Source organism: Kitasatospora sp. NEAU-69, assembly GCF_057158765.1.
In genome coordinates this window covers 92,166-275,138 of sequence record NZ_JBWXUE010000007.1, presented here as the reverse complement: position 1 = coordinate 275,138, position 182,973 = coordinate 92,166, and the positions used below count along the sequence as shown (strand labels likewise).

Genomic DNA, 182,973 nt, shown 5'->3' with positions numbered 1-182,973 from the left:
AAGGGGTGGAGCTGACCGGTACTAATAGGCCGAGGGCTTGTCCTCAGTTGCTCGCGTCCACTGTGTTGTTCTGAAACAACGACCCCACACCAAGGCCCCTTTTCATGGGGGCGGGTGTGGTGCGGTTGACAGTTTCATAGTGTTTCGGTGGTCATAGCGTGAGGGAAACGCCCGGTTACATTCCGAACCCGGAAGCTAAGCCTTACAGCGCCGATGGTACTGCAGGGGGGACCCTGTGGGAGAGTAGGACGCCGCCGAACAATCATTCAGGGAAAGCCCCTGGCCAGCAATGGCCAGGGGCTTTTTCGCGTTCTGGCGCCGGTGGACTGGCGATTACCATCAAGGCATGGCACGCCCCGGCCCTAAGGCCCGCCCCGAACCCCAACCGCGCCCCGAGCCCTTCGGCTTGGCCACCGACCCGTTTGCCCTGGAGACCTCGCACGAGGTGGCCGCGATGTACCTGGCACCGCCCGAGCGGGTACTGGTCCTGCGGCTGGATGCCGACACGATGCTCCGGCCCAAGCTGCGCGACGAGCTGCGGGAGCGCAGTCAGGATCCGCTGCCGGCGACCGTGCGGACCCTGCTCACGAGCCTCGACACCACGCGGGACAAGGTGCTCGGAACGCTGCACCGGCGCCGGCGCGGTGTGGAGTTCCGCCGGTTCCTGACGCAGCTGGAGCGCGAGCTGCCGGAGAGCGGCGAGCTGCACCTGATCTGCGACAACTACTTCACCCACAAGTCGCCGACGGTGGTGAACTGGCTGCGCGCGCACCCGCGGGTGACGATGCACTTCGCGCCGACCGAGGAGGCCTGGCTGGCGATCGTCGAGCGCTGGTTCGGCTACCAGGCCGCGCGCGAGGCGTTCCACGGGGACAAGTCCTCCGCGGTCGAGCTGTCGCAGGGGATCGCTGCCTGGATGCAGGCGAACGAAGCGGTCGCCGAGGTCGAGGAGACGGTCGAGGAGACCGCTGAGGAGACCGCCACCGCGCACGTCTGGATCAAGCCCGCCCACGACTGAGCGGTCCGCTGCCGCTGTGGGGTCTGCTGAGCGGGGGCCTGCCCCTACAGCCGGCCCGCCGCCTTCAGCGCCAGGTACGCGTCCGCCAGCGCGGGGGGCAGCGCGGCCGGCGGCGCGTCCAGCACGGTGGCGCCGAGCCGGGTGAGGCGCTCGGCGACCGCACGCCGGTCGGCCCGGGTCTGCTCGGCGGCGGCCGCGCCGTAGACGGCGGGCAGCGTGCCGCGGCCGGCGGCGAGCTCCGCCAGCCGGGGATCGGCGACCGAGGCGATCAGCACCTCGTGGCGCTGGGTGAGCCGGGGGAGCAGCGGCAGCAGGCCGTCCTCGGCGGGCCCGGCGTCCAGGCCGGTGAGCAACACGATCAGGGAGCGGCGCGGCGCGAGGCGCAGCGCGGCGGCGGTCAGCGCACGCATGTCCGTCTCGACCAGGGCCGGTTCCAGCAGGGCCATCGCGTTGGTGAAGGCCGGCAGGACCTCGGTGGCCGAGCGGCCGATCACCGAGCCGCGCTGGCGCAGGTCGTGCGCGAGCAGATCGACCCGGTCGCCCGCCTTGGTGGCGAGCGCGGTGAGCAGCAGTGCGGCGTCCAGCGCGGCGTCCAGCCGGGGTGCGTCGCCGACCCGGCCGGCCGAGGTGCGGCCGGAGTCCAGCACGATCAGGATGTGCCGGTCGCGCTCGGGCCGCCAGGTCCGCACGGCGACGGTGTTCCGGCGGGCGCTGGCCCGCCAGTCGATCGAACGCACGTCGTCGCCGGGCAGGTACTCGCGCAGGCTGTCGAACTCGGTGCCCTGGCCACGGGTCAGCAGCGAGGTGCGGCCGTCCAGTTCGCGCAGCCGGGCGAGCCGCGAGGGCAGGTGCTTGCGGCTGGTGAAGGGCGGCAACGCCCGTAGCGTCCAGGGGACTTGGTGCGATCCCTGACGGCCGGCCAGACCGAGCGGGCCGAGCGAGCGGATCGTCACCCGGACCGGCCGGTGATCGCCGCGCCGGGTGGGCCGCAACGCGGTGCCGGCCCGGCGGCGCTCGCCGGCCGGGATCAGCAGCGTGTGCCGGGAGGCGGCCTGCTCGGTGCCGGGCGCGAACGCGGACGGCGCCCAGGCGTCCCGCAGCCGGGCCCGAAGGACCCGCCCCGACGGGTTGGTGACGGTGAGAGTGACCGTGGCCGGCTCGCCGAGCCGGACCGACTGGTCCCCCTCCCGGACCAGCCGCAGCCCGCGCACCGGCGCGGCGAGCAGCAGATCGGCGAGGACGGCCAGCAGCAGCACGCCGCCGACCGCCGCGATCCCGGTCCAGGACGGCAGCAGGAGTCCGACCACCAGGCTGCCCAGGGCGGCGAGGAGAGCGGTACGGCCGGTGAGGGCCACGGTGGACTCCTAACGGATGAATCGATGACGGGTGGGCCGCTCCGGGGCGACCGCTCAGCGCGGGGCGGGGGTCTGGGCCAGCACGGCCTGGATCACCGAGTCGGCGGTGACCCCCTCCATCTCGGCCTCGGCCCGCAGCTTGACCCGGTGGCGCAGCGTGGGCAGCGCGAGCGCCTTCACGTCGTCGGGGGAGACGTAGTCGCGGCCGGCCAGCCAGGCCCAGGCCCGTGAGGTGCTGAGCAGCGCGGTGGCGCCGCGCGGCGAGACGCCGAGCGCGAGCGAGGGCGACTGCCGGGTGGCCCGGCAGAGGTCGACGATGTACGCGAGCACCTCGGGCGAGACGGTGAGCTTGGCGATCTGCTCGCGTGCGGCCGCCAGGTCGGCCGGACCGGCCACCGGGCGCACACCGGCGGCCCGCAGGTCGCGCGGGTCGAAGCCGGCGGCGTGCCGGCTGAGCACCTGGAACTCCTGGTCGCGCTCGGGCAGCGGCAGGATCAGCTTGAGCAGGAAGCGGTCCAGCTGGGCCTCGGGCAGCGGGTAGGTGCCCTCGTACTCCAGCGGGTTCTGGGTTGCGGCGACCAGGAACGGCACCGGCAGCGGCCGCGGTTCGCCGTCCACCGTGACCTGGTGCTCCTCCATGGCCTCCAGCAGCGAGGCCTGGGTCTTCGGCGGGGTGCGGTTGATCTCGTCGGCGAGCAGCAGGTTGGTGAAGACCGGGCCCGGCTGGAACGAGAACTCGGCGGTGCGGGCGTCGTAGACCAGCGAGCCGGTGACGTCGCCGGGCATCAGGTCGGGGGTGAACTGGATCCGCTTGGTCTCCAGGCTGAGCGCGGTGGAGAGGGTGCGGACCAGCAGCGTCTTCGCGACGCCGGGCACGCCCTCCAGCAGCACGTGGCCGCCGCAGAGCAGCGCCACCACCAGGCCGGTGACGGCCGGGTCCTGGCCGACCACGGCCTTGCCGATCTCGGCGCGCAGCGCGCCGAGCGCCTGCCGGGGGTCCGCCGGAGCGGCGTCCGCGGACACGGGAGTGGGCTGCTCGGTCACGGCTGTCGTACCTGCCTTTCCAGGGCATCGAGGTCGTCGGCGAGCCGCAGCAGCGCGGCGTCGTCGGTCGGGGGCGCGCCGTACAGCAGGGCGTGCAGGGTGCCGGGATCCCGGCGGTGGGTCGGCTCCGGGGAGCCGGCGGGAGTGGTGGGCCGGGCAGGCAGCCGGGTGGCCAGCGCGGCGAGCAGCGCGGTGCCGTCCGGCTCGCCGCCACCGCCGAGCGGGACGCCGAGGGCGGGGGCGAGCCGGTGTCGGGTGGCGCGGCGCAGGGCCTCGGCCGCCCGGCCGCGCGCCTTGGCGCGGTGGTACAGCCGGGCCCGGCCCTCGGTGGTCTCGGCGGCGCGCACCACGACCGGCAGCGGCTCGGCGACCACCGGGCCGAGCCGGCGGGCGCGCCAGGCCGCGGTGAGCAGCGCGGCGATCGCCAGTTGCAGTGCGGCCCAGTGCCAGCCGGCCGGGATCAACTGGGTGATCGACTTCTGCGGCGCGTCGCCGGCGGGCGTGGCGCCGTAGTCGGGCAGGTACCAGAGCAGGTGCGGCTGCGAGCCGAGCAGGCCGAGCGCGAGCGAGGCGTTGCCGTCCTTGGCGAGGCGCTGGTTGGTCAGGAAACGGCCGGATCCGAGCACGATCACCTCGCTGCCGCCCGGGCCGGTGGTGCTCAGCAGGGCGGGGTGGCCGTCGCGCGGGTAGCAGCCGGTGGCGCCGTCGCCTGCGACGTAGAGCAGGCCGCCGAGCTCGGCGCTGCCGGCCAGGGCGGCCTCCGGGAGGTCGCACTCGGGGGCGGTGCTCGCGGAGCTGAGGTTCAGCGGCAGACCGCCCAGCTCGGCGGTGTGCACGGCGGGCGCGAGCAGGCCCAGCGCCCTGCTGTCGGGGGAGATCAGCACCAGGCGGCGGTGGCCGGCCGAGGCGAGTGCGGTCAGCTGGTCGTCGGTGAGCAGGTCGGGCAGCGGGACCAGCACGGTGTCCGGGCCGTCGGTGGCGGCCAGCTGCGCGGGGTCGCCGGTGGTGCCGACCGTGATGCCCTGCCGGTCGAGCAGCCGGCTGACGGCCAGCGTGCCGTCGGGGTCGGGCGAGCGCGGGTCGAGCGAGGGGTAGCTGGTGCCGCTGCTGCGGCCGCCGATCAGCAGGCCGACGAGCAGCAGGAAGAGCGCCGCCGCGAGGTACCAGCGGGAGCGCTGCCAGAGCCGGCGGGCGGTCGGCGCCAGCGCGGTGGTGGGGTGCGGCGCAGTGTCGGCCGGCGGCGCGGTGGGCCCGGGCACGGTCGTGCTGGTCATGCGCCACCTGCCGTGCTGAGTCCGGTCGGCCTGGTGCGGCCGAGGGCCTGGTCGAGGTCGGCGAGGCGCTGGTAGGCGGCCTGGTCGGCGGTTCGCTCGCCGTAGGCGATGTCGTCGAAGGTGCGGGCGGCCGCGCGCAGTGCGTCGGCGTGCTCGGGCAGGAAGCGGCCCGCCTCGGCGGCGGCCTCGTCGGCCGTCCGGCCCGGGCGCGGGTCGAGCAGCGTGCGCTCCTCCAGCGCGCGGACCAGTGCGCGCATCTGTTCGCGGACGGCGGCCGGCCAGTCGCCGGCCGCGGCGTGCCGACGGGCCTCGGCGCGGTACTGCGCGGCGGTGAGCGGGCCGCCGGCGCTGAAGAGCGCGCCGGCCGTGGACGCGGCGCGGCCCGGCCGGCCGAGCCGCCACCACAGCGCGGCGCCGATCAGCACGGCGATCACCAGGAAGAGCACCAGGCCGGTCGTGCCGCCGCTCGCGGCCGAGCCGAGCTGCCCGAGCAGGTGGTCCAGCTGGGACCAGAGCCAGCCGGTGATCCGCTGGAGCAGGGTCGGGTCGTGCCGGTGGTACTCGGACTTGAGCAGCTCGTCGCGCGCGGCGTTGCGGGCCGGATCGCGCGGCACGGCGACCGGCGGGCCGTCGGCCAGTGAGTGCGCGCCGGCGGCCAGTGAGTGCGTGCCAGCGGCGAGCGCGCGGCTGCCGTCCACCACCGCGCGCGTCCAGTGCCCGACAACGGGCGCGTCCCCCCAGGGCGGCATCCCGGTCAGGCTCCGGTTGGCGGTGTGCCCTGCCCGGCCCAGCCGGCGCCGCCGTACTCGGGCAGGCCGGCCGCGCGGGCCAGTTCCAGGTCGAGCGCCTCGCGGCGGATCCGCTGGTCCACGTAGAGCAGCACGTTGATGCCGGCCTGGATCGGCATGGTGATCGTGGAGCCGAGCACGCCGCCGATCCCGAGCAGCACCAGGGTCATGAGCGACTGCGGGTGGTCGGGGGTGGCGCCGAACGCGCCCAGCCCGGAGCCGGCGCCGGCCGCAAGGGCACGGAACGGCAGCAGGATGACCCCGCCGATCACCATGCTGATCACGCCGCCGAGCAGCGTGATGCCGAAGATCCGCCACCAGGAGCCCTTGACCAGGCGCTTGGAGCGGCCGAACGCGGCCTTGATGCCCTGCTTCTCCAGCATCAGCGCGGGCGCGGCCAGGCTGAACCGGATGTACAGCCAGGGCGCGGTCAGCATGCCGGCCAGCAGGACCAGCGAAGCGAGCAGCGCCGCGCCGGGATTGTGCCCGGTCGCGATCACGACGGCGATCGGGATCGCGCTCACCAGGATCACGCCGACGATCATCAGGAAGAGCAGGGCGGTCAGCCCGGCCAGCTTCCACAGCTGCGGGCGGGCGGCGCGCCAGGCGATGGCGGGGGTGACCGGCCGGCCGAGGATCGCGTGGCTGACCACCATGGTGAGCATCGCGGTCATCAGCAGGCTGCCGATGGCACTGAGCAGCAGTCCGACGCCGATCCCGGGCAGCAGGTCGAGGTTGGCGGTGCCCTGCTGGTCCCACCAGTTGAAGACGGTCACGGTCGTCTCGGTCACGGCCGAGACGACCAGCGAGAGACCGAGCGCGGTGCGCCAGTGCTTGCGGGCAGTGGAGATCGAGCCGTCCAGGATCTCGCCGACGCCGAGCGGGCGCAGCGGGATCACGCCGGGCTTGGGGCTCTGCGGTGGGAGGCCCCAGCCCGCGCTCCAGCCGGCGCCGGGCTGCTGCTGCCCCCAGGCTGGCTGCTGAGCCCAACCCTGCTGGCCCCAGCCAGGCTGGCCGCCCCAGCCCTGCTGTGCGCCCCAGCCGGGCTGTCCGCCGGGGCCGGTGCCGCCGCCTGCGGCCGGTTGCCCGGGGAGGGGCTGGGGAGCCTGGGGAGCGCCGTAGGAGCCGGGGTAAGCGGCGGGCGCGGCCGGCCGGGCGTCCTCGGACGCCGTCGGTGCGCCGGGTGCAGCGGGTGCGGACGGCACGGCGGACGCCGGTGCGGTCGCAGCCGGCATGGCCGGCGCCGGTGCGGCGGGAGCGGGTGCCACGGGAGCCGGGGCGGCCGACGTACCGTCCGGGCCGGCAGGCGTGGCGGCCGGCGGCCGGACGTCCTCGGGCTCGGGTCCGGACGAGCTGGGGGAGACCCAGCCCGGAGTGTCGGTCATCACTGCTCCTCGGCGCGGGGCGGGTGCCCCAGGATGGTCTGTGGCGGCGTGCGTGCCGCCCATCGTGCCATGGTGGCCGCAGGCGTCCCATGGGCGCCCGGTTGCTGATCGACAACGGAGTCGGTACGGCCGAGGCAGTGGGGAGTTTGGGTGGAAATGTCCAGTACTGGCATGGAGTTTGCCGGGAAAATGGCACGGGTGTGCGGCAGGTCACAAACCGGTAATGAGAGGATGGGCGCATGAAAGGTCGCGTCCTCGTCGTAGATGACGACACAGCACTCGCCGAAATGCTCGGCATCGTGCTGCGTGGTGAGGGTTTTGAGCCGTATTTCGTCGCGGACGGGGACAAAGCGCTGGCCGCGTTCCGCGAGACCAAGCCGGATCTGGTCCTGCTCGACCTGATGCTGCCCGGACGCGACGGCATCGACGTCGCCCGGCAGATCAGGGCCGAGTCCGGGGTGCCGATCGTCATGCTCACCGCGAAGACCGACACGGTCGACATCGTGGTCGGCCTGGAGTCCGGCGCCGACGACTACGTGGTGAAGCCCTTCAAGCCGAAGGAGCTGGTGGCCCGGATCCGGGCCCGCCTGCGCCGGGCCGAGGAGCCGACGCCCGAGCAGCTCGCGATCGGCGATCTGGTGATCGACGTGGCCGGCCACTCGGTCAAGCGCGACGGCCGGGGCATCCCGCTGACGCCGCTGGAGTTCGACCTGCTGGTCGCGCTGGCCCGCAAGCCCTGGCAGGTGTTCACCCGCGAGGTGCTGCTGGAGCAGGTCTGGGGCTACCGGCACGCCGCCGACACCCGTCTGGTGAACGTGCACGTGCAGCGTCTGCGCTCGAAGATCGAGAAGGACCCGGAGCGCCCGGAGATCGTGGTCACCGTCCGCGGTGTCGGCTACAAGGCCGGGCCCAGCTGACGTGGCGTACCAGGTTCACCCCTCCCCGGCCGGCCCGTTGGCCGGGGAGGAGCACAGCGGGAGCGTCCGCCGGGGTCTCCTCGGCGGGGCGCTCGGCCGCCAGCTGCGCCGTCCGTTCCAGCGCACCGCGGCGATCTACCGCCAGTCGATCCAGCTGCGGGTGGTCGCGGCCACCATGCTGCTCTCCGTCAGCCTGGTCGTGGTGCTCGGCATCGTCGTCATGGCGCAGGTCCAGCACGGTCTGCTGGACACCAAGAAGCGTGCCGCCGAGAACCAGGCCGCCGGCGGTTTCAGCACCGCGCAGCAGCAGAGCGATCTGCTCGACCAGCGGGCCAAGGCCGGCGGCAGCGGTGGCGCCGGCGGCACCGGCGACCCGAGCTCGACCGAGACCAGCAGCTGGCTGACCGACCAGGTGAGCAGCCTGGCCAGCGGCGGCCAGGGCGCGTACTCGGTGGTCGGCATGGTCCCGTCCGCCGACCAGAACACCACGGCCAGCAGCACCGGACTGCGGCTGGCCCGGGTGAGCGGCGACGTGAGCCTGGACAGCATCTCGCAGCAGCTGCGCAACGACGTGGCGCTCGACCCGACCGTCCCGCACGACCAGACCACGACGATCTACACCGGCGTCCCCGGCGGGCCGAAGACGGCCGAGCCCGGCCTGGTCATCGGCAAGCAGCTGAACGGCCCGGGCGACACCAAGTACCAGCTCTACTTCGCGTTCTCGTTCGCCCAGGAGGCGAACACGCTGAGCCTGGTCACCGGCACGGTGGCCACGGCCGGCGGCTTCATCGTGGTGCTGGTCGGCTGCACTGCCTGGCTCGTGGTGCGCCAGGTGGTGACCCCGGTGCGGATGGCCGCCGGCATCGCCGAGCGGCTCGCCGACGGCCACCTCGAAGAGCGGATGAAGGTCACCGGGACGGACGACATCGCCCGGCTCGGCCACTCCTTCAATCGGATGGCGGGAGCGCTGCAGACGCAGATCCGCCAGCTGGAGGAGCTCTCCCGGGTGCAGCGGCGGTTCGTCTCCGACGTCTCGCACGAGCTGCGCACGCCGCTGACCACGGTCCGGATGGCCGCCGACCTGATCTACGACAGCCGCGAGGACCTGGACCCGATGGCGGCCCGCTCGGCCGAGCTGCTGCAGGGCCAGCTGGACCGCTTCGAATCGCTGCTCGCCGATCTTCTGGAGATCAGCCGCTTCGACGCCGGGGCGGCGATCCTGGACGCCGAGCCGGTGGACCTGCGCGACATCGTGCACCGGGTGGTGGAGGCGGCCGACCCGCTGGCCAGGCTCAAGGGCAGCGCGGTCGTGCTGCGCAACGCCGACGAGCCGGTGGTCGCCGAGGTGGACCCGCGCCGGATCGAGCGGATCCTGCGCAACCTGGTGGTCAACGCGCTCGAACACGGCGAGGGCCGGGACGTGGTGATCCAGCTCGGCTCGGCCGGCGGCGCGGTCGCCGTCGGCGTGCGCGACTACGGCATCGGGCTCAAGCCCGGCGAGGCCTCGCGGGTCTTCCACCGGTTCTGGCGGGCCGACCCGTCCCGGGTGCGGACCACCGGCGGCACCGGTCTCGGGCTGTCGATCGCGGTCGAGGATGCGCATCTGCACGGCGGCTGGCTCCAGGCCTGGGGCGAGCCAGGCGGCGGCTCGCACTTCCGGCTCACGCTGCCGCGCACCCGTGGCGGCGAGATAGGCCGGGCACCGTTCCGGCTGGAGCCCGAGGACTCCCGGCACAACCGGGGTCTGCGGGCCCAGGGCACGCCGTACCAGCGGGCGCTGCCCGCCGGTGCGACCGCGCTGACGGCGAGCGGTGAGCCGACCGCGGTGATCCCGGAGACCCCCGGCGGCGCCGGGGGCGGACTCGGGCCCGGACTGGGCGGCGTGCTCGGCATCGGTCCCGGCCTCGGGGCCAAGCGGCTCCCGGCGCCACCGGCGGCCGATCCGTCGGACGTCCGGACGGTCGGCTCGGGGTACGGCGCCGGCGGCGCGCACGTGGTGGTGGACCGGTCGCACCCGCATGCCGCAGCCGGTGGCGCGGCCCGCGGTGGCGGATCCCGGCCCGGCGGCCACGACGGCAGCCGGCCCGGCGGTGCCGGGGGCGGCGGCCGCGATACGGAACGCGACGGTACGCAAGCGGAGGGGTCGCAGGGTGGGGAGCACCGGCAGGACTAGCGAGCACCCGTCCGGCCCCGCCGGGCACGGGCACGGGCAGCGGCAGGGGAACGGCAGCGGCAGTGGGCGTGGGCGCAGCAGGGGCGGACGGCGGTGGGCGGGGACGACCTGGGCCCTGCTGACCGCGCTGCTCGCCGCGGGCTGCGCGACGATGCCGGACAGCGGTCCCCCCGAGCGGGTGGAGCCGCTGCCCGGCGCGAGCGCCGACAAGGGCGTGCAGGTCCGCGCGATCCCGATGCCGCCGCGCGACGGCCAGGGCCCGGTGGAGGTGCTGCAGAGCTTCCTGGACGCGTCGATCGCCGACGACCCGCACTACGACGCGGCGAAGAAGTACCTGACGGCCGCTGCCAGCAAGACCTGGGATCCCGGGGCCGGGCTCGTCGTGCTGAGCGACAGCATGCCCAACGACCCGGCCACCGACAGTGATCCGCAGGACGCGACGATAGCCTTCCGGGCGCCGGAGGTCGGCTCGCTGGACAGCGAGCAGAGCTACACGGCGGCGGCCCCGGGCACCAACTTCTCGACCACGTTCACGCTGGTCAACGTCGCCAAGCCGATCAAGGACGACAAGGACGCCGCGGCGCACGCGCAGTGGCGGATATCCAGCCTGCCGGACGGTCTGATCGTGAACCAGACCAACTTCCGCAACACGTACCAGCAGGCCGACCGCTACTTCCTGACGGCTGCCGACCCGGCCGCCGGCGGCCTGGACCAGCCGGTGCTGGTGCCGGACCCGGTCTACCTGCGCCGCCGGGTGGACCCGGTGGCCGCCGCGGTGGCCGCCGTGGCCGAGGCCCCGCCCAGATGGCTGGCCCCTGCGGTGCGGACGGCCTTCCTCGGCGCACGGGTGGCCGGGGTGAACTCCGACGACCCGCGCAACCCCAAGGTGCAGGTGGACGGCGTCGACTTCCTGGCCAGCCAGACGCAGTGTCAGCAGATGGCCGCGCAGATCTACTTCACGCTGATCAGCCAGAGCGGGGCCGAGTCGATCGACAAGGTCACCCTGCTCGCGAAGCACGGCGCCTGCGACCTGACCCGGACGCAGGCCGAGGCCTCGCCGTACGCGCCGGGCAGCCTGGCGGGCGGCGGCGCCAGGCCGTACGCGCGGCGCGCGGACACCGGCCAGCTGGTGCAGCTCTCCGGCACGGACACACCGGGCACCCCGGTGCCGGGCGTGCTCGGCAAGGCGCCGCTGGCGGCGCAGCTGGCGCCGCAGGGCAAGGAGGTGACCGGCCAGTTCGCGGTCAAGCGGGACGGCAAGGCCGCCGCGATCGTCAGCGAGGACGGCCGCTCGCTCTTCGTGGCCGGTCTCGGCGACGGGGACGCGCTCGGCGCGCCGGTGCTCACCAGCCTGGTCACGAACGGCCTGACCTCGCCGAGCTGGGACGGCTACGGCGGTCTGTGGGCGGTGGACCGGAATCCGGCCGCGCCGAAGGTGCTGCTGGTCCGCGGGCAGAAGCCGATCACCGTCAGCACGGACGTCCCGAGCGGCTACACCGTGGACGCGCTGCGGATCTCCTCGGACGGCACCCGGGTCGCGCTGCTGCTGAAGGGCTCGGGCGGGCAGTCGACCAGCCTGGCCGTCGGCCTGGTGGTGCGCGGGGTGGCGCCGGGCACCACGAACACGCCGACCGCCGCGATCACCGGGGTGCGACTGATCGCGCCGCAGCTCTCCGACGTCACCTCGGTCTCCTGGGCGAGCCCGGACCTGCTGCTGGTGCTCGGTCAGGAGAGCGACACCGTGCCGCAGTTGCACTACCTGCGCACCGACGGCTCGGCCGGCGTGGACAGTGCGCCGCAGGCGGTGGACGGGATGACCGTGGTGGCCGCCTCGGAGCTGAGCACCGACCCGGTGCTCGCCGACGCGGCCAAGGACGGCCACACGGTGTACGAGCTGATCGGCAGTCTGGCGCAGCGGCAGTGGCACTCCTACGGCGAGGGCGTGCTGCCGGCCTACCCGGGCTGACCGGGCTGACCGGGCTGACCGGGCCGGGCGGTCCTGTGACGGGCCGTCGCGGCGACGGTCGCCGCGGCCAGCGGCCGGGCACCGGCCGCGCTCAGTGCGCGGGCGGCCTCGGTCAGGCTGGCGCCGGTGGTCACCAGGTCGTCCACCAGGACCATCCGACGGCCGGTCAGCCGGCCGTGCGCGAGCGGCGCCACCCGGAGCGCGCCGCGCAGGTTGCGCTGCCGCTCGGCCGCGCCGAGGCCGGCCTGGTCGGCCACCCGCCGGGCCGGGCGGAGCACCGGGGCGGCCTGGCAGGGCAGCCCGGCGCGGCGCAGCGCGCGGGCGGCGGCGCGGGTCATCCGCAGCGTCGGATCGTGGCCACGGGCGCGCACCGCGCGGCGGGCCGAGGGCATCGGGACCAGCAGCAGTGGTTCGCGCGCGTCAGGCGCGGCCGCCGCCGGGCTGTCGACCTCCGCCAGGACCGAGCCGACGGCCGTGGCGAGCAGGGCGCCGAGCGGCTCCGCCAGGCGCAGCGCGCCGCGCTCCTTGTGTGCGAGCAGCAGGCGGCGCACCGGGTCGGCGTAATCGGCGCAGGCGTGCAGCGGGGGCAGCCCCGGGGGTGTGGGGAGCGGGCCGGCGGGTCGGCCGCGCAGCCCGTCCAGCAGGGTCCGGCAGTGCGGGCAGAGCTGGCCGCCGGGCGTGCCGCAGCCCGCGCAGGAGACGGGCAGCAGCAGATCGAGCAGGCCGGTCAGCGGCGCGGTGAGCAGCTCGGGCAGTCGGCCCGGGCTCGGCGGTGCGGGCGGCGGCGTGGGCGGCGGTGTGAGCGTCTCGGAGCGTGTCCGGCGGCTCGGCTGGTGGCTCGGCTGGGGGCTCATCCGACACCTTCCGACGGACCGGTGACCCTACGTAGTGCGGCCCAGGGTGGGCCGTCTGGGCGGAGTTGTCCAGATATTTACCCTCGCTTCACTCGATTGAGGGTAGACAGGGGGGAACAGCTGTCCGGCCATCACCCGTGGCGCCTATGGTCCGCTGGAGAGGCGAAAAGCCCGTGTGGGGTGTCTGATGAGGCTCCAAGGGGTTTCGAGCCTCCCTGGTGGGGAGGTAGTGGGTGAGGGCCCAGCTCGCATCGCCCTCCGGCGAAGCGGCGGGCCGGCGGCAGAGTGGCTGGTCAGGCTGGGTCTCACAGCCCGGTCCGGTAGTCCGGACCGGCGTCAGCACGAGGGATCGGAGTTCTGCGTGGACATCGTCGTCAAGGGCCGCAAGACGGAGCTGCCCAAGAGGTTCCGCGAGCACGTGGCCGAGAAGCTGGAGAAGGTCCAGAAGTTCGACGGCAAGGTGATCAGCCTCGACGTCGAGGTGTCCAAGGAACACAACCCGCGTCAGGCCGACCGGTCCGACCGGGTGGAGATCACCGTCCGCACCCGTGGTCCGGTGATCCGGGCCGAGGCGGCCGCCGCGGATCCCTACGCCGCGCTCGACCTGGCGTCGGCCAAGCTCGACGCCCAACTGCGCAAGTCGGCCGACCGCCGCCGGATCCATCACGGAGTCCGCAGCACGCCGCTCAGCGTCGCCGAGGCGACCGCGAGGATCGCGTCACTGCCGGGGACGGCCACCATGGAGGAGCTCGAAGCGCCGGAGGTGCGCAAGACGAAGATCGGCTCCCTGGAGGTCGAGGGCGAGGGCCCGCTGGTCGTCCGCGAGAAGACGCACGCCGCCTCGCCGATGACGCTCGCCCAGGCCCTGTTCGCGATGGAGCTGGTCGGGCACGACTTCTACCTGTTCCAGGAGAAGGACAGCGGCCTGCCCAGCGTGGTCTACCGCCGCCGTGGCTACGACTACGGCGTCATCCACCTGCAGCCCAACGGCCTGGAGCCGGAGGACGAGATCGGCGGCGCGGGCGGCGCGATCAACGAGCCCGCCACCCGCTGACCCACACCCCTGGCGGTACCCGCCAGTAGCACTCCCGGGCGCCGAGCCCGGCGGACAAATCCAGCAGACGACCCCGGCGGCCGGCCGCGAACCGGCCGCCGGGCCTGTGTCCGGAGCGGCCGTCCGGGGGACGGCGCCCTCGGCAGGTCGGCCGGGTCGCACCGGCCGTGGAATGATGAGCCCCACAGCATTCGGCGAGGAGGGGCGGATGGGGGAACGGTTCGACGGGGGTGGGGCCGAGAACCCGGAGCCCGAGTACGCGCCGCGCGGGGGGGAGCCGATCCGCGTCCTGGTGGTGGACGATCACGCGCTGTTCCGGCGCGGGCTGGAGATCGTGCTGGCCGACGAGGTCGACATCCGGGTGGTCGGCGAGGCGGGGGACGGCGCGGAGGCGGTGCTCAAGGCCGCCGATCTGCTGCCGGACATCATCCTGATGGATGTCCGGATGCCGCGTCGCAGCGGCATCGAGGCGTGCACCTCGATCAAGGAGGTCGCGCCCAGCACCAAGATCATCATGCTGACGATAAGCGACGAGGAGGCCGACCTCTACGAGGCGATCAAGGCGGGGGCCACCGGCTACCTGCTCAAGGAGATCTCCACCGACGAGGTGGCCACCGCGATCCGCGCGGTCGCCGACGGCCAGTCGCAGATCAGTCCGTCGATGGCGGCCAAGCTGCTCACCGAGTTCAAGTCGATGATCCAGCGGCGTTCGGACGACCGGGAGTTGGTGCCTGCCCCGCGGTTGACCGACCGTGAGCTGGAGGTGCTCAAGCTGGTCGCCACCGGGATGAACAACCGGGAGATCGCCAAGGAGCTGTTCATCAGCGAGAACACCGTGAAGAACCACGTCCGGAACATCCTGGAGAAGCTGCAGCTGCACTCCCGGATGGAGGCCGTGGTCTACGCGATGCGCGAGAAGATCCTCGAAATAGGCTGATGTCAGGGCTGGTCGAGCAGCGCCAGCAGGGCCGGCCGCAGCGATTCGTCGGCCAGCCGCTCGACCCGCACCGCCGAGCAGCCCACCCACCCGGCGGCCTCGCGCAACGCCTGCGCGAGCGCGGGCAGTTGCTTGCGGCTCTCCAGCGAGACCTGGCGGGCCACCAGGGTCCGGCCGTCGCGGGCCGGGTCCACCCGGCCGACCAGCCGGCCGCCGGCCAGCAGCGGCATCGCGAAGTAGCCGTGCACCCGCTTGGGTTGCGGGGTGTAGGCCTCCAGCCGGTGTGACATGCCGAAGATCCGCTCGGTGCGGGCCCGGTCCCAGATCAGCGAGTCGAACGGCGAGAGCAGTGTGGTGCGGTGCCGCCCGCGCGGCTCGCTCTCCAGCGCCGCCGGATCGGCCCAGGCCGGCGCCGGCCGGGTGCCGTCGGCGGGGTCCCAGCCGGCCACCGCGACCGGGACCAGGCCGCTGTCGGCCAGCACCGAGCCGAGCTGGTCGGCCTTCAGCCGGTGGTAGTCCGCGAGGTCGGCCCGGGTGGCGACACCGAGCGCCTCGCCGGCCTGCCGGACCAGCCGGGTCAGGCACTCCCGGTCGGTCGGGTCCTGCCCGAAGTACTCGGTGGGGATCGCCTGTTCGGCCAGCGCGTAGACCCGCTTCCAGCTGCGCCGCTCGGTGCAGACCACATCGCCGAAGGCGAGCGCCCGCTCCACCGCGATCTTGGTGTCGGACCAGTCCCACCACTCGGCGGTCTTCTTCGCACCGCCGAGCTCGGTGCTGGTCAGCGGGCCCTCGGCGCGCAGCCGGTCCAGCACGCCGCGGTAGGCCTCCGGGCTCGCCTGCTGGCCCCACAGGTGGCCGCGGTCGCGGTAGGCCCGGCGGCGGAAGGCGAACAGCGGCCACTCCTCGACCGGCAGGATGCAGGCCGCGTGCGACCAGTACTCGAAGGTGGTCCCGGAGCCCCAGTACGCGTGCTCGACGGTGCCGCGGCCGACCCCGCCGAGCCGGGCGTAGGGGACGAGCTCGTGCGAGCGGGCCAGGACCGAGATGGTGTCCAACTGCACCGCACCAAGCCGGCGCAGCACGCCGCGCACCCCGGCCCGCCGCTCGGGCGCACCGAGCAGGCCCTGGGCGCGCAGGGCGATCCGGCGGGCCTGGTCGGCGCTGAGGGTCAGGACGGGCGGCGGCGCTGCGGTCATGCGGGCAGCGTAGGCGGTGGCACCGACAGTGCCGGCCCGGCTGCCGGTCGCCCGGCAGGCGGTGCCGGGCTCAGGACGGCGGATCGGTGGCCAGCCGGGCGTGCAGGTGGATGTCCTGGCGCTCGCCGTAGGTGTTCGGCATCGCCTCGCGCAGCACGCCCTCCAGCCGGTAGCCGTTGCGCTCGGCTATCCGGCAGGACACGTCGTGGCCCACCGCGTGTGCCAGCTCCACCCGGTGCAGGCCGAGTTCGCCGAAGGCCCAGCCGCTCGCCAGCCGCAGCGCCCTGGTCGCCACCCCCAGGCCGCGCGCCGCGGGCATGGTCCAGTAGCCGACCATGGCGGTGCCGAACTGCCGCTTGATCTCGCGCAGCGCGAGACAGCCGAGCAGTTGCCCGCTCTGCGGGTCGCGCACCGCCCAGCTCGCCAGCGAACCGTCCTGGCGGCCCTCGTGGTTCCGGGCGAGCCAGGCCAGCAACTGCTCGTCGGTCGGCGGTTCGAGGTAGCCGACCGGGTTCCAGCGCGACTGCTCGGGGTCGCTGAAGGCGATCCGCAGGTCGTCGAGGTCCTGCCGGCTGCCGATCACGGGCCACGGGCGCAGCAGCAGGTCCTCGCCGTGCAACTCCGTCAGCGGCAGCGCGGGCAGTGGGGGCGGTGTGGTCATGACCGGACGGCGCCGGCGCCCGCGGTGCCGGGCACGGTGGCGTCCGGCAGGTCGGTGGCGAGCAGCGAGCCCATCCAGGCGTCCAGGTAGGCGCCGCGCTGCGGCGAGTAGGAGCGCAGTGTGCCCTCCAACTGGAAGCCGGCCCGGCGGGCCACCGCGAGCGAGGGCTCGTTGCCCACGTACGCGACCCATTCGAGACGGCGCAGCTCCTGCTCGGCGAAGGCCCAGCGGCAGACCTCGCGCAGCGCCTCGACCGTGTAGCCGCGACCGCGGGAGGCGGCGGTGGCCCAGAAGCCGACCTCGGCGGAGCCCGGGCCGCGGGCGGAGAGGCCCTGGGTGCCGACCAGGGTGCCGGTCTCCTTCTCCAGCACGCACCAGGTCAGCTGCTTGCCGGTGCGCCAGCCGTCGGGTGCCAGCCGCTCCACGTAGAACTCGGCATCGCTGCGCCGGTACGGCGACGGGACCACGGTCCAGCGCTGGATCGCCTCGTCCTGGCAGGCCTGGTAGATCGCGTCGATGTCCTCGGGCAGCGGGGCGCGCAGCACCAGTCGCTCGGTCTCCAGGGCCACGGGATGCGGGAACGGTTCTGTCATGGGGGGAGTATCCCGGCCGCCCACCTCGCGCGAAAGCGACTTTCGGCGCCCGGTTTGCTCTGATACCGATGAGTATCGGAGGATCCGCCCCCAGGGGTGACACGGGAATGCCGTGCTGACGCACCTCCCGGCGCATTGGCCTCCTCGCATACGATGGCCCGTGCGGTGGGGTGGATCCCGCTGTGAACGTCGTTGCCAGTCCAGTGCCCATCCAGGCGAGGAGCCCGCTCAAGTGTCCGTCTTCGACAAGATCCTGCGCGCCGGCGAGGGCAAGATCCTTCGCAAGCTGCAGCGGATTGCTGCCCAGGTCAACTCCATCGAAGAGGACTTCGTCAACCTCACGGACGACGAGCTGCGCGCGCTGACCGACGAGTACAAGTCCCGCCTCGCCGAGGGCGAGTCGCTCGACGCCATCCTGCCCGAGGCGTTCGCCACCGTCCGCGAGGCCGCCAAGCGCGTGCTGGGCCAGCGCCACTACGACGTGCAGCTGATGGGTGGCGCGGCGCTGCACCTCGGCCACGTCGCCGAGATGCGCACCGGTGAGGGCAAGACCCTGGTCGGCACGCTGCCCGCGTACCTCAACGCGCTCACCGGCAAGGGCGTGCACCTGATCACGACCAACGACTACCTCGCCGAGCGTGACTCGGAGTGGATGGGCCGGGTGCACCGCTTCCTCGGTCTCGAGGTCGGCGTGATCCTGGCGAACATGCCGCCCGCCGAGCGCAAGCGCCAGTACGCGATGGACATCACGTACGGCACCAACAACGAGTTCGGCTTCGACTACCTGCGCGACAACATGGCCTGGTCGCAGGACGAGCTGGTGCAGCGCGGCCACAACTTCGCGGTCGTCGACGAGGTCGACTCGATCCTGATCGACGAGGCCCGTACCCCGCTGATCATCTCCGGCCCGGCCGACCAGGCGACCAAGTGGTACGCCGACTTCGCCAAGCTGGTGCTGCGCCTCAAGATCGACCGCGACTACGAGGTCGACGAGAAGAAGCGCACCGTCGGCGTGCTGGAGGAGGGCGTCGGCCGGGTCGAGGACTACCTCGGCATCGACAACCTCTACGAGTCGGTGAACACCCCGCTGGTCGGGTTCCTGAACAACGCCATCAAGGCGAAGGAGCTCTACAAGGCGGACAAGGACTACGTCGTGATGAACGGCGAGGTCATGATCGTTGACGAGCACACCGGCCGCATCCTGGCCGGACGCCGCTACAACGAGGGCATGCACCAGGCGATCGAGGCGAAGGAGGGGGTGGAGGTCCAGAACGAGAACCAGACGCTGGCCACCATCACCCTGCAGAACTTCTTCCGCCTGTACGACAAGCTCTCCGGCATGACCGGTACCGCCACCACGGAGGCGGCCGAGTTCCACCAGATCTACAAGCTCGGCGTCGTCCCGATCCCGACCAACCGCGACCCGAAGCGGATCGACCAGCCCGACCTGATCTACAAGTCGGAGCCGGCCAAGTTCGCCGCCGTGGTCGAGGACATCGCCGAGAAGCACGAGAAGGGCCAGCCGGTCCTGGTCGGCACCGTCTCGGTCGAGAAGTCCGAGTACCTCTCGCAGGAGCTGCGCAAGCGCGGCATCCCGCACGAGGTGCTGAACGCCAAGCACCACGAGCGCGAGGCCCAGGTCATCGCGCAGGCCGGGCGCAAGGGCGCCGTCACGGTCGCCACCAACATGGCCGGCCGTGGTACCGACATCATGCTCGGCGGCAACCCCGAGCACCTGGCCACCGCCGAGCTGGCCCAGCGCGGCCTGTCCTCGGTGGAGACGCCGGAGGAGTACGAGGACGCGTTCCCGAGCGCGCTGGACAAGGCGAAGGCCTCGGTCAAGACGGAGCAGGAGGAGGTGCAGGGCCTCGGCGGCCTGTACGTGCTCGGCACCGAGCGGCACGAGTCGCGCCGGATCGACAACCAGCTGCGCGGCCGCTCCGGCCGTCAGGGCGACCCGGGCGAGTCCCGCTTCTACCTCTCGCTCGGCGACGACCTGATGCGCCTGTTCAAGGCGGGCATGGTCGAGCGCGTGCTGTCGATGGCGAACGTCCCGGAGGACGTGCCGATCGAGTCCAAGATGGTCACCCGCGCGATCGCCTCGGCGCAGACCCAGGTCGAGCAGCAGAACTTCGAGATCCGCAAGAACGTCCTGAAGTACGACGAGGTGCTGAACCGCCAGCGCGAGGTCATCTACGGCGAGCGCCGCCGGGTGCTCGAGGGCGAGGACCTGCAGGAGCAGGTCGGCCACTTCATGGACGACACCGTCGAGGCGTACGTCAACGCCGCGACCGGTGAGGGCTTCGAGGACGACTGGGACCTCGAGAAGCTCTGGACCGCGCTCAAGCAGCTGTACCCGATCACCCTGGAGCTCGAGGCGCTGGAGGAGGAGGCCGGCGGCGCGTCCGGTCTGACCAGCGAGTTCCTGGTCAAGGTGGTCCAGGAGGACATCCAGGCCCAGTACGGCGCCCGCGAGGACCAGCTCGGCGAGCAGGTCATGCGCGAGCTGGAGCGCCGGGTCGTGCTGTCGGTGCTGGACCGCCGCTGGCGCGAGCACCTCTACGAGATGGACTACCTCCAGGAGGGCATCGGCCTGCGGGCGATGGCCCAGCGCGACCCGCTGATCGAGTACCAGCGCGAGGGCTTCGACATGTTCGGCGCCATGATGGAGGGCATCAAGGAGGAGTCCGTCGGCTACCTGTTCAACCTGGAGGTCCAGGTCGAGCAGCAGGTCGAGGAGGTCCCGCTGCCGGCAGACGCCGACGAGGCCGAGGCCGCCGCGGAGGAGGCCCGCGCCGCCCAGCCGGCGATCAAGGCCAAGGGCCTGGAGGCCCCGGTCCGCCAGCGCCTGCACTACACGGCGCCCTCGGTGGACGGCGACGAGACCGTGATCGAGGGCGACTTCGAGGACGACGCGGTGGGTGACGAGGGCGACGGCCTGACCCGCGCCGAGCGCCGCAAGGCCGCGAAGTCGGCGAAGGGCCGCCGCCGCAAGGCCTGACGCACCGGCGCCGGGTCCAGTTCCAGCCGCAGGGCGCCGTCCGGGAAACCGGGCGGCGCCCTGCCGCATGTCTCCCGCCGGCACGTCTGTCGTCGGTGGGGCCGTCGTCGGCATGGTCACCGCGGGCGGGGTCATCGCGCTTCCACGGCGGCGCACTGCCACTGCCGGCTCAGCCGGTGCCGCTCCAGCCGGAACGCGACCATCCGGTGCCGGGTGCCGGTGTCCACCCGCACGCAGACCTCCAGCGACTCCGGCGCCGGCGCCGAGTCGTGCACCGGGCCGAGCCGCGGGCGTGCGGCGCCGCCGCGTGGCCGCAGCGGCCCGCCCTGGGCGAGCCGGGCCAGCTGGCGATAGCCGTCGTGGGTGGTGTGGCGCAGCAGCTGCCCGACCGGGCGCAGCCCGCTGAGCACCTCGACCAGGTGCAGCGCGAAGCGGTTGACCAGCTCGGCGCGGACGGTCCGCTCGTCGTCGCCGGCCGGCGCACAGGCGGCGCGCGGGTGCCGGGGTGCGCGGGGCGGGGTCGGCCGGTGCCGGGCGGCGTGCGGGCGGGCCGTCCGCGCCGGGCCGGTCGGCCGGTGCGTCGCCAGCGTGAGCACGGCCGGCGGCGCGGCGCAGATCGTCGCGGCGGAATCGGTGGCGTGCGGTCGGAGTACGGTCTGCGGTCGGAGCGCGGTCTCGGCCATGGCGGTACTCCCGGAGTGTCGTGCGGCGGGCCGTCTGAGGTGGATCCACCGAGTGGGTCGGCTGAGGCTGGTCGTGCGTGTGCGGTCAAAGCGTCGTGCCAGTGCTATCGGCCTGCTGCCGCTCGGTTCAAGGGCGTGACCGCACCCGGCCCCCGGGTCACTCCAACGGCGGCTTGACACCCGACAGGCCCTGGGGGTCGCCGACCGCCGTGACCCGCCCCTTGCTCCCCGGTGACCGGGCGATGCGCTCGAAGGGGTACACCGCGGCCGCAGCCGGGGTGATCGTCGGGCCGTATTCTGTGGGGGTCACCCGGTCCCAGATGCCCAGCCCCAGAAAGCGGAGCGTGCCCCCGATGCGTGTCTACGTGCCCACCACCCTGGCCGCGCTGGCCCAGGCGCACCCGGACGGCGCGCTGGAGCAGTCCGCGGCGTACGCGGTGACCCCCGCGCTGCGCGAGTGGTACGTCAGCGACGACATCGAGGAGCTGGAGTACGCCGCGCTGGTCCGGGCCGCGCAGTCCTCGCTGCGGCTGCTGGCCGCGGACCAGACCGCGCCGCGCCGCCGCGTGGTGGTCGCGCTGGACGTGCCGGACGCCTCGGTCAAGCCGTTCGAGGGCGACGAGTACCAGGACCAGGCCTCGCTCGGCCGGGTCGTGCTGGCCGGTTCGGTCAGGCTCGCCAAGGCCGCCGCGGTGCACGCCGACGCCGCCGAGGACGAGGTCGTCGAGGACGTGGCGGCCGCGGTCGGTGCCATCACGGCGGCCGACGCCGGGGACGCCGACGCGCAGTTCAGCGTGGACGGCGCCGAGGACCACGAGCTGCTCTGGTTCGCCACCCAGGAGATCCCCGGCCTGATCGGCTGAGCCCCGCGCCCCCGCGCCGCCGCACCCCCACCCCCCTCTGAACCCCCGAACCCCTGCGGGAGCGCAGGCGCCCGGATCCCGTGCCCGACGCCTGCCGTCCGGCCACCGGTCACCCGTTTGTCAGTGGTAACGACTACCGTGCACAGCGTGCGAACTCATATCGTCTGGGACTGGAACGGGACGCTCTTCCACGACATGGCAGCCGTGGTCGGCGCGAGCAACGCCGCGTTCGCGACCATTGGCGCGCCGCCGCTGACGCTGGAGCGCTATCGCGAGCTCTACACGATCCCGATCCCGCGCTTCTACCAGCGGGTGCTCGGCTACCAGCCGAGCAGCGCGCAGTGGGAGGAGCTGGACGCCGCCTTCCAGGAGGCCTACGCCGAGCTGAGCGGCGGCTGCGGCCTGACCGAGGGCTCGCCCGAGCTGCTCGCGGCCTGGGCGGCCGAGGGCGGCACCCAGTCGCTGCTGTCGATGTACGGGCACGAGCGACTGGTGCCGATCGTCGACGCGTTCGGCATCAGCCGGCACTTCCTGCGGGTGGACGGCCGCACCGGCCCGTCGCACGGGCAGAAGGCCGCCTCGCTGGTCCGGCACCTGGGCAAGCTGGCCCCCGAGGTGGAGCCCGGCCGCACGGTCGTCATCGGTGACGCCGCGGACGACGCGCTGGCCGCCAAGGAGGCCGGTGCGCACGCCGTGCTCTACACCGGCGGCTCGCACGTCCGCGCGAACCTGGAGCCGATCGGCGTGCCGGTGGTGGACACACTGGCCGAGGCGGTCGAGCTGGCCCGCCGGATCGCCGGCTGACCGGCATCACCGGCCGCATACGCATCACGGGCCTCACCGGCCGCACCGGCTGACCGGCCGGCCGGTGTGTCGCGGCGCCGCCACCGCTCGTCCGTGGTCACTCTGGGTCTGATCACCAGGACCGATGAGCGGAGCCGCGATGCCGATCGACGCCGTGACCAGGGTGCCCGCGCCGGTCAACGAGCCGGTGCACGAGTACCGGCCGGGCAGCCCCGAGCGGGCACGCCTGCTGGCCCGGCTGGACGAGCTGACGGCCGAACAGCTGCCGCTGCCGATGACCATCGGGGGCGAGCAGCGGTTCGGCTCCGGCGAGCGGATCGACGTCGTCCAGCCGCACCACCACGCCGCCAGGCTCGGTGTGCTCACCAACGCCACCAGGGAGGACGCCGGACTCGCGGTGGACGCCGCGCTGGCGGCCGGCCGCGACTGGCGCGCGCTCTCCTTCGACGACCGCGCCGCGGTCTTCCTGCGGGCCGCCGAACTGCTGGCCGGCCCGTGGCGGGAGACGCTGGCCGCGGCCACCATGCTCGGCCAGTCCAAGACCGTCCAGCAGGCCGAGATCGACGCCCCCTGCGAGCTGGTCGACTTCTGGCGCTTCAACGTGCACTTCGCCCGGCAGCTGCTGGCCGAGCAACCGGAGTCCTCGCCCGGGGTGTGGAACCGCGCGGACCACCGGCCGCTGGAGGGCTTCGTCTACGCCGTCACGCCGTTCAACTTCACCGCGATCGCCGGCAACCTGCCCACCGCGCCCGCGCTGCTCGGCAACACGGTGGTCTGGAAGCCCGCGCCGACCCAGACCTTCGCCGCCCACTTCCTGATCCGCCTGCTGGAGGCGGCCGGCCTGCCGCCGGGGGTGATCAACCTGGTCACCGGGGACGGCCTAGCGGTCTCCGAGGTGGCGCTGGCCCACCCGGACCTGGCCGGCCTGCACTTCACCGGCTCCACCCGGACGTTCCAGGAGCTCTGGCGGACGATCGGCACGAACATCGCCGGCTACCGCACCTACCCGCGGATCGTCGGTGAGACCGGCGGCAAGGACTTCCTGATCGCGCACCCCTCGGCCGATCCGGAGAGCCTGCGCACCGCGCTGGTCCGCGGCGCCTTCGAGTACCAGGGCCAGAAGTGCTCCGCGCTCTCCCGGGCCTACCTGCCGCGCGGTCTCTGGCACCGGATCAGGGACGAGTTCCTCGCCGAGGTGGACGCGCTGACGGTCGGTGATGTCACCGATCTGTCCAACTTCATGGGGGCGCTGATCGACGGACGTGCCTACCGCAAGTGCCGCGCCGTGATCGACCGGGCCCGGCAGGACCCGGGCGTCGAGCTCGCGGCCGGCGGCCAGTACGACGACGCGATCGGCTGGTTCGTCCGCCCGACCGTGCTGGTCGGCGCGGACCCCGACAGCGAGATCTTCAGCACCGAGTACTTCGGCCCGATCCTCTCGGTGCACCTCTACGAGGACGGCGACTGGGCGGACGCGCTGCGCCTGGTCGACACCGCCGCGCCGTACGGCCTGACCGGCGCGGTCTTCGCGCAGGACCGGCAGGCCATCGCGCAGGCCGTCGAGGCGCTGCGCTTCACGGCCGGCAACTTCTACGTCAACGACAAGCCGACCGGCGCCGTGGTCGGTCAGCAGCCGTTCGGCGGCGGCCGGGCCTCGGGCACCAACGACAAGGCGGGCGCCGCGCAGAACCTGCTGCGCTGGACCTCGACCCGCTCGATCAAGGAGACATTCGTCCCGCCGACCGGGGTTCACTATCCGCACATGGCATAGCCGCAGGTCGGCGGCCCATTGGACATGGTGTCCAGGAACCCACGATCTTCCTGCGGGTTTGCGCCTCCCTGTCCCCTGACACCTTCGTTTCCTCCCGTTAGGCTGGCTGGCGTCGTCGGGACGGTCTCGCAGGCCGAACAGCTTGTCGTACCCAGGCGAAGGGCTGCTCATGCGTGCCTTGAGCGCTTTTCACCAGGATTGTGCGGGAAGATTGCGGACAGACCCGGCGGTGCAGACCAGGACACCACCGAGTCACGCAACGGCGCGCGACAGGAGCCAATCAGCCATGCAGACCAAGCTGGACGCGGCCAAGGCCGAACTGCTCGTCAAGGCGGCCGCAGCCGCCGAGCACAGCCAGGTAGGGGGAGCGGCGCCCGGGGAGGGTCTGAGCAACGGTGCTCTGACCGCGTACCTGCACCACTACTACCTCCACACCGCCCCCGAGGACCTGGTCGACCGCGACCCGGTCGACGTCTACGGCGCGGCGGCCTCCCACTACCGGCTGGGCCTCAAGCGCCCGCAGGGCACCGCCGAGGTCCGGGTCTCCACCCCGACCGTCGATGAGAACGGCTGGTCCAGCGGCCACACCGTGGTCGAGGTGGTCACCGACGACATGCCGTTCCTGGTCGACTCGGTCACCAACGAGCTGTCCCGGCAGAACCGCGCGATCCACCTGGTGATCCACCCGCAGCTGGTGGTCCGGCGCGACATCACCGGCAAGCTGCTGGAGATCCTCGACATCGACGCCTGCGCCCGCAGCCAGGCCAGCGGTACCGAGTGGCCGGCCGACGCGACCATCGAGTCGTGGATGCACGTCGAGATCGACCGCGAGACGGACCGCGAGGACCTCCAGGCGATCGAGGCCGACCTGCGCCGGGTGCTGGGCGACGTCCGCGAGGTCGTCGAGGACTGGGCGAAGATGCGCACCTCCGCGCTCCGCCTGGCCGACGAGCTCGCCGAGCAGCCGCCGGTCCACCTGCCCGAGCAGGAGGTCGGCGAGGCCTGGGAGCTGATGCGCTGGCTGGCCGACGACCACTTCACCTTCCTCGGCTACCGCGAGTACGACCTGGTCGAGCACGAGGGCGAGGAGGTGCTGCGCGCTGTGGCCGGCACCGGCCTGGGCATCCTGCGCTCCGACCCGCTCAGCCACGACACCGACCACCACCCGGTCAGCGAGTCCTTCGGCCGCCTGTCCGCCCCCGTCCGGGCGAAGGCGCACGAGAAGAAGCTGCTGGTGCTGACCAAGGCCAACTCGCGGTCCACCGTGCACCGCCCGGCCTACCTGGACTACGTCGGCGTGAAGAAGTTCGACGCCGCCGGCAACGTGATCGGCGAGCGCCGCTTCCTCGGCCTCTTCTCCTCGGCCGCCTACACCGAGTCGGTCACCCGGATCCCGGTCGTGCGCCGCAAGGTGCAGGAGGTCGTCAACGAGTCCGGCTTCTCCGCCGAGAGCCACGACGGCCGCGACCTGCTGCAGATCCTGGAGACCTTCCCGCGCGACGAGATCTTCCAGACTCCCGCCGAGGAGCTGCTGCAGATCTCGACCAGCGTGCTGTACCTGCAGGAGCGCCGCAAGCTGCGCCTGTACCTGCGCCAGGACGAGTACGGCCGCTACTTCTCCGCGCTGGTCTACCTGCCGCGCGACCGCTACACCACCCGTATCCGGCTGCGCCTGATGGACATCCTCAAGGAGGAGCTGAACGGCGCGACCATCGACTACACGGTGTACGCCACCGAGTCGGTGCTGACCCGTCTGCACTTCGTGATCCGGGTCGCGCCGGGCAGCGAGCTGGCCGAGCTGACCGAGGCCGAGGTCGAGCGGATCGAGGCCAAGCTGGCCGAGGCCGCCCGGTTCTGGATGGACGGCTTCAACGACCAGCTGCACATCGAGCTGGGCGAGGAGAAGGCCGCCGAGCTCGGCCACAAGTACGCCAACGCGTTCCCGGACGGCTACCGCGCCGACTTCACCGCGCGCACCGCGGTCGCCGACCTCAAGCAGATCGAGGCGCTGCACGGCGAGGGCGACTTCCGCCTGAACCTGTACCAGCCGGTCGGCGCGGGCGACGACGAGCGCCGCTTCAAGATCTACCGGGTCGGCGGCCCGATCTCGCTGACCGAGGTGCTCCCGGTGCTCCAGCGCCTGGGCGTCGAGGTGCTCGACGAGCACCCGTACGCGCTGCGCCGCTCGGACAACACCACCGCCTGGGTCTACGACTTCGGTCTGAAGCTGCGCGAGGCCACCGGCCTGACCGACGAGGCCCGCGAGCGCTTCCAGGAGGCGTTCGCGGCCACCTGGACCGGCCTCGCCGAGAACGACGGCTTCAACGGCCTGATCCTGACCGCCGGGCTCAACTGGCGCCAGGCGGTCGTGCTGCGCGCCTACGCGAAGTACCTGCGCCAGGCCGGCAGCACGTTCTCCCAGGACTACATGGAGGACGCGCTCCGCAACAACGCGCACACCACCCGCCTGCTGGTGAACCTCTTCGAGGCCCGCCTGAGCCCCAGCCACCAGCTGGGCGCCGGCGAGCTCGGCGAGGCGATCCAGGAGGAGCTGGACGGCGCGTTGGACGAGGTCGTCTCGCTGGACGAGGACCGCATCCTGCGCTCGTTCCTGCACCTGATCAAGGCGACGCTGCGGACCAACTTCTTCCAGCGCACGGCGGCCGGTGAGTGGCACCCGTACCTGTCGATGAAGTTCGACCCGCACGCCATCCCCGACCTGCCGGCCCCGCGCCCGGCGTTCGAGATCTGGGTCTACTCGCCCCAGGTCGAGGGCGTGCACCTGCGCTTCGGCAAGGTCGCCCGCGGCGGTCTGCGCTGGTCCGACCGGCGCGAGGACTTCCGGACCGAGATCCTCGGCCTGGTCAAGGCCCAGATGGTCAAGAACACCGTGATCGTGCCGGTCGGCGCGAAGGGCGGCTTCGTCGCCAAGCAGCTCCCGGACCCGTCGGTGGACCGTGACGCCTGGCTGGCCGAGGGCATCTCCTCGTACAAGACCTTCATCTCGGCGCTGCTGGACATCACCGACAACCTCAAGGCCGGCCAGGTCGTCCACCCGGTCGACGTGGTCCGTCACGACGAGGACGACACCTACCTGGTCGTCGCCGCCGACAAGGGGACCGCGACCTTCTCGGACATCGCCAACGGCGTGGCCGAGGAGTACGGCTTCTGGCTCGGCGACGCGTTCGCCTCCGGCGGCTCGGCCGGCTACGACCACAAGGGCATGGGCATCACCGCCCGCGGCGCCTGGGAGTCGGTGAAGCGCAACTTCCGCGAGCTGGGTGTGGACACCCAGTCCGAGGACTTCACGGTGGTCGGCATCGGCGACATGTCCGGTGACGTCTTCGGCAACGGCATGCTGCTCAGCGAGCACATCCGGCTGGTCGCGGCCTTCGACCACCGGCACATCTTCCTCGACCCGAACCCGGACGCGGCCGTCTCGTACGCCGAGCGGCGCCGGCTGTTCGACCTGCCGCGCAGCTCCTGGGACGACTACGACAAGTCGCTGATCTCGGCGGGCGGCGGCGTCTTCCCGCGCACCGCGAAGTCGATCCAGCTCTCGGCCCAGGTCCGCGAGGTGCTCGGCCTCACGCAGAGCAAGCTCACCCCGGCCGAGCTGATGAAGGCGATCCTGCAGTCGCCGGTGGACCTGTTCTGGAACGGCGGCATCGGCACCTACGTCAAGGCCGAGCGGGAGACCAACGCGGACGTCGGCGACAAGGCCAACGACGCGATCCGGGTCAACGGCGCCCAGATCCGGGCCCGGGTGATCGGCGAGGGCGGCAACCTCGGCTGCACCCAGCTGGGCCGGATCGAGTACGCGCAGGTCGGCGGCCCGGCGGCGCAGGGCGGCTGGATCAACACCGACGCGATCGACAACTCGGCCGGCGTGGACACCTCGGACCACGAGGTGAACATCAAGATCCTGCTCAACCAGGTGGTCGCCGACGGCGACATGACGGTCAAGCAGCGCAACACGCTGCTCGCCGACATGACCGACGAGGTCGGCAAGCTCGTGCTGCGCAACAACTACGCGCAGAACGTGGTGCTGGCCAACGCGGCGGCCCAGGCGCACAGCATGGTCAACGTGCACTCGCGGATGATCAACCGGCTGGAGGCCGACGGTCTGCTCGACCGCCAGCTGGAGTTCCTGCCCAGCGAGAAGCAGCTGAAGGACCGTCAGCAGAGCGGCTTCGGGCTCACCCAGCCCGAGCTGTCGGTGCTGCTGGCCTACACGAAGATCACGCTGGCCGACGAGCTGCTCGCCACCGGGCTGCCGGACGACCCGTACTTCCGCGAGACGCTGCACCAGTACTTCCCGACCAAGCTGCGCGAGAAGTTCGCCGAGGCGGTGGACAACCACGCGCTGCGCCGGGAGATCATCACCACGCTGATCGTCAACGACACGATCAACCGCGGTGGTTGCACCTTCGCCTTCCGCCTGCGGGAGGAGACCGGGGCGACGTACGAGGAGATCGCCCGGACCCACACCGCGGCCCGCGCCGTCTTCGGCCTGGAGCACATCTGGGACCAGGTCGAGGAGCTGGACAACCGGATCCCGGCCGAGACCGCGATCCGGATGCGCCTGCACTCGCGCCGCCTCGTCGAGCGGGCCACCCGCTGGATGCTCAACAACCGCCGCCAGCCGCTGGACATCGCGGACACCATCGCGTTCTTCCAGCAGCGGGTGGACCAGGTGTGGAGCACCCTGCCGAAGCCGCTGCGCGGCGAGGACTCGGCCTGGTTCGACAAGATCTTCGTCGAGCTGACCGGCGCGGGCGTGCCGGAGGCGCTGGCCACCCGGATCTCCGGCCTCTCCTCGGTCTTCCCGACGCTGGACATCACCGAGGTCGCGGACCGCTCCGGCAAGGACGTCGCCGAGGTCGCGGACGTCTACTACGACCTGGGCGACCGGCTCGGCATCACCCACCTGCTGGACCGGATCATCGAGCTGCCGCGCGTTGACCGGTGGTCCTCGATGGCCCGCACCTCGATCCGCGAGGACCTCTTCGCGGCGCACGCGGTGCTCACCGCGGACATCCTGGCCTGCGGTCCCGAGGGCGCCACGGCCGAGGAGCGGTACCAGGCCTGGGCCGAGATGAACGCCACCCTGCTGACCCGGGCCAAGACCACGCTCGACGACATAAGGGGTTCGGACATCTACGAGCTGTCCAGCCTGTCGGTCGCCATGCGGGTGATCCGCACGCTGCTGCGCACGGGTTCGATGCGCTGACGTCGGGGACAGAGGAGCGGGCCGTACCTTCGGGTGCGGCCCGCTCCGCTTTTGCCGCTCTGTTTTCCTGACGTTGATCGGAACTCGGCACGCCGAGCGGACAGGGAGGGGTGTGGAACTGTCACTGCGGTCCCGGCTGCGCGCCGGCGACCAGAGCGCGTTCGGGGAGATCTTCGATGAGCACGCGTCCGACCTGTACAAGTACGCCGTCCGCAGCCTCGGGGACTGGACCGCCGCCGAGGACGTCGTCTCGCTGACCTACCTGGAGGCATGGCGGCTGCGCGGCAAGCTCTACGAGGAGGGCGAGAGCGTGCGGCCCTGGCTCTTCGGCATCGCCACCAACGTGCTGCGCAACACCGCCCGGGCGGCCCGCCGGCACCGCGCCGCGCTGGGTCGGCTGCCGGTCCGCGACACCGTGCCGGACTTCGCCGACGAGCTGGTCGACCGGCTCGACGACGGCGCCGAACTCGCGGCCGCGAGCCGCGCGCTGGCCCGGTTACGGCGCGCGGAGCGCGAGGTGTTCGTGCTCTGCGTCTGGTCCGGGCTGGACTACGCGGCCGCCGCCGAGGCGCTCGGCATCCCGGTCGGTACGGTTCGGTCCCGCTTGTCCCGAGCCCGGGTCAAGCTGCGCGAGCTGGCGGCCCAGGAGCTGGAACTCGGCAGGAGCTCCGGACAGGTACAGAGCGGCCGCAGGAACGCGGTCCGGTCGACGCAGGAGAAGGCACCGTGAACGAGAACGACGATCTGACGGAGCTTCGACAGGGCTTTCCGACGCCGTCCGAACCGGTGCTCTCCCCCGACCGCCGACAGCACCTGAGGGAGCATCTGATGAGCGAGATCACCCCGGATCCGGCCGCCGGCACCGACTCGGCACCAGCCCGCCGCTCGCGCCGCAGGTTCGGCTGGGCGGCACTGCCGGTCCTCGCCGGCGGGTTGGCCTTGGCCCTGGTCCTGACGTCCGGTGGCAGCCCGGCGGGCGGCGGCAAGGCGGCTCCGTCCTCGCCCGGGGCCGGCGCGGCAGCGCCCGCAACCGCGGCCGCGCTGCTGGACCGGGTGGCCGAGGTCGCGGCCGGCAAGCCGGTGCTCACGGTGGGGCCCGGCCAGTTCGCCTACGTGAGGACCCTGCTGCAGAGCAGCACGATGTTCGTGAGCCCGCAGGGCACCAAGCTGACCGTCGACAAGCCGCGGGAGGTGCAGCAGTGGACTGCGGCGGACGGCAGTAAGCCGGGTCTGACCATAGACCCCCAGGGGCAGTCGGTCCGAACCACCACGAAGCCGATCAGCGACCCGTCGGTGTACGGTCCGACCTGCGCCTTCCTGGCGACCCTGCCGACCGATCCGGATGCCCTGCTGAAGCTGATCTACCAGGACACGGCCTCGGACCACGCTTTCAGCACGGACCTGAACGCCTTCTCCGCGATCGGCTTCATGCTCCGTGACCAGATCGCGCCGCCCGCGCTCTACGCCGCGCTGTACCGGGCCGGCGCGAAGATCCCCGGAGTCACCCTGGTCGAGGACACCACCGACGCCCGGGGACGTCACGGCATCGCGGTGGCCGAGAACTGGCAGGACGTCCAGTGGCAGTGGATCTTCGATCCGGCCACGTACGAGTTCCTCGGCGAGCGTTACGTGGTCACCAAGGCAGGCCAGTACGGCAAGCCGGGCGACGTGATCGAACAGTCCGCCGTGCTCCAGCGGGCCGCCGTCGACCAGGCCGGCGACACCCCTCAGCCCTGAGTAGCCGCCCGTTGCAGGGCGCTCGCCAGCAGGGCGAGGTCGGTCGGGCCGTTGCCGAGCTCGCGGACCGGGCGGCGGGTGGGCGGGGCGCCGAGCTGGGCCGGGTCCAGGGCGACCACGGTGGGGCGCAGCGTGGCGGTGCGCGGGATCCGGCCGCTGACCCGGGCGGTCTGGAAGGCCAGGACCGCGCCGTCCGGCCGGCGCAGGTAGCCGCGCCCCGGGGTCTCCTCGGGCAGTGCGGCCGCGTCGTCTATGTGGACCAGCAGTTCGGAGTCGGCCGGGTGGTCGGTGCGCAGCGCGATCCGCCAGAGCGCGGCCTCGTCCACCTCGCTGCCGGCGCTCAGCTCCGGACGGCCGGTCGCGGCGACCAGGTGCACGCCGAGGCGGCCGCCGCGCTGGGCGACCTCGGCCAGCGCGCGGGCCAGCGGGCGGCCGGCCGGTGAGGTGGGGGAGAGCAGCGCGTCGTAGTCGTCCACCACGACGATCAGCCGGGCGGGCAGCGCCGCCGGGGCGGTCGTGGTGGCGGTGGCGGTCGCGGTGGCGCCCGCCGAGTGGACGTCGGCCGTCGCGGGCACGGCCGGCTCGGCGTCACCGCGGCGTGGGCCGGCGAGCACGGCGGCGCGGGCGGTGAGCGCGTGTTCGGCGTACCAGGCCGTGAAGGCCCGGCCCTGGAGCAGCTCGGTGCGGTGCGCCAGCTCCTCCAGCAGCGCCTCGGCGGTCAGCAGCGCCTGGCGCGGGTCGGCGGCGGCGTCCAGCTGGGTGGTGACGTGCGGCAGCTCGGCGCAGCCGGCCAGCTCGCCGTCGCGGCCGCCGATCAGCAACAGTTGCAGGCGGTCCGGGCGCTCGCCGACCGCGAGCGAGGCGACCAGCGTGCGCAGCAGCTCGGTCTTGCCGCAGCCACGGGTGCCGCCGATCAGCAGGTGCTGCTGCTCGGCGGGGTCCGGGCCGGCCAGGTCTATCGTGCACAGGTCGTCGCGGGTGGTGCCGAGCAGGGCGGCCGCGGTGCCGGTGGTGCTCGGCAGGCCCTCCCAGCGGGCCGAGAGCTTGGCGGGGGTGACGGTGTCGAGCTGGAGCAGGTCGAGCAGGCGCAGTGCGTCCGGCAGCGGGCCGCGGGCGACCGGGGCGGCCTCGCGCAGCGGGGCCAGCGCGCGGGCGAGCCGTTCGGCCCAGACCATCGAGACGGCGTCCAGCGCGACGTCCTCGACCAGCTCGCGCGGGCCTTCGGCGGTGGGCCGGTCCAGCGTCAGCCGGGTGGCGACCTCGCCGGTCACGGTCGCGGTGGCGCCCACGCCGGCCGGCAGCCGCTCGGCGTGCTCGGCCAGGCAGACCGGGAAGACGCCGAGGGCCGGGCCGTGCCGCAGCAGCCGGGCGAGTGCCTGGCGGGCCGTCTCGGACCCCGGATCGCCGTCCAGCAGCAGCACGGTGGCGGGCTGGGCGCTGTCGTCGGCCGGGCGGGCGGCCAGCTCGGCCAGCCGTTCCTCGGCCTGGGTCGGGTCGAGCCCGATCAGCAGCCGGCAGTCCTGGCCGTGGCCGGGGCGCAGGTGCGGCAGCCAGAGCGACCAGGCCCACTCGGCGGTCCGGTCCTCGACCGGCCTGCCCTGGTCGGCGCTGATCACCACCAGGCTCAGGCCGCTCGGCGGGTGCAGCACGGCCAGCTGCGCGACCAGCGCCCTGGCCAGCCCGGACAGCCGCTCGCGCGGGCCGGCCAGGCCGAGGCTGCCGGCGCCGCGCAGATCGACGGTCACCGGGACGGCCGGCAGCACCGTGCCGGGCGCGGTGCCGGGGCCGCCGGGCCGGTCGGCGGTGCCCAGCCGCAGCGTGAGCGCGTCCGGATGGTTGGGCACCCGCTCCCACAGGCGCGGGCCGGGGCCGAGCGCGCCGAGCAGCACGGTGGCCGGGTCGGGCCAGCGCTCGCGCTGCGCCGCCGCCTGCCGCTGCCGGGCCCGCAGGTGCTGCCGGCCGGCGTCGGCCTCGGCCGGCTCGCCTGCCGTGCGGCCGAGCCGACGGGAGAGCAGTGAGCGGGCCTTGCCGGTGCCGCTCGGTGCGGGCGGCTCGGGCTGCTCGGCCGCGGGGACGGCCGGTCGGCCCGGTCGCGGCGGCGGGCTGACCTGGAGGTGACCGAGGCCGTCGGCGGTGGTGCCGCGGGTCTCGGCAGCCCGGGGTGCGGCGGCCAGCGCGACAGTGGACTCGCCGAGCCGCAGCAGCGCGCCCTCGGGCAGCGGGAGCGGGTCGCCGCCGACCGGGCGGCCGTCCAGCGTGGTGCCGTTGGTCGAGCCGAGGTCCTGGACGGTCACCTCGCCGCCGTCGCCGAGGTGCAGCGCCAGGTGCAGGCGGGAGACGTCGGGGTCGTCGAGCGGGACGTCGGCCTCGCTGGAGCGGCCGAGCCGGACCTGGCGGCCATGCAGGCGGTGCACGCCGCCCGCGTCCGGGCCGCCGAGCACGCGCAGCTCGGTGGCGGCGTCCGAGGAGTGGGCGGGCGGCTCGTCGTCCGCCTCCGGATCGGGCTCGCCGAGGGTGAGGACGGCGCCGTCCAGGAGCGGGGGGTGGCCGAGCGGGGTGCGTTCGTCGATCCGCTGCCGACCGGCGTAGAGGTGCACATGGGTGGCGCTGCGCGGGCCGCGCACGCCTGCTGCGCCGGCCAGCGCCACCGAGAGCGCCCCCAGCGCCGTGCCGACCGGCGCGGTGACCAGTACGTCGGTGGCGGGCGCGGGCGCACCGGCACCCGTGCGGGGCCGGAGGACCGTCAGCCGGATCTGCATCGCGCCCGGGGTTCCCCTCTGCTCGTGACCCAAGTCGAGTCGCTGGACCGCAGGAGTGCTAGGCGTCATCCTGCCACCCGGGACTGACAGTCCGCGCACCGTACCGGATTTGACGATCTTGCGATCATCGCCATGTTGAGGGGCGACGCAGACCCGGGTCAAGGCGATGCGGCCTCGGGTCAAGGCGCCCGAACAGCGGCGGCTGATCGGGCTCAGGTGTGACCCGCACGGTTAGAGTTGCCGCAGACACGGGCTATCGCCCGCGGGCGACGTCAGGTCTTGGTAGGGCGAGGAGCGTGCACCAGGTGCGGCCGGTAGGCAGCAAGTATCTGCTCGAGGAGACGCTCGGGCGCGGTGCCACGGGCACCGTCTGGCGGGGTCGGGTACGGGAGGACGCCGGTGTCGCGAACCTGAGCCCCGGGCAACAGGTCGCGATCAAGGTCCTCAAGGAGGAGCTGGCCGCCGACCCCGACATCGTGCTGCGCTTCCTGCGCGAGCGCTCGGTGCTGCTCCGGCTCAACCACCCGAACATCGTCCGGGTCCGTGACCTGGTGGTGGAGGGCGAGCTGCTGGCCCTGGTGATGGACCTCGTGGACGGTCCCGACCTCTACCGCTACCTGCGCAGCAACGGCCCGCTCAGCCCGATCGCGGCGAGCCTGCTGATGGCCCAGATCGCCGACGCGCTCGCCGCCAGCCACGCCGACGGCGTGGTGCACCGCGACCTCAAGCCCGCCAACGTGCTGCTCGCCAGCACCTACGTCGACGGCGTCAGCGGTGAGCAGCTGCACCCGATGCTCACCGACTTCGGCATCGCCCGGTTGGCCGACTCCCCGGGCATCACCCGGACCAGCGAGTTCGTCGGCACCCCGAGCTACGTGGCGCCGGAGTCCGCCGCCGGCCGGCAGCAGACCTCCGCCGTGGACGTCTACGGCGCCGGGATCATGCTGTACGAGCTGGTCACCGGCCGTCCGCCGTTCCAGGGCGACGGGCCGATCCAGGTGCTCCAGGCCCACCTGATGCAGGAGGCGGTTCGCCCGCCCGGCATGCCCGAGCCGCTCTGGACGGTGGTCGAGCGCTGCCTGCGCAAGGACCCGGCCCAGCGGCCCAGCGCCACCTCGCTCGCGCACGGCCTGCGGGTCGTCGCGGCGGGCGTCGGCGTGCACGCCTCGCCGGCCGCGGTGGACGCCGCGCTCGCGGTGGGCGGGCTGCTGCTGCCCGAGGAGCAGCCGGCCGAGGTGCCGGGGACCGGTCCGGGCAGCACGCTGCCGAACGCCGTTCCCGGCGAGCAGGGCACGATGCTGCTCGGCAGCCAGAGCCAGAGCCAGCCGCCGGCGCCGGTCGGCCAGTACGACTCGGCCGCGGCCACCCAGGTGCTGCCGCACGGTGCGGCCGGTGCCGTCGGCGTGGCCGCCGGGACCGACGAGCGCACCCGGCTGATGCCGCCGATGCCGATGCCTGCGCCACCTGCGGCTGCCGGACAGCAGGCCCAGCCCGCCGAACCGGCCCAGCCGGAGGCGCCGCACCCGTGGCAGACCCAGCTGCGCGCCGCCCGCGACCGCAACCAGCAGACCCAGGTCTTCGCCGCGGAGGACTTCGAGACCCCGCAGCAGGCGCCGGCGCCCTACCAGGGCGGCTACCGGCCGCAGGGCTTCCCGCCGCCCGGCTACCCGGAGCAGGGCGGCTACCAGCCGCCGAGCGCGTACCAGTCCCCGCAGCCGCCCGCCGGCCGGCCGCAGCAGGGCTACCCGCAGCAGGGCGGCTACGCCCCGCAGGGCTACCCGCCGCCGGCCCCCGGCACCGCCCGGCCCGGCCCCGAGCCGCGCCGCGCCGCCGGAGGGGGCGAGCAGGGCCGGGCGGGCCAGCGCCCGCCGGTGGCGCCGCCGCCGTACCAGGGCCGCCGGGACCAGGCGCAGGGCTACGAGCAGGGCTACGAGCAGGGCTACGGCGACCGCGGTGACTACCGCGAGCCCCCGCAGTCGCGTGCGCCGCAGGCCCGCCCGGCCGCCGCGCCGCCGCCCGCGCCGGCCCGCCGCGCCGAGCCGCAGCGCCGCCAGGAGCCCCCGCTGCCGCGCGAGCCGGAGCGTGAACGCGAGCGCGAGCGCGAGCCGGAGTACGAGCCCCGGCAGCGCCGCGAGCCGCGCCAGCGCAGCCGCAACCGGATGTACATCCCGGGCCTGGGCTGCCTCAAGGGCTGCCTGATGGTGCTGCTGATCCTGGCGGTCGCCGCGCTCGCGCTGTGGAACTTCACGCCGCTGCCGCACTACTGGGACGACGTGCACACCTGGTTCAGCGACACGACCGGCTGGGTGAGCCGAACCTGGCACTCCGTCACCGGCAAATAACGGCTTGTCACCAGCTGATCAGGATTAGAGCTTTATCGACATTGACCCCTCCACGGTCCCGCGGAGGGGTCCCGGACGCGTAGGTTGGACCGCGACGCACCGACCTACGAGCGCTCCCGAGCCCCAGCGGGCGGCCCCGGGAGCGCTCCCCGCCGCCCACGGAGCAGCATTGGCACGCAAGATCGGCAGCCGGTACACCGTGCACCAGGTGATCGGCCGGGGGTCCGCCGGCACCGTGTGGCTCGGCGAGGGCCCCGACGGACCGGTGGCCGTCAAGCTGCTGCGCGAGGACCTGGCCACCGACCAGGTGCTGGTCGGCCGCTTCGTCCAGGAGCGCGCCGCGCTGACCAGCCTCGACCACCCGAGAGTCGTCGGGGTGCGCGACATGGTGGTGGACGGCGCCGACCTGGCGCTGGTGATGGAGCTCGTGCACGGCACCGACCTGCGCTCCCGGCTGGAGCGCGAGGGCGTGCTCTCGCCGCAGGACGCGGTCTCGGTGATCGCGGACGTCGCGGACGGGCTGGCCGCCGCGCACGCCGCCGGGATCGTGCACCGGGACGTCAAGCCGGAGAACGTGATGCTCGACCTGGCCGCGCCCCCCGGGCCCGGCGGGGCGCCGCGCGCCAAGCTCACCGACTTCGGCATCGCCCGGCTGGTCGACGCACCGCGCCGGACCAGGGCGACCCGGATCATCGGCACCCCCGACTACCTGGCCCCCGAGATCATCGAGGGGCTGGAGCCGCGCGCCGCCGTGGACATCTACGCGCTGGCCACCGTGCTCTACGAGCTGCTGGCCGGCTTCACGCCGTTCGGCGGCGGCCACACCGGCGCCGTGCTGCGCCGGCACGTCACTGAGAGCGTGCCGCCCGTCCCGGGCCTGCCGGACGGCCTGTGGCGGATCATCGCCGAGTGCCTGGCCAAGGCCCCGGCCTCCCGGCTGCGCGCCGCCGAGCTCGCCGACCGGCTGCGCGAGCAGCTGCCGGCGCTGGCCGGGCTGCCGCCGCTGGCGCTGCCCGCGCAGGCCGGTGCCGACGGCCGCAGGCCGGACGCCGAGGAGCAGCTGACCCCGGGCGAGGCGGTCTACGCCGAGGCGGACACCGGCACCGGCACGCACCGCCGCCGGCGCGGGCCGGCCGTCCCGCTGGTGCCGACGCCGGCGCCCGACTCCACCCGGGACACCCACACCAGCCTGCGCCGCCCGAGCCCGCAGGAGCTGGCCGGCTACGCCGCCGAGTCGCGCGCCCAGCGGGCGGCGCCGAGCGCCCAGCGCGGCGGCCGGCGGGCGCTGGTGCGGCGCCGGCGCCAGCTCGCGGTGCTGATCGCGGTGGTGCTGCTGCTGGCGGGCGCCGCCGCGGCGTTCGCGGCCTTCGGCGGCGGGCACCACGGTGACCGGCACGGCGCCGGGCGGCCGGCGGCGGTGGTGGCATCGGTGACGTCGGTGGCTGCCGCGGAGCCCGGACCGGCCTCGGGCGACCGGCCGGCCGACGCCGGGGCGCCGGTGGCCGGGGCCTGAGGCCGGGCGCCCGGCGCTGGGATGCCGCTGGGATGCTGCTGGGACGGCACCGGAGAGCGGCTGAGGCCCCCGGAGGCCGGCTGACGGCCGTCGGGTGGCCGGCTGAGCGGCACCGGCGGAGCGGGTGACGCGGGCCCGGAGACCGCCCGGAAGCTCCGTAGGGGACCGGCCCGGTCCCGGTCCCGCTCGCAAACCATTAGGCTGGTGGCGTGGCAGCCGTCGATCCTTCCGAAGAGCTCAAGAACCTCGAAACGACCATGGGGTCGATCGAGGCCGTCATCGACCTGGACAAGATCCGGGCCGACATCGAACGCCTGGAGGAGGAGGCAGCCGCCCCCAACCTCTGGGACGACGTCGCGAACGCGCAGAAGGTCACCAGCAAGCTCTCCTTCCTGCAGGGCGATCTGCGCCGGGTCGAGAACCTGCGCAGCCGGATCGACGACGTCCGCGTCCTGTTCGAGCTGGCCGAGGAGATGGACGACGCCGACACCCGGGTCGAGGGCGAGAACGAGCTGGCCTCGGTCAAGAAGGCCGTCGAGGAGCTCGAGGTCCGCACGCTGCTCTCCGGCGAGTACGACGCCCGCGAGGCGCTGGTGAACATCCGGGCCGAGGCCGGTGGCGTGGACGCCGCCGACTTCGCCGAGCAGCTGATGCGGATGTACCTGCGCTGGGCCGAGCGGCACGGCTACCCGACCGAGGTCTACGACACGTCGTACGCCGAGGAGGCCGGCATCAAGTCCGCCACCTTCAGCGTGAAGACCCCGTACGCCTACGGCACGCTCTCGGTCGAGCAGGGCACCCACCGCCTGGTGCGGATCTCGCCGTTCGACAACCAGGGCCGCCGGCAGACCTCGTTCGCGGGCGTCGAGGTGCTCCCGGTCGTCGAGCAGAGCGACCACGTGGACATCGACGAGGGCGAGCTGCGGGTGGACGTGTACCGCGCCTCCGGCCCCGGCGGCCAGGGCGTCAACACCACCGACTCGGCGGTCCGGATCACCCACCTGCCGACCGGCATCGTGGTCTCCTGCCAGAACGAGCGCTCGCAGATCCAGAACAAGGCCTCGGCGATGAACGTGCTCCAGGCCAAGCTGCTGGAGCGGCGCCGCCAGGAGGAGAAGGCCCGGATGGACTCGCTGAAGGACGGCGGCAGCTCCTGGGGCAACCAGATGCGCTCGTACGTGCTGCACCCGTACCAGATGGTCAAGGACCTGCGGACCGAGTACGAGGTCGGCAACCCGCAGGCGGTGCTGGACGGCGACATCGACGCCTTCATCGAGGCGGGCATCCGCTGGCGCAAGCAGAGCGAGCAGGCCGCGCAGGCCGCGAAGTAGTTCCACCGGAACGGAGAGCGGGCCCCGGACGACGCGTCCGGGGCCCGCTCTGTTGCGCTCGTGGTGTTGCGCTCGTGGTTCGTGGGTCGTTCGTGGTCAGGTTCGTGCTGGTGCTCAGGCCAGTGCCTGCCGGCAGATCATCGCCACCGCCAGCAGCCCCGCGATCAGCGCGAGCAGCGCGACGGGCGAAAGCGCGGCGAACGGGTTCTGCTGCTCCTGGAGCCGGGCCCGTTGGGCTCGGCAGACCGGGCAGCGGCCGTCGCTCACGCGGCCGGCGCAGTTGGCGCACACCAGATGGTCGCACGTCATGCGATCTCCTCCTTGCTGCTACAGCCAACGCACCGGGTGGGGCTTTGGTTCCGGTCGCCCCTCTACTCTGCCAGGTTCTGCGGCTTCCGGCGCCCGGGCCCGCGAACTTCACCGACCATATCGGTCGCAATAGTCACATCGGTGACGACGCAGCGCGGGTCTTCCGGCGCTCGCTGTGACATGGCTCGCAATTTTTCCGGCATTTCAGCACAAGAGCGGACAATCCTTTCGCTGTTTCGTGGACGTACCCTGCGGGCCCCCATCCGGGTCGCGTATGGTCCCAAGCCGGGGGAGCCGCTCGGGGCCCGCTCCCACCGTCCGCCCCCGGCCGGACCGGGGCAGTCGGGACTCCACCTAGGATGGCCTCCGTGATGCAGCCGTGATCAGATTCGACAACGTTTCCAAGACCTATCCCAAGCAGAACCGCCCCGCCCTGTCGGAGGTCTCGCTGGAGATCGAGAAGGGCGAGTTCGTCTTCCTGGTCGGCTCGTCCGGCTCGGGCAAGTCCACGTTCCTGCGGCTGTGCCTGCGCGAGGAGCGGCCGAGCACCGGCGAGGTGCACGTGCTCGGCAAGGACCTGGGCAAGCTGTCCAACTGGAAGGTGCCGCACATGCGGCGTCAACTGGGCACCGTCTTCCAGGACTTCCGCCTGCTGCCGAACAAGACCGTGGCGCAGAACGTGGCGTTCGCGCTGGAGGTCATCGGCAAGCCGAAGAGCGCCATCAACAAGGTGGTGCCCGAGGTGCTCGACCTGGTCGGCCTCGGCGGCAAGGAGGACCGGATGCCCGGCGAGCTGTCCGGTGGTGAGCAGCAGCGCGTCGCGATCGCCCGCGCCTTCGTGAACCGCCCGATGCTGCTGATCGCGGACGAGCCGACCGGAAACCTGGACCCGCAGAACTCGGTCGGCATCATGAAGCTGCTGGACCGGATCAACCGCACCGGGACCACGGTGCTGATGGCCACCCACGACCAGGCCATCGTCGACCAGATGCGCAAGCGCGTCATCGAGCTCGACAAGGGGCTGCTGGTCCGTGACCAGGCCCGCGGCGTCTACGGCTACCAGCACTGATCTGGCTGTCCAGCACTGATCCCAGGGCCTGTTCGGCCGACGCCGCCCCCGGACCACCAGCACTGATCTTGGAGTAGAAGAAGCCATGCGCGCCCAGTTCGTCCTGTCGGAGATCGGTGTCGGTCTCCGCCGCAACCTGACGATGACCATCGCGGTCGTGGTCAGTGTCGCGCTCTCGCTCGCTCTCGCCGGGGCCAGTCTCCTGGTCCGTGACCAGGTCAACTCCATGAAGGGGTACTGGTACGACAAGGTCGAGGTGAGCATCTACTTCTGCACCAAGGCGGATGCCAAGACGGCGCCGCAGTGCGCCTCGGGGGCGGCGACCGACGACCAGATCGCCGCGATCAAGGCCGGCCTGGACAAGATGACGCCGGCGATCGTGAAGAACGCCACCTTCGAGACCCAGGCGGAGGCGTACAAGCACTGGAAGGACATGAACCCGGACAGCGCGCTGGTCGCCGTCCTGGGTGCCGAGGCCATCCCGTCCTCCTGGCGGGTCAAGCTGGAGGACCCGACGCGCTACGACGTGATCCAGAGCGCGTTCGCGGGTCAGCCGGGCGTGCGTTCGGTGGAGGACCAGCGCAAGATCCTGGACAACCTCTTCGGCCTGCTGAACGGTCTGCAGACGGCCTCGTTCGTGATCATGGTGCTGATGCTCTCGGTCGCGCTGCTGCTGATCGTCAACACCGTGCGTGTCTCGGCGTTCAGCCGAAGGCGCGAGACCGGGATCATGAGACTGGTCGGCGCCTCCAACTTCTACGTGCAGATGCCGTTCATCGCCGAGGCGGCGTTCGCCGCCTTGCTGGGCGCGGTGCTGGCGTCGGGGCTGCTGCTGTTGGGCAACTTCGGCGTGCAGCACTGGCTGGCCGCCAAGGTGCAGTTCATCCAGTTCATCGGGCTCTCCTCGGTGCTCCAGGTGATCCCGCTGCTGATCGTGGCCGGCATGGCGATGGCGGCGATCGCGGCCTTCCTGACGCTGCGCAAGTACCTCAAGGTCTGATCCGGCAAGGCCGGTTGGCCTGATCCGAAACGGCCGGTCGCTCACCCCTGGTGAGCGGCCGGCCGTTTTGCGAACACGGAGCGCACCCGGGCACCGGGCGCCTAGACTGCCGTCCCATGGCTGTCCGGACCGGACCCGGCGCGCGGCGGGTACGCCAAGGCGCCACCCTCACCCTGCTGTTCGGCGCGGTGCTGCTCGGCGGCGCGCTCGCCGGCGCCTGGGGCGGCGCGGCCCCGGCCTCGGTGGTGGGCCGGGCGGTCTCGGTGGACGTGCTGCCCGCGACCGGCCCGGACGTCTCGGCGTTCTCTCCCGCGCAGGCCGAGCGGCTGGTCGCGGCCGGCGGCGACCGCTGGGCCGCGTACTACAGCGCCGAGGACTACGCGGCCTTCACCCAGGGCCTGGACGGCGAGTACCTCGGCGTCGGGCTCTCGGTCGAACGGGCCCAGGACGGCAGCACGGTGGTCTCGGCGGTCCCGGCCGGCCCGGCCCGCGCGGCCGGCATCGCGGTCGGGATGCGGCTGCTCGCGGTGGACGGCGCGGCGGTGGACCGGCTGCCGGTCACCGAGGTGGTGGCCCGGCTGCGCGGGCGCTCCGACCGCGCGTCAGCCGAAACGTGGAGCAGTGCGCCGAGCGGCCTGCCGCAGGCCGGCGAGCCGGCGCCCGCCCGGCCGGCCGCGGGCCCCGGCTCGCCGGTCCGGCTGACGCTGCGGCGGTCCGGTAGTGCGCCGCGCGAGGTGACGTTGCGCCGGACCGTGCTGGCCGCCCAGGACGTCACGGTGGACCAGCCGGCCGCCGGCGTGCTGCGGATCACCGTGCGGGCCTTCACCAGCGGCGTCGGCGAGCAGGTCCGGGCGGCGGTGCGCCGGGCGCCCGCCCGTGGCGTGGTGCTCGACCTGCGCGGCAACTCCGGCGGCCTGGTCACCGAGGCGGTGGCGACCGCCTCGGTCTTCCTGGACGGCGGCCCGGTCGCCTCCTACCTGGTGCACGGCGAGCGCCGCGAGCTGACCGCGGCGCCCGGCGGCGACACCGCGACGCCGCTGGTCGTACTGGTGGACGGCGGCACCATGAGCGCCGCCGAACTCGTCACCGGGGCGCTGCAGGACCGCTGCCGGGCGGTCGTGGTCGGCTCCCGGACCTTCGGCAAGGGCACCGTGCAGCAGCCCAGCCGGCTGGCCGACGGGTCGGTGCTGGAACTGACCGTGGGCCGCTACTTCACGCCCGGCGGGCGTTCCCCGGACGGCACCGGGCTGCTGCCCGACGTCAGCGCGCCCGATCCGGCCGGCGCCGGGCGGCTCGCGCTGCGGGTGCTCACCGGCCTGGGTGGACCGGCCACGCGCTGATCAGTGGGGCGCCGGAGGATAAACCGGCTGCCGCACCGCCCGCCGAGGTGCGAGAATGATCGGCGCTATGGCAAAGGAAACGGGACAGAAGCTGATCGCGCAGAACAAGAAGGCGCGACACGAGTACACCATCCTGGACACCTACGAGTGCGGGATGGTGCTCACCGGTACCGAGGTGAAGTCGCTGCGCGAGGGCCGGGCCAACCTGGTTGACGGGTACGCCTACACCCAGGGCGGCGAGGTGTGGATCGACAACGTCTTCATCCCCGAGTACACCCAGGGGACGTGGACCAACCACTCGGCGCGGCGCAAGCGCAAGCTGCTGCTGCACAAGATGGAGATCCGCAAGCTGGAGGCCAAGACCAAGGAGACCGGGCACACGCTGGTCCCGCTGTCGCTGTACTTCAAGGACGGCCGGGTCAAGCTGGAACTGGCGCTCGCGGTCGGCAAGAAGCTCTACGACAAGCGGCAGACGCTGCGCGAGAAGCAGGACACCCGCGAGACCGCCCGCGCGGTCGCCGCCGTCCGCCGCCGCCAGGGCGGTCGGCAGGGCTGAGCGGCCGGCAGGGCTGAGCACCGCCGTACTGTCGCGGATTCGTCCCAAGCTCGGTACGGAGGCTCCGTACCGACCCGGACGCCAAGGTTCGCTCAGTACCATCCGGGGAATGAACGTCTCCCTGTTGGACGGCTGGTTCCCGTGGGCGATCCAGCTGGCCGCCGCGGTCGCGCTGGTGGCCGCGATCGGCTGGCGGGACCGTCGCTGGCGGCTGCGCCGGGCACCGGTCGCGCTCGCCGTGGCGGCCGCGCTGACCGCCGGGCTCGGCCTGCTCGCGGTGACCGTCGGCGGGGTCACCGACCCGCTGCCGTTCGCGCTCTGGCTCTGGCTGGCCGCCGCGGTGGCCGCGTTCACGGTGCTGGTGTTCGGCTGGCGCGGTGCCCGCTGGTGGCGGCGCGCGCTGGCACCGGTCGCGGGGCTGCTCGCGATCGTGGCCGGGGCGAACGCGCTGAACGCCTCGACCGGCTACTACCCGACGATGGCCGACGCGATCGGCGAGCTCACCGGCGCCCCGCTGCCGCAGCAGGTGTCGCTCGCCCAGCTCGGCTCGCTCACCGGCCGGACCACCACGGGCCGGATCGTCCAGGTGGACATACCGGACACCGCGAGCGGCTTCGCGCACCGGCAGGAGCTGGTCTACCTGCCGCCGGCCTGGTTCCGCAGCAAGGTCCGGCCGAAGCTGCCGGTGCTGGAGATGATCGGCGGCGAGTACTCGGCCCCGGACAACTGGGTGCGGGCCGGCGACGCGGTGCAGACCGCCGACACCTACGCGGCCGCGCACAACGGCTTCTCGCCGGTGCTGGTCTTCGCGGACGCGACCGGTGGCTTCAAGGTGGACACCGAATGCGTCGACGGCCCGAACGGAAAGGCCGAGGACCATCTGGTGAAGGACATTCCGCCGTTCGTCGAGAAGACCTTCGGCACCGCCACCGACCCGAGGAAGTGGGGCGTGGTCGGCTGGTCGATGGGCGGCACCTGCGCGATCGACCTGACGGTCGAGCACCCGCAGGTCTTCGACCATTTCGAGGACATCTCCGGTGACCTCGGGCCGAACATCGGGGACAAGCAGTCCACCATCGACAAGCTCTACGGCGGCGACGCGGCCGCCTGGGCGGCGCACGACCCGATGACCGTGCTGGCCCACCACACGAAGTACCGGAACGTCTCCGGCTGGTTCGAGAGCGGCGACCAGGAGGCCCAGCACATCGCGCAGGCCAAGGAGCTCGACGCGGCGGCCCGCAAGGACGGGATCAAGGCCTCGGTGACGGTTCAACCTGGCCGGCACGTCTGGCAGTTCGGCGCCGAGGCGTTCGCCGACGCGCTGCCCTGGCTGTCCCAGCAGCTGGGCACGCCCGGTCCGCACCCGGCGCCGAAGGCCGCGCCGAGCCCCACCGGGGCGTGAGCACGGCGTAATGAGCTGGACCCCCTCTTGCGGGGCGCGTACCATGGGCACAGCACCGCCCGCCGGGCCCGTCCCGGCCGGGAGTTGTTTCTCAAAAAAACATGGGGATGATCGGTTTCGACAGGGGAAGTCGAAACAGGAGAAGCGAGCCGAGGAACGCGGCAATGATCTCGTTAACCATATGCCGCAAAAAAATAATCGCCGATACTAAGCGCGCGACCTTCGCGCTCGCTGCCTGAGCAGCGAGTAGCCAAGGAGTCAGACCGTGGGAGTTCCCGACCCGGATCCTGGCTTAATCTAGGGAACTGAACCGTCCGCCCCGGTTACGGGGGCGGCTGGGAAACCAAACAGTAACTGGGCCTGTTGGCGGCTTGTCCGCGTGACTGCCAGGGCCGAGAAAAGCACAGCGGACTGCGCTCGGAGAAGTCCTGAATCCACTCCACTGGACCCGGGTTCGATTCCCGGCATCTCCACCATCCCATGTGCATGCAGGCCGTCCTCCTCCCGGAGGGCGGCCTTCGTGTTTCCCCGGCTCGCCTCTCGGCCCAGCCCCCGGCCCGCCTCCCGCTGCGGCCACGCCCCCCGGTGCACCTGGTCAGGGGGCGTGTGAGGAGCGTAACGAGAGGACGGGCGCACGCCGGAGGGCGTAGGATCTTCTGTCCGCTGATATCAGAACGGCGGCACACGCACTCCGCCGCATTGCGGACACGGCATGGACGACAGGGGATTCCTTGGGCGCGCACGGCACGGCCCGGCAGCAGGCAGCAGTACCGCAGGGGGCCACGGCCACCGCTGACGGGCTGCGCGAGCGCGAGATCGCCGGTGAGCAGCAGCACCTCGACACCGTCTACCAACGGCTCGAGGAGAAGCTCGCCGAGGCCGAGTACGTCCTGGAGGACGCCGCGAAGCGGGTCCAGGTCGGCACGCCCGGTGCGCTCGCCGAGCGGGACGCCCAGGTCTACCGGGCCGGTGCCCACCTGCACCGCCTCAACAGCGAGTTCGAGGACTTCCTGTTCGGCCGGATCGACCTTCAGCAGCCGGACTCCCCGGAGGAGCACGGCATCCCCTCGTTCACGCCGCTCGACCCGGCCGACGAGAACGTCGCGCAGACCCTGCACATCGGCCGGCTCGGCGTGCTGGACGCCGAGTTCGGCCCGCTGGTGATCGACTGGCGGGCGCCCGCGGCCGCGCCGTTCTACCGGGCCACGCCGCTGGAGCCGGGCCGGGTGCTGCGCCGCCGGGTGATCCGCTCCAAGGGCCGCAAGGTGATCGGCGTCGAGGACGACCTGCTGCGCCCCGACCTGACCCCGCGGCTGGCCGGCCAGGAGCTCGCGGTGGTCGGTGACGGCGCGCTGATGGCCTCGCTCGGCCGGGCCCGCAGCCACTCGATGCGCGACATCGTCTCGTCGATCCAGAAGGAGCAGGACGAGGTCATCCGGGCCCCCGCCGCGGGCGCCACGCTGGTCACCGGCGGCCCCGGCACCGGCAAGACCGCCGTCGCGCTGCACCGCGCCGCGTTTCTGCTCTACCAGGACCGCCGCCGCTACGCCGGCGGCATCCTGGTGGTCAGCCCGACCCCGCTGCTGGTCTCGTACACCGAGGGCGTGCTGCCCTCGCTCGGCGAGGAGGGGCAGGTCGCGATCCGCGCGGTCGGCAGCCTGGTCGACGGCATCGAGGCGGAGCGCTACGACACCCCGGAGACGGCCCGGATCAAGGGCTCGGCCCGGATGGTCCAGCTGCTGCGCCGCACCGCCCGCGCGGCGCTGGAGATCGGCGCGCCGACCGAGCTGAAGGTGGTCGCCCGCGGCGAGGTGCTGCGCCTGGACGCCGGCCGGCTGCGCGCGGTGCGCGGCAACGTGGTCGGCAGCGGCGGCACGCCGCTCAACCTGCTGCGCCCGCGGGCCCGCCGGCTGCTGCTGGACGCGCTCTGGGCGGAGGCGACCAGGCACCTGCCCAGGCCCACCGACTACTACGCCCGCGAGCAGCGCCAGGAGGAAAAGGAGTCCTTCGACGAGTACGTCTCGGACGACGCGTCGTTCCTGGACTTCCTGGACGCCTGGTGGCCGCCGCTGACCCCGCGCCAGGTGCTCGCCACGCTGCGCCGCCCCAAGCACACCAACCGGATCGCCCGACAGGTCGTCAGCTCCGAGGAGGCCCGCCTGCTGGCCGCCTCCTGGCAGCACCTCGGTGAGCGCGGCGAGGGGGCGCTCTCGGCGCACGACGTCGCGCTGGTGGACGAGCTGCAGCTGCTGCTCGCCGAGCCGGCCCGGCCCAGGGTGCGCGAGGTGGACGCGGTCGACCTGCTCAGCGGCCTGGACGAGGTGACCACCTTCGCGGACCGCAACTCGCGCTCGCGCGACCGCGGGCCGGTGGAGCGCACCGAGTACGCGCACGTGATCGTGGACGAGGCGCAGGACCTCACCCCGATGCAGTGGCGGATGATCGGCCGGCGCTCCCGGATGGCCACCTGGACCATCGTGGGCGACCCGGCGCAGAGCTCCTGGCCGTTCCCCGAGGAGGCACAGTCGGCGCTGGACGAGGTGCTGGCCGGCAAGCCGCGCCGCCGTCACACGCTGACCGTCAACTACCGCAACCCGGCCGAGATCGCCGAGGTCGCGGCGAAGGTGCTGGCGCTGGCCGCGCCGGGCACGCCGTCGCCGAGCGCGGTGCGCTCGACCGGGGTCGAGCCGCGGTTCGCGGCGGTCACCGCCCCGGGCGCGGACGCCTTCGGCGCGGCGGCGCGGGCCGAGCTGGTCCGGCTGCTCGGCGAGGTGGACGGCACGGTGGCCGTGGTGGTCCCGATGGAGCGCCGCGGCGAGGCGGCCGAGTGGATCGGCGGTCTGGGTCCGCGCGCGGTCGCGCTGGGCAGCCTGGAGGCCAAGGGCCTGGAGTACGACGCCACGGTGGTCGCCGACCCGACCGGCATCGCCGGCGAGTCCGAGGCGGGTCTGCGGGTGCTCTACGTGGCGCTGACCCGCGCGACCCAGCGGCTGACCGTGCTGAGCGGTCCGGACGACCTGCCGGACACCGAGGGCGTCCCGGCGCTGCTGCGCTGAGGCCGGGGGGCCGTCCGCTGACGGCCCCCTCCTGACTGCGCCCTGCTGACTGTGCCCTGCCGGCGGCCGCTGCTGACGGCCCGTCAACGAGTGAGGCCCCCACCGCTGGTGGGGGCCTCACTCGTACGTTGGTGACACCGACCCGCCATGCTCGCCTCGCGGCAAGTGGTCGCTCGCGGCGACTAAGGTTGGGCCCGGGGGCTTGGATCGAGCCGGTGTCTCGTCCAATGTAACCCATCGGTCCCGGGAGGCAATCCCGCCCGGCGGATTTCCCGCAGATGTCCACGTTCGCCGAAGCCTCTGTTGTCGGGACCGTGCAATCAATGAACGTTATTTCTGGGAACTCACTGGTAGGTGCGACGATCGAGCTCTAGGATGCGCGAGGCGACAGCATCAACAGTTTGTTGAACCAACAGTTTGTTGAACCAGGAAGAAGGACGTCGATGGCGACGGTGCCCAGTGTCTCCAACTCGATCACGGTGCGGCTGGAGGTTCCGGCCGCGGGCGGCGCGGTCAGCAACATCACCACCGCCGTGGAGTCCTCCGGTGGCTCGGTGACCGGTCTGGACGTCACGGCCTCGGGCCTGGAGGCGCTGCGGATCGACGTGACCGTCGCCGCCTCCTCGGTCGCGCACGGCGAGGAGATCGTCGAGAAGCTGCGCGCGATCGAGGGCGTCACCATCGGCAAGGTCTCCGACCGGACCTTCCTGATGCACCTGGGCGGCAAGATCGAGATGTCCTCCAAGCTGCCGATCCGCAACCGCGACGACCTGAGCATGATCTACACCCCCGGCGTGGCCCGGGTCTGCATGGCGATCGCCGAGAACCCCGAGGACGCCCGCCGCCTGACCATCAAGCGCAACAGCGTCGCGGTCGTCACCGACGGCTCCGCGGTGCTCGGCCTGGGCAACATCGGCCCGCAGGCCGCGCTGCCCGTGATGGAGGGCAAGGCGGCCCTCTTCAAGCGCTTCGCCGGCATCGACGCCTGGCCGATCTGCCTGGACACCCAGGACGCCGACGAGATCGTCGCGATCGTCAAGGCGATCGCCCCCGGCTTCGCCGGCATCAACCTGGAGGACATCTCCGCGCCGCGCTGCTTCGAGATCGAGGCCCGGCTGCGCGAGGCGCTGGACATCCCGGTCTTCCACGACGACCAGCACGGCACCGCGATCGTGGTGCTCGCCGCGCTGACCAACGCGCTGCGGGTGGTCGGCAAGGAGATCGGCGACATCCGGGTCGTCATGTCGGGCGCCGGCGCGGCCGGCACCGCGATCCTCAAGCTGCTGCTGGCGGCCGGCGTCGAGCACGCGACCGTGGCGGACGTGCACGGCGTGGTGCACAGCGGCCGTGAGGACCTCAACGACTCGCTGCGCTGGATCGCCGAGCACACCAACCGCTCGGGCCGCACCGGCAGCCTCAAGGAGGCCGTGGCCGACGCCGACGTCTTCATCGGCGTCTCGGCCCCGAACGTCCTGGACGGCGACGACATCGCCTCGATGGCCGACAACGCGATCGTCTTCGCGCTCGCCAACCCGGACCCCGAGGTCGACCCGGCGGTGGCCCGGCAGACCGCCGCGGTGGTCGCCACCGGCCGCAGCGACTTCCCGAACCAGATCAACAACGTGCTGGTCTTCCCGGGCGTGTTCCGCGGCCTGCTGGACGCGCAGAGCCGCACGGTGAACACCGAGATGATGATCGCCGCCGCCCGCGCGCTGGCCGCGACGGTCCTGGACGATCAGCTGAACGCGAACTACATCATCCCGAGCGTCTTCCACCCGGACGTCGCCAAGACCGTCGCCGCGGCCGTCCGCGACGCCGCGCTGGCCGCCGAGGGCAAGGAGGACCGGGCGCCGTCCCGGCCCACCCCGGGCATCGTCGGGACGCTCGACACGGCGGCCTTCCCGACCGTCAGGCTCTGACCCGCCGGGGCGCCGACGCCGGCCCGTCGAGAGGCCGGCGCCGACCCGCCGGGACGTCAAGCTCCGACCCGCCGTGAGCCGTTGGGGGCGGTATCCGGTCGATCAGCTGGCCGAATACCGCCCCCTCCCGTCTTCGCCGGGTCCGAACCCTTGCGACACAAGGGCGAGGGGTGTGTTTGGGCTTGTCCTCGTCAGGGCGTACGGTAGCCCTGCACGGGGCAGGCGTGTCCGACAAGTACGGAACGTCCCCCAGCCACTCGGCGAGTCGTTCCCGGCCGCCGCCCGCGCCGGTCCGCCGGCGCCGACGGAGCGTCATAGCTGCGTGGGGAGGGCGCCGTTCGGGGCGCAGCGCCGAGGCCCGATTGGCTTTCTCAGGGCCGGTAAGGGCAGGATTCGTACCCAGGCAGGCACGTGGCAGGACTGGACACGGTGCGCGGCCCGGGGCACGAGCCGGGCCCCTACCACCGCCGCCTGAATGAGCACAGTGTGCGGACCAGCGGCCCAGCCGGGTGCCTCCGGAGGGACGACCGATGGGGCCCCCGCACACCGCAACGAACAGACCACAGGAGTACACATGAACCGCAGTGAGCTGGTGGCCGCTCTGGCCGACCGCGCCGAGGTGACCCGTAAGGACGCCGACGCCGTTCTGGCGGCCTTCGCCGAGGTCGTCGGCGAGGTTGTGGCCAAGGGCGACGAGAAGGTCACCATCCCCGGTTTCCTGACCTTCGAGCGCACCCACCGCGCCGCTCGCACCGCCCGCAACCCGCAGACCGGCGAGCCGATCCAGATCGCGGCCGGCTACAGCGCCAAGGTGAGCGCCGGTTCCAAGCTCAAGGAAGCCGCCAAGGGCGTCTGAGTCCCGCAGCAGCACGAAAGGGCCGCCCCGGTCGGGGCGGCCCTTTCGCGTGTCCTGCCGGCCGGTCAGACGGTCGCCAGCAGCTCCTCCTCGTCCGGCAGCTGGACGTGTGCGCCCAGCTCCCGCAGCTTCTCCATGAAGTTCTCGTAACCGCGGTTGATCAGCGAGATGCCGTGCACCGTGGAGGTGCCCTCGGCGGCCAGCGCCGCGATCAGGTACGAGAAGCCGCCGCGCAGGTCCGGGATCACCAGCTCGCCGCCGAGCAGCTTGGACGGGCCGGAGACGACCGCGGAGTGCAGGAAGTTGCGCTGGCCGAAGCGGCACGGGGTGCCGCCCAGGCACTCGCGGTACAGCTGGATGTGCGCGCCCATCTGGTTCAGCGCCGAGGTGAAGCCGAGCCGCGACTCGTACACCGTCTCGTGCACGATGGACAGGCCGGCCGCCTGGGTCAGCGCGACGACCAGCGGCTGCTGCCAGTCGGTCTGGAAGCCCGGGTGCACGTCGGTCTCCAGGGCGATCGCGTTCAGCTCGCCGCCCGGGTGCCAGAAGCGGATGCCCTCGTCGTCCACCGCGAAGGCGCCACCGACCTTGCGGAAGGTGTTGAGGAAGGTCATCATCTCCAGCTGGCGGGCGCCGCGGACGTAGATGTCGCCCTTGGTGGCGAGCGCCGCGCAGGCCCAGGAAGCCGCCTCCAGGCGGTCCGGCAGCGCCTTGTGGTCGTAGCCGCCGAGCTCGTCCACGCCGGTGATCAGGATGGTCCGGTCGGTGCCCATCGAGATGATCGCGCCCATCTTCTGCAGCACGCAGATCAGGTCGACGATCTCCGGCTCGATGGCCGCGTTGCGCAGCTCGGTGTCGCCCTCGGCGAGCACCGCGGTGAGCAGCACCTGCTCGGTCGCGCCGACCGAGGGGTAGGGGAGCTCGATCTTGGTGCCGCGCAGCCGCTGCGGGGCCACCAGGTAGGTGCCCTGTGGGTGCTTCTCGATGGTCGCGCCGAACTGGCGCAGCACCTCGAAGTGGAAGTCGACCGGCCGGCCACCGATGTCGCAGCCGCCCAGGCCCGGGATGAACGCGTGGCCGAGCCGGTGCAGCAGCGGGCCGCAGAACAGGATCGGGATCCGCGAGGAGCCGGCGTGCGCGTCGATGTCGGCGACGTTGGCGCTCTCCACGTGGGACGGGTCCATGATCAGTTCGCCGTCGGCCTCGCCGGTGCGCACCGTCACGCCGTGCAGCTGGAGCAGCCCGCGGACCACCTTGACGTCGCGGATGTCCGGGACGTTGCGCAGTCTGCTGGGACCCTGACCGAGCAGGGCGGCCACCATCGCCTTGGGCACCAGGTTCTTGGCGCCGCGGACGCGGATCTCGCCTTCGAGGGGAGTTCCGCCGTGGACCAGCAGGACGTCGTCGGTCATCGTTCTCGCAATCCGGGGTTCGCAGCCGTCAGACACGGGGATCCGCAGCCGGGGAGGCAGGGGTCACGGGCGCGCGGCAGAAGGCCGCACGGGCGCCACCTTTGGTAGATGGTAGTAGTTGGTTGAACGGTTCCCGTGACTTCGAACAGTGATCATGCTCTCTCCGAGTGGAACCGTGGCCGCTCGTCCGCCGGACGGGTGAGGGCGCGCGGGGCGGAGGTTTCGCCGCGGGCGGGGTCGTAACCGGCCCGCTGGTGAGATCATGTGGGCATGACCGCGGCCTCCTCGCACACCGGCCGACTGCTGGTGGCGACGCCCGTACTCACCGACCCGAACTTCGCCAGGTCGGTGGTACTGCTGCTGGACCACGACGTGCAGGGCGCGCTCGGTGTGGTGCTGAACCGCCCGACCCCGGTCGAGGTCTCCGACGTGCTGGACGGCTGGGCCGAGCTGGCCGGCAGCCTGCCGGTGCTCTTCCAGGGCGGGCCGGTCGGGCTGGACTCGGCGCTCGCCGTCGCGGTGGTGCCGGGGGAGCCCGGGCCGGCCGATCCGCTGGGCTGGCGGCGGGTGCACGGCGCGATCGGGCTGGTCGATCTGGAGGCGCCGCCGCAGGTGCTGGCCGGCGAGCTGGGCTGCCTGCGGGTCTTCGCCGGGTACTCCGGATGGACGCCCGGGCAGCTGGAGACCGAGATCGCCGAGGGCGCCTGGTACCTGGTGGACGCCGAGCCCGGTGACCTCTCCTGCGCGCACCCGGAGCTGCTCTGGCGCTCGGTGCTGCGGCGGCAGAGCGGGCCGATGGCGATGCTGGCGACGTATCCCGAGGACCCGACGATGAACTAGCCGTGTCCGGCCCGGCGGCCGCCCCGGCGCCGGGGCGGTGGCCCGCGGCGCGGCGGCGGGGGGTCCGTTTTCCGGAGCGGCCCCATAGACTTGGCCCCTATGAGCACTCTTGAGCCCGAGCGCGGCCTCGGCACCGGCACCCTGGTCGAGCCCGTCCCGCAGGTGTCCAGCGGCGACGGCGACCACGAGCGCTTCGCGCACTACGTCCAGAAGGACAAGATCATGGAGAGCGCGCTCTCCGGCTCCCCGGTGGTCGCGCTCTGCGGCAAGGTCTGGGTTCCCGGGCGCGACCCGAAGAAGTACCCGGTCTGTCCGATGTGCAAGGAGATCTTCGAGGGCATCGAGCCGGCCGGCGGGGGCGACGACAAGAAGTAGTCCGCCCCGCCTTCGCGGCCGCCCGTATTCGGGGCCCCATTGGTCTATGCCAATGGGGCCCCGGCGGGCAGGATGGGCCGCATGGACCTCATCCCGGCTCCGCTGACCGCAACGTTTCCCGACGGCCCGGCGCTGCCGCTCGGCCCGGCGACCACGCTGGCCGGCGGCCCCGGCACCGAGGACGCCGAGCGGTGGCTGCGGAGCACGCTGGGCGCCGCCACCGGCCTGCCGCTGCGGCCCGCCGCCGATCCGGTGATCGAGCTGCGGCTGGACGCCGCGCTCGGGCCGCAGGAGTACCGGATCGGCGTCACCGCGAAGCGGGCGCTGCTCACCGCCGGCGGCCCGGCCGGCGCGCACTGGGCCGCCCAGACGCTGCGCCAGCTGCTCGGCCCGGACGCGTACCGGCGGGCGCCGCTGCGCCGCACCGGCTGGGCGCTGCCCGGCTGCGAGATCGCGGACGCGCCGCGATTCGGCTGGCGCGGGGTGCTGCTGGACGTCGCGCGGCACTTCCTGCCCAAGGCCGACCTGCTGCGCTACGTCGACCTGCTGGCCGCGCACAAGCTCAACGTGCTGCACCTGCACCTGACCGACGACCAGGGCTGGCGCTTCGAGGTCAAGCGCTACCCGCGGCTGACCTCGGTCGGCGGCTGGCGCGAGCGCTCGATGGTGGGCTTCCGCGACGCTGGCAGGCGCGACGACCGCCCGCACGGCGGCTTCTACACCCAGGACGACCTGCGCGAGCTGGTCGCCTACGCCGCCGAGCGCGGCATCACCGTGGTCCCGGAGATCGACCTGCCCGGGCACGCGCAGGCGGCGATCGCCGCGTACCCCGAGCTCGGCAACACCGACGTGCTCGACACGTCCGCCCTCGGGGTGTGGAGCGACTGGGGCGTCAACGAGAACGTGCTGAACGTCGGCGACGCGACCCTCGCCTTCTTCGAGGGGGTGCTGACCGAGCTGCTGGAGGTCTTCCCGTCCGAGTTCATCCACCTCGGCGGTGACGAGTGCCCGAAGGACCAGTGGCGGGCCAGCCCGGCGGCGCAGGCCCGGATCAAGGAGCTCGGGCTGGCGGACGAGGACGAGCTGCAGAGCTGGTTCATCCGGCACTTCGACGGTTGGCTCACCGCGCGCGGGCGCCGGCTGATCGGCTGGGACGAGATCCTGGAGGGCGGCCTGCCGACCGGCGCCGCAGTCTCGTCCTGGCGCGGCTACGCCGGCGGGGTGGCGGCCGCGCGGGCCGGCAACCAGGTGGTGATGTGCCCCGAGCAGCACGTCTACCTGGACCACCGGCAGGCCGACGGGCCCGACGAGCCGATCCCGGTCGGCTACGTGCGCACGGTGGCGGACGTCTACCGGTTCGAGCCGGTGCCGCCGTCGCTGGATGAGGTGAGTGCCCGTCAGGTGATCGGGACCCAGGCGAACCTCTGGACGGAGTTCATGGACGACGCGCGCGACATCGACTACCGGGCCTTCCCGCGGCTGGCCGCGTTCGCCGAGGTGGCCTGGTCCGCGCTGCCGGCCGACCCGCGGCAGCGGGACTGGCCGGGCTTCGAGCGGCGGCTGACGGCGCATCTCGCCCGGTTGGACGCACTTGGCGTGGAGTACCGCCCGCCCGGCGGTCCGCACCCGTGGCAGCGCCGCCCCGGGGTGCTCGGGCGCCCGATTGCGGGATCGCCGCCCACCGCCGATGAGTTCATCTGATCTTCTGGGAACCTTCATCGGACTTCGGGCGTCAAGAACAGGTGAACATCCGGTCTCATTCGTGGTGGTTCTGCCCGGAAAGTGACCGGATCGTCCTGGACCCCCAGGGCGATCATCGGGCGCGATGTGCCAGAGTTGCCCAACCCGGTGGCGGCTTCAGTTCGGCGGCCACGGCCCGTACTCTACGGGCGGTACCGCGGACCCGCGGACCGAGTGAGTCGGCCGGCCCTTGCGCCGGCCACGACGCGGCTGAGCACAGCCCGAGCGAGTGGAGCACGGTGGGATCCTGGTGAACCGGACGATCATGCTGCCGACCTCCCTCGACGAGGCCGTCGACGCCCTGGGCGCCACTCCCGCCGCGGTCCCGGTGGCCGGCGGCACCGACCTGATGGAGGCCGTCAACGCCGGACGGCTGCGCCCCGCCGCACTGCTCGGCCTCGGCCGGATCACCGAACTGCGCGGCTGGCGCTACGAGGACGGCGGCACCGCCGTGCTCGGCGCCGGCCTCACGCTGGCCCGGATGGACCGCCCCGACTTCGCCGCGCTGATCCCCGCGCTGGCCGACGCGGCGCGCACCGCGGGCCCGCCGCAGACCCGCAACGTCGGCACGCTCGGCGGCAACATCGCCACCGCCGCCCCGACCGGCGACACGCTGCCGGTGCTCGCCGCGCTGGAGGCCAGCGTCACGCTGGCCCGGCCCGGCGCCACCCGCGAGGTCCCGGTCAGCCACCTGCTCACCGGCCTCGACCCGATGCGACCGGGCGAGCTGCTCACCTGGGTGCGGGTGCCGCTGTTGAACGCGCCGCAGGTCTTCCTGAAGTCCACCGGGCGCAGCGGCCCGGCCCGCGCCGCCGCCTCGGTCGCGCTCGTCCTCGACCCGGCCCGGCGCGCGGTGCGCTGCGCGGTCGGCGCGGTCGCGCCGGTGCCGCTGCGGCCGCTGGAGGCCGAGGCCTGGGTGGCCGGCTGCATCGACTGGGAGGCCCGCCGCGAGGACGGTGCGCAGGCCATCGACCCGGCCGCGCTGGCCGCCTTCGGCGAGTACGTCGCCACCGCCTGCGTGCCCGACGGCTACGGTGCCGACGCCGCGTCACCGCTCGCCATCGAGGGGCCGAGCGCGGCGGCGGTCAGGCTCCGGCGTACCGTGGCGGTGCTGGCCCGCCGGGCACTGGGAAGGGCATTGAAGTGACGGCAGAGCTGGCCGCCGGGATGGCGGCCGACCCCACCAACCACACCGCCGCGGCGGGCGACGGGCGCCCCTGCGCGTCCTACACGCTGCGGGTGAACGGCTTCGACCGGCCGGTCACCGACGCCTGGATCGGCGAGAGCCTGCTCTACGTGCTGCGCGAGCGGCTCGGCCTGGCCGGCGCCAAGAACGGCTGCGAGCAGGGCGAGTGCGGCGCCTGCTCGGTGCAGGTGGACGGCCAGCTGGTGGCCGGCTGCCTGGTGCCGGCGGCGCTCGCGGCGGACAGCGAGATCAGCACCGTCGAGGGCCTGTCGGCGGCCGGCGCACCGAGCGACGTCCAGCAGGCGCTGGCCGACTCGGGTGCGGTGCAGTGCGGTTACTGCACGCCAGGGATGGCGATGGCGGTGCACGACCTGCTCCAGCGCAACCACCGGCCGAGCGAGGTGGAGGCCCGCCAGGCGCTGTGCGGGAACCTCTGCCGGTGCACCGGCTACCGCAGCGTGCTGGCCGCGGTGCAGACGGTCGCGGACACCCGCGGTGCGGCCGCCGAGGCCGAGGCCGCGGCGGCTGACGCGGCGTCGGAGGAGCCGGCGGCGGTGGCCGCTCCCGTGGCCGCCGAGCGGACAGCCGAGCCGATCGCCGACCCGATCGCCGACCGGGCGGCGGAGCACGTCGCGCAGCCCGGGCCGGTGCCGCAGGTCAACGAGAACACCGACCCGCCGGTCTACCAGGACGCCTGGACCGCGACCGCGACGACCGGTGAGGTCCCGGTCTTCGGCGGCGACGACGGCTGGATCACGGCCGAGCCGCTGGCCGCCCCGGCCGAGGCGCCGGGACCGACCGCGGCCGGCACCGGCCTGGGCCTGGGCGTGATCCCGGCCCAGGGCTACCCCGGCGGCTACGACCCGACCGTCTACGGTCCGGGCAGTGGCTACGACGCCGCCACCGGCTACGAGCCGACGCCCGCGCACGGCACGGCCGCGCCCGGCGCACCGTTCGAGGGCGGGCCGTTCGAGGGCGGGCCCTTCGTGGGCACAGCCTTCGAGGGGACGCCGGCACACGGCACGCCGTACGAGCCGACGCCCGCGCACGGCACGCCGTACGAGGGGGCGCCGTTCGAGGGGACGCCCGCGCACGGCACGCCGTACGACACCGGCTACCCGGCCGCCCCGCCGTACGCCGCCGGCCCGTACGCCGAAAGCCCGTACCCCGGCACCGCGTACCAGGACGTCGCCTACCAGGGCACGCCCGCGCACGGCGTCCCGGCACCCGGCACGCCCTACGACCAGGCCGGCTTCGACCCCGCCGGGTACGACGGCACCGTCTACGAGACCGCCCCCGGCACACCGGACGCGGGCACCCCCGCGCACGGCCTCCGGCTTCCCGAGGACGACCACGCATGACCTCGCCCACCGAGACCTCGTCCACCGAGAGTGTGCCGGCCGACGGCTCCGCCGAGCAGTCGGAAGCCGCGCAGGCGCAGCCCTTCGGCCTGGGCAGCTCGCCGCTGCGCACCGACGCGCTGCCCAAGGCGCTCGGCATCTACCCGTACGCCGCCGACCTGTGGGCCGAGGGGCTGCTCTGGGGCGCCGTGCTGCGCTCGCCGCACCCGCACGCCCGGATCGTCTCGATCGACACCTCGGCCGCGCTGGCGATCCCCGGCGTGCACGCCGTGCTGACCGCCGCCGACCTGCCCGCGGTCGGCGACGGGCTGGGCGACCGCCCGGTGCTGGCCGCCGAGGTGGTCCGCCACCACGGTGAGCCGGTCGCCGCGGTCGCCGCCGACCACCCCGACACGGCCCGGCTGGCGGCCGCCTCGATCCTCGTCGAGTACCAGCCGCTGGACGCGCTGACCGACCCCGAGCAGGCCTTCAGCGGGCCCCCGCTGCACCCGGACGGCAACCTCTTCCGCCACCTGCCGCTGCGCACCGGCGACCCGGACGCGGTCGGCGAGGTGATCGTCGAGGGCCTCTACCAGGTCGGCCGGCAGGACCCGGCACCGATCGGCGCCGAGGCCGGGCTGGCCGTGCCCCGCCCGGACGGCGGCGTCGAGCTGCACCTGTCCTCCACCGACCCGCACGGGGACCGCGAGCGCACCGCCGCCCGGCTCGGCATCGAGCCGGACCGGGTCCGCCTGGTGGTCACCGGCGTGCCCGGGGCCACCGCGGACCGCGAGGACCTCTCGTTCCAGGTCACCCTCGCGATGCTGGCGCTGCGCACCGGCCGTCCGGTGAAGATGGTGCTGACCCGCGAGGAGTCGTTCCAGGCCCACCCGAGCCGCCACCCCGCGCTGCTGCGCTACCGCCACCACGCCGACGCGCAGGGCCGGCTGGTCAAGGTCGAGGCGCAGATCCTGCTGGACGGCGGCGCCTACGCGGAGGTCTCGGCCGAGGCGCTGGCCGCCGCGACCGCGTTCTCGGTCGGCCCGTACGTCTGCCCGAACGTCTTCGTGGACGCCTGGGCGGTGCGCACCAACAACCCGCCGGCCGGCCGGATGCGCGGCGAGGGCGCGCTGCAGTCCTGCTTCGCGCACGAGTCGCAGCTGGACCAGCTGGCGCTTCAGCTCGGTCTCGACCCGCTGGAGATCCGCCGCCGCAACGTGCTCGCCACCGGCGACGCGCTGCCCACCGGACAGGCCGTCACCTGCCCCGCCCCGGTCGCAGCGCTGCTGGACGCGCTCGCCGAGGTGCCGCTGCCGGCGCTGCCGGTGGACGAGCCGGACACCGACTGGCTGCTGCCCGGAGGTCCCGGCGGCGCGGGCGACCCGGTCGCGGTGCGGCGCGGGATCGGCTACGCGGTCGGCATGTGCCACATGCTCGGCGCGGAGGGCGCGGACGAGGTCTCGACCGCGACCGTGCGGGTCAGCGGCGACCACGCCACGGTGATCTGCGCCGCCGTCGATGCCGGCCAGGGCTTCGCCACGCTGGCCCGGCAGATCGTCCAGTCGGTGCTCGGGGTGACCGAGGTCTACGTCGCCCCGGTCGACAGCGACCAGTCGATCGCCGGGCCGTCCTCCCGCGGCCGGCACACCTGGGTCTCCGGCGGCGCGGTCGAGAAGGCCGCGCTGATGGTCCGCCAGCAGCTGCTCTCGCCGATCGCCGCCGACTTCGGCATGTCGGTCGAGCTGCTCTCGATCTCCGACGGCAAGATCACCTCCTACGACGGCGTGCTCGGCATGCCGATCACCGAGGCGCTGGAGGGCAAGGAGCTCTGGGCCACCGCCCAGTGCCGCCCGCACCCGACCGAGCCGCTCGACGAGGCCGGTCAGGGCGACGCCTTCGTCTCGATCGCGTTCTGCGCGATGCGCGCGGTGGTGGACGTGGACATCGAGCTCGGCGCCGTCCGGGTCGTCGACGTGACGGTCGCCCAGGACGTGGGCCGGGCGCTCAACCCGGGCCAGATCGAGGACCGGATCGAGGCCGGCGTCGCCCAGGGCGTGGGCCTGGCCCTGCTGGAGGACCTGCGCACCTCCGGCGGCCTGCTCGTCAACCCCTCGCTGACCGGCTACCGCCTGCCGACCGCCCTCGACACCCCCGACGTGCGCATCGCCGCCCTGCTGGAGGAACGCGACGTCGTCGCCACCTTCGGCGCCAAGGCGGTCAGCGCCGTCCCCGCCACCGTGGCCCCGGCCGCCGTCGCCGCCGCCGTCCGCGCAGCCACCAACCTCCCGGTCGGCCGGCTGCCGATCCAGCCCGAGGACGCGGTGGTGGCGGTCTGAACCGCCGCTGATCGGGAGGCGTTCAGGCCGCGTGCGGCTTGAACGCCATCCGGGTCCGGTGTGGCCGAATTCCAGCGCCGGGAATTCTCCTCCGCGTCGGGAATTCTCCTCGGGAAATGCCGAATTGCCGGTCGGCGAATTCGTCGCCGACCGGTTCGGTCGAATCTGGAGGCCATGGCGGGAATCGAACCCGCGTGCACCGCTTTGCAGGCGGTTCCCTCAACCACTCGGGCACACGGCCGTGGGAAGGGCGCTGGTGGCCCTTCAGGAGCGGGAGGTGCGACAACAGGAGGGAGCTGCGCGGTGCGTCGTGGCGGTCATTCGCGGGGCTCCTCTCCGGTGGTCCTCGGCGATTCCCGGCGTTCGGGTGTCGCTTTCTGAATTCAGTTTGACCGGTCGGCCGACGAATCGTCAATAGCCGATTGTGACCGGCGTATGAAAAGTCCTAGGACCATCGGCCGATCCGCCCGGGACCATCGGTCAGGAGCAAACCGAGCTCTAGGCACTTACCATGGCAGCCATGACGACTGCCTCCACCACCTCGGCCGACCCCGGCACGTCCCCGTCGGTGTCCGACCCGGCCGACCCGGGCGGCTCGGTGATGGGGGCTCGGTACCGGGCGCTGACGCTCGGGATCGTGTCGGTGGTGCTGCTGCTCGCCTTCGAGGCGACGGCGGTGAACACGGCGATGCCGGTGGCGGCCCGTCAGCTGCACGGGCTGGGGCTGTACGCGTTCGCGTTCTCCGGGTACTTCACCAGCACGCTCTTCGCGATGGTGCTGTCGGGGGAGTGGTGCGACCGGCGCGGGCCGGTGCTGCCGCTGTTCGCCGGGATCGGCGTGTTCGCGGTGGGGCTGGTGGTGGCCGGTACGGCGGCGACGATGTGGGCGTTCGTCGGCGGGCGGGCGATCCAGGGGCTCGGTGGCGGGCTGGTGATCGTCGCGCTGTACGTCGTGGTCGGGCGGGCGTATCCGGAGCGGTTGCGACCGGCGGTGTTCGCGGCGTTCTCGGCGGCCTGGGTGCTGCCGTCGATCCTCGGTCCGGTGGTGTCCGGCGCGGTGACCCAGCACCTGGGGTGGCGCTGGGTGTTCCTGGCGGTACCGGTGCTGGTGGTGCTGCCGCTCGCCGTGATGGGTCCGGCGCTGCGGCGCGCCGAGCGCGAGCAGCCGCCGACGGACGGCGGGGCGCTGGACCGGCGGCGGATCGGGCTGGCCGCGACGGCGGCGCTCGGGGCCGGGCTGCTGCAGTACGCGGGGGAGAGGCTCGACCTGCTCGGGCTGCTGCCGGCGCTGGCCGGGGCCGGGCTGCTGGTGCCCGCGGTGGTGCGGCTGCTGCCGGCCGGCACGCTGCGGGCGGCGCGCGGGCTGCCGACGCTGATCCTGCTGCGCGGGGTGGCCGCGGGGTCGTTCTTCGCGGCGGAGGCGTTCATACCGCTGATGATGGTGACCCAGCGGCACCTGTCGCCGACGCTGGCCGGGCTGACGCTGACCAGCGGCGGGCTCTCCTGGGCGCTCGGCTCCTGGCTGCAGGGCCGTCCGGGCGCCGAGCGGTACCGGGAGGGGCTGATCCGGGCCGGCTTCCTGCTCACCGCGCTCGCGATAGCCGGCAGCGCCCTGGTGCTGTTGCCGGGTGCGCCGACCTGGACCGCCGCCTTCGCCTGGGCGTTCGGCGGGATCGGCATGGGTCTGTCGATCGCGAGCATCAGCGTGCTGATGCTCAAGCTCTCCCCGCCCGAGGCGGCGGGCGTCAACTCGGCCTCGCTCCAGATGTCCGACGCGCTCGGCAACGTGCTGCTGGTCGGGCTGGCCGGGGTGCTCTTCGCCGCGCTCGGCGGCGGCGCGGTCTCGGCCGCGACGGCCGCGGGCAGCGGCAGCGGGGCCCGCGGCGCGTTCGCGGTGATCTTCGCGGTGATGGCCGCGATCTCGCTGCTCGGCGGGCTGCTCGCCGCCCGGGTCCGGCCCCGCGCGGCGAGCTGACGTCCGACGGGTGTCCGGAGCCGGTCGGCCGGCTCAGAGCCGGCCGGTGCGGCGGCGGCGCAGCTGGACGTAGGTGGCCGCGCCGGCGGTGGCCAGCAGCGTGACACCGGCCAGCGTCTCCGGCAGGTTGGGGCCGGTGGAGCCGCCGAGCCCGGCGTGCGTGACACCGTGCGGCTCGACGCCGGGCTCACCCGGCACCGAGCCGGGCTCACCGTGCTCGCCGTACTCACCGTGCTGGCTCTGACCCTGGCCCAGGCCCTGACCTTGGCCCTGGCCCGGCTCGCCGTGCTGCCCCTGGCCGGACTGGCCCTGGCCGGGCTGTCCCTGGCCGTGCTGCTGGCCCTCGCCGCGCCCCGGGTCGTCGCCCTGGACGGTCAGGCTGCCGGTCAGCGGCGCCTCGTTGCCCTTGGCGCACTTGATGGTGACCTGGTACGTCCCGGGCCGCGCGCCCTTCGGGACGGTGCCGACGCCGCCGACCAGGCTGCGCAGTGAGGCCAGCTTGACCGCCGGGATCTCCTCGCCACCGGAGCCCTGGCCGTGGAACGTGGCGGTGCCGTCGGGGCTGCTGCAACCGCCGCCGTCGAAGACCGCGAACTGGCCGCCCGGGCTGATCGGGTCGGGTTCGACGACGACCGGGCCGGCGGCGACGGCGGGCCCGGCCAGGCCGAGGCTCGCGGCCCCGGCCAGGAGGGTGCCGGCGAGGAAGTGACGAGCGCGCATGCTGGTTCTCCCAGGACCCGGCCACGGGGGCGTCCCCGTGGAGGAGTAGGCGAAACCGTGTCCTGGGATCCAGGGGACCGGCCCACCGGTCGGTCCGCATGCGCACCAGGCGTCGGAAGGTGCCTCCAAACCACCGGCTACCTGGGGTGATGCCCCGTCACCGGAGGTGGCGCCAATCGGGTTAGTGCGGCGCTCCGGCAAGATCCGTAGGACACGCGCTAGTGGCCCGGCCCGAGGAAGCTGGACCAGCCGCCGGCCGGCGCCTCGCCGACGTTCAGCGACTGCAGCTTGCGCAGCACCGCCGGGTCCTGCGCCTCCAGCCACTGGACCAGCTGCCGGAACGAGACCAGCCGCACCTCGGGCCGGTCCGCGATCGTCTTCAGCACCTCCTCGACGGCGTTCATGTAGATGCCGCCGTTCCACTCCTCGAAGTGGTTGCCGATGTACATCGGCGCCCGGTTGGTGTTGTAGGTGCGCTCGAAGCCGGCCAGGTAGGAGTCCCGGGCCTGGGTCTGCCAGGCGGCGTACCGGTTCCGGTCCCCCTTGGTGTTGTCGCCGGACTGGTTGTACATGATGTTGTAGTCCATCGAGAGCACCTGGAAGGTGTGCCCGGGGAACGGGACGGACTGCAGCGGCATGTCCCAGAGCGCGCCGCCCTGGATCTTCTGCGGCCAGACCTGGAGCCCGCCGGGCCCGCTGCTGTCGTACTTCCAGCCGCGCGCCGCGGCCGTCGGCAGCAGTCCGCGCTGGCCCTCCAGACACGGGGTGCGCCCGCCGATCAGCTCCTTGCGGTAGTCGAAGGGCAGCGGCGGCAGGTCGGTGAAGCCGGTGTTGGTCCGCCAGTTCATGACGAAGTCCATCGCCTGCTGGATCTCGCTGTCCCACTCGTCCGGCGACCACCTGCCGCCGCCGGTGGCGCCGCAGAAGTGGCCGTTGAAGTGGGTGCCGATCTCGTGGCCGTCCAGCCAGGCGGCGCCGATCTGGGTCAGCGTGTCGTGGATGTGCTGGTCGCTCAGGTAGCCGATGTCGGAGGCGCCGACGTGGTGCTGCGGCGGGTGGTAGAGGTCCTTCTTCGACTCGGGCAGGGTGTAGATCCCGCTCAGGAAGAAGGTCATGGTCGCGTTGTGGTCCTGCGCCAGCTGGCGGAACCGGGAGAACAGCCGGTTGTCCAGCTCGCCGGCGCCGTCCCACGAGAAGACGACGAACTGCGGGGGCCGCTCGCCGAGTTCGAGCGGGACGGCCTGCGGCTGGTTGGGCTGCGGGCCGGTGTCGGAGGTCGAGCCGTCGCCGATCACGGTGGCGGGCGGCTTGGCCGGCGTGCTCGGGGCCGAGGCGGAGGCCGAGGCGGATGCGGCGGCGGAGCCCGGCGAGGCCGGGTCGCTGATCTGCGGGACGGCGGCGAGTGCGCTGTCCCTGGGCATGATGCCCTGCTTGCCGCAGCCCGTGGCGGCCGTCGCGGCGGTGGCTGCGCCGGCGGCCAGCAGCGTCCGGCGGGAGAGAGCGTCCATGGTCACTCCAGTTCGTGAGGCGGCGCGGGCGGTGGGGTGCGGGCGGTGGGAGACGGGCGGGCGGGGCCGTCCAACGCCGAGCTGACGAGCGGAATGTGGTGATTAGTCCGCTGATTGTCCGTTATGGCCGCTTTGTCCACAGCATCGCACGCGAAACGGCGGGGTGTGCGGAGGGCGGGAGGCGACCGCTCTTCCGGCGGAGCGTGTCGGCGTGTCGAGTCGCGGATAAGACTGATGGATCATCAGCTTGATGTCGGTTGCGGCGCCCAGCGCGGCGGGAGGAGTCGGGGGACCTATGTGGCAGTCGCTGCTGAACGCCTATCGCGAACGGATCGTCGACCCGGGCCGGCTGCCGCTCTTCCTGCTGCTGCTCGGCCTGATCAGCGCGTTCCTGTTCATCCGGTTCAGCGTCCGGATGATCCGCCGCGGCACGCCCTGGTGGCCCGGCAACGTCACGCCGGGCGGCCTGCACATCCACCACGTGGTCTTCGGGCAGGCGCTGATGCTGGTGGCGGGCGTCGGTGGGTTCAGCGTCCACGGGACGAACGGTGACCTGCGCGATGCGCTGGCCTTCGCCTTCGGGGCCGGCTGCGGGCTGGTGCTGGACGAGTTCGCGCTGGTGCTGCACCTGGAGGACGTCTACTGGAAGGAGCAGGGCCGCAAGTCGGTGGACGCGGTGATCCTGGCGATCGCGCTGATCGCGCTGCTGCTGATCGGCCAGCTGCCGCTCGGCGGCGCGCTGATCGGCCGGCCCTCGGCCGGCCAGCTGGCCGGCGCCGGGATCCTGCTGCTGCTCGTGGTGATAAGCCTGCTCAAGGGCAAGCTCTGGACCGGTCTGCTCGGCGTGATGGTCCCCGCGCTCGCGCTGGTCGGCGCGATCCGGCTGGCCCGGCCGGGCAGCCCGTGGGCCCGCTGGCGCTACCGCAGCAGGCCCAAGCGGATGGCCCGCGCCGAGCGCCGCGAGCAGCGGGTGCACCGGCGGGTGCTGGCCTTCAAGACCGCGGTCTACAACCTGCTGGCCGGCGCACCCGACCTGACGGGCAGCCAGCCGGAGCCAGCGGCCACCGCGCCGTCGCCGCCGGCCGTCGCCGTCGAGCCGCCGCCCCCGGTCTCGCCGTGGCGGCGGCGCTGCGCCACCGCCGCGACCGTCTACCTGCGGGTGGCCACCGCGGTCAACCTGCTGGCCGGGGTGATCGCGCCGTTCCGCGAGCGGGTCCACCGGGTCAACAGCGGTGACTTCTTCACCCCGGTGCTGATGACCGCCGGCTTCACCGCCGCGCTCTTCGCCGGCCTGCTCGCGGTGATGCTGCGCCGGCGCAAGCGGGCCGCCTGGATCGTCGCCACCACCGTGGTCGCGCTCTACACGGCGCTCTTCCTGGTCGCGCTCGCGGTGCTGCCGCAGGACCGTGCGCACCCGTTCAACTGGGTCTCGGCCGCGATCACGCTGCTGGTGCTGGGCGCGCTGCTGGCGAGCCGCGATGCCTTCCACGCCCGCGGCGCCCACGGCAACACGGCGCTCGGCCTCTGGACGCTGGTGCTCGGCGGCGCGCTGGTCACCTCGCTCGGCGCGGTGCTGATCCACGCCAGCGACACCGCCCCGCAGGCCGACTGGGACGCCTGCTTCTACTACGCCGCGATCCGGCTCTTCACCGTCTCCGGCTTCGGCGAGCTGGTGCCGCAGGTGGCGGTCACCGGCTGGGCGGACCTGATCATCAACGTGCTCGGCGCGGCGCTCTTCCTGCTGGTGCTGCGGGTCTTCTTCCGCTCCCCGCGCGGCCGGGTGCACCTGGAGCCGACCGACGAGCAGCGGCTGCGCGAGCTGCTGGACCGGCACGGCGGCCGCGACTCGCTCGGCTACTTCGCGCTGCGCCGGGACAAGTCGGTGGCCTGGTCGCCGTCCGGCAAGGCGGCGGTGCTCTACCGGGTGGTGGGCGGCGTCGCGCTCGCCTCGGGCGACCCGATCGGCGACCCGGAGGCCTGGCCGCAGGCGATCGAGGTCTGGCGGGGGACGGCGCGGGCGAACGGCTGGGTGCCGGCCGTCACCGGCGCCGGCGAGCTGGCCGGCGTGGCGTACGGCCGTACCGGGCTGAAGGCGCTGGAGTTCGGCGACGAGGCGATCGTCGAGGTCGAGGGCTTCAGCCTGGAGGGCCGCTCGATGCGCACGCTGCGGCAGGCGCACGGCCGGGTCCGCAAGGCGGGCTACCGGGCGGTGATCCGCCGCCACCGCGACATCCCGGAGGCCGAGCTGACCGAGCTGGTCCACCTGGCCGACGCCTGGCGGCACGGCCGGACCGAGCGCGGCTTCTCGATGGCGCTCGGCCGGCTCGGCGACCCGGCGGACGGCGACTGCGTGATGGCCGAGTGCCGGGACGAGAACGACCGCACCTGCGCGCTGCTCAGCTTCGTCCCGTGGGGCGCGCACGGGCTCTCACTGGACCTGATGCGCCGTGACCGGGAGTCGGAGAACGGTCTGGTCGAGTTCCTGGTCACCGAGCTGCTGCTGCGCGGCAATGCCGGGGAGCTGCCGCTGACCCGGGTCTCGCTGAACTTCGCGATGTTCCGCTACGTCTTCGAGCACGGCGGCAAGCTCGGCGCGGGGCCGGTGCTGCGGCTCAACCGCGCGGTGCTGAGGTTCCTCTCCCGCTGGTGGCAGCTGGAGTCGCTGTACCGGGCCAACGCGAAGTACCAGCCGGACTGGGAGCCGCGCTTCGTGCTCTACGAGAAGTCCTCCGAGCTGCCCGCGATCGCGCTCGCGAACGGGCTGGCCGAGGGATTCCTGGTCCGCCCCCGGCTGCCCAGTGTGCGGTCGCTGCGCCGCCCGGCTCACCCGTCCGGCGGCGCAGCCGATGCGCCGGTCCCGGCCGCCGGATTGGCTGGACGCGTGCGGTGACGCAGGCGGCACACCGCGACGCACCGCGGACGCAGTACGGACGACGGGAGCACGGGGTGGGCGGGCGGAGGAGCCCCTGGCCTGGGGCGGTCGCGCTGGGCGCGACGGTGGTGGTCGGCGCCTGGCTGGTGCAGGACGGCGAGCACGGCGCCCGGCCGCCCGTCCCCACCGCCGCCGAGGCGCTCAGCGACGCCCCGCGCCCCGGCGTGACCGGCACCCCGATGGCCGCCTCCGGGCCGGTCCGGGTGCGGATCCCGCGGATCGGGGTGGACGCCCCGGTGGTCCCGGTCGGCCTGGACGGCGAGGGGCATCTGGCCACGCCGCCGCAGACCGAGCGCAACCTGGCCGGCTGGTACCGCGGCGGCGTGACGCCGGGCCAGCGCGGCACCGCGCTGCTGGCCGGTCACGTGGACACCGCCGTCGGCCCGGCCGTCTTCTACGGCCTGGGCGCGCTGCGCCGCGGCGACCGGGTGGACGTGGTCCGGCAGGACGGCACGACCGCGTGGTTCATGGTGGACGGCGTCGAGGTCTACGAGCGGGCCGGCTTCCCGGACCGCCGGGTCTACGGCCGCACCCTCGACCCGGAGCTGCGGCTGATCACCTGCGGCGGCGGCTTCACCAAGGGCCAGGGCTACCGCGGCAACGTCGTGGTCTACGCGCACCTGACCGGGCACCGGAGCGCGGCGTGACGGCGTGACGGCGTGACGGCGTGACGGCGTGACGGCCTGCGGCGGTCCGTCCTGGCTGCATGGACGGGCCCTAGCCGAGCAGGGCGGCGAGCGCGCGGTCGGCGTCCAGGTGGCGGTGCTCCTCGCCCTCGGCCACCACCCGGTAGCTGCGCCACAGGAACCGCCGCAGGTCGTCGGTCTCGAACCGGAGCAGCGCCACGCCCTCCGGCGCGCGCAGCTCCACCATGGTGTGCCGCCCGTGCGAGGGCCGCACGTGCACGTCGCCGAGCCCCGAGGGCAGCTCCAGCCCCGCCGCCAGCAGCTGCCGGGCGAAGACCCAGACCACGTCCGCGGCGCCGGTCGGCTCCAGCCACTCGTCCAGCGAGTACTCGGCCGGGAAGACCATCCGCACCGCCAGCGGGTCGGCCGCCCGGTAGCGCAGCTTCACCCGCAGGCCGCTGGAGCTCTGCGCGGAGAGGATCAGGTGGGCGGACACGGCCAGCTCGACGGCGTTCGGCATGGCGGGCTCCTCGGGGTCGGGGACGGGCTTGCACGAGGAGAGAGCGGGAACCGGGCGGGCGATTACCGAGGCAGACGGGTGATCTGGATCACGGGGTCAGGATCACGCGGGCGGCGGCGCTCGAACGGGTGAACTGCGGTGAAATCGCTGGCGCTGGTGAAATGCGCGGTTCAAGCTGGTACCAGATTGGCCCCATGCGGGTAGCCTCGGAGTATGGCAATGAACCTTCGTCTCCGGGACGACCAGGCAGAGGCCCTGAAACAGCGCGCTGAGCAGGAGGGGATCAGCATGAACGCCATAGTGGTCAAGGCGGTGGACGACTACCTGGCCAGGACGGCCCAGCAGGCCCTCGTCCGGGAGACCGCGCTCAAGCAGGCGGCGAAGTGGCGGGAGCTGATGGAGCGGCTGAAGTGAGCTATCTGTACCTCACCTCCGAGGACATCCTCGCGGTGGCCGAGGCGGCCTGTGACGACATGCAGATCATCGTCCGGGACATCGGCCTGCTGGAGTCGGCCGCTCACCGTCCATCGGCGGAGATGTTCGGCCAGGAGGCCTATCCGGACCTGTTCGACAAGGCAGCCGCGCTCCTGCAATCGCTGTTGATCAACCATCCGCTCTTCGACGGGAACAAGCGCACCGCCTGGCTCTCCTGCGTGACCTTCCTGGCCATCAACGGCATCGAGCTGGTGCCGGACATCGATGCCGCCGAGGAGCTGGTGATCGCCGTCGCCACCGGTCAGCTGGAGGAGGTCAAGACGATCTCGCAGGGCCTGCGGGCACTCCGGGCGGGCCGGTCCTGACGCGTTCGTGTCGGGGGTGGTCGTTCGGTCGAACCCGGTAGGCTAGGCGGGTTGTCCGATCGCCGCCCTCTCGCCGGCTGGGCCGCTGTTACCGCCCTGACCTGCGACGATCCCCCTCGGAGACCGTGAGTACACCCGCCTCTTCCGCCATGTCGCCGTTGTTCTCCGACGCTGTCGAACCGCATGTGTCGGGCCGCCCGCCCGGTGCCGTCGCCGGCCAGCACCACCTGTCACCGGCCTTCCCCGGCCGGGCCCCCTGGGGGACCGCCGGGAAGCTCCGGGCCTGGCAGCAGGGTGCGCTGGACAGGTACATCGAGAAGCAGCCCAGGGACTTCCTCGCAGTCGCGACCCCGGGTGCAGGCAAGACCACCTTCGCGCTGACCCTCGCGTCGTACCTGCTGCACAACCACCTGGTGCAGCAGATCACCGTCGTCGCACCGACCGAGCACCTGAAGAAGCAGTGGGCCGAGGCCGCCGCACGGATAGGCGTCCGGCTGGACCCGGCGTACTCCTCCGGGCCGCTGTCGAAGGACTACCACGGCATCGTGGTCACCTACGCGGGCGTGGGCGTCAACCCGATGCTGCACCGCAACCGCACGGAGGCCCGCAAGACGCTGGTGATCATGGACGAGATCCACCACGCCGGTGACTCGAAGTCCTGGGGCGAGGCCTGCTTCGAGGCGTTCGAGCCGGCCACCAGGCGGCTCGCGCTGACCGGGACGCCGTTCCGCTCGGACACCAACCCGATCCCGTTCGTCCAGTACGCGCAGGACACCGACGGGCTGCGCAAGTCCGTCGCCGACTACACCTACGGCTACGGGCACGCGCTCGCCGACCACGTCGTGCGTCCGGTGATCTTCCTCTCGTACAGCGGCAACATGCGCTGGCGCACGAAGTCCGGCGACGAGCTGGAGGCCCGGCTCGGTGAGCCGATGACCAAGGACCTGATCGCGCAGGCCTGGCGCACCGCGCTGGCCCCGCAGGGCGAGTGGATCCCGAACGTGTTGCGGGCCGCCGACAAGCGGCTGACCGAGGTGCGCAAGGCGATCCCGGACGCCGGCGGTCTGGTGATCGCGACCGACCAGAACGTGGCCCGGGCGTACGCGAAGATGATCCGCGAGATCACCGGGCAGAAGGCGACCCTGGTGCTCTCCGACGAGACCGAGGCGTCCAAGCGGATCTCCGACTTCTCGGCCAACGACGACCGCTGGATGGTCGCGGTCCGGATGGTCTCCGAGGGCGTCGACGTGCCGCGGCTGGCGGTCGGTGTGTATGCCACCTCGATCTCGACGCCGCTCTTCTTCGCGCAGGCCGTCGGCCGCTTCGTGCGCGCCCGCAAGCGCGGCGAGACGGCCTCGGTCTTCCTGCCGTCCGTCCCGATGCTGCTCGGTTTCGCGAACGAGATGGAGCTGCAGCGCGACCACGTGCTGGACCGGCCGAAGAAGGAGGGCGAGGGCCTCTTCGACGAGGAGGACCGGCTGCTCGCCGAGGCCGAGCGGGCCGACGACGGCCCGGACGGCGCGGGCGGCGACGAGTTCTCCTACGAGGCGATCGGCTCGGACGCGGTCTTCGACCGGGTGCTCTACAACTCCATGGAATTCGGCATGCAGGCGCATCCGGGCTCCGAGGAGGAGGAGGAGTACCTCGGCATCCCGGGCCTGCTGGAGCCGGACCAGGTGCACATGCTGCTGCAGAAGCGGCAGACCAAGCAGATCCAGCGCTCCAAGGCCAAGCCCGCGGAGGAGGCCGACCTGCTCGAGCTGCCGGCCGAGCAGCGCCCGGTCGTGACCCACCAGGAACTGCGCGACCTGCGCAAGGAGCTCAACGGGCTGGTCGCCTCCTGGCACCACCGCACGAACCAGCCGCACGGCACGATCCACAACGAGCTGCGCCGCCAGTGCGGCGGCCCGCTCACCGCGCAGGCGACGGCGAACCAGCTGAAGGCGCGGATCGCGAAGGTCAGGGAGTGGGCCCGCTAGCGGAGGGTTTCGCAGCGGTGCGGTCGCGGGTCCGGGGTCTGCCGGGCCCGCGGCCGGTTGTCCGGGTAGCGGACCCGGTGGTGACGGATGTCCTTCGGAGGCCTCGGAAATAGTGTGGCTTGCCCGGTTAGGTCCGAATCGAAAATATCGATCATGACCGAATTTTGGACAACTACTTCCGCAGCGGCCAAACAGTAACTACTTTCTCCCCACGCTCTCTCGAAGGCACGACCCTCCGTTCGAAGTGCGCCCAAAACCGTGCGTGCCGATGACGACGCAGCGCGGTTCGCCCGCGTCCACCACCCCTGCGCGCGAAACCCTCCGTCCGCTTCCCGGCGTTCTCGCCGGAGCCGGACGATCGCCGCGCGGAAAGGAAAGCGTGTCGTGACCGCCGAGACCTCCCAGACCCTCGACCGCGGAGTGCGGGTCCTCAAGCTGCTGGCCGACTCCGAGCGCGGCCTGACCGTGACCGAGCTGGCCGCGCGGCTGGCCGTCAACCGCACCGTGGTCTACCGCCTGCTCGCCACCCTGGAACAGCACGGGCTGGTCCGCCGCGACATCGGCGGCCGGGCCAGAGTCGGCCTGGGCGTGCTGCGCCTGGCCCACCGGGTGCACCCGCTGCTGCGCGAGGCCGCGCTGCCGGCGCTGCGCAGCCTGGCCGAGGACCTCGGCGCGACCGCCCACCTCACGCTGGTGGACGGCACCGAGGCGCTCGCGGTGGCCGTGGTCGAGCCGAGCTGGACCGACTTCCACGTCGCGTACCGCACCGGCCTGCGCCATCCGCTGGACGAGAGTGCGGCCGGCCGGGCGATCCTGGAGGCCCGCAAGTTCCCCGGCCAGCGCCGGCCGGAGCAGGGCTTCGTGATCACCCGCACCGAGGAGCAGTCCGGCGCGAGCGGTGCGGCCGCCGCGCTGATCGGGCTGAGCGGCATCGAGGGCAGCGTCGGCGTGGTGATGCTCAACGGCCTGGTCCCCGACCGGGTCGGCCCGCGGGTGGTCGAGGCGGCCACCGAGGTGGCGGACGCGCTGCGCTGAGCCGCCGCGGCCGCGCGGCGGCGGGCGGGTGCCCCGGGTGGCCGGCCTCTCGGGCCACCGCGTCGGGCCACCGCGTCGGCTTATTGCGCCGGTGGCGGGTGTGTTTGGATGCACCTGTGCCAGTCGACCCGAAGCCGTCCACCCCGAAGCCGTCCCCGAGGCCGTCCGAGGCCGTCTCGCGGAGCACCGCCGTGCTGACTCCGCGGCGCAAGGCCGTGGCGCTGTGCGGCACGCTGGTCGCCGCGCTCTTCGCGGTGGCGGCCTTCGTGCCGCTGCCGTTCACCAAGGAGACGCCCGGCGTCACGGTGAACGCGCTGGACAGCTACCAGGGCAAGGAGGTGGTGACCATCACCGGCGCCCCGGTGCGGCAGACCTCCGGCGCGCTGCGGGTGCTCACCATCTCGGCGACGCTGCCGAACGAGTCGATCAGCCTCGCCACGGCCGTGCAGGGCTGGCTCGACCCCAACGTGGCGATCCAGCCCCGGGACTCGGTCTACCCGGGCGGCAACCCGAGCAAGGCGACCCAGCAGACCGTCCAGCAGATGACCCAGGCGCAGGACAGCGCGACGGTCGCGGCCCTGAACTACCTCCACCTGTCGTCCGACCAGGTCAAGGTGTCGGTGGACCTCGGCGACATCGGCGGCCCGAGCGGCGGCCAGATGCTGACGCTGGCGATCATCGACAAGCTGGCCGGCAACGGCAAGGGCGGCGATCTGACCGGCGGCCAGAACATCGCGGGCACCGGCACCATCGACGACCAGGGCAACATCGGCGCGGTCGGCGGCGTCGCGCTGAAGACCCAGGCGGCGGCCCGGGACGGTGCGACCATCTTCCTGGTGCCGCGCGGCGAGTGCTCGGACGCCAAGGTCAACACGCCCCCGGGGCTGCGGCTGGTCGCGGTGACCACGCTGACCGACTCGCTCGGCGCGCTCAACGCGCTGAACGGTGGCGGCGGCTCCGTCCCCAGCTGCTGAGCCTCCCCAGCTGCCGCTGAGCCCCCCAACCGCTCAGCCCCGCCGGCTGCCGGGCGTCCTCAGCCGGTCACGGCCCGCTGGTCCCGCGCGCGGAGCTCCGGTGACCGGTCGGCCCCATCGCCGCCCGGCACGGCGTCCTCCGTCGCCGCCTGCGCGACCAGCGGCAGCACCCGGTACGGCACCGGGTTCTCCAGCGCGATCGCGGTGGACGCCCGGACGATCCCGTCGAAGCCGACCACCCGGTCGATCACCCGCTGCAGGTCGGCGTTGGAGCGGGCCACGATCCGGCAGAGCATGTCGCCCATTCCGGTGATCGTGTGCAGCTCCAGCACCTCCGGCACGCCCGCCAGGTGGGCCCGCACGTCGGCGCCCTGGCCCTGCGAGATCTCCAGCGTGGCGAACGCCGTCACCGGGTAGCCGAGCGCGGCCGGATCGACCTCCGGCCCGAAGCCGCCGATCACACCGCGGGCCTGCAACCGGTCCAGCCGGGCCTGGACCGTGCCGCGGGCCACCTGGAGCCGGCGCGAGCACTCCAGCACGCCGATCCGCGGCTCGTCGGTCAGCAGCCGGATCAGCCGGCCGTCCAGACCGTCGATCGAGTTGTTCATGGCGGAGCCTTACTCATGGCACGAACACTGGGCAATCTGTACAGCTGTCACCGGCATTCTCCGGCCTGGCAGCACAGCTTGACCAGCGCAGATGGGAACAGTTGCTTAACGCTGTGATCGGGGCCACGCTCCCAGCACAACCCCGTGGGGAGGGCCCCACACCGAGCCGCGGGGTCCGTCCCGCCCCACGACCCCCGGGGCGCTTCGAGGTCCCACGCCCTACAGGGAGGCCGTCATGACCGATACCGCCGCACAGTCCGTCCCGTCGCACTCGGGTCAGGCAGACCCCTTCCCGGTGCGCGGGATGGACGCCGTCGAGTTCGCGGTCGGCAACGCGAAGCAGGCCGCGCACTACTACTCCACCGCCTTCGGGATGCGCTGCACGGCGTACTCCGGCCCGGAGACCGGCTCCCGCGAGACCGCGTCGTACGTGCTGGAGTCCGGCGGCGCCCGGTTCGTCCTCACCTCGGTCGTCAAGGCCTCGACCGAGCGCGGCAAGTTCCTGGACCGGCACGTCGCCGAGCACGGCGACGGCGTGATCGACCTGGCCATCGAGGTGCCGGACGTGCCGGCCGCCTACGCCTACGCCGTCGAGCACGGCGCGACCGGCCTGGCCGAGCCGCACGAGCTGACCGACGAGCACGGCACCGTGGTGCTGGCCGCGATCGCGACCTACGGCGAGACCCGGCACACCCTGGTCGACCGCTCGCGCTACTCCGGCCCGTACCTGCCCGGCTACGTGGCCCGCCAGCCGATCGTCGAGGCGCCGCAGAAGCGCAACTTCCAGGCGATCGACCACTGCGTCGGCAACGTCGAGCTCGGCAAGATGAACGAGTGGGTCGCGTTCTACAACCGGGTGATGGGCTTCACCAACATGAAGGAGTTCGTCGGCGACGACATCGCCACCGAGTACTCCGCGCTGATGTCCAAGGTCGTCGCCGACGGCACCCGCAAGGTGAAGTTCCCGCTCAACGAGCCGGCGATCGCGAAGAAGAAGTCGCAGATCGACGAGTACCTGGAGTTCTACGGCGGCCCCGGCGTCCAGCACATCGCGCTGGCCACCAACGACATCGTGCACACGGTCCGTCAGATGCGTGCGGCCGGCGTGGAGTTCCTGGACACCCCGGACAGCTACTACGACACGCTCGGCGAGTGGGTCGGCGACACCCGGGTGCCGATCGAGGAGCTGCGCGAGCTGAAGATCCTGGCCGACCGCGACGAGGACGGCTACCTGCTGCAGATCTTCACCAAGCCGGTGCAGGACAAGCCGACCGTCTTCTTCGAGATGATCGAGCGGCACGGCTCGATGGGCTTCGGCAAGGGCAACTTCAAGGCGCTCTTCGAGGCGATCGAGCGTGAGCAGGAGCGCCGCGGCAACCTGTAGTCGCCGCCGGCCGGTGGCTGCCGGCCGCCGTAGGCCGCTGCGCGCTGGAGCCCCGGGTCCCGTCCGACCCGGGGCTCCAGGCGTTCCCGGTCAGCGGACCACGGTCTGGACGTCCGGCGGGTGGCCGTTCCAGGTGACGAAGACCGAGTTGGTCGCGTTGTTGTTCGAGAAGTCGATCCGCAGCCACTGGTCGCCGTTCCAGACCTGCATCTGCCAGCCCGGGTCCGGGACGGCCGAGACCAGCTCGGCGCTGTCCGGGTGCATGTCCAGCGCGACCCGGCCGCCGGGGACCAGGTAGCTCTGGACGGACGGGCTGGGCGAGGCGCCGGCGGGGGCGCCGGTGGTCGGCGCGGCGGTCGCCGCGGAGCCGGGCGCGCTGCCGGGCGCGCTGCCGGGCGAGGAGGCGGCCACGGGATGGGCGCTGCGGCTGGGCGGCGCGGTGGTGGTCGTGGTCGCGGTGCGCGAGGGGCTCGGTGACGGCGGCTGGGTGCCGCTCGGTGCGGCGGTCGCCGCGGAGCCGGACGAGGAGGCGGCCGGCGGCAGTGGCGCCGGAGTCGCAGTCAGCGCGGTGGCGGCCGGCGTCGGCAGCGGGAGCGTGCGCGGGGGCTCGAAGGCGGCGTCGGACATCGCGGCGTTCACCCCGAGCCAGGACAGCGTCACGGCCGCCCCGGTGGCCAGCGCCCAGGCACCCGTCTGAACCAGTCCGCTTCGCATCGCCCGCTCATCCTGCCGCATCCGCGCCGGTGGCGGACATCCGGGCCGCCATCGGCCCGGTGGCCCGCACCTGCCGGATTGGGCAAGGTCGTTGCGAAAATAGTGGATGCCGTAGCGTGCTGGCCCATGGCAACAGTCCTGGTGGTCGAGGACGACCCGTTCGTTCGCTCGGCCCTGATCCGGCACCTCGGTGAGACCGGGCACGCCGTCCGCAGTGTCGGAACCGCGCTGGAGGCGCTGCGCGAGGTCGCGCAGGTCGGTTGCGACCTGGTGATCCTCGATCTCGGCCTGCCCGACCTGGACGGCGGCGAAGCGCTCAAGATGATCCGCGGTCTGACGAACGTCCCGGTGATCATCTCCACCGCCCGGGACGACGAGGCCGAGATCATCCGGTTGCTCAACGCCGGTGCCGACGACTACCTGGTGAAACCTTTCTCCGGTGAGCACCTGAGCGCTCGGATGGCCGCCGTGCTGCGCCGGTTCGGCGGCGGCCTGGCCCCGGTCCCGCCGGTGCTGCGGGTCGGCGGGCTGGCCATCGACGCGCAGCGGCGGGAGGCGGTGCTGGACGGGCGGCCGCTCGACCTGACCCGCCGTGAGTTCGACCTGCTGGCCTTCCTGGCGGCCCGGCCCGGCGTGGTGGTGCCGCGCAAGGAGATCCTGGCCGAGGTCTGGCGGCAGACCTACGGCGGCGACCAGACCATCGACGTGCACCTGTCCTGGCTGCGCCGCAAGCTCGGCGAGACCGCCTCCAGCCCGCGTTACCTGCACACCGTGCGCGGCGTCGGGGTGCGGCTGGAGGCCCCGGACGCGGCTGGTCCGGAGCGGCCGTGAGGTCGGCCGAGCGGTCGGCCGAGCGGCACCGGGAGGGCGCGCCGGAGCCGGTGCGCCGATCCGGGCAGTCGCTGCGCTGGGCGCTGGTGAAGGCGGCCGTGGCGGGGACCACCATGGTCGCGCTGGCCTTCCTGATCCCGCTCGGCCTGATGGTGCAGAAGACCGCCCGGGACCGTGCGTTCACCGCCGCCGACCGGCAGGCCGCCGCGCTCGGCCCCGCGCTGGCAATCACCACCGACCAGGACGACCTGGCCCGGGCGGTGGCGAGCACGGAGGCGGGCGCGCAGAACCGGATCGCCGTCCACCTCCCGCCGCCGGGCGCGGCCGCCGGGGGCGGAGCAGGGAGCGGCGGCGGGCGGATGATCGGCCCCGGGCAGGCGGTCGATCCCGGTCAGACCATCGGCGTCGCCCGGGCCCCGCAGGCCGACGTCGCCGCCGCGGGCAGCCAGGGCCGGGTGCTCACCGTGGCGGTGACCGGCGGCTACGCCAGGCTCCAGCCGGTCGCGGTGGACGCCACCCGGGTCGCCGTGGTCGAGGTCTACGTGGCCGAGGGCGATCTGACCCGCGGCGTGCGCACCGCCTGGCTGGTGCTCTCGCTGGTCGCGCTCGGGCTGGTCACGATCGCGGTGCTGGTCGCGGACCGGATGGGCTCGCGGATCGTCGGCTCGGCCCGCCGGCTGGCCGGGGCCGCCCGCTCGCTCGGCGCGGGCGACCTCGCCGTCCGGGTCCCGGTCACCGGCCCGCAGGTGGACGGCAGCCCCGCCGAGCTGCAGGAGGCCGCGGCCGCGTTCAACGCGATGGCGGACCGGGTGGTGCACCTGCTCGCGGCCGAGCGCGAGCTGGCCGCGGACCTCTCGCACCGGCTGCGCACCCCGCTCACCGTGCTGCGGCTGAACGCCGCCTCGCTCGGCGACGGGGACGCCGCCGACGCCACCCGGCATGCCGTCGCGCAGCTGGAGCGTGAGGTCGATCAGATCATCCGCTCGTCCCGCCGCACCCCGGAGGCGGCGCCGGCCGTCCCGGTCGGCTGCGACGCCGCCGAGGTGATCCGTGAGCGGGTCTCGTTCTGGTCCGCGCTGGCCGAGGACGAGGGCCGCCCCTGGCAGCTGCACGGTGCGGACGGCCCCGCCACGGTGCCGGTCCCGGTGCCGCGCGCCGACCTCGCGGCGGCCGTGGACGCGCTGCTCGGCAACGTCTTCCGGCACACGGCGGTCGGCACCGCGTTCTCGGTCGATGTGCTGGCCACCGAGCGCGCGGTGATCGTGCTGGTCGGTGACGGCGGTCCGGGCTTCGAGGACCCGTCGGCCGCGCTGCGCCGCGGTGAGGGGCACGGCGGCGAGGGCTCCACCGGCCTCGGGCTGGACATCGTGCGCAAGCTCGCCGAGGCGACCGGCGGCGACCTGGCGCTGGGCCGCTCGGCGGTGCTGGGCGGTGCGGAGATCCGGCTGCGGCTGGGCGCCGGGCCCGACGCGACGGCGCAGCAGCCGCGCCGGCTGGGGCGCGGGCGCCGGGCACCCGCGCGACGGTCCGCCTGAGGAGACGGCAGTTCCTTAACGGCCCCCTAAGAGACGGCTACCCCTCCCTGAGCAGGCGCTTTTCGGGGCGGTACGGGCGCTAGCGTCGGCGGCGCCGGGAGGTCGGGAACCCTCGGCGCACCCTCGGTACACCTTCCCGCTCCGCTGCGGCGCTCCGCTGCGGGCACCCGTCTGTTCTTTTGTCTCTTGAGGAGTCCGATGACGAAGCAGCACGCCCGTCGCGCAGGCCACCGGCGACGCGGGCGCAAGGGCGTGATCCTCGGGGCGAGCGCCGTCGCGGCGGCCGTCGTCGCCGGCGGCGTGGTCGCGCTGGCCTCGGCCGCGAACGCGGCCTCGCTCGGCGCCGTGTACAGCCGGACGAGCAGCTGGGAGACCGGGTACACCGGCCAATACCTGGTCGCCAACGCGGCGGGCAGCGCGATCGACGACTGGACGCTGTCGTTCGACCTGCCGGCCGGTGCCAAGATCGACTCGCTCTGGAACGCCAGCTTCACGGCCGCCGGCCGGCACGTCACGGTCAAGCCGGAGTCCTGGAGCAAGCACCTGGCGCCAGGGCAGAGCGTGGACGTGGGCTTCGTGGTGGAGGGCTCCGGCGCGGCGCAGGACGAGCCGGGCGACTGTCTGATCAACGACGCCCCCTGCAAGGCGGGCGACGGGCCCACGCCGGTGCCCTCGGGCCGGCCGACCAGCGCTCCGACAGCCACTCCCAGCTCGGCCCCGACGTCCACCCCCACCCCCACCCCCACCCCCACCCCCACCCCCACCCCCACCCCCACCCCCACCCCCACCCCCACCCCCACCCCCACCCCCACGCGCACCCCCACCCCCACCCCGACCGCGACCCACACGCCCACCCCGGTGCCCCCCGCGTCGGGCGGCGGCGGCTTCGCCCCGTACGTGGACACCTCGCTCTACCCGCCGTACGACCTGGTCGCCACCGCGAAGGCGGCCGGCGTGCACACCTTCAACCTCGCCTTCATTGTTTCCGGCGGATCCGGCTCTGGCTGCACCCCGAGGTGGGGCGGCGTCAGCGACCTGACCGCCGACCCGGTGGCCGCGCAGATCGGCGCGCTGCGGGCGGCCGGCGGCGACGTGCGGGTCTCGTTCGGCGGCGCGAACGGCAGCGAGCTGGCGACCGTCTGCTCCTCGGCCGCCGACCTGGCCGCCGCGTACCAGCAGGTGGTGGACGCGTACGGCCTCACCAAGATCGACTTCGACGTGGAGGGCGGTGCGCTCGGCGACACCGCCTCGAACACCCGCCGCGACCAGGCGATCGCCCGGCTCCAGCAGACCGCCGCGGCGAAGGGCCGGAGCCTGGACGTCTCCTACACGCTGCCCGCGCTGCCCACCGGCCTGACCCAGGACGGCGTCAACCTGGTCACCGACGCGAAGGCGAACGGCGTGCGGATCGGCGCCGTCAACATCATGGCGATGGACTTCGGCGACGGCGTCGCACCGAACCCGAACGGCCAGATGGGCACGTACGCGATCGACGCGGCCACCGCGACCCAGGCCCAGCTGAAGAGCGTGCTCGGCCTGGACGACGCGCAGGCCTGGGCGAAGACCGCGGTCACCCCGATGATCGGCGTCAACGACGTCTCGTCCGAGGTCTTCACGGTCGCCGACGCCAAGCAGCTGGCCGCGTTCGCGCAGTCCAGGCACCTGGCCTGGCTCGGCATCTGGTCCGGCGCGCGGGACAAGGCCTGCGACGGCGGCGCGAAGGGCTACGCCGACCCCACCTGCAGCAGCATCGCGCAGCAGCCGCTGGACTTCAGCAGGGCCCTGGGCGCCTACACCGGCTGACCGACCCGTCCCACGCGGCCCGCGTTCGCCCGGGTAGCGGGTCGCGTGGTACCAGGTATGGTCGAGAGCTGGTCGACCGACCGGCGGATGGAGCGGGCAGTGACAGCGGTGCAACAGGACCAGCGGACGGCGGTTGCCGCCCCAGGCCCCGCCACCTCGCCCGGCCCGGCCTGGCGACAGCACGTCACCGCTCCGATACGGGCGCTGCGCGAGGCGCCCCGCCGCGAACTGCGCAAGGCCGGCCTGGTGGCGTTCGTCTCACTGCTGGCGTACGCGGTGGTGCGGCACTTCATCGGCACCTCGATGGTCGACATGATCGTCTACCGGGCCGAGGGCGCGGCCGTCGCGAACGGGCACGACCTGTACGCGCTGCGGGTCACCCAGTGGAACCTGCCCGCGACCTACCCGCCGTTCGCGGCGATGCTCTTCGTGCCGACCACCTGGTTCTCGGTGGGCTTCCTGCGGGTGGCGATCACGCTCGGCAACATCGGGCTGCTCGGGCTGACCGCGCTGCTCTCGTTCCGGCTGGTCGGCTGGCCGCGGCGGGACCTGCGGCCGGTCGGCGTGGTGCTGGTGGCCGGGCTCGGCGTCTGGCTCGAGCCGGTCTTCACGACGCTGCGGTACGGGCAGATCAACCTGATCCTGGTCTGCCTGGTGCTCTGGGACCTCACCACGCCGGACAGCCGCAAGTGGAAGGGCATCGGGATCGGCATCGCGGCCGGGATGAAGCTCACCCCCGGCTTCTTCGCCGTCTACCTGCTGGTCACCGGCCGGATCCGGGCGGCGATGGTCGCCGGCTTCACGTTCCTGGCCACCTTCGCGATCGGCGCCGCCGTGCTGCCGAGCGCGACCTGGGGCTTCTGGACCAAGTACCTGTACGACTCCTCCCGGGTCGGCAAGACCTACATCGTCGACAACCAGTCGCTGCGTGGCGTCGCCGCCCGGTTCCTGCACCAGGCCGATCCCGGCACCGCCGCGACGCTGGCGGCCGGGCTGATCGCGGTCGGCGGCCTGGCGGTGGCCGCCTGGACGTACCGCAGCGGGCGCTGGCTGCCGCGCGCGGAGGCCTGGGGCGTCTGCGTCGCCGCCGTCACCGCGCTGCTGATCTCGCCGATCAGCTGGACGCACCACTGGGTCTGGTGCGTGCCGATCCTGATCCTGCTGGCGGCCGAGGTCGCGCAGGAGCGGGCCAAGGCGCTGCCCGGGTTGCCTGGCCAGCCCGGACTGCCTGGACTGCCTGGGCACAGGCGCTGGCGGACGATCTTCTGGCTGACCGTGGTCGGCTTCTGCTCCTTCTCCATGTGGCTGGTCCCGCACAAGGGCCTGACCAACCTGCAGATGGGTCCGTTCAAGCAGCTGCCCGCGGGGATGTACCCGTGGATCGGCTTCTGCTTCCTGGTCGTGGCCGCGCTGCGGGTCCGCAACCGGCGCCGGGCGGCCGGTCAGCCGCTGCTGAGCCTGCCGGGCCAGCGGGCGGCGGTCCCGGCCGAGCAGCCCCAGCGCACCCCCGCGGCGCGCTGACGGCTCTGCCCGCGGCTCTACTGGTGGCGGTGCCCGCGGTGGTGCTCGCCCTGGTGCTTGCGGTCAGGCCAGCAGCTCGGCGAGCGAGCCGTCCAGGTCGAGCACGCTCAGCTCGCCGCCCGGCGGCACCAGCCGGTGCGCCTCCTCCAGCCAGGCCGCCACGGCCGGCAGTGACGCCTCCAGCAGCGCGTCGCCGCCCGGCGAGGTGAGCGCCAGGCAGAGCACGGCGTGCCGCCCGCTGCCGGTCGGCCAGATCCGCACGTCGCCCTGGCCGCACGGCCGGAACGTCCCCTCGACCAGCAGCTCGCGGGAGAACACCCAGGTCACCGGCGAACCGGTGTCCAGGTGGAAGGTGATCCGCACGGCGAACGGGTCGTGGCTCCCGTAGGAGAGCCGGGCCGGGACGGGCACGCTGCGCTCGGGGGAGAGCACCAGGTGGAGCTCCAGCTCGTGCTCCACCACGCTCAGCTGACGGTCCATGATCGGTTCCTCTCGATTCGGGCTCGGGCCTGTGGTGAGGCCGGGTCACCCGAAGAGAGCGCGCTGTCGCACTGCTCTTACACACGTTTCGGGGATCGATTGCGGAATGTGCCGCAGGTCACGTGCGTGAACGGCGCCGGGCGGGGCGCGCGGCCTCGGCCGTACGCCGGGCGCGGACGCGGCGCGCGGGCAGTCGTCGACGGACAGCCAAGCGCTCCTGGGGTCCGGGCGTCCCGTGAATCGGCAACTTCCACCGCGCCACGCCGGAAGGTACTACCCTTTGTGACTGCCTGGCGACGTGGCGTGCGCCCCGCCGGAGGCCCCCAGGAGAGTGGATCTGCATGTCGGACCAGCCGTTGGTCGCCAGCGTGGACGTTGCCCCCGTGCCCGAACCGGGCTACTACCCGGACCCGTCGGTGCCGGGCTTCGTCCGCTACTGGAACGGCAGCAGCTGGGTGCCCGGCACCAGCCGCCAGGCTCCGGCCGACGGCGAGGTGCTGGCCGCGCCGCGCTTCGCCGCGCAGGCGGTGCCGCGACCGGGCGCGCGGTACATCCCGCCGCCGGTGGTGGCGGCCGGGCCGGCGGCTGCGGGTGCGGGGGTGGGGGCTGGTGCGGGGGTGGGCGCGGTGGCGGATGCCGATCCGGAGACGGGGCCGGTGTTCCTGGACGAGACGGGGGCGGGCGCGGTCTTCACCATGGCGCCCGAGGTCGCGGACTCCGGCTGGCACGCGGACCCGCAGGCGCAGCGCGGGCTGATGGAGACGGGCAACGCGCCGCGCTGGGTGTCATGGGGCGTGCTGGGCGAGGAGGCGCGCGCGGCCGAGGGAGCGGGAGCTGCTGGGGGGAAGTCGGCGGGGCCGACTTCTGAGGGTGCGTGGGGGGCTGGGGCTGCGGGGGCAGCTGAGGGGAAGTCGGTGCGGCCGACTTCCCAGGGTGCGTGGGGTGATGGGGCTGCTGGGGTGGCTGAGGGGAAGTCGGCGGGGCTGACTTCTGGGGGTGCACGGGGGGCTGGGGCTGGCGGGGTGGTTGAGGGGAAGTCGGCGGGGCCGACTTCTCGGGGTGCGGGGGGCACCGGGGGGACTGGGGTGGCGGGAGCCGCTGGTGCTGATGTGGCTGGAGGGGCTGACCGGAAGTCGGCCGGGCCGACTTCTGCGACTGATGGGGCGGGGGCGGAAGCAGCGGCTGAGGTGAGTCCGGTGACCGCGCAGTCGGCTGCCCCGGTACCCGCGCGTGCGTCCGGCGCCGGCCTGACCCCCGCGTCGGCTGGGGCGCAGCCGAGGCCGGCCGCCGCCGGCGCGCCCGGTCGGGCTCGGGCGGCGCGGCCCGGGGCCGCCGTCGCCCCCGCGCGCGTACCGGCGGCGACGCCCGCCACCGACGTCGTCCCCGCCCCGCGGCGGCGCTCGGCTGCCGCCGCGGCTGCCGCCGCGCTGCGTCCGGCCGGTCACGGGCGGCGGCTGCTCGCGCGGCTGGTGGACAGCGTGGTGCTCGCCGGCGTCGCGGCCGCCGTGGTCCTTCCGTTGCTGCCCGGCGTCACCGCCCACGTCCAGCAGCGGCTCGCCGCCGCGCAGGCGGCCAGCCGCGCCACCCACCGCGAGGTCCAGGTCTGGTTGCTCGACGGTGCGATGCTCGGCCGGCTGGCGCTGCTGCTCGGCGTCCTGCTGCTGGCCGCGCTCTGCTGCGAGGTGCTGCCGACCGCACGCACCGGCCGCACGCTCGGCAAGCGCCTGGCCGGCCTGCGGGTGGTCCGCGTGGACGGCGGCGCACCGCCGTCCTTCGGCCGCTCGCTGCGCCGATGGTTCGTCAGACAGCTGTCGGAGCTGACCGTCATCGGCGTCTTCGCGGTGCTGTTCGACCGCCGCCGGCGGCGCAGCTGGGCGGACCGGGCGGCCGGCACCCGGGTGGTCCGCAATATCCGCACAATGGACTAAACAGCAGCACATCACCGTATTTGCGGTGATCTACTCGCTGCATGAGCACCAACGACCCCTCACGCCCCGAGCCGGAGGGAGGCGGCCAGCCCTCCTTCGACAAGCAACCGCCGCCGTCGAGCTCGTCGTCCTCGGACTCGCCCGAGGACACCCCGCCGCCCGGGTCGCCGCGACCCGGCTCCCCGTACGACACCGACTCCTCCGGCGCGCCGCCGTACGGCGGTAGTCCGTACGGCGGCGGCTCGTACGGTGGCAACCCGTACGGCGGTGACCAGTACGGCGGGCCGCCGCCCGGGCAGCAGGGCCCGCCCGGCTTCGGCGCGCCGACCGGCTCCCCGTACGGTCCCGGCCCGAGTGCCGGCATGCCGGCACTCGGCACCTGGCCGAGCCGGATCCTGGCGCGGGGGATCGACTACGTGCTCATCCAGGCGGTCGCCTTCCTGATCGTGGTGCCGTTCTTCGGCCTGCACAACCGGGACGGCTGGACCGGTGGCGTCTGGCTCTACTACGCGCTCTACCTCGTCTACGAGGGCGTGATGCTCTCCCGGGACGGCCAGACGCTCGGCAAGAAGGTGATGCACGTCCGGGTCGCGATGCTGGCCGACGGCACCAGCCCGAACAGCTCCGCGGGCTGGACCCGGGCGGCGGTGTACACGCTGCCCGCGGTGCTCTGCTGTGGCCTGTGGTGGGTGATCAACGGGTTCTTCGGTGTCTTCAACAAGCCGTACCGGCAGTGCATCCACGACAAGGCGGCCAAGACGGTGGTGGTCTCCACCGCCTGACCGGGGGCGGGGCGGCGGCCGGCCGGTAGCGTGGCCTGCGAGATCCGTCGTGAGCGTTTTGGGGGAGCACGTGAACGCACCCGTCCGTCCTGCTGGTCCGGCTGGTCCGGCTGGTCCGGCTGATTCGGCCGAGCGAACCGGCTCGTCCTGGCTGCCGGGGGTCGAGCGGGTCGGCTGGCCGCGCACCGAGCAGGCGGCGGTCGCCGAGCAGCTGCGGCTGCGCCCGCTGGTCGAACCGGTCGGCCCCGCACCGTCGGCCGGCGCGCTGGTGGCCGGCGTGGACGTCGCGTACGACGACGAACGCGACCTGGTCGCCGCAGCCGCGGTCCTGCTCGACCTTGACACGCTGGAGGTCGTCGAGGAGTCCACCGCGGTCGGCACCGTCGCCTTCCCCTACCTCCCCGGACTGCTCGCCTTCCGCGAAGTCCCCGCCGTCGTGGACGCCCTGGCCGGCCTGCGGCACCGCCCCGACCTGGTGGTCTGCGACGGCTACGGCCTGGCCCACCCCCGCCGCCTCGGCCTGGCCAGCCACCTCGGCGTCCTCACCGGCCTGACCACACTCGGCGTCGCCAAGACCCCGTTCACGTTCACCCACCAGCCCCCGGCCGACCTGCGCGGCGCCTCCACCCCACTGGTGGACGAACAGACCGGCGAGGAGGTCGGCCGCGCCCTGCGCACCCGCGCGGGGGTGAAGCCGGTCTTCGTGTCGGTGGGTCACCGGATCGGGCTGCCGGAGGCGGTGGACTGCGTGCTCGCGCTGTCACCCCGCTACCGCCTCCCGGAGACCACCCGGCACGCCGACTCCCTCTGCCGCCGCGCGCTGATCGCGGCGATCGGACGTTCATCGGACGAATAGCCCGCAGGGGAGGGGTACTTGGCGGCGTACCGAAAACTTGGCAGGGTTGGCGGAGCCGGGAGCACGGGGTGACAGGACGGGCGACAGCAGGGGAGGCGCCGAGCCTTGACCGACCAGGGAGCGCGGAGCAGGGCGGGTGCGGGTGTGGGCGTCGGTGCGGGGTTCAGGGTCGAGGTGGACAACCTGCGTACGTTCGCGGGCCAGGTGCGCGGCCTGCTCGCGGAGTTCCAGGCACAGGTAAACCCGGAGAACGCGCACACGAAGAGCGGAATCGCGCAGGGGGCGTTCGGGGACTTCGCGGAGGCGATGGCGCTGCACGATCAGTACGACCAGATGCGGGACGGCCTGCGGGACGTGCTCAACGCGCTACAGGAAGCCATCGACGAGGCCCAGCGTCGCGCGGACCTGACGGCGGCGAACTACGAGGACCAGGAGCACCGGACCGTCCAGCAGCTGAAGGTCACCTCGGACGGCTGGTCGGTCGGCACGGCGGCGGTGACCGTTGGCGCGCCCAGCAGTCCGGCCGGTAATGAACGGGCGGCGTGGTGAGAACGGGAGGCGTTCGCCCATGAGTTCGGACATCACGGACTTCAGCGCCTTCAGTCACAGCGCCCTGCGGAAGATGGTGCAGGCGATGAACTCGGGCGACGTCATGTCGGCGAGCGACCCCTGGCGCCGCGCGGCCGCGACGCTGAAGGGCATCCGCGCGGCCCTGGACACCGCCGCCGGGGACGCCTCGTACAACTGGGAGGGCAGCACCAGCGACGCCTTCTACGAGAAGATGACGACCCTCGCCACCGCCGTCAACGACGCCGCCGCCTACGCGAACGACGCCGCGATCACCCTCGCGATGATGGCCGACGCGATCGACCAGGCCAAACGTGACATGCCCGAGGAACCGGGCCTCTGGGACCAACTCGGCCACGCGATCTCGGACACCGCGCAGAACGCGGTGGGGGAGGGTGACACGAGCACCCAGATGCCGCTGACGGACCGGAGGAAGGCGCAGGCGGCGGCGGTGCTGGAGACGCTGGCGGCGAAGTACCGGGTGGCTACGCCGATGTTGAGGGCGCCGTCGGCTGGAAGGTACGGCGAATCGCAACCCGCCCCTCCTGATCAGACAGCAGCTGCGGTAGCAGGTGCTCTGGTCCTCGGTGCTGGTCTCGGCGCGATCGGTGGATTCGGCGGCGCACCGGAGGCCTCGCCGACGGCCGCACTTGTGTCTGCAGAATCGTCTGTCTCCAAGAAGCAGTCCTCGATGGGGCCTGAGCTGCGCTCTGGTGTCCCTATGGAGACAGGGATCAGCGGTGGCATCGCAACCAAGGCTGGTCGAACACCGAAACGTGTGCCGATCGGTATGAGCGCAGCGGCGGCTGGTGTCACAGGAGCACCGGCGGCACCAGCGCCGTCGGTTTCAGCTCTCCAGGCCATGCCGGGACACGGAACCGGGCTGGACAGCGTCACGCAGATCGGATCGACGGCACCGGCAACGCACCCGATTGCTTCGGGGGGCTTGCCTGGCAGAGCGTCCTTGTTGCCGGGTTCTCATATTCCTGTGGCTCCTACCTCAGGTCCAGGAATCGGAGAGTTGGCCAGTGCGATCCAGGCAGGGGACGGGATTCTCGCGGCTGGTGAGTCGAGCGCAGCATGGGTGCCCAGAGGTTGGGCAGGCCCAGCCCCCGCAGCATCATCAGACAGTAGCGTCGGCGCAGCTCGTCAACGTCCGGTTGGTGAGATTACGCCTGTAAGCGGGCTGCGAGCCGGTGACTCCGACGGTGCATTCCCGGTAGCGGGGGTGTTCGGCCGAGCAGGGGAGTTCACCAGCTCGGAGCGTCCGCTGCAGCAGGGCTTCACGGAAGGCGGCTCAGGGCTCGGGGGCCGCACGCAGGCGCAGGCCGACTTCGGCAGTACCCAAGGGAATGCGGCACCCGGGTACCCGCCTGGCCAGATCCAAGGGACGGAGCGACGGAAGCGTCGGAGAGAGAAACGTCCGGACTACCTAGTTGAGGATGAGGAGACCTGGGCATCGCGGCGCCCGGTCAACCCTGGCGTGGTGGAATGAATCTCCAGGCGTCGGAGGACGGAGTGGACCGGCATGGTGGTCAGTTGGCCGATGCGGGGCGTCGCCGTGCTTGCAACTGGAGTCCTGCTCACCGCGCCGGCAGTTGCGCCGGCGATTGCTGACGGTACTCGCGATCAGCAGTGGGCCTTGACGAAGTACGACGCGCAGGACGAGGTCTGGCCGATCAGCCAGGGCGACGGCGTGGTCGTTGCGGTGATCGACACGGGTGTCCGAGCTGATCACCAAGATCTGACCGGCCAGGTTCTCCCCGGGGCCGACTTCACCGGCGGTCGGAGCAACGGTTCGAAGGATGAAGCCGGTCATGGCACCGGGATGGCCAGCCTCATCGCAGGTCACGGTCATGGCGAGAGCGCAGGCATTATGGGCCTCGCGCCGAAGGCGAAGATCCTTCCAGTGCGAGTCAACCTGCGGGATGAGACGCAGGTCGGCGCCCCGGATGACGGTACGTTCCCGACCGCTCTCCGCTATGCGGTGGATCACGGCGCGAAGGTCGTCAACATGTCCTTCGGTGGAGCCATGCGCACGAACCTCGATGACCGTGCAGCCATCAACTACGCGATCGCCCGCGATGTCGTCCTTGTCGCTGCCGCCGGCAACCTCGCCGAGTCTGAAGTGTCCTACCCCGCTGCCTTTCCCGGTGTTGTCGCCGTCGGTGCCGTCGATGACCAGGGCAATGTGTGGGCGAAGTCGAATCACGGCCCGGAGACCACGCTCGTCGCTCCCGGGGTCGGGATCTACAGCGCCGGTAGCCAGTCGAGCACCGATTACCGGCTTGCTGATGGGACCTCCGATGCCACCGCGTACGTCTCGGCGATTGCGGCGCTTGTTCGGGCGAAGTATCCGGGGCTTTCTGCCGGGCAGGTGATCCGGCGGATGATCACGACTGCCGTTGCGCCGCCGGATGGCAGCAAGGCGCCCAACGACCGTTATGGCTACGGGATCGCGTCTCCGTCCAAGTCGCTCGCGCCGGATCCGGCGGTGGATGACGGGCCCAGGGAGAACCCGTTGCTCGGCAGGGTGGAGTCGCAGGGGGCGCCGGAGTCGGCGGTGCCGGTGCCCGTGGCGCAGCCGCAGGCTGCGGGGGGTGGGGACGGGAGTGGTGTGCTGCCGTGGCTCTACGGGGCTGCCGGCGTGCTGGTCGTGTTGATCACGCTGGGCGTTGTCGTTCTCGTCCGCCGCGCCCGGCGGATGGGCTGACCGTCGGCGCAGGTCAGGCGCTGACAACCGACGGACTGGTCGGTAGGGTCGGGATCATGACGACATCTGACGATCTTTTTGTCGGCCTGCATCACATGCAGATCTCCATCCCGCCGGGGTCGGAGCAGCTCTGCCGGGAGTTCTGGGGCGAGATCCTCGGTATGACGGAGCTGGAGAAGCCGCCGGTGCTCGCGGCGCGTGGTGGCTGCTGGTTCCGCAGCGGCGGGTTCGAGATCCACCTGGGGGTGGAGCAGGAGTTCACGCCGGCTCGCAAGGCGCACCCGGGGATCCTGGTGGGCGGGCTGCGCGAGTTGGCCGGGCGGTTGGAGGCGGCCGGGCACGAGGTGAAGTGGGACGGGGAGTTGCCCGGTTACGACCGCTTCCACGCCTTCGACAAGCTGGGCAACCGGCTGGAGTTCCTGCAGCCGCAGGCGGTCTGACGAGGGCCCAGGAATCGAGGGCCGCGGGAACGCATCGGGGGCGGCCCGGGAGAGCTCTACCGGCCTCCGGACCGCCCGTCGGTCTCAGTCGGCCTGGCTCCGGCCAGGCGCCCCGGTCATGCGGCCAGTTCGCGCGCCTCCAGGTAGGCCCGGACCACCGCCATGCCGTAGACCGGCTGGATCAGCTGCTGCCCCTTGAAGAACGGCCGGGCGGGGGCGAAACCCGCCGCGACGACCAGCTCGCGGATCTCCGCTATCTCCGCTTCGCTGCGAGCGGTGAAGCGGACCTCCCACCCTTTTTTGTACGCCGACCCCTGCTCACCGGCCCGGCGGGCCGGGTCTGGACGCCGCACGTAGCCAGGGAGCCGGCCCAGGCGCAGCTGGGCTGCGCTCAGACCTGATGTTTCGTCATATGGCATGCACCGATGGTAGGCAATACCCGGCGGTCGGTTTCCCGGTGGGCGTGATCCCACCGCGTGGCCCGGGTCACACTGCGGTGGTCCCGGGTCACGCTGCGGTGTCCCGGGCCGGCGCCGCGCCGGCCCGGCTCAGGCCGCGGTGCGGGCGTCCAGTCCGGCGGCCGTGCGGGCCTTGCCCAGGTGGCGCAGGGCGGTGCGCTGGCTGAAGGCGAGCAGGCCGACGGTGACCGCGCCGAGCGCCACGGCGAAGGCGATGTGTGCGGCGGTGCTGGTGACCTGGACGCCGACCGCGTTGAGTGCGAAGTGGCTGCCGAGTCGCAGGGCGACCAGGCCGATCGCGACCTTGCGGGTCTCCTTGCCGCGCCACAGCGCGCGGGCCAGCTTCAGGCGCTTGCGCATCATGGTCAGCGAGAGCGCGATGTTGACGGCGGCCAGCACCACCAGCGCGGGCCAGATCGCCGGGAAGGCCTTGATGATGTCGAAGGCGCCGGCGAAGACGGCCTCGAAGCCGAAGAACCAGACCGGGAGCTTGAGTTCGTCCAGGTTCTCGGGCAGCTCCGCGAGCGAGTCCTTCCGGCGCTGCTCGCCGGCCGCCGCGGTCGCCTGCTGGGCCGCCTCGGCGAAGCTGGCGGCAGCCGGTGCGGCAGCCGGTGCGGCAGCCGGTGCGGCAGCCGGTGCGGGAGCGGCGGCCGGGACGGGCCGCGGGTTGTCGAAGTCGCTGGTCAGGTCGGTGCTCATCGTTCGCCCCCGGGCTACTCCGGCCTCGCGCTGTCCGCCCCGCCGGTACTGACGATTCTGCCGCGTCGGGTGCCTGGAGCAGCAGGGGGCCGGGTCATCACTCCGGCATGACGGATGTCACATGCATGTGACTGACCGTTCCCGCAAGTACGTTGATCCCAATTGCTCCATCCGAGTGAGGGTATGGAGACTTTAGTGCGGGCCCGTCCCGATTTGACCACGGTTATGTAACGGTGCGTCAGGTCACGAATGCGGCGACCGGGTGAACGGGGAGGGTTGTCGCATGAGCTACCAGACCCCCCTCCCCGCCCCGTCCCTCGAAGAGCTGGTCCGCCGCCAGCAGAACGTGATCACGGCAAGTCAGCTGCGCACCCGGGGAGTTCCGTCCCGGGTGGTCAGCGAGCACTGCCGCCGCGGCGGCCCCTGGCAGCGGTTGCTGCCCCGGGTCTACCTGCTGCAGAGCGGCGCACCGACGCCCGAGCAGCGGATGTGGGCCGCGCTGCTCTACGCCGCGCAGAACGGCCGCGAGGAGGGGCGCCGGGAGGGTGCGGTGATCACCGGCGCGGCGGCGCTCGCGCTGTACGGCTTCAGCGCGGTGCCCCGGCTGCCCGCCGTCACGGACGTGCAGGTGCTGGTGCCCAGGCAGCGCCGGCTGCGGGACGTCGGGGACGTCCGGATCCAGCGCACCGCTCGCGAGTTGGAGGCGCGCGAGGTGCACGGCCTGGCCTGCGCCCCCGTGGCCAGGGCGGTCGCGGACGCGCTGCGCGAGTGGGAGGACAGCGGCGCGCTGGAGACCGGGGTGCTCGGGCCGCGGCTGCTCCGCTCGGTGCTGCGCGAGGCGGTGGCGGCCGCGGTGCCCGGCGGCCGGCCCGGCTGCACGCCGGCCGAGCTGATCGCCGAGCTGCGCGAGACGGAACTGCTGACGGTGCCGCGGATCCGGGCCGCGGTCGATGAACTGCTCGCCGCCGCGCGGGAGTCGGTGATCGGCTCGATCCTGGAGCTGGTGGCGGCCGAGCAGCTGCCGGCTCCGCTGGCAGGGCCCGAGCTGCGGATGCGCGGTGGCACGTTCGTCGCGGTGCCCGACCTGTACTGGCCGCAGGCGGCGGTCGCGGTCGAGGTGGACTCGGCGGTGCGCTGCGTCAGCGAGGGCGAGGCCGCCTGGGTGCGGGCCGGGCAGCACCGGATGGAGTACCTGGGGGTGCGGGTGGTGTACGTGTCCACCGACCGGGTGGCCGCCGAGCCTGCGGCGGTGGCCGGGGAGCTACGGGAGGCGTTCCTGGCCGGCGGTACGGACGTGGTGGAGCTCCAGCTGACCGAGGGCTGACCGAGGGCTGACGGACGGCCCTCGGACGGCCCTCGGACGGCCCCGGACAGCCCCCGGACGGCTTCCGGCGCAGGTCAGCCCGCGACCGGCGTCCCGGTCAGCTCCACTCCGGCCGCGCGCAGCTGCTCCAGCGCGGCGGCCGTGGTCTGCGGCGCCACCCCCGCCGTCAGATCGAGCAGCACCCGGGTGGCGAACCCCTCCCGCACCGCGTCCAGCGCGGTGGCCCGTACGCAGTGGTCGGTCGCGATGCCGACCAGGTCCACCGCCGTCACCGCACGCTCGCGCAGCCAGGCGGCCAGCGTGCTGCCGTTCTCGTCGAACCCCTCGAAGCCGCTGTACGCGGCCGCGTGCGCGCCCTTGTCGAAGACCGCCTCGATCGCGCCGGAGGTCACCGAGGGCGCGAAGTTGGGGTGGAAGCCGACCCCCTCCGTGCCGGCCACGCAGTGCGGCGGCCAGCTGTCGACGTAGTCGGGCTCGGCCGAGAAGTGCGCGCCCGGGTCCAGGTGGTGGTCCCGGGTGGCCAGGATGTGCGCGTACTCGGCGCCCGAGTCGGCGATCAGCTCGGTGATCGCGGCCGCGACCTCGGCCCCGCCGGCCACGGGCAGGCTGCCGCCCTCGCAGAAGTCGTTCTGCACATCGATGACGATCAGGGCCCGGTGCATGGCTTGCTTCCTCGCTGGCGGTCGGTGGGGGAGGGGAGGTCGGTGGGGACAGAGGGAGAGCGGTGGGGACGGATTGGTGGGGATGGATCGGTGGGGAAGGAGGCGGACTGGAGTGGGGCCACTCTAGGGAGTGGCGCTGTGGGGCGGAAGGGGCGACATCACGGGATCGGCCCGGTGACGGGATCAGCCCAGCAGCAGCTCGGTGGCGATGACCGGCTCGCCCTTGGAGAGCTGGGTGGCCGACAGCGGCAGCGCGGCCCGGGCCCGTAGGTGGCGCTCGCGGGCGGCGGCCAGCGGCTCCCGGCCGATCACCTCGCCGCCGCGCACCAGCGGGACGTGCAGCGCGTACGGCGCGAGCTCGGCCGGCAGCGCTCCGGTGCCGACCACCTCGGCCTCGGCCACCCCGTCGCCGTCCGGCCGCCGGGCCGCCCACTTGCGCCCGCCGACGCTCGACTTCGCGCCCGCCGAGCGCTTGGCGACCGCGACCAGCGGCGCGTCCGGCGAGGCCGAGGCGGCGCGCGCGACCAGCTTGTAGACCATCGCGCAGGTCGAGTGGCCGCTGCCGGTGACCAGGCTGGTGCCGACCCCGTAGCCGTCCACCGGCGCTGCGGCGAGCGCGGCGATGGCGTACTCGTCGAGGTCCGAGGTGACGATGATCCGGGTCCGGTGCGCGCCGAGGTCGTCCAGCTGGCGGCGGACCCGGTGGGCCAGCATGGTCAGGTCGCCGGAGTCGATCCGCACCGCGCCGAGCTCGGGACCGGCCACCTCGACCGCGGTGCGCACCGCCTCGGCCAGGTCGTAGGTGTCCACCAGCAGCGTGGTGCCGGTGCCCATCGAGGCGATCTGCGCGCTGAACGCGTCCTTCTCGCTGTCGTGCAGCAGTGTGAAGGCGTGCGCGGCGGTGCCGGTGGTCGGGATGCCGTGCCGGAAGCCGGCCTCCAGGTCGGAGGTGGCGGCGAAGCCGGCGATGTAGGCCGCCCGGGCGGCGGCCACCGCCGCGCCCTCGTGCGCCCGCCGGGCCCCCATCTCGATGCACGGCCGCTCCCCTGCGGCGGCCGTCATCCGGGAGGCTGCGGCGGCGATTGCCGAGTCGTGGTTGAGGATCGAGAGGATCACCGTCTCCAGGATCACGGCCTCGGCGAAGCTGCCCTCCACGGTCAGCAGCGGCGAGCCGGGGAAGTACACCTCGCCCTCCGGGTAGCCGTGGATGTCGCCGGTGAAGCGGTAGTCGGCCAGCCAGCGCAGCGTGGGCTCGTCCACCACCCGCTGGTCGGCCAGCCAGTCGAGCTGGGGGGTGGTGAAGCGGAAGTTCTGCACCGCGTCGAGCACCCGGCCGGTGCCGGCCAGCACGCCGTAGCGGCGACCGTCGGGCAGCCGACGGGTGAAGACCTCGAACACCGAGCGGCGGTGCGCCGCTCCGCTGCGCAGTGCTGCCTGCAGCATGGTCAGCTCATAGCGGTCGGTGAACAGCGCGGTCGAGCCGGCTGCCGGCGAGGTGGGCATGGCGGAGCTTGCCGCCGCGATTGCCTGGGCGTCCATGAAGATGATGCTACTACCACTTAACGTCAGTTTGACGATTTCCCGCGCAACTGCCGGGTCGGAATCGCTCCGAGGTCCCCCGGATGGCAGCATGGGAGGTCAGGGGAGACCACTAGCGAGGAGAGTCAGCCGTGAGTGTCGCGCCGGCCGAGATCGAACGCCCCGAGGCCGAGAGCCTCCCGGTGGCGGAGCCGGACACGCCGTGGGTGACGATCGTCCACAACGATCCGGTCAATCTGATGAGCTACGTGCTCTACGTCTTCCAGGCGTACTTCGGCTATCCGAAGGAGAAGGCGCGGAAGCTGATGATGGACGTCCACACCCGGGGCCGCGCGGTGGTCTCCAGCGGGACCCGCGAGGAGATGGAGCGGGACGTGCAGGCCATGCACGGGTACGGCCTGTGGGCGACCCTGCAGCACGACTGACCGTCAGCCGACCAGACCTCAACTCTTTTCCCCCACACGAACCGGGACGGTTACTTCACGATGGCTGGGTTGTTCGAGCGGACCGGCGACGGCGGTGCGGCGATCGCGCTGGAGGAGCTGGAGGCCGCGATCCTGCGCTCGCTCGAAGTGCAGATGCTGGAGCTGATCGGCCCCGGCCCCGGCGCCGAGAGCGACGACCCGCTCGCCGCGCTCTTCGCGGAGGGCCCGACCGAGGCTCCCGCCGATCCGGCGCTCGGCCGGCTCTTCCCGGACGCGTACGGCGAGCCCGGGCAGAGCCCCGACCGGGAGACCAGGGCCGCCGCCGGCGAGTTCCGCCGCTACACCGAGCCCGACCTGCGCACCCGCAAGCGTGACGACGCGCTGCTCGTGGTCCGGGCGCTGGACACCCTCGGCGGCCAGGGCGGCGTGCTGCGGCCGGCCGCCGAGGACTGCCCGCGCTGGCTCGGCGCGCTCAACGACCTGCGGCTGACGCTCGGCGTGCGGCTGGAGGTCACCGAGGAGGACGAGCAGGGCCTCTACGACCTGCCGGACAGCGACGAGCGCAAGCCGCTCGTGATGGCCTACCTCTGGCTCGGCGCGATGCAGGAGTCGCTGCTGGAGGCGATGACCGGCTGAGCGCCGGACAGGCCCCGGGGTTGTCCCAGCAGGTGGGCACCACCGTGGACGGCCCCCGGCGCCGCGCCGCCGCGTGGCTATCCTGACGCCATGCTGACCATCACCCGAGAGCTGCACGACGCGATCGTGGCCCACGCCCGCGCCGACCACCCGGACGAGGCCTGCGGGGTCGTCGCCGGGCCGGCCGGCAGCGGACGGCCCGAGCGGTTCATCCCGATGCTGAACGCGGCCCGCTCGCCCACGTTCTACGAGTTCGACTCCGCCGACCTGTTCAAGCTCTACCGCGAGATGGACGACCGGGACGAGGAGCCGGTGATCGTCTACCACTCGCACACCGCGACCGAGGCGTACCCCTCGCGCACCGACGTCAGCTACGCCTCCGAGCCGAACGCGCACTACGTGCTCGTCTCCACCGCGGACGGGACCGGGCCGGACGACCCGTTCCAGTTCCGCTCGTTCCGGATCGTGGACGGCGTGATCACGGAGGAGGACGTCGAGGTCCTCGACGCCCCGGCCGCCCCGGCTGGCTGAATCGGTGAATCTCATCAGGCGGAACGAAACCATCCGAGGTGCGAGATGGGCATGTCCGAACCGGGGCGGGAATCTATACGATGAGCCCATGCGTTCCGTCGATGTGAGCAACCAGGCCCCGGGCATCCGCCTCGTGGCGCGCCTGCACATCGACCTGTGCCGGCACGCCGCGGCGATCTGTCCCGACGCCTGAGCCGTCCGCCGAGTCCGCCCCGGCCCCGGTCGGCGGCGCGGGTGGAACGTGCCGAGCACGCCCGCCGCGCTCCGCACGCCAGGCACCCTGCCCCACCCGCACGCACCACCCGCATGTCCCACCCTCGCCGCCCTCTTGCGGCCCCACCACCACCTGCAACAGGAGCGCAGTCATGGCCATCGAGGTCCGCATCCCGACCATCCTCCGTACCTACACCGACGGCGCCAAGGCCGTCGATGGCAACGGCGCCACCCTCGGGGAGCTCTTCGCCGACCTCGATGTCCGCCACCCGGGCATCGCCGACCGCCTGCTGGACAACGGCGAGCTGCGCCGGTTCGTCAACGTCTACCTGAACGACGAGGACGTCCGCTTCCTGGCCGGCATCGCCACCGAGCTCGGCGACGGCGACAGCGTCACCATCCTCCCGGCGGTCGCCGGCGGCTCGAAGTAAGGCGCAGCGGCGATGCGCTACGACAGCCCGCTGGCAGCCGTCGGCAACACGCCGCTGGTCAGGCTGCCGCGGATCTCCGCGGCCGTGCCGGGCAACGCCGAGGGGCTGGTGACGCTCTGGGCCAAGCTGGAGGACCGCAACCCGACCGGCTCGATCAAGGACCGCCCGGCGCTCCACATGATCGAGCGGGCGGAGGCGGACGGCCGGCTGACGCCCGGCTGCACCGTGCTGGAGCCGACCAGCGGCAACACCGGCATCTCGCTCGCCATGGCGGCCAAGCTCAAGGGCTACCGGATCGTCTGCGTGATGCCGGAGAACACCAGTGAGGAGCGCCGCGAACTGCTCCGGATGTGGGGCGCGCAGATCGTCTCCTCGCCGGCCGCCGGCGGCTCCAACACGGCGGTCCGGGTGGCCAAGGAGCTGGCCGCCGAGCACCCGGACTGGGTGATGCTCTACCAGTACGGCAACCCGGACAACGCCGGCGCGCACTACGCCGGCACCGGTCCGGAGATCCTCGCCGACCTGCCCACCGTCACCCACTTCGTCGCCGGACTGGGCACCACCGGCACGCTGATGGGCGTCGGGCGCTACCTGCGCGAGAAGGTCCCGGGCGTGCAGATCGTGGCCGCCGAGCCGCGCTACGACGACGTGGTCTACGGCCTGCGCAACCTGGACGAGGGCTTCGTCCCCGAGCTGTACGACGCCGAGGTGCTGACCACCCGGTTCAGCGTCGGCTCGGCCGACTCGGTGCGCCGCACCCGCGAGCTGCTCGCCGAGGAGGGCATCTTCGCCGGTGTGTCGACCGGCGCGATCCTGCACGCGGCGATCGGCGTCGGCCGCAAGGCCGCGGCGGCCGGCGAGCGGGCGGACATCGTCTTCGTGGTGCCGGACGGCGGCTGGAAGTACCTGTCCACCGGGATCTACACCGCCGCGAGCACCGAGGAGGCCGTGGAGCTGCTCCAGGGACAGCTCTGGGCCTGATCCGACGGGCCCGATTCGACGGGCCCGATCCGACGGTCAGTCAGTCGCGCGCTTCACCGGGCCCGTACCGCACGTTCGGTACGGGCCCAGGTCTGTGCGTCCACCGGTCCGACCCGGCGCCGGAAGTCGCTGAGCCGGACTTCCCGCAACTCGTCGGTCTCCAGCCAGCTGGTCCGGCCCTCGCGGTCGCCCACCGCGCCCGGCGGCAGCGCGAAGACGCCGGGGCGTTCGGTGTGGTGCTTGCTGGTGATCTTCACGACGGTCGCGGTGTCCCGCGCCACCCGCAGCACCAGGCACGGGCGGTCCTTGGCCCCCGGGCCGTCCTCGAACGGGACCTCGGCCCACCAGATCTCGCGCGGCTCGGGGAAGCCGGGGCGGGGCCGGCGGGGCCGTTGCTGCTGCGGTAGCCGCGGTGGGTGCTGCTCCGCCCGTCGTTCGTCCCGCTGCCTGGCGCGGACCAGTGCGGCGGCGACGGCGGCGACCAGCGCCAGCAGGCCGACGAGGACGAGTTGCCACAGATGCATGTGATGACCGTACCGGTTGTGACAGTTGAGCATTTGTCCGTTTGGTGCTGCTGTTCTGTCACGGATTCACCACGGGCCCCGTCGGCCACTCGGCCCCGCCCGGCCACCCGGAATGCTGACCACGCAGCGAATCACCGGTCGACACAGTGTCCCCCGTGGAGGTGGCACCAGATGAGCCCGCACGGCAACCAAGCGTGGTCCTACACCGAGATCGCCCGTCACATCGGAGTCCAGCCCGACACCGTCCGCAGCTACCGCCGCCACGGTCTGCTGCCCGACCCCGACTTCACCGACCCCGACGGCCGCCCGCGCTGGTACCCCGAGACCATCCGCGCCTGGGCCCGCGACCGCCCCGGCCACCGCTGAGGCGCCCGCCCCCGAGCCCGCGCCGGGCAGCCGTTGGCACTCCTGTCCCCGCCCCGCCCCGTTCTGGTGATTCCAGCCACAGCGCGGCACGGGGACGGGGGCAAAGTGCCCGGCCGCCCTTACTCTCGACACGCGAACGCTGCGCCCTACTCGCCGGTCCGACCCGGCGGTAACCGGCGTGCGCGCAGACCAGGATCCGGCGGAGGGGCTGGGATGAAACTGACTGTGGTGGGGTGCTCGGGGAGTTTTCCGTCGCCCGAATCGCCCTGCTCCAGCTACCTGGTCGAGGCCGACGGCTACCGTCTGGTGCTTGACCTCGGCAACGGCGCGCTCGGCGCGCTGCAGAGCCACACCGGGCTGTACGAGGTGGACGCGGTCGTGCTCAGCCATCTGCACGCCGACCACTGCATCGACCTCTGCGCGTACTGGGTGGCCCGCAACTACCGCCAGGAGGGCTGCCCCGAGCTGCTGCCGGTCTACGGCCCGCAGGACACGCCCGGCCGGCTGGCCCGCGCGTACGACATGCCCGAGCGCCCGGGGATGACCGAGGTCTTCGACTTCCACACGCTGACCCCCGGCAGCTTCAAGCTCGGCCCGCTGGCCGTCACCGCGGTGCGGGTCAACCACCCGGTCGAGGCGTACGCGTTCCGGATCGAGCACGGCGGACGCTCGCTGGTGTACTCCGGCGACACCGGCGAGAGTGCCGAGCTGGTGGAGCTGGCCCGGGGCTGCGACCTCTTCCTCTGCGAGGCCGCCTACACGGACGGCAAGGAGACCTACCAGGCGGTCCACCTGAACGGGCGCGAGGCCGGCGAGCACGCCGCGGCCGCCGGCGCGCGGCGCCTGGTGCTCACCCACATCCCCCCGTGGACCGACCCCGAGCGCAACCTGCGCGACGCCGAGGCCGCCTACGACGGCCCGGTGGAGCTGGCGAAGGCGGGCGCGGTCTACGAGGTCTGAGGCCGAGGCCGAGACCGAAAGCCCGGAGGGCGCCGACCGCGTGTGCGGTCGGCGCCCTCCGGGCTCTCAAGCGGCTCTCAGGCGGCGTGGATCACGCCTTGGTGAGGTCCTCGATCTCCTCGTCGGACTCGCGGCCCGGCGTCTTGAGGTCGAACTTGGTGATCGCGAAGCGGAACACCAGGTAGTAGATCGCCGCGAAGACCAGGCCGATCGGGAAGACCATCCACTGGTTGTGGCCGTGGCTCCAGCCGAGCACCAGGTCGATCAGGCCGGCCGAGAAGGTGAAGCCGAGGTGCACGCCCAGCGCCCAGGTGACGGCCAGCGAGACGGCGGTCAGCACCGCGTGGATCACGAAGAGGACCGGCGCGATGAAGACGAAGGCGAACTCGATCGGCTCGGTCACACCGGTGACGATCGAGGTCAGCGCGAGCGACATCATCATGCCGGTGACGACCTTGCGGCGCTCCGGCTTCGCGCAGTGCGCGATCGCGAGCGCGGCGGCGGGCAGCGCGAACATCATGATCGGGAAGAACCCGGACATGAACTGGCCGGCGCTCGGGTCGCCCGCCATGTAGCGGGTCAGGTCGCCGTGCACCACGGTGCCGTCGGCCTTGGTGTAGTCACCGGCCTGGAACCAGGCGTAGGAGTTGACGAACTGGTGCATGCCGATCGGCAGCAGACCGCGGTTGACCAGGCCGAACGCGCCGGCGCCGAGCGCGCCCGCGCCGATCAGGGTGTTGTTCAGGTGGCCGATCGCGGTGCCGACCGGGCCCCAGAACTGCGCGAAGAGCACGCCGACCGCGGTGCCGACGAAGGCCATGATGATCGGGACCAGCCGGCGGCCGTTGAAGAAGCCGAGCCAGTCGACCAGCTTGGTGCGGTGGAACTTCTGCCAGAGCACCGCGCTGAGCAGGCCGATCACGATGCCGCCGAGCACGCCCGGGTTCTGGTAGGTCGGCGCGACCCACTTGCCGGCCTCGATGTGGCCCTCGGTGATCGGGAACGCCGTGAGGACCTTGTTGTAGACCATGAAGCCGACCAGCGCGGCGAGCGCGGTCGAGCCGTCGGCCTTCTTCGCGAAGCCGATCGCGATGCCGATCGCGAACAGCAGCGGCAGGCCGGTGCTGCTGTCCAGCAGCGCGCCGCCGGCGGCGTTGAAGACGGCCGCGACCTTGTCCCAGCCCAGGCCGTCCTTGCCGAACACGTCGTCCTGGCCGAGGCGCGCGAGCAGGCCGGCGGCCGGCAGCACGGCGATGGGCAGCTGGAGGCTGCGGCCCATCTTCTGCAGGCCCTGGAGCAGGCTCTGCCCGAACTTCTTGCTGGGGGGCGTGGGGGCTGCGGGCCGCGCTGCCTTCGCAGTCGTACTCATGGGGTGGTTCCTCACGGTGCGGCGTACCGGGCGGGGTGCGGTCCGGATCCGATACGCGAACTGGTCTACACCACTAGTGGTGTAGACCAGTTTTGTAGCACGGCCCGAGAGGAGCCGGTACCCCCGAAGGTCCCGCAGGTGGGAAGCGCTATGAAATCGAAACCTTGTTGAGGATTGGAGATCTTCACAGCGGGCAGCGGCAGCCGGGGGCCGGCCGGGCGCTAGCCGCGGGTGACGTCCTCGTGGTCCTCGTCGGGCTCGCGGCCCGGCGTGGTCAGGTTGAACGCGGTGATCATCACTCGGAAGAGCGTGTAGTAGACGACCGCGAAGCAGAGGCCGATCGGGATGATCAGCCAGGGCTTGGTGGCCAGGTTCCAGTTGATCAGATAGTCGATCAGGCCCGCAGAGAAACTGAAACCGTCGTGCACCCCGAGCGCCCAGGTGACCGCCATCGAGACGCCGGTCAGCAGCGCGTGCGCCACGTACAGCAGCGGGGCGACGTAGAGGAACGAGTACTCGATCGGCTCGGTGACGCCGGTCACGAAACTGGTCAGCGCGACCGAGGTCATCAGGCCCATGATCTCCTTGCGCCGGTGCGGCTTCGCGCAGTGCGCGATGGCCAGCGCGGCGGCGGGCAGCGCGAACATCATGACCGGGAAGAAGCCCGAGGTGAACTGGCCGGCCGTCGGGTCGCCGGCCAGGAAGCGGTTGACGTCGCCGGTCACCACCTGGCCGTTCGGCTTGGTGTAGCTGCCGTAGGTGAAGAAGATGAAGGTGTTCAGGAACTGGTGCAGGCCGACCACCAGCAGCGCCCGGTTCGCCACGCCGAAGATGCCCGAGCCGAGCGAGCCCAGCCCGGCGAGCCAGTTGCTGAAGTGGGTCAGCCCGTTGCCGATCGGCGGCCAGAGCCAGAGGCAGAGCACCGCGAAGACGGTGCCGACGAAGGCCATCAGCATCGGCACCAGCCGGCGGCCGTTGAAGAAGCCCAGCCAGTCCACCAGCTTGGTCCGGTGGAACCGCACCCAGAACCAGGCGGTCATCAGGCCCATCACGATCCCGCCGAAGACCCCCGGGTTCTGGTAGCTCGGCGGCGTGGTCGCCGGCACCACCGGGAACTGGTGCAGGACGTTGTAGTAGACGAGGAACCCGGCCACGGCCGCGAGCGCCGTCGAGCCGTCCGCCTTCTTGGCCATGCCGATCGCGACGCCGACGCAGAAGAGCAGCGGCAGCCCGAGCGAGGAGTCCAGCAGCCCGCCGCCGGCGCCCGCGAGCACCTTGGCGACGTCCGGCCAGTCGGCGATCCGGCCGTCCGGTCCGAACATGTCCGGCTGGCCGAGGCGGTTCAGGATGCCGGCTGCCGGCAGGACCGCGACCGGCAGTTGGAGCGAGCGGCCCATCTTCTGCAGGCCGTTGTAGAAGCCCTGCCACCACTTCGTCCCAGCCCCGGCCCGGCCGGACCGCGCGGCGCTCGCCGAACTCATCCTGCCCCCTCCCGCCGCTGCGCCGGTGTGTGCGTCGGGTGGCCCGCGTTTTGGGAAGTGCGTCCTCAGTGGTGTAGACCAGTTCTTGGTGCACCGATGCGCGCCGTGGACGCGAGCCCCACTCCTCGCCATCCTGGGAGGAAGATCCACGACCCGCGCGCGGAGCTGCGCCAAACGTGGATTAACGTGGCGGAACGGATCGAACCGGGCGATGCTGGTCGCGCCGGGCGCACGAGGCGGGCGACTGAGCCCGCGTCACCCCACCCGCGCCGCCGGGTGCCCACATCGCAGGACGGCTTCGGCAAGGCAGCCGGAACGCCGAGACAGAGGGAGAAAGACCATGGCCACCAAGGCTGAGAAGATCGTCGCCGGTCTCGGCGGTATCGAGAACATCGAAGAGGTCGAGGGCTGCATCACCCGGCTGCGCACCGAGGTCGTCAACCCGGAGCTGATCGACGAGGCCGCCCTCAAGGCCGCCGGCGCGCACGGCGTGGTGAAGATGGGCACCGCGATCCAGGTCGTCATCGGCACCGACGCCGACCCGATCGCGGCCGAGATCGAAGACATGATGTGAGCCTCGTCGCGTGGGCCTCGCGCACCTGAGGCCCCGCTGCTGAGGCTCCGCCGACGGCCCGTCATCGCAGGTCCGGTACCCACCCTCGATGACGGGCCGTCGGCTGCTCGCGCGCCTGCACCGGCGGGTGTGTCCGGTATGCCGGAACCGACTACGCTCAATCCCTATGTCACGCATCGACGGCCGCACGCCCGACCAGCTCCGCCCGATCACCATCGAACGAGGCTGGAGCAAGCACGCCGAGGGCTCCGTCCTCGTCTCCTACGGCGACACCAAGGTGCTCTGCACCGCGAGTGTCACCGAAGGCGTCCCGCGCTGGCGCAAGGGCAGCGGCGAGGGCTGGGTCACCGCCGAGTACTCCATGCTGCCGCGCGCCACCAACACCCGCGGCGACCGCGAGTCGGTCCGCGGCAAGATCGGCGGGCGCACCCATGAGATCAGCCGCCTGATCGGCCGCTCGCTGCGCGCCGTGATCGACCACCGCGCGCTCGCCGAGAACACCATCGTGCTCGACTGCGACGTCCTCCAGGCCGACGGCGGCACCCGCACCGCGGCGATCACCGGCGCCTACGTCGCGCTGGTGGACGCGGTCTCCTGGGCCCGCGAGAAGAAGCTGCTGCGCGCCAAGGGCCAGCCGATCACCGGCGGCGTCAGCGCGGTCAGCGTCGGCATCATCGACGGCGTCCCGATGCTCGACCTCCAGTACGAGGAGGACGTGCGCGCCGAGACCGACATGAACATCGTCTGCACCGCGGACGGCCGCTTCGTCGAGGTCCAGGGCACCGCCGAGGGCGCGCCGTTCGACCGGGACCTGCTCAACCAGCTGCTCGACCTCGGCACGCTGGGCTGCGCCGAGCTCGACGAGATCCAGCGCAAGGTGCTGGAGGGCTGACGGCGGCTGCCGACGCCTGACGCCGGCTGACGTGCGGCACCGCGGGGCGGTGCCGCACCGGCGCTGACGGACCGTTCGACCGCGTCCTGTTCGACTGCGAGGGAACTGCTGGGCGGGTGTTGCTCGTCTTCCCCTACCCGGGCTGTACAGCCGGCCCGCCCAGCCCGTACGGTTCCCGCAACAGCCTTACCGCACCGGAGGACGCCGATGCCGCACAGCATCACTCGCCCCGCCGCGCTCGCCGCGGCCGCGCTGATCATCGTCCTCCCGCTCAGTGCCGTCAGCTGCTCGGCCGCGCAGAAGGCGATGGACTGCGGCACCACCGCGGTCCGGGTCGGCACCGACGTCAGCAAGCTGGGCGACGCGTACAGCAACTCCAACAACGACCCGGCCGCCGCCGGCAAGGCGCTCGGCAACCTGCGGACCGACCTCGACAAGCTCGGCAAGAACGCCGGCAACACGAACGTCTCGAAGGCAGTCACCGACCTGCAGCAGCAGGCCGACAAGGCGCAGCAGGCGGTCAACGCCAAGCAGGTCCCCGACCTCGGCCCGCTCGGCGACGCGGTCGGCAACCTGAGCAAGGTCTGCGCGGGCTGACGCACCGACGCGCTGACGGGGATCCGCGATACTGGGGAGCCATGAGCACCCCCCGACGCCTCGTCCTCGCCACCCGCAACCAGCACAAGGTCACCGAACTGCGCGCCATCCTCGGCGCAGCCGGCCTCGACGTCGAACTCGTCGGCGCCGACGCCTACCCCGAGATCCCCGACGTCCCCGAGACCGGCGTCACCTTCGCCGAGAACGCGCTGCTGAAGGCCCACGCCCTCGCCCGCGCCACCGGCCTGCCGGCCGTCGCCGACGACTCCGGCCTCTGCGTGGACGTGCTCGGCGGCGCCCCCGGCATCTTCTCCGCCCGCTGGGCCGGCAAGCACGGCGACGACCGCGCCAACCTGGACCTGCTGCTCGCCCAACTCGGCGACATCGCCGCCCCCCACCGCGCCGCCCACTTCGCCTGCGCCGCCGCCCTGGCCCTCCCGGACGGCACCGAACGCGTCGTCGAGGGCCGCCTGCTCGGCACCCTGCGGACGGCGCCCTCGGGCGACGGCGGCTTCGGCTACGACCCGATCCTCCAGCCCCTCGGCGAGACCCGCACCTGCGCCGAACTGACGCCGGCGGAGAAGAACGCGATCAGCCACCGCGGCCAGGCGTTCCGCGGCTTGGCGGAGGTGGCACGGGAGTTGCTGGGGTGACGGAAAGTCACCTGACGCAATGAAGGTCCGCCCGGAGGTACTTCCCGGGCGGACCTTCATTTCTTAGGCTAGTGCGGCCTGAGGGACTCGAACCCTCACGAGGTTTCCCTCACTGGCACCTAAAGCCAGGGCGGCTGCCAATTACGCCAAGGCCGCATGTTCGCTGTTCCACCATGCTACTGGGCTGCGGATCCCTTCGTCATCACGGTTCTGCCGGGCGGCGACTCGACGCTGCGTCGTGTCCGCGTTCTGTCCACACTGCGGACCTGTTGCGTTCGCAAACCTGGACATGTCAGTCTCTGACACTCCGTCTCCACACAATCCGGCAACGGTTACGTTTCGACCTGTGCGGATCTGTGCGAAAGCTCTTGACGCGGCTGATCAGAGCGGGTGTCATATGGCTCATCACGTTCGAACCTGTTTGGTTCTGATCGATTGTGAGCCGAAGGAGTCTCCGCACCATGATCGTGCGCCACCGCCGCCGTACCGCAGCTGCCGCCGCTGTCGGTCTGCTCGTCACCCTCAGCCTGACGGCCTGTTCCACCGGTCAGCAGACCACCAAGGCCGGCGGCGGCGACGTCGCCACGGTCAACGGGAAGATCTCTATCACCTACCTGCAGAAGCAGGGCGACCAGCAGTACTTCATCGGCGAGGCCGCCGGTGCGAAGGCCAAGGCCGCGCAGCTCGGCGTCAACCTGAACGTCGTCAACCTCGGCAACGACGCCAACCAGACGGTCAGCGACGTGCAGTCGGCGATCGCGCAGAAGAGCAACGGCCTGATCATCGTCGTGCCGGACCCGGCCGTCGGCCCGCAGGTCGTGCAGACCGCGAAGGACGCCAAGGTCGCGCTGCTCACCTCGGACGACCAGGTCTGCGCGACCGGTCCGTCGCCGGCCAACTGCGACAAGACCAACCTGGTGCCGCGGATCGGCTTCAGCGGCCAGCAGATGGGCCAGCAGGTCGGCCAGCGTGCCGCCGAGGAGTTCAAGAAGGCCGGCTGGAACGCCGCCGACACCCGGATCATCTCCGCCTGGCAGCAGGACGTCACGGTCTGCGGTGACCGCGTGAAGGCCGCCAAGGACGCCTTCAACAGCGCCGCCGGCGCCACCGTGCAGAACATCGACGTGGCGACCGACAACACGCCGACCGGTGCACAGGACAAGATCGCCGCGACGCTGACCGCCAACCCGAGCGTCAAGCACTGGGTCGTCTGGGGCTGCAACGACGAGAACGTGCAGGGCGGCATCACCGCGATGCAGAACGCCGGCATCACGCCGGACAACGTGATCGGCGTCGGCCTCGGCGCGTACCTGGCCTGCAAGGACTGGGGCAGTGGCAAGCCGAGCGGCATGAAGGCCGCGCTGTTCATCAACGGCAGCGACGTGGGCGCGCTCGCGGTCCAGACCATGGTGGACAAGCTCAAGAACGGCAAGGACTTCCCGCAGGAGGCCTTCGCCCCGACCAGCATGGTGGACGCCTCCAACTGGCAGTCCTCCGGCCTGCAGTGCAGCTGAGTCGGCCTGGTAGCCAGAGGAAGTAGTCAGAGGAACCGACTGTGACGACCAAGACGATGACAGCGGGGGCCGGGGTCCGTGAGCTCGGCAAGCGCTTCGGCGAGGTTCGGGCGCTCGGCGGGGTGACGCTGGACTTCCCGGCGGGGCAGGTCACTGCCCTGATGGGGGAGAACGGGGCCGGCAAGTCCACCCTGTTGAAGATCCTCACCGGTGACCACCAGCCCACCGAGGGCGGGGTCCTGCTGGACGGCGCCGAGGTGGCGCTGCACTCGCCCGCCCGGGCCCGGGCCATGGGCATCCGGATCATTCCGCAGGAACCGGAGATCATCCCGCACGTCTCGGTCGCCGAGAACGTCTACGCCGGCGCGCTGCCCCGGGCGGCGGGGCGCCGGCTGGACCGGGCGGAGCTGCGTCGGCGGATCACCGCCGACCTGGACCGGCTGGGCTTCTCCCGGGTGCTCGACCCGGACCTGCTCGGCTCCGAACTGACGCCCGCTCAGCGTCAGTTGGTGGAGATCCTGCGGGCGCTGACCGGCGAGGCGAAGGTGATCGCCTTCGACGAGCCGACCTCCTCGCTCTCCGAACAGGAGGTGGACGCGCTCTTCGCGCTGATCCGCCGGCTGCGCGACCAGGGCGTGGCGGTCATCTACGTCTCGCACCGGATGAAGGAGATCTTCCAGCTCGCCGACCGGATCGCGGTGCTGCGCGACGGCACGCTGGCCGGCGTGCTGGACGCCGCGACGGCGAGCGAGGGCGAGCTGGTGCGGATGATGGTCGGCCGCGACCTGTCGGCGATGTTCGTCCGTCAGAACGTGGCGACCGACCGGGTGGTGCTGGACATCCAGGGGGTGACCACCGACGACGTCACCGACGTCAGCCTGCAGATCCGGGCCGGCGAGGTGGTCGGCCTGGCCGGCCTGATCGGGGCCGGCCGCTCCGAGCTGGCGCTCGCGCTGGCCGGTGACCTGCCGATCCGCAGCGGGCAGGTGCTGCTCGAAGGCAAGCAGCTGCGCTCGGGCCGTCCGGGCGAGGTGATCCGGGCCGGGCTCGGTCTGGCCCCCGAGGAGCGCAAGGCACAGGCGCTCTTCCTGCACCGGTCGATCCGGGACAACACGACGCTGGTCGTGCTGGAGCGGCTGCGGCGCTGGCGGTTCGTCCGGAGCTCGGCCGAGAAGCAGCTGGCGCAGGAGTTCTCGGACCGGCTGCGGGTGCGCACCCCGTCGATCGAGCACGAGGTCCGCAAGCTCTCCGGCGGCAACCAGCAGAAGGTGGTGCTCGCCCGCTGGCTGGCCCGCAAGCCGAAGGTGCTGATCCTGGACGAGCCGACCCGCGGCATCGACATCGGTGCCAAGGCCGAGATCTACCAGATCATCGCCGACCTGGCGAAGGAGGGGGTCGCGCTGCTGGTGATCTCCTCCGAGCTGCCCGAGGTGCTCGGGCTGGCGGACCGGGTGGTGGTGATGCAGAACGGCCGGATCACCGGGGAGCTGGACCGCGCCGAGGCCAACGAGGAGCGGATCCTGTCGCTCGCGATGGCCGATGACCTGGCGACAACTGAGCCGGCGGCAAACGATCTGGCGGCAACCGACCCGGGGTCGGCTGGCGCGCGTAACGAAGGAAGGACCGCATGAGCACCACGACCGTTTCCGACAAGGCCGCCCCCGGGAGCGTGCCGCCGGCCAACGGCGGCGGCAAGTCCGGCGTCGGCGCCCTGCTGGCCAGGGTCGGCGGGCAGAACCTGAGCCTGATCGCCGCGCTGGTCGTGCTGCTGGCGCTCTTCGGTTCGCTGAACGACAACTACCTGAGCTGGAACAACATCCAGGTGATCGCCGAGGCGGTGACCATCAGCGGCCTGCTGGCCGTGGTGCAGACCGTGGTGATCATCTGCGGCGGCCTGGACATCTCGGTCGGCTCGCAGGCCGGTCTGGCCTCGGTGGTCAGCGCGATGGTCTTCACCTCGACCGGCAGCAACTCGCTGCTCGGCATGCTGGCCTCGGTCGGCGTCGGCGTGCTGATCGGTGTGCTGAACGGCGTGATCATCGTCTACGGCCGGGTGAACGCGACGATCGCGACGCTGGCCGGCCTGGCCGCGTACAAGGGCGTCGCCCAGCTGATCTCGAACGGTGCCGCGCAGGGCTACGTGCTCAACGACAGCGTCTTCATCTTCCTCAGCCGCGGCAAGATCGCCGGCCTGCCGGTGATGGTGTGGATCCTGATCGTCGTCGCGCTGGCCGTGCACGTGATGCTCAAGTACACCGACATCGGTCGCAACATCTACGCGATCGGCGGCAACGACACCGCCGCCCGACTTGCCGGTATCAACATCAACAAGTACCTGATCGCGGCCTACGGCCTGTGCGGCGTGGTCGCGGCCGTGGCGGGCATCCTGCTGACCGCGCGGACCGGCTCCGGCCAGCCGGTCTCCGGCAGTGAGGGCCTGGAGCTGCAGTCGATCACCGCGGCGGCGCTCGGTGGTTGCGCGCTCAAGGGCGGCAAGGGCGGTATCGGCGGCACGCTGCTGGCCGTCGCGCTGCTCGGTGCACTCGAGAACGGGTTGACGGTCCAGGGGATCAACTCGTTCTGGCAGAACGTGGCGCAGGGTTCGCTGCTGGTGGTCGCTGTGGTGATCCAGCAGCGCCGCAGCGGCGAGCGGGCAGTGGGGTTGCCCGGCTGACGATCCTGCGTCGCGGTGGGAAGGCGGCCTCGGCTCCTGTGTGGGGGAGCCGGGGCCGCCGCCGTCTTTCCGCGGGTCACCAGCGGAGCGTCAGGCGCCGACCTTGAGGTCGCGCAGCAGCTTGGCGACGTGGCCGGTGGCCTTGACGTTGTACAGTGCGCGCTCGACCTTGCCCTGTTCGTCCACGATGACGGTGGAGCGGATCACGCCGACGTAGGTCTTGCCGTAGTTCATCTTCTCGCCGTACGCGCCGTAGGCCTCCAGCACGCTCTTCTCCTCGTCGGAGAGCAGCGTGACCTTGAGGTGCTCGGTCTCGCGGAACTTGCCGAGCTTCTCCGGCTTGTCGGGGGAGATGCCGATCACGTCGTACCCGGCACCCGCGAAGACCGCCAGGTTGTCGGTGAAGTCGCAGGCCTGGGTGGTGCAGCCGGGGGTCAGCGCGGCCGGGTAGAAGTAGACGATCACCTTGCGGCCGAGGTGGTCCGCGAGGGACACCTGCTTGCCGTCGGCGTCGGGCAGGGAGAAGGCGGGGGCGGTGTCGCCCGCCTGGAGGCGCTCGCTCACGATCAGGTCGCTCCTGGTGCTGGACTTGGTGGTCGTGCTGTCAGCAAACCTACCCCTGATGGTGGGTGGGACTGCGCGGCCCGGCGGCGGAGCTGACAGACTGAGACGGAGCAGACGACCGTGACGCGAGGCGAGTGAGGTGGCCCGGGTGGGCAAGGGGAAGACGAAGGACGCGGCCCGAGACGACGCGGGGCGCACGACCGCCGAGATCGAGGCGAACATCGAGCGCACCCGGACCCAGCTGGCCGCGACCCTGGACGAGCTGGCCATGCGGGTGCACCCCACCACGGTGGCGGCGCAGGTCCGGGCGAAGGCGCAGGCGACGGTCGAGCAGCGGATCGCCCGGGTGTACGTCGGTGCGAACCGTGGCGTCGAGCAGCTGAAGGCCCAGTTCACCGACGAGAAGGGCAACCCGCGCAAGGAGCGGATCGTGCCGGTCGCGCTGGTCGGCGTCGGCGTGCTGCTGCTGGTGGCCTCGGCCCGCAAGCGCAAGGAGAAGTGACGCGGTCCGGACGGCCGCGGCACCGGACCGCGCCAGCGGGCGGGCCAGCGCCGCGGCACCGACCCGCGCCAGGTACGGTCTGGGCGTGAGCGTGAACGACGAAGCGAGCAAGGACTCCGGGCACTCCGGCCACCCCGAGCACGGCCGGCACGACCGGCTCGGCGAGAAGCTGCCGATCCGGATGCTGCACGACCGGGTGCTGGTGAAGACCGAGGGCAGCGAGGGCGAGCGCCGCTCGACCGGCGGAATCCTGATTCCGGCGACGGCCGAGCTCTCCAAGCGGTGCACCTGGGCCGAGGCGGTCGCCGTCGGGCAGAGCGTGCGCGCGGTGGAGCCGGGCGACCGGGTGCTGTACGACCCGGAGGACAAGCTGGAGGTCGAGGTGCGCGGCGCCACCTACGTGCTGCTGCGCGAGCGCGACCTGCACGCGGTGGCGGCCGAGCGGCTGAAGGACTCGGAGGGGTCCACCGGGCTGTACCTGTGATCCCGCAGGCTTGCTGAGGGCCCGTCCGGGTGCACCGGACGGGCCCTCAGCTGTCGGGGCATCAGCGGCAGTGTGCCGACGTCGGGGTGCGGACGTCGGATGGGACGACTTTGCGCGGGGGAGCCACGCGTTCGGGTGAGTAGCGGTGGCCGCTGCGGCGTGGCGGGCGCACGGTGTGGAGCGGGGCACTTAAGGCCCCATCCACTCGGGGATTCCACTGCGTCAAGGAGAACCAACCCCATGCGTGCCATTTGGACGGCTGCCGCGTTGAGCGCGGCGATGAGCCTCACCTCGGTCACCGCGGCGACCGCGGCCGTCCCGCTCCGCGACCCGGACGCGCCTCGCGTGCTGTCGCTGCCGGTGGCGGCCTCGGACCGGGCGGACCTGCCGGACCTGCCCGGGCTCTCCGGCCTCTCCGGTCTGTCCGGTCTCTCCGGGCCGTTCGCGACGCTGAGCGGCCTTCCGGCGACGGTCTCCGCGCCGTCCGCCGGTCTGCCGTCGCTGCCCTCGCTCCCCACTTCGCTGCCGACGTCCCTGCCGGCCTCGCTGCCGACGCCCGCGCTGCCGGCGCTGCCCGACGTGTCCGGGCTGACCGGTGGGCTGACCGGTCTGGTGAGCAGCCTGCTGGCGACCCTCCAGGGCCTGCTGGCCAGTCTCGGCCTGCCGGTCACGCTGCCCAGCCTGCCGACCTCGCTGCCGACCTCAGTGCCCACGGCCGCCCCGGACGACAGCACCGCCACCGACCGGGGCGCCAAGCCGGCCACCCGGTCGGTGTCGCCGGACACCGTGGCCCAGCTCCAGCGCGCGGCCGACCAGCTGAACGCGGCGATCGCGGCTGCAAAAGCGAAGCAGTGAACGACCCGGCCGAAGCAGTGAACGGCCGGTAGCACTCGGTCAGAAAATCCGCTGCGGGCCGACCGCCCGCGCGGGTAGCGTGGAGTGAGACAACCTCATAGCCGATCAGCCCCGACCGCGCCCGGACCCCCCGGGTCCGCCGGTCGGGGCTCGTCGGCGCGCTCGGCGCGCGTGCGGGAATCCTGCACGCCCTGCTTCCGGTCACCGTCAGCTGGTCATAAATGTCGATAAGGAGATAATCGATGAAGCACTCGGCCGGGCTCTACCTGGCCATCACGCGCGGCGCGTTCCGCCGCTACTCGACCTACCGCGCGGCCACCCTCTCCGGTGCCTTCACCAACAGCGTCTTCGGCGCCATCCTGGCCGCCACCTTCCTGGCCCTGTGGCGGGCCCGGCCCGGGCTCGGCGGCTACGACACCCGCCAGGCGGTCACCTACATCTGGGTCAGCCAGGCGCTGCTGGTCGTCGTCGCATCCTGGGGCGGCGGCTTCCAGGACGAGGTGCAGGCGCGCTTCCGCACCGGCGACATCGCCGTCGATCTCTACCGCCCGGTGGACTTCCAGGGCTGGTGGCTGGCCACCGACCTGGGCCGCGCGGGCTTCCAGCTGATCACCCGCGGCGGCGTGCCGCTGGCCGTCGGCGTGCTGCTGTTCGGGGCGCGGCTGCCGCACAGCCCGGCCACCTGGCCGTTCTTCCTGGTCTCGGTGCTGCTCGCGGTGGTGGTCAGCTTCGGGCTGCGGTTCCTGGTCTCGCTCACCGGCTTCTGGCTGCACGACTCGGACGGGGTGCGGGCGCTGGCGGTCGTCGTCTCGATGTTCCTCTCCGGGATGCTGCTGCCGCTCACGCTCTTCCCGTCCTGGCTCGGCACGGCGGCCCGGGCGCTGCCGTGGGCGGCGATGGTGCAGCTGCCGTGCGACGTCTTCCTGGAGCGCCACCCGGGCCGCGGTGTGCTCGACGAGCTCGGGTTCCAACTGCTCTGGGCGGTGCTGCTGTTCGGCGCCGGGCGGATCGGGCTGCGGCTCGCCACCCGGAAGGTGGTGGTCCAGGGTGGCTGAGTCGTCCCTGAACCTCGCGGCGGTGAGCCTGCCGGGCCGGCTCCGGTGGGCGGTGACGTCCTGGCGGCTGTCGGCCGCGATGTGGATGCGCGCCGCGTTCGCCTACCGGGTCTCCTTCGTCCTGATGTCCGTGGCCAGCCTGCTGATCACCGGACTCGACTTCGTCGTCCTGCTGCTGATGTTCCACCAGGCACGCCGGATCGGCGGCTGGAGCCTGCCCGAGGTCGGTCTGCTGTACGGCACCTCGGGGCTCTCGATCGGCCTGGCCGACTTCCTGGTCGGCAGCGTGGACTCGCTCGGCGACCGGATCCGGGCCGGCACGCTGGACGTGCTGCTGATCCGCCCGGCGCCGACGCTGTCCATGGTCTGCGCCGAGCGCTTCTCGCTGCGCCGGCTCGGGCGCCCGGCGCAGGCGCTCGCGGTGCTGGTCTGGTCGCTGCACGCGCTGCCGGTGCGGTGGAGCTGGGGCAAGGCGCTGCTGCTCGGCTCGATGCCGGTGTGCGGCGCGGTGATCTTCGCCGCGCTCTTCGTCGGGGGCTCGACGCTCCAGTTCTGGTGGGGCGAGGCGAAGGAGGTGCAGAACTCCTTCACGTACGGCGGCGCGACGCTGCTGCAGTACCCGCCGAGCATCTTCGCCAAGGACCTGCTGCTCGGGGCGACCTTCGGGATCCCGCTCGCCTTCGTCAACTGGCTGCCCGCGCTGCACGTCCTCGGCCGGCCCGACCCGCTCGGGTTGCCGGCCGCGTTCCAGTACGCCGGGCCGGTCGCGGCGGCCCTGTCCGTGCTGGCCGCCGGGCTGGCCTGGCGGGCGGGGCTGCGGGCCTACCGCGGCACCGGCAGCTGATCGACCATCGGAATCGGAAGGCCCACAGAATCGGAAGGGGCAGGGACATGGCACTGATCGAACTCGACGAGGTGTCGCGGACCTTCGTGATCCGCACGAAGACGGGCCGGCTGCGCCGGGAGCGGCGCGAGGTGCGCGCCGTGGACCGGCTGAGCTTCACCATCGACGCGGGGGAGTGCGTCGGCTACATCGGCCCGAACGGCGCGGGCAAGTCCACCACGATCAAGATGCTCACCGGGATCCTGGTGCCGAGCAGCGGCCGGCTGCGGGTCGCCGGAGTGGACCCGGCACGGGAGCGGGTCGCGCTGGCCCGGCGGATCGGCGTGGTCTTCGGGCAGCGCACCACGCTCTGGTGGGACCTCCCGCTGCGCGACTCCTACGAGCTGGCCCGCCGGCTCTACCGGGTCCCGCCGGCCAGGTTCGCGGTCAACTTCGAGCGCTGCGTCGAGCTGCTGGAGCTCGGCCCGCTGCTCGACACACCGGTGCGCCAGCTCTCGCTCGGCCAGCGGATGCGCGGCGACCTGGCCGCGGCGCTGCTGCACGACCCGCAGGTGCTCTACCTGGACGAGCCGACCATCGGCCTGGACGTGCTCAGCAAGAACCGGGTGCGGGAGTTCCTGCGCGAGGTGAACGCCTCCGGCACCACCGTGCTGCTGACCACACATGACCTGACCGACATCGAGCAGCTGTGCGGGCGGGTGATGGTGATCGACCACGGCCGGGTCGTCTACGACGGCGGCCTGCCGGAGCTGCACGCGGCGGGCGAGAGCGAGCGCACGCTGGTGGTGGACCTGGTGCGGGCCGAGGCGCCGATCGAGGTGCCGGGCGCGCGGGTGGTCAGGGTGGAGGGCGCCCGGCAGTGGCTGGCGTTCCCGGCCGAGCGCAGCGCGGCGCCGATCGTGGCCGCGGTCGCCGAGCGGTACCCGCTGCAGGACCTCTCGGTGCGCGAACCGGTGATCGAGGACGTGATCGCCCGGATGTACGCGGGGGCGACGGTCAGCCAGTAGGCGATGTCCTGCCGGGCGCCGGACCAGCCGGGTGTCGGGCCGGCCGGATACCAGGGGAAAACCGGGGGCGGGCGGCGCCGTAAATGAGATCAGATCAGTAACACTGGTCCAGTGGAGAGCGAGCACACGGCCGCGCCGACCGCCCCCGGGGTCCGGTTCACCGCCGCAGACGAGCAGAAACGCCGCGGTGTGCGGCGGATGAAGACGATCGCGACCGGCCTGCTGGCCTTCGCGACCCTGGTCTACGCGCTGGCCACCTGGGCCGGCTCGGCCGGCTGGGGCAGCTGGACGGGCTACGTCTCGGCGGCCGCCGAGGCCGGCATGGTCGGCGCGCTCGCCGACTGGTTCGCCGTCACCGCGCTGTTCCGCCGGCCGTTCGGCCTGCCGATCCCGCACACCGCGATCATCCCGACGAAGAAGGACGCGTTCGGCCGCTCGCTCGGCGACTTCGTCGGTGAGAACTTCCTCTCCGCGCACGTGGTGCGCAGCCGGCTGGCCGCGCTCGGCATCGCCCGCCGGCTCGGCGAGTGGCTGGCCGCCCCCGGCAACGCCGAGCGGGTCACCAGCGAGGCGGCCGCCGCGCTGCGCGGGGTGCTCGCGGTGCTGCGGGACGAGGACGTGCAGGCGGTGGTCGCCGAGGCGGTCACCCGGCGGGCGGCCCAGGTGCAGGTCGCCGAGCCGATCGGCCGGTTGCTCGGCAAGGTGGTCGCTGACGGCGGCCACCACGGCGTCGTCGACCTGGTCACCGTGCGCGCGCACGACTGGCTGGAGCAGCACCACGGCGACGTGGTCGACAAGGTCGCCATAAAGTCGCCCGGCTGGACGCCGAAGTTCATCGACCACCAGGTCGGCGAGCGGGTCTACAAGGAGCTGATGCGCTTCGTCACCGCGATCCGCGACGACCCGCACCACCCGGCCCGCGGCGCGGTGGACACCTTCCTCGCCGACTTCGCGGTCGAGCTGCAGACCGACCCGGCCACCAAGGAGCGGGTCGAGCGGGCGAAGGCCGACCTGCTGGCCCGCGGCGAGGTGCAGGACCTGATCGCCTCCTCCTGGGGCGCGGTGCGCACGCTGGTGCTCGGCGCCGCCGAGGACGAGCAGAGCGAGCTGCGCCGCCGGATCCGCGACGGGCTGCGCTCGTTCGGCGCCCGGCTGGCCACCGACGAGCGCCTGCAGGCGAAGACCGACCGCTGGCTGCAGGACGCCGCGCAGTACGTGGTGGAGACGTACCGGACCGAGATCACCTCGCTGATCTCGGACACGGTGGCGGGCTGGGACGCCGACGACGCCTCGCGCAAGATCGAGGCCAACGTCGGCCGCGACCTGCAGTTCATCCGGATCAACGGCACGGTCGTCGGCGCGCTGGCCGGCCTGCTGATCCACACGGTCTCGACCGCGCTCGGCAGCTGACCAAGGCTGACCAGGGCTGACCGGGGCTGTGCGGCGGCTCACTGCGGCTGGCTGCGGCCGACCGCGGCGCTCGTGCCATGATGCGAAGTCTGTCTAGCCGGACGTACAAGGAGAAGAAGATGTCGCGCGGGATCGAGGCGTTCATCGCCGGTCTGCCGAAGGCCGAACTGCACGTGCACCACGTCGGGTCCGCCTCACCGCGGGTGGTGGCCGCACTCGCCGCCCGGTACGAGGGGCAGTCCGCGGTGCCGGCCGACCCGGCCGCGCTCGCCGAGTACTTCACGTTCACCGACTTCGCGCACTTCATCCAGGTGTACCTCTCGGTGGTGGACCTGGTCCGCGACGCCGAGGACGTCCGGGCGCTGACCTACGGCGTCGCCGAGGACATGGCCCGCCAGCAGATCCGCTACGCCGAGCTGACCGTCACGCCGTACAGCTCGGTGCGCCGCGGGATCCCGGACGTCGCGTTCATGGAGGCGATCGAGGACGCCCGCAAGTGCGCCGAGCGGGACTTCGGCGTCGTGCTGCGCTGGTGCTTCGACATCCCCGGCGAGGCCGGTCTGGTGTCCGCCGAGGAGACCGCCCGGCTCGCGCTGGAGGTCGGCGCCGACGGCCTGGTCAGCTTCGGCCTCGGCGGCCCGGAGATCGGCGTGCCGCGCCCGCAGTTCAAGCCGTACTTCGACCGGGCCCGGGCGGCCGGCCTGCACAGCGTCCCGCACGCGGGCGAGTCGACCGGCCCGCAGACGGTCTGGGACGCGATCCGCGACCTGGGCGCCGAGCGGATCGGGCACGGCACGCAGTCGTACCTGGACCCGGCGCTGATGGACTACCTCGGCGAGCACCGGATCCCGCTGGAGGTCTGCCCGACCTCGAACCTGGCCACCCGGGTGGTCGAGCGGCTGGAGGAGCACCCGATCAAGCGCTTCGCCGACGCCGGTCTGCTGGTCACGGTGAACAGCGACGACCCGCCGATGTTCGGCACCGACCTGAACACCGAGTACAAGGTCGCCGCCGAGCTGCTCGGGCTGGACGAGGCGGGCATCGCCGGCCTGGCCAGGAACGCGGTCGAGGCCTCGTTCCTGGACCAGGCCGGCAAGGCCCGGATCAACGGCGAGATCGACGCCTACCTGGCCGGCTGGTTGCGCGGCTGAGTCCTCGGCGCGGGCTGGGCCGGCTGGGCCGGCTGCACCGGGGCGGCGTCCCGGTGCAGCCAGGCCCGCTCGGCCGCGCTCCAGACGCCGGTGGTGAGCAGGTAGAGCGCGGCGGCGAGCGGGACCAGCGCCGCGAACAGCACCGTGCCGAACGACAGGTACGGCATCAGCGCGCCGCCCGGCTGCTGCTGCGGCGCGGCCGCCATCGCCGCCCGGGTCCGGCGGAACGTCAGGTGTCCGACCCCGGCCAGCGCCGCGTACAGCGCGCCGAAGACGGCGAGCTGGGCCGGGCCGTGCGCGCCGCCGACGTGGAGGCCGAGCGGGACCCCGAACAGCGTGTGGTGCAGCAGGTCGTTCGGCCGGCCCTGCACGGTCGGCAGGGTGAAGAGCCGGTACATGATCGAGAAGAACGGCAGCTGCACCAGCATCGGCAGGCAGCCGGCGAAGGGTGAGGCCTGCTCGGCCTTGTAGAGCTCGGCCATGGCCGCCTGGAGCTGCTCCGGGCGGCCCTTGTGCTTGCGCTGCAGCTCGGCGATCTGCGGGGCGAGCCGGGCGCGGCTCTTCTCTCCGCGGGCGCTGGCCCGGGCCAGCGGGTGCAGGGCCAGGCGCACGCAGATCGTGAAGAGCACGATCGCCGCGGCGGCCGGGACGAACTGGGTGAAGGCGGCGACGGCGCCGTGCGCGAGGCCGACGGCGGGGTCGAAGATCGAGAAGATGGACATGCGGGGTGAGCCCTCCGGCGTCTACGGGAATGTGAGACGGCGGACGGCCGCGTAAAGCGGTGCAGGGGTTGGTTACGCGGCCGCCAGGGCCGCGCCCGGCGCCCTGGGCCGGCGGCGCCCCCGGGCGTCCGGATCACGCTGCGGCAGGAACGCGGTGCGGAAGGCGCGCCGGCGCAGCGTCCCGTCCCGTACGGCCTGCGGGGCCCGTGCGCCGAGCAGCCGGGCGAGCACGAAGGTCCCGGTGGCCACCCCGGCCAGCAGCACGAGGGTGGCGGCCGCGGCGAGCGCGGTCAGGCTGGGAGCGTCGGCAGCGAGCAGCTGGCCGGTCACCAACTGGAGCAGGCCGAGCAGCAGTGCGAACGGATGCACGGGCGGGCCTCCTCGGGGAACGTTCTGTCGATCGTACGACGCCCCGGGTCTTTTTCGGCATGGCGCTCGGCGTAGCACAGCGTGTCCTGCATGGCTACCATTGAGGTATGAAGACGATTACTCAGCGCGAGTTCCGCAACAGCTCCGCTGCGGTGATGGACGCAGTCGAGGCGGGCGAGACCTTTCACATCACGCGCAACGGGGTAGAGGTTGCCGAGCTGCGGCCGCTGGCGCGACGCCGGCGCCTGAGCGCCGAGGAACTGGTGGCCCTGCACGCCCGACTGCCGCGGGTGGACTATGCGGAGATGCGACGGGAAGCCGACGAGTTCTTCGGGTCCGAGGACCGGATCGGTGACGACGACCCGTTCGAGCGCCGCCGTGGCTGAGCGCCGCGACTCAGGCGTGCTGGACACCTGCACGTACATCGATCTGGACCTGCTCGACCCGGCGAGCCTGCCGCGCTACCCGGAGCTGACCGCGATCAGCCTGGCGGAGCTGCAGCAGGGTGTGGCCATGGCCAAGAACCCGGTTGCTCGGGCCGGGCGACTGGAGAAGCTCGGCGCGGCCGTCGCCGGCTTCGATCCGCTGCCGTTCGATGGCGCGGCCGCGGCCCGGTACGGGACGCTGGTCTCCCTGACCATCGCGGCGGGGCGCGATCCGCGACCCCGCCGGATGGATCTGATGATCGCTGCCACCGCGTCGGCGCATGGGCTGCCGCTCTTCACCCGCAATGCCGCCGACTTCCGCGGGCTGGCGGCGGCGGTCGAGATCATCGCGATCTGAGCGACCGTCATCCAAGCGAGACCGCCTTTCCCGTGGCGGCCGAGTGGCGGGCGGCTTCCAGGACGGTCAGGGTGGCGACGGCGTCCTCGGGGGTGACCGGGGGCGGGGTGCCGGTGGTGAGGGCGTGGGCGAGGGCGGCGTAGAAGGCGGGGTAGTCGCCGGGGTCGGTGGGGATGGGGGCGGCGTCCTCGTCGGTGCCCAGGGTGCCGCTCTGGGAGAGCGACTCGACGCCCCAGGGCAGGCCGTCGTCGGGGCGGCGGCCGGCGCGCAGGTCGGCCTCCTGCGGGTCCATGCCGTACTTGACGTAGCCGGCCCGGTCGCCGAGGACGCGCAGCCGGGGGCCGGCGAGCGGTGCGATCGCGCTGGTCCAGAGGTGGGAGCGGGTGCCGTCGGCGTGGGTGAGGGCGAGGAACGCGTCGTCGTCGACGACCGCGCCGTCGCGGCGGGTGTCGATCTCGGCGTAGACGGTGAGGGCCGGGCCGAAGAGCGTGAGCGCCTGATCGACCAGGTGGCTGCCCAGGTCGTACAGCGTGCCGCCGGCCTCGGCGGGGTCGGCCAGCTCGCGCCAGCCGGCCTTCGGCTTGGGCCGGAACCGCTCGAAGCGGGACTCGAAGCGGTGCACCCGGCCGAGCGCGCCGCTGTCGATCAGCCGACGGGCCGTCAGGAAGTCGTTGTCCCAGCGGCGGTTCTGGAAGACGGTGAGCAGGCAGGAGCGGGCCTCGGCCAGGCCGCAGAGCGCCGCGGCCTCGGCGGCGGTGGCGGCCAGCGGCTTGTCCACCACGGTGGCCAGGCCCGCGGTCAGCGCGGCCCGGGCGAGCGGGACGTGCGTGCGGTTCGGCGAGGCGATCACGACCAGGTCGTACGCGTCGGCCTCGGCGAAGACCTGCTCGGGGGTGTCCAGCGCGCGGGCCGCCGGGTGCTCCTCGGCCAGTTGGGCGCGCCGCTCGGGGTTGGCGGTGACCACCGCGTCCAGCCGCAGGCCGGGGGTGGTGGCGATCAGCGGGGCGTGGAAGGCGGCGCCGGCCAGGCCGTAGCCGATCAGCGCGACGCGGTAAGGGGCGGGGGAGGCGGCGGTCATGCCGTCCACTCCATCACGGAATCCGGCGGTCCGGTAAGAGAGACGCGCTGCCCGGCCGGGGCGGACGGCGATTAGGCTGGGGCCCGTTGGGGCAGCCAGAGGCGCTCCGGCCGGCCGCCGATGTCCGGTTCGGTGCATTCATCCGTTCAGAACCATCGCAAGACTTCGGGAGACACGTACGTGGCAGAGCGCAAGCCCATCGAGTCCTGGCTGACCGACATGGACGGGGTCCTCATCCACGAGGGCACGCCGATCCCCGGTGCCGACGAGTTCATCCGCCGCCTCCGCGAGTCCGGCAAGCCGTTCCTGGTCCTCACCAACAACTCCATCTACACCCCGCGCGACCTCGCCGCCCGGCTCTCCGGCATGGGTCTGGAGGTCCCCGAGGAGTGCATCTGGACCTCGGCGCTGGCCACCGCGAAGTTCCTCGCCGGGCAGCGCCCGGGCGGCACCGCGTACGTGATCGGCGAGGCGGGCCTGACCACCGCGCTCTACCAGGTCGGCTACGTGCTGACGGACAGTAACCCGGACTACGTGGTGCTCGGCGAGACCCGCACCTACAGCTTCGAGGCGCTGACCAAGGCGATCCGGCTGATCAACAACGGTGCCCGGTTCATCTGCACGAACCCGGACGAGACCGGGCCCTCGCCCGAGGGCGTGCTGCCGGCCACCGGCTCGGTCGCGGCGCTGATCACCAAGGCGACCGGCGTGGAACCGTACTTCGTCGGCAAGCCGAACCCGCTGATGATGCGTGAGGCGCTGAACACCGCCGGGGCGCACTCGGAGAGCGCCGTGATGATCGGCGACCGGATGGACACCGACATGGTGGCCGGCATGGAAGCCGGGATGGAGACCATCCTGGTGCTCACCGGGCTGACCGCGGCCGAGGAGATCGACCGGTTCCCGTACCGGCCGACCCGGGTGGTCGCCTCGATCGCGGATCTGATCGAGCTGGTCTGAACCCGTCGCAGGTGAGGTGCGGAGGTTGTCGGTCCCGGTGTGTAGCGTGCGGCAGGTAAGAAACCGGGCTGTTGGAAGGTTTGACGTGGTGTCCGAGGTCGCAGAGTTGTCCACCGAGAGCACACCGGATGCGGTGGAGTCGGAGTTCGTGCTGCCGGAGTCCTGGCGCGAGGTGCTCGCCGGGGAGGTGGCGCAGCCGTACTTCGAGAAGCTGTCCGCCTTCGTCGAGGCCGAGCGGGCCGAGCACCAGGTCTTCCCGCCGCGCGGGCAGGTCTTCTCCGCGCTGGCGGCGACCGGGTACCGGGACGTGCGCGTGCTGGTGCTCGGTCAGGACCCCTACCACGACGACGGCCAGGCGCACGGGATGAGCTTCTCGGTGCTGCCCGGGACCAAGACCCCGCCCTCGCTGCGCAACATCTTCAAGGAGCTGGGCACCGACCTCGGCGTGCCCACGCCGGACAACGGCTACCTGATGCCGTGGGCGGAGCAGGGCGTGCTGCTGCTCAACGCGGTGCTCACGGTGCGTGCGCACGAGGCCAACTCGCACAAGGCCAAGGGCTGGGAGAAGTTCACCGATGCGGTGATCCGGGCGGTCAGCGACCGGGCCGAGCCGTGCGTCTTCGTGCTCTGGGGCAACTACGCGAAGAAGAAGCTGCCGCTGATCGACACCACCCGGCACGCCGTGGTGCAGGGGGCGCACCCCTCGCCGCTGTCGGCCAGGCTGTTCCTGGGCAGCAAGCCGTTCTCGCAGATCAACGAGGCGCTGGCCGGCTTCGGTGGCGAGCCGGTGGACTGGGCGATCCCGAACCTGGCGAAGTAGCCCCCAGGCAGCCGCCGTCGGCCGGCAGGGCGGGCCGCGCGGACGTCCGGCTCGCGCTCCTGTGCGAAGCTGGGCCCGACCGTATGGCGGGTGGAAGGGCCTTCTGGTGCGTCGGATGGCGGGCAACGGAGTCATGCTGGGTGTCGCGACCGTGGCGGGCGCCCTGCTGCTGACACTCGTGGTGGCTGCCGGCTGCGGCGGACCGGCCGCGGTCGGGCAGCAGGCTCCGGACCGGGCCCCGACCGCTGCGCAGCCCGTCAACGCGTCGGACGTCGCGGCGAGTTCGCCGTTCTACGTCTCCGGGCAGAGCGCGGCGGCCCGGCAGCTCGCGCAGGCGGTCGGCGGCGGCCGTACGGCGGACGCCGCGCGGCTGCGCCGGATCGCCGAGCAGCCGAGCGCCCAGTGGCTGACCGGCGGCGACGCGCAGGCGGTCGCCGAGCAGACCACGCGGCAGGCGGCCGCGGCCGGGCGGACCGCGCTGCTGGTCGCCTACGACATACCGCACCGCGACTGCGGCAGCTTCTCGTCGGGCGGCGCCGCCGACGCGGCCGCCTACCGCTCCTGGATCGACGGGCTCGGCGCCGGGATCGCGGACCGCCCGGCCTGGGTCGTGCTGGAGCCGGACGCCGTCGCGCACGCCGTGGAGGGCTGCGGCGTGCAGGGCGCCGCCGTGACCGAGCGGTTCGGCCTGCTCGCCTACGCCATCACGGAGTTGAAGAAGCATCCGAACGTCCGGGTCTACCTGGACGCGGGCAACGCCGGCTGGCTGAAGGACGCGAGCGGACTGATCGTCGCGCTCCGCCTGGCCGGTGTCGCGGCGGCCGACGGGTTCGCCGTCAACGTCTCCAACTTCTTCACCACCGCCGACAGTTCGCGCTACGGCTCGGAGCTCTCGGCGGCCCTGGGCGGCAAGCACTTCGTGATCGACACCAGCCGCAACGGCAACGGCCCGCTCGCCGACGACGCCTGGTGCAACCCGAAGGGGCGGGCACTCGGCGCGGCGCCGACCACCCGGACGGACGACCCGCTGGACGACGCGTACCTGTGGGTGAAGGATCCGGGCGAGTCGGACGGCGACTGCGGGCGCGGTGAACCGGCGGCGGGCACGTTCTGGCTGCCGTACGCGCTGGGCCTGGCGGGCGCGGCGCGCTAGGGCCTGTCGTCGGACAGGCGTGGCGGCGGCGCCCATGGGGTGCGCGTGCGGCACGGTGTCCGGGCACATGTCCGGCCCGGTCGGCCCGGCGTACGGTGGGAGCCCCCCTGAGCCCCCGAGCCGGAAGGCGGCAGTGCCGATGCAGGAGTTCCAGGTGTCCGTCCCCGGTGGCGAGTTGGCGGTGCTCCGCTGGCCCGCCGCCGACCCGCAGGCGCCGACCGTGCTCGCGGTGCACGGGGTCACGGCGAACGCGCTGGCCTGGGGTGCGGTCGCGCAGGAGCTGGCCGGGCGGGTCACGCTGGTGGCGCCGGACCTGCGCGGGCGCGCGGGGAGTGCGGCGCTGCCCGGCCCGTACGGCTTCGGGCAGCACGCGCAGGACGTCGCGGTGCTGCTGGAGTCGCTCGGACTCGCCGGTCCGGTGCTGGTCGCGGGCCACTCGATGGGCGCCTGGGTGACGGCGCTGCTGGCCGTCCGCTACCCGCAACTGGTCAGCCGGGTCCTGCTGGTGGACGGTGCGGTCAGCTTCCCGCTGCCCGAGGGCGTGGCGCCGGGCGACGCGCTCGCGGCGGTGCTCGGCCCGGCGCTGGCCCGGCTGTCGATGACCTTCCCCGACAAGGCCGCCTACCGGGCGTTCTGGGCCGCCCATCCGGCCTGGCCGGGCCTGCGCGAGGACGCGATGATCCGCTACGTCGAGCGCGATCTGGCCGGCCGGGAGCCGCAGTTGCGGTCCTCCTGCGTGCCGGCGGCGATCGAGCGGGACGGCGGCGAGGCGCTGCTGGAGACGCCGGAGGCGACGGCGGTGCGCCGGCTGCCGTGCGAGGGCGAGCTGCTCTGGGCCGACCGGGGGCTGCTGAACCAGGTGCCCGGTCTCTACGACGAACAGCGGCTGGCGGCAACGGGGTTGGCCGAGGCGACCGCGGGGCGGCTGACGTTCCGGCGGGTGCCGGACAGCAACCACTACTCGATCCTCCTCGGGGCGGCGGGCGCGGCGACGGTGGCCGAGCGGATCCTCGCGGCGGTGTAGGGCCTGTCCGGCGGGGCCGGACGGGCAACTGCCCGTCCGGCCCCGGTCCTTGCTTGCCTCGGCCACCGCTTGCTCCGGCCGCTGCTTGCCCCGGTCAGCGAATGGCTTCGGTCAGGCGGACGGCGAGGCGGCGCCGCTCGCGCCGCCCGCGTTGGCGGCGCCGCCCGCGGCGCCCATGAAGGTCTCCCAGCCGGCGCTCGGCGCCTGGCCGATGCCCAGCGTGCGGAGCTGGCGCAGCGTGGACTCGTCCTGCACCTCCAGCCACTCCACCAGCTGGCGGAACGAGACCAGCCGCACCTCGGGCTTGTCCGCGATCGCCTTGATGGTGGCCTCGACGGCGTCCATGTAGATGCCGCCGTTCCACTGCTCGAAGTGGTTGCCGACGAAGAACGGCGCCCGGTTGCCGTTGTAGGCCCGGTTGAAGCCGGCCAGGTAGGAGGCGGCGGCCGCGTCACGCCACTCGTTGAACTTGCCCGGGTCGCCCTTGGGGTTGCCGTTCGACTGGTTGGCCATGATGTTGTAGTCCATCGAGAGGACCTCCCAGGTGTGGCCCGGGTAGGGGATGGACTGCAGCGGGAAGTTCCAGATCTTGCCGTCCTGGACCTTCTGCGGCCAGACCTGCTTCTCGCCCGGCGAGCTGGCGTCGTACTTCCAGCCGAGTGCGGCGGCGGTCGGGAGCAGGCCCTTCTGCCCGTCGAGGCAGGGGGTGCGGCCGCCGATCAGCTCCTTCTTGTAGTCGAAGGGCAGCGCGGGCACATCGGTGAAGCCGGTGTTCGTCTTCCACTGGGTCACGAACGAGACGGCCTGGTCGATCTCGCTCTGCCAGTCGGCCGGCGCCCACTTGTTGACGCCGTTGTGGTCGGGGCGGGTCGAGCAGAAGTGGCCGTTGAAGTGGGTGCCTATCTCGTGCCCGTCCAGCCACGCCTGGCTGATCATCTTGATCGTGTTCTTTATCGCGTTGTCGGACAGGTAGGGGATGTCCGAGGCGCCGACGCTGTGCAGCGGCGGGTGGTACAGGTCCTTCTTGGCGCCCGGCAGCGTGTATATGCCGGAGAGGAAGAACGTGAAGGTCGCCTTGTGGTCCTGGGCGAGCTTGAGGAAACGGGCGAACTGGCCGTCGTCGGTGGCGCCCGCGCCGTCCCAGGAGAAGACCACGAACTGCGGGGGGCGCTCGCCCGGCTTGAGCTTCTCGGCCTTCGGCTGGTTCGGCTGCGGCCCGGTGTCGGAGGTCGAGCCGTCGCCGATCAGGGTCACCTTGCCGGTCGGGGTGGCGGCGGGCGTCGCCGCGCCGGCGGGCGCGGTCGGGGTGCCGGCTGCGGTGTTGCTGGACGGATGGGCGCTTTCGCTACCGCACGCGGTGAGGGCCCCCAGGGCCGCGGTGGCCGCCGTGGCGCTCAACACGGTCCTGCGCGAGATGCTGCTCATCGTCTCCCCAGCCAGGTCGAGCCCGGCGGTCCCGCGGGCGGGCGGGAGGGCCGGGCGAATTAAGGCATTTGATCAGTTTTTCATCATCAGGATGTCATGCCCGCTCGGTTGGATTCCAGGGGGCTCTCAGACTTCCTGCACACTGCCCAGGACGGCCTCATGGGGGCGATCGGCTGCACGCGCCGGTGCACTGTTGCAGTCCTGAGACAGAGACCGGCCGAACGGCGGGGGTCGCTCGGCGGGATTGACGCGCCGGCACCGGAATCGGCTTACTGGAGGGGATCGGACGGGGTCCGACGCTACGGCCGGGGAGGCGAAGTCCGCTACTGCTGGGACTAGTTGGCGCCGTTGGGCACCATGGCCGCGAACTTGCGGTTGCGGCGGACCAGTCGGGCCACGGCCGCGCTGATCGAGGTGGCCGCCGCGCAGGAGACGGCGAGGCTGAGCCAGGTGGTGTTGAACCAGTGGCTGTTCAGCCAGCCGAGCGTGACTATGTACGTGGCCCAGACCATCGCGGCCAGCGCGGACCAGCGCAGGAAGCGCCGGTCATGGTGCGGCGAGTGGCCCATCGCCAGGTCCAGCACGGTCCGGCCGCCCGGCACGAAGCGCGCGACGATCACCACGGCGGCCGCGGTCCGGCTGGTTCGCCCGTCCAGCGACTGCTGGACCCGGCGCACGCTGGCGGCCAGCTTCGGGCGGCCTTCGAGGCGTCGGCGCACCAGCGAGGCGCCCCGGCGGGCCAGCGAGAGCAGCAGCACGTCGCCGAGGAACGAGGCGAGCGCGACCGCGGCGGCCAGCAGTAGCGGAGCGCCGTCGATCCGGGAGGTCTTCAGGACGGCCAGGATCACCAGTGTGCCGCTCGGCAGGAACGGCAGGAACGCGTCGCCCAGCACGGCCGCGACGGCCAGCACGCAGAGCCAGGACGATGAACCGGCAAGTGCCGCGATACCCATGAGACCTCCCTCCGGACCGCCCGGAGAGGTCAGGTGGTTCAGGGCTCCCACGCTATCTGCTCGGTATGAGAGGTAACTAAGCGCCCCCTGTGCGAAGCGTTCGACGCGGGTGGCCCCGGGATCCGGCCCGAAACGCACCTGAGCCCCCACGACGGGGTGACCGCCGTGGGGGCTCACGTGCGTCGCCGGAACTTGTCGGTCCGATCGGCGTCGCTGAGGAGTGCGGCGCTGGTAGGCGCCCCCGCACTGGCTCCGAGTCTGCCGGAACCGGGGCGGGTGGCGCGAGATCGTCTTCTGGCGAGATCCGGCGATGGCGTGATCCCGCCACTGCGGAGAGTAGTCGCGGCGCCGGTGGGTTGCACGGAGGGTGAGGACCGGCCGGCCGGGCCCGTAGTTTGCTTCGTCGGGTCGCCGGGAGTGGTCTGCGAGGTCGCTGTGGGTGGTCTGCGGGATCGCTGGGTGGGTTCCGTGGGATCGGTGGCGGCGGTCCGTCAGGTTCGCGGTGGGTCAGGTCCGCAGCGGGTCGGGCACGCGCTGCCACGGCCGGCAGAGCAGCAGGAAGGAGGCGAGCGCCGCGAGCGACATGCCGAGGATCACCACCGACATCGGCAGCGCGCTGGCGTGCCCGCCGAGCCCGACCAGCGCCGGCGCGACCGCCCCGGTCAGGAACTGCACGGTGCCGAGCAGCGCGGAGGCGGTGCCGGCCGCGTGCGGTGCGCGCTGGAGCGCCAGCGCCGAACTCGGTGGTGACACGGTGCCGAGCGCGGCGGCCATCGCGAACAGTCCGACGGTGATCCCGATCAGCCCCGCGTGCCACACGGTGCACATCAGCACCAGCGCCACCCCGGACAGCGTGAGCCCCAGCACGCCGGCCAACTGGATCCGGTGCGAGCCGAACCGCCCGAGCAGCAGTCGCCCGGTCACCTGCGCCATGCCCGCCAGACCGGTTTCGACCAGTGCGAAGAGCAGGCTGTAGCTCTGCGCCGAGCCGTGGAAGACCTCCTGCACGACGTACGGCGACCCGGCGATGAACGCGAACAGCGCGCCGAAGCCGAACGCCACCGCGAGCAGGTAGCCGCTGAACAGCCGGTCGGCGAGCAGCTCGCGCGCGGTCCGCACGGTGTCCGGCAGCCCGCCGGCGCGCCGCCGCTCCGGCGGCAGCGTCTCGCGGATCCGCAGCACGGCCGTGACCAGGATCACCACGCCGAGCCCGGCCAGCACCGTGAACACCCCGCGCCAGGAGGTGAGCCGCAGCACCTGCCCGCCCAGGATCGGTGCCAGCAGCGGCGCCGTGCCGGAGACCAGCAGCAGCGTGGAGGCGAACCGGGCCGCCGCCAGGCCGTCGAACAGGTCGCGCACCACGGCCCGGGAGATGACGATCCCGGCCGCGCCCGAGAGCCCCTGCACCACCCGGCAGACGATCAGCACCCGGACGTCCGGCGCGAGCGCGCAGCAGAGCGTGGAGAGCACGTACAGCACCAGGCCGACCAGCAGCGGCCGGCGCCGCCCGAGCGCGTCGCTGAGCGGCCCGGCGACCAGCTGCCCGAGCGCCAGACCGACCAGACAGGCCGTCAGCGTGAGCTGGACCAGCGCGTCGGAGGTGTGCAGGCCGGCGGTGATCCGGGGCAGCGACGGGAGGTACATGTCCATCGAGAGCGGCGCCAGCGCACTCAGCGAGCCGAGCACCAGGATCAGTGCCAGGCCGATCCGCTGCGGCTGGTTCTGCGGCTGGTTCTGCGGTTGCCGGGCCGACGGCTCGCGAGCGGGAACGGCTCCGGGGGCGGGGACGGCGGCGGTCGCGGCTATCGGGGAGGTGTCGGGCACCGACCCACCGTAAGTCCTGGGGGTGGCCGGGAGAACCGGGCGGCCGTTCGGGAACAGAGCGACGGGCCCGGCTGTTGTCCCCACTCGTGCAGACACGTGACGACATCCGCGGGACGATCCGTGGCGCCGCCCCCGCGCCGCTCTCCATCCTCGACCTCGCCCCCGTCGGCGTGGGTCACACCGCGGCCGAGGCGCTGACCGCGACCACCGAGCTGGCCCGCAGCGCCGAGCAGTGGGGTTACCACCGCTTCTGGGTGGCCGAGCACCACGGCATGCCCGGGGTGGCCAGCTCGACCCCCGCCGTGCTGATCGCCCACCTCGCGGCGCACACCAGCACGCTGCGGCTCGGCTCCGGCGGCGTGATGCTGCCCAACCACGCGCCGCTCGCGATCGCCGAGCAGTTCGGGCTGTTGGAGGCACTGCACCCGGGCCGGATCGACCTGGGCCTCGGCCGGGCGCCCGGCACCGACCCGGCCACCGCCCGCGCGCTGCGCCGCGGCGCCACCAGCGACGGCGAGGACTTCCCCGAGCAGCTCGCCGAGCTGACCCACTTCCTGGACGGCGCCTTCCCGGACGGCCACCCCTACGGCCGGCTCGCGGCGGTGCCCGCCGGCCCCGAGCGCCCGCCGATCTGGCTGCTCGGCTCCTCCGGCTTCAGCGCCCAGCTGGCCGGCCGGCTCGGCCTGCCGTTCGCCTTCGCGCACCACTTCAGCGCCGTCAACACGATGCCCGCGCTGGAGCTGTACCGGTCCAGCTTCCGGCCCTCGGCCGTGCTCGACGAGCCGTACGCGCTGATCGGCGTCAGCGCCGTCGCGGTCGCCCAGGGCGGCGAGCCGGCGGCCCGCCGGCTGGCCCGCACCTCGGCGCTCGGCATGCTCCGCCTCCGCCAGGGCCGCCCCGGCCCGATCCCGACGCCCGAGCAGGCCGACGCCTACGAGTACACCCCGGCCGAGGCGGACTTCATCGACTCCTGGCTGGCCAACGTGGTGCTCGGCGAACCCGACCAGGTCGCCTTCGGCCTGGAGGACCTCCGCAAGCGCACCGGCGCCGACGAGCTGATGGTCACCTCGCACATCCACGGCCACCGGGCCAGGCACGACTCCTACGGTCTGATCGCCCAGGCGTACGGCCTGACGGCTGGTCAGGACGCTGCCGGGCCGCAGTAGGGAGCCCATCCAACGCATTGCTGCGTACGCCATCCGAGGACTACGATCCGTCCCCGGAGCCCCAGGACTTCAGCTGCCGTCCAGGGGTCCGACCCCGGTCGAGTGCGGCGAGTGCCGGTGCATCCGCCGCACTTCACGCATTCCCGGGGAGGGAACCCATGACGGATCGCACCCACACGCCTCGCCGAAGACTGACCCTGCTGACCCGCCACCTCGCGGTCGTCACCGCAGTGGCGACCATCGGCACCGGCCTCGCGGCCACCGCGTACGCCGACACCAAGCCCGCCGCCGCTGCGGCGGGCTCTGCCGTCGGGGTGCCCGGCGACCTCGACGGTGACGGCGTCCCGGACATCACGCTGCAGGGCGCACTCCCCGAGGGCAGCGCGGACCTGCTGACGATCTCCATGGCCCACGGCCCGCAGGACATCTCCGCGAAGTCCCCGGACGGCCAGCCCTGGTCCAGCTACCTCGTCACGCATCACGGCAGCCTGACCGGCTCGCACACCGACGACCTCTTCGCGTTGAGCACGACGGCGAAGAAGCTCTACCTGGACCCGAACGACGCCAACTACGGCGGCACACCCGGGTACTTCAGCCACCCCGAGCACGCGGCCACGATCGCCAAGCCCGCCTGCGTCGCGCCCGCCGACTGCGCCGGCTACGACCCGACCTGGAACAGCACCAGCCAGATCGTGGCGACCGACGGCATCCGCAACAGCGACGGCATGCCCGACCTGATCACGGTCGAGGGCGGCCGGCTCTGGTACTACCCGGGCAAGGCCGGCAGCCTGCTCGGCAACCCCGTGCCGCTCGGCACCGGCGACTGGACCAACACCACGATCGTCGCGCCCGGTCAGGTCGCCGGCGTCCCGACGATCTGGGCCCGGGACAAGGGGAGCCTGGCGATCGGCACCCGCTCGTTCGGCTTCAACCAGGACGGCACCGCCGCCGCACCGGTCGCCGCTCCCGCCTCCGTCCACCTGGGCACCGCGGCGCTCCTGCCCGACGGCAGCCACCCGTGCTTCGGCGCCGGCGGCTGGTCGCTGGGGATCGAGGCGAAGGGCTGCGGTACGGAGACCGACACCCAGTGGACCTTCGGCACCGACGGCACGATCCGTTCGTTCGGCGAGTGCCTGGACTCCACCTCCGCCGATGCGCAGGGTTCGACGAACGGCGGGATGCTCCGCGGCAAGTGCAGCGGGAGCATCCACCAGCAGTGGAGCGAAGGCCCGGGCGGGGCCCTGGTGGACAAGGCCTCGGGCCGGTGCCTGACCAGCGTCCTCGGTGCCTTCCAGACCTACGGGCTCCAGCTGGCTTCCTGCAACGGCGCTGCCGAGCAGACCTTCGGTGCGATGAACGGTGCGAAGCTCGGCCCGCTCCCGACTCCGGAGCCGGTGCTGGCACTGAGCTTCTCCGGCGACCACTGGTACGACAACAGCTGGCCGAACACCATCGCCACCGCGGGCGACGCCGGCGGCGCCGGTGTCCCCGACCTGTTCAATATCGACGTCTCCACCTCGGAGTACCCGGGGCGTCCGGCCGTCAACGGCGTCGCGCAATTCGGCTCGGAGGTGCCACTGGGCTACACCGGCGGCCGGTCGTCGCAGCTCGTCAGCTCCGGTGCGTACCGGCTGGGCAACGACGAAGTCATCTACTCGGCCTGCGCGAAGCTGGCTCTGCAGGACGGAAACCTGGTCCTGACCAAGCTGAAGTCCGGCCAGGTCCTCTGGTCCAGCAACACCGCCGGTCACTCGGACGCCTATGCGCTGATGCAGAAGGACGGCAACTTCGTCCTGTACGACTACAACCAGGGACCGCTCTGGTCCACCAACACCTGGTCCGCTGATCCCAACATCGGGACCAGCTCACTGACCCTCCAGGACGACTGCAACCTGGTGCTGCAGGTCAATGGCACCCCCGTCTGGTCCACGCACACGTATGACCCCGCGTACGACACCATCGGCAAGCCGGTGGGCTCGGGCGCGACGCTGCACGCCGGTGACAGCCTCGCCATCAAGACCGGCCACCTGGACATGCAGGCCGACGGCAATCTCGTCCTCTACTCCGCGCTGACCGGTCACGCGCTGTGGAACACGTACACCGCCGGCCACCCCGGGGCGTACGCCACCATGCAGGCCGACGGCAACTTCGTGGTCTACGACGCCGCGAACCGTCCGCTCTGGTCGACGAACACCCAGGGCAACCCCGGCGGCCACTTCGTCCTCCAGAACGACCGCGAGCTGGTCGTCGAGGACGCCAACGGCAAGGCCGTCTGGCAGCTCTACAGCACGCAGTACCGCGACATCGGCAACAGCGCCGTCTGCTGCCAGCTCTTCACCGGGACCGTCTTCCACGCCGGCGACTACCTCTACGGCCCCAGCGACCAACTCAACCCGCCGCGCACCCGGCTGGTGATGCAGGCCGACGGGAACCTGGTGCTCTACCTGGTCCGGACCGGTCAGCCGATCTGGGCGACCGGCACCAACAACCACCCCGGCGCCTACGTCTCGATGCAGGCCGACGGCAACCTCGTCGTCTACGGGCCCGCCGGCAACCCGATCTGGGCCAGCAACACCGCGGGCAACCCCGGTGCCCACGCGTTCCTCCAGTACGACAAGAACTTCGTGATCTACGACCTGGACGGCAAGGCCCTCTGGTCCACCAACACGCAGTGGTACAGCTGACAGGTCACTCGCACGGCTTCTGAACGCCCTGTGCCCGGCCCCTCGCCCGTTCGCGTGGGGGCCGGGCACAGCCGTGTTCGACGGCTCGATAGCTCGACGGCGCTACGGCCGTGCCGGGCTGATCCGGCCCTCGCGCAGTATTCCGGCGACCAGGGCGGCCTCGCCGGGGCGGGCGAAGTACCAGCCCTGGGCGGTGTCGCAGCCGGTCAGGCGCAGGCGTTCGGCCTGGGCGGCGCTCTCGATGCCCTCGGCGGTGACGGTCAGGCCGAGGTCGTGGGCGAGGCGGACCATGGCACCGACGATCTGTTCGTCCGCCTCGCTGCGCCGGGAGCGCGGTTCGGGGCGGCCGAGCGGGGCCGGGTCGCGGAAGCCCTCGATGAAGGTGCCGTCCAGTTTCAGGGCGTGCACCGGGAGTCGGGAGAGGTAGGCGAGGTTGGAGTAGCCGGTGCCGAAGTCGTCGATGGCGATCCGCACGCCCATGTCCGCCAGGGCCTGCAGCGCTTGCAGCGGTCGGCCGCTCGGGCCGAGCACGGCGCTCTCGGTCAGCTCCAGTTGGAGCAGCCGGGCCGGCAGGCCGGTGCGCTCCAGCACCTCGGCGACGTCGGCGACCACGTCGGAGTCCCAGACCTGACGGGCCGCCAGGTTGACGCTGACGAAGGCCTCGGTGTCCGGGAACTCGGCGAGCCAGCCGCGGGCCTGGCGGCAGGACTCCTCCAGCACCCACTTGCCGAGCGGCACGATCGCGCCGGACTCCTCGGCGAGCGGAATGAAGCGGTCCGGTGAGAGCGTGCCGAACCGCGGGTGGCGCCAGCGGACCAGGGCCTCGGCGCCGTGCACGGTGCCGTCCGCGAGGCCGACCAGCGGTTGGTACTCGACGGTGAACTCGCGGCGCTCCAGGGCCGGGCGCAGCGCGGTGGTGAGCAGCCGGCGGGTCAGCTGGTGGGCGCCGCGGTCGCGGTCGTAGAGCGTCCAGCGAGCCCGGCCGTCGGCCTTGGACCAGTAGAGCGTGGCGTCGGCGTCCTTCACCAGGTCGGTCGGGGTGGTGCTGGTGACGGGCCGCTCGACCACGCCGACGCTCGCGGTGACGACCAGCCGGTTGCCGGAGACGTCGAACGGGCGCTCCAGCGCGGTGAGCACCTCGGCGGCCAGCGTGGTGAGTTGCTGCGGGCCGGAGCTGTCGGTGACCAGTACGGCGAACTCGTCGCCGCCCAGTCGGGCCACCAGTCGCTGCTCGGTGGCGAACCGGCGCTGCAGGCGGGAGGCGACGGCGGTCAGCAGCTGGTCGCCGATGTGGTGGCCGAGCGTGTCGTTGATCGCGGCGAAGCCGTCCAGATCGAGGTAGCAGACGCCGACCCGGCGCACGGTCAGTGCGGTGAGGGCGTCGCCCGGTTTGGGCTGGGTGCCCTCCAGGCAGGCCGCGTTGAGCCGTTCGAAGAAGAAGGCGCGGTTCGGCAGCCGGGTCAGCGGATCGTGCAGTGCCTGGTACGCGAGGCGGTCGCCGAGCCGGCGCTGCTCGGTGACGTCCTCGAACATGGCGAGGGTGTAGCAGGGGCGGCCCGTGTCGTCGCGGATCAGCGAGAGCGTGACCTTGCTCCAGACCTCGCGGCCCTCGCGGTGGTTGAGCTGCTTGTCCACCACCAGCCGGTCGTGGACGCCGGTCACCAGCGCGCGGTAGAGCCGGCGCGAGCTCTCCTCGGGCTGGATGACCTCGTGGATGTGGGCGTGGACCAGGTCCTGCACCTCGCGGCCGATCATGGTGGCGATGGCCGGGTTGGCCTCGATCACCCGGTCGTCGGTGTCGATCAGCAGCATGCCGATGCCCGCGACGGCGAAGGCGGCCCGGAACCGGGAGTCGCCGGCCTGCGGCTCGCAGGCCCCGGTGGCGCTCGGGTGGGTGCTCCCGTTGGTACTGCCGTTGGTGCTGCCGTCGGCTGCTCGCTCGGCGGTGAGCAGGGAGGAGCAGCTGGGGCAGGGGACCGGGGTGGTGATGCTGGGACTCGGGACCGCGGCGGCGTGGCCCGGCTCCTCGCGCCGCACGCCGTGGTCCCGTGCGTCGGCCCCCTCGTTCCGGCCTCGCACGGCTGGCTCCCGTCCGCTGCTTGACGATCGTCCTGCGCCGCTGCCGGCGACGGCTGCCGCCGGCCGGGTGGTGGCGGGCGCTGCGGCGTCTGTCGTGAGCAGGGCACTCGGGCCGATCATAGGGCGCCGGGCGAAGCACGGGACACAGCCGTCAGGGTGAATCGCCGCGTTTCGGGGTGGCTGACGGCGGTAACGACTACGCCCCCGGCGCGCACCATTCGGTGCGCGCCGGGGGCGTGCGTGTTACGGCCTGCGCCCGAGTCGGCTCGGACAGGTTCGGCTCAGACCAGTTCGGCGGAGAGCGTGATGGTGGTGCCGGCCAGCGCCTGGCTCACCGGGCAGTTCTTCTTGGCGTCCTCGGCGGCCGCCGCGAAGCCCTCGGCGTCCAGGCCGGGGACCTCGGCGCGCGCGGTCAGGTGGATGCCGGTGATGCCCTCACCCGGCTGGAAGGTGACCTCGGCCTTCACGTCCAGGCGGGTGGGCGGGGTGCCGGCGCCGGCCAGGCCGTGCGAGAGGGCCATCGAGAAGCAGGACGAGTGGGCGCCCGCGATCAGCTCCTCCGGGCTGGTCTTGCCGTTCGCCTGCTCGGCGCGGGACGGCCAGGAGACCGGGTAGTCACCGATGCCGGACGAGTCGAAGCTGACAACGCCCGATCCCTGGAGGAGATTGCCCTCCCAGACGGTGTGCGCGGTGCGAGTAGTAGCCACGATCGGTACCTCCTGATGCACGTGAAGACTGTCGGTATGTCAGTTCCGGTCATGCGGGCATGCGGGCCCCAGCCTACGGGGGCCACGCCCGAATCGCTCAGGGCAGCTGACAGAAAGTCACCTTGGCACCGCCGGGGTCGCTGCACGGCACCACGCGGCCGTACGGCGAGTCGAACGGCTCGCGCAGCACGCGGCCGCCGAGCCCCTCGACCTGCTCCGCCGCGTGCTCCGCGTCGGGCACCGCGAAGTACGTCGCCCAGTAGGGCCGGGCCACCGCGGTCCGGTAGCGGCCGCAGACCGGCAGGCCGGCCGAGCCGGGCAGGCTCCAGGCCGTGTAGTCGAAGCCGCGGCCGTCGCCGATCTGCTTCTGCTGGTAGTCGAAGAGCTCGGCGAAGAACGCGTCCGAGCGCTCGCCGTCCGGCGTGGCCAGCTCGTGCCAGCACATCGCGCCCACCTCGCCGTAGACCGCCGCGCCCGGGTGGCCGCCCGGCTGCCAGAGCCCGAACGCGCCGCCGGCCGGGTCGAAACCGAACGCGAGACGTCCGGCGCCGGGCACCTCGTGCGGCCCGAACACCGGTGTGCCGCCGGCCGCCGCGATCCGCCGGTAGACCGGCTCCAGCTCCTGGGTGGCCAGGTAGACGTTCCAGGTGGCGGGCAGCTTCTCCCAGCCGTCCGCCATGGCCGCCGCGGGCGGCAGCATCCCGGCCACCGGGCGGCCGTCCAGCAGGCACATCGTGTAGCCGTTGTGGGCCGGGCCCAGCTGCTCGAACTCCCAGCCCAGGAGCGGACCGTAGAAGTCCTGGGCGTCGAGCGGGTCGGGGCAGGTGAGGTCGGTCCAGCAAGGGGCGCCGTCGGGGTAGGAGTCGCGCACGGGCATGGGTCTGCGGCCTTTCCGGGGGGTATGAGGGGGATGCTGCCGTCCGGGCCAGAATCCGGCCGCCGTTCACGGTCCGCAACCGCAGCGTGGCAGATGGTTTCCGCCGTGCCTCGGTCGGGGATCCCGGGTCACGCCGTCCCGGATCGCTGTCCAGATGTCGGACGATCACCGCAATTGGGGCGATCCGGCGGGGTGCCTCCTGTTACTGTCCTCGGGATTCCCCAGGCCAGCCGCCGAACCGGAGCAGACTGATGTCCGAGCAGCCCCCGACTGACCTCACCCCCGAGATGGACGGGGTGGCCCCCGCCGTCCGGGCCGAGCTGGCCGGACTGCGCCAGAGCATCGACAACATCGACGCCGCCGTGGTCCACATGCTCGCCGAGCGCTTCAAGGCCACCCAGCGCGTCGGCCGCCTGAAGGCCGAGCACAAGCTCCCCGCCGCCGACCCGGCCCGCGAGCGCACCCAGATCACCCGGCTGCGCGAGCTGGCGGCGGGGGCGCACCTGGATCCGGTGTTCGCGGAGAAGTTCCTCAACTTCATCATCGCCGAGGTGATCCGCCACCACGAGGCGATCGCCCACGACGCGGGGAACGACAGGGACGGGCTGGCCTGACGGGCTGATGGCCGTTCAGCACAGAAGCCGTCCCCACCTGGCGCCAGGCCAGGTGGGGACGGCTTCTGTGCTGAACCGCTTCTGTGCTGAACCGCCTGCTCAGCGCGCCGGTGCGACCGCGTCCGCGGGTGCCGGGCCGGGGGTCGGTGCGGCCTGGGTGTGGACGGGGGCCGGCGAGCGGCGGACCAGGGCGAGGACCAGGACGCCGGCGACCAGGCCGGTGCAGCCGGCGATCAGGAAGACCCGTTCCAGGCCGGCCGCGAAGGCGGCGTGCAGGTCGGGGCGGCCGGCGGCGTGCGCGGTGAAGTCCTTGAGCCGGTTCTGGAAGACCGTGCCGAGCAGGGCGATGCCCAGCGCGTAGCCGAGCTGGCGCCCGGTGTTGATCGCGCCGCTCGCCATGCCGGCGCGCTCGCGCGGCACCGAGGCCAGCGCGGTGGACATCAGCATCGGTGTCGACATGCCGACCCCGATGCCGACCACCAGCAGCCCGGGCAGCAGCACGGTCCAGGTGGAGTGCGCCGAGACCAGGCCGAGCAGCAGCGTGCCGCCGCCGATCAGCAGCAGGCCGATCCCGATCGGCAGCTGCGGCGCCACCCGGTGCAGCGCCTTGCCGCTGACCAGCGCGACCAGGAACGCGGCCAGTGCCATCGGGCAGACCGCGAGGCCGGACATCAGCGGGCTGAGGTCGAGCACCTGCTGGAGCCAGAGCGAGGTGTACGTGAGCTCGGCGAAGGCCGCGGCGCTGAGCAGCAGGCCGCCGAGGGTGAGGCCGAGGAAGGTGCGGTTGCGCAGCAGTGAGAGGTCCAGCAGCGGGTGGCTGTGCCGCAGTTCGATGACGGCGAAGACGGCGAGCGCGAGCACGCCGACCGCGATCGAGCCGAGCACCAGCGCGCTGCCCCAGCCCTTGTCGCCGCTCTCGATCAGCCCGTAGGTGAGCGCCCCGGCGAAGACGGTGAACGCGAGCGCGCCGGCCAGGTCGAGGCGGCCGCGGGCGACGCCGGTGCCGACCTTGAGGTACCCGAGCGTCATGCCGACCGCCACCGCGGCGACCGGCACGTTGACGAAGAAGATCGCGCGCCAGCCGAACTGGTCGGTGAGCAGACCGCCGAGCACCGGGCCGATCGCGGCCGCGGCGCCGTTGACCGCGCCCCAGACGCCGAACGCGGTGCCGCGGTCCCGGCCGTGGTACGAGGCGTTCAGCAGCGCGGTGGTGGAGGTCATCATCGCGGCGCCGCCGATGCCCTGCGCCGCGCGCGAGGCGATCAGCGTGGCGGCGTTCGGTGCGAGGCCGCAGACCAGCGAGGCGACGGCGAAGACGACGAGCCCGGTCAGGTAGAGCCGGCGGTGGCCGAGCCGGTCGCCGAGCGAGCCGAACGCCATCAGCAGCGCGGCGAGCGTCAGCGCGTAGATGTCCACCACCCACTGCAGGGAGGTGAAGGAGGAGTGCAGGTCGGTGGCCATCTTCGGCAGCGCGACGTTCACGATGCTGACGTCGACCAGCAGCATGAACGCCCCGAGCGAGATGGCTACCAGGGGTATCCATTTGCGCACAGCGGACTCCGGGAGGAGAGGGGAAGGATTTCGACCTCCGTACTTTCGCTCGATGGGTGCCGAATCGTTCAGCCACTTAACGGGTTCCGGTGGATTTCGACATTGGCTAGCGTGGGGTGATGCGATCCGACACCTCCGATCTGCTCGACCGGCAGCTCGTCCACGCCCTGCAGCTCAACGCGCGCGCACCGTTCAGCCGGATCGCGGAGGTGCTCGGCGTCTCCGACCAGACCGTCGCGCGACGCTACGCCCGGCTGCGCGGCTCGGGCCGGATCCGGGTGCTCGGCCTCACCGAACCGGAGGCGCTCGGCGAGGTCCGCTGGCTGGTCCGGGTGCAGTGCACGCCGGACGCCGCCGGCGCGGTCGCCGAGGCGGTGGCCCGGCGCGAGGACACCGTCTGGGTCAGCCTCGGCTCGGGCGGCACCGAGATCAACTGCGTCACCCGCTCGCACGAGCTGCAGGACGAGCACTCACTGCTGCTGCAACGGCTGCCGCGCACGCCGAGCGTGGTCGGCGTCACCGCGCACTGCGTGCTGCACACGTTCTTCGGCGGCGCGCTGAGCCTGGTGATGAAGTCCGACACGCTCAGCCCCGAGCAGGTGGACGCGCTGCGCGCCGCACCGCTGCCCGACCGCCCGGCCGGCCCGCCGCCGACGCTGGACGAGGCCGACCGCCGGCTGCTCGGCGCGCTCGCCGCCGACGGGCGGGCGCCGCTCGCCGAACTCGGCGTCAGCACCGGCTGGTCGCTGAGCACGGTCCGGCGCCGGATGGACGAGTTGCAGGCGCTCGGGGTGCTCTACTTCGACCTGGAGACGGACTGGCAGATCTTCGGCGTCCGGGCCGGCACGATGCTCTGGCTCTCGGTCGCCCCGGCCGAGCTGGCCGCGACCGGTGCGGCGCTCGCCGAGCACCCGGAGATCGCGTACGCCTGCGCGACCACCGGCCCGACGAACCTGCACGCCGTGGTGCTGAGCACCGACGTGCAGGCGCTGTACACGTACCTGACCACCCGGATCGCCTCGCTGCCGGGGATCAGGCAGGTGGAGACCTCGCCGATCATGCGGACGGTGAAGGGGCCGGGGCCGCTCTGGTCCCCGCCACGGGTGCCGCGCAGGGGGTGAGGGCGCGAGGCCAGGGGGTCAGGGGGGCAGTGAGCCAGCGAGTCAGCGAGCCGACCGGGTGTCGCCGCCGGTGGTGGTGACGGCGGCCGGGTCGGCGGCCGGCTGGGGCGGCAGCGGGTCGGGCCCCGGGCCGGGCTTCGGCTTGCCGCGGCCGGTGGTGGACTGCGCGGTGAACGCGCCCAGCAGCACCAGGAAGCCACCGATCAGCTGCGGGGTGCCGAGGTGCTCGCCGAGCAGGAACCAGGCGAGCGCGGTCGCGACGACGGCCTCGATGTTGGCCACCACCCCGGCCACCGGCGGCGACAGGTGGCGGACCGAGACGACGCCGGTGAGGTACGCGAGGACGGTGGCGACCAGGATCATCCAGGCGGCCGGGAGCAGCGCGGGCACCTGGTGGTGGGCGAGCGTCACGTGCCCGCCGAGGCGGGACCAGTCGGCCTCCCACGGCCGGGTGACCACGGTGAGCGCGGCCGCGCCGATCAGCAGGCCGTACGCGCTGACGCCGAGCGGGTCGACCGGGTTGTCACCGCGGCTGCCCGAGTCGGCGAGCACGAAGTAGCCGACCTGGCAGCAGGCGGCCGCGAGCGCGAAGAGCACACCGATCACGTCGAACCGCAGGCCGTGCCAGACCTCCACCACGCAGACCAGGCCGGTGACGGCGATCGCCGCCCCGATCGCCGAGCCGCGGCTGACCGGCTTGCGCTGGACGAAGCGGACGTAGACGAGCAGCAGCAGCGGGCCCAGGTACTCGATCAGCAGGGCCACGCCGACCGGTATTCGGGAGATCGCGGCGAAGTAGCAGGCCTGCACACCGGCGACCGCGAACAGGCCGAAGCCGAGCAGCAGGCCGGGGCGTTGGCGGACGATCGCGCGGTGTCGCCAGGCGAGCGGGAGCAGGACCAGGGCCGCGCCGGTGGCCCGCAGCCAGACGACGTGCAGCGGCGACAGCCCGGCCTCGATCAGCGGCTTGGCGGCGGTGCCGGAGCCGCCGAACGCGCAGGCGGAGACCAGGGCGAGGGAGAGGCCCACGGCCCGGCGGGAGCGGGGTGGGGTGGCCGGGGAGCTGTGCATCGGGACATTCTGCCAGGGCACGGACAAAACCGTCAGGGGTGGTCCGGATGGCGGCACGTTCGGCCGGGCGGCGGGATGGGTGTGCGGGCGTGGGGCTCGACTGGGCCACGGCTGTAGCGGGTATCCGGCGGCGGGCGAGGAGGATGGTGCCGAGCGCGATCGCGCCATCGGGAGGGTCGGGAGGGAGCGGGTCATGGAGGAGCGGGAGCCGGGGCACTGCCCGCACTGCGGTGCGGAGCAGCCGGTGGCGGGGCGGTCTGCGGCCAGGCAACAGGCGGCTGAGCAACCCGTGACGGGCGAGGCGGGCGAGGCGGCGGCGAGGGCGGGGGAGCTGACCGGCGGTGGCAGCACCGCTGCCCGGCGCGCCGACCGGCGCGGCTCCTGGCTGGCCGCCGCGCTGGCCCGCCGCAGCAAGCGGCAGCGGGTCAACGGGCTGCTGGTGGTCCTGGTCTGCTGTCTGGTGCTGGTCCCGTGGATCGCGTACCTCGCGGTCAGCCTGCCGGTGCACTACGAGTCGCGGCAGTGGCGGTACGCCTGGGTCGGCTTCGACGTGGCGCTGTGGGCCGGACTCGCGGCGACGGCCTGGTTCGGCTGGCGGCGGCGCCAGCTGGTGGTGCCGTGCGCGGTGGTGACCGCGGTGCTGCTCAGCTGCGACGCCTGGTTCGACGTGATGCTCTCCTGGGGGACCTCCGACCTCAGGACCAGCCTCGCCTCCGCCCTGCTGATCGAGCTGCCGCTGGCCGCGTTCCTGGCGACCCGGGCGGTGATCATCCTGCGGATCACCTATCGGATCAGCTGGTACCGGGAGGGCCTGCCCGGCGAGCCGCCGCCGCTGTTCCGGGCGCCGCTCTTCGTCACGCCGCCGCGCCGGCCGGAGTGAGCCGGCCGGCGTCCGGCGAGGCCGGGTGCGTCGGTGGCGCGGGCGTGACCGGCGGCGTCGTCGGTGGGTTGACGGTCGGCGGCGCGGGCGTGACCGGCGGCGTGGCCGGGCCGGTGGGGACGACCGGGCGGGACGGCGGCGCGCTCGGCGGCGCCTGGCTGCTCGGCGGCGCGGTCGCCGACGGCGGCGGCGAGCCGGTCGCCGGGCCGGACGGCGAGTGGGACGGCGCGCCGGACGCGGCCCCCGACGGAGCCCCGGACGGCGACGGCTTGCCCGGCGAGGCCGGGTGCGTCGAGTGGCCCGGCTTCCGGGAGGCGCTGCCGCTCGGCGAGCCGTCGGCCGTACCCGTAGCCGTCCCCGCGGCCGTGGCCGGGTCCGTCGCGCTCGGCCCGTCCGACGGCGGCGTGAAGTCGTTGACCGGCGTGCCGGCCAGCGCGGCCTTCATGTAGGCGGTCCAGATCTGCGCCGGGTAGCCGCCGCCGAAGACCCGTCCGGTGCCGGCCGTGCCGGAGAGCGTCACCTGCTTGCCGGTGGACGCCTCCTCGCCGAACATCGCGACCGCGGTGACCAGCTCCGGCGTGTAGCCGACGAACCAGGCCGAGCGGTTGCCGTCGGTGGTCCCGGTCTTGCCGGCCGCCGGGCGGCCCAGCTCTTTTGCTCGGTACCCGGTGCCGCCCGGATCCGCGACGACGCCCTGCAGCAGCTCGGTGACCTGCCGGGCGGTCTGCTCGCCGACCGCCCGGGCGCTCTGCCGCGGCGGCAGCGCGATGTCGGCGCCGTTCAGCTTCACCGACTGGACCAGCCACGGGGTGATCCGCTGCCCGTCGTTGGCCAGCGTCGCGTAGACGCCGGACATGTCCAGCACGCTCGGCATCGAGACACCCAGCGGCAGCGACGGGACTGCGTTCAACTCCTTGGTGTCGGCCGGGAGTCCGAGTGCGATCGCGGTCTGCCGGATGGTCTGCAGGCCGGTGTCCTGGCCGAGTTGGGCGAACGTGCTGTTGACCGACCAGTCGGTGGCCTGGCGCAGCGTGATCCGGCCGTACTCCTTCTCGCCCTCGTTCGGCGGCGCGTACGGCGGCTTGGCCGAACCACCCTGCACCGGGCGGCGGTTGCCGCCGTCGTAGACGGTGTCGGCGTCGATGCTGCGGCCGTCCTGGGTCTTCGCGCCGGTCTCCAGCGCCGCCGCCAGCGCGATCGGCTTGAAGGTCGAACCGGCCTGGTAGTCCTGCCGGGTGGCGTTGTTGATGAAGTGCTTGGTGTAGTCGGCGCCGCCGTACATCGCCAGCACCGCACCGGACTTGGGGTCGAGGGAGACCGCGCCGGCCTGGGTGTCGGCGTCCCCGGAGCGCTGGTCGGGGTCGAGCCTGTCGGTGAGCTGCCGCTGCACCGCCGTGGTCAGGTCGTCCTGGCGGTTCGGGTCGATGCTCAGGGTGATCCGGTAGCCGCCCCTGGCGAGCGCGGCCTCGTCCACCAGCTTCTGCTCGACCAGGTACCGCTTCGCGGAGTCCACCAGGTAGCCGGCCTGGCCGGACAGGCCGAGCGCCGGCTGCGGCCCGCGCACCTCGGGGAACGTGATGGCCGCGCGGTCGGCGGGCGCCAGCCAGTTCTCCTTGACCATGCCGTCGAGCACGTAGTTCCAGCGCGCCTTGGCGGCCCGCTGGCCGGCCTCGGTCGCGGTCGAGACGTCGTACACCGAGGGGGCGTTGAGCAGTGCGGCCAGGTAGGCGCCCTGCGCGGCGTTCAGCTTGCCGGCGTCGATGCCGAAGTAGGCCTGGGCGGCGGCCTGGATCCCCTACGCGCCGCGGCCGTAGTAGGTGGTGTTGAGGTAGTTGCCGAGGATCTCGTCCTTGGAGAGCGTGGCGTCCACCTTCATGGCGATGAACAGCTCGCGGACCTTGCGGCCGACCGTCTGCTGCTGGCTCAGGTAGGCGTTCTTGACGTACTGCTGGGTGATCGTCGAGCCGCCCTGGGCGCCCTTGCCGGTCGCGGTGTTCCAGCCGGCCCGCAGCAGCGCGCTCGGATTGACGGCGCCCTCGCGGTAGAACGCGCGGTCCTCGGCGGCGAGCACCGCGTGCTGGGCGTCGGCGGAGACCTGGTCGAGCGCGATGCTCTGCCGGTTGGTCTGCCCGGTCTGGGCGATCAGCGAGCCGTCCCGGTAGAGCCAGGTGTTGCTCTGCTGGGTGGCGGCGGCGTGCGCGTCGGGGACCTTGACGAGCGCGACGCCGAGCGCGAACAGTCCGATCCCGAGCAGCATCACGGCGAGGGTGGAGAAGAGCGCGGTCCGCCAGGTGGGGACGGCGCGGCGCCAGCCGGTGCGCCGGGGTGTGGCCTGCTTGACAGTCGGTCGCGGCACGGGCGGCCTTTCTGGCGAGCGCCTCTCTGACGAGCCCCGTGACGGTCGTTCACGCGGTCGGACGGCGGATCTTGGCGGACGGGTCCGTGTCAGCCTGCCGGGCCGGCCCGGCCGCCGCTAGGGACTTTTGTCATGTTCTACTGCTGATCTGCCGTTATGTCCGGTATTGCGGCGCGCGGAGGGTCCGGATGGCTGGTGCTCAGTGGGTCGCGGACGCCTGGGGCTCGGCGACCCGGGTCAGCGGCAGCCGCAGCTCCACCGCGAAGCCGCCGTCCGGCTGCGGCTCGGCGCTGATCGTTCCGTTCAGCAGCGTGGCCCGCTCGCGCAGTCCGACCAGTCCGTGCTGTCCGCCCGGCAGCTGCAGCGGCTGGCCGGGGTGCGGGCGCGGCGCGCCGTTGCGCACGCAGACGGCCAGGAAGTCGGTGCCGAGCTCGACCGTGACGGTCGTCCGCGCGCCGGGCGCGTGCTTGCGCACGTTGGTCAGCGCCTCCTGCACCGTGCGGTAGGCCGCCCGCTCGACCGGCTCCGGCAGCGGCCGCTCGACCAGGCCCTCGATCCGCAGCGTCACGTCCACCTCGGCGGCCGCCAGCAGCCGGGGCAGGTCGGCCAGCCGCGGCTGGGGGACCAGCTCGGTCGGCCCGGCGCCGGCCGCCCGCAGCACCAGGATCATCGAGCGCAGCTCCTCCAGCGTGGCCACCGCGAGCCCGCGCAGGGTGGCCGCGGTCTCCCGGGTCTGCGGGTCCCGGGTGGTCACCTGGAGCGCCCCCGCCTGCACCGCGATCAGCCCCGCCTGGTGCGAGACCACGTCGTGCATCTCGCGCGCGATCCGGGCCCGCTCCGCGGCGACCACGGTCTTCGCGTAGAGCGCGCGCTCGTGATCGCGCAGCTGGGCCAGCTCGGCGACCCGTTCGGAGAGGTCCAGCCGGGTCCGGGTGAGCAGTCCGAGCGCTATCGGGCCGCCGCCCAGCACCACCGCCATGATCAGGTGCTGCGTGATGGTGCTGACGCTCTCCTTGGCGAAGTCGGTGATCGGCCACGGGATGAAGCTGCCGAGCACGACGGCCAGCGTCGCGACCGACTTCTGCCAGACCGGCCTGCTGGTCCGGGCCACGGTGTAGGCGGCGACCATCGGGGCGATCAGCGCGCTGCCCGCGTAGAGGCCGGGCAGCGTGAGCACCAGGGTGCTCCGCGGGAAGCGCCGGCGCAGCAGCAGCACGGCGGCGGCGAGGAACGAGACGGCGAAGTGCCAGTCGCGCGGCGGCGGGAAGTTCAGCAGCGCGTCGGCGGCGGCCGTGAGCACCAGGAGCAGGTCGACGGCCCAGCTGTGCCAGCGCCGCTCGGGGCGCCAGAGGAGGGCGAGCAGGCGCTGCCGGCGGTTCTTCGTGCGCTCCGCGTCCATGGCGTCCGCTCCTCTCCTCGTCCGGTTCATTCGCACGCGTATTCACGTGCCTTCTTCGCGACGGTACAGGACGGGCCGGCGCGACCGGGGGCGCGACGGTACGACAGAGGGCGCCCCTTCGTGGTGAAGGGGCGCCCTCTGTCTGTTGTGCGCCGCCAGGGACTCGAACCCCGGACCCGCTGATTAAGAGTCAGCTGCTCTAACCAACTGAGCTAGCGGCGCTTGTTCAACGACGAGAACATTACCTGATCAGCCCGCTTGTTTGGAAATCGGGTGGGCCGACCGGCGGTGCGGGGCTCGTGCGGGCGCTCGTTACCTCGTGGCGTCGATGAAGGCGGTGAGGGCGTCGAGGTTGTGCGCCCAGAAGATCGTCAGGTCGGCATTCTGTGCCTGTTCCAGATTCCGCAGCTTGAAGACCCCGGAGAGCATCGCTGCCGGCACCGCCCCCTGCGTGCCGAACTCGGACACCCAGATCTTCGCCTTCACGGCCGTGTCGTTGTTGAGCCGCTTGATGCTGTTGGTCGCGGAGTTGCTCACCTTGCACTCCAGCGGCATCTTGCGGCCGTCCCACAAGCCGATGATCAGGTCGGCCTTGCGCGAGCCGAACAGGCTCTCGCGGCAGAACGTGCCGTTCTGCGGTGCCTGGCTGAAATTCTTGATCTCGCGGGTGGGGACCTCCTCGAAGCCGATCTGCAGCAGCCGGTCGGCGACCGCGCTCTCCTGGTCGGTCTTCGAGCCGTTCGCGCGGTCCGTCATGACCCGGCGGGTGGCGATCAGTGCCGCGGTGGCCGCGACCGCGACGTCCCGCTCCTCGGGGGTGGCCTGACGCCCGGCCGGCAGCCAGGGGAAGCGGTAGGGATCGAGGGCCAGGAAGACCGTCTCCATGATCCGCGTCGCCATCGCGGGTTCCTCCCGCAGCCGCTTCGGCGCGAGGGACGCGTCGGCCAGGACCTTCAGGTCGTCGGCGCTGATGGCCGGCGAGGTCAGATAGCGAATGGCCCAGAGCCGCTCGGGGGCTTGCAGGACCTCTACGGCCTGCTCCTTCAGCAGCGTGAGATCCGCCGTACTGGCCAGCAGGTCCCGCAGCACCTGCTCGTACTGGAGGTAGGCGTCCTTGTAGGCCTCCAGCGGTGCGTCCATCCGCTCCCCGCGGAACAGGTTCCTGCCGATCTCGATATCCGCCTCGAACTGGTCACTCGACCAGCGCGGCGGTGCCACCTGCGACAAGGCTTCCCCTCCCTCTCGGCCATTCGCTCGACGGCCGAGGCTACCAACCGCCCCGCCGGTGCCGTTGATCAGGAGCCGGTCGCCCCGATGCCCTGGTGCACGCGCAGCAGCAGCCGGTGCAGCTGCTCGCGCTCGGCGGCGGTGAGCGGTGCGAGCAGCTCGTCCTGCACGGCCTCGGCCTGCGCCCGCAGCTCGGCGAGTGCGGCGCGGCCGGGCAGCGTGAGCGTGACCAGGACGCGGCGGCGGTCGGCGGTGTCCCGGGCGCGCTCGACCTGGCCGGCCCGGGCGAGGTCGTCCAGCACCTTCACCAGATCGCTGGGATCGACGGCGAGCCGGGCCGCGAGTTCGCGCTGCACGTGCGGGCCGAAGTCGGCGAGCGCGGCGAGGGCCGCCATGTGCCAGAGCCGCTGCTCGCGCTCGGCGAGCCGGGTGGCGAGCCGGCCGCGCGCGGTCTTGCCGGTCTTCGAGAGCAAGTAGGTGGTCAGGCTCAGCAGGCTCGGGGGAGCGGCGGTCTCGTCCATCCCGGCATTGTAGGGTGCTGACCAATCATTGGTGCTGACCCACTATTGGAGCCGTGATGGACGCGCTGTACCCACGCCTGCTGGTCACCCGCTTCGCCGAGTGCTTCCGCTTCTACGACGCCGTGCTGCCCGAGCTGCTCGGCGCCGTCCGGATGAAGGGCGACGAAGCCGGCCCGTACGCCAACTGGGACGTCGACGGTGAGGGCGTCCTGGTCCTCTTCGACCGGGCCGCGCTGGCCGGGGTCGTCGGCACCGGTGCGCTGCCGCCGGCCGGGCCGCCCGTACAGGACGCCGCGATGCTGGTCTCCCGGGTCGCGGACGTGGACGCGGCGCTCGCCCACTGCCTCGCGCACGGCGGCACCCTCGTGCTGGGCGCCACCGACCGGCCCGACTGGGGGCCGAACCTGCGCAGCGCCCACCTGCGCGACCCCGAGGGCACGCTGATCGAGCTCCAGTCCTACTGAACCCGGGAACGCCGAAGGGCCCCTCGCTCTCGCGAGAGGCCCTTCCGCTGTTGTGCGCCGCCAGGGACTCGAACCCCGGACCCGCTGATTAAGAGTCAGCTGCTCTAACCAACTGAGCTAGCGGCGCTTGTTCAACGACGAGAACATTACACGGCGCCCGGGGAAACGCCGAATCGTCATCAGATGGACGCGGAGGGTCACCGCTCCGGGTAGTGGCAGGCCGCGGCGTGGTCCACGTTCGCGGCCGCCTCGGTGAGGGGCGGAGCGGTGGTGTCGCAGGTGGGGCGGAGGTCGGCGGGCAGCGTTGCGTAGACCGGGCAGCGGGAGCGGAAGGGGCAGCCGGTGGGGCGCTGGGTGGGGGACGGCGGGTCGCCGGGGAGCAGGAGGCGTTCGCGGGTGCGTTCGGCGACGGGGTCGGGGAGGGGGACGGCGGAGAGCAGGGCGCGGGTGTAGGGGTGGCGGGGGGCGGTGAAGACGGCGTCCACGGCGCCCTGCTCGACGGTGCGGCCCAGGTACATCACGCTGACCCGGTCGGCGAGGTGGCGGATCACCGAGAGGTCGTGCGAGACGAAGAGGTAGGCGAGGCCGAGTTCGGCCTTGAGGCGCTGCAGCAGGTTGAGCACGCCGGCCTGGATCGAGACGTCGAGGGCGGAGACCGGCTCGTCGAGGACCAGGAGCTGCGGTTCGACGGCGAGGGCGCGGGCGATCGAGATGCGCTGGCGCTGGCCGCCGGAGAACTCGTGCGGGTAGCGCCCGGCGTGGGCGGGGTCGAGGCCGACCTGGGTGAGCAGGGCCGGGATCCGGGCCGCGATCACCGAGCGGTCGGTGCCGAGGGCCTGGAGCGGTTCGGCGATGATGTCGCCGATCGGCATCCGGGGGTCGAGCGAGGCCATCGGGTCCTGGAAGACGATCTGGAGCTGGGCGCGCAGCCGGTGGGCCGCGGCCTTGGAAAGCGTGGCGGTGTCCTGGTCGAGCAGGCTGATCCGGCCCGACTCGGGCTTGGCCAGGCTGAGGATCTCGAAGAGCGTGGTGGACTTGCCGGAGCCGGACTCGCCGACCAGGCCCAGGGTTTCGCCGCGGCGGATGTCCAGCTCGACGCCGTCCACCGCGTAGACCTCGCCGACCTTGCGCTTGAAGACGGTGCCCTTGAGCACCGGGAAGGTCTTGGTGAGGCCGGCGACGGAGAGGACGGACGGCAGCGTGGCGCGGTCGGCGACCGGAGCGGGGGCGGGCAGCGCGGGGACGGGGTAGACCTCGGCGGGGGCCGGGCGGGTGGTGGCGAGGTGGTCGGCGCGCAGGCAGGCGGCCTGGTGCGCGGCGGGGCCGGCGAGCGGCGGTTCGGCGGTCAGGCAGTCGGCGGTGGCCAGCGGGCAGCGCGGGGCGAACGGGCAGCCGGCGATCGGCGCGTCGAGCGCGGGCGGGTTGCCGGGGATCGGCACCAGCGGCCCGCTCTGGCGGTCCAGCCGTGGGACGGCGCCGATCAGGCCGAGCGTGTACGGGTGGTGCGGCGCGGCGAAGAGCTCGTCCACGCCGCTCGTCTCGACCACGCGCCCGGCGTACATCACCGCGACCCGGTCGGCCATCTGCGCGATCACGCCGAGGTCGTGGCTGACCAGGACGAGCGCGGCGCCGGTCTCCCGCTGGGCGGTCCGCAGCACGTCCAGGACCTGGGCCTGGATGGTGACGTCGAGCGCGGTGGTCGGCTCGTCGGCGAGCAGGATGTCGGGGGAGTTGGCGACGGCCATCGCGATCATCGCGCGCTGGCGCATGCCGCCGCTGAACTCGTGCGGGAAGCTGTCCAGCGCCCGGACCGGGTCCGGGATGCCGACCAGGTCGAGGAGTTCGGCGGCCCGGCGGCGGGCCGCGGCCTTGTCCACCCGCTGGTGCACCCGGACCGCCTCGGCGATCTGGTCGCCGATCCGGTAGACGGGCGTGAACGCGGAGAGCGGGTCCTGGAAGACCATCGAGATCCGCCGGCCGCGGATCCGGGTGAGCTCGGCGTTCGGCAGCCCGACCAGCTCGCGGCCGTCGAGCTGCACCGAGCCGCGCACGGTGGCCGTGCCCGGCAGCAGACCGAGCACGGCGAGCGCGGTGACGGACTTGCCGGAGCCGGACTCGCCGACGATGCCGAGCGTCTCGCCGTGGTGCAGCGTCAGGTCCACGCCGCGCACGGCCGAGGCGGCGGCCTTGCCGCGGGCGCCGGCGAAGTCGACGCGCAGGTCGCGCACCGAGAGCAGCGGCGATGCGATGACATTGCTGGTGGTCGTCGTCATGAGGAACTGCCCTTACGGAGCTTGCGAGTCGAGCGGGCGGAGCGGCGGCGCCCGGCGGCCGCGGTCGGGTCCAGCGCGTCGCGCAGCCCGTCGCCGATCAGGTTGACTGCCAGGACGAAGAGCACCAGCAGCCCGGCCGCGAAGTAGAACATCCACGGGTAGGTCGGCGCCGCGTCGGTGCCGTCGGCGATCAGCGTGCCGAGCGAGACGTCCGGTGGCTTCACACCGAAGCCGAAGTAGGAGAGCGCGGTCTCGCTCATCACGGCCGAGCCGACCGCGATGGTCGCGTCCACGATCAGGTAGGAGGCCGCGTTCGGCAGGATGTGCCGCCAGATGATCCGCATCGGCCGCACGCCCATGAACTGCGCGGCGCGCACGAACTCGCGCTGCTTGAGCGAGATCGTCATCGACCGCACCACCCGCGCGGTGATCATCCAGTTGAAGGCGGCGAGCAGGATCACGAAGGCGAGCCAGCCGCCGGACTTCAACTGCGGCGAGATGATGGTGATGATCAGGAAGCTGGGGAAGACCAGCATCAGGTCGACGAAGAAGATCAGCAGCCGGTCGGTCCAGCCGCCGAAGTACCCGGCGCAGGCGCCGACCAGGCCGGCCAGCACGGTCGACAGCAGCGCCACCAGCAGGCCGATGATCAGCGACTTCTGCAGCCCGCGCAGGGTCTGCGCGTACACGTCCTGGCCGAGCCCGCCGGTGCCGAACCAGTGGCTGGCGGAGGGGGGTTGGCGCAGCGCCGAGTAGTCGGTGTCGGTGTAGCTCCAGTGCGTGAAGTACGGTCCGACGAAGGCCAGCAGGAACAGCAGGACGACGACCACCAGCCCGCCCAGCGCACCGCGGGCGGCCAGCAGCCGGCTCAGCACCAGCCGTCCGCGACTCGTCGGCCGCCGGGCGGCGGGTGCGACCGGAGGGGTGGCGGTGGTGGCGGTGGTCAGCACGGTTTCCTCCATCACGCACGCACCCGGGGGTCGAGCGCGGCGTGCAGCGTGTCGGCCACCAGGCCGGAGGCCAGGATGGTGACCGCCGTGAAGAGGTTGACCGCGACCACCGCGTTGACGTCGTTCTCGTTGATCGAGTTGATGAACCACTCGCCCATGCCGTGCCAGCCGAAGATGACCTCGGTGAAGGTGGCGCCGGTGAAGATGCCGATGAAGTTGTAGGCGAACAGCGTGGACATCGGGATCACCGCCGTGCGCAGCCCGTGTTTGAGCAGCGCCCGGCGCCGGCTCAGGCCCTTGGCCTCGGCGGTGCGCAGGTAGTCCGAGCCGAGCACGTCCAGCATCGTGCCGCGCTGGTAACGGCTGTACGTGGCAAGGCCGCCCAGTGCGAGCGAGAGCGTGGGCAGCAGCAGGTGGACGCCCCAGTCGGACAGTTTCGCGCCCAACCCGCCGCTCAGCCCGGGGGTTTCGTAGCCGGTGAAGTTGATCAGCTGGTGCCCGGTGCTCTGGTTGAGCGCGATCGCGCCGTTCTTCAGGAAGAGCGCGAGCAGGAACACCGGGGTGGAGAGCATCACGAACGAGAAGACGGTCAGCGCCCGGTCGGAGATCCGGTACTGGCGCACCGCGCCCCAGGCTCCGGCGGCCACCCCGAGCAGCATGCCGAGCAGGCTGCCGATGATCAGCAGTCGCAGCGAGACGCCGATCCGGCGGCCGAACTCCGCGTTGATCGAGGTGTCGTGGATGCTGCGCCCCAGGTCGCCGTGGAGCAGCAGGCCGCTCGCCCAGTGGCCGAACCGGACGGCGACCGGGGTGTGGTCGTTGATCCCGAGCGCGCTGAGCTGACGGTCCACCGCGGCCGCCGACGGGCGGGGCTGCTTGGCCTCGAAGTAGGCACGCGGGTTGAGCGACGCACTGGAGAGCGCATAGGCCAGGAAGAGCGAGACGACCAGCAGAGCCGCGTAGTAGGCGAGGCGTTTCGCCAGGTACCGCAGCATCAGCGGCCTCTGCTTGCGGCGTCGCTGCCGCTGTCTGTCTCCAACATCATGACCAAATGCCTTCGTTAGACGGGTTTTTGAAGCAGCATCGCGCAGCGGAATTCTGTGACCGGTTGACCGGCCGGTCAAGGCCGCGCGCAGGAATGCTCCACCCGGTTCAGTGAACCAGCAGGTCAGAGTGTTGCAGCGGGATACGGACACGGTGTTGCGACAGTGTTGCGGCGGATGACGATCCGATCAGAAGTGAACACCGCCCCCTAGTGGGCGAACTGATCCGCTGTTACCTTCGGCTCGGCTGGGCACTGGCTTGTCTGCCCACGTTCAAGGTCCGCCATGCCTGGCGGCCGCCAACTCACCCGAGATCTTCGGAGGAACCCCCCATGGACGCACCTGTCCAGCGCCGCCGCCGGCTCACCCACTCGCTGGTCCTCGCCACCGCGCTGGTGCTGTCGGTGGCCGCGTGCAGTTCGCACGGCTCGGGCAACGGAGACGGCGTCGCCAGGAGCGCCCAGCCAAGACTGAATTCGACCGACATCAATCCACAGCCGGTCTCCGCGCTGAAGCAGGGCGGCGAGCTGCGCCAGTGGCTGGAGCAGTGGGTCGACCAGTGGAACCCGTACGAGGTGGACGGCACCTACGGCGACTCGGTCGAGATGATGAAGATGATGGAGCCGGAGCTGTTCCGGGTGGACGCCAGCGGTGTCTTCCAGCCGGTGCCGGAGTTCCTCCAGTCGGCCACCGTGGTCTCCACCTCGCCGCAGGTGGTGCTCTACAAGCTCAACCCGAAGGCCAAGTGGTCGGACGGCAAGGCGCTCGGCTACCTGGACTTCAAGGCGGTCTGGCAGGCCGACAACGGTCAGAACTCGGCGTACAACTCGGCCACCACCTCCGGGTACGACCAGATCAGCGACGTCTCGCAGGGTGACGACGCGACCCAGGTCAAGGTCACCTTCAGCAAGCCGTATGCGGACTGGCAGAGCCTCTTCATCCCGCTGCTGCCGGCGGCCGGGATCGGCACCCCGGACCAGTTCAACAAGGGCTGGGTGGAGCAGGTGCCGATCACCGGCGGCCCGTTCAAGATCGGCTCGGCGGACAAGACGGCGCAGAGCATCACGCTGGTGCCGGACCCCAACTGGTGGGGCACCAAGCCGGTGTTGGACAAGTTCGTCTACCGGGTGCTGTCCGCCTCGGCGGTCACCCAGGCCTTCCTGAACAACGAGATCGACGCGGCGAGCGCCGGCAACGCGGACGCCTACAGCCAGCTGAGCGGTGACAAGGACGCGGTGATCCGCACCTCCAGCCCGTGGGACGAGGTGCACATCTCGTTCGGCTCCAACGGTGCGCTGGCCGACCAGCGGGTGCGCCAGGCGCTGCAGAAGGCGATCGACCGGCCCTCGCTGATCAAGGTGATCAGCCAGGGTGTGCCGGTCACCTTCCCGCTGCTCGGCAACCACCTCCTGATGACCAACCAGGCCGGCTACCAGGACAATTCGGGGCAGTGGGGCACCTTCGACCTGGCCGGGGCCAAGCAGCTGCTGACCGAGGCGGGCTGGCAGGACGCGGGGGCGGGCAAGCCGCGGACCAAGAACGGCCAGCCGCTGGAGCTGCACTTCGTCCAGAACCAGGGGGCCGCGCAGCAGCAGTCCGACATGATCGCCGCCGTCCAGGGCATGTTGCTGCAGGCCGGCGTGAAGATCGACATCGACCAGGTGCCGGAGAACGACTTCTTCGAGAAGTACGTCAACCTGGGCAAGTTCGACCTGGCGACCTGGCGCAACACCGGCTCGTTCCCGCCCTCGCTGGCGGTGCCGTTCTACCAGATGCCCTCGGGTGACAACGTCTACGAGAACTACTCGAAGCTGAGCACGCCGGAGATCGACAGCCTGCTCAAGCAGGCGGCCTCGACGCTGGATCCGGCCGCGGCCGCGAAGCTCTACAACCAGGCGGACGCGAAGATCTGGGAGCTGGGCCACACCCTGGAGATCTACCAGCGTCCGTCGGTCGGCGCGTACCGCAAGGGCCTGGCCAACTACGGTGCCAGTGGTCTCGCGGACACCGACTACACCAAGGTCGGCTGGCAGAAGTAGCGGTGACTGTACGTCAGTAGTGCGCTGTCAGCAGTGCGCCGGCGGGGTGTGCTGTCGGGCAGCGCGGTGATCACGAGATCGGCTCGGCCGGGGTCGGAGGTATGCCGCCCCCGTCCCCGCCGCGCCGGCCTTGACCTTCCGCGATGCCCGCAGGACGCCCTTCTGCTGTGCCACTGGGAGGGAATCTATCGGGACATTCGGGGCGTTCGCATCCTGCGACACCCGATCCGGGCCTGCCGATCGTGACGCTGTCACCCGGTTCGCGCACTTCCTCGTCAACTCTCCTTGACCGCAGGCGGACCGGCCCGCGGGCCGGTTGCGCGGCCCAGGTGACATCGGCCGTGGCATGCCGGTGCGGTGCGTGCGCGGAGCTCCGCTGACTGCCACCATCGGCCCGGGGGTCACCCGGCTCCCGTCGTCAGCACCGAAGAGGGCCGCCCCCGATGACCACTGGACCCGCCGCCGCACCGGCTCCCGCCCCGGACCCGGTGGTGCGCCGGATGGTGTCGCGCAGTCGCGACGAGGCGCACCGCACGTCCACTCCACTGGAACTCTTCTTCGACCTCTGCTTCGTGGTCGCGGTCGCCCAGGCGGGGCGGCAACTCGCGCTGGCGCTGGCGGAGGGGCATCTGCGGCTGGCGCTGGTCGGCTACCTGCTCGCGTTCTTCGCCGTGTGGTGGGCTTGGATGAATTTCACCTGGTTCGCCTCGGCCTACGACTGCGACGACGTGCCGTACCGGATCACCACGCTGGTGCAGATCACCGGTGCGCTGATCCTGGCGGCCGGGATCCCGCGGCTCTTCGTCGACCGCGACTTCACGCTCGGCGTGCTCGGGTACGTGGTGATGCGGCTCGCGCTGGTCACCCAGTGGCTGCGCGCGGCGCGCGGCGAGCACGGCGCGGCGCGGCGGATGGCGTACCGGTACGCGGCCGGGATCGCGCTGGTGCAGCTCGGCTGGGTGCTGGTGCTGCTGCTGCCGAACTCGGCGATCCCGTACGTGGTGCCGGTGGGCGTGCTGGCCGAACTGTCGGTGCCCGCGATCGCCGAGCGGAACGCGCAGACCAGCTGGCACCCGCACCACATCACCGAGCGGTACGGGCTCTTCACGCTGATCGTGCTCGGCGAGACGGTCTCGGCGGCCACCGTCGCGGTGCAGACCGCGGTGGACGAGCACGAGGCGCTCGGCGAGCTGATCCCGATCGCGGTCGGCGGCCTGCTGCTCTGCTTCTCGGCCTGGTGGATCTACTTCGCGGCGCCCGTCCACCAGCACCTGCGGTCCAACAGACAGGCCTTCCTGTGGGGTTACGGGCACTATCTGATCTTCGGATCGGCCGCCGCGATCGGCGCCGGCCTGGAGGTCGCGGTCGAGCACGCGGTGGGCCAGGCGCACATCTCGGCGGCGGCCGCGACGGCCGCGGTGACCGTGCCCGGGGCGCTCTACCTGGCCACCGTCTGGGCGCTGCACTCGCGGCACAGCAAGCGCGGGGCCTCGCTGTGGGTGCTGCCGGTGGCCGCGGCGGCGGTGCTGGCCTGCACGGCGGCGGGGGAGCCGGGGGTGCTCGCGGCGGGGCTGGTGGCGGCGGCAGCGGTCGCGGTCGGGGTCTGGCTGCACAGCCGGGAGCCGGGGCAGGGGCAGGGCCCGGGCCCGGGGCGGGGGCTGCGCGCGCCGGCCGGGTGAGCACGGGTTCTGTCGGTGCCGCGTGCCACGATCCGGTGGACACCCCCGTCCCGGAAGGACACCCCCGCCGTGCCGCAGCAGCTCGCCGACCAGCCGTACGCCCACCTGCTCCGCCCGCACGAGGGCCCGCTGCGCGCCGACGCCCGCTACGACACCGAGCACTTCGCCGGCGTCAGCCTGGACGGCGTGCGGGCGACCGGCGCGAGCTTCCTGGAGTGCGCGTTCACCGGCGTCTCGGTGAGCGACGCGAAGTTCCGCCAGGCCCGGTTCACCGAGGTCTGGCTGGAGCAGTGCCGCTGGGTGGCCACCGAACTGGTGGAGAGCGAGTGGCAGGACGCCACCGTGGTGGGCGGCCTGTTCGCCGGAATCGCGGCGTACGGCTCGGCGCTGCGCCGGGTGACGGTGCGCCAGTGCAAGCTGGAGGCGGTCAACCTGCGCTCCGCGGTGCTGCGCGACGTGGTCTTCGAGGACTGCCAGCTGCGCGACGTGGACTTCGGCGGGGCGAAGCTCACCGGCGTCTCGTTCCCGGGCAGTTCGCTGGAGGAAGTGCGGTTCGCCGGAGCGCAGTTGTCGAAGACCGACCTGCGCGGCGCGACCCGGCTCGGCCTGCCGGACGGGCACGAGGGGCTGCGTGGCGCGATGATCTCCTCGCCGCAGCTGTTCGAGCTGGCCCCGCAGTTCGCGCAGGCGCTCGGCGTGGTGGTCAAGGACTGACCGCGCTTGGGCGGCGATGCAGGGGCGGCCATGCGTGGGCCGACCTGCGCGAAAGCCTGTGGAGGCCGTGAGTTCACCGCGCGGATGCTCGCTGTCCGGGGAGAGAACAGTCTGACAAACCTCGGTCATAGGTGCTGACTCCTGCCCACTTGCTGGGTCAGGATGTCGCGCGGCCCATGTTGTACACACAACCTGTTCTTCCCCCGGAGCTCTGGTCGGTACTGCATGCGGACAGGGCCAGTTGCGTCCCGGTACTCCCACCGTGACGCAGGCACGCCGCCGGGCGCGGCGCATCCGAGAGGTTGGCGAATCCGATGACAGAGCTGAGCCGCAGGACGTTCATGGCCGTGTCGGCGAGCGCGGCGGCCGGTGCCGCGGTGGCCGGGACGGTCGGTGCCGCTGGCGCCGCCAGTGCCGCGGGTGCGGCCGGCACGCCGGGCACCGCGTCGGCCGGTACGACGTCGCTCAGCACCACGGGCACCATCACCGATGCCCAGCACATCGTGATCCTGATGCAGGAGAACCGCAGCTTCGACCACTACTTCGGCACGCTGCAGGGCGTGCGCGGCTTCGCCGACCGCAGCGCGATCCAGATCGCCGGTGGCTACAGCGTCTTCAATCAGCCGAACGGCCTGTTCGCCCGCCAGTACCCGTGGGCCTTCAACCCCGCGAAAACCGGCGCGGGCTCCAGCGCGGAGACCACCGCGCAGTGCAACGGCGACCTCTCGCACGCCTGGTCCGACCAGCACAAGGCCTGGAACGGCGGCAAGATGGACTCCTGGGTCTCGGCCAAGGGCAACGTCCGCACGCTCGGCTACCTCCAGCGCTCCGACATCCCGTTCCACTACGCGCTGGCCGACAACTGGACGATCTGCGACGCGTACCACTGCTCGGTGCTGAGCGCGACCGGCCCGAACCGCACCTACCACTGGTCCGGCATGATCGACCCGGCCGGCACCGCGGGCGGCCCGGCCTACGACGGCGGCAGCGAGTCCAACCTGGGCTGGCAGACGTACGCCGAGGCGCTGGAGGACGCGGGCGTCAGCTGGAAGGTCTACCAGAACGCCGCCGACAACTTCGGCGACAACGCGCTGGCCTACTTCAAGGCCTTCACCAGCGCGCCGGCCGGCAGCGACCTGGCGGTCAAGGGCATGGGCTCGGTGCCGAAGGTCACCGGCCGCACCCCCGACGACATCGCCGCCGCGATCAAGGCCGACGTGCTGGGCGGCACGCTCCCGCAGGTCTCCTGGATCGTCGCCGACCAGCAGTCCTCCGAGCACCCGTACGCCACCCCGGAGGACGGCGCGCACTTCGTGCACATGGTGATGGACGCGCTGAACGCCGACTCCGACGTGTTCAACTCGACCATCCTGCTGATCAACTACGACGAGAACGACGGCTTCTTCGACCACGTCCCGCCGCCGGTCGCGCCGGCCGGCACCGCCGGCGAGTTCTACAGCTCGACCAACATCGGCATGGGCTTCCGGGTCCCGCTGATCGCCATCTCGCCCTGGAGCCGCGGCGGTTGGGTGAACTCCCAGGTGTTCGACCACACCTCGGTGCTGCGGTTCCTGGAGGTCTGGACGGCCGCCCAGGGCACGCCCGCCACCTGCGCCAACATCAGCGACTGGCGGCGCAGCGTCGCCGGCGACCTGACCGGCATCTTCGACTTCGCCAACCCGGTCTACGGGATGCCCGCGCTGCCCGACACCTCGCAGACCATCGGCCTGACCACCTGCGGCCCGCTGGGCAACCCGTCGCCGACGAACAACGCGCTGCCCGCGCAGGAGTCCGGCACCCGCCCGGCCCGCGCACTGCCGTACCAGCCGAACGCCAACCTCGACCACCTGGAGCTCGACTCCGCGACGGTGATGAAGGTCTGGCTGAAGATGGAGAACACCGGCACCGAGACCGCGCACTTCGCCGCCTACGCCAACGCCCACCGCAGCGGCGGTCCGTGGCAGTACACGGTGGCCGCCGGCGGCGACGCCAGCGACTTCTTCAACTGCGGCTCCGGCTACGGCAACGGCCCGTACGACCTGAGCGTGGTCGGCCCGAACCGCTTCCTGCGCCGCTTCCAGGGCGACACCACGAAGGCGGGCAAGAGCGTGCTCTGCACCGCCTCGTACGCCACCGCCCCCGACACCGGCCAGCTGGCGCTCTGGTTCGCCTTCGCCAACAACGGCTCCAGCGCGGCCACCTTCACCGTCACGTCGAACAACTACCGCACCGACGGCCCCTGGACCTACCAGGTCCCGGCCGGCGGCACCGTGAGCGACCACTGGAACGCGGTCGCCTACAACAACGGCTGGTACGACTTCACCGTCACCGTGAGCTCCGACAGCAGCTGGTCCCAGCGCTTCACCGGCCACCTGGAGACGGGCGCGGCCAGCGTCACCGGCTGAGCACCGCGGGTGTGACGGACGGCCGGGCCCGTACGCGCGCTGCGCGGGGCCCGGCCGTCCGCTCGCGGGAGGGATCCTGATGGAAATCGGCCTGCCTGCCGGGCCGGTGGAGCCGTAGCCTCTCGGTATGCCCGCCTCGGAGAGACCCTCGCCGCGCCTGCTGGACCCGTCCGACGACCCCTACGACTTCGATGTCTTCGACGCCTTCTTCCGCCGTCAGAGCCGGTTGGCGCAGTGGCGCATGCGGTCGCGCGCGTGCGCCGTCGGCGACCGGGTCGTCGCGACGGCCGGCGCGATGCTGATCGCCCTCGTGGCGGTCGACGACGTGGTGTCGTGGCCCTCGCGGCGGGTCCTGCTCGACCACCAATGGCTGGCAGTTGTCGCGGGAGTCGTCCTCTTCCCGTGCATGGCATGGGTGTTCGTGTCCGGGATCGTGACGAGAGGCCTGCGGATCAGCGAGAGGCCGGGCGTCCCCAGCAATCGCGCCACGAGTCGGATGCTCCGGCGGGCCATGCGCCCCAGCAGGCGGGTGTGGCTCGGCCTCGTGGCGCTCGGCGTCCTGTGCGCGGGTGTGGTGGTCGGCGGCTTCGTCGTGGGAGCGGCCAAGGGCAAGGCTCAGGAACTGCCGGGCCCGCGCTACGAAGTCTCGACGCAGGACCTCAACGACTCCGACTGGACGCAGGTTTCGGCGGGCGAGTACGCCGACTGGCAGGCGAGGTTCGTCCGGGAGGACGGATTCTTCACCCTGTTCGGCCTCGTCCTGATCGCCACCAGCGCCGGGCAGTTGCAACTGCGGCGGACAGCACTGGAGGCGGCCCCGATCGGCCGTTGACTGCCGCCCACCGGCTACGGCAGTGGCCGAGCCGCCACGGGCTCCAGCCGCAGCCGCTGGGACGGCCAGGACGGCGGCTCGGCCGGGCCGAACCAGACCCGGACGTCCTCCCCGGTGCGGACCGGCAGCAGCGGGTAGTCGTTCTCGGCGTGCTCGGTGCGGTGCAGCGCATGGCCCGGGCCCAACTGCCGTGCGGCGTACTCGTCGAACGCGGCCGCGTCCGACGGGTGGCAGACGGTCACGGCCAGCTCGCGGGTGCCCGGCTCCGGCGTGAAGCCCGGGCCGCGCAGCAACAGGACGTTGTCACTGTCGAGCATGGTGGCGTTGGCCGCCTCGCGGTGCTCCCGCCAGACCGGGCCGGTGTAGAACGCCTCCAGCGAGCGCCGACGGTGCGTCATGTCGGGGAACCCGCGCAGCCAGACGAAGCGGTCCGGGTCGTCAAGGTCGCGGAACCGGCCGCCGAGGGTGATGCCGACCGCCTGCTGGCCGGTCACGAACTCACGCTCGAACAGCTCGATCAGCGTCTCCCGGGCGCCGGGATGCAGGGTGTACTGCCGGAGTTCGACGATGCTCATGCGCCGCAGGCTAGGGGCATTCCCCTGACATCCCCTGTCAGTGGAGTTCGGGCAGTCTGCCGGCCTGGCCGGAGTCGCGCTCGGATATCGATGACCCGGTCGGAGTTCCGTCCGGGGCGAACGCGTGGTGGAAGGTGAAGGCATCCGGCGCGGAGCCGCGGTCCTGGAGGTGTTCCAGCCTGGAGACCCCGTCCTGCCAGGTGGGTGTCACGCCGTCGGAGACCCACCAGAAGACGTAGTTCGGGTGTGCCGACCGCTCGAACCAGTCGTGACGCCTTTTCAGCGCCTCACGGTGCATACCGGTGTAGATGGCGTCGAAGGCGGGGCGTAGGTCGGTCCAGAGCGAGAGGGACGCGGCCAGGGCGGTGGTCTCCGGCGTGCGGCCCTTGCCGTACCAGGTCGGTACGGCGAACTCCCCCCAGGCGCCCCAGTCCGCCTCGAAGAGCCCACCCCGGGCGCCGGGTGCCGCTTCGGCATGACCGAGGTACCCGGGGTGCCGGCTGATCGTCCGGTAGATGGCCGCGCCGGCGTCGTAGAACTCGCCCGTGAGAGGCGCGGGATCGGCGAGAGCTGACTTCAGGACGCCGAATGTGTACAGCGCGAGATGGGGCATGCGTCTCTCCCTGCTTGGGGGGTACCTGTGGGGGGCCTGGTGCGGATCCGGCTCGGCAGGTGAACGTAGCTGCTTCCGCGGGCTATGTCGACGTTGCGTTTTCCCTGTCCAGGTGCCCTCTTGGGCTGCGAATCCCTCGCCGATAAATCGCTTTCCGGCTGCCGGAACACGGTGATAGAACTCCGGATTGCAAGAGGCTCCCGGCGCCGCAGCAGGTGGCCCTTTCCGCGGGGACGAAAGTCCGTCGCCCCCTCCGTCGCCCCCCTCCGTCACCCGGCCGATAGGCAGTCTCCGCATGTCCACCATCCTGGCGCCGCTGCGCCTTCCCCCGTTCCGACGGCTCGTCCTGGGCCGCGCCGCGAACATGCTGGGGAGCGGGGTCGCGCCCATCGCGCTCGCCTTCGCGGTGCTCCGGCTCACCGGCTCGCCGACCCAGCTCGGTCTGGTGGTCGCGGTGCGCTCGCTCTTCAACGTGGCGTTCGTGCTCTTCGGCGGTGTCGTCGCCGACCGGATGCCGCGCCGCCTGGTGTTGGTCGGGTCGAGCGCACTCAGCGCGGCCAGCCAGGGAGCGCTGGCGGCCCTCGTGCTCACCCACCACGCGACGATCCCCTGGCTGCTGGTGCTCTCCGCGTGCAACGGCACGTTCTCCGCCTTCGCGATGCCCGCCTCCTCCGCGCTGCTGCCGCAGACGGTGCCGGACGAGCTGCGCCGTCAGGCCAACGCGCTCAACAGGATGGCCGCGAACGGCTCGATGATCGGCGGGGCCGCGCTCGGCGGCGCGGTGGTGGCCGCCGCCGGTCCGGGCTGGGGCCTGGCGATCGACGCGACGATGTTCGCCCTCTCGGGCCTGTTCTTCGCCGGCATCCGGGTCGGGCCGACCACAGCGCCCTCCCAGGACTCCGCGTCCGCGTCCTCGTCCGCGTCGGCAGGCAGTGGCATGCTGCACGAACTGCGGGTCGGCTGGCAGGAGTTCACCGCCCGGCGCTGGGTGTGGACGATCGTGGCCACCTTCTGCTTCCTCAACGCCGCATACTCGGGCGCCGTGGGGGTGTTGGGCCCGACCATTGCCGAGAAGTCCTTCGGCAGCGGTGGTTGGGGGCTGGTGCTGGCCGGTGAGACCGTCGGCATGCTGGCCGGTGGCGTGGTCGGGCTGCGGGTACGGCCGCAACGGCCGCTGCTGGTCGGGGTGGTGTGCATGGCAGGGTGCGCGCTGTTGCCCTTCGGGCTGGCCCTCGGCATGCCCGTGGTGGTCCTGGCCGGGGTGAACTTCCTGGCCGGCGTGGGCGTGGAGCAGGGCGCGATCGCCTGGGACACCTGCCTGCAGCAGGAGATCCCCGAGGACCGGCTGGCACGCGTCTACTCCTACGACGCGCTCGGCTCGTTCGTGGCCATTCCGCTCGCGCAGGCGACCGTCGGCCCGCTCAGTGCGGCGATCGGCGTGCACGCCACGCTGCTCGGCGCCGGCGTGGTGATCCTCGGCTGCACGGTGGCCATGCTCGCGGTGCGCGACGTCCGCGTGATGCGGGTCAGGGCCGCAGCTCCGGTCACGGCCCCGGTCGTTGCTCCCGTCGCTGCCTCGGCCCCTGCTCCACAGTGAGCCAGGCGTGTCGGGGGCGGCTGCTACCGTCCACGCATGGGAAAGCGTGTGCCATTCACCGGTGGCGAGAAGGAAAGCCTGTACGTAGCCCTCGACCGGCATCGGGATGCGGTGCTGTGGAAGCTCGAGGGCCTCGACGACGAGCAGCTGCGGCGACCGATGACCCCCTCGGGGACCAACCTGCTGGGCCTGATCAAGCATCTGGGCGGCGCCGAACTCGGCTGGTTCTGCGAGAGCTTCGGCCGTGAAACGGGCCCGCTGCCGTTCGACTTCGAGGTCGACGAGACCTCCGACATGCGCGTGGAGCCGCACGAGTCCACGGCCGACATCCTGGACTTCTACGCCCGCGCCCGAGCCGCTGCCGACGCGGTGATCGGCGAGCTGGACCTGGACGACCTCGGCAAGGCGTGGTTCGGCGACGAGGTGTCGCTGCGCTGGGTGCTCATCCACATGACCACCGAAGTCGCGCGGCACGCCGGTCACATGGACATCCTGCGCGAGCTCATCGACGGATCGGCCGGCGTCAGCAAGCCCAGCTGACGCAAGTCCACCTGACGCGGGCCGAGTAGTGGTGTGAACGTGCGTGGCCTCGGCAGGGAGTGCCGGGGCCACGCAGTGGGTGGTTCAGTTGGCCATGCTGAAGTCGCCGGCGACCGGTGCGGCGATCTTGTCGACGCCGGTCAGCGCGGTGAGGCTGGTGACCGGCGTGCTGCTGTCGGTGGTGGTGCCGTTGGCGAGCTGGCCGGAGCCGTTGTTGCCCCAGGAGCGCACGGTGTTGTCGCCGAGCAGGGCGATGGTGTGCTCGCGGCCGCCGGCGATCAGCTGGACGCCGGTCACGCCCGGCACGGGGACGGGCTTGTTGCGGTAGTCGGTGGTGCCGTCGCCGAGCTGGCCCGAGGTGTTCTGCCCCCATGCGGTGAGGCTGTTGTCGGTGCCGGTCACGGCCAGGCTGTGATTGCAGCCGGCCGCGATCAGCGAAACGGTCCCGGCTCCGATCGCCGTCTCGACGGGGGTGGAGCGGTTGATCGTCGATCCGTCGCCGAGCTGCCCGGTGGCGTTGTACCCCCAGGCCTTCACCACGTTCCCGCTGCCGCCGGTCGCGCCGACCAACGCGAGGTTGTGGTTGCCACCGGCGGCGATCCGGGTGACGCCGGTCAGGCCGGTGACCGGGGAAGAAACGTTCCGGCTGGCCGAAGTGCCATCGCCCAGCTGGCCGTTGATGTTGTAGCCCCAGGCCCAGACGGTGCCGTCCTCGCGCAGGGCGAGGCTGTGGTTGAGGCCACCGGCGATCGCGATCACCTTGTTGAGGCCCTCGACCCGCACGGGGACGCTGCTGTCCATGTTGGTGCCGTTGCCGAGCTGGCCGTAGTTGTTGCGCCCCCAGGCCACCACGGTCTGGTCGGCCAGCAGAGCCAGGCTGTGGTAGCCGCCCGCCGCGATGTCGGTGGCGTCGGAGAGGTTGACGACCTGACCGGGTGCGTTGTGGCTGAACACCGTGCCGTCGCCGAGCTGGCCGGAGCCGTTGGCGCCCCAGGACTGGACGGTGCGGTCGGTCAGCAGGGCCAGCCCGTGGCCGTTGGTGGCGCCGGCGCCACCGGCGGCGATCTTCACCACCTCGGCGCTGGTCAGCCCGAGCACGGTGGTGGCGGTGGTGCGGAAGTCGGTCCAGGTGCCGTCGCCGAGCTGGCCGGAGCGGTTGTTGCCCCAGGACTTCAGCCTTTTCTCTTGCATCAACGCCTCCCGGACGAGTCGGTGAGACGCCCACGCGTTCTCACTCACGCGCATCATCCGGTGTACACGAGGCGAGATCGGCACCAGATATATCGATCTTCACTCGAAGGGGTGAATCTCTCGGATTCCGGGTTTGCCGGAGCCGGCGTGAGGAAGCCGCCGGGGTGCTCAGCGGAAGGCCGGGGCGTTGCGTTCGGCCCAGGTGGCGAAGGTGCCCGGAGCCCGGCCCAGGACGCGCTCGATGTCGGGGTTCACCTGCTGCTCGTCCTCGGTCGGCTCGCCCAGGATGGCCAGGGTGCCCTCGACCACGGGCAGCGGCATGAACTGCGCCATCTGCTCGTGTGCCTGCGCGCGGGTCTGCTCGGTGAAGTGCACCGGCTCGCCCAGTGCCGCGGCGATCGCCGCGGCGCGCTCGCGCGGGGTGGTGGAGGTGGGGCCGGTCAGGGTGTAGGTGGCGCCCCGGTGGTCGTCCGGGCCCTGCAGGACGGCGGCGGCGATCGCGGCCACGTCCTCGGGATCGACGAAGGGCAGGCCGACGTCACCGAACGGTGCCTCGGCCGCCCGCCGGGTGCGGATCGACTCGGCCCAGGCGAAGACGTTGGTCATCATGCCGCCCGAGCGCAGGACGGTCCAGTCGAGCCCGGACGCCTGCACGGCCGTCTCGAACGCGACCGGGTGCCGGTAGACCTGCGGCCGGGTCCCCGCGCCCTGCGAGGAGAGCAGCACCACCTGGCTGATCCCGGCGGCCCGCGCTGCCGCCAGGATGCCGTCCGGGTCCTCGCCGGCCACCAGCAGGAACAGTGCCCGTGCGCCGGCGAAGGCGTCCCGCAGTCCGGCCGGCTCGGCCAGGTCGGCGGCGACCGCCCGTACCCCCGGCGGGACGTCGGCCTCGGTGATGTGTCGCGCCACGGCCGTCACCGGCAGCTGTGCCTCGGTGAGCATCCGCACCAGCGCCCGCCCGACGTTACCGGTCGCACCCGTCACAACGATCATGTCGATCTCCTCGGTTCGTTCGTCTGAGTCAGTCTGAGTTAGTTGACTGACTTACTCCGTCGAGAGAGAAGCTAGCACGGGGGCAGGGGTGGCTGTCTATAGTTAGTCGGGTGACTGACTCAACTGATTCCCGGCCGCCCCGCGCGGCAGCGGCCGCCGGCAAGCGGCAGCGACTGGTGGCGGCCACCGCCCGGGTCCTGCACGAGCAGGGCGTGGAGCGCACGACCATCGCCGACATCGCCCGCGCCGCCGACGTCCCGGCGGGCAATGTCTACTACTACTTCAAGACCAAGGACGAGCTGGTCGAAGCCGCGCTCGCCGAGCAGTCCGGCTACCTGGCGAACCTGACCCACCAGCTCGACCGGCTCCCCGACCCGCGCGAACGCCTCAAGAGCCTGGTCGCCGCGTGGGTCGAGCAGCGCGACACCGCGGCCCGCTTCGGCTGCCCGACCGGCACGCTGGCCGTCGAGCTCGACAAGCGGGCCGAGGGTGGGCTCGACCTGGCGGTGGGCCAGGTCATCCGTCAGCTGCTGGACTGGGTGGAGCAGCAGTACCGCGAGCTGGGCGTGGCCGACCCCGAGGACCACGCCCTGGCGCTCGTCGGCGCCTACCAGGGCATGTCGCTGCTCACCAACGCGCTGCGCGACCCGGAGATCATGACCCGCGGGGGAGCCAGGCTCGCCCGCGAGCTCGACGGCCTGGCGGCTGACGGCTGACGGTTGTCAACTGACGGCTGACGGCCTGAGCTGACGCGTACCGGCGGGCGGGGTGATCACGCACTGCTTCGGTTTCCGGCCGCCAGGGGCCATGTTCGAGCCAGTTGTGCACAATCACGGCTCCTGGACCGCCGGCCGGGACCATTCTGTTGCTGCCGTCCCAAGTAGCAGGCCTGCCACGGGAGATGACACCCCGGGCCGAGCCGCTGCTTGACGAGTTCGCTGAGGTAGGGAGTACTCGCCGTGCCGTCCTTGCTGAACTACGCCGTCATCACCGATCCGACCCCGCTGCAAGCGTCACAGCCCGGGGCACCGTCCGTTGGAACGGTGTACGTGATCGTCTCCAACACCCACCAGTCCGACGTGAGGTGGGAGTTCATCGATGTGGAGATACCGGTCGGCGGCGGCCCCGACGATCTGACGGGTAATCCCACGGCGATCAGCGCGCGCATCGACTCGAACTACACGGTGCAGGGGGAGAATCCGGTCTTCGGCTGGGACGCTACGCTCGGCCGCTTCAGGGCGCATGACCCCTCGGTGACGAGGCTGACCCTGCCTGCCCACCAGTCGTTTGCCCTGGTGCTGGAAGACATACCCGTCTCCAGTGCGGAGGGGTTGGTTCGCCTGCAGATACACGAGCGGTCCGGCGGCGGCGACAGCAACATACCCGTTCGGAAGGCTGATTTCGTCACCACCCTCGGGTTGGTGAAGCAGGCTCCGAAGATCCCGTGCAACTTCCGTCCGGAAAAGAACTCACTGGTGGACGTCGACGCGGGCGCGAACGTCGTTCTGAGGTGGGAGGGGCCCGACAACCTCGACTACTGGATCCGTGATCCGGAGGGGAACGAGGTGCTCGCCCAGTCGGCGGCCCAGGGGCCTCGGGTGGTTCGGCAGTCCTACACCTGGTCGCCCACCTCCGCCCCGAAGCGAGGCACCACCTACACCCTGATTGCCGGGACGGCCGGCGCCGGCGCCGGGCAACAGCAGCAGGGGTACTTCCTCACCACCACGGTCCATGCCCGCGTTCCCGAGTTCGACAGCGGGACGCGCACTCCGTGGGTCGAGGGGACGCCGAACAAGAGCCGTGTCACCTTCACCGCAGCAGGGGTGGAGGTTCGCAACGGGACCGGCGGATGGGGAACCGTCGCGGCCGACAGCCTCGAGGTGGACCGGGTGAACACCGGCTCGGTGCACGGCCGCAACTCCGACGACGGGTGGATCGACTTCCCGAAGGCCGGACTGCACGTACACCGGGACGGGCAGCCGCAGTTGGGCACCATCTCGGCCGGCACGGTCGATGTGGACCGGGTGGACACCGGCTCGGTGCACGGCCGTAATTCCAACGACGGGTGGATCGACTTCCCGAGTGCCGGGGTGCAGGTCCGGGACGGACAGAACGACCTGGGCGTCCTCACGGCCGGAAAGGCCGACGTGGACGAGCTGCTCGCCGGCGAGGGGCGGGTGAAGGGTCACCTTGCCGTCGAAGGCGGCTTGAAGGTCAGCGACGGGGGCGAGCCGGCACTGGAAGCCGCTGACGACGGGGTGACGGTCCGCAATGGGCTGTCGGTTTCCGGGGGTGGCGATATCAAGGGCGTGGTGGAGCTCCACAACGGCATTTTCGTCCACATCGATGAGCTCAACTACGTCTCGGCGGGCACCGGTATGGGCGGGATGGCAATCAAGGGCAATCTCGCCGTCACGGGAACGATCCTGGCGGAGACCGACACGGAGGGCAGGAAGGTCTAGGCGAGGAGTCGCTCGAGCCGGTTGTGGCGCGCTGCGATGGACGAGCCGGCCGTGCGCCACGAGGCAACCGTGCTGGTCGCAGCCATCAACGAATGGCTGCGACCGGCCCGTTCGGGAGTCAGTCGAGGATGGCGTCAAGCTCGACTTCGACGAGCCATTCGGGATCGATGAAGCGTGAGACCTCGACGAAGGTGCAGGCCGGCCGGATGGCCGCGAAACGCTCTCCGTGCGCTCGCGCGGCTTCCTTCCAGCGTGTGACGTCGGTGAGCATGATGCGGGTCCGCACGACGTCCCCCAGTGACGCCCCCGCAGCCTTCAGCGCTGCGTCTGCGATGTCCAGGCACCTGACGGTCTGGGCATAGACGTCGCCCCGCCCCACGGTCGTCCCGTCGTCCCCGATGGGAGCAGTCCCGGCGACTGCGACATGCGCGCCTTTGCGAACTGCTCGGGAGAACCCGATCTGGGGCTCGAGTGGCGAGCCGGAGCTGACTGTCTGCCGAACATGATCCATCGCACCATGCTTCCAGGTCACCGCACTCTCGCAACAGGCCCTGGACGCCCGAGTTTCAAGGGGTCAGCCCGGCTTCCCAGACTGAGCAGTCGTGGGCGAAGAGCACTCGCCGTGGGTCGAAGTCGCTGAGTCGCTCCAGCCATGGTTGGTAGGTGGGAAGCGGCTGCTCCAGGCCCTGGCGGGCGGCATGGCGGGCGAGGTGGTCCGACGCGAACTGGGACGCGAAGTCGTATGCCTGACCGGCGAGCACCACGGTGCCGTCGTTCTGTCGGACCACCAGTGACTGGTGCCCCTCGGTGTGCCCGGGAGTCGGGACGATCCAGACCCCCGGCCAGAGCTCCACCTCGCCGTCGAGTTCCTCGTAGGTCGCGCCCGGGAAGTCGATGAGTTCGTCGATGGTGTAGCCGCCTCGGCGGGCAGTGGCCAGTTCCGCGGCCTGCACCAGGATCGGCTTGCCGCCCAGCAGCGGGTTCCCGCCGCAGTGGTCGAAGTGGAGGTGGCAGTTCACCACCAGGGAGACGTCCGCCAGGGTGACTCCGGCAGCCGCGAGGGCGCCCGTCAGCGCCCTGCGCTGGGGTCGGTAGTGGGCCTCGGTCTCGGGATCGGCGGCACCGACACCGGTGTCGAAGAGGATCAGTCCGTCGTCGCGCCGCACCAGATAGGCGAGCACGGGTTCGACCCGCGGCTGAGGGCCACCGGTCTCCGAGGCAGGTCGGACGAAGTAGCCCAGGTCGAGTCGACGGATCGCGTTGTCGTTGCCCATCCGGTCATCCTGGCAGTCGGCCGTGTCAGTTCGGGGGCCGTCCGCTGACAGCGGACTCGGGCGGATCCCCTGCAGGACGTCACCTCAAGCCGCGCTGCCTGGCACTCGCAGGGGCAGGCACCTGCCGTCGCCCGTGTCCATACTCGAATCCATGAAGAGCAAGTCGCAGTTGGGCCGGTTCCTGAGGACGCGTCGGGCGCAACTGCAGCCGTCGGACGTCGGGTTGCCGGAGTTCGACGAGCTGCGGCGGGTGCCCGGCCTGCGCCGGGACGAACTCGCCCGGTTGGCCGGGGTGAGCGAGTCGTACTACACGCGGCTGGAGCAGGGGCTGTCGCGGGGCGCGTCCACAGAAGTACTGGACGCGCTCGCCAAGGCACTCTGCCTGGACGAGACCGAGCACCGTCACCTGCACGACCTCGCTGGTGCCGGGCGAAAGGGCGGCAGCGACCGAACCCGCAAGCCGCCGGCGCCAGAGCACATCACCGAGACGACCCGGCAGTTGATCGACGCTTTCGGGGACACCCCGGTCATCGTGCTCGGCCGCCGCAGCGACGTGCTGGCCTGGAACCGCACCGGGCATGCGCTCTTCGCCGGGCACCTCGATCCGAGGAGCCCGGAGGACCCGGCCAGGCGCCCCAACACCGCACGGCTGGTCTTCCGGGACGCCCACACCCGCGAGCTGTACGACGACTGGCCGAAGAAGGCCAGAGACGCGGTGGGCCGACTGCGCCTCGCCGTCGGCCGGTACCCCGACGATCCGCTGCTCGCCGCACTGATCGGTGAACTGGTCATGCACAGCCCGGAGTTCACCGAACTGTGGTCCGCGCACCGGGTCCGCGCCTGGGACCTCGCGGCCTACCGGATGCGGCATCCGCTCGTCGGGCCGATGGACGTCACCCAGCAGGCCATGCCGGTCCCGAACGAGCAGGGGCAGCGACTCGTCGCGGTCACCGCCGCGACGGGCTCGGCCTCGCGGGCCGCGCTGACCCTGCTCGCCCAAGCCACCACGCCGGGCGGCCGCACGCGCCTGGCAACCGACAACTCGTCCGCCGTTTCTGACGTTTCTGAATACCTGTGAATGGAGCCACCATGTCCACGCTCTACACCACCGAAGCTCTCTCGACCGGCGACGGCCGCAACGGAGAGGTCCGCACCTCCGACGGGGTGCTCGACGAACTCCTCGCCGTCCCGAAGGAGATGGGCGGCCCCGGCGGCGACAGGACCAACCCCGAGCAGCTCTTCGCCGCCGGCTACGCCGCCTGCTTCCACAACGGGATGCGCCTGATAGCGGGCCAGCAGAAGCTGAAGCTGGGCGAGACGACCGTCAGGTCCACGGTGAGCCTGATCACCCTCGACAACGGAGCGTTCTCGCTGAAGGTCGCCCTGTCGGCGCACCTGCCCGGCCTGGACCAGGCCACCGCCGACCAACTCGTGGAGACCACCCACCAGGTGTGCCCGTACTCCAACGCCACCCGGGGGAACATCGAGGTCACCCTCGAAGCGACCGTCTGAGCCGGGGGCCGGGGAAACGCCGGAATGCCGACCTCCCGAGGCATCAACCGGGGAGGTCGGCATTGGCGTTCTTGCCGCGGCGACCAGCGGCTCTGCTCGGTCCTGCTCGGCGCTCGGTCCTACTCGGTCCGCAGTGCGGTGGCGGTTCGTGACCGGGCCGCCCAGCCGGCCGGCAGCAGTGCCCCGAGCAGGGCGATCACGATCCCGCCGGCCAGCAGGGGGATGAGCAGCCCGGCGGTGTAGGTGTGGGTCACGCTCGGCGGCAGGTGCCGGCCGATCGCGTTCCCCATCGGGGTCAGCGTCGCCTTCTCCATCGCGACCCCGAGCGGGACCCCGATCAGCCCGGCGATCAGGCCGGTGAGTGTCACCGAGGTCAGGACCATCGCGATGGTCTGTTTGGGCGTCATCCCGAGGGCCTTGAGGATCCCCAGATCATGGACCCGCTCCCGGGTGTCCTGCACCACCATGCTCAGCACCCCGAGCGCGGCGACCGCGATCATCATCAGCGTGAGCGTGACCACCAGGGCGCCCATGGTGAGCACCACGATGTTCTTGCCCCCACCGGTGCTCGGCTGGACCGAGGCGTTCAGCGGGGTCAGCGCGGCGGTGGCCGCGGTGGACCAGTCCGGTTCGCTGACGTTCGAGGCCAACTCGACGTTGTACTGGTCGATGTGCGGGGTCAGACCGGCGGCGGTGAAGGTGGCCGCATCCGTCATGACCGTGTAGTCGCCCATGTTGGTGTCGAAGTTGATGCCGACGACCTTCAGCGACAGTTGCTTGTTCTGCTGCACCACGGTGACGTCGTCACCGGCGTGGATCCCCACCGCCGTGGCCAGCTTGTCGCCGACCACGGCCTCGCCGGGCGCCGAGTACCAGCGGCCGGACAGCAGCTCCATGTTCGTCCAGGAGAAGTCGCCGGTGACCGTGTAGACCTTCGCCGGTTCGCCGCCGGGCGGGGCGCTGACCATGGTCGCACCGCTGTCGCCCCAGCCGAACGCGGCCTTCGTGCCCGGGGTCCTGGCGAGCGCGGCGGCCACCTTCGCGGCATCCAGGTGCGGGTTGCGCGGGTCGTTGGGGCCGTAGAGACCCCAGGGCACGCCCACGTCGGCTGTGGGTTCCACGAACTCCGACGCGACGTTGAAGCCTGAGGTGCTGGCGTCCAGGTACTTGTTGAACCCGGTCTCCAGCCCCACCGCGAACGTGGCACTCACCACGCCGAACAGCACCGCCGCACCGACCAGTACGGCCCGGGCCGGCCGGGCGAACGGCTGGGCCAGCCCCAACGACATGGCCCGGGGCAGCGGCAGCCGCGAGGCCAGACGCTGCGCCGCCTGACCGCCCCCGGCTTTGGGGGCGCGGCCGACCACCAGGGCCCGCACCGTCGGCATCCGGCCGGCCCGCAGCGCCGGGATCAAGGCCGCGACGCCGACGATCAGCAGGGTGCCCAGCGGCACCACGGCGCTGACCCACAACGGGATCGTGGCACTGGCCGTACTGGCCGCGCCGAGCTGCTGGGTGGCCCCGCCCAGGATCGGCACGGCCAGGAGGTTGCCGAAAACCGTGCCGAGCACCAGGCCGAAGGTCGCCGGGATCATGGCCTGCGCGGTGTAGCCGCGGGCCACCTGCGATGGGGTGAAGCCCAACGACTTCAGAATCCCGATGCGCCGGATTCCCGAGGCCACAGCCCCGCTGACCACGATCGAGATGATCAGCACCGACATGAACAGCCCGAGGATCCCGAAGCCGATCAGGAACGGCACGTAGGCCTTGGCGTTGCCGGTCGCCTGCTGCTCCGCGGTCAGGTACGACTGTGCGCCCTCGACCGCGCCGGCCGGCGCGGCGGCGGCCGCCGCCTGCTTGTCGGTGGCGATGTCGGCGGCGGTCCCGGCCTTGGCGAACCGGTAGAGCACCTGCTCGTCGGACTTGGCACCGGCAGCGGTGAGCCGCGCGAAACCGTCGGCGGTGGCGAAGCCGGTCGCGCTGTCGGTCACCGAGTCGGCGAAGCCGACGACCAGATACGACGGCTTGCCCGGCAGGGAGGAGAACACCACCGAATCGCCGAAGCAGTCGGCGGCATACTGCTGCCACGGCAGGGCGATCTCGCCCGGGCTCGTCGGCCAGCGCCCCCGGGTCAGCGCCAGCTGGTCCATCCCGGAGGTGCTGCCCAGGTCGGGCCGGGTGGTGACGGTGATCGGACCGTTGTCGTGACCGGCCCAGTCCTTCTTGGAGCAGTCCGTGCCGATCGTCGTGTCCAGGGCGGCGGCGACCGGGTAGGGCCCGGCCGCCTCGGTGACGCCGGCGGCGTGAGCGGTGGCGGCGGCCTGCGCGGCCGTGACCTTCGAAGCATCGAACTGGACCGCCAGGTGCGCCCCGTTCCGAGCACTGAAAGCGTGCTCGAACGGGGCCTGCACGACAGTCAGCAGACCGAGGGAGAGCACTGAGGACGTCACCGCGGCGAACGTCGTCAGGGCCATGACGATGGACTGGATCCGACGGCGGCCCACGCCGGACCGTACGACCTTGCCCAGGGCGCTCACCGGAGCACCGCCGCCGGACCGTTGGAGGTGGCGCCGCTGCCGTTGTTGATGACGTCCCGCTCGACCGCGCCGTCCACCAACTCGATCGTGCGGCGCGCGGTGCTCGCGGCCAGCTGCACGTCGTGGGTGACCAGCAGGATGGTCTGGCCCTCGCTGTTCAGGTCCAGCAGCAGCCGGCGCACGTCCTCGGCCGAGCTCGAGTCCAGAGCGCCGGTCGGCTCGTCGGCCAGCAGCAGCGCCGGCTTGTTCATCAGGGCCCTGGCCACCGCCACCCGTTGCCGCTGCCCGCCGGACAGCCGCTGCGGATAGGCCTTGGCATGCCGGTCGATGCCCAGCGAGCCGAGCAGCTCGACGGCCCGCCGCTTCGCTTCGCCCTTGCCCATCCCGGCCAGCTGCGCCGGAACCATGACGTTGTCCAACACGGTCAGGTCGTCCAGCAGGTTGAAGAACTGGAAGATCATGCCGACGGAGGACCGGCGGTACTTCGCCGAACCGGCCTCGCCGAGCTGGTCGACGCGGGTGCCGTCGACGGTCACGGTGCCGCTGGAAGGCTTGTCCAGACCCGCGATCAGGTTCAGCAGCGTGGACTTGCCACTGCCGGAATGGCCGAGGATCGCCACGCACTCACCAGCCGCCACGGACAAGGTGACGCCGGCCAGTGCGGGCGGGCCGTCGTCGTACTTCTTTGTCGTGTCGCGAAGTTCGATCATCGGTGCGTTCGTCATGACCACGAACCTAGGAACGGACCACCATCCGCCGCGTCGGCCGGCGGGCGTCACCTCTTCCCGGGCGATCGCCCCGGGGGCGTATCCGGCGTACATCCCCGGGGCGACGCACAGAGCCGACGCCACTGAATACGATCTCCGTATGGAACAGCTGCTCCAGCGTCTCTCGACATCGAAGCGCATGACCTGGCTCACGGCACAGGCCGTGGTGCTGGCCGTCGCCTGCTTATACGCGCTGATGCTCCCCTTGACGATGCCGATCCCTGCATACGGCCTGTTCCGGTTCCCCGACCTCGAGCCCGTCCAGAGGCTGGGTCTGTGGGTCGTGCTCGCCCTGCCGGTGCTGCTGGTGCGCCGTCGGCCGGCGACCGTCTTCGCGGCGGTCCTGGGCGAATCAGTCCTCGGCGACGCCTTCGGCGCGCGGCCGTTGATCATGTTCGTCCTGCTCATCGGCTTGGGCGGGTACCTCGCCGTCCGGCGGCCCAAGGCTGCCGCCGTCGGCTCCGTCGCGGGCGTCGCGGCCGCGCTCGTCAGCGAGATCCACATCCCCGGGCAGGGCGTCGGCGACGCGGTCCAGTTCGCCGGGGGGCTCGCGTTGTGGTTCGCGGTCGCGTGGGTCTTCGGCGGGGCGTATCGCAAACGCCGTGAGTACCTCGAAGCCCTGCACGAGCAGAGGGCGGCCCGCGCCGTCGTGACCGAGCGGTTGCGGATCGCCCGCGAACTGCACGACAGCGTCGCGCACAGCATCGGGATCATCACGGTGCTGTCGGGAGCGGCGGCGCGGGTCGTGGAGACCAAGCCCGAGCAGACGCGGCAGGCGCTGGCCGGCATCGAGACCACCAGCCGGGAGACGCTGCTGGAGCTGCAGCGCATGCTCGGGGCGCTCCGCCACGCCGAGCCGGACGACGCCATGCCGCAGGCCGCTCCACTGGCGCCGGCCGGCAGCCTGGCCGACGTCCCGCAGCTCGCCGAACGCACGGCCGGCGCCGGGGTGCGGGTCCAGGTGACCTGGCGGGGCGAGCGGCGTCCACTGCCGCCGGAGATCGAGCTGTCGGCGTTCCGGATCGTCCAGGAGTCGGTGACGAACGTGGTGCGGCATTCCGGTGCGCGGACGTGCCGGGTCGCGGTCGGTTACGAGCCGACGGGAGTGACGATCGAGGTGGTGGACGACGGGGACGACGGTCTCGGCGCGCACGGCCGTCCGAGGTTCTCGGCGGCGGCCGGCGGGAGCGGCTTCGGCCTGATCGGCATGCGCGAGCGGGTGACTTTGCTGTCCGGCCAGTTCAGCGCGGGCCGGCGTCCGGAGGGCGGATTTCGAGTGGCTGCGAGGCTCCCGGCATGAGCGTGCGCGTGTTGCTGGTAGACGACCAGCCGCTGATGCTGGTCGGACTCGGGATCCTGATCGGCGACACCGACGACCTGGAGGTGGTCGGCGAGGCCGGCGACGGCCACGAGGCGGTGCGCCTGGTGCGTGAACTGCGGCCGGACGTCGTGGTGATGGACATCCGGATGCCGGGCATGGACGGGATCGAGGCGACCCGGCACGCGACCGCCGAGCCGGACCCGCCCAAGGTGCTGGTGCTGACGACCTTCGACGACGACGAGTACGTCTACGGCGCACTGCGCGCCGGGGCCAGCGGATTCCTGCTCAAGAGCATGGCCCTGGACGCGATCCTGGAAGCGATCCGCGTGGTGGCCGCGGGCGACGCGCTCATCGCGCCGAGCGTGACCCGACGGCTGATCGCGGACTTCACCGGAACGTCCGCCCCCGCGGCCCCCGAACCGGAGGCCGAGCCCGCCGCGGACTCGAGTGCCATCGCGGGGATCACCGAGCGGGAGCGCGAGGTGCTGGCACTGGTCGGACAGGGACTGTCGAACACCGAGATAGCCGAGCGGCTGGTGATCAGCGCGGCGACCGCGAAGACCCATGTCGCGCGCCTGTTCGCGAAGCTCGAAGCCCGGGACCGCGTTCACCTGGCGATCATCGCCTTCGAAACCGGACTCGTGCCGCGTAGACGGTAAGCACGGTGGTCTCAGCCGCCAGTTCCGCGGCCTGCACCAGGATCGGCTTGCCGCCCTGGCCGGGCACACCGACGGACCGTATCGCCATGCCATGGGGTTCTCGCTCAGGCCGTCCGGTCGTGGAGGGGATCCAGGACGGTGAGTTCTTCCTGCGACAGGCGCATCGCGCCGGCCGCTCCGTCAGCTCTGCTGCGGCACCGGGTTCTCCGGGGAGTCGAGCCAGGCCGCCTGACCGTCCGGGGTGACGGTCAGGCCGAAACGCCCATGGCCGGGGCGGCCTTGCTCGTCCCACCAGCGGTAGGCGGCCGCCGCCTCGTCCCAGAGCCTGCGCGGCCCGGACTGGTACACCTCGTACTCCGTGCGGTCGCGCTCGTAGTCGGCGGACGCCCACGACAGCTTGTCCCGGCTGTACAGCCACAGCGTGTACGCGCCGTCGTCGTAGCGCTCCACTCGCCAGAACGCCCCGGGCACGCCGAGTCCGATGACGAACTGGTGGAACCACTCGCCGGTGTCCCACGGGGACAGGGTGGTGACGCTCCGCTCGGCGCCGGCCGGCCAGGGCACTCCGTGCAGGTACTCGTCGAACGGCGGACGCTCGGTGCGCTGCTGACGGAGCCTCATGAACGCCGAGCCGCCGGTGAAGTACCCGACCGCCCGGGTCCGGGCCAGATCCGGTCCGGAACGAACAACTCACGGCGGACAGCCGTGAACGAGGGGAGCCAGTCCGAAGAAAGCGCGCCGTCGGCCACCAGCGCGGAGGCGAGACCCTGCAGGCCCGCCTCCTTGTCCGTCTCGGTGCTCACTTACCGCCGCCGCCCGCCGGGTTCTGGCCGTCCGAGGTGTTGCCGCCCTCGTCCGAACCGCCGCCCCCGTGACCGGAGCCCTTGTTGCTGTCGTCCTGCTGCTTGCCGCCGTCACCGGAACCGGTGCCGCCTCCGCGCTTACCCATCTCAATACCTCCTGGCGACCTGAACCCCGGAGAGTCCAGCTCGCTTGCGAAGCTCTTGAAGAATTGCCGCCAGATCTGAATTCGATCGACCTGGCTCTCGCGGATCAAATGCCAATGCCCTTCACGTACTCCTCGAAAGGCACTGACTCGGCGATTGCAATCCGCTGATACTCGATGAACGGGCCGATGTCACCCTCGAACATGATGCGGTCGATCTGCGTTCCATCGGGGAGGTAGTTCATGAGCACCACCTCCTCCTTGTCGAACATCCAATAGTCGCTGACGCCGGCCAGTGGATTCGGGCGGTCCGTGACGTCCATGATTCGCACGTCTTCGCCGGCCCACACATGTGGCAGGTAGTACATGAACTCGTAGCGCAGATACTCGGAGAGCGGTCGCGTGACGATATGCACTCGCCCCTTGACCTTTCCTTCGTGCCGCACCCGTTTGAGGTCATCCGTGTACGCATTGGAATGCGTGTGCGGATCGATCCGTTCGCCAGCCCGGAACGCTCGGAGTTCCTCGGCTTCCTGCGGAACGTTGTAGGCCGGAAGAGTCTCAAGCCGCCAGGCTTCCGTCTGGAACTCGCGGAACTTGGCCTGCCAAGCCTCACCATCCAAGGACACGAACTGCCTCCCGAAGCACGCTCTCGGGGATCTCCACGAGTCCTTCGCCGCTGGGCGGCGTGAAGGCGTCGGACATGTCCCCCTGGACCACGAACATCCCCCGATCGGTGCGGTAGACGTTGGGACAGTCGTTCTGATTGCACTCCCCCGAGCCACTGCCATTGCCCGTGTTGGTCAGCCGCGTGAGACTCGACCTGTCGTCCATCTCAACCCCCTGGAGGTGCGGCCCAGTCAGACCGCCTGGCCATGACGCTAGAGAGCCGATCGGCGCATGTCTACGACAGGACGGCAGTATTCCCGTGTTGGACTAAGGAGCACGCCCGAGGGGCCCGCCCGGCCCAGTACGGCGGCGCCTTGCACGAGGGCTTGAATCGGATGCTGCAGTCGTCTAGCGAGACGAACTCCCGGTATGAATAGCTGATCTGTCTGAATGTCAGAACCTGTGTCGTCTCGGCCAGTGACCATGTAAGTGGCGGGCCGCGACACGACGAATGATCTGACGGTTCCGCGTATCGGGATCAGACGGCGAACTTCTCGTGCTCCACTCCGCGGTCCCAAACTGCCTGGAAGGCATTGGAGCACAGCTCGACCACCGTGGGGTCCTCCGAGTACTGCGGGTCAAGTGCGGCACCTGGACCGTCGAAGAGGTTGAACCGGACGGCTCGCCGGTCCACCAGCCAGAAGTCGTTTCCCGGCAGGGCGAGAGTTGAAGCTTCGTGCCGGGGGAGCCAGCGGACCCCTTCGCCGATGGCCAGGTTCACGCTGGTGATGTGATGCTCGTACCGAACGTAGTCCGTGGCCGGTAGCGAGACGATGCGAGCACGCCTCACCCGCACGCCGCGGGCGACAGCGCGGCGGACGAGGTTGAACCGCTGCGGGTTCTTCAGAGACTCTAGATTGTGGCTGTGACCTGCAGGTTTGGCTGTTGTTGGCTGTAGTACTTGGCTTCGTACTCGGCGGGAGGGGTGTGGCCGAGTTCACTGTGGAGCCGGGTGGAGTTGAACCAGTCGACGTACTCGGCGGTGGCGATCTCAACATCGGCCAGGGTCCGCCACGGTCCTTGGCGCTTGATGAGCTCGGTCTTGTAGAGGCCGATCGTTGATTCCATCAGGGCGTTGTCCAGGGCGTCGCCGACCGAGCCGATGGACGCGGCGATCTTCTCCTTGGCCAGGTGGGTGGCCAGGCGGAAGCTCGTATATTGCGATCCGGCATCGGAGTGGTGTATCAACTCCCTTGGCTGGACCGGGACTCCGGCGCGGTCGCGCTGCCACAGGCCCATCTCCAGCGCGGACAGGATCAGCGGGGTCTGCTTGTTGGTGGCCGCCGACCAGCCGACGATCCGCCGGGAGAAGGTGTCGACGACGAACGCGACGTAGACGGTGCCGGCCCAGGCTGCCACGTGCGTGAAGTCCGCCACCCAGACGCGGTTCGGCGCGCTCGCGACGAAGTCGCGCTTCAGCAGGTCGGGCGCCCGGTCGACACTCTTGTCCGAGATGGTGGTGACGATCTTCCTGCCGCGCACAGCTCCTGACAGTCCTTCGGCTTTCATGAGCCGGGAGACCGTGCACTGGGCGACGGCGTGTCCGCGTCGCTGGAGTTCGGCCCAGACCTTGCGGTAGCCGTAGACGCCGTAGTTGCTCTCGTGGATCTCCTTGATGATCGGGACGAGTTCGGCGTCGCGGCGGGCGCGGGCGGAGGTGGAGCCGCTCTTGTGGGCGTAGTAGGTGCTGGGGTGGATGCTGCAGTCGTTCGCGGTGAGCGTCCTGCAGATCGGCTCGACTCCGCCGAAGCGGTCCCGGTGCTCGTCGATGAACGCTACGAGCGTGAGTGTGGCCGGTCGAGCTCGGCCGCGAAGAAAGACGCCGCGGCCTTGAGGATCTCGTTGGCCCGCTTCAGCTCGGCGTTCTCCCGCTTGAGCGCCTTCATCGCGGCGGATTCCTCGGTTGTCGTGCCGGGACGGGTGCCGGCATCGGTCTGGGCCTGGCGGACCCACTTGCGCAGGCTTTCCGGGCCCACGTCGAGCTTGGCGCCGATCGACCGGATGCACTGGTACTCGGTCTCGTACTGATCACGGGTCTCCAGAACCAGGCGCACCGCCCGCTCCCGGACCTCAGTGGGATATGGCTTCCTCATAACGGACTCGATCCTTCCAAGAGAACGAGTCTCGGTCAAACCCGCAGCGGTTCACCCTGTCAGTAGTTGGGTCGGCTTGGCCTCGCACGTGGACTGCGGTGCGGGCCGGCCGGGGGGATCTTCGGCATGGCGGCGGTGCTCAGGTTGCCAGGCGGGAGGGCACGACCGTCCGTGCGCGTTCGTAGAGGTCCCGGGCGGTGCGGTTGTTGGGGTGGCTGGTCAGGAGTCCGAGCATGGCGTGCATGCGCTCGTCTGCGCGGCCGGATTGGACCATCGGGTAGTCGTTGAGCACGTGGCTCCACGTGTCACAGGCCTTGTCCAACTGGCCTAGTTCCAGCTGGCGTTCGGCTAGCAGCGCGCCGTAGCGCACACGGGTGCGGCGGTAGGTGCTGTGGCGCAGCTTGTCCGACTGCTCCATGGCTTCGACGGCACCGGCTACATCGTTCAGTTCGTAACGGACCTGGCTGATATGGTAGTTGAGCGAGGACGGATCGTAGGACCCGAATGCCTTGCTCGCGGATTCGGCGCGTTCCATGGCCCTCTCCGCCTCGCCGATGTACCGGAGGGCGCCCGTGCGATCGCCGATCTGTGCCGCCGAGTGGGCTTGCTGGCCAACAAGGAATGCACGCATTCGAGGACCTGCCACGGGGGAGGCCGCTGCGGCCGCGTTGGCGAGCTGTATGGCCTGCTGCCCGTGTCCGAGGTCGACCGCCTGCACGCTCATACCGCGGAGCGTGGTGCAGTAGGTGAGATGGTCTGCGGCGAGGCCCGCCAGTTCCAGGGCCTTGAGGTAGTAGCGCTGCGCGAGGCCGTGGAGACCTTCGTCAACGGCCATGTATCCGGTCAGGTAGCAGAGATCGGATGCGGCCGACAGCATCGCCTTTCGAACGGGTTCGGACGCGTCCGCGTGGAGGTATGCACCCACGGTGTTGACGAGGAACGAGGCGGCCATGGGCCGGGCGTGCCGTCCGCCGAACTGATCGTCAAGCTCTGATACCCGCTCGGTCATGTCGATGACCATCTGTACCTCGTTCATCCCTATCCGGGATGTCCGACCTGTCTGAACCGCTTCGGCTCGACCCAGGACGTCCTGCCATCCCGGAATCGTCAACGCCACCGCGAACAGGCCGGCGCCGAGGATACTCCGGCGCGACGGGTCCATATCCGACCTCCCGAGTTCGATCAGCCCTTCGATAGTGCCTGATGGCTCGGCGATTTGATCGGTCGGCGGCGGGAAGCCCGCCTCGGCGTGGGTCACCAGTCGGCCAAGTCGCCGGGTGATGGCTTCGAGGATGCATGCCCGCACTTCTTCGGACTTGGGCACGGTGCCGCCGAGCCAGTGCGCTACGGCGGACTGGTCATACCGTGACGGGGTGCCGTTCTCGGTGGCCACGCTGTTGACGGCACGTGCGAACTGCCCCTGTGTCCACCGTGTCTCTGTCAAGAGCCTCGCCAGTGCTGCGTTTGGCTGCCGGGCTGCCATCCCACTGCCTCCCCAATGCGCAACTTTCATGGGTTTCATATGCGGCCAGCACTACAACGGTACCGCTCTGCGTGATCGTGCGGTTACTTAGGGGTGGGGCGGCTGCCGGGATGGCTGCCTCTGTCAGACGCGAGAGTGTGAGGAGACACCAGCATGAACACCCCGACGGATCGTCCGCCCGGCCCCACCGCGCCGCCGGACGGCGCGAAGGCCCCCGCGCGAGGCCGCGCGAGGCGGCCGAAGCGCACCAACTGACCATCAGCAAACGGACATCACTATCAACGACACAGAGGAGTCAGACAATGGGCTGGGGAACCGGTAAGGGCGGAAGCAGCGGCGGCGGGTCGGGGGCCAACGACGGGGGTCAGGGCAAGCACGGGGGAAGAAGGACCCCGGCACCTCGGCGCCGAACCCCGACAGCCAGAGTGGCAAGGACGAGAACAAGCACGGCAAGGGCAAGTAGTTGACGGACTACAAGCACGAGTCGGAGCGGGCCGCCCTGCGCGGCCTGCTCTCGGCCGTCAGCGAGGAACTCGGCCACGACGTGGCCCCCGAATGGGCGGCGGCTGCCGAAGCCGTCCCGCGGACGCGCTTCCTGCCTGATCGGGTGTGGCTGGAGGATGCCGGCGGCAGCTACACGCCGTGCGACCGTGAGGTGGACCCGAGTGGGTGGAATGCCGCGGCGTACGCCAATGCCCCTGTCGTCACCCAGGTCAACGACGGTGAGGACCCGGATGGGAATCCGTGGCCTTCGTCCTCGGCGTCCGCGCCGGCGATCGTCTTCCGCATGCTCGAAATGCTGGACCTGCGGGACGGAATGACGGTGGAGGAGATCGGCACCGGTACCGGTCTGACTGCCGCCCTGATGTGCCATCGGGTCGGTTCCGAGAACGTGGTGACCATCGAGTTGGACGTGCAGGTCGCCGCGCAGGCCCGCGCGAACCTGGCGGACGCCGGATTCAGCCCTGAGGTGGTGTGCGGTGACGGCACCCAGGGGTGGGAGCCCCGGGCCCCGTATGACCGCGTGTCGGTCACGTGCGCGTTGCGGAGTGTCCCGGATGCGCTGCGCGCGCAGACCAAGCCAGGCGGGAAGATCCTTACCCCCTGGGACAATCCGTGGGTCTGCTGGGGTCTGCTGTCGCTGACGGTCGCCGAGGACGGCAGCGCCGAGGGCAGATTCAGCCCGTACAGCGCGTTCATGCTCGCTCGCGGCCAGCGGACGGATCTGCGGATCTACCGGGACGTGGTTCGCGACGAGCACATGCCGGACGAGACGCGTACCGAGCTGCCCGCGCACGACATCGCCGAGGACCGCTGGGACCTGGCGTTCACGCTGGGGGTGCACCTCGGGAACGTCTGGAAGGCGTGGGACGACGATCCCGCGGTGGACGGTGTCGCTCGCCGGCTCTGGCTCGCCACCACCGACACCAAGTCGTGGGCGGCTGTGGACTGGGCGGGCGAGGGGTCGAGTGGATTCACCGTGTGGCAGCACGGGGAGCGGCGCCTTTGGGACGAGGTCGCGCGGGCTCACGCCTGGTGGCTCGACAACAAGGAGCCGGGTCCGGAGCGCTTCGGGCTGACCGTCACCGCTGCTGGGGAACACCGGTACTGGCTCGACGGCCCGGAGAGGACGGTCCGGGGCTAGGCTCTCTCCTCGGATCCGGTCGGATCGGCGTGCAGTGCCGGGTGTCGAATGACGTCCCACCAGGAGCGGCCGAACCAGCGGCGCTCGGCCGGGGGTTGGGCTGCTGACCATTCGCCGGGGCCACCGACGGGTCCAGCCGTTTCCTGTTCTGACGAACGGCCAGGGCAGGTCGATCTCGGGGCCCGCTCACGTCCGCTGGCCTTGAGGTGCTGTACAGGACGCCTTGGCCGACCGTTCGGAGTGGGTCCGGCGGGAAGCCCTACGAGACGATCGCCAGTGTGGTTGGCTCGCTTCGGCAACAGTCGCATCCGCATACGAAGGGCAGGACATGGCAGACCTCGAGCAGGAGTTCAAGGAGGGCGTCGCGCAGCACTTGGCGGACATGTGGCAGGGCTCGGCGACCGTCGATGAGGCGCAGGACGCCCTCATCGCCATCGCCAGCCAGCTGGGCGCATACTCGCAGCAGGCCAAGGAGTCCTTCGCCGGGCTGGCGGCCCGGGCCGATACCAACGGGGACGGCTTCGTCAGCAGCGACGAGATCAAGCAGGCCTTGCTGGCTCTCTGAGCGGACTCGGACCTGGAGCAGCCGATCACGGAGCGGGAGGGGGAGCGTGGGATGTCACCCTTCGCCTCCCGCTCCATCGCCGTGCGCCCGTCCAGTGCGCGGGCGCTTCACCAGCCTGCCCATCCGTCGCTGTGATGGCCAACGGGCGGGCAGGGATCACTGGCCTCAAGATCCCCTGTCAGGGGTCACGTGCTCTTCTTCGTCGCTCACGGAACAGCGCCCGGCCCCGAGCGTGGGAGGGCTCATCACGCGGTCGGCGAACTTGGCCTTCCATCTGCGGTGGATTCATGTCTCCACCATTGAGCACAGAGCTGCCAACGGCAGTGTTTTGCATGGGGATTGACCCTGAGTGCGTCTCGTCATCGATCTCCGCATGCGCGGCGGAGGTGCGCGCGGGTGAGTCGGCAGTACGAGGCTGCGCTCGTTGAGGGTGCTGCTGTCGTACCGTGACCGACACCCCAGGTGACCTGACCCCGGGGGCGAGGCGGCGACTGCTGCCTGGCTTAGCTGAGATGACGGCAACAGCTGAGTCCTTCACGCCAGTTGACGCCCTGTCGGGGTTGCCTCAAGCTGGGCAAGCCGAGCTGATGTGGACGTGTCTGCGGGCATTGACTCATCTCAGCTCATGTCTCAGGTACTCCACTGGCGAAAGGACGGAACCGTGAGGATGATCTCTCGACTGCTGGGCACGGCCGCAGTGGCCGGCCTCATGCTGGGAGCCGCTGTGATACCCGCATCGGCGGCCCCGGCGGCCCCGGCGACGGGCATCTACTACGGCCACGGCATTGGTTCGAACATGAGCATGGCCGAGCAGCACGCACTCAACCACGCCGAGCTTGCGGCCGGGGCTGCCGGTTTCACCTACGGTGAGTGCTCGCCGTATGGCGCGCCGGTGGACTCGTGGTACTACGACCCCACCGGTCCCAACTACGTCTACATATCGGACTGGGCGGTTCAGTGCTTCAGCTGAGCTTGAAAGCGTGAGGTCGGGCCCGGTTGTGCAGGGCGGCGACAAGCGGCTGCAGTGGGCGCATCGAGGTGGCGGTTGAGCTTCTGACCGCTGGTGGGCCACTGCCCATGCTGGAAGTGCGGAGAAGCTCCTGCCAGCGTCTGGCGGGAGCTTCTCCCCCCCCCACGGGCCCGCCCCCGGGAGGGGGCGTCCTGCGTGTGTGGT

General features: G+C 72.1%; 163 protein-coding genes, 4 tRNA genes, 1 rRNA gene, 1 other RNA gene and 3 pseudogenes. 106 read left to right on the top strand and 66 right to left on the bottom strand.

The genetic code is table 11. From position 1 onward, the window contains the following. Positions 1-143 precede the first annotated feature (143 nt). Positions 144-260, top strand: a 5S ribosomal RNA gene (rrf, locus tag AC060L_RS11285). 86 nt (positions 261-346) lie between these two features. Beyond that, positions 347-1,018: a transposase gene (locus AC060L_RS11280; RefSeq protein WP_483798492.1), complete on the top strand. Its 672-nt coding sequence runs from the start codon at positions 347-349 to the stop codon at positions 1,016-1,018. Between the two features lie 44 nt (positions 1,019-1,062). Here the strand turns inward: AC060L_RS11280 and AC060L_RS11275 are convergent, their stop codons facing one another. Genes AC060L_RS11275 through AC060L_RS11255 form a run of 5 tightly spaced genes read right to left on the bottom strand, consistent with a single transcriptional unit; the run spans position 1,063 to position 6,864 of the window. Next, positions 1,063-2,373, bottom strand: coding sequence for a DUF58 domain-containing protein (locus AC060L_RS11275; RefSeq protein ID WP_483798491.1), 1,311 nt, complete (start codon positions 2,371-2,373; stop codon positions 1,063-1,065). A gap of 54 nt (positions 2,374-2,427) precedes the next feature. After that, positions 2,428-3,417, bottom strand: coding sequence for an AAA family ATPase (locus tag AC060L_RS11270; RefSeq protein WP_483798490.1), 990 nt, complete (start codon positions 3,415-3,417; stop codon positions 2,428-2,430). Beyond that, entirely contained in the window at positions 3,414-4,691 is a 1,278-nt protein-coding gene (locus AC060L_RS11265; RefSeq protein ID WP_483798489.1) for a DUF4350 domain-containing protein, read from the bottom strand. Before AC060L_RS11265 ends, AC060L_RS11270 begins: the two co-directional genes overlap by 4 nt. Then, positions 4,688-5,440, bottom strand: a complete 753-nt coding sequence (locus AC060L_RS11260) for a DUF4129 domain-containing protein (RefSeq protein ID WP_483798488.1) — start codon at positions 5,438-5,440, stop codon at positions 4,688-4,690. Before AC060L_RS11260 ends, AC060L_RS11265 begins: the two co-directional genes overlap by 4 nt. 5 nt (positions 5,441-5,445) lie before the next feature. Then, complete coding sequence (locus AC060L_RS11255) at positions 5,446-6,864, bottom strand: DUF7847 domain-containing protein (RefSeq protein ID WP_483798487.1); 1,419 nt, start codon at positions 6,862-6,864, stop codon at positions 5,446-5,448. A gap of 239 nt (positions 6,865-7,103) precedes the next feature. On the opposite strand from AC060L_RS11255, the gene mtrA reads away from it, so the two are divergent. The 3 genes from mtrA to AC060L_RS11240 are packed head-to-tail and all read left to right on the top strand — an operon-like array spanning position 7,104 to position 11,920. After that, the gene (mtrA, locus tag AC060L_RS11250) at positions 7,104-7,781 is read left to right on the top strand and encodes an MtrAB system response regulator MtrA (RefSeq protein ID WP_483798486.1); all 678 of its coding nucleotides are present in this window, start codon (positions 7,104-7,106) and stop codon (positions 7,779-7,781) included. 1 nt (position 7,782) lies between these two features. Continuing rightward, positions 7,783-9,954 (top strand): MtrAB system histidine kinase MtrB, encoded by a 2,172-nt coding sequence (mtrB, locus tag AC060L_RS11245; RefSeq protein ID WP_483798485.1) that lies wholly within the window; start codon positions 7,783-7,785, stop codon positions 9,952-9,954. Next, positions 9,932-11,920, top strand: coding sequence for an LpqB family beta-propeller domain-containing protein (locus tag AC060L_RS11240; RefSeq protein ID WP_483798484.1), 1,989 nt, complete (start codon positions 9,932-9,934; stop codon positions 11,918-11,920). Before mtrB ends, AC060L_RS11240 begins: the two co-directional genes overlap by 23 nt. Here AC060L_RS11240 and AC060L_RS11235 read toward each other — a convergent pair. Beyond that, on the bottom strand, positions 11,908-12,774 hold the full coding sequence (locus tag AC060L_RS11235) for a ComF family protein (RefSeq protein WP_483798483.1): 867 nt from the start codon (positions 12,772-12,774) through the stop codon (positions 11,908-11,910). The genes AC060L_RS11240 and AC060L_RS11235 overlap by 13 nt on opposite strands. Positions 12,775-13,135: 361 nt before the next feature. Here AC060L_RS11235 and hpf point away from each other — a divergent pair, with 361 nt between their 5' ends. Together hpf and AC060L_RS11225 are read left to right on the top strand one after the other, a co-directional pair. After that, positions 13,136-13,828 (top strand): ribosome hibernation-promoting factor, HPF/YfiA family, encoded by a 693-nt coding sequence (gene hpf, locus AC060L_RS11230; RefSeq protein ID WP_483798482.1) that lies wholly within the window; start codon positions 13,136-13,138, stop codon positions 13,826-13,828. Between the two features lie 208 nt (positions 13,829-14,036). Beyond that, complete coding sequence (locus tag AC060L_RS11225; protein ID WP_483798481.1) at positions 14,037-14,765, top strand: response regulator; 729 nt, start codon at positions 14,037-14,039, stop codon at positions 14,763-14,765. 2 nt (positions 14,766-14,767) lie between these two features. Here AC060L_RS11225 and AC060L_RS11220 read toward each other — a convergent pair whose 3' ends face one another. The 3 genes from AC060L_RS11220 to AC060L_RS11210 all read right to left on the bottom strand — a co-directional run bounded on the left by AC060L_RS11220 (position 14,768) and on the right by AC060L_RS11210 (position 17,215). Next, positions 14,768-15,961, bottom strand: coding sequence for a winged helix-turn-helix domain-containing protein (locus AC060L_RS11220; protein WP_483798480.1), 1,194 nt, complete (start codon positions 15,959-15,961; stop codon positions 14,768-14,770). Between the two features lie 70 nt (positions 15,962-16,031). Beyond that, positions 16,032-16,622 (bottom strand): GNAT family N-acetyltransferase, encoded by a 591-nt coding sequence (locus tag AC060L_RS11215; protein ID WP_483798479.1) that lies wholly within the window; start codon positions 16,620-16,622, stop codon positions 16,032-16,034. Then, positions 16,619-17,215, bottom strand: coding sequence for a GNAT family N-acetyltransferase (locus tag AC060L_RS11210; RefSeq protein ID WP_483798478.1), 597 nt, complete (start codon positions 17,213-17,215; stop codon positions 16,619-16,621). Before AC060L_RS11210 ends, AC060L_RS11215 begins: the two co-directional genes overlap by 4 nt. A gap of 232 nt (positions 17,216-17,447) precedes the next feature. On the opposite strand from AC060L_RS11210, the gene secA reads away from it, so the two are divergent. Then, positions 17,448-20,216 (top strand): preprotein translocase subunit SecA, encoded by a 2,769-nt coding sequence (gene secA / locus AC060L_RS11205; RefSeq protein WP_483798477.1) that lies wholly within the window; start codon positions 17,448-17,450, stop codon positions 20,214-20,216. A 131-nt stretch (positions 20,217-20,347) separates the two neighbouring features. Here secA and AC060L_RS11200 read toward each other — a convergent pair whose 3' ends face one another. Together AC060L_RS11200 and AC060L_RS11195 are read right to left on the bottom strand one after the other, a co-directional pair. Next, positions 20,348-20,899: an Rv3235 family protein gene (locus tag AC060L_RS11200; RefSeq protein ID WP_483798476.1), complete on the bottom strand. Its 552-nt coding sequence runs from the start codon at positions 20,897-20,899 to the stop codon at positions 20,348-20,350. 157 nt (positions 20,900-21,056) lie between these two features. Further along, complete coding sequence (locus AC060L_RS11195) at positions 21,057-21,209, bottom strand: hypothetical protein (RefSeq protein ID WP_483798475.1); 153 nt, start codon at positions 21,207-21,209, stop codon at positions 21,057-21,059. A 43-nt stretch (positions 21,210-21,252) separates the two neighbouring features. On the opposite strand from AC060L_RS11195, the gene AC060L_RS11190 reads away from it, so the two are divergent. The 6 genes from AC060L_RS11190 to AC060L_RS11165 all read left to right on the top strand — a co-directional run bounded on the left by AC060L_RS11190 (position 21,253) and on the right by AC060L_RS11165 (position 31,307). Continuing rightward, positions 21,253-21,762: a DUF6912 family protein gene (locus AC060L_RS11190; protein WP_483798474.1), complete on the top strand. Its 510-nt coding sequence runs from the start codon at positions 21,253-21,255 to the stop codon at positions 21,760-21,762. A 147-nt stretch (positions 21,763-21,909) separates the two neighbouring features. Next, a complete protein-coding gene (locus AC060L_RS11185; RefSeq protein ID WP_483798473.1) occupies positions 21,910-22,566 on the top strand; it encodes an HAD family hydrolase in 657 nt (218 codons plus the stop codon). Positions 22,567-22,711: 145 nt separating this feature from the next. After that, positions 22,712-24,337 (top strand): L-glutamate gamma-semialdehyde dehydrogenase, encoded by a 1,626-nt coding sequence (gene pruA / locus AC060L_RS11180; RefSeq protein ID WP_483798508.1) that lies wholly within the window; start codon positions 22,712-22,714, stop codon positions 24,335-24,337. Positions 24,338-24,623: 286 nt separating this feature from the next. Continuing rightward, on the top strand, positions 24,624-29,570 hold the full coding sequence (locus AC060L_RS11175) for an NAD-glutamate dehydrogenase (protein ID WP_483798472.1): 4,947 nt from the start codon (positions 24,624-24,626) through the stop codon (positions 29,568-29,570). Between the two features lie 112 nt (positions 29,571-29,682). Next, positions 29,683-30,300 carry an RNA polymerase sigma factor gene (locus AC060L_RS11170; protein WP_483798471.1) on the top strand — a complete coding sequence of 206 codons (618 nt, stop codon included), beginning with the start codon at positions 29,683-29,685 and terminating at the stop codon, positions 30,298-30,300. Next, complete coding sequence (locus AC060L_RS11165; protein WP_483798470.1) at positions 30,297-31,307, top strand: CU044_5270 family protein; 1,011 nt, start codon at positions 30,297-30,299, stop codon at positions 31,305-31,307. Before AC060L_RS11170 ends, AC060L_RS11165 begins: the two co-directional genes overlap by 4 nt. On the opposite strand, the gene AC060L_RS11160 is transcribed toward AC060L_RS11165, so the two are convergent. Beyond that, positions 31,298-34,066 carry an FtsK/SpoIIIE domain-containing protein gene (locus AC060L_RS11160; RefSeq protein ID WP_483798469.1) on the bottom strand — a complete coding sequence of 923 codons (2,769 nt, stop codon included), beginning with the start codon at positions 34,064-34,066 and terminating at the stop codon, positions 31,298-31,300. The genes AC060L_RS11165 and AC060L_RS11160 overlap by 10 nt on opposite strands. A 305-nt stretch (positions 34,067-34,371) precedes the next feature. Between AC060L_RS11160 and AC060L_RS11155 the strand changes: the two genes are divergently transcribed. The 3 genes from AC060L_RS11155 to prfB all read left to right on the top strand — a co-directional run bounded on the left by AC060L_RS11155 (position 34,372) and on the right by prfB (position 39,252). Further along, on the top strand, positions 34,372-36,408 hold the full coding sequence (locus AC060L_RS11155) for a serine/threonine-protein kinase (RefSeq protein ID WP_483798507.1): 2,037 nt from the start codon (positions 34,372-34,374) through the stop codon (positions 36,406-36,408). Positions 36,409-36,577: 169 nt separating this feature from the next. Further along, positions 36,578-37,921, top strand: coding sequence for a serine/threonine-protein kinase (locus AC060L_RS11150; protein ID WP_483798468.1), 1,344 nt, complete (start codon positions 36,578-36,580; stop codon positions 37,919-37,921). Between the two features lie 209 nt (positions 37,922-38,130). Beyond that, on the top strand, positions 38,131-39,252 hold the full coding sequence (gene prfB, locus AC060L_RS11145) for a peptide chain release factor 2 (protein WP_483798467.1): 1,122 nt from the start codon (positions 38,131-38,133) through the stop codon (positions 39,250-39,252). A gap of 114 nt (positions 39,253-39,366) precedes the next feature. On the opposite strand, the gene AC060L_RS11140 is transcribed toward prfB, so the two are convergent. After that, positions 39,367-39,561, bottom strand: coding sequence for a hypothetical protein (locus AC060L_RS11140; protein ID WP_483798466.1), 195 nt, complete (start codon positions 39,559-39,561; stop codon positions 39,367-39,369). Between the two features lie 379 nt (positions 39,562-39,940). On the opposite strand from AC060L_RS11140, the gene ftsE reads away from it, so the two are divergent. The 9 genes from ftsE (at position 39,941) to AC060L_RS11095 (ending at position 50,759) form a co-directional block, all read left to right on the top strand. Then, positions 39,941-40,630 carry a cell division ATP-binding protein FtsE gene (gene ftsE / locus AC060L_RS11135; protein ID WP_145905956.1) on the top strand — a complete coding sequence of 230 codons (690 nt, stop codon included), beginning with the start codon at positions 39,941-39,943 and terminating at the stop codon, positions 40,628-40,630. Positions 40,631-40,715: 85 nt separating this feature from the next. Continuing rightward, positions 40,716-41,630, top strand: coding sequence for a permease-like cell division protein FtsX (ftsX, locus tag AC060L_RS11130; protein ID WP_483798465.1), 915 nt, complete (start codon positions 40,716-40,718; stop codon positions 41,628-41,630). A gap of 116 nt (positions 41,631-41,746) precedes the next feature. Continuing rightward, positions 41,747-42,970 carry a S41 family peptidase gene (locus AC060L_RS11125; RefSeq protein WP_483798464.1) on the top strand — a complete coding sequence of 408 codons (1,224 nt, stop codon included), beginning with the start codon at positions 41,747-41,749 and terminating at the stop codon, positions 42,968-42,970. 67 nt (positions 42,971-43,037) lie between these two features. Next, a complete protein-coding gene (gene smpB / locus AC060L_RS11120; RefSeq protein ID WP_483798463.1) occupies positions 43,038-43,526 on the top strand; it encodes an SsrA-binding protein SmpB in 489 nt (162 codons plus the stop codon). Positions 43,527-43,635: 109 nt separating this feature from the next. After that, on the top strand, positions 43,636-44,928 hold the full coding sequence (locus AC060L_RS11115; protein WP_483798462.1) for an alpha/beta hydrolase: 1,293 nt from the start codon (positions 43,636-43,638) through the stop codon (positions 44,926-44,928). A 103-nt stretch (positions 44,929-45,031) separates the two neighbouring features. Next, positions 45,032-45,404: a transfer-messenger RNA gene (gene ssrA / locus AC060L_RS11110) on the top strand. A gap of 255 nt (positions 45,405-45,659) precedes the next feature. Next, the gene (locus AC060L_RS11105) at positions 45,660-47,984 is read left to right on the top strand and encodes a HelD family protein (protein WP_483798461.1); all 2,325 of its coding nucleotides are present in this window, start codon (positions 45,660-45,662) and stop codon (positions 47,982-47,984) included. Positions 47,985-48,427: 443 nt separating this feature from the next. After that, positions 48,428-49,903 carry an NAD-dependent malic enzyme gene (locus AC060L_RS11100; protein WP_483798460.1) on the top strand — a complete coding sequence of 492 codons (1,476 nt, stop codon included), beginning with the start codon at positions 48,428-48,430 and terminating at the stop codon, positions 49,901-49,903. 574 nt (positions 49,904-50,477) lie between these two features. Next, entirely contained in the window at positions 50,478-50,759 is a 282-nt protein-coding gene (locus AC060L_RS11095) for an HU family DNA-binding protein (protein WP_145905962.1), read from the top strand. A gap of 65 nt (positions 50,760-50,824) precedes the next feature. Here AC060L_RS11095 and murA read toward each other — a convergent pair whose 3' ends face one another. Further along, entirely contained in the window at positions 50,825-52,171 is a 1,347-nt protein-coding gene (gene murA, locus AC060L_RS11090) for a UDP-N-acetylglucosamine 1-carboxyvinyltransferase (protein ID WP_483798459.1), read from the bottom strand. Between the two features lie 270 nt (positions 52,172-52,441). Here murA and AC060L_RS11085 point away from each other — a divergent pair, with 270 nt between their 5' ends. From AC060L_RS11085 to AC060L_RS11060, 6 genes and pseudogenes are all read left to right on the top strand, one after another. Continuing rightward, on the top strand, positions 52,442-53,011 hold the full coding sequence (locus tag AC060L_RS11085; protein ID WP_483798458.1) for a YqgE/AlgH family protein: 570 nt from the start codon (positions 52,442-52,444) through the stop codon (positions 53,009-53,011). A 99-nt stretch (positions 53,012-53,110) separates the two neighbouring features. Further along, positions 53,111-53,386 (top strand): DUF3039 domain-containing protein, encoded by a 276-nt coding sequence (locus tag AC060L_RS11080; protein WP_483798457.1) that lies wholly within the window; start codon positions 53,111-53,113, stop codon positions 53,384-53,386. Between the two features lie 81 nt (positions 53,387-53,467). Then, positions 53,468-55,087, top strand: a complete 1,620-nt coding sequence (locus tag AC060L_RS11075; RefSeq protein WP_483798456.1) for a beta-N-acetylhexosaminidase — start codon at positions 53,468-53,470, stop codon at positions 55,085-55,087. Positions 55,088-55,391: 304 nt separating this feature from the next. After that, positions 55,392-56,273 (top strand): FAD binding domain-containing protein, encoded by an 882-nt coding sequence (locus AC060L_RS11070; RefSeq protein ID WP_483798506.1) that lies wholly within the window; start codon positions 55,392-55,394, stop codon positions 56,271-56,273. A 68-nt stretch (positions 56,274-56,341) separates the two neighbouring features. Next, positions 56,342-56,854, top strand: a pseudogene (locus tag AC060L_RS11065) ((2Fe-2S)-binding protein); the annotation flags it as partial. Between the two features lie 815 nt (positions 56,855-57,669). Further along, on the top strand, positions 57,670-59,988 hold the full coding sequence (locus AC060L_RS11060; RefSeq protein WP_483798455.1) for a xanthine dehydrogenase family protein molybdopterin-binding subunit: 2,319 nt from the start codon (positions 57,670-57,672) through the stop codon (positions 59,986-59,988). Between the two features lie 166 nt (positions 59,989-60,154). Here the strand turns inward: AC060L_RS11060 and AC060L_RS11055 are convergent. Beyond that, positions 60,155-60,229 (bottom strand) — tRNA-Cys (locus AC060L_RS11055). Between the two features lie 270 nt (positions 60,230-60,499). Here AC060L_RS11055 and AC060L_RS11050 point away from each other — a divergent pair. Beyond that, on the top strand, positions 60,500-61,963 hold the full coding sequence (locus tag AC060L_RS11050) for an MFS transporter (RefSeq protein ID WP_483798454.1): 1,464 nt from the start codon (positions 60,500-60,502) through the stop codon (positions 61,961-61,963). 33 nt (positions 61,964-61,996) lie between these two features. Here the strand turns inward: AC060L_RS11050 and AC060L_RS11045 are convergent, their stop codons facing one another. Both AC060L_RS11045 and AC060L_RS11040 read right to left on the bottom strand, forming a co-directional pair. Next, positions 61,997-62,683 (bottom strand): hypothetical protein, encoded by a 687-nt coding sequence (locus AC060L_RS11045; protein WP_483798453.1) that lies wholly within the window; start codon positions 62,681-62,683, stop codon positions 61,997-61,999. A 218-nt stretch (positions 62,684-62,901) separates the two neighbouring features. Continuing rightward, positions 62,902-64,191 (bottom strand): polysaccharide deacetylase family protein, encoded by a 1,290-nt coding sequence (locus AC060L_RS11040; RefSeq protein WP_483798452.1) that lies wholly within the window; start codon positions 64,189-64,191, stop codon positions 62,902-62,904. A gap of 295 nt (positions 64,192-64,486) precedes the next feature. Between AC060L_RS11040 and AC060L_RS11035 the strand changes: the two genes are divergently transcribed. Beyond that, positions 64,487-67,081, top strand: a complete 2,595-nt coding sequence (locus AC060L_RS11035; RefSeq protein WP_483798451.1) for a phosphatidylglycerol lysyltransferase domain-containing protein — start codon at positions 64,487-64,489, stop codon at positions 67,079-67,081. A gap of 56 nt (positions 67,082-67,137) precedes the next feature. Continuing rightward, positions 67,138-67,770 carry a class F sortase gene (locus AC060L_RS11030; RefSeq protein ID WP_483798450.1) on the top strand — a complete coding sequence of 211 codons (633 nt, stop codon included), beginning with the start codon at positions 67,138-67,140 and terminating at the stop codon, positions 67,768-67,770. A 70-nt stretch (positions 67,771-67,840) separates the two neighbouring features. On the opposite strand, the gene AC060L_RS11025 is transcribed toward AC060L_RS11030, so the two are convergent. Next, positions 67,841-68,269 carry an SsgA family sporulation/cell division regulator gene (locus tag AC060L_RS11025; RefSeq protein WP_483798449.1) on the bottom strand — a complete coding sequence of 143 codons (429 nt, stop codon included), beginning with the start codon at positions 68,267-68,269 and terminating at the stop codon, positions 67,841-67,843. A gap of 213 nt (positions 68,270-68,482) precedes the next feature. On the opposite strand from AC060L_RS11025, the gene AC060L_RS11020 reads away from it, so the two are divergent. From AC060L_RS11020 to AC060L_RS11000, 5 genes are all read left to right on the top strand, one after another. Beyond that, positions 68,483-68,683, top strand: coding sequence for a CopG family transcriptional regulator (locus AC060L_RS11020; protein ID WP_483798448.1), 201 nt, complete (start codon positions 68,483-68,485; stop codon positions 68,681-68,683). Beyond that, entirely contained in the window at positions 68,680-69,069 is a 390-nt protein-coding gene (locus tag AC060L_RS11015; RefSeq protein ID WP_483798447.1) for a type II toxin-antitoxin system death-on-curing family toxin, read from the top strand. Before AC060L_RS11020 ends, AC060L_RS11015 begins: the two co-directional genes overlap by 4 nt. A gap of 149 nt (positions 69,070-69,218) precedes the next feature. Continuing rightward, positions 69,219-71,048 carry a DEAD/DEAH box helicase gene (locus tag AC060L_RS11010; RefSeq protein ID WP_483798505.1) on the top strand — a complete coding sequence of 610 codons (1,830 nt, stop codon included), beginning with the start codon at positions 69,219-69,221 and terminating at the stop codon, positions 71,046-71,048. 384 nt (positions 71,049-71,432) lie between these two features. After that, a complete protein-coding gene (locus tag AC060L_RS11005) occupies positions 71,433-72,083 on the top strand; it encodes an IclR family transcriptional regulator (RefSeq protein ID WP_483798446.1) in 651 nt (216 codons plus the stop codon). A gap of 194 nt (positions 72,084-72,277) precedes the next feature. Next, complete coding sequence (locus tag AC060L_RS11000; protein WP_483798504.1) at positions 72,278-73,057, top strand: S16 family serine protease; 780 nt, start codon at positions 72,278-72,280, stop codon at positions 73,055-73,057. Positions 73,058-73,116: 59 nt separating this feature from the next. Here the strand turns inward: AC060L_RS11000 and AC060L_RS10995 are convergent, their stop codons facing one another. Further along, positions 73,117-73,665, bottom strand: a complete 549-nt coding sequence (locus AC060L_RS10995) for an Lrp/AsnC family transcriptional regulator (RefSeq protein ID WP_483798445.1) — start codon at positions 73,663-73,665, stop codon at positions 73,117-73,119. A gap of 235 nt (positions 73,666-73,900) precedes the next feature. On the opposite strand from AC060L_RS10995, the gene hppD reads away from it, so the two are divergent. Then, positions 73,901-75,049 carry a 4-hydroxyphenylpyruvate dioxygenase gene (hppD, locus tag AC060L_RS10990; RefSeq protein ID WP_483798444.1) on the top strand — a complete coding sequence of 383 codons (1,149 nt, stop codon included), beginning with the start codon at positions 73,901-73,903 and terminating at the stop codon, positions 75,047-75,049. A gap of 90 nt (positions 75,050-75,139) precedes the next feature. Here the strand turns inward: hppD and AC060L_RS10985 are convergent, their stop codons facing one another. Further along, complete coding sequence (locus tag AC060L_RS10985) at positions 75,140-75,763, bottom strand: hypothetical protein (protein WP_483798443.1); 624 nt, start codon at positions 75,761-75,763, stop codon at positions 75,140-75,142. A gap of 126 nt (positions 75,764-75,889) precedes the next feature. Here AC060L_RS10985 and AC060L_RS10980 point away from each other — a divergent pair, with 126 nt between their 5' ends. From AC060L_RS10980 to AC060L_RS10965, 4 genes are all read left to right on the top strand, one after another. Further along, positions 75,890-76,594 carry a response regulator transcription factor gene (locus AC060L_RS10980; protein WP_483798442.1) on the top strand — a complete coding sequence of 235 codons (705 nt, stop codon included), beginning with the start codon at positions 75,890-75,892 and terminating at the stop codon, positions 76,592-76,594. 71 nt (positions 76,595-76,665) lie between these two features. Continuing rightward, complete coding sequence (locus AC060L_RS10975) at positions 76,666-78,129, top strand: sensor histidine kinase (protein ID WP_483798503.1); 1,464 nt, start codon at positions 76,666-76,668, stop codon at positions 78,127-78,129. Positions 78,130-78,327: 198 nt separating this feature from the next. Continuing rightward, positions 78,328-79,932: a cellulose binding domain-containing protein gene (locus AC060L_RS10970; RefSeq protein ID WP_483798441.1), complete on the top strand. Its 1,605-nt coding sequence runs from the start codon at positions 78,328-78,330 to the stop codon at positions 79,930-79,932. A 99-nt stretch (positions 79,933-80,031) separates the two neighbouring features. After that, a complete protein-coding gene (locus AC060L_RS10965) occupies positions 80,032-81,453 on the top strand; it encodes a glycosyltransferase 87 family protein (protein ID WP_483798440.1) in 1,422 nt (473 codons plus the stop codon). Between the two features lie 63 nt (positions 81,454-81,516). Here the strand turns inward: AC060L_RS10965 and AC060L_RS10960 are convergent, their stop codons facing one another. Further along, positions 81,517-81,933, bottom strand: a complete 417-nt coding sequence (locus AC060L_RS10960) for an SsgA family sporulation/cell division regulator (protein ID WP_483798439.1) — start codon at positions 81,931-81,933, stop codon at positions 81,517-81,519. A gap of 341 nt (positions 81,934-82,274) precedes the next feature. On the opposite strand from AC060L_RS10960, the pseudogene AC060L_RS10955 reads away from it, so the two are divergent. Then, a pseudogene (locus AC060L_RS10955) lies at positions 82,275-82,376 on the top strand (DUF2510 domain-containing protein); the annotation flags it as partial. On the opposite strand, the gene AC060L_RS10950 reads toward AC060L_RS10955, so the two are convergent. Beyond that, complete coding sequence (locus AC060L_RS10950) at positions 82,367-82,630, bottom strand: hypothetical protein (RefSeq protein ID WP_483798509.1); 264 nt, start codon at positions 82,628-82,630, stop codon at positions 82,367-82,369. The pseudogene AC060L_RS10955 and the gene AC060L_RS10950 overlap by 10 nt on opposite strands. Before the next feature lie 499 nt (positions 82,631-83,129). On the opposite strand from AC060L_RS10950, the gene AC060L_RS10945 reads away from it, so the two are divergent. From AC060L_RS10945 to AC060L_RS10915, 7 genes are all read left to right on the top strand, one after another. Continuing rightward, positions 83,130-83,861 (top strand): RDD family protein, encoded by a 732-nt coding sequence (locus AC060L_RS10945; protein WP_483798502.1) that lies wholly within the window; start codon positions 83,130-83,132, stop codon positions 83,859-83,861. Positions 83,862-83,902: 41 nt separating this feature from the next. Further along, entirely contained in the window at positions 83,903-84,643 is a 741-nt protein-coding gene (locus AC060L_RS10940) for an RDD family protein (protein WP_483798438.1), read from the top strand. A 151-nt stretch (positions 84,644-84,794) separates the two neighbouring features. After that, positions 84,795-85,499 (top strand): endonuclease V, encoded by a 705-nt coding sequence (locus AC060L_RS10935; protein ID WP_483798501.1) that lies wholly within the window; start codon positions 84,795-84,797, stop codon positions 85,497-85,499. 105 nt (positions 85,500-85,604) lie between these two features. Beyond that, a complete protein-coding gene (locus AC060L_RS10930) occupies positions 85,605-86,048 on the top strand; it encodes a hypothetical protein (protein ID WP_483798437.1) in 444 nt (147 codons plus the stop codon). 19 nt (positions 86,049-86,067) lie between these two features. Next, positions 86,068-87,561, top strand: a complete 1,494-nt coding sequence (locus AC060L_RS10925) for a DNA polymerase III subunit gamma/tau domain-containing protein (RefSeq protein ID WP_483798436.1) — start codon at positions 86,068-86,070, stop codon at positions 87,559-87,561. A gap of 33 nt (positions 87,562-87,594) precedes the next feature. Beyond that, the gene (gene mycP / locus AC060L_RS10920; RefSeq protein ID WP_483798435.1) at positions 87,595-88,779 is read left to right on the top strand and encodes a type VII secretion-associated serine protease mycosin; all 1,185 of its coding nucleotides are present in this window, start codon (positions 87,595-87,597) and stop codon (positions 88,777-88,779) included. A 56-nt stretch (positions 88,780-88,835) separates the two neighbouring features. Beyond that, complete coding sequence (locus tag AC060L_RS10915; protein WP_483798434.1) at positions 88,836-89,219, top strand: VOC family protein; 384 nt, start codon at positions 88,836-88,838, stop codon at positions 89,217-89,219. Between the two features lie 116 nt (positions 89,220-89,335). Here the strand turns inward: AC060L_RS10915 and AC060L_RS10910 are convergent, their stop codons facing one another. Then, complete coding sequence (locus tag AC060L_RS10910) at positions 89,336-89,638, bottom strand: hypothetical protein (RefSeq protein WP_483798433.1); 303 nt, start codon at positions 89,636-89,638, stop codon at positions 89,336-89,338. 129 nt (positions 89,639-89,767) lie between these two features. Further along, positions 89,768-90,376, bottom strand: a complete 609-nt coding sequence (locus AC060L_RS10905; protein ID WP_483798432.1) for a hypothetical protein — start codon at positions 90,374-90,376, stop codon at positions 89,768-89,770. A 283-nt stretch (positions 90,377-90,659) separates the two neighbouring features. Between AC060L_RS10905 and AC060L_RS10900 the strand changes: the two genes are divergently transcribed. Beyond that, positions 90,660-91,700, top strand: coding sequence for a hypothetical protein (locus tag AC060L_RS10900; protein ID WP_483798431.1), 1,041 nt, complete (start codon positions 90,660-90,662; stop codon positions 91,698-91,700). Between the two features lie 74 nt (positions 91,701-91,774). On the opposite strand, the gene AC060L_RS10895 is transcribed toward AC060L_RS10900, so the two are convergent. Both AC060L_RS10895 and AC060L_RS10890 read right to left on the bottom strand, forming a co-directional pair. Further along, complete coding sequence (locus tag AC060L_RS10895; RefSeq protein WP_483798430.1) at positions 91,775-92,362, bottom strand: isochorismatase family protein; 588 nt, start codon at positions 92,360-92,362, stop codon at positions 91,775-91,777. A 183-nt stretch (positions 92,363-92,545) separates the two neighbouring features. Beyond that, the gene (locus AC060L_RS10890) at positions 92,546-93,901 is read right to left on the bottom strand and encodes a nicotinate phosphoribosyltransferase (protein ID WP_483798429.1); all 1,356 of its coding nucleotides are present in this window, start codon (positions 93,899-93,901) and stop codon (positions 92,546-92,548) included. Positions 93,902-94,032: 131 nt separating this feature from the next. Between AC060L_RS10890 and clpS the strand changes: the two genes are divergently transcribed. The 6 genes from clpS to AC060L_RS10860 all read left to right on the top strand — a co-directional run bounded on the left by clpS (position 94,033) and on the right by AC060L_RS10860 (position 97,118). Further along, positions 94,033-94,326 (top strand): ATP-dependent Clp protease adapter ClpS, encoded by a 294-nt coding sequence (gene clpS, locus AC060L_RS10885; RefSeq protein ID WP_035848862.1) that lies wholly within the window; start codon positions 94,033-94,035, stop codon positions 94,324-94,326. A gap of 60 nt (positions 94,327-94,386) precedes the next feature. Beyond that, positions 94,387-94,962 carry a DUF2017 domain-containing protein gene (locus AC060L_RS10880; protein WP_483798428.1) on the top strand — a complete coding sequence of 192 codons (576 nt, stop codon included), beginning with the start codon at positions 94,387-94,389 and terminating at the stop codon, positions 94,960-94,962. A gap of 90 nt (positions 94,963-95,052) precedes the next feature. Then, positions 95,053-95,493: a M67 family metallopeptidase gene (locus tag AC060L_RS10875; protein WP_483798427.1), complete on the top strand. Its 441-nt coding sequence runs from the start codon at positions 95,053-95,055 to the stop codon at positions 95,491-95,493. Between the two features lie 88 nt (positions 95,494-95,581). Continuing rightward, positions 95,582-95,686, top strand: coding sequence for a putative leader peptide (locus AC060L_RS10870; RefSeq protein WP_324606693.1), 105 nt, complete (start codon positions 95,582-95,584; stop codon positions 95,684-95,686). A gap of 172 nt (positions 95,687-95,858) precedes the next feature. After that, the gene (locus AC060L_RS10865) at positions 95,859-96,137 is read left to right on the top strand and encodes a MoaD/ThiS family protein (protein WP_483798426.1); all 279 of its coding nucleotides are present in this window, start codon (positions 95,859-95,861) and stop codon (positions 96,135-96,137) included. 12 nt (positions 96,138-96,149) lie between these two features. Further along, positions 96,150-97,118: a PLP-dependent cysteine synthase family protein gene (locus AC060L_RS10860; protein ID WP_483798425.1), complete on the top strand. Its 969-nt coding sequence runs from the start codon at positions 96,150-96,152 to the stop codon at positions 97,116-97,118. 53 nt (positions 97,119-97,171) lie between these two features. Here the strand turns inward: AC060L_RS10860 and AC060L_RS10855 are convergent, their stop codons facing one another. Further along, the gene (locus AC060L_RS10855) at positions 97,172-97,642 is read right to left on the bottom strand and encodes a type II toxin-antitoxin system PemK/MazF family toxin (RefSeq protein ID WP_483798424.1); all 471 of its coding nucleotides are present in this window, start codon (positions 97,640-97,642) and stop codon (positions 97,172-97,174) included. A 171-nt stretch (positions 97,643-97,813) separates the two neighbouring features. Here AC060L_RS10855 and AC060L_RS10850 point away from each other — a divergent pair, with 171 nt between their 5' ends. Together AC060L_RS10850 and AC060L_RS10845 are read left to right on the top strand one after the other, a co-directional pair. Next, a complete protein-coding gene (locus AC060L_RS10850; RefSeq protein WP_483798423.1) occupies positions 97,814-98,008 on the top strand; it encodes a MerR family transcriptional regulator in 195 nt (64 codons plus the stop codon). Between the two features lie 213 nt (positions 98,009-98,221). Further along, entirely contained in the window at positions 98,222-98,968 is a 747-nt protein-coding gene (locus AC060L_RS10845) for an MBL fold metallo-hydrolase (RefSeq protein ID WP_483798422.1), read from the top strand. Positions 98,969-99,059: 91 nt separating this feature from the next. On the opposite strand, the gene AC060L_RS10840 is transcribed toward AC060L_RS10845, so the two are convergent. Together AC060L_RS10840 and AC060L_RS10835 are read right to left on the bottom strand one after the other, a co-directional pair. Then, positions 99,060-100,337: a PTS transporter subunit EIIC gene (locus AC060L_RS10840; RefSeq protein ID WP_483798421.1), complete on the bottom strand. Its 1,278-nt coding sequence runs from the start codon at positions 100,335-100,337 to the stop codon at positions 99,060-99,062. A gap of 221 nt (positions 100,338-100,558) precedes the next feature. Further along, complete coding sequence (locus tag AC060L_RS10835; protein ID WP_483798420.1) at positions 100,559-101,818, bottom strand: PTS transporter subunit EIIC; 1,260 nt, start codon at positions 101,816-101,818, stop codon at positions 100,559-100,561. 340 nt (positions 101,819-102,158) lie between these two features. On the opposite strand from AC060L_RS10835, the gene AC060L_RS10830 reads away from it, so the two are divergent. The 4 genes from AC060L_RS10830 (at position 102,159) to rdgB (ending at position 104,534) form a co-directional block, all read left to right on the top strand. Continuing rightward, positions 102,159-102,392: a PTS sugar transporter subunit IIB gene (locus AC060L_RS10830; RefSeq protein WP_483798419.1), complete on the top strand. Its 234-nt coding sequence runs from the start codon at positions 102,159-102,161 to the stop codon at positions 102,390-102,392. 166 nt (positions 102,393-102,558) lie between these two features. Further along, the gene (rph, locus tag AC060L_RS10825) at positions 102,559-103,284 is read left to right on the top strand and encodes a ribonuclease PH (protein ID WP_483798418.1); all 726 of its coding nucleotides are present in this window, start codon (positions 102,559-102,561) and stop codon (positions 103,282-103,284) included. A gap of 207 nt (positions 103,285-103,491) precedes the next feature. Next, on the top strand, positions 103,492-103,881 hold the full coding sequence (locus AC060L_RS10820) for a hypothetical protein (RefSeq protein WP_483798417.1): 390 nt from the start codon (positions 103,492-103,494) through the stop codon (positions 103,879-103,881). Positions 103,882-103,922: 41 nt separating this feature from the next. Next, a complete protein-coding gene (rdgB, locus tag AC060L_RS10815) occupies positions 103,923-104,534 on the top strand; it encodes an RdgB/HAM1 family non-canonical purine NTP pyrophosphatase (RefSeq protein WP_483798416.1) in 612 nt (203 codons plus the stop codon). A gap of 72 nt (positions 104,535-104,606) precedes the next feature. Here the strand turns inward: rdgB and AC060L_RS10810 are convergent. Next, a tRNA-Leu gene (locus tag AC060L_RS10810) sits at positions 104,607-104,690 on the bottom strand. Between the two features lie 305 nt (positions 104,691-104,995). On the opposite strand from AC060L_RS10810, the gene AC060L_RS10805 reads away from it, so the two are divergent. From AC060L_RS10805 to AC060L_RS10795, 3 genes are read left to right on the top strand one after another with little or no spacing between them, the layout of a single operon-like run. Continuing rightward, a complete protein-coding gene (locus tag AC060L_RS10805) occupies positions 104,996-106,048 on the top strand; it encodes a substrate-binding domain-containing protein (protein ID WP_483798415.1) in 1,053 nt (350 codons plus the stop codon). 41 nt (positions 106,049-106,089) lie between these two features. Next, positions 106,090-107,679: a sugar ABC transporter ATP-binding protein gene (locus tag AC060L_RS10800; RefSeq protein WP_483798414.1), complete on the top strand. Its 1,590-nt coding sequence runs from the start codon at positions 106,090-106,092 to the stop codon at positions 107,677-107,679. Then, complete coding sequence (locus tag AC060L_RS10795; RefSeq protein ID WP_483798413.1) at positions 107,676-108,722, top strand: ABC transporter permease; 1,047 nt, start codon at positions 107,676-107,678, stop codon at positions 108,720-108,722. Before AC060L_RS10800 ends, AC060L_RS10795 begins: the two co-directional genes overlap by 4 nt. 90 nt (positions 108,723-108,812) lie before the next feature. Here the strand turns inward: AC060L_RS10795 and bcp are convergent, their stop codons facing one another. Next, a complete protein-coding gene (gene bcp / locus AC060L_RS10790; RefSeq protein ID WP_483798412.1) occupies positions 108,813-109,286 on the bottom strand; it encodes a thioredoxin-dependent thiol peroxidase in 474 nt (157 codons plus the stop codon). Positions 109,287-109,434: 148 nt separating this feature from the next. Here bcp and AC060L_RS10785 point away from each other — a divergent pair, with 148 nt between their 5' ends. From AC060L_RS10785 to AC060L_RS10750, 8 genes are all read left to right on the top strand, one after another. Continuing rightward, on the top strand, positions 109,435-109,788 hold the full coding sequence (locus AC060L_RS10785) for a DUF3618 domain-containing protein (RefSeq protein WP_483798411.1): 354 nt from the start codon (positions 109,435-109,437) through the stop codon (positions 109,786-109,788). A gap of 181 nt (positions 109,789-109,969) precedes the next feature. Then, positions 109,970-110,272: a GroES family chaperonin gene (locus AC060L_RS10780; RefSeq protein ID WP_483798500.1), complete on the top strand. Its 303-nt coding sequence runs from the start codon at positions 109,970-109,972 to the stop codon at positions 110,270-110,272. A gap of 240 nt (positions 110,273-110,512) precedes the next feature. Beyond that, complete coding sequence (locus tag AC060L_RS10775; RefSeq protein WP_483798410.1) at positions 110,513-111,127, top strand: hypothetical protein; 615 nt, start codon at positions 110,513-110,515, stop codon at positions 111,125-111,127. Positions 111,128-111,369: 242 nt separating this feature from the next. Further along, positions 111,370-112,182 carry an ABC transporter permease gene (locus AC060L_RS10770; RefSeq protein ID WP_483798409.1) on the top strand — a complete coding sequence of 271 codons (813 nt, stop codon included), beginning with the start codon at positions 111,370-111,372 and terminating at the stop codon, positions 112,180-112,182. Continuing rightward, positions 112,175-113,026 (top strand): ABC transporter permease, encoded by an 852-nt coding sequence (locus AC060L_RS10765; protein WP_483798408.1) that lies wholly within the window; start codon positions 112,175-112,177, stop codon positions 113,024-113,026. Before AC060L_RS10770 ends, AC060L_RS10765 begins: the two co-directional genes overlap by 8 nt. Positions 113,027-113,073: 47 nt before the next feature. After that, a complete protein-coding gene (locus AC060L_RS10760) occupies positions 113,074-114,033 on the top strand; it encodes an ABC transporter ATP-binding protein (protein ID WP_483798407.1) in 960 nt (319 codons plus the stop codon). Positions 114,034-114,144: 111 nt separating this feature from the next. Then, a complete protein-coding gene (locus AC060L_RS10755) occupies positions 114,145-115,443 on the top strand; it encodes a DUF445 domain-containing protein (protein ID WP_483798406.1) in 1,299 nt (432 codons plus the stop codon). Positions 115,444-115,523: 80 nt separating this feature from the next. Then, a complete protein-coding gene (locus tag AC060L_RS10750) occupies positions 115,524-116,594 on the top strand; it encodes an adenosine deaminase (protein WP_483798499.1) in 1,071 nt (356 codons plus the stop codon). Here AC060L_RS10750 and AC060L_RS10745 read toward each other — a convergent pair. Beyond that, the gene (locus tag AC060L_RS10745; protein ID WP_483798405.1) at positions 116,567-117,316 is read right to left on the bottom strand and encodes a YidC/Oxa1 family membrane protein insertase; all 750 of its coding nucleotides are present in this window, start codon (positions 117,314-117,316) and stop codon (positions 116,567-116,569) included. The two genes, AC060L_RS10750 and AC060L_RS10745, sit on opposite strands and share 28 nt — an antisense overlap. 72 nt (positions 117,317-117,388) lie before the next feature. Next, complete coding sequence (locus AC060L_RS10740) at positions 117,389-117,685, bottom strand: DUF6412 domain-containing protein (protein ID WP_483798404.1); 297 nt, start codon at positions 117,683-117,685, stop codon at positions 117,389-117,391. 107 nt (positions 117,686-117,792) lie between these two features. On the opposite strand from AC060L_RS10740, the gene AC060L_RS10735 reads away from it, so the two are divergent. Beyond that, positions 117,793-118,071, top strand: a complete 279-nt coding sequence (locus tag AC060L_RS10735; protein WP_483798403.1) for a type II toxin-antitoxin system Phd/YefM family antitoxin — start codon at positions 117,793-117,795, stop codon at positions 118,069-118,071. Beyond that, positions 118,037-118,468: a PIN domain-containing protein gene (locus AC060L_RS10730; RefSeq protein WP_483798402.1), complete on the top strand. Its 432-nt coding sequence runs from the start codon at positions 118,037-118,039 to the stop codon at positions 118,466-118,468. Before AC060L_RS10735 ends, AC060L_RS10730 begins: the two co-directional genes overlap by 35 nt. A gap of 7 nt (positions 118,469-118,475) precedes the next feature. Here AC060L_RS10730 and AC060L_RS10725 read toward each other — a convergent pair whose 3' ends face one another. Continuing rightward, positions 118,476-119,546, bottom strand: a complete 1,071-nt coding sequence (locus tag AC060L_RS10725) for a Gfo/Idh/MocA family oxidoreductase (RefSeq protein ID WP_483798401.1) — start codon at positions 119,544-119,546, stop codon at positions 118,476-118,478. A gap of 180 nt (positions 119,547-119,726) precedes the next feature. On the opposite strand from AC060L_RS10725, the gene AC060L_RS10720 reads away from it, so the two are divergent. The 4 genes from AC060L_RS10720 (at position 119,727) to AC060L_RS10705 (ending at position 123,503) form a co-directional block, all read left to right on the top strand. After that, on the top strand, positions 119,727-120,506 hold the full coding sequence (locus tag AC060L_RS10720; RefSeq protein WP_483798400.1) for an HAD-IIA family hydrolase: 780 nt from the start codon (positions 119,727-119,729) through the stop codon (positions 120,504-120,506). 148 nt (positions 120,507-120,654) lie between these two features. Continuing rightward, complete coding sequence (locus tag AC060L_RS10715; protein WP_483798498.1) at positions 120,655-121,326, top strand: uracil-DNA glycosylase; 672 nt, start codon at positions 120,655-120,657, stop codon at positions 121,324-121,326. A gap of 115 nt (positions 121,327-121,441) precedes the next feature. Next, on the top strand, positions 121,442-122,479 hold the full coding sequence (locus AC060L_RS10710) for a glycoside hydrolase family 6 protein (RefSeq protein WP_483798399.1): 1,038 nt from the start codon (positions 121,442-121,444) through the stop codon (positions 122,477-122,479). 139 nt (positions 122,480-122,618) lie between these two features. Next, the gene (locus tag AC060L_RS10705; RefSeq protein WP_483798398.1) at positions 122,619-123,503 is read left to right on the top strand and encodes an alpha/beta hydrolase; all 885 of its coding nucleotides are present in this window, start codon (positions 122,619-122,621) and stop codon (positions 123,501-123,503) included. A 111-nt stretch (positions 123,504-123,614) separates the two neighbouring features. Here AC060L_RS10705 and AC060L_RS10700 read toward each other — a convergent pair whose 3' ends face one another. From AC060L_RS10700 to AC060L_RS10690, 3 genes are all read right to left on the bottom strand, one after another. Then, positions 123,615-124,928, bottom strand: a complete 1,314-nt coding sequence (locus tag AC060L_RS10700) for a polysaccharide deacetylase family protein (RefSeq protein ID WP_483798397.1) — start codon at positions 124,926-124,928, stop codon at positions 123,615-123,617. A 335-nt stretch (positions 124,929-125,263) separates the two neighbouring features. Beyond that, positions 125,264-125,881, bottom strand: a complete 618-nt coding sequence (locus AC060L_RS10695) for a DedA family protein (protein WP_483798396.1) — start codon at positions 125,879-125,881, stop codon at positions 125,264-125,266. Positions 125,882-126,388: 507 nt separating this feature from the next. Then, the gene (locus AC060L_RS10690) at positions 126,389-127,705 is read right to left on the bottom strand and encodes a multidrug effflux MFS transporter (RefSeq protein ID WP_483798395.1); all 1,317 of its coding nucleotides are present in this window, start codon (positions 127,703-127,705) and stop codon (positions 126,389-126,391) included. Positions 127,706-127,791: 86 nt separating this feature from the next. Between AC060L_RS10690 and AC060L_RS10685 the strand changes: the two genes are divergently transcribed. Next, complete coding sequence (locus AC060L_RS10685) at positions 127,792-128,871, top strand: LLM class flavin-dependent oxidoreductase (RefSeq protein ID WP_483798394.1); 1,080 nt, start codon at positions 127,792-127,794, stop codon at positions 128,869-128,871. A 158-nt stretch (positions 128,872-129,029) separates the two neighbouring features. Beyond that, positions 129,030-131,555: a ricin-type beta-trefoil lectin domain protein gene (locus AC060L_RS10680; protein WP_483798393.1), complete on the top strand. Its 2,526-nt coding sequence runs from the start codon at positions 129,030-129,032 to the stop codon at positions 131,553-131,555. A 102-nt stretch (positions 131,556-131,657) separates the two neighbouring features. Here AC060L_RS10680 and AC060L_RS10675 read toward each other — a convergent pair whose 3' ends face one another. The 3 genes from AC060L_RS10675 to AC060L_RS10665 all read right to left on the bottom strand — a co-directional run bounded on the left by AC060L_RS10675 (position 131,658) and on the right by AC060L_RS10665 (position 135,218). Further along, the gene (locus AC060L_RS10675) at positions 131,658-133,634 is read right to left on the bottom strand and encodes a putative bifunctional diguanylate cyclase/phosphodiesterase (RefSeq protein WP_483798392.1); all 1,977 of its coding nucleotides are present in this window, start codon (positions 133,632-133,634) and stop codon (positions 131,658-131,660) included. 281 nt (positions 133,635-133,915) lie between these two features. Continuing rightward, positions 133,916-134,341, bottom strand: coding sequence for an OsmC family protein (locus AC060L_RS10670; RefSeq protein ID WP_483798391.1), 426 nt, complete (start codon positions 134,339-134,341; stop codon positions 133,916-133,918). Between the two features lie 97 nt (positions 134,342-134,438). Then, positions 134,439-135,218, bottom strand: coding sequence for a VOC family protein (locus tag AC060L_RS10665; protein WP_483798390.1), 780 nt, complete (start codon positions 135,216-135,218; stop codon positions 134,439-134,441). A 251-nt stretch (positions 135,219-135,469) separates the two neighbouring features. Here AC060L_RS10665 and AC060L_RS10660 point away from each other — a divergent pair, with 251 nt between their 5' ends. Continuing rightward, positions 135,470-135,832, top strand: a complete 363-nt coding sequence (locus AC060L_RS10660) for a chorismate mutase (protein ID WP_483798389.1) — start codon at positions 135,470-135,472, stop codon at positions 135,830-135,832. Between the two features lie 99 nt (positions 135,833-135,931). Here the strand turns inward: AC060L_RS10660 and AC060L_RS10655 are convergent, their stop codons facing one another. Next, a complete protein-coding gene (locus AC060L_RS10655) occupies positions 135,932-137,383 on the bottom strand; it encodes an MFS transporter (RefSeq protein WP_483798388.1) in 1,452 nt (483 codons plus the stop codon). A 119-nt stretch (positions 137,384-137,502) separates the two neighbouring features. Between AC060L_RS10655 and AC060L_RS10650 the strand changes: the two genes are divergently transcribed. Continuing rightward, entirely contained in the window at positions 137,503-138,504 is a 1,002-nt protein-coding gene (locus tag AC060L_RS10650; RefSeq protein WP_483798387.1) for an Lrp/AsnC family transcriptional regulator, read from the top strand. Positions 138,505-138,546: 42 nt separating this feature from the next. On the opposite strand, the gene AC060L_RS10645 is transcribed toward AC060L_RS10650, so the two are convergent. Beyond that, positions 138,547-139,575 (bottom strand): EamA family transporter, encoded by a 1,029-nt coding sequence (locus AC060L_RS10645; RefSeq protein WP_483798386.1) that lies wholly within the window; start codon positions 139,573-139,575, stop codon positions 138,547-138,549. A 193-nt stretch (positions 139,576-139,768) separates the two neighbouring features. Between AC060L_RS10645 and AC060L_RS10640 the strand changes: the two genes are divergently transcribed. After that, positions 139,769-140,455, top strand: coding sequence for a hypothetical protein (locus tag AC060L_RS10640; RefSeq protein ID WP_483798385.1), 687 nt, complete (start codon positions 139,769-139,771; stop codon positions 140,453-140,455). On the opposite strand, the gene AC060L_RS10635 is transcribed toward AC060L_RS10640, so the two are convergent. The 6 genes and pseudogenes from AC060L_RS10635 to AC060L_RS10610 form a co-directional block, all read right to left on the bottom strand. Next, positions 140,430-142,076: a transglycosylase domain-containing protein gene (locus AC060L_RS10635; protein ID WP_483798497.1), complete on the bottom strand. Its 1,647-nt coding sequence runs from the start codon at positions 142,074-142,076 to the stop codon at positions 140,430-140,432. The two genes, AC060L_RS10640 and AC060L_RS10635, sit on opposite strands and share 26 nt — an antisense overlap. Before the next feature lie 9 nt (positions 142,077-142,085). Beyond that, positions 142,086-142,712: pseudogene (locus tag AC060L_RS10630) on the bottom strand (transglycosylase domain-containing protein); the annotation flags it as partial. A 298-nt stretch (positions 142,713-143,010) separates the two neighbouring features. Continuing rightward, positions 143,011-144,210 (bottom strand): sensor histidine kinase, encoded by a 1,200-nt coding sequence (locus AC060L_RS10625; protein WP_483798384.1) that lies wholly within the window; start codon positions 144,208-144,210, stop codon positions 143,011-143,013. A gap of 148 nt (positions 144,211-144,358) precedes the next feature. Then, positions 144,359-144,432 (bottom strand) — tRNA-Lys (locus tag AC060L_RS10620). Positions 144,433-144,522: 90 nt separating this feature from the next. Beyond that, a complete protein-coding gene (locus tag AC060L_RS10615) occupies positions 144,523-145,428 on the bottom strand; it encodes a XamI family restriction endonuclease (protein WP_483798496.1) in 906 nt (301 codons plus the stop codon). Positions 145,429-145,505: 77 nt separating this feature from the next. Next, positions 145,506-145,958, bottom strand: coding sequence for a MarR family winged helix-turn-helix transcriptional regulator (locus tag AC060L_RS10610; RefSeq protein ID WP_483798383.1), 453 nt, complete (start codon positions 145,956-145,958; stop codon positions 145,506-145,508). Between the two features lie 56 nt (positions 145,959-146,014). Between AC060L_RS10610 and AC060L_RS10605 the strand changes: the two genes are divergently transcribed. Beyond that, positions 146,015-146,422: a VOC family protein gene (locus AC060L_RS10605; RefSeq protein ID WP_483798382.1), complete on the top strand. Its 408-nt coding sequence runs from the start codon at positions 146,015-146,017 to the stop codon at positions 146,420-146,422. Between the two features lie 53 nt (positions 146,423-146,475). Here the strand turns inward: AC060L_RS10605 and AC060L_RS10600 are convergent. The 4 genes from AC060L_RS10600 to AC060L_RS10585 form a co-directional block, all read right to left on the bottom strand. After that, positions 146,476-146,549: transfer RNA gene (locus AC060L_RS10600), tRNA-Lys, on the bottom strand. 70 nt (positions 146,550-146,619) lie between these two features. Further along, positions 146,620-148,695 (bottom strand): ABC transporter ATP-binding protein, encoded by a 2,076-nt coding sequence (locus AC060L_RS10595; RefSeq protein ID WP_483798381.1) that lies wholly within the window; start codon positions 148,693-148,695, stop codon positions 146,620-146,622. Next, complete coding sequence (locus AC060L_RS10590; RefSeq protein WP_483798380.1) at positions 148,692-149,657, bottom strand: ABC transporter permease; 966 nt, start codon at positions 149,655-149,657, stop codon at positions 148,692-148,694. Before AC060L_RS10590 ends, AC060L_RS10595 begins: the two co-directional genes overlap by 4 nt. After that, positions 149,657-150,640 (bottom strand): ABC transporter permease, encoded by a 984-nt coding sequence (locus tag AC060L_RS10585; RefSeq protein ID WP_483798379.1) that lies wholly within the window; start codon positions 150,638-150,640, stop codon positions 149,657-149,659. Before AC060L_RS10585 ends, AC060L_RS10590 begins: the two co-directional genes overlap by 1 nt. A gap of 380 nt (positions 150,641-151,020) precedes the next feature. Here AC060L_RS10585 and AC060L_RS10580 point away from each other — a divergent pair, with 380 nt between their 5' ends. From AC060L_RS10580 to AC060L_RS10560, 5 genes are all read left to right on the top strand, one after another. After that, positions 151,021-152,727, top strand: a complete 1,707-nt coding sequence (locus AC060L_RS10580; RefSeq protein ID WP_483798378.1) for an ABC transporter family substrate-binding protein — start codon at positions 151,021-151,023, stop codon at positions 152,725-152,727. A 443-nt stretch (positions 152,728-153,170) separates the two neighbouring features. After that, positions 153,171-154,406 carry a low temperature requirement protein A gene (locus tag AC060L_RS10575; RefSeq protein WP_483798377.1) on the top strand — a complete coding sequence of 412 codons (1,236 nt, stop codon included), beginning with the start codon at positions 153,171-153,173 and terminating at the stop codon, positions 154,404-154,406. A 69-nt stretch (positions 154,407-154,475) separates the two neighbouring features. Then, positions 154,476-155,120, top strand: coding sequence for a pentapeptide repeat-containing protein (locus tag AC060L_RS10570; RefSeq protein WP_483798376.1), 645 nt, complete (start codon positions 154,476-154,478; stop codon positions 155,118-155,120). A gap of 314 nt (positions 155,121-155,434) precedes the next feature. Continuing rightward, positions 155,435-157,525 carry a phosphocholine-specific phospholipase C gene (locus AC060L_RS10565; protein ID WP_483798375.1) on the top strand — a complete coding sequence of 697 codons (2,091 nt, stop codon included), beginning with the start codon at positions 155,435-155,437 and terminating at the stop codon, positions 157,523-157,525. Positions 157,526-157,652: 127 nt separating this feature from the next. Beyond that, complete coding sequence (locus AC060L_RS10560) at positions 157,653-158,357, top strand: hypothetical protein (RefSeq protein WP_483798374.1); 705 nt, start codon at positions 157,653-157,655, stop codon at positions 158,355-158,357. 14 nt (positions 158,358-158,371) lie between these two features. On the opposite strand, the gene AC060L_RS10555 is transcribed toward AC060L_RS10560, so the two are convergent. Beyond that, positions 158,372-158,932 carry an NIPSNAP family protein gene (locus AC060L_RS10555; RefSeq protein ID WP_483798373.1) on the bottom strand — a complete coding sequence of 187 codons (561 nt, stop codon included), beginning with the start codon at positions 158,930-158,932 and terminating at the stop codon, positions 158,372-158,374. 37 nt (positions 158,933-158,969) lie between these two features. Continuing rightward, a complete protein-coding gene (locus AC060L_RS10550; RefSeq protein WP_483798372.1) occupies positions 158,970-159,545 on the bottom strand; it encodes a DUF3291 domain-containing protein in 576 nt (191 codons plus the stop codon). Between the two features lie 295 nt (positions 159,546-159,840). Between AC060L_RS10550 and AC060L_RS10545 the strand changes: the two genes are divergently transcribed. Then, entirely contained in the window at positions 159,841-161,142 is a 1,302-nt protein-coding gene (locus tag AC060L_RS10545) for an MFS transporter (RefSeq protein WP_483798371.1), read from the top strand. Positions 161,143-161,178: 36 nt separating this feature from the next. After that, positions 161,179-161,682 (top strand): DinB family protein, encoded by a 504-nt coding sequence (locus AC060L_RS10540; RefSeq protein ID WP_483798370.1) that lies wholly within the window; start codon positions 161,179-161,181, stop codon positions 161,680-161,682. 84 nt (positions 161,683-161,766) lie between these two features. On the opposite strand, the gene AC060L_RS10535 is transcribed toward AC060L_RS10540, so the two are convergent. Further along, on the bottom strand, positions 161,767-162,873 hold the full coding sequence (locus AC060L_RS10535; RefSeq protein WP_483798369.1) for an RCC1 domain-containing protein: 1,107 nt from the start codon (positions 162,871-162,873) through the stop codon (positions 161,767-161,769). Between the two features lie 168 nt (positions 162,874-163,041). Further along, positions 163,042-163,866, bottom strand: a complete 825-nt coding sequence (locus tag AC060L_RS10530) for an SDR family oxidoreductase (RefSeq protein WP_483798368.1) — start codon at positions 163,864-163,866, stop codon at positions 163,042-163,044. 110 nt (positions 163,867-163,976) lie between these two features. On the opposite strand from AC060L_RS10530, the gene AC060L_RS10525 reads away from it, so the two are divergent. Together AC060L_RS10525 and AC060L_RS10520 are read left to right on the top strand one after the other, a co-directional pair. Further along, complete coding sequence (locus AC060L_RS10525) at positions 163,977-164,582, top strand: TetR/AcrR family transcriptional regulator (protein WP_483798367.1); 606 nt, start codon at positions 163,977-163,979, stop codon at positions 164,580-164,582. 243 nt (positions 164,583-164,825) lie between these two features. Then, positions 164,826-166,328 carry a hypothetical protein gene (locus AC060L_RS10520; protein WP_483798366.1) on the top strand — a complete coding sequence of 501 codons (1,503 nt, stop codon included), beginning with the start codon at positions 164,826-164,828 and terminating at the stop codon, positions 166,326-166,328. Positions 166,329-166,446: 118 nt separating this feature from the next. Here the strand turns inward: AC060L_RS10520 and AC060L_RS10515 are convergent, their stop codons facing one another. After that, positions 166,447-166,839, bottom strand: coding sequence for a RidA family protein (locus AC060L_RS10515; protein WP_483798365.1), 393 nt, complete (start codon positions 166,837-166,839; stop codon positions 166,447-166,449). A gap of 55 nt (positions 166,840-166,894) precedes the next feature. After that, positions 166,895-167,602 (bottom strand): N-acyl homoserine lactonase family protein, encoded by a 708-nt coding sequence (locus AC060L_RS10510; protein WP_483798364.1) that lies wholly within the window; start codon positions 167,600-167,602, stop codon positions 166,895-166,897. 151 nt (positions 167,603-167,753) lie between these two features. On the opposite strand from AC060L_RS10510, the gene AC060L_RS10505 reads away from it, so the two are divergent. After that, positions 167,754-168,680 carry a helix-turn-helix transcriptional regulator gene (locus AC060L_RS10505; protein ID WP_483798363.1) on the top strand — a complete coding sequence of 309 codons (927 nt, stop codon included), beginning with the start codon at positions 167,754-167,756 and terminating at the stop codon, positions 168,678-168,680. An 11-nt stretch (positions 168,681-168,691) separates the two neighbouring features. Continuing rightward, positions 168,692-169,114, top strand: a complete 423-nt coding sequence (locus AC060L_RS10500; protein WP_483798362.1) for an organic hydroperoxide resistance protein — start codon at positions 168,692-168,694, stop codon at positions 169,112-169,114. Positions 169,115-169,233: 119 nt separating this feature from the next. Here AC060L_RS10500 and AC060L_RS10495 read toward each other — a convergent pair whose 3' ends face one another. Then, positions 169,234-171,588, bottom strand: a complete 2,355-nt coding sequence (locus tag AC060L_RS10495; RefSeq protein ID WP_483798361.1) for an ABC transporter permease — start codon at positions 171,586-171,588, stop codon at positions 169,234-169,236. A 59-nt stretch (positions 171,589-171,647) separates the two neighbouring features. After that, positions 171,648-172,376, bottom strand: a complete 729-nt coding sequence (locus tag AC060L_RS10490; RefSeq protein WP_483798360.1) for an ABC transporter ATP-binding protein — start codon at positions 172,374-172,376, stop codon at positions 171,648-171,650. A gap of 142 nt (positions 172,377-172,518) precedes the next feature. On the opposite strand from AC060L_RS10490, the gene AC060L_RS10485 reads away from it, so the two are divergent. Further along, on the top strand, positions 172,519-173,718 hold the full coding sequence (locus tag AC060L_RS10485) for a sensor histidine kinase (protein ID WP_483798359.1): 1,200 nt from the start codon (positions 172,519-172,521) through the stop codon (positions 173,716-173,718). Continuing rightward, positions 173,715-174,398, top strand: a complete 684-nt coding sequence (locus AC060L_RS10480; protein ID WP_483798358.1) for a response regulator — start codon at positions 173,715-173,717, stop codon at positions 174,396-174,398. The genes AC060L_RS10485 and AC060L_RS10480 overlap by 4 nt, the downstream gene beginning before the upstream one ends. Positions 174,399-174,578: 180 nt before the next feature. Here AC060L_RS10480 and AC060L_RS10475 read toward each other — a convergent pair whose 3' ends face one another. After that, on the bottom strand, positions 174,579-175,019 hold the full coding sequence (locus AC060L_RS10475; protein ID WP_483798357.1) for a hypothetical protein: 441 nt from the start codon (positions 175,017-175,019) through the stop codon (positions 174,579-174,581). A gap of 205 nt (positions 175,020-175,224) precedes the next feature. Between AC060L_RS10475 and AC060L_RS10470 the strand changes: the two genes are divergently transcribed. Further along, positions 175,225-175,515, top strand: coding sequence for a hypothetical protein (locus AC060L_RS10470; protein ID WP_483798495.1), 291 nt, complete (start codon positions 175,225-175,227; stop codon positions 175,513-175,515). On the opposite strand, the gene AC060L_RS10465 is transcribed toward AC060L_RS10470, so the two are convergent. The 5 genes from AC060L_RS10465 to AC060L_RS10445 all read right to left on the bottom strand — a co-directional run bounded on the left by AC060L_RS10465 (position 175,452) and on the right by AC060L_RS10445 (position 179,589). After that, a complete protein-coding gene (locus AC060L_RS10465; protein WP_483798356.1) occupies positions 175,452-175,973 on the bottom strand; it encodes a DUF6879 family protein in 522 nt (173 codons plus the stop codon). The two genes, AC060L_RS10470 and AC060L_RS10465, sit on opposite strands and share 64 nt — an antisense overlap. Next, the gene (locus tag AC060L_RS10460; RefSeq protein WP_483798355.1) at positions 175,957-176,178 is read right to left on the bottom strand and encodes a hypothetical protein; all 222 of its coding nucleotides are present in this window, start codon (positions 176,176-176,178) and stop codon (positions 175,957-175,959) included. The genes AC060L_RS10465 and AC060L_RS10460 overlap by 17 nt, the downstream gene beginning before the upstream one ends. Before the next feature lie 313 nt (positions 176,179-176,491). Beyond that, positions 176,492-176,860 (bottom strand): DUF6879 family protein, encoded by a 369-nt coding sequence (locus AC060L_RS10455; protein WP_483798494.1) that lies wholly within the window; start codon positions 176,858-176,860, stop codon positions 176,492-176,494. A gap of 5 nt (positions 176,861-176,865) precedes the next feature. Beyond that, positions 176,866-178,106 (bottom strand): IS3 family transposase gene (locus tag AC060L_RS10450; protein ID WP_483798354.1). Its coding sequence is split into 2 segments (ribosomal slippage): positions 176,866-177,833 and positions 177,833-178,106, totalling 1,242 coding nucleotides; the frame shifts between segments, so codons are not numbered across the junction. A gap of 139 nt (positions 178,107-178,245) precedes the next feature. Next, positions 178,246-179,589 carry a tetratricopeptide repeat protein gene (locus AC060L_RS10445; protein WP_483798353.1) on the bottom strand — a complete coding sequence of 448 codons (1,344 nt, stop codon included), beginning with the start codon at positions 179,587-179,589 and terminating at the stop codon, positions 178,246-178,248. 463 nt (positions 179,590-180,052) lie between these two features. Here AC060L_RS10445 and AC060L_RS10440 point away from each other — a divergent pair, with 463 nt between their 5' ends. The 3 genes from AC060L_RS10440 (at position 180,053) to AC060L_RS10430 (ending at position 182,769) form a co-directional block, all read left to right on the top strand. After that, the gene (locus tag AC060L_RS10440; RefSeq protein ID WP_483798352.1) at positions 180,053-181,234 is read left to right on the top strand and encodes a methyltransferase domain-containing protein; all 1,182 of its coding nucleotides are present in this window, start codon (positions 180,053-180,055) and stop codon (positions 181,232-181,234) included. A gap of 328 nt (positions 181,235-181,562) precedes the next feature. Next, entirely contained in the window at positions 181,563-181,799 is a 237-nt protein-coding gene (locus tag AC060L_RS10435) for a hypothetical protein (protein ID WP_483798351.1), read from the top strand. A 661-nt stretch (positions 181,800-182,460) separates the two neighbouring features. After that, on the top strand, positions 182,461-182,769 hold the full coding sequence (locus tag AC060L_RS10430; protein WP_483798350.1) for a hypothetical protein: 309 nt from the start codon (positions 182,461-182,463) through the stop codon (positions 182,767-182,769). Positions 182,770-182,973 lie beyond the last annotated feature (204 nt).

Coding starts and splice junctions, on each gene's coding strand:
- AC060L_RS10695 (WP_483798396.1), bottom strand. CDS start 125,881: ATGGGTATCGCGGCACTTGCCGGTTCATCGTCCTGGCTCTGCGTGCTG.
- AC060L_RS10565 (WP_483798375.1), top strand. CDS start 155,435: ATGACAGAGCTGAGCCGCAGGACGTTCATGGCCGTGTCGGCGAGCGCG.
- AC060L_RS11190 (WP_483798474.1), top strand. CDS start 21,253: ATGCGTGTCTACGTGCCCACCACCCTGGCCGCGCTGGCCCAGGCGCAC.
- AC060L_RS11210 (WP_483798478.1), bottom strand. CDS start 17,215: ATGACAGAACCGTTCCCGCATCCCGTGGCCCTGGAGACCGAGCGACTG.
- AC060L_RS10845 (WP_483798422.1), top strand. CDS start 98,222: ATGAAACTGACTGTGGTGGGGTGCTCGGGGAGTTTTCCGTCGCCCGAA.
- AC060L_RS10880 (WP_483798428.1), top strand. CDS start 94,387: ATGGCTGGGTTGTTCGAGCGGACCGGCGACGGCGGTGCGGCGATCGCG.
- AC060L_RS10865 (WP_483798426.1), top strand. CDS start 95,859: ATGGCCATCGAGGTCCGCATCCCGACCATCCTCCGTACCTACACCGAC.
- AC060L_RS11085 (WP_483798458.1), top strand. CDS start 52,442: ATGACCGCGGCCTCCTCGCACACCGGCCGACTGCTGGTGGCGACGCCC.
- AC060L_RS10805 (WP_483798415.1), top strand. CDS start 104,996: ATGATCGTGCGCCACCGCCGCCGTACCGCAGCTGCCGCCGCTGTCGGT.
- AC060L_RS10560 (WP_483798374.1), top strand. CDS start 157,653: ATGCCCGCCTCGGAGAGACCCTCGCCGCGCCTGCTGGACCCGTCCGAC.
- AC060L_RS10640 (WP_483798385.1), top strand. CDS start 139,769: ATGGAGGAGCGGGAGCCGGGGCACTGCCCGCACTGCGGTGCGGAGCAG.
- AC060L_RS11020 (WP_483798448.1), top strand. CDS start 68,483: ATGGCAATGAACCTTCGTCTCCGGGACGACCAGGCAGAGGCCCTGAAA.
- AC060L_RS10585 (WP_483798379.1), bottom strand. CDS start 150,640: ATGCTGCGGTACCTGGCGAAACGCCTCGCCTACTACGCGGCTCTGCTG.
- AC060L_RS10625 (WP_483798384.1), bottom strand. CDS start 144,210: ATGGACGCGGAGCGCACGAAGAACCGCCGGCAGCGCCTGCTCGCCCTC.
- AC060L_RS10705 (WP_483798398.1), top strand. CDS start 122,619: ATGCAGGAGTTCCAGGTGTCCGTCCCCGGTGGCGAGTTGGCGGTGCTC.
- AC060L_RS10795 (WP_483798413.1), top strand. CDS start 107,676: ATGAGCACCACGACCGTTTCCGACAAGGCCGCCCCCGGGAGCGTGCCG.
- AC060L_RS10495 (WP_483798361.1), bottom strand. CDS start 171,588: ATGGCCCTGACGACGTTCGCCGCGGTGACGTCCTCAGTGCTCTCCCTC.
- AC060L_RS11095 (WP_145905962.1), top strand. CDS start 50,478: ATGAACCGCAGTGAGCTGGTGGCCGCTCTGGCCGACCGCGCCGAGGTG.
- AC060L_RS10995 (WP_483798445.1), bottom strand. CDS start 73,665: ATGAACAACTCGATCGACGGTCTGGACGGCCGGCTGATCCGGCTGCTG.
- AC060L_RS10820 (WP_483798417.1), top strand. CDS start 103,492: ATGCCGCACAGCATCACTCGCCCCGCCGCGCTCGCCGCGGCCGCGCTG.
- AC060L_RS10530 (WP_483798368.1), bottom strand. CDS start 163,866: ATGATCGTTGTGACGGGTGCGACCGGTAACGTCGGGCGGGCGCTGGTG.
- AC060L_RS10900 (WP_483798431.1), top strand. CDS start 90,660: ATGAGCTACCAGACCCCCCTCCCCGCCCCGTCCCTCGAAGAGCTGGTC.
- AC060L_RS10960 (WP_483798439.1), bottom strand. CDS start 81,933: ATGGACCGTCAGCTGAGCGTGGTGGAGCACGAGCTGGAGCTCCACCTG.
- AC060L_RS10980 (WP_483798442.1), top strand. CDS start 75,890: ATGGCAACAGTCCTGGTGGTCGAGGACGACCCGTTCGTTCGCTCGGCC.
- AC060L_RS10555 (WP_483798373.1), bottom strand. CDS start 158,932: ATGAGCATCGTCGAACTCCGGCAGTACACCCTGCATCCCGGCGCCCGG.
- AC060L_RS10750 (WP_483798499.1), top strand. CDS start 115,524: ATGCGAAGTCTGTCTAGCCGGACGTACAAGGAGAAGAAGATGTCGCGC.
- AC060L_RS11115 (WP_483798462.1), top strand. CDS start 43,636: ATGAACGTCTCCCTGTTGGACGGCTGGTTCCCGTGGGCGATCCAGCTG.
- AC060L_RS10870 (WP_324606693.1), top strand. CDS start 95,582: ATGCGTTCCGTCGATGTGAGCAACCAGGCCCCGGGCATCCGCCTCGTG.
- AC060L_RS10745 (WP_483798405.1), bottom strand. CDS start 117,316: ATGTCCATCTTCTCGATCTTCGACCCCGCCGTCGGCCTCGCGCACGGC.
- AC060L_RS10840 (WP_483798421.1), bottom strand. CDS start 100,337: ATGAGTACGACTGCGAAGGCAGCGCGGCCCGCAGCCCCCACGCCCCCC.
- AC060L_RS11035 (WP_483798451.1), top strand. CDS start 64,487: ATGTGGCAGTCGCTGCTGAACGCCTATCGCGAACGGATCGTCGACCCG.
- AC060L_RS10700 (WP_483798397.1), bottom strand. CDS start 124,928: ATGAGCAGCATCTCGCGCAGGACCGTGTTGAGCGCCACGGCGGCCACC.
- AC060L_RS10895 (WP_483798430.1), bottom strand. CDS start 92,362: ATGCACCGGGCCCTGATCGTCATCGATGTGCAGAACGACTTCTGCGAG.
- AC060L_RS10505 (WP_483798363.1), top strand. CDS start 167,754: ATGAAGAGCAAGTCGCAGTTGGGCCGGTTCCTGAGGACGCGTCGGGCG.
- AC060L_RS10775 (WP_483798410.1), top strand. CDS start 110,513: ATGCGTGCCATTTGGACGGCTGCCGCGTTGAGCGCGGCGATGAGCCTC.
- hppD (WP_483798444.1), top strand. CDS start 73,901: ATGACCGATACCGCCGCACAGTCCGTCCCGTCGCACTCGGGTCAGGCA.
- AC060L_RS11220 (WP_483798480.1), bottom strand. CDS start 15,961: ATGACCGCAGCGCCGCCGCCCGTCCTGACCCTCAGCGCCGACCAGGCC.
- AC060L_RS10485 (WP_483798359.1), top strand. CDS start 172,519: ATGGAACAGCTGCTCCAGCGTCTCTCGACATCGAAGCGCATGACCTGG.
- AC060L_RS10735 (WP_483798403.1), top strand. CDS start 117,793: ATGAAGACGATTACTCAGCGCGAGTTCCGCAACAGCTCCGCTGCGGTG.
- AC060L_RS11075 (WP_483798456.1), top strand. CDS start 53,468: ATGGACCTCATCCCGGCTCCGCTGACCGCAACGTTTCCCGACGGCCCG.
- AC060L_RS10940 (WP_483798438.1), top strand. CDS start 83,903: ATGAGCACCAACGACCCCTCACGCCCCGAGCCGGAGGGAGGCGGCCAG.
- AC060L_RS10970 (WP_483798441.1), top strand. CDS start 78,328: ATGACGAAGCAGCACGCCCGTCGCGCAGGCCACCGGCGACGCGGGCGC.
- AC060L_RS10490 (WP_483798360.1), bottom strand. CDS start 172,376: ATGACGAACGCACCGATGATCGAACTTCGCGACACGACAAAGAAGTAC.
- AC060L_RS10925 (WP_483798436.1), top strand. CDS start 86,068: ATGAGTTCGGACATCACGGACTTCAGCGCCTTCAGTCACAGCGCCCTG.
- AC060L_RS10710 (WP_483798399.1), top strand. CDS start 121,442: ATGGCGGGCAACGGAGTCATGCTGGGTGTCGCGACCGTGGCGGGCGCC.
- AC060L_RS10780 (WP_483798500.1), top strand. CDS start 109,970: ATGCTGCACGACCGGGTGCTGGTGAAGACCGAGGGCAGCGAGGGCGAG.
- AC060L_RS10835 (WP_483798420.1), bottom strand. CDS start 101,818: ATGAGTTCGGCGAGCGCCGCGCGGTCCGGCCGGGCCGGGGCTGGGACG.
- AC060L_RS10910 (WP_483798433.1), bottom strand. CDS start 89,638: ATGCCATATGACGAAACATCAGGTCTGAGCGCAGCCCAGCTGCGCCTG.
- AC060L_RS11265 (WP_483798489.1), bottom strand. CDS start 4,691: ATGACCAGCACGACCGTGCCCGGGCCCACCGCGCCGCCGGCCGACACT.
- AC060L_RS11040 (WP_483798452.1), bottom strand. CDS start 64,191: ATGGACGCTCTCTCCCGCCGGACGCTGCTGGCCGCCGGCGCAGCCACC.
- AC060L_RS10435 (WP_483798351.1), top strand. CDS start 181,563: ATGGCAGACCTCGAGCAGGAGTTCAAGGAGGGCGTCGCGCAGCACTTG.
- AC060L_RS11200 (WP_483798476.1), bottom strand. CDS start 20,899: ATGGCCGAGACCGCGCTCCGACCGCAGACCGTACTCCGACCGCACGCC.
- AC060L_RS11280 (WP_483798492.1), top strand. CDS start 347: ATGGCACGCCCCGGCCCTAAGGCCCGCCCCGAACCCCAACCGCGCCCC.
- AC060L_RS11215 (WP_483798479.1), bottom strand. CDS start 16,622: ATGACCACACCGCCCCCACTGCCCGCGCTGCCGCTGACGGAGTTGCAC.
- AC060L_RS11160 (WP_483798469.1), bottom strand. CDS start 34,066: ATGCAGATCCGGCTGACGGTCCTCCGGCCCCGCACGGGTGCCGGTGCG.
- AC060L_RS10985 (WP_483798443.1), bottom strand. CDS start 75,763: ATGCGAAGCGGACTGGTTCAGACGGGTGCCTGGGCGCTGGCCACCGGG.
- AC060L_RS10535 (WP_483798369.1), bottom strand. CDS start 162,873: ATGCAAGAGAAAAGGCTGAAGTCCTGGGGCAACAACCGCTCCGGCCAG.
- AC060L_RS10550 (WP_483798372.1), bottom strand. CDS start 159,545: ATGCCCCATCTCGCGCTGTACACATTCGGCGTCCTGAAGTCAGCTCTC.
- AC060L_RS10635 (WP_483798497.1), bottom strand. CDS start 142,076: ATGGTCAAGGAGAACTGGCTGGCGCCCGCCGACCGCGCGGCCATCACG.
- AC060L_RS11045 (WP_483798453.1), bottom strand. CDS start 62,683: ATGCGCGCTCGTCACTTCCTCGCCGGCACCCTCCTGGCCGGGGCCGCG.
- AC060L_RS11140 (WP_483798466.1), bottom strand. CDS start 39,561: ATGACGTGCGACCATCTGGTGTGCGCCAACTGCGCCGGCCGCGTGAGC.
- AC060L_RS10890 (WP_483798429.1), bottom strand. CDS start 93,901: ATGGACGCCCAGGCAATCGCGGCGGCAAGCTCCGCCATGCCCACCTCG.
- ftsX (WP_483798465.1), top strand. CDS start 40,716: ATGCGCGCCCAGTTCGTCCTGTCGGAGATCGGTGTCGGTCTCCGCCGC.
- AC060L_RS10645 (WP_483798386.1), bottom strand. CDS start 139,575: ATGCACAGCTCCCCGGCCACCCCACCCCGCTCCCGCCGGGCCGTGGGC.
- AC060L_RS10510 (WP_483798364.1), bottom strand. CDS start 167,602: ATGGGCAACGACAACGCGATCCGTCGACTCGACCTGGGCTACTTCGTC.
- AC060L_RS10850 (WP_483798423.1), top strand. CDS start 97,814: ATGAGCCCGCACGGCAACCAAGCGTGGTCCTACACCGAGATCGCCCGT.
- AC060L_RS10760 (WP_483798407.1), top strand. CDS start 113,074: ATGGCACTGATCGAACTCGACGAGGTGTCGCGGACCTTCGTGATCCGC.
- AC060L_RS10515 (WP_483798365.1), bottom strand. CDS start 166,839: ATGGATCATGTTCGGCAGACAGTCAGCTCCGGCTCGCCACTCGAGCCC.
- AC060L_RS10580 (WP_483798378.1), top strand. CDS start 151,021: ATGGACGCACCTGTCCAGCGCCGCCGCCGGCTCACCCACTCGCTGGTC.
- AC060L_RS11080 (WP_483798457.1), top strand. CDS start 53,111: ATGAGCACTCTTGAGCCCGAGCGCGGCCTCGGCACCGGCACCCTGGTC.
- AC060L_RS10480 (WP_483798358.1), top strand. CDS start 173,715: ATGAGCGTGCGCGTGTTGCTGGTAGACGACCAGCCGCTGATGCTGGTC.
- rph (WP_483798418.1), top strand. CDS start 102,559: ATGTCACGCATCGACGGCCGCACGCCCGACCAGCTCCGCCCGATCACC.
- AC060L_RS10445 (WP_483798353.1), bottom strand. CDS start 179,589: ATGGCAGCCCGGCAGCCAAACGCAGCACTGGCGAGGCTCTTGACAGAG.
- AC060L_RS10475 (WP_483798357.1), bottom strand. CDS start 175,019: ATGAGGCTCCGTCAGCAGCGCACCGAGCGTCCGCCGTTCGACGAGTAC.
- AC060L_RS10540 (WP_483798370.1), top strand. CDS start 161,179: ATGGGAAAGCGTGTGCCATTCACCGGTGGCGAGAAGGAAAGCCTGTAC.
- mycP (WP_483798435.1), top strand. CDS start 87,595: ATGGTGGTCAGTTGGCCGATGCGGGGCGTCGCCGTGCTTGCAACTGGA.
- AC060L_RS10545 (WP_483798371.1), top strand. CDS start 159,841: ATGTCCACCATCCTGGCGCCGCTGCGCCTTCCCCCGTTCCGACGGCTC.
- AC060L_RS11225 (WP_483798481.1), top strand. CDS start 14,037: ATGGGGGAACGGTTCGACGGGGGTGGGGCCGAGAACCCGGAGCCCGAG.
- AC060L_RS10725 (WP_483798401.1), bottom strand. CDS start 119,546: ATGACCGCCGCCTCCCCCGCCCCTTACCGCGTCGCGCTGATCGGCTAC.
- AC060L_RS10590 (WP_483798380.1), bottom strand. CDS start 149,657: ATGGAGGAAACCGTGCTGACCACCGCCACCACCGCCACCCCTCCGGTC.
- AC060L_RS11100 (WP_483798460.1), top strand. CDS start 48,428: ATGGCGACGGTGCCCAGTGTCTCCAACTCGATCACGGTGCGGCTGGAG.
- AC060L_RS10680 (WP_483798393.1), top strand. CDS start 129,030: ATGACGGATCGCACCCACACGCCTCGCCGAAGACTGACCCTGCTGACC.
- AC060L_RS10875 (WP_483798427.1), top strand. CDS start 95,053: ATGCTGACCATCACCCGAGAGCTGCACGACGCGATCGTGGCCCACGCC.
- AC060L_RS11050 (WP_483798454.1), top strand. CDS start 60,500: ATGGCAGCCATGACGACTGCCTCCACCACCTCGGCCGACCCCGGCACG.
- AC060L_RS10855 (WP_483798424.1), bottom strand. CDS start 97,642: ATGCATCTGTGGCAACTCGTCCTCGTCGGCCTGCTGGCGCTGGTCGCC.
- AC060L_RS11125 (WP_483798464.1), top strand. CDS start 41,747: ATGGCTGTCCGGACCGGACCCGGCGCGCGGCGGGTACGCCAAGGCGCC.
- murA (WP_483798459.1), bottom strand. CDS start 52,171: ATGACCGACGACGTCCTGCTGGTCCACGGCGGAACTCCCCTCGAAGGC.
- AC060L_RS10460 (WP_483798355.1), bottom strand. CDS start 176,178: ATGGACGACAGGTCGAGTCTCACGCGGCTGACCAACACGGGCAATGGC.
- smpB (WP_483798463.1), top strand. CDS start 43,038: ATGGCAAAGGAAACGGGACAGAAGCTGATCGCGCAGAACAAGAAGGCG.
- AC060L_RS11260 (WP_483798488.1), bottom strand. CDS start 5,440: ATGCCGCCCTGGGGGGACGCGCCCGTTGTCGGGCACTGGACGCGCGCG.
- AC060L_RS10905 (WP_483798432.1), bottom strand. CDS start 90,376: ATGAGCACCGACCTGACCAGCGACTTCGACAACCCGCGGCCCGTCCCG.
- AC060L_RS10860 (WP_483798425.1), top strand. CDS start 96,150: ATGCGCTACGACAGCCCGCTGGCAGCCGTCGGCAACACGCCGCTGGTC.
- AC060L_RS10660 (WP_483798389.1), top strand. CDS start 135,470: ATGTCCGAGCAGCCCCCGACTGACCTCACCCCCGAGATGGACGGGGTG.
- AC060L_RS11025 (WP_483798449.1), bottom strand. CDS start 68,269: ATGCCGAACGCCGTCGAGCTGGCCGTGTCCGCCCACCTGATCCTCTCC.
- mtrA (WP_483798486.1), top strand. CDS start 7,104: ATGAAAGGTCGCGTCCTCGTCGTAGATGACGACACAGCACTCGCCGAA.
- AC060L_RS10610 (WP_483798383.1), bottom strand. CDS start 145,958: ATGGACGAGACCGCCGCTCCCCCGAGCCTGCTGAGCCTGACCACCTAC.
- AC060L_RS10595 (WP_483798381.1), bottom strand. CDS start 148,695: ATGACGACGACCACCAGCAATGTCATCGCATCGCCGCTGCTCTCGGTG.
- AC060L_RS10770 (WP_483798409.1), top strand. CDS start 111,370: ATGAAGCACTCGGCCGGGCTCTACCTGGCCATCACGCGCGGCGCGTTC.
- AC060L_RS10575 (WP_483798377.1), top strand. CDS start 153,171: ATGACCACTGGACCCGCCGCCGCACCGGCTCCCGCCCCGGACCCGGTG.
- AC060L_RS11175 (WP_483798472.1), top strand. CDS start 24,624: ATGCAGACCAAGCTGGACGCGGCCAAGGCCGAACTGCTCGTCAAGGCG.
- AC060L_RS11070 (WP_483798506.1), top strand. CDS start 55,392: ATGCTGCCGACCTCCCTCGACGAGGCCGTCGACGCCCTGGGCGCCACT.
- AC060L_RS10830 (WP_483798419.1), top strand. CDS start 102,159: ATGGCCACCAAGGCTGAGAAGATCGTCGCCGGTCTCGGCGGTATCGAG.
- AC060L_RS11235 (WP_483798483.1), bottom strand. CDS start 12,774: ATGAGCCCCCAGCCGAGCCACCAGCCGAGCCGCCGGACACGCTCCGAG.
- AC060L_RS11010 (WP_483798505.1), top strand. CDS start 69,219: ATGTCGCCGTTGTTCTCCGACGCTGTCGAACCGCATGTGTCGGGCCGC.
- AC060L_RS10500 (WP_483798362.1), top strand. CDS start 168,692: ATGTCCACGCTCTACACCACCGAAGCTCTCTCGACCGGCGACGGCCGC.
- rdgB (WP_483798416.1), top strand. CDS start 103,923: ATGAGCACCCCCCGACGCCTCGTCCTCGCCACCCGCAACCAGCACAAG.
- AC060L_RS10650 (WP_483798387.1), top strand. CDS start 137,503: ATGCGATCCGACACCTCCGATCTGCTCGACCGGCAGCTCGTCCACGCC.
- AC060L_RS10605 (WP_483798382.1), top strand. CDS start 146,015: ATGGACGCGCTGTACCCACGCCTGCTGGTCACCCGCTTCGCCGAGTGC.
- AC060L_RS10665 (WP_483798390.1), bottom strand. CDS start 135,218: ATGCCCGTGCGCGACTCCTACCCCGACGGCGCCCCTTGCTGGACCGAC.
- AC060L_RS10915 (WP_483798434.1), top strand. CDS start 88,836: ATGACGACATCTGACGATCTTTTTGTCGGCCTGCATCACATGCAGATC.
- AC060L_RS10950 (WP_483798509.1), bottom strand. CDS start 82,630: ATGGTGAAGACCGCGCCCGCCCCCGTCTCGTCCAGGAACACCGGCCCC.
- AC060L_RS11060 (WP_483798455.1), top strand. CDS start 57,670: ATGACCTCGCCCACCGAGACCTCGTCCACCGAGAGTGTGCCGGCCGAC.
- AC060L_RS11255 (WP_483798487.1), bottom strand. CDS start 6,864: ATGACCGACACTCCGGGCTGGGTCTCCCCCAGCTCGTCCGGACCCGAG.